Below are 227,904 nucleotides of genomic sequence, written 5' to 3' on the forward strand. Positions count from 1 at the left end.
CGATCTCGCGGTCGAACCGGCCCTCGGCCCAGGCCCGGGCGGCGCGGCGCTGCGACTCGAGGCCGAAGGCGTCGGTGTCACCCCGCTTGATGCCGCGATGGGTGGCGATGCGCTCGGCCGACGTGAACTGGTCGCCCATGTCGATGGTCCAGTCGTCCGGATACGGGTTGCCGGTCTCCGGGGTGAGTGCCTGGCCGAGGAACACCCGGCTCATGGACTCGACACCGCAGCCGATGCCCGCGGAGATCTGCCCGGAGGCGATGAGGCCGGCGACGATGTGGACGGCCTGCTGGGAGGAGCCGCACGCGCAGTCGATCGATGTGGCGGCCGTGCCGTAGGGCAGGCCGGCGTGCAGCCACGCCTGCCGGGTGATGTTGTTGGACTGTTCCCCGGCCTGGGTGACACAGCCGCCGACGATCTGACCCACCTGGTCGGGGGCGAGGCCGGCGCGGTCGAGCACGGCGCGCTGTGCGGTGCCGAGCAGGGTGGCCGGGTGCAGACCGGCCAGGGCGCCCCGGCGGCGGCCGATGGGGGTGCGCGCCGCCTCGACGATGACTACCTCGGTCATGAACAAGCTCCTCGGACGTGAGTGCTGGGCTGGAAGGCAATCGGACGCGCCGACGGACGAACCGGGAACGCGTTCATTTTTGGAATGTATTCTATTCACTACGCCGAGACAATGGCCTGTCGGCGGCGAGGCTGCTCTCGCAATGAACTACCAGTATGCATGCGCACGTCGCGCAGCCGACCGGCCCGCGCGACCGTCGACGATAGAAGAATTCATTTCAGTACTGTGCGGGCACGGCGCTCCGGCGGGGACCGGCGCGGCCCGGCGTCAGGCGGACGGAGCGGGCCGCGCGTTCGACAGGCCCGCGAGCAGCAGCTCGCAGGCCACGCGCAGGTCCGACTCCGCATCCGGCACCGAGATCCGGCCGTTGAGACTCGACTGGATGATCCCGAACCACGCCTGCTCGAGCACCCGCACGAGCGTCGCATCCCGTTCGGTGACGTACTCGAGCCCGGCCGCGCGGTAGAGGACCTCCCGGAACCGGCGGTCGATCTTGGCGACGTCGGGGATGGCCGTGGCCTTGGCGGTGCTTGTGGACTGGATCATCGCCGCCGCCAGCAACGGCCGTCGCCGCAGCGCCCGGGTGGCCCGCACGAGAGCCTCGTAGATGGCCTCCTGCGGAGTCGAATCGGGGTTCGGGCGCTGGGTCATCCGATCGCTCATCTGCTCGATCTGGTCGACCATCACCGCCACGAACAGGTGCGTCTTGGACGGGAAGTAGCGGTACAGGGTGCCGATGGCGACGCCGGCCATCTTCGCGACCTCATGCATCTGCACCCGCTCGAGTTCCTTCTCGGTTGCCAGGCGCGCCGCCGCGTCGAGGATGCGGCCGAACCGTGCGCGCTGCTCGGCGGACGTCGGCTCCGCGGCGTCCCGCGCTTCGGCAACTCTCGGCACCGTGGTTCCTCCGTCGTCTCGTACCTGCGGCTACGCCGTGCCGCCCAGCGTCCCTCATCCTGCATCGTGCCGGCAGAAATCTTCCGCTCAGTGGGACCTGCCCTGGACTGTGCCGCATCCCTGCGTCCGGGTTCGACATCCACGCCCAGGCCAGATGGAGGATACCGAACCGGGCGATCCCATGTGGTTGCGCGGCACGGTGCTTACTTGCGTGTTCCGACGCGCGCAGGAAGCATCGACGCGCGCGGGAAGGACCGGCTCAGACGAGGTTGTCCTCCACCGGCAGCCCGAACACGCCCCGGCCGTACAGGGCGAGGGCACGTTCGGGATCGTTGGCGACGTGCACGCTGCCGGCATGCGCGTCGCGCCACGCCCGCTCGACGGGGTTGCCGCGGCCGAGCGAGTTGCCGCCCGCGGTCTTGAACAGCAGATCGATCGCCTCGACGGCGCGCTCGGTGCCGCGCACCTGATCGCGGCGCACCCGCAGCCGCATGCTCGTCGGCAGCGGCTCCCCGGCCACGGCCAGCTCGTACAACTCGCGGATGTTGCGGTCCGTCTGCAGGATCGCCGCGTCGATCTCGGACGCGGCGCGGGCGACGGCGACCTGCGCGAACTGGTCCTCGGCGAACCGGCCTCCACCCAGGCTCAGGCGCACCCGGTCGCGCATCGCGCTCAGGTACTGCTCGTAGCATCCCGCGACCGTCCCGATGACCGGCGCGGCAACGGCGGTGGTGAAGACCGCCGCGAACGGCAGCCTGAACAGCGGCCCCGGGTTGACCTTGTGCCCGGGGGCCCGCAGCTGCGCGAGCTCGTAGTTGCGCACCGTCCGGTGGTGCGGGACGAACGCCTTCTCCACGGTGATCTCGTTGCTCGCGGTGCCGCGCATGCCGACGACGTCCCACACGTCCTGGATCCGGTAGTCGGTGCGCGGCACGAGCACCGTCATGAAGTCCACCGGCCGGCCCTCGGCCCCGACGACGAGCGCCCCGAGCAGCGCCCAGGACGCGTGTTCGCAGCCGGAGGAGAACCGCCAGCTGCCCGACAGCTCGAAGCCGCCCTCGACCGGGACGAGCTCGCCGACCGGCGCGTACGACGACGACAGGAGCGTCGACTCGTCCTGTCCCCACACGTCGTCCTGTGCCCGCGCATCGAACAACGCCAGATGCCACGAGTGGACGCCGAGGATCGAGGCCACCCAGCCCGTCGAGCCGCAGGCACCCGAGATCGCCCGCACCACCTCGTAGAAGCGCACAGGGTTGCTCTCCAGTCCACCGTGCCGGGCGGGCTGCAGCATCCGGAACACTCCCGCGGCGGCCAGGTCCTGGACGGTCTGGTCGGGCACCCGGCGCGTTTCGTCGACGCTGCGGGCGCGCTCCGCGATGGACGGCAGCAGCTCGCGGACCTTCGTCAGCACGTCGTCGGACATCGGTGTGTCTCCTTCGCGACCCGGACGGGTCACCGTGGCAGGAACAGGCACCCCATCCTGCGGTGCCGTCCGGACACACCGCCGCAGACGGTCCCGGACAGTGGGATGCGCTCCATCCCCGGTGAGCGGGCTCACCTAGCGTCGAGCACACGGTCGCAGGCGGCCACCGTCCCCCGGCCCACCCGCGCACAGCACCGGTGCCCGAGGTGCTCCATCCGATACGACATTCCATTCGAAAGGACGGACGACAGTGAGCTCCAGCAAGTCCGACGACGTCGAAGTTCGCGAGATCGAGGCCGGTTCCGCGCCCACCCGGTTCGCCCGCGGCTGGCACTGCCTCGGCCTGTCCGAGTCCTTCAAGGACGGCAAGCCGCACTCGGTCCATGCCTTCGGCACCAAGCTCGTCGTGTTCGCCGACAGCAACGGCGACCTGAAGATCCTCGACGCGTACTGCCGGCACATGGGCGGCGACCTCAGCCAGGGCACGATCAAGGGCGACTCGGTGGCCTGCCCGTTCCACGACTGGCGCTGGGGCGGCAACGGACGTTGCACCGCAATCCCCTACGCCCGCCGCGTTCCGCCGATCGCGAAGACCCGCGCCTGGCACACGCTCGATCAGGACGGGATGCTGTTCGTCTGGAACGACCCCGAGGGCAACCCGCCGCCGGCCGACGTGACCATTCCCCGCATCGCCGGCGCGACGAGCGACGAGTGGACCGACTGGGTCTGGTACACCACCGAGGTCGACACCAACTGCCGCGAGATCATCGACAACATCGTCGACATGGCGCACTTCTTCTACGTGCACTACTCGTTCCCCACGTATTTCAAGAACATCTTCGAGGGGCACGTCGCGACGCAGATCATGCACGGTCAGGCGCGGGAGGACATGCGGCCGCACGCCGACGGCCAGCCGAAGCTCGTCGGCAGCCGCTCCGAGGCGGCGTACTTCGGACCGTCGTTCATGATCGACGACCTGCAGTACAAGTACGAGGGCTACGATATCGACTCGGTGCTGCTCAACTGCCACTACCCCGTCACCGAGAACAAGTTCGTCCTGATGTACGGGATCATCGTGAAGAAGTCGGACGCCCTCGGCGACTCGGCCGACGAGACGGCCCGCAAGTTCGGTGACTTCATCGCCCGAGGCTTCGAGCAGGACGTCGAGATCTGGAAGAACAAGACGCGCATCGAGAATCCGCTGCTGTGCGACGAGGACGGCCCGGTCTACCAGCTGCGCCGCTGGTACGAGCAGTTCTACGTGGACGCGGCCGACGTCAAGCCGGAGATGACCGAGCGGTTCGAGTTCGAGATGGACACCACCCGCCCGGTGGCGGCGTGGATGAAGGAGGTCGAGGAGAACCTCGCCCGCACGAAGGACGCCGAGGAGGCGGCGACCACCGATGCAGCCCCTGCAGTGCACTGAGTGCGGCGCCCGGGTTCTCGTCGCCAAGAACAGCTGGGAGCACACCTCCGTCCAGTGGAACGAGCAGGCGCGGTCCCGGTGCCCCGAGATGCGTGAGCAGGGTGGGCAGGACTCCCGGCCCGGGGCGCCGCGCCGCGGTTGCGCGAAGCTCGCCGAGACGATCACGTGGGCCGCGACCGAAGGCCGCCTCACCGTCCTCGACGACACCCCGGTCCCGGGACCGATCGTCCAGTAAGTCAGCCGGAAAGGAACTTTCGTGATCGACGTCCAGCACTACGGCCCATGGGCCGTCATCGCCGGCGGCTCCGAGGGCGTCGGCTCCGCCTTCGCCGACGAGCTGAGCAAGGCGGGGCTGAATCTGGTGCTCATCGCCCGCAAGCCCGGCCCGCTCGAGGAGACCGCGGAGAAGGTGCGCAGCAACGGCGTCCAGGTCCGCACCCTGGCACTCGACCTGCTCTCCCCCGACGCCGTCGAGCAGATCCGGCAGGCGACCGACGACGTCGAGGTGGGCCTGCTCATCTTCAACGCCGGCGCCAACAGCTACGGCAACGAGTTCGTCACCGGCGACCTCGACGGCTTCCGTGGCGTCATCGACCTCAACATCCATCGGCAGCTCGAACTCTCGCACCTGTTCGGCGCGAAGATGAAGGAGCGCGGCCGGGGCGGCATCATGCTGCTCGGTTCGCTCGCCGGCTACATGGGGGCGGAACACCAGAGCATCTACGCGGCGTCCAAGGCGTTCAGTCGCGTGTTCGCCGAAAGCCTGTGGCTCGAGCTCGCCCCGCACGGGGTACACGTCGTCGAACTCGTCCTCGGCGTGACCCGCACCCCGGCGATGATCCGCGCCGGGCTGAACTTCGACATCCCCGGCATGCTCGTCGCCGAGCCGGAGGATGTGGCCCGCGAGGGGCTCGAACACCTCACCGACGGGCCGGTGTGGGTGGCCGGCGGCAACTACGACGCGGCGGTCAAGCGCAGCGGCTTCCCGCGCGACACGCTCGTCAAGGGCGCGGCCGACGCCATGCGCAAGCTGCTCAACCGCGGCTGACGCGCTCGCATCGCAGGGCCGGCATCCGGAATCGGATGCCGGCCCTGCGACGTCCGTTCCGGGGCGCGAGAAACCTCACACCGGTTCCCCGGGCTCCGTTGGTGTGAAAGTGTCGACGGGCGGGTACCTTACCCGGGATCGGGTCGGCCGGGCGGCGCACATTCCATGACAGTCGGTCCACCGTCGACTTGCTGCGCCGGCAGGCCGGCCCGATCCACCGGAGCCGACGGCCGATGCCGTTCGGACACGGCTCAACCGCGGCGGATCAGGCCGTCGGCCGGGGGGACGGACGCACCGGCGGGGTGGGCGGGATCTGGGAGCTCGGCGCCTCGTCGGTGGGCGCGGAGCGCCACTGCGCACCGAGCAGGGCCCCGATGATCTTGTCCTGCACGAGGACGAGGATCAGGGTCATGACGCAGCCGTAACCGAAGATCACGACGAGCCAAGGCAGGTTCGGCACGGGCGCACCGTCGGGCAGCAGAACCGACAGGTTCGTCACGAGCAGCGTCTCCACGACGCCGAGCAGCACGGCGGGGACCATGCCGAGCGGGGTGCGGCCGAATACGAGCGGGTGCACCGCGAGGACGAGGAAGATCACGCACGCCACTCCGATGCCCATCACGAGCTCGAGCGGTACGCCGGGCAGGGCGCTCTGGACGGCGAGAAACGCTGCGCCCCAGGCAACGCCGCACACGAAGCTGAGGAACATGCCGAGCAGGGCCCGCGGTGGTGCCTGCAGCGTGAAGAACAGCATGACGGGCAGGATGAGCATCGGGCTGTAGAGCGCGAGCGGGGTCAGGGACTGGAACGGAATCATCAGGACGGTGACGAGCACCGCGCCGAGCCCGGCCTGGATCAGAATCCCCTTGTTTTGCAGAGACATTCGATCATTCCCTCGTGAGTGATGGTCAGGGCTGTGACGCGTTCGGCACGACCACGTCGAAGACGCCCCACCGGACGCGTCCTCGGACAGGACGTCGGCGGACATGCGCCCGGGTGTGAGCTGCAACACGTGAGCCACGCAACACCGTATGCGCTTCAATGACAGAGTGTCAAGAATACTTTCTTGGTGACAATTTTCCTGCCTGCATGTCCGGCCACGGGCGGCTCCACGCCCCCACTGCACCCGCCAAGGCGGTTGATGTCATATTATGACACTTCGTCACTCTGTGACATCATTGACCGGTCCACGACCGAAGAAGCGAAGGTGTCGATGACGAACCTCGAACTGAAAGACACGCGCCCGGCCGGCGCGGCCCCCGGCGCGTCGGAGGGGCTCACCTCCACGCGGCACATCGCTCAGGTGATCGGCGTGCTGGTGGTCTCCGCCCTGATCATGATCCTCAACGAGACCGTGCTCAGTGTTGCGCTCCCGCAACTCATGGGGGACTTCTCGGTCTCCGCCGCCACCGTCCAGTGGCTCACCACCGGCTTCATGCTGACGATGGCCGTGGTCATCCCCACCACGGGCTTCCTGCTGCAGAGGTTCTCGACCCGAACCCTGTTCACCGCCGCCATGATCCTGTTCATCGCCGGCACCGCACTCGCCGCCGCCGCCCCCGGCTTCGAGATCATGCTGCTCGCCCGCGTCGTCCAGGCCGGTGGCACGGCGGTCATCCTGCCGCTGCTGATGACCACGACCATCACCACGGTTCCCGTCGCCCACCGCGGCACCGTCATGGGCCTGAACTCCGTCGTCATCTCGGTCGCGCCCGCGATCGGCCCCACCGTCTCCGGCATCATCGTCGACTCCATGAGCTGGCGCTGGCTGTTCGGTCTCATGCTTCCGGCCACGATCGTCGCCTTCGCGGCGGGCCTGCTCCTCCTCCGCAACACCGGCAGGACCCGCAAGGCGCCGTTGGACGTAGTGTCGGTCGTCCTCTCGGTCTTCGCCTTCGGCGGCCTGGTCTACGGCCTCGCGAACGTCGCGTCCCTCCTCGACGGCACCATCGTCGGCCCCGCGACCGCGCTGATCGTCGGCGTCGTTGCCCTCGGCCTCTTCGTCGCGCGCCAGAAGCGCCTCGAGCGCACCGGCACCGCACTGCTGGACCTGAATCCGTTCGAGGTGCCCCACTTCCGCATCTCGGTCGTCATCGTCGTCATCGCCATGGCGACCATGCTCGGCACCGTCGTCGTCCTGCCGATCTACCTGCAGGCCGGGCTCGGGGTGAGCATCCTGACGACCGGCCTGATCCTGCTGCCCGGCGGTCTCGTCCAGGGCGTGATCTCGCCGATCGTCGGCCGCATCTACGACGCCGTGGGGCCGCGCCCGATCGTGACCCCGGGCGCGCTCCTGCTGGCCGCCGGCCAGTGGTGGCTGAGCACCGTCGGCACCGACACGTCGATCGGGCTCGTGATCGCGATGCACGTGGTGTTCTGCATCGGCATGGCCATGCTCATGACCCCGCTGATGACCGTCTCGCTCGGCGCCCTGCCGCCGCGGCTCTACGGCCACGGCAGCGGGATCATGAACACGCTGCAGCAGCTCGCCGGTGCCGCCGGTACCGCGCTGCTCGTCGCCGCGCTCACGATCGGCGCCGACGCCGCCGCCGACTCCGGCACGGCCGAGGCCCAGGCCTCGGGTGCGCAGACCGCATTCGTGCTGGGCGGTGTGCTCGCCCTCATCGCCGTGGTCGCCGCGCCCTTCGTCCGACGCCTCCCGCCGCCACAGCTCGAACAGGTCACCCACGCCTGATCCACGCGGTTCCGAACCACGGAGCACGACTCCGGAGAGCCACGGAGTACGACTCCCGAGAGCCACGGAGTACGACTCCCGAGAGCCACGGAGTACGACTCCCGAGAGCCACGGAGTACGACTCCCGAGAGCCACGGAGTACGACTCCCGAGAGCCACGGAGTACGACTCCCGAGAGCCACGGAGTACGACTCCCGAGAGCCACGGAGTACGACTCCGGGAACGAGAGACGAAGACCCGGCCGGGGCGATCCCCCGGCCGGGCCTTCGTCGTGTTCCACTGCGAGAGTCAGGCCTTCGGCGTGAAGGCCGCCAACGGCTCGGACTCGGACCAGTCGTGGCCCCAGTAGCTGTCGGCGGTGATCTCCTCGGCCGTGTAATAGGTTTCGTCGACGAACATCCCCTCGGTGCCGAACTCGAGGTCCCACCCGCCCGGCGCGCGAACGTAGAACGACACCATCTTGTCGTTCGTGTGCCGGCCCAGCGTCGAGGAGATGGAGAAGCCGAGCTTGCGCACACGGTCGAGCGCCTGCCCGACGGCGTCGAGGGTGTCGACCTCCGTCATCAGGTGCACGAGGCCGGGCTCCTCGGTCGGCGGCGCCGGGCACAGGGCCAGGCTGTGGTGGCGCTGGTTCACTCCGAGGAAGCGCACGCGCCGCGCCGGTCCGGGTGCCTGGAGGCGGATCGCGCCACGCGGCAGGAAACCGAGCACCTCGGTGTAGAACGCGTACGCCGCATCGAAATCGGTGGCGGGCAGCACGACATGGCCGAGGCCCTGTTCGCCGGTGACCCACCGGCCACCGCGCGGAGTCACCACCGGGCTGTGATCGAGCACCGGACCGAAGAACACCTCGACGCGGGTGCCGATCGGGTCGTCGAACGCGATGACCTGCTCGGCATCGCGGTAGTCGCACTCCTCCTGCGAGAGGACGTCGACGGTGATACCCGCCTTCTCCACGGTCTCCCGGACACGCTGGAGTGCGAACTGATCCCGCACCTCCCAGCCGACCGCGAGCGCCCTGTCCGATTCGCCGGGCAGGACGATCAGGCGTGCGCGCCGCTCGTCCACCCGCAGGTAGAGGCCGTCCGGCTCCGGGCCGGAGCCCACGGCCATGCCGAGTCCGTCGACGACGAGTTCGCGCCAGCGCGCGACGTCGGTGGTCTGGATCCGGAGGTATCCGAGTGCTCGAATGTCCGTCATTTCTCTTCCATCCTGAAAAGGTCGGCGGGGCAGGCTAGATCATCGAGCGGTGGACGCCCTGCGGCTCGCCGCCGAGCTGGGTCAGCGAAGACGCGTGGAAGATCGAGCCGGGGACGTGGATCGCGTGCGACAGGCCGACGTGCGCGTCGCGCCAGAAGCGCTGCATCGGGAACTTCAGGTGCATCGCGCCGCCGCCGGAGCGGGCGAAGATCTCGTCGACGGCGCGCACGGCCCGCCACGCGGCGGCGGTCTGGGTGCGGCGGCCGATCGCGCGCTCCTCGAACGTGACCTCCTGGCCCTTGTCCGTCTTGTCCCAGAAACGGTCGACGGTCTCGAGGATCGCCGCGCGCGACGCGGCAATCTCGGCGGCCGCCTCACCCAGGGCGTAGAGGACGTACGGGTCCTCCTTGATCGGGACGCCGGTGACCGCGACGCGCTCCTTCTGGGCCGCGATGTAGCACGCGAGCGCGCCCTCGGCCATGCCGATGAGCGACGAGGTGATGCCCAGCGGGAAGATGCACGAGAACGGGAACTTGTAGAGGGTTTCGTCCCGGCCCGCGTGACGCCACCCGTTGCCGCCGAGGACGATGTCGGCGTCGAGGGTGCGGTAGGCAGGGATGAAGGCGTCCTCGACGATCAGGTCCTTCGAGCCGGTGCCGCGCAGGCCCACGACGTTCCAGCTGTCCTGGTCGATGTCGTAGTCCGAGCGCGGCAGCAGCACATGCAGGACCTGCGGCGGGTTCAGCCGGTTGCCGTCCTTGTCGCCCACTGCGGCGCCGATCATGATCCAGCCGCAGTGGTCGGTGCCGGAGGAGAACGACCAGCGGCCGTTGAGGACGTAGCCGCCGTCGACCGGAACCGCGACGCCCATCGGGGCGTACGGGGAGGCCATCCACATGTCGGGATCCCCGCCCCAGATCTCGTCCTGCGCCTTGGGATCGAAGAACGTGAGTTCCCACGGATGCACGCCGACAATGCCGGCGACCCAACCGGTGGCGCCGTCCATCGCGCCGATCGCCATCGCGGTCTCGGCGAACTCGCGCGGGTGGACCTCGAGGCCGCCGTGCTCCTTCGGCTGCAGCATGCGGATGACACCGGCGTCGCGCAGCCGCTTGGCGTTGTTGTCCGTCAGGCGCATGAGCTTGTCGCCCTCGGCGCCCTCGGCGCGGATCTCGTCCGCGTACTGGATGATGTTGTCCAAAACCTGGCCCATGACTGTCAGCTCTCTCTCAAGACCCGGGGGTCTACTTCTGGGCGGCGAGACCGACGGCGATCTCGATCAGCTGGTCTTCCTGGCCACCGACGAGGTTGCGCCGGCCGGCCTCGATGAGGATCTCCGCACCGGAGACCCCGTACCGCTCGGCGTGGGCGGCGGCGTGCTTGAGGAAGCTCGAGTACACACCGGCGTAGCCCATCGTCAGCGACAGCCGGTCGAGGAGGCACTCGCCGTCCATGACCGGCCGGACGACGTCCTCGGCGGCGTCGATGATCTTCAGGGTGTCGATACCCGTTCGGATACCGAGCTTTTCGGCCACGGCGACGAACGCCTCGACCGGGGTGTTGCCCGCACCGGCGCCGAACCGGCGGGTGGACCCGTCGATCTGCAGGGCCCCGGCCCGCACGGCGAGCACCGAATTGGCCACGCCGAGGCCCATGTTCTCGTGGCCGTGGAATCCGACCTGGGCGTCGTCGCCCAGCTCGGCGACCAGAGCCGCGACCCGGTCCGAGACCCCCTCGAGGACGAGGGCGCCGGCCGAGTCGACGACGTACACGCACTGGCAGCCGGCGTCGGCCATGATGCGGGCCTGCTTCGCGAGCACCTCGGGCGGCTGACTGTGCGACATCATCAGGAATCCGACGGTCTCGAGGCCGAGTTCCCGGGCGAGACCGAAGTGCTGGGCGGAGATGTCGGCCTCGGTGCAGTGCGTGGCGATCCGGCAGATCGCGGCACCGTTGTCGGCGGCCTCCCGGATGTCCGAGCGCACCCCGAGCCCCGGGAGCATCAGGAACGCGATCTTCGCCTGCCTCGCCGTCTCGACGGCGGCCTTGATGAGCTCCTGCTCCGGGGTGCGGCTGAAGCCGTAGTTGAACGACGAGCCGCCGAGGCCGTCGCCGTGGGTGACCTCGATGACGGGCACGCCGGCATCGTCGAGCGCACCGACGATGGAGCGCACGTCCTCGACGGTGAACTGGTGACGCTTGGCGTGGGAGCCGTCACGCAACGAGGAGTCCGTGATCCGGATGTCGAGATCTGCGCTGTAGGGCATCGACTGTGTTCCTTCGAAAGTACGGTCTGCGGTGGGGGTCTACACGCGGGCGGCGAGCAGCTTGGCCGCGAAGCTCTCGCCCACCTTGGTGGCGGCCGCGGTCATGATGTCGAGATTGCCCGAGTACGGCGGCAGGAAGTCGCCGGCGCCCTCGACCTCGAGGAAGATCGCGACCCGGGCGCGCCCGCCGCTCATCGGGGTGGGATCGTCGAACTGCGGCTCGGCACGCAGCCGGTAACCGGGAACGTAGCCCTGCACGGTCGCGGCCACGTCGTGGATCGACGCGGCGATCGCGTCCCGGTCGGCATCCTCGGGGATCGAGCAGAACACGGTGTCGCGCATGAGCATCGGCGGTTCGGCGGGGTTGAGAACGATGATGGCCTTGCCCGTTCGGGCACCGCCGATCGTCTCGATGCCGCGGCTGGTGGTGATGGTGAACTCGTCGATGTTGGCGCGGGTTCCGGGACCGGCCGACGGCGAGGCGACGCTCGCGACGATCTCGGCGTACTCCACCTCGGTGACGCGGGAGACAGCGTGCACCATCGGGATCGTGGCCTGGCCGCCGCAGGTGATGAGGTTGACGTTCGGTGCGTCCTCGTGCTCCCCCATGTTCACGGCGGGCACGACGGCGGGTCCGAGGGCGGCCGGGGTGAGGTCGACGACCTGGATGCCGAGCTCGGCGTAGCGGGGCGCATTCACCCGGTGCACGTAGGCCGAGGTGGCCTCGAAGATCACGTCGGGGCGCTCGTCCTGGGCGAGCAGCCAGTCCACGCCCTCGTGGCTCGCGACCAGACCCTCGGCGGCCGCCCGGGTGAGCCCCTCGCTGGCGGGGTCGACGCCGATCATCCAGCGCGGCTCGATGACGTCCGAGCGCAGCAGTTTGTACATCAGGTCGGTGCCGATGTTGCCGGGCCCGACGATCGCGGCGGTAGCCTTGGTCACTGGTCTGTTCCTCACTTGAATTCGACTGAGACAGAGCCGATATCATTGAATTCGGCCCGGAAGGTGTCGCCCGGCCGGGCGTCGATCGCGCGGGTGCACGAGCCGGGCAGGATCACGTGCCCGGCCTCGAGCCGCACCCCGAAGCCGGCGACCTTGCGGGCCAGCCAGGCCACGGCACGGGTCGGGTCGCCGAGCACGGCGGCCGCCGCACCGCGCGCGATCTCCTCGTCGCCCTGGTACAGCACCGCGGCGATACCGCCGATGTCGACCCGGTCCGGCGCGATACGGCCGGCACCGAGGATCACGCCCGCCGAGGAGGCGTTGTCGGCGATCGTGTCGGCGAGGCCGATGCGCCAGTCCTCGATCCGGGAGTCGATGAGTTCGATGCTGGGAACGATGTATTCGGTGGCCCGGAGCACGTCCTCCTCGGTGCAGTCCGCGCCGGGCAGGGTCTCGCCGAGGACGTAGCCGATCTCGACCTCGATGCGCGGGTAGCAGAACTGCGCGGTGTCGATCGGCTCGTCCTCGGAGTACACCATGGTCGAGAGCAGATGCCCGTAGTCGGGTTCGTCGACGCCCATCATCTTCTGCATGACCTCGGACGAGAGCCCGACCTTGTGGCCGTACACCGTGGCGCCGGCCTCGAGCCGCCGCCGGATGTTGATCAGCTGGATCTCGTACGAGTCCACCACGTCGATCTCGGGGAACGTCTCCGTCAGCGGACCGATCGGGGCGCGGTCACGCTCGGCGGCCCACAAGAGATCGGCGGCGGCGATTCGCTGCGAACCGTCGAGCATCGTGCACTCCTGGAACTGGTGAAGGATCCGCGCTTCTTCTCCGCGCCGATCGACTGACTCGAAAGGTGACATATGCGCAGGTGGGAGGGCAAAAGCTCTCCCGCTCAGCGGGACCGTGGGCTAGCTCCGCCGCTCGTCGCGCAGCAGGAAGGCGAGGACGGCCGAGAGCCACGCGTCGCGGGCCTCGATCATCGTCCAGTGCCCGCACTTCGGGAAGGTGTGCAGCTCGCTGTTCGGGATGTCGCGCATGGGCAGCATCGCCATGTCGACGGGGCTGACCCGGTCGTCGCGGCCCCACGTCAGCAGGGTGGGGGCCTTGATCTTGTGCAGCTGCGCCCAGTACGGGGTCGCGTTCGACGCCGCGGCGGCCGCGGCGCCGGCCTCGAACGCCTGGGAGCTGTACATCCGGCGGGCGATCTCGAGCGTCTTCGGCTCGGTCGCCAGCGCCCAGCGCTCCTCGATCAGCTGTTCGGTGACGACGGCCGGGTCGTAGACCATGGAGTGGAGCCAGCGGACGAGCCCCTCGCGCGTGGGATTGTCGGTGAATTCCATCAGCAGCTTGATGCCCTCGCCCGGCCCCGGCGCGAAGACGTTCTTTCCCATGCCGCCGATGGTGACGAGTTTGCGCACCCGGTGCGGCTCGTCGATGGCGACCTTGGTGGCGACGATCCCGCCCATGGAGTTGCCGATCATGTCCACGGCCCCGAGGCCGAGGCCGTCGAGGAAGGTGCCGACGGCTCCCTGGGCCATCACCATGGGGTGGCCGTCGCCGGGATCGCTCACGCCGAAGCCGGGGAACTCGAGCACCAGGCAGCGGAAGTGCCGCGCGAAGTCGGCGAGGACGCCGCGGTAGTTGCGCCAACCGGTCACCCCCGGGCCGGAGCCGTGCAGCAGGAGCAGCGGCGGGCCGTCGCCGGCCTCGTGGTAGCGCAACACACCCTGGTCGGTGGAGAGTTCCTTCAGGGTCCCCTCGTAGCTCACATCCGTCATCGTCGTCCCTGTTCGTCGCCGTGGTGCCGGGCGCACCGCCCATACGAACCGCAGGCTGCCAGCCGTGGCCCGCAGCGGCCATACACCATCCCGTTCAGCGAGATCGCCCGGCCCGCCGAGGCGGCGCGCGCGGCCGCTTCCGCTCAGCGGGACCCCGATGGGGGGCACGCCGGGCCTGCCCTAGCGTCGGTCGCATCGACCACGGCGTATGCACGCCGATCCGTCCCCACAACCGGAGGTGGACTCATGCCCCTCGAGACGACGACACTCGCACGATCGACCGTCGCTGCGCCCGATCCGGAGGAGATGCGCCGGGTGATGGGACAGTTCGCCACCGGGGTCACCGTGGTGACGGGACTGGACGACGCGGGCCCGGTGGGGTTCGCGTGCCAGTCGTTCGCCTCGGTGTCCCTGGAGCCGCCGCTGATCCTCATCTGCGCCGATCACCGGGGCCGCGCGTGGCCGCGCATCCGGGCCGCGGGGCGCTTCTGCGTCAACGTGCTCCGCGAGGACCAGTCCGACCTGTGCGCGCGGTTCGGCTCGAGCCGGGGCCGCAGGTACGAGGAACTCGACTGGGAGGTCTCCCGGTGGGGGACGCCGACACTGCCGGACGTGCTGATGCGCGTGCACGCCGAGGTGCACGAGGTGCACGTCGCCGGCGATCACGACGTGATCATCGGCCGGGTGCTCGAGCTGGACACCGTGTGCGAGGAGCGGCCGATGGTGTTCTTCCGGGGCCGGTTCGGGATCGACCACCCGGCGCCGGTGGTCTGACCGGGCCCGTCCCAGGCGCAGGAACCACCGTCGCCGATACCGTGCATCCCGACACCACCGCCCGCCACACGGAGACACGCATGCCGGTACCGCACACCGAGGACGAGTTGCTGCGCGCCCTCACCGAGACGTCCGGCGCGCTCACGCGCGCGCTGCAACGTGTGCCTGTCGAACGGGCCCGGGAGGCGTCGCTGCCCGGGCACCGCACCGGAACCCGGATGAGCCCGGCCGATCTGGTGGCGTACCTGATCGGATGGAACGAACTGGTCGTTTCGTGGCACGACGACCGCGCTCGCGGCATCGAACCGCAACTCCCGGCACCGGGATTCACCTGGAACCAACTCGGCTCGCCGGCGCAGAAGTTCTACCGCGATCATGCCGACGTACCGTGGCCGCTGCTGCAGCGGCTCGATGCCGCCCACGGCCGCATCGTTGCCCTGGTGCGCGGGCTCGACAACGGCGAACTCTACGGCGCGCCCTGGTATCGCACGTACACCGCGGGACGGATGATCCAGCTCAACACCTCCTCCCCGTACACCAACGCCCGACGCCGCCTCCGCACCTGGCTACGCGCCGACGGCCTGTGAGCCGCCCGCCGTCGACGGCCGGGTGGTCCACTCCTCGCCGATCTCCTCGGTGACGTCGCGGACGGCCAGGTCGCTCGCGTGTCACTTCTCAGGTTTCGTAGCACCCGGGACAACACTGGATGCGTGCCCATGACCAGCGAGGTCCGGTACGTGCAGGACGGCAGCGACCTTCGACACCACGGGTCGACCGCAGCTCTGCGGCAAGTACATGTCGAGATCCCAGACCCGCCTCCGTCCCAGCATCGGCACAACGACAATCGGAGGATGGATCCCATGGCGCACGTGAAACGTTTCGACCACATCGGCATCACCGTCGCGGACCTCGACTCGGTGACAGCGTTCTTCGTCGGACTGGGTCTCGAAGTGGAGGGCACCGGATCCGTGGAGGGCGAGTTCGTGGAGACCGTCTGCGGCATCCCCGGAGCGCACTGTGAGATCGCCATGCTGCGGCCGCCCGACGGAGGGACCCGACTCGAGCTCGCAACCTTCGTCACGCCCGACCACGTGCCCGGATCACCCTTGGCGATGGCCAACGAGCTCGGGCTGCGCAACGTGTCCTTCGAGGTCGGCGACCTCCAAGCGGCCGTCGATGCGGTGACCGCGGACGGATACGGGCTCATCGGCGGCATCGGCGAGTACGAGAACAGCGTGCGGATGGCCTACGTGCGTGGACCCGAAGGGATCATCGTGTCCCTCTTCGAGCAGATCGGCTGACGCGCGCGCCGTTGCCCATGTGTCGATCCGTTGCCCTGGACGCGGCGGTAGCTCCGAGAATGCCCTTCTGCAGCAGTCCTGTACGACGATCGATGACGGTCACGATCGGCCGATGAAGTAGGCGCCGGTCTTCGTCCACGTCCGAATGCCTGGGCGGGGACAATTGCTTGCGCCCAGCGCCTTCCCGTGCCATCCTCGATAACCATGACTACAGGAAAGGCGGCCACCGCCACCATCCGGTGAGCGCCGTGCCGATCTCATCAGCGGTTCCACACCGCACCCTGTCCACCAGAATCACCGATCCTCACGCGATTGCCGCCGCGGTGTCCGTCCGGCGCGACCATTGGCTCGCGCAAGGACTGTGTACGAAGCCTTCCGACCGGCCCGCCGCGGAATCCGCTGTCGCAGAGCTCTACCGACGAGCGGGATTCGAAGAACCGAAGTTCGTCTGGGTCCCTTCTCCCCCAGCGGCACTGCAGTTGATTGCCGACGAAGTCCTCTCGGTCCCCCCGCTGCGCTTCGGCAAACCGGCACACCCTTCGGCGGGGATCGCCGCACTCTGGTCCGCGTCCCGTGACCGGATGGACGCGCGCTTACCGCGGCGACACCGGCCGGACCCGCTCCTTCGTGCGGCCGTGTGGGATTCGTTGCGGACCTCTCTGTACGTCGGTGTCGCGACGGCGATACGCACACTGTGGCCGCGCCCGACTCCCGGCGTCACCTGGTACGGGCAACAGGAGGCACATCGGGTCGCGTACTACGACACGCTCCGACGCTTCGGCCTCGCGAGCTTCGAGTCGCGCGACGACGACCTTCTCGATCTTCAGGCCGCACTGGTCCGCGCCACCGGGTGGTGGTGGGCGTTCGACGGAGTCTGCGTCATGGCCGAACGGCCCACCGCCGTGCACACCGAACCCACACCCGAGGGCGTCCACAACGAACGCCGCTTACACCACCCCGATCGTCCGGCGCTCGAATTCTCGGACGGCAGTCATGTTTTCGTGCAACATGGCACCATCGTTCCCGATTGGGTCGTCCTCGATCCCACCGTCGAGCGGATCAACGACGAGCGCAATGTCGAGGTCCGCCGATGCGCCGTCGAGCGAATCGGCTGGGACAGGTACATCGACATGGCCGCGCTCGCACTCGTGGACCATGCAGACGATCCGGGAAACCCGGGATGCACGCTCGGACTCTATGCATCACCGACCGGTTGGGGTCGCCCCGGCCGGATCCTGCTCGTCGTCAACGGTTCCGTCGAACGCGACGGGCAACGGCGCCGGTACGGCCTTCACGTCCCCGAATGGGTTCCCTCCGCTCTGGACGCCGCGGGCTGGACCTATGGCATCAGCGGTACCGACTATGCACAACTCGTTCGCCGAACCTGAACCCCACCAAGGTGATCCCATGCATTCCGAACTCACACTGTCCGACCTCACGGCCCTCAGCGGGCTGGACGTCCTCGACCACCTGGACCGGGAGGTCACCGTCCCGGTGACCGGTGGTCTCCAGGCTCAAGGTGATCTGATCGTCATCCCCTACCCGGTGGTCGGTGCCGCCGTCGAACGCACACCGTGGGCGCGCTCCATCCGTGTGCCACGATCGGGAGTGGAGTTGCTGCGGAGCGCCGCCGGCGGCAACCCGCATTCCCTCGTCGCCGACGAGGGCACCTGCACGTGGACGACGCCCGTCCGGGACACCATGGGTCTCGCTCTGGGCATCGTCGAGACCACCGGGACGGCGTATCTTCTTCACCCCGAGCACGGGGCGACGGGTATCGCTCCGGGCTGCTACGTGATCCGTCGACAACGCGAGCACGGCGCAGGACGCTACGGGTCGGCGCGACTGGTCGCCGATTGACCTGAACACGTCGTCGAATCGACGTCGCCGAGCTGATGCGTCGCCGGTCCGCGCAGTCCGGAGGTGTGGCGGGCTCGCGGCGGTAACCTCGGTGATCGTGCTGGTGTGACTGACCGTGGCATCGACAGCCACCGTCGACGTCATCGGCTCCAGGCTCGGCACGCCCCGGGCGGCACTGTGGGTGCTGGTGGTGTGGACGGTGCGCTGCCGCCGGCACCGACCGGCGGCGGGATCGAGCTGCAGGCACGCCTACACCCGGGTCAGCAGGTCGTGCCCCCGGCCGAGCCCTGACCCCTAACTCGGGTGTCTGAGCGGCGCCCTCCCGGCCCGCCGACTGCTGAAGGTCACAACTCGAGAAATCCGACCAGATCATGAGAGCCCCGCACTGTGCCGATAAGACACAGGTCAGCGCTCGATTCAGAAGTGCCAGCCCAACATTGCGGGGCGGGCGACGTCGAATGCGCGGTCCAGGTCGTCGATGTCACCGGCGCTGCGCGCCTCCACCCGGCCGGCGGCAGCAAATGTGCGGGCCCTGTGCGCGCCGAGATACAACGCGGATAGCGCGTCCAGATCCAGCGTGATCACCGGCGCCGAGTCGGTGCGGACACACCGGGCCCGGCCGTTGCGTACCGTCAACGCGAAAGTGCCCCCGGCGCTGCGGAACGGATCTCGGACCGTCAGCACGGTGTCCAGATCGGCGGCATAGTCGCGGGCGGTCAACGCGGCCGGCACGTCCATGATCCGCAGCCACAACTCGTCCACCCGGGAGGTGGTGCGCGGCAGGCGGTAGTCGGTCAGCAGCAGGCGCAGCGGATCGTCGGGATGCTGGACGGTTTCGATGCGGTGGGTCAGGTCCAGTCCGCACAGGGTGCGCCACAGCGCGGCGTGAGCGTCGTCGGTGATCGCGACCAACTCCTCGACCACCGCGACCGGCTCGGCGTCGGATCCCTTGCGGCGGAAGGTCGCGTACCCGTCGGGATGAACCAGGAAGAACAGCGCCGAGGCGCCGTCGCGGCGCTCTTCGGGATCGGCAAAGGTGTAGTCCCACTCGGCTTTCGGACGTGCCTGCGCTCCCGGCGTGCGCAACCGCCACCGGTCGTAGAGTTCCGGCAACTGGTTGGCCGCCGTCACAGCGTCGGCAAGGACCACCCCGCCGGGATCGGGGGCGTCCTCGCGGAAGCGAGCGAAGCGCCGATCGACGGTGACCTCGGTGGCGACGGTGGCCGGACCGTATCCGAAGCGCCCGTAGATGCCGGCGTCGCTGGCGGTCAAGGCGGCCAGCGGTGCCCCGGTCGCCTCCATCCGGCGGTGCAGTTCGGTGAACATCGACCGCAGCACGCCGCGGCGACGGTGCGTGGGAGCGACCGAAACCCAGCTGACACCACATGCCGGGACCTGGTGCCCGCCGGGCACGGTGAGCTCCATGTCCAGATACAGCGCCTGACCGATCGGCGCCCCCCGCTCGGTCGCCACCACGATGTTCTCCGTGCGGAACATCGGACGAAGCAGCGTCCGATCGGCATCGATGGGGTGATACCCGAACGCCACCGAGTCGAGCAGCTCCAGGGCCGGCCAGTCGTCGTCGGTGGCGGTACGGATGGTGAGGGCGTCGTGCACGGTCATGTCCGAGAGACTGACACAACCGACTCCCCGAACGCGAGTGATTTGTCCGGTTCGGGCTCGGTGCGGATACAGTCGGGTTTCCTCGGCGACGGACGCGGCGATGCGCGCTCACGGCGGTTCCCCGTTCGTGGCCGGGAGCGTCATGTCGACGATCCGGTCGGCGACCGCGTCCACCACGGCGCCGTCGTGGCTGATCATCAGCAGGGATATGCGTTGTGTTCGTACGAGATCGGACAAGATGTCGAGCACCTGCTGTCGGGATGCGGGGTCGAGTCCCGTGGTGACTTCGTCGCAGATGAGCAGCGACGGCTCGACCGCCAGGACACGGGCGAGGGCGGCGCGCTGGGCCTCGCCGCCGGAAAGTGCGGAGGGATGCTGTCGGGTGATCCGTTCGGCCAGACCCACTTGGTCGAGCGCGCGGCGGGCCGCCGCGGCCGCTTCCGGGCCGGTGGCACCGCGCAGGCGTGTCGGACCGCGCAGGATCTGATCCCACACGCTGCGGTACGGGTCGAAGGCCGCCTTGGCGTCCTGGAAGACGTACCCGATCGCCGCCGCTTGGTGCCGGGTCCGTCGCCGTACCGATGCGGCCAACGGGTGGCCGTCGAGAAGAACCCGCCCGGCCGTGGGTGGGTGCAAGCCCGCGACGACCCGAGCCGCGGTGGTCTTACCGCAACCCGAGGGGCCGTGAAGTGCCAGACATTCGCCCGGCTGCAACGAGAGCGAGTAACGCTGCAGAACTTCGGTGTTGCGGTACCCCGCCGAGACGGCGTCCAGGATCAACCGGGCGTCGGCCCGGGTCGGGCGGCAATCATCGCTGTCGGCGCGTGTCTGCGGGATCCGCGGGGCGGCGACCGGCAGGATCGCGGCGTCACCGGTCTCGAGCACCCGGCCGCCGCCCATGACGATCACACGCTGGGCGACCGCGCGGACCGCGTCCAGGTCGTGGGTGACGAGCACGATCGTCAGGCCCTGCCGGGCAAGTCGGGTGATCTCGTCGAGGACCGCCGTGCGACGAGCCGGGTCCTGCCCGGTAGTGGGTTCGTCGAGGATCAGGCATGTCGGGTCGGTCAGCAGAGCCTGGGCGATGACCAGTCGTTGTTGCTGTCCGCCCGACAGTTGATGCGGGTAACGGCGCAGCATGCCCGGATCATCGGCGAATCCTGCACGTTCGAGTGCGTCGGCCACGGTCACCGGATGCCCGTGCCGTCGGCCGGCACGAGCGATGTCGTCGAGCACGGTACCGATCCGCAGGGCCGGGTTCAGCGCCGAGGAGGGGTGCTGGGGCACATACCCGAACCGTGCCCCGCCCGTGTCCAGGGCGGTCGTGGTCACTTCGACCCCCGGGCGGCGCTCGCCCATCAAGGCCAGCGCGGTAGTGGTCTTGCCGCTCCCGGAGGCCCCGACGAGCGCGGTGACCACCCCGGCGGGAATGTCCAGGTCGACGCCTTCGACCAGGAGCCGATCCCGTGTCCGTGCGGTCAGACCGCGCACTCGGATGGTGCCGCTGGGCACAGCGGCGGCCGGGGCCGCCGGGATTACCTCGGTCATCGCCACTTCCTCGTCGACACCTCGCGTGTTACCGCGCGAGCGCCGGAGTCGAACAGCAGATTCACACCCATCGCCAAGGCGATGATCAGGGCCGCGGGCAGGACGACACCCCACGGGACCAGGGCGAGGCCCGCGCGGTTGCGGTCGATCATCACGGCCCAGTCGGTGCCGGCGGAGTCCGCGCTCACCCCCAGGAAGCTGGCCGAGGCAACCAGGTAGATCGCCCCGACGAACCGCAGTCCTGCGTCTGCCGCGAGGACCGGGAGCAGCGATCGTCCCAGATAGCCGAGGTGCCGGCGCCACCAGGTTTCGTGTTGCAGCAGCAGCGCCTCCATGGCCGGGGTGTGCGCGGCGTGCAGCGCCGATGCCCGCACCAGACGCGCCGCATCCGGGAACAGCAGCACCGCCACGGTGACTGTCAGAACGACCAGGTCGGCGTCGGTGAGCGCAACGGCCAGCAGCAGCACCATGATCGACGGCAGCGACAGCAGCAGGTCCAGGGGGCGCATCAGCATCTCGTCGACGATCCGTACCCGAGCGGTCGCGGCAGCTGCCCCCCACGGCACGGCGAGCAGGTAGGTCAGGGCCACGGATGCCGCGGCCACCAGCACCAGCGAGCGCCCCCCGAGCAGGACCTGCGTGAGCAGGTCGCGCCCCTCGGAGTCGGTTCCCACGAGCCACTGGTCCCCGTAGGTGAACGCCGGGCCACGGGCACCGGGTTCGGTGAACAGGGGCCCCAGCAGCGCGACCGCGAGCGGGACCGCGGTCAGGGCAGCCCCGATGCGCACCCGGGACCGCCCACCCGCACGCTCGAGAAGCGTGGAGCCGGTCACGATGCCAGTCCGGCCGTGGGGTTGAGCTGGAACGCCGCGATGTCCGCGACCGTGTTCACCGCCACCGTGATCACCGCGAACACCGTCACCAATCCCATCAACAGCGGAATGTCGCGGCTGCTGACCGCGCTGACCAGCAACTGCCCGAGACCGCCGAGCGCGAACACCGCCTCGACGACCACGACCCCGCCGAGCAGCCAATCGGCGACCCGCGCGAGATGCTGTGCCGCCGGGGTGAGCGAGCCCGGCAGGGCATGCCGCCAGATCACCCGGCGCACGGGCACACCAAGGCGACGGGTGTGCCGGATGTATTCGGTGTCGAGGGTGGTAATCAGCGACGAGCGCACCAACCGCGACAGCGAGCACACCGGGCGGATCACCAGCACCAGTACGGGCAGCACCCACAGCTCCGGTTGCATCAGCAACGGACCGCCGGCGCCGACCGCGGTGGGCGCGAACCATCCCAGCCCGACCGCGAACACTGCCACCAGCACGATCGCCAACGCGAATTCCGGTGCCGCGTAGAACGCTACGGTCAGGGCGGTGACGGCCCGGTCGATCCGGTGGCCGCGGCGCACCGCGGCGACCACTCCGAGGAGCAGTGCCAGCGGGACGAGCACCACGAACGCCAGAGCGGCGAGGGTCAGCGTCGGCGCCAGCGCCGAGCCCAGCATCGCGGTGACCGGGCGACCGGATACCACGGAGGTGCCCAGGTCGCCGCCGAGCAGACCGGTCAGCCAGTCCCCGAACTGCACGGACAGCGGCCGGTCCAGCCCGAGGAGCTCGCGTAGCTGCGCAATCCGCCTCGGATCTGCGTCATCGCCCGCGATCACCACCGCAGCGTCCCCCGGCAGCGCGGAGGCGATCGAGAAGACGACGACGAGTACGCCCAGCACCTGGGCCAGTCCCACCGTGAGGCGGGTACCGGCGTAGCGGGCGAGCATCACGAAAGCCAGGCCCTGTCGAAGCGGGCGTACCCGAGGGTGTTGCTGGGCGCGTTCTCGGCCATCCCCGCCAGGTGCGGCGCCATCCCGTGCAGGCCGTCGGAGAAGCCCCACACCAGCAGACCTCCCTCGCTGTGGAGCTGCGACTGCATCTGCTGATATGCGCGGGCCCGGATGTTCTCGTCGGTGGTTTCGCTGGCGGTGGCGAACAATGCGTCGAACTCGGGGCGGCGCCACTGGGTGTAGTTCTTCGCCGAGGTCGACAGCATCCGCTGCGCGAAGTGGGTTTCGATGGGCATGGCCCCGGAACGGAAACTCGACAACACACCCTCGTCGAGGGTGTGTGTCCAATAGGTCGATCCCTCCGTCACCTTGACGTCGATGCGCAGTCCGGCGCGACCGGCCTGTTCGGCGAGGATGTTCGCGGCCTCGACGAATCCATTGGTGGCGCCGGTGGTCTGCAGTTCGATGGTGGTGTTCCGGGCGCCGGCCTTGCGGATCAGGGCCTCGGCCTCGTCCAGGTCCATGGTGCGCTGCGGCAGGTCGGCGGCGTAGTACTTGAAGTCCTTGCCGAACAGGTCGTTGCCGACCACACCGGTGCTCCCCAGCACGGTGGTGACCAGCTCGTCGCGATCGACGAGGGCGAACATCGCCCGCCGCAGATCCACGTTGTCGAAGGGTGGCCGGTCCACCTTCATCGCGAACGCCGACATTGCGCTGCGCGGGGACCGCAGGATCTGCATCCGGGCATCGGTTTCGTAGGTGCGCGCCGAGGTGACACCGAGGTCGTCGGCGTAGTCGACCTGCCCCCCGAGCAGGGCGTTGATCCGTGCGGTCTCGTCCGGAGCGGTGAGGATCTCGAGTTCGTCCACGTGAGGGGCGCCGTCCCAGTAGTCGGGGAATCGCGCGGTGACGAGCGAGCGACCCGGTTCGAACGAGACGAACGTGAACGGCCCGGAGCCGATCGGACGGCTGAAGTCGGTGGTGCCCTCCGGGATGATGTAGGCGCCGAACGCGGCCAGCACGTTCGCCAGTTCCCCGCACGGGCGGGCGCAGACGAATTCGATCATGTGGTCGTCGAGAGCTCGGGAGCGCGCGATGTCGATCACCTCGAGAGAGGCCCGCGGGCGCAGTGCGTTCGTCGGGTCCAGGATCCGCTGGTAGGAGTACAGCACGTCGGCGGCGCGCACCGGCCGGCCGTCGTGGAAGACCGCCGGGCGCAGCTCCACCGTCCAGGTGGTCGCGTCGGCGTTCGGATGCCAGGCGGTGGCGAGCCGCGGTACCGGACCGAGGTCGTCGCCGTATTCGACGAGCTTGTCGTAGAGCGCGTTCGCGCGGGCGACGTCGGCGTACAGGTTGGTCTTGTGCGGGTCCAACACCTCCTGTGCGCCGCCGCCGGCGAACACCGCTCGCAGTCGGCCGCCGTCCCGGGGCGCGGCGGTGGCCGCGGGGGCGGTCTCGCCGCTCGTGCTGCATGCGCCGAGCAGTACGGCGCCGGCGGCGGCGCCGAGTCCGAGGAACGAGCGCCGGCTCAGGTGCGGAAGCGGTGGCAGGGGAATCGGATTCATCGGGGTATCTCCTCGGGCAGTGGATCGAGCGGGTCGGGGTGGAGCGTGGGGGTGAATCAGACGGCCTCGGCGATCACGTGCAGCCGGTCGCCGCAGAGAGCAGTGCCGCCGAGATCGGTTCCTCGTCCCGGCCAGCCGGTCTCGGTGCGGGGTCCGGGCGTGTCGAACAGTGCCCGAACCACGAATCCGGCGCGCTGCAGGTGGCCGGTCAGCTCCAGCGGAAACAGCAGCCGCCACGCCGAGGTTTGGACGAGGGGCTCGGTGCACTCGGGGATCTGCCACTGCCGGCGGCGGCGTAGCAGCTGTGCGGCGTGGTCGATCCACAGGGTGGTCTCCGCCCGCCAGGTGTGACCGTGCCAGGAGAAGGCCGAGTGGGTGGGGCCGTCGAGGAGTTCGGGGTTGCCGAGGAAGAAGGCGCCGTTGCGCATTTCGGCGATCAGCAACCCACCGGGACGTAGGTGCCTGCGGCAGCAGCGCAGGCACGATTCCAGCTCGGCGTCGGTGTGGCAGTACAGCAGGGCACTGTCGAGGCAGACGATGGCGTCGACGCTCGCGTCGACCTCGAAGGTGCGCAGGTCGCCGACCGCGGCTCTCACGCCGGGATACTGTTGTTGCGCGTATCGCACCATCGCCGGGGATTGGTCGATGCCCAGGCAACGGTATCCCCGCCGGGCCAGGTATCCCAGGTCGCGGCCGGTGCCGCAGCCCAGGTCCAGCACCGTCGCCGGGTGTGTCCGCGGCGCCGCGTCGTCGGAGGTCAGGTAGGTCGCGAGAATGTCGTCGACGAACCGGGCGGCACTGTGGTCGGGGTCGGGGAATCGTGCCTCGTACAGAGCGGGGTTGTCCGTCAACAGGTTCCGAGCCCCTGCAGCCGTGGTCATGTCCGCGCTCCGGCCTGGTCGGCGAGCAGGCCGCGGCGGTGCAACAGCCAGATCCCGGTGGCCGAACCCCACGCAAGGGCGACGCACACCAGCGCACCGGGCCACCCGTTGCCCAGGTCGAGGCCGTACCCGATCAACGCATTGCCGCCGGCGGCGGCCACCCCGGAGACCAGGTAGAACATCCCGAACAGAGTTCCGGAGATGTTCGACGCCCCGTATGCCGGGATCAGTTCCATCACGAACGGCTGCGCGATCAGGATGCCCGCTTCGAGGATCAGGGCGGAAAGCAACAACGGCGCCAGCGTCAGCCCGATCCGTCCCGCGCCGTGGGAGGGTTCGCCCCACAGGACCGGCAGTGCCACCACGAACGCGGCGCCCATCAACATCAGCCCCGCCGTGATGGCCGTGCCCCGGCTGGTGTGGCGATCGAACCATCGGGTCAGCCGCACCTGGGCGAGCAGACCGAAGACGGTGGTGGACAGGAACAGCACCGCCACTGCCCCACTCCAGTCGGTGATCCGCCCGGCCAGCACCGGATACACCAGGTACATCTGCGTCTGCAGGGCGAACATCCCGAGCATGGTCACGGTGAAGAGCACGAACCGGCGGTCGGCCAGCACCGCACCCCAGCCGCGGAGCACCGTCGTCTCGGCGCGGTCCACCGGGTGGGAGGGCAGAAACCGCAACTGCGCCAGGGTGAGGGCGGCGAAGACGGCCGCCGCGGCGACGGCGACGGTACGGAAGTCCACCGTCAGCAGCGCGCTGCCGATCAGCGGTCCGGACAGTGCCCCCGCCTGTGCGAAGACGTTGAAGACCGCGAACGCCTCCGCCCGGCGCCGGGGTTCGGCGACCGCGATGTATGAGCGCACGGCCGGATTGAACAGAGCCCCAGCCAATCCCGACAGAACTGAGGCGAGAAGCAGCAGCGGCACGCTGGTGCCCACAGCGAACACTGCGAAGCCCACCGACCGCAGGGCACAGCCGGCGATGATGACCCGATGGGGTCCGAGCCGGTCGGCAGCGGTCCCCCCAATCAGGAACAAGCCCTGCTGGCTGAGGGTACGCACCCCGAGGACCAGGCCGGTGATCGTCAGGGACAGACCCAGGTTCCCGGTCAGATGCATGGACAGGTACGGCACCAGCATGTAGAAGCCGGTGTTGACGCCGTACTGGTTGAGCACCAGCAGTTGTACCGAGCGGGGGAAGCTGCGCAGCAGAGCGAATGTCCCTGCCGGGGAGTCGGTGCCGGTCATCGTGTTTCCTCGTTGTCGGGTCGGTACACGCCGAGTCCGGGCAGGCCGCTCGGGCGCAGCTTTCCGTCTTCACCCCCGAGGCCGGCCCACGGGTCTCGGGCGAGCAGCAGGTGCCCGTCCAGGTCGCACCATCGGGCCAGGGACGCCAGCTGCGCCGCGGGGGCGATACCCAGCGAGCTGCACACCAGGCAGCCGAGCATCACCTCCATTCCGCGCGCGCCGGTCGCCGCGGCCAGTGCGTGGGCGCGGTAGATGCCGCCGCACTTGGCGAGTTTGATGTTCACCACGTCCGCGAGGCCGGTCAGCTCGTCCAGGTCCGCCAGGCCGTGGACGGCCTCGTCCGCGACGAGCGGAAGATCGGTGCGGCTGCGCAGCTCCCGCATTCCGTCGCGGTCGTGCACCGGCAGCGGTTGTTCGAGCGCGACGATCGGCAGACCACCGCTGTCGGCGAGCACCGACAGGGCGGTGGCCGCGGTCCACGCTTCGTTCGGGTCGACGATCAGATCCACGCCTGGAGCGGCAGCGGCGATGGCGGCCAGCCGCCGTACCGATTCGGTCGGGTCGGCGTCGGTCTTGACCTTCAGCAGAGCGAACCCACACCCGGACAACTCGGCGGCCTCGGCGGCCATGTCCTGGGGCGCACCGATTCCGAGGGTGCGGGAGATCGGGATCTCGGCGGGCAGCGGCAACCCGAGGTGCGCAGCGACCGTCTGCCTGTTCACGCGTGCCCGGTAGTCGGCGACGGCGGACCACACGGCGCCGGCAACCGCCGGGTGCACCTGTGCCGGAATCGTTTCGGGGATCCCTCGGGCACCGCAGTACGCCGCGACTGCCCGCAGCTGGGTCTCGATGTGGTGCACGTCCAGGCCCGCGAACACGGAGGTGACGACCTCGCCGCGGCCGCACGATCCCGTTTCGGGATCGGTCACGGTGACCGTGACCGCCTGGCGGGACGACATCACCGCCCGGCTGATCCGGAACGGCCGGGCCAGGGCGAGGGTGCTCACCGACCAGGTCAGGCTCATCGCGCCGTCTCCATCCGGTCCCTCGCCGACGGGTGCGGGGCCCGCACGGATTCGCACCGCGTCCAGCACTCCGCCGGGTCACCGCACTCGGCGATCTCGTGCGGATGTGTTCGCGGCGGAGCGAGCAGGCCGTGCCGAGCGCACCAGTCGTCGTCGAAGATGGTGCGCAGGTAGCGGTCGGGGCCGTCCGGAAAGACGGTGACCACCGGGCCCGGCCAGCGGGTGGCCGCCCACCCGGCCACCGTGGCCACCGCACCCGTCGACCAGCCGCCGGTGTGGAACCCGTCCCGCGCCAGGCTGCGGCAGGCGTGCACGGCCTCGCGCGGGCCGACCCAGTGCACCTCGTCGAACATCTCGTATCGCACATTGCCCGGATGCACGCTGCTGCCCAGTCCCCGCATGACCCGGCAGGCGGCAGGCTGTCCGAAGATCGTCGACCCCACCGCATCGACCCCGATGATCCGCAGGTCCGGCCACACCTGCCGCAACCGCAGACCCACTCCGCTGCTGTGGCCGCCGGTGCCCACACTGCACACAAGCACCTCGGCCCGCTCGATACCCTGTGCGGCCAGGCCCGCGACGATCTCGTCGGCGAGCCCGTGGTAGCCCACGGCGTTGTCGGGATTGTCGTACTGGTTGGGCCAGTACGCATCCGGGTCGGCGGCAAGAATTTGGTGCAGGACGTCGAGCCTGGCCTGCTGCCACCCGCCCTCCGGGTGCGGACGGCCCACGATCTCCAAGGTGGCACCCAGCGCGCACAGCAGATTGCGCATGGCGGGTTCGAGCTCGCAGTCCACCACCAGGGTGACGGGGTGGCCGAGTGGCTGTGCCACGTATGCCAGCCCGACCCCCAAAGTGCCGCTGGTGGATTCGACGATCCGCGCGCCGTCACGCAGTTCCCCGCGTCGCCGGGCACCGGCCAGCATCGACAGGGCCGACCGCGCCTTGAGCCCACCGAAGCCGAGCGACTCGATCTTCGCGAAGTAGCCCGGATGCGGGTTCGGCACCGGGGTGAGGATGCGCACGAGTGGGCTGTTCCCCACCCGCGCCGGCGAATCGATCACGGTCATCGTGCACGCGACCCGTGGTACAGGTAGATCGGGCCGGCGTCCCCGGTCAGCCAGAAGAACGGGTACGGCTCGGCGGAGAGTGCGTCGATGCCGCGTCCGAGCAACTCCCGGGCGACCGCGGCGCCACTCTGGGCGAACATCGTGACCGGAAGCCGCCGGCCGGACCCTGCCACCCGCGCGAACAAGGTGTCGACGGTGCCGTTGCCCAGCATCATTCCGCTGGCCAGCACCGCATCACACTCGTCGAGATGCTCGGCGAAGTCGGTAACGATCGGCTCACCCCACTCGGTGGTGCCGCCCTTCAGATCACACGGCACGTACCGCAGCCCGCGCTCGCGCAAGCTGACGAGCAGCGAGTTGACCACTCCGATCACCAGCACCCGCCCGTCGGGTGGTGCGTCGACCAGCCCGGTCACGTGATGCGCCCGGGCCAGCGAGCGCTGCAGCGAATCCCCGGAATCCAGCTGCACCGTCACTGCGCGGGGCTCACCCGAGTGCGGGCGCTGGTGCGTCAGGTAAGCGTCGAGTGCGGCGATCTGCACGGCGATCTCGGCATGGTGCAGCAGATCGGCCACCGCCACCCCTGCGCACGCGTGCACGATCTCCGGATCCACCGAGCCCGGCTCGACCGCGCACGAGCCCGTCGCAGCCCCCACCCGCAGCGAGATCACCTGGTTGCGGTAGCCGCCACTGCGCCCGCCGTGCCGTACTCCCTGTGACGTGGTGAACGCAACCGACACCACCACGTCGCGCGCGGGACGCCGGGCAGGGTCGGTGCGGTAGCGCTCGAGAAGCGCAGCCAGGCGACCGTTCGTCACGGTACCGATCGCTGAGGCGGCGGTCATGACGCCGGCTCCTCGCCGTATGTGGCGGAGATCGACGACAACAGGCGCTCCGCCAGCGGGCGGGCCCCGGACCGCTCCGGCGAGATGACGACGACGCTGCCCAGGTAGCTGTTGTTGTCCATTCCCGGCGTGGTTCGGTGACCGGGCCCCTTGAACGCCGCCGAGACCACCGACGGATCGGCTGCGACGGTGTCCACTCCCTCGATTCCGGTGACAACACCCGCCCTCGTCGGCACCAGCATGCTCACGGCTGCGCTCGAGGGCCGTCCGCCGTCACGGTCCTCGTCCGGGACCGTCGGGACGATCGGCTCGCGTCCCAGTGCGAGCTCGACCGCCACCCGCGGCAGGTCGACTCCGCTCACATGCCGGATCAGCTCGGTGATCTGATTGCCGGCCGGCCGTGGATTGATCTCGATGATCCGCGGCCCGGCGGCGGTCAGGCGTAGTTCGGTGTGCACCACACCGTGATCGAGACCCACCGCATCGATCGCCTCCTCCGCGGCGGCCACCACTCTCGCGCGGTCCCCCTCAGCCAGGTCGGCCGGGAACATGTGCCCGGTCTCCACGAAACCCGACGCCCCACCCAAGCTCTTGTCGGTCACGCCGACCGTGTGGACCTTGCCGCGCGAAATCCAGCTCTCCACACTGAATTCCGGGCCGGTGAGGAACTCCTCGAGCAACACCGTCGAGTTCCGCCGCTGCCCGCGCGCATTGATCTCGAACCCCCGCAGCGCGTGCACCGCCGACTCGACATCCAGCCAACTGTCCGCGCGTCGCACGAACATTCCCGCACACAGATCGGTGGGTTTGACCACCAAGGGGAATCCCACCGACTCGGCCGCGGTACGGAGCCGGATCGTGTCGTCGACCGACGCGGTGGTGTGCCGCGGCCCCGGGACACCGACGCAATCCAACACCGCCCGGGTGCGCGCCTTGTCGCAGGCGGTCTCGATCGCCTCGGGTGTCGGACCGGGAAGTCCGAGTGCGGAGGCAATTCGCGCGGCGGTCGGCAGGTAGTAGTCGCAGCTGGTGAGGACGCCGTCGATCCTTGCCTCGGCATCGATCCGCCGCGCCGCCTCGAGTGCGGCAGCCGGATCGTTGGTCTCGGCAGTCGCTACCGCGCGACCGAGACGCAGCGGATGCGGGGAACCGTCCGGCAGGGTGTCCGGGTAGTGCTCCGGCCGTCGGGTCAGGAACGTGAACTCGACTCCCAGGTCGGCAATCGCTCTCGGCAGCAACGTTCCCATTGCGCCGACCCAGCTCTCCACCAGCAGTAGGTGTGCCACACGTGGCCTTCCGCTCGCATCTCCCGCAGTACCCAGCGCCACAGAAGCTACTGATAATCGTTATCGTTAGCAAGACCGGTGTGTCGAAGATTGCGAGCCTGGCGAGAACAGGTGCCCAGGAAAGGTCCGGCAGCTCGTGCCGGTCAGCCGATCGAGCCGGGGCTCGATACCAGGCCGGCCGGCGACCCCGGCGACGACGGGAAAGCCCGGAACCGCGGTGCGAACGAGATCGCGACGAACGACTGGCGGGCTGCTCACTCCGCCGGGTCATGGACCCCTTCCCCGCCCGAGGAAGTCGCACGGGAGATCTCGGTACGGACCGCCAGGACGGCGTCCCGGTGCGCGGCATCGGTGGCGACGTTGCAGCCGAGCGCGAGATCCTCGAGGAGAAGACCTCGATGGGCCGCGAGGATGCGCGAGGCGACGGACCGGGCCGCGCCCGGTGACGCGCCCGCGGCCTCGATCGCCGCGGCCATGGGGTCGACCCATTCCGTCACCACCGGGACGAGGAATGTCTGCTGCAGCTCGGGATCCCGCGTCGCCGCGGCATAGATCTCGAAGAACATGGCGGTTCGCCGGCGCCCATCCGGCGTGTGCGCTTCCGCCCACGCCATCTCGAGCCCCTGCGAGATCACGGCGGTCACGTGGGCGGCGGTCGCCGACGGCGACGACTCGTCGGCCGAGAGATCGCGGATCCGCAGGAGCAGATCCCGCGACGCGGTCAGATGGGTCACCAGGGTGCGGTCGACGATCTCGACGATCAGGTTCTCACGACTGCCGAAGTGGTGGAGGAGATTTCGGGTCGACGTTTCGAGCCGATCGGCCAGCGGGCGCAGGGTGAGACCGAACAGCCCCTGCTCCTCGGCGTAGGCGCAGCAGCCCTCGAGGAGTGCCCGCCGACGCTCGACATCCTTGTGGCGACCCATGCCCGCGAGTTTATACTCCACTTGTTTCATGAATCAAACGTGGAAGGAATAGTGGTGATGCAGGCACCGTCCCGCGACGACGTCCTCGGATCGTTCGTCAACAGCTCGCGCAGCAAGATCAGGACGGTGACGTTCCCGCCCGACTTCGACACCGTGCGCTGGGCGGAACTCGACTTCTTCGGCTGGACGGACCCCCGAGCCCCGCTTCGCGCGTATCTGATTGCCCAGCACGCCGGGCAGGTGGTCGGAATCGAGTTGCGACAGGCCGAGACCGACAGGTCCCGGCCGCGCAGCACGATGTGCACCATCTGCCACGCCGTTCACCGCATCGGCGGAACGGCGCTGTTCACGGCACGCAAGGCCGGCGCCGGCGGCAAGGCCGGAAACAGCATCGGAACCTACATGTGCAGCAACTTCGCGTGCTCACTGTATGTGCGAGAGCTGCTGCCACTGACCGGCAATCAGCCCGATCGAGCACTGCCCAGCGAGACTCGGATCCGCCACCTCGAGACCCGACTCGGTGGCTTCATCGGGCGGGTGCTCGACGAGCAGGACCCATAACCGCGCTGTGCACTACCCGAGCGGCGCCGTCACCCGAGCGCATTTACGCGAAGGACCACATTCCCAGACTGTCGCGCCACGTGGTACCCGGGTACGTGGTGCGAAACAGGCCGCGGCGCTGCAGTTCCGGGACGACGAGGTCGACGAAGTCATCCAGCGAATCCGGATACGCCGGACACATCAGGTTGAATCCGTCGCAGGCGCCGGCAACGAACCACTCCTCGACGAGTGTGTGAGATCGTCGACGACTTCCGCGTTCCTGATGGCCGCAGACGGCAGGGGCCATGGTGCGGCTCACACTCCTGACGGTAGGCTGAACGGTGTGAGTAGGGCCAGTTCGGCGCGCCAACGGTTGCTCGCTTTCGGTTCCGGTGAAGACTTGTCGCGACGCGCCCGATTGTTGAGCGACGTCCACGACGCGGTGATGTCCGGTCGGACGCCGCCGGTGCCTCCGCGTGACGTTGTCGCCCGGTCGTGGTCGCGTCTTCGGGCAGACGGTGTCAGTCCCGCCCGGTGTGAGGACGTCGTACTCGCGGACGTCTCCGAACTCGAAGCTCGCCGTGCACGAAGTGCCCTGAGGTCGGTTCTGCCCGAGCTACGCGGCGCCTTGACCGAGGTGGCGAGCGACGCGAACTTCATCGTGGTCGTCGCCGACTCGGACGGGGTGGTGCTGTGGCGAGAGGGTGCACGCGACGTGCAGAGGGAAGCTGACGTCCTCGGATTCGTGGAAGGCGCCCGCTGGTCGGAGAAGTCGGTAGGCACCAATTCTGTCGGCACGTCGCTGGTCGAGGACGCTCCGGTACAGCTCTTCTCGGCCGAACACTATGCGCGGTCCCACTACGGCTGGTCGTGTACGGGGTCACCGGTCCACGATCCACGCTCCGGCGAGGTACTCGGCGTACTGGATCTCAGCGGGTCGGCGATGTCGGTGCATCCGGCCACCGTGGCCCTCGTGCAGACGGCTGTGCGGTTGGCTGAGTCGATGCTCTGGCGCGAGCATGCCGCCCACCTCGAAAGGCTCCGTACTGACGCGGCGCCGGTTCTCGCAAGGACGTGCGGGCCTGCTGTCGTCGTGGACGGTCACGGCTGGGTCGTGGCAGCCAGCGGCATCGGCGTTCCCGAACGACTGGCATCACCGGAGGCCGACCGACCGCTGCTCGTGCCCGGTCTCGGACTTTGCGTACCCGAACCGCTCGGTGACGCATGGTTGGTGCGCCGCCGCACGGAACGGACGGCCATCGAACTCGAACTCGACCTGGGGGCGGCCCCTCGGGCGACGGTGCGGGGGGAGATGGAATGGACGCGTGCCCTGTCACCGCGGCACGCGCAGATTCTGAGGGTATTGGCACGTACCCGATCGGCCGGTATCGATGCCGCGTCGTTGAGCGAGGCCCTGTTCGGCGACCGGGACCACATCGTTGCCGTCCGCGCCGAGGTCTCCCGGCTGCGCAAGAGCCTCGGCCCAGTGCTGACGCCCCAGCCGTACCGGTTCGCGGACGGTGTCGAAGTCCGTGTGATCAGGTGACATTCCGCCTGCGAACATCTCGCTCCGAACCCCGCCGCCTCCGTGTCGACGAATCCGGGGGCACGCGTGCCCTGCTCCCGGGGCTCACACCGCGGCGGACCGGGATCCTCTCCGAACCTGGTCGCTCCGATTCGGCGCGGCGCGCGGCGCAGGGGTGCGCGCAGCGACGAAGTTGCGCAGGTCCGCACGTAACCGGGGGTGCAGTCGTAAGGCGACAGGGCTGTCGCAGATCTCACCCAACCGGATCAGATAATCGGCTGGGGTCATACCGAATTCGACCAGAAGGTCGCCGGGACTTCCGCCCCCGTACGGCAGCCGGCGACGGGCGAATTCGATGATGCGGTTGTCTTCGATAGCGGAACTCATGTGGTCAATCTCCTGACGGGTGCGCTTCGGCGAGATGGCTGAGGGGAGCCGCGAGTTCACGGCGGTGGTGAGCCATGGCGTCGGCGTAGAGGCGGCCGGCGCGGTACGAGGAACGCACGAGCGGCCCCGCCAGGACGCCGGCGAAACCGACCTCCTCGGCGGCCTTCGAGTACTCGACGAATTCTTCCGGCTCGACCCACCGCTCTACCGGGTGGTGCCGCGGCGAGGGACGCAGATACTGGGTGATGGTGAGGATGTCGCAGCCGGCATCGTGCAGGTCGATCATCGCCTGCTGCACTTCCTGTGGGGTCTCCCCCATACCGAGGATCAGGTTCGACTTGGTGATCAGGCCGAAGTCGCGGGCCGCGGCGAGCACACCGAGCGAGCGTTCGTAGCGAAACGCGGGGCGGATCTGCTTGAAGATCCGCGGCACGGTCTCGAGGTTGTGGGCGAGCACCTCGGGCCGGGAGTCGAACACCTCAGCCAGCAGGTCGGGCCTTCCGCTGAAGTCGGGGACGAGATTCTCGACGCCGGTCCCGGGGTTGAGGGCGTGGATCTGTCGGACGGTTTCGGCGTAGAGCCAGGCGCCGCCGTCGGGCAGGTCGTCGCGGGCAACCCCGGTGATGGTGGAGTACCGAAGTCCCATCGCGTGCACGGACTCGGCGACGCGGCGGGGCTCGTCCCGGTCGAGGTCGGTGGGTTTGCCGGTGTCGATCTGGCAGAAGTCGCAGCGGCGCGTGCACTGCCGACCGCCGATCAGGAACGTGGCTTCGCGGTCTTCCCAGCATTCGAAGATGTTGGGGCAGCCGGCTTCCGCACACACCGTGTGCAGTCCTTCGCGTTCGACCAGGCTCTCGAGTTCGGCGTACGCAGGACTCGTCTTGACGCGGGTCTTGATCCAGTTCGGCTTGCGTTCGATGGGGGTTTGCGCATTGCGGACCTCCAGTCGAAGCAATCTGCGGCCCGACGGAACCGGCCCCTCGGGTGATGTTCCAGGTATGGGATTCACGTTTTGTTCGATTCCTGGGCGTGAGTTCCCGCCGAACCACGGTCCCACCCGGGTCCGCGGTTCGGCGGGACTTGCTACATGTTGATCGGACGGCCCAGTGCGGCCAGAACCGATTCGTGCATCGCCTCCGACAGTGTCGGGTGCGCGAAGACGACCTCGGCGAGATCGTCGGCGGTCGCCTCCAGGGATCGAGCGATGCCGAATCCCTGAATCTGCTCGGTGACATCCGGGCCGACCATGTGGGCACCGAGGAGTTCGCCGCTGTCGGCGTCGAAGATCGTCTTCACGAAGCCGTCGGCTTCGCCGATCGCGAGCGCCTTTCCGGACGCCTGCAGATCGAACTGCCCGATCTGCAGGCGACGGCCGGTCGCACGCGCTCGTTCTTCGGTGAGACCGAGGCTGGCGACCTGCGGCCTCGCGTAGGTACAGCCCGGAACGTAGTCGCGGTCCAACGGCCGGACGTGATCCGCACCGGCGAGCTTGTCCACACACAGCACGGCTTCGTGGCTGGCCTTGTGGGCGAGGCAGGGTGCGCCCGCCACGTCACCGATCGCGTACACGCCGAATGCGGTAGTGCGACACCACTGGTCGGTGGTGACGAATCCGCGATCGACTTCGACACCGAGTTCCTCGAGGCCGAGACCCTCGACGTTGCCCTGGATTCCGGCCGCAACGAGAACTCTGTCCACGGTCGCTTCATCGATCGTTCCGTCGGCCGACCGGACGGCCACGGTGACGGCATCCGTGCCGACCATCAGTTCGGACACCGAGGCGCCGGTGTGAATCCCGATGCCTCGCTTCTCGAACTGCCGCCGTACATGGCCTGCGACGGCAGCATCCTCGACCGGCATGATCTGCGGGGCCAATTCGACGAGGGTGACGTCAGTCCCGAGATCGTTGTACAGACTCGCGAATTCGACGCCGATGGCACCGGATCCGATGACCAGCAATGACTTCGGCAGCTCCGACGGGACCAGAGCATCGAAGTATGTCCAGACCCGGTCGCCGTCAGGCACGACACCGGGAACCGAACGCGGCCGGGCTCCGGTGGCCAGGATGACGTGGTCGGCCCGATACTCGGACACCGACTCGTCCGCGGCCGTCACTGCGACGACTCCCTTGTCGAGCAGCCGCGCCGACCCCCGGAATACGTCGATGCCGTTCTTCTTCATCAGGTAGCCGATGCCGTCGGACAGTCGCCCCGACACCGACCGGCTGAACTCGACGAGGCGTGCCATGTCGAATTCCACACCACTCGCACTGAACCCGAGCGGCCGAAGGTTCGCCAGCGTGTGGGCGACATCGGCACCGTGCAGCAACGCTTTGGTAGGGATGCACCCCCAGTTCAGGCAGATCCCGCCGAGCCGGTCCCGCTCGACGACGGCGGTGCGCAGACCGTGCTGCGCGGCACGGATTGCGGCGACATAGCCACCCGGCCCGCTGCCGACGACGAGGACGTCGTATTTCTCTGTCATGGTGTACCTCTCAGACCAGCATCAGCGCGGGTGACTCGACGAAACGCCGGAGTTCTCGCAGGAAGGTCGCGCCGAGCGCGCCGTCGATCACCCGGTGGTCGCACGAGAGCGTGACGGTGAGCATCGTGCGCGCAACGACCTGACCGTCGACGACGACGGGACGCTCCTGTGCGGCACCGACCGCGAGGATGGCGCCCTGCGGTGGGTTGATGATCGCGTCGAATTCCCGCACACCGAACATGCCGAGATTGGACACCGTGAAGGTGCCGCCCTGGAACTCGTCGACCGCCAGTTTCCCGGTCTTGGCCTTGGTCACCAGTGACTGCACCTCCCCGGAAATCTCGGCGAGAGTCTTGCCGTCTGCGCCGCGCACGATCGGGGTGATCAGACCCGACGGCAGTGCGACAGCCACCGAGATGTCGGCACTTGCATAGCGCAGCACCGACTGTGTCGCCTCGTCGAACTGAACGTTGACATCGGGCACCTTCCGCAGCGCTGCGGCACACGCCTTGACGACGAAATCGTTGACCGACAGCTTGACGGCCGGAACGGTTGCATTGATCTTTGCCCGCAAGGCCAGAAGATCGTCGATCTGCAGGTCCGCGGTGAGCCGGAAGTGCGGGGCGCTGCGTTTCGACTCCTGCAACCGCTGCCCGATCGCCTTGCGCATCGCGGTGAACGGAATCGTCTCGAACTCCGCCTCCGCGACGGGTTCGGGCGCTGCGACGACTTCCGGTTGCAGCCGGAACCGGCGCTCGGCCTCGCGGACGTCGGCCTCACACACCCGGCCGCGTGACCCGGTGGCCCGGCAGTCGTGCAGGTTGATCCCGAGGGATGCGGCCAGACGTCGGGCCACGGGGGTGGCCGGGACGGTGCTGTCGTCCTCGAAGGAACGTCCCGGTATACCTGACCGCGTCGGCGACGGCGGTTGTGCGACGGTTCCACCGGCCGCCCGGATCGTGTCGTGGATGTCGGCAACGGAGATCCGGCCGTCCCGGCCGGTCCCCGTCACACGGGCCAGGTCGATCGACAACTCGTCCGCCAAGCGGTGGGCGTGCGGGGTCGCGAACACGTCACCGTTCGTCCGTCCTCGCAGGGCATCGGGAACGATCGTCGCACCGGGCCGCTGACGGGACCCGGTGGTCGCCCCGGTCACCGGTACCGATTCGTGGGCCGCCGGCGCCGGCGGGCTGCTCTCGAGATCCGGCTGCGCGGGGGCGGGCTGTCCGGCCGGTGAGCGCCCGGACTCGGCCGGGGTCGGCACCTGATCCGCCCCGATGCCGGCGAGGAATTCCTCGATTTCGGCGTCGGAGACTGCAGCCTCGGCCGACACCGCCAGCACCGCACCGACCGGCAACGTCTCCCCCGGCTTGGCGACGACCCGTCGGAGCACCCCGTCGAACGGCGCCTCCAACTGGTTGGCGATCTTGCTGGTCTCGATCTCGCAGATCAGGTCGCCCTTCGAAAAGGACGCTCCCTCCTCGACCAGCCACTCCGCCACGGTGCCTTCCTCCATGGACAGGCCCCACTTCGGAACTTCGATCAATTTGATCTCACTCATGTCAGGCACTCACAACCTTGCGGACGGCGGCCTCGATCCGAGCGGCGTTCGGCAGCCACGCCTGCTCGAGGACCGGGGAGAACGGCACCGGAGTGTGCGGCGGGGTGACCAGTTCGATCGGCGCCTTCAGTGACCCGAAAGCACGCGTCGCGATCAGCGCGGCGACGTCGTGACCGAACCCGCAGCGCGCCGCGGACTCGTCGGCGATCACTACCCGGCCGGTGGACGCCACGGATTCGAGGATGCCCTCCTCGTCGAGCGGCGACACCGTGCGGGGGTCGACGACCTCGACGGAGATCCCCTCGGCGGCCAGCTTGTCCGCGGCGGCGTTGGCGGCGTTCACCATCGCCGACAGCGCGATGATCGTGACGTCCGTGCCTTCACGGGTGTAGTTGGCGACACCGAACGGGATCGTGTACGGCTCGTCCGGAACCTCGCCCTTAACGTCGTAGAGTGTCTTGTGTTCGCAGAACACGACCGGATCGTCGTCGCGAATCGACTGGATCAGCAGGCCTTTGGCGTCGTAGGCGTTCGACGGGGCGACGACCTTGAGGCCGGGAACGGCGGCGAACACGTTGTACGGTGACTGCGAGTGCTGAGCGGCGGCGGAGAATCCGGCGCCGATCATGCCCCGCACCACCAGCGGGGTACGGGCCTTGCCGCCGAACATGTACCGGAACTTCGCCGCCTGGTTGTAGAGCGCGTCGTAGCAGACTCCGAAGAAGTCCATGAACATCAACTCGGCCACCGGCCGCAGCCCGGTCAGAGCAGCGCCGGCTGCCATGCCGATGATCGCGGACTCGGTGATCGGGGTGTCGATGACACGGTCGGAACCGAACTCGGTCCACAGACCCTTCGTCACCCCCAGCACACCGCCGAACGCCTCCACCTTCCCGGACTCGAGTTCCGGATTGGTGCCGGCGTGACCACCGCGCAGGTCCTCACCGATCTGCACGACCGTCGCGTCCCGCTGCATCTCCTGTGCGAGTGCGGCCTTGATCGCTTCGCGATATGTCGTCTTCGACGTGGTCATTTTCGTTCTCTCTCTCAGTACGACACGTAGACGTCGGTCAGCAGGTTCGTCAGCGGCGGATACTCGGCAGCTCGCGCCTTCGTGACGGCGACGTCGACCCGTTCACGAGCCTCGGCGTCGATCGCATCGAGTTCCTTCGCGGTGACCTTCTTGCCGTCGACCTTCGCGCGGAACTTCACCAGCGGATCCTGGGTCCTGCGGAGTTCGGCGACCTGGTCCGCGGTGCGGTACAGCTGGGCGTCGCCCTCGAAGTGGCCGTGCCAGCGGTGTGCCACCGCCTCGATGGTGGAGGGACCGCCTCCCCTGCGGGCTCGCTCGACCGCCTCGCGCGCTGCCTCGTGGACCTCGAAGAAGTCGGTACCGTCGACGGTGGTGGCGGGCATCCCGAACGACGCGGCCCGCCCAGCGATACTCGGTGTGCCGACCGCATAGTCGCGGCCGGTGGCCTCACCGAATCCGTTGTTCTCGATGACGAAGACGATCGGCAACTCGAGCACGACCGCCATGTTCATGGCCTCGAATACGGTGCCCTGATTGGATCCGCCGTCGCCGGTGAACGAGGCCGCGACACCGCCGTTCCCCAGGGTCTTGGCGCTCAGCGCAGCGCCGATCGCCAGCGACGGGGCACCGCCGACGATCGCGTTCGCGCCGAGCATGCCGACCGACAGGTCGGCGATGTGCATCGATCCGCCCTTGCCGTGGCACAATCCGTCGTTCTTGCCGAAGATTTCGGCCATCATCCCGTCGAGGTCACACCCCTTGGCAATGCAGTGGCCGTGCCCGCGGTGGGTGGAGCCGATGTAGTCGGTGTCGTTCAGGTTCTCGCACACACCGACTGCGATCGCTTCCTGCCCCGAGTACAGGTGGATGAACCCCGGGATGTCGCCGGTCGCGTTCTCCTCGTGCAACCGGTCCTCGAATTCGCGGATCTCCGACATCTTCCGATACGCGCTCAGTAATGCACTCTTGTTCAGCGCCATTGCTCTCCTCTACTTTCTGTCCGAGGGCCGGCCGCACAGGTTCAGGCCCCGAGCGTGACGAGACTTCGGGACGGTTCTCGTCTCACGCCGTGTAACCCAGGCCACGAATGTAGGGAGAGGGGGCGAGCCCACTCAACGTTGCAGCGGATTGCAGCCCGGACCCCGCACGAGCACTCGCGGTGGCAGCCGGGCCGAGCGCCGCACGGAACGCGCGCGAGCTGGGTACCGCGCGCCCGAGAAGCAGGCACGGACTGGCGCCGCGCGAGGAGAGCATCCGACATCCGCTCGGCGCGGGGGTTGCTCCGGGTACTCCCGTCGGCACTTCATGCGCCCTGATCCGGCGGTGTCGGTAGTAAACCGGTGAAGACCGCTGTGTGCCTGGTGAATTCAGTGGTCGGTGGTCACACCTCCTCCACCCCGCGGATGGCAGCCGCCGTCACGAAGGCCACTTGGCTGGAATCCAGGTCGTTGCGCAGATCCTGATGTGTCCCAGCCGGGCCATCCGCTCGAACACCGGTGCAGCGGCGGCAGTGAAGTCGTCGAGCACGGCGGCCATGCGCCTGTGGTGCTCGGCCGACACGGCCTCGGCGATCACATCCTCGGTCGGGTCGACCGCCTGCCCGCCATGCCCTTGTTGTCCCGCTGTTGCACGGGAACATCGTTGGTCACCACGAGCGCCTCGGAGGGCTCGGTTGCGACCGATCGGATGCGGTGCGGAACTGAGGCGTCGAACCAGCAGGTGTCACCGATCCGCGGCAATGACACGCCCGTCCGAAACCGAATTCGAGTGCACCGGCACGGACAGAAGTCGACTGGGAGTGCCGCGGACCGCGGCATACCGTATCGGCTGTTCCGCCGGCGGCTGCAGCCGATCCTCGACATGTTGGGCGCCGGATCACGCGCGCCGACGGTCTGGGTGCAGTCCGCCGGGGGCGGCGCAGGACGCGCCGACGAACCGCTGTCGGCGGGGCCCAGGCCGCGGTCTCGATCAGAGCTGGTGACCGCTGGCGCCGCTGGTCGCTAGAGCCACTGCCCGCTCTGGACCGACAGCAACCGGTCCATCGCGTCCGGGGACCACGTGCTCTCGGGCGGTTCGGGTGCCCTGCGGCCCCGGCGCGGGGCGCCGAGTTCCGGGTAGAGGCTGCGGGAGACCTCCCGGGCGGCATCCACCACGAGGGGCGCGACCCGCTCGAGCTGCGCGGTGCGGGCGTCGCCACACAGCGAGATCGCGGCGACCGGACCGTCGTGCCCGCGCACCGCGACGGCGACGCAGGCAACGCCGCGTACGGACTCGCTGCGCTCGAACGACAGACCGCGCCGCTGCCGGATCCGGCTGAGTTCCTGGTGCAGGGTCGCAAGGTCACCGATGGTGTGCTCGGTGCGGCGGGCCAGGCGCCGCTCGTACAGGTCGTCCACGCGTTCGGGCTCGAGCCACGCGAGCATCGCCTTGCCGCCGGCAGTGGTGTACGCCGGTGCCCGGCCGCCGACCCGCGAGGGCAGCGCCGCGGCGAAGCGGCCGCCGACCTTGTCGAGGTAGACGCTCTCGGCGCCGTCGAGGACGGCGAGGTGGACCACCATGCCGGTCTGCATGTGCAGCTCGTGCAGGAGCGGCGCCGCCGACGCCCGGATCTCCCCGTGGCCGCCGTCCCCGCCGCCGAGGCCGAGCGCCCGCCGGCCGAGGCAGTAGCCGAAGGATGCGTGATCGACCCAGTTCAGCTTCACGAGCTGATCGAGGATGCGGTGCACGGTCGAGCGGGGCAGCCGGGTGCGGCAGGCCACCTCCTCCAGCGTCAGCCGCGAGGACCGGCCCTCGAACGCGTCGAGGATGAGTGTCATCCGTTCGACCATCGACGGCGGCACGTCGCGCCGCGGGGCGGAGGTAGCTGTCGGTTCCGTTGCTTCGACGACTGCCATCTGCGGCCTCCCGATACATCTGCTCCCGGGGTGGGAGCGGGAAAACTGAAATGAATTCTGAAAGTGTATCAGCTCACTCTCGCCACCAGTAGTGATCGGCGGCGCGAATCTCCCACCTGCGACCCTGACGCGCCTCGCGTCCACGATCGACCCGGATCCCGCTCATCGGAACGTCGACCGCGACGGAGCGATGCCGTCCGGTACAACGGACCGACACCCTCCCAGTCCCGGCAGCGGAGAGGCTCGCATGCGCATCGGAATCGTCAGCCCCGTCGTGGTCCAGCACCCCGGCGTGCACTCACCGTGGGAACGCGCCGCCGGCGTCGACGACCTCGTCCGGGTGGCCCGGACCGCCGACCGGCTCGGCTTCCACCATCTGACCTGCAGTGAGCACGTCGCCGTGCCGGTGGACATTGCGGACACCCGCGGAGGCACCTACTGGGACCCGCTCGCCACCCTGAGCTATCTCGCCGCCCGGACGCACCGCATCCGGCTCGCCACCCAGGTGCTCGTCCTGGGTTACCACCACCCGCTCGCGATCGCCAAACGCTACGGCACCCTCGACGTCCTCAGCGGCGGCCGGCTGACGCTCGGCCTCGGGGTGGGCAGCCTGCGCGAGGAGTTCGACCTCCTCGGCGCCCCGTTCGACGACCGGGGCGCCCGCGCCGACGACGCCCTGGCCGCGTTGCGCGCCGCGTTGTCCCGACGCCTGCCGGAGTACCACGGGTCCTATTACGAATTCCAGAACCTGCTCGTGGAGCCGCACGCCGTCCAACCCCGCGTCCCGCTGTGGATCGGGGGCCGCACGCTGCGCTCGCTGCGCCGCGCCGTCTCCCACGGCGACGGCTGGGTGCCGTTCGGTCTGCCCCTGCCCGACCTGACCGCGATGCTGGGCCGGGTGGACCTCCCGGCGGGCTTCGACGTCGTCCTCGACACCGGGGCGCCCGTCGACCCGCTGGGCGCGCGCGAGCGCACCGTCCGGTCCCTGGAACGCCGTCGCGAGGCCGGCGCCACCGTCGTGGGGGCGACCGTCGCCGCGACCGGCGTCGAACACTACTGCGAACAACTCGAGTGCCTGCGGGCACTCGGCACCGACCTGGGGCTGGACTTCGCCCCGGCCGAACCGTCCGAACAGGAGACCCGATGACCGACACCGCAGCGACCGACACCGCACAGCTCGTCCAGTCCCTCCTCGCCCGCGTCCAGCTCCTCGAGGACAAGATCGCCGTCCAGGAGATCGTCACCGCCTACGGCCCGGCCGTCGATGCCGGTGACGCCGACGCGGTGGGCGAATTGTGGACCGAGGACGCCGTCTACGACGTCGACATGCGCACCATGAACGGCCGCAGGGAGATCATGGAGATGGTGCGCACGCGGCCGCACCAGGACTACATCCACGAAGGATGCGGACACCTCCTCGACCCTGTGCACATCCGGGTCGAGGGTGACACGGCCGTGGCCACCTGCCATTCGCAGCTGCTGCGTCACGACGAGAACGGCTTCCGCGTCTGGCGCGTAACGGCCAACCGCTTCGAACTCGTCAAGAACGACGGTCGGTGGCGGATCCGCAAGCGCACCGCACGGGTCCTCGACGGCCGCGACGAAGCGCGCGAGCTGCTCGCCCGAGCCGGCCGCTGACGTGCCCCGAAGACCGGGAACGGCCGGCCCCGGATGTGGGGCCGGCCGCTTCCGTGTCCGACGGCGTCAGGCGTCGACGGTCGCGTTCTCGAGCGTCGCCTTGGCCCACCGATAGTCCGCCTTCCCCGCCGGTGAGCGCATCACCTCGGGAACCGGCACGATCGTCTTCGGGATCTTGTACCCGGCAATCAGGGTCCGGCAGTGATCGGCCAGTTCCGTGACCGAGGGCGCTTCCACACCGGGACGGAACTGGACGGCCACCGAGACCCGTTCTCCCAGTAGCGGATCCGGAACTCCAGCCACCACCGCATCGAGGACGGCTGGATGGCTCTTGACGGCCTCCTCGACCTCCTCCGCGTAGACCTTCTCGCCGCCGGTGTTGATGCACGCCGAGCCGCGGCCGAGTACCACGATCGAGCCGTCCGGCTCCACGGTGGCCAGGTCGCCGAGCAGGCACATGCGCACGCCGTCGCGCTCGGGGAACGTCGCCGCGGACTTGTCCGGGTCGTTGTAGTAGCCGAGGGGAACGTGGCCGATGCGCGCGAGGTAGCCGATGGTCTCCGAGCCGGGCTCGACCTCGGCCAGATCCGTATCGACCACCCGTAGCGTCGGCGACGGGGAGATCCGGGCACGGCCGTCCGAACCGACGTCGAGGGTGCCGGTCGCGCCTGCCTCCGACGAGCCGAACGAGTTGCGCAGGTAGACGTTCGGCAGCAGCTCCGCCAGTTGCGCGCGCACACTCGCCGACCACAGCGCCCCGCCGGAACCGATGACCAGCAGCGAACTCAGGTCGAACTCCTTGCCGCGTGCGGCCACTGCGTCGGCCAGCGGCCGGCTGATGGCGTCGCCGACCACCATCACGATCGCGATCCGGTGCCGTTCGATCAGGCGTAGCGCCTCCACCGGCTCGAACGACCGCATCAGCACCTGCTTCGCACCCGTGAACAACCCCATCAGCACCGAATACATCGCAGCCCCGTGCATGAGCGGTGCCGTGACGAGATAGGACATCGGGTGCTCGTTTGCCGCGGCGGCCGCGGCGAGATCGGCAGGGCTGCGGTGCGGTTCGCCGTACGGGTTGCCGCCGGCCAGCGCCGCGAAGTAGAAGTCCTCGTGCCGCCACATCACGCCCTTGGGCATGCCCGTCGTGCCGCCGGTGTAGAGGATGTACCGGTCGTCGCCGCTGCGCTCACCGAAATCCCTCTCCGCCGAGGCGCTCTCCGCCGCCTCCGCATACCGCACCACGGTCGCACCCGCACCTGCCGCAGCCTGTTCGAGCGCCGCCGTCTCCGCGCTTCCGACGACGACGATGTGCCGCAGCCGTGAGGTGTGCGGCACGGCCTGCGCCGCGACGTCGGCGAACTCGTCGTCGAGCACGAGTGCCACGAGGTCCGCATCGGTGTAGAGGTGCACGAGCTCGGCACCCACGTAGCGGAAGTTGATGTTCACGGGTACTGCGCGAATCTTCAAACAGCCCAACATGACCTCGAGGAATTCGAGGCTGTTGCGCATGTGCAGGCCCACATGATCACCTGCGGTCACTCCGACGGCCGCGAGGTAATGCGCGACCCGGTTGGCGCGGGCGTCGAACTCGGCGTACGTCCGGGACTCGTCCCCGCAGCTCAGGGCCGTCCGGTCGGGTATCGCATCGACGACGGCCTCGGTGAGGTCGGCCAGGTTCAGAGACATCGCGGGTCCTTCCGGAGTTCGTGGGTGGGCGAGGACGCGCACGCCCACGCGATCGTCGCGTGTGTGCCGCGGATCACAGCAGATTCAGTAGAACATATTCCTATTCCTGGATCAACGGCCGGATAGCGACGAACGAGGAGCCAGGCCCCCAGCCTGGCTGCAGGATTCGAGGACCGCCTCCCACCCGAGGGACCGCGGTCCGAGAACACCCTTGTGCAAGCAATAGAATGAATACTAGTTTTCAGTCATCGTTCTGCATACCCGCACGGACACAAGGAGCCCACCATGACCCAGAACCTGACCCTCGACGGCCGCGCCGCCGTCGTCACCGGAGCAGGCGCCGGCCTCGGCCGTGCCGAAGCCCTCGCCCTCGCCGACGCCGGGGCCGCCGTCGTCGTCAACGACATGGGTGCCGCCGCCCACGACGTCGTCGACGAGATCCGCGCCGTCGGGGGCCGCGCCGTCGCCGTCACCGGCGACGTCTCGGACTGGGCGCTCGGTGAGGAACTCGTCCGCACCGCGGTCACCGAGTTCGGCTCGATGGACATCCTGGTCAACAACGCCGGCATCCTGCGCGACAAGATGATCTTCAACCTGTCCGAGTCGGACTGGGACGACGTGATCCGGGTACACCTCAAGGGCCACGCTGCGACGTCGCGCGCCGCGGCCGTGCACTGGCGGCAGGCTTCGAAGGACGCAAACGGCCCGGTCTACGGCCGCGTCATCAACACCTCCTCCGAGGCGTTCCTGTTCGGCTCGGCCGGGCAGCCCAACTACTCGGCCGCCAAGGCCGGCATCACCGCCCTGACCCTCTCGACCGCCCAGGGCCTGTCGCGGTACGGGGTGCGAGCCAATGCCATCTGCCCCCGCGCCCGCACGGCCATGACGGCGGACGCGTTCGGCGAGAACAACACCGGTGCGTCGGGCCTGGACCCGCTCGCGCCCGAGCGAGTGGCCACCCTGGTCCGGTACCTCGCCTCCGCCGTCTCCGACGAGGTCAACGGCCAGGTCTTCGTCGTGTACGGCAAGATGGTCGCGCTCATGGAAGCACCCAAGGTCGAGCATCGTTTCGACGCCGCCGGTTCCGCGTTCACCGTCGAGGAACTCAGCGGACAGCTGTCGTCCTACTTCTCCGGTCGCGGACCGTACGAGACGTACTCGGCCTACAGTGTGGCCGAACTGGAGAAGGTCGCGCTGGCCACCGGTGAGACCGTCGGCGCCTGAGCGGAAGGACACGGTCGTGAAACTGAGCGGAAAAACCGCCGTCGTGACCGGCGGCGCGGGCGGGATCGGGCGCGCCGTCACCCGGGTGTTCGTCCGCGAGGGCGCCCGCGTGCTGTTCGTCGACGTCGACGACGAGCGCGGCCACGCCCTCGAGACCGAACTCGTCGACTCCGGCGGCGCGGCGAAGTTCCTGCAGGCCGACATCTCCCGGCGCGAGAGCGCGGAGCGGATCCGGGACGCCGCCGTGGCGGCGTTCGGAGGCATCGACGTCCTGGTCAACAACGCGCACGCGTCCCGCCAGGCCCCGCTGCTCGAGCACACCGCGGAGATGTTCGAGCTGTCGTTCGGCACGGGCTTCTACCCCACCGTGCACCTCATGCAGGCCTGCCACCCGCAGTTGAAGCAGGCCCGCGGGTCCGTCGTCAACTTCGGCTCCGGATCCGCCCTCGACGGCATGCCGACGCAGACGTCGTACGCGGCGGCGAAGGAGGCGATCCGGGCGGTGAGCCGCGTGGCCGCGAACGAGTGGGCGGCCGACGGCATCCGCGTCAACGTCGTGTGCCCGTTCGCCGCCACGGAAGGTGTGCTCGCCTGGCAGCAGGCGTTCCCCGACCGGGCGGCCGCCGCGGCGGCGAAGGTGCCGTTGCAGCGGATCGGCGATCCCGAGACGGACATCGCCCCGGTGGTCGTGTTCCTCGCGTCCGACGATTCGAGGTACATGACGGGCCAGACGCTGATGGCCGACGGCGGCAGCATCAAGTTGCGCTGACGCGGCCGGGGACGCCGGCCCGTTCCTCGATCGCACTGAGTGGGACACCGGGTCGCCGCCGGCCGGACCGCATGGGAATGTGAGCCGCACGGGCCCGCCGGCCGGTGTCGTACCCGGCCGGCGGGCCACTTCCAGACCGTCCCGCCGAGAGGCGGGAGATTCCATACCGTCCTGCCGAGAGAGGTTTTCGACCGCATGGCTTCCTCCTCCCCGCTGTTCCGCCCGCTCCGCGTGCGTTCGCTCGAACTGGCGAACCGCATCGTCATGTCACCCATGACGCGGTCGTACTCGATCGACGGCGTGCCGGGCGACGATGTCGCCGCCTACTACCGCCGGCGGGCCGAGGGCGGGACCGGCCTGATCGTCACCGAGGGGGTGGCCGTCGATCATCCGACGGCCGTGGACAATCCGCGGGTACCCCGCATGCACGGCGCGGCTGCGCTGGCGGGCTGGCGCCGGGTCGTGGACGAGGTGCACGCAGCCGGCGGGCGGATCGTCCCGCAGTTGTGGCACGTCGGGCCGCTGTGGGGTGCGATGAGCGCCGTGGACCCCGCACTGAAGCCCATGCGCCCCTCGGGCAGCTGGGGCACCCCGGGGGTCACCTCGTATTCCGCCGACTACGTCGCGCGGGCGTCGCGCCCGACGGAGGCGATGACCGAGCAGGACATCGCCGACGTGATCTCCGCCTATGCGCGCGCGGCGGCCGCCGCGGCGGAGGTCGGCTTCGACGGGATCGCGCTGCACGGCGGGCACGGCTACCTGCTGGACTCGTTCCTGTGGGAGGGCACCAACACCCGCACCGACGCCTGGGGCGGCGACCTCGAGCGCCGCACCCGGTTTCCCGCTGCGGTGGTCGAGGCCGTGCGCGCCGAGATCGGCGACGACCTGCCCATCGTGTTCCGTTTCTCGCAGCACAAGCAGCAGAACTACACCGCCCGCATCGCCGAGACGCCCGACGAGCTGAAGGTGATCCTCGGTGCTCTCGTCGAGGCCGGGGTCGACATCCTCGATGCGAGCATCCGGCGCTTCGACACGCCCGCCTTCGAGGGCAGCGACCTCTCGCTCGCCGGCTGGGCGAAGCAGCTGACCGGGGTCACGACGATGGCCGTCGGCAGCGTCGGCATCGGCAAGTCGCTGCGGGAGAGCCGGATCAGCGGCTCGGCACCGGTCGACGACAACATCCCCGAGCTCGAACGGCGTCTCGGCAGCGGGGAGTTCGACCTGATCGCCGTCGGCCGGCTGCACCTGGCCGATCCGGCGCTGGCGACCACCCTGCGCGCCGGGGGACCGCTGCCCGCATTCGACCGCGAGATCCACGAAGCGTCGCTGACCTAGCGCCCGGCACGGGCGGGTACGCGGCGGTGACGACAGGAGGCCCCATGGAATCCTCGTTCCCCGAGCAGCTTTCCGCTGTACTCGATCGGCAGCGCCGTGCGCCCGCGACCGCGCCGGCCACCGATCCCGCGCACCGCGTCCGGACCGTCCGCGCGATGATCGACGTGCTCGTGCGGCACCACAAGCCGCTGACCGAGGCGGTCCACGCGGACTTCGACGGTGTGCTGCCGTCGCACGTGGTCATGGACGACATCGTCACCTCCCTGACGGCGCTGCACCGCGTCCGGGAGTCCCTGGAAGGCTGGGGCACCGCCGCCCGTCCCACCTACCGGATCCCCGGACCGTCCGGAGCGCTGTGGCACTGCGGCCCCCACCACGACGCCGGGACGGTGGCCATCCTCGGAACCCGCACCGCTCCCCTGTTCTCGCTGCTGGGGCCGTGGGTCAGCGCGGTCGGCACCGGGCACCGTGCCGTCCTGATGCCGGCGCAGGGCCTGCCGCGCACCGTGCGTGTCCTCTCCGAGGCCGCCGAGTCCATGCTCGACCCCACGGACATCGCGGTGATGATCGGCGTCGGCGAACACGACGATGCGATCACCGCCGACCGGTTCGACCACGTGGTGATCACCGGCGAGCGCGCACCCGCCGGCGCCGGGACGGCGACCGTGCTGCGTCCCGGCGCCGCGCGATCGGTGACACCGCACCGCCGCACGTTCGCCGACGCCCTCGCCGCGACGTATGCCGCGCTGCTCCCCGCCATCACCGAGAACGCCGGCCTGGTCGTGACCGTCACCGACCATCCGGGCACCTGCCCCGTCCTGCGCTTCACCCGCCCCGGCGCGGCGCCGTCCGGTCAGCGGGACGAGGGACGCGCGCCGGCCGGCGGGCGATGGAGAATGCCGGCATGAGCAGCCCCGTCGAGGACCGCCTCGCCCTCGCGGACGTCGTCGCACGGTATGCCCGCGCCGTCGACCGGCGCGATCCGACCGTGCTGCGCTCGCTGTTCGCCGACGACGCCGAGTTCGTGCAGCCGCCGGGACTGGTCCGTCGCGGGCACGACCCGGTGCTCACCGGAGCAGGGCCGATCGCCGAGGGGGTGCTCGCCGCGGTCGCGCACCTGCACTCCACCCGGCACGTCCTCGGCCAGCATGTGATCGACTTCGACGGCGACCGGGCCCGGGGCGAGCTGTATTGCGAGGCGCACCACGTGTACCCGAGCGGCGACGGATACCGGGACTACACGGTGTCCGTCCGCTACCGGGACGAGTACCGCCGCGTCCCGGACGGGTGGCGCATCGCGCGCCGGGAACTGGTCGTCGACCTCACCGCCGACCGCGAGGTGCGGCTGCTCCGATCCGCTACCGAGTGAAGGGAAAGCCCTTGTGACGCATACGGAACCGGCCCTGACGCTGACCGCCGCGGAACAACTGCTGGCCGTCGAGGAGATCAAGCGGCTCTTCGCCGCGCGGCTTCGCGTGATGGACACCAAGCAATGGGACCTGTATCCCACGCTGCACACCGAGGACGTCGTGAGCGAGACGTGGGGCGGCCTGCCCGAGGGCACCCAGCCGCGGACCGGTGATCGCGCCAACCGGGTGGTGGGCCGGGAACCGCTGCGGCGCGCGATCGAGAACCTGCTCGACGGAGACACGCCGGTCACCAGCGCGCACCACGGTCACACACCCGAGATCACGCTCACCTCCGACACCACGGCCACCGGGATCTGGGCGATGGAGGACCAACTGTGGTGGGCGAACGGAGCGGTCGAGGAGCACCTGCACGGCTGGGGCCACTACCACGAGGAGTACCGGAGGGTCGACGGCGTGTGGCTGATCAGCTACCGCGCGCTCACCCGGCTGCGGCAGGTGCACACGCCCGGGTTCTTCGACTTTCTGAAACCGCTGTAGCCGCCGGCGTCACGGCCGCGACGTGCCGTGCTCACCGTGGAGGTGGGCACGCTCGCCGTCGTGGTCGAAGATCGTGAGAATCTCCACCGGACCGTCGTGGGCACCGATCACGTGCGGGACCATCGTCGAGAACGCGGCGGCCTCGCCGGTCCGCACGAGCACGGTCCGCTCGCCCAGCTGCAATCGGGCCGTGCCGGAGAGCACGGTGAACCACTCCCGGCCCGGATGCACCTTCGCCGCACCGGTTCCGGTGGCCCGGTCGGGGGTGATACGCATCTTCGCCACCGTCACGCCGTGCAGGGCACGTTCCCGGGACAGCAGCCACGTGGTCACCCCGGGCATGTGCTCGGGCTGCGGCCGGATCACCACGTCCTCGTCCTCGGCGGATTCGACGAGCTGATCGAGCGTGGTGCCCAGGGCCCGGGCGATCGGCACCAGTTGATCCAGAGCGATCCGACGGTTGCCGGTCTCGATGCGGCTCAGCGTCGACGGGCTGAGCCGGCAGCGGGCCGCCAGCGAATCGAGCGACCAGCCACGGGCCAGTCGCAGGCCGCGGATGCGTCGGCGGATCACGGCGTCCAGATCGAGATCTTGCGTCATACGCAAGATGGTATGCCCTTCACGCATCGAAGTCGCTACCGTGGCAGCCATGACGCACGATCATCAGCCCCCCGGCAGCCGGCACGCACACCACGACCCCGGGCTGGCGGAACTACTGGACCTGGACGCGGAGGTACTGGGCTCGTACCTGGACGAGGTGACCGCGTGGGCCGAGCAGCACGCCCCGCAGGGGCCGCGCACGATCGTCGACGTCGGCGCCGGAACGGGCACGGGCAGCCTGGCGCTCGGGCGCCGCTTCCCCGCCGCCGAGATCGTCGCGGTCGACAGGTCGGCGTCGATGCTTGCACGCGTCCGCGCCGCCGCGGCCGAGCACGGCACGGCCGAGCGGCTCCGGGTCGTGCTCGCCGACCTGGATGCCGCCTGGCCCTCGATCGGTACGGTCGATGTCGCGTGGGCGGCCTCGTCGCTGCACGAGGTCGCCGACCCGGACAGGGTGCTGCGCGACCTCCACGCCGCACTGAATCCCGGTGGCCTGCTGGTGGTCGTCGAGATGGACGAGCTGCCCCGGTTCCTGCCCGACGACGTCGGGCGGGGCAGGCCGGGCCTGGAGCGGCGCTGCCACGAGGCCCTGGCGCGCGCGGGCTGGAACGCGCACCCGGACTGGCGGACCCACCTGGAGCGGGCCGGTTTCGAGGTCACCGCCCAGCGCAGCTTCACCGTGGCGGCGGCGCCGGCACCACCGAGCGCGGCCCGCTACGCACACGCCTACCTGTCCCGCATCCGCGCCGCGCTCGACGGCCGGCTGGCCACCGACGATCTCGAGACCCTCGACGCTCTGCTGGCGCCCGACAGCCCCGACGGTCTGCTGCACCGCGGCGACCTGACGGTCCGTGGCAGCCGCACCGCGTGGGCGGCCCGCCGCCGCTAGAGGGCCGCCTCCCGCAGCACCGTGACGAGCGTCGCGAGCCGGTCCGCGGCCCGGTCCGGATCGGGATGCACCAGGGTCAGCGGCACCATCACGTCGGTGACACCCACGGCGAGAAGCTCCTTCACCGCCTGCGCCGTCGCGGGCACGGCGATCTCGCCGGCCGAGTCGTGGACCACCTGCAGCCGTCCGCGGATCTGCAGGACGTCGGGATCGCGGCCGTCCCGCTCGAGCGCGCCGCGGAGCAGATCGCGGCCCCGGCGCAGCTCGTCCGGGCCGGCACCCATGATGGGAATCCACCCGTCGCCCCACCGGGCGAGCCGGCGGATCACCGGCTTCGACAACGACCCCGAGACCCAGACCGGGATGCGACGGCCGCCGGGACGCGGCGCACAGTACACGTCGGTGAACGCCACGCTCGGGCGCTGCACCGAGGCCGGGGCGTGCTCCCACAGCGCCCGGCAGGCGGCGAGCGTGTCGTCGAGCAGCGGGCCACGATCGGCGAAGCTCAGTCCCGCGGCCTCGTATTCCTTATCCTGCCAGCCTGTTCCGACCCCGAGGTCGAGCCGCCCTCCCGACATGTGGTCCAGGGTGGCCGCGGTCTTGGCGAGCACGGCGGCGCCCCGCAGCGCCGCGATGATCACGCCGGTGCCGAGGCGAATCGTGCGGGTCCGGCCGGCGATCACCGCGAGCACGGTCATGGGTTCGAGCCACATCGCATCGGGTTCGGTGGCGAACGGTCCCCACGCGTAACCGGAGGTGTCGGCTCCCATCACGACATGGTCGGTGACGTTCACGCGGTCCACGCCGCATTCCTCGGCCCGGACCGCGACGTCCACGAGGTGGGCGAAGTTGTCGCGGGCCAGCACGTCGCCGAAATTGGGGAGATTGACGCTCAGCGTCGGGGGGAGGAAGTTCACGCGAAAACCCTTCGGGTGTAGAGGATCCGGTCAGGGCGACAGGGGACGATTGGTCCACGAGCCGTCGGCGCGCGGGAACCAGCCGCCGGCCGCGAGGCTGCCACCGTCGACGTGAACGGTGGACCCCGTGACGTAGCGGGAGAGGTCGGAGGCGAGGAACAGGGCCGGTCCGGCGACGTCCTCGGGGCGGCCCGGGCCGCCCAGCGGCGCCCACCCCGGCCAGCGGTGCCGGTCCGCCTCCGGCACGAGCCGCTCGTACGGCACCTGCGGCGTCGCGATCAGGTCGGGCGCGATCGCGTTCACCCGGATGCCGTGCCGGCCGACCTCGACGGCGAGACTGCGGGTGAAGTGCCGCAGCCCGGCCTTGTACGTGCCGTACACGACGTGCCCGGGAATGCCGCGGTGCGCCTCGACCGTGGTGACGTTGACGACGGAGCCGCCCCGGCCGCGGTCGATCATGCCCGGAAGGACGGCGCGGGTCATCCGCAGGGCGTGGTCGAGATTGGCGCGGGCCAGGGCCTCCCATTCGGATTCGTCGGCCTCCGCGAAGGGCGTCGACGGGCGGAGGAAGTCACCGACGTTGTTGACGAGTACGTCCGGGGCATGGCTCGCGGCCTCCGTCGCGACGGCCGGGTCCGCGGCGTCGCCGACGATCGGCACCACGCCGGGAATTCGGGCGGCCAGCCGCTCGGCCGCCCCACGATCGGTGTCGACGAGGACGACGCCGGCACCGTGCTCGGCGAACAGCCGGACGACGGCCGCGCCGATGCCGTTCGCCCCTCCGGTGACGATCGCCGTTCTTCCGGACAGCAGGGGATGCGACGTACTACTCGAAGCCGGAACGGTGGTCACCGTCGCGACGGTAGCTGCCGCGCCCCGAGGCGCCCCGGTCGTTCCCGGTGGCCGGGAACGGGACCGAGCCCGCGCGCCGGGAGGGCCCCTATGGACCGAAGCCAGGGGGCGGCACCCGCAGCCCGGTCTCCCGCCAGATGCGCGCCGCGTCGTAGTAGTGGTCGTGGCCGGCGAGATCTATGTGCCGCTCGGTCAGTCCCCGCTCCGGCGCGACGGCCACGGCCTCGTCGTACCCGAGACTGGTGCGGGGCAGGTCGAATCCGGCGTCGCGGGCGAAGGCCGACGCGAGGGCCCGCACACTCACCGGATCCGGGTGAGCGGCGTGCAGGACATCGCCGCCGGAGCCGGGGCGGGTGCCGCGGACCGCGAGTGCCGCGATCAGGCGGCCGAGATCGCCGACCGAGATCACCGACAGCAGGGGGCGGCCGTCCTCGACCCAGGCGCCGAGGCGAGTGAGGATCTGCGCGATGCCGGGCACGAACCAGCGGTCTCCGGGCCCGTAGACGAAGGCGGCCCGCACCACGGTGCCGCCGTAATCACGCACGGCCAGTTCGGCCGCGAGCCGGCTCTCGCTGAGCACCGAGACCGGATTCGGCACGACGGCGTCCTCGTCGACACCGCGGTGCGGGCCGGGACCGTAGACCCCGATCGTGCTGACGTAGATCACGTGCGGCCGGTGCTGCCGGGCCGCCGCGGCCAGGAGGTTCCCGGTCCCGGCACGGTTCACCGCGTCGCACGTCTGCGGGTCCGATCCGGTGTAGGAGGCGGCGTGCACGATCACGTCGGCGGCGGCGACCACGGCGTCCAGGGACGACGGTTCGGTCAGGTCCGCCGCGGCCCTCCGCGTCGCGGCGGGGGGCAGCTCGTCCGGCCGTCGCGCGACGGCCGTGCAGGGCGCGCCGGACGCCGTGAGCGCCGCGAGCACGGCGCCCCCGACGAAGCCGGTGGCGCCGATCAGCGCGATTCGCAGGGGTTGCGACGAACCTTCGTCGCGGCGGCGGTCCATTACTGTGGGTACCATTCGGCCGGGTGGGGGAAACCCGATGGGGTTCGTCACGATGCACCTCGTCGGAACACAGGGTGGGAACGGAGTGAGGACGGATGGCTCAGCAAGCGCGGGCGGTGGCGACCAGGCAGCAGATCGTTCTCGGCGCGGCCGAGAACTTCGAACGGTCGGGCTACGAGGGCGCGAGCCTCGGCGCGATCGTCGAGAGCTCGGGCATCACCAAGGGCGCCCTCTACTTCCACTTCCGGTCGAAGGACGAACTCGCCCAAGTCGTCATCGAGGAGCAGCATCGCATCTCGATCGCCGCGGTCGAGGCCATCGCGGGCCTCGACATTTCCGCACTCGAGCAGATCGTGATGCTCTCGCACGAGATGGCGCGGCAGATGATCGACGAGCCGATCGTGCGGGCCGGCATCCGCCTGACGCTCGAACTCAGCGCCACCGACGGTCCCACCGGCCCGTACCTGGACTGGATCGCCGCCTGCGAGAAGCTCACCGAGCAGGCGATCGCCCAGGGCGACATCCTCGACACGATCGACGCGGCCATGCTGGCCCGGTTCGTGATCTCCGCCTACAACGGCGTCCAGCTCGTGTCCAACGTCCTCACCCACCGGCAGGATCTCGAACAGCGCCTCGACGAGATGTGGATCCTGTTGCTGCCCGCCGTAATGCCCGCAGACCGCCACGGTGAGATCCCGCGGATCCGTCGGGCCCGCTGGACGCCGCCCGCCGACTGAACGCCACGCGGCGGTCAGCATCGTGACCGATCCGGTGCGAGCCGCACCGTGCCGGTCGCCAGCGCCTCGCCCCACTGCTCGACCGAGGTCCGCACGGTCCACGGATCGTGCGGATCGATCCGCGCCACCACGTTCGCCCGCTCGTCCAGTTCGACGAACCGGTGGTAGGCGGCCTCGATGAGGTCGACGTCGGCGTGTGGGCGGCCGCATGCGGCGCGGGCGCTCTGCCGGAACGCCTCGAGGACGAGCATGCCGGGAACGTGATCGCTGGGGTGGTCGAACAGGACCGGATGACGATCGTCGACCCGCAGGCGCCAGCGGTTCTCGGCGTACTGCGGACCGAGCACGACGTCCAGTGGCCGGGACTGCCCGACGACGGCGGGGGGAATCGCCGGGGGGCAGACGGGATCCCCGATCGTGCGCGGGCCGGTGCCGTTCCAGCGCAGCCGCTGGTAGTCGTCGGGGGTGAGGACGTTCGCCACTCCCTGTCCCGTGCCCACCTGTCGTCCGTCGACGACGAACACCACCGTCAGATCGAACTGGGACAGCAGCCCGCCGCGGTACACCGGGTCCTCCAGGCAGGCGTCGAGGACGACCTCCGCGGCGCCGGTACCGATGGCGAGCGCCTGCACCGCCGCGTCCACCCGCAGGGTCTGCATGACGAACGGATGACCGAGGGGAACGCGATATTGCGTGTGCCCCAAGTAGATCGCCGTCTGGCGCAGGGTCTCGGCGATCAGCATGGTGTCGTATCGGCCGGTTTCGGTCCGGTAGAAGCCGTGCAGCCGTGGCCACTGCGCGCCCAGCAGGAATCGATGGTCGGCGCCGGCGGACGTGCAGTCCGTCAGGAACACCTCCGACACCGATTGCCGGTGGACGTACCGCCTGGGCACCGTCGACTCGAAACCGAGGACGGGACTGTTCCGGGGCACTGCGTCCGCATCCACGGTCATTGTCGCTTCTTTCATTGCAAACCGGCCGGACTGCTTTTATCGAGGGACTATAGACGACCCGGACGAATCGGAGCACGCCCGTGTCCAGTGACTGGATCGGACGCCGGGAACGGCTTTCGTCCCCCGTCGGTCGCTCGGATGAATTCTTCGAATCCAACAAACCGATCGACCGGTTTATGGTAAGGTGTCAGGCAGTCGGGAAACAAATGAAACAAATGAACAGGGTCGGCCGTCGAGCACGCGGAGGGGTGTTCGCGCGGCAGGCCCGAGGTCACAGCACCTCCGCGCCGCCGGGACTATACGAGGGGTAGCCCCTGCGGCGCGGAGGCGTGTCTGCGTTCACATCGCCGCCACCCGAACCCGGGTGCCTCACTTGCTCGGAATGCGACTTCGCGCTTCGGCGAGCTGATCCTCGAGGTAGACGATCCGGCACGCCGCGTCCACCGCGGTGCCGCTGTCGACCAGTTCCCGCACCCGCGCGACGAGCCGGAGCTGGTTCCGGGAGTAGCGGCGGTGACCGCCCCCGGAACGGTGCGGCACCACGAGGCCCGTGTCGTCCAGACTGCGGAGGAAGGCAGGAGTGACCCCGAGCGCCGCAGCGGCGCGACCCATGCTGAAGGCGGGGTAGTCGTCGTTGTCGAGTTCGTTGGTGACCGCGGGAGCGCGGTCGGGTGTGGGATCCACGTGCCCTTCGTTGCTACGAGAGGGAACCCCGGCACATGGGGCGCCGGGGTTCGTGACGGTTACGACAGTGCCGGCCTCGACCGGCACGAGGAAATGACATACACGAGTTCGCAATCCCGAGGGATACGCATCACCAGCCTCTCGCTCTGCTCTCCGGTGGCGACGTGGTCGGCCTCCGCAGAGTCCGCCCGTCGCGTCGTCGGGGCGGAGCCGCAGAACCGAGTGCGGCTCCGCCCCCTCTGCAACTTCCCCGGCAACCCGTCGGTTGCCCCTCTTCCGGATCCTTCGCGTTGACGTCCTCGATGTTATCGGCCTCGATGCCGAAAGTCTACTGTTTCGACTGTAGATTTTCTCGTCGCGTCGAGACGTCCGGAACGGCCGGCCGAACCTGTCGGACCGGTGCGGCACCATGAGCACACCGCCGCCGGAAGGAACGCTCATGACCGAGATCCTCGACCTGGCACCGGCCGCCCACGAGATGGCACGGCTCGTCGGCGCGCTCACGCACGAACAACTCGCCCGTCCCACCCCGTGCGCCGGCACCACAATCGGGGACCTGGTGGATCACGTGGGCGGGCTGTCCCTGGCATTCACCGCCGCCGCCGGGAAAGCCGTCGGCGACCACACCGGGCAGGGACCGTCCGCCGACGCGTCCCGGCTCGGCGACGACTGGCGCACCAGGATCCCCGGGCAGGTCCTCGCCCTCGCCGAGGCGTGGCGCGATCCCGGCGCATGGACCGGAACCACCCAGGCCGGCGGCATCGATCTGCCCGGTCACGTCGCGGGGATCGTGGCGCTCGACGAACTCGTGATCCACGGCTGGGACATCGCCACCGCCAGCGGCCGGAGGTTCTCCTGCGATCCCGCCGCGCTGGCCGCGTGCCTGTCGTTCGTCGCCGCGACCACCGACGAGGAACGCGCGGCCGGCGGGCTCTTCGGGCCGGCGGTCGCGGTTCCCGACGACGCCCCGGACCTCGATCGTCTGATCGGGCTCAGCGGGCGTGACCCGTCGTGGCGGCCACCGCCCGGCCCCTCGGGCCGCCCACCGCGGGCCCCGGAGGGCGGGCCGGGCTAGGCTCGGCCGGCCACCGGCTGCGCCCCGCCCACCGAAAGGAACGTGAGCCTTGTCCGAGACGGACCGCCGCCCTCCCCGTCCGGACCTTCTGGCCGACTGCGGCAGTTGCTTCGGTTTGTGTTGTGTGGCTCTGCCTTTCGCCGCGTCGACCGATTTCGCGATCGACAAGGAGGCGGGCCGGCCCTGCCCGAACCTGCGGGACGACTTCCGCTGCGGCATCCACCGGGACCTGCGGCGCAAGGGGTTCACCGGGTGCACCGTCTACGACTGTTTCGGCGCCGGCCAGAAGGTCTCACAGGTCACGTTCGGCGGCGCGGACTGGCGTCGCGCGCCGCAGACCGCCCGGCGGATGTTCGACGTCTTTCCCGTCGTGCGCCAACTGCACGAGCTGCTCTGGTATCTCGACGAGGCGGTGTCCCTGCCCACCTCCGGGCCGCTCCGCGCGGACCTGCGCGGTGCGCGTGCCGCGACCGACCGGCTGACCCGCGGCGACGCCGACGCCCTCGCCGGACTCGACGTCGCGGCGCACCGGCAGGAGATCAATGCCCTGCTGTTGCGCGCGAGCGAACTCGCCCGGGCCGCCGTGCCCGGCCGGAGGAAGAACCGCCGCGGCGCGGACCTGCTCGGCGCGAAGCTCCGGCGCGCCGACCTGCACGGTGCGAACCTGCGCGGCGCCCTCCTCGTCGCCGCGGACCTGCGCGAGGCGGACCTGCGCCGGGCCGACCTCATCGGCGCCGACCTGAGGGACGCCGACCTGCGCGGCGCCGACCTCACCGGATGCCTGTTCCTCGTCCAGTCACAGGTCGATTCCGCCCGGGGCGACGCACGTACCCGGCTGCCCGCCACAGTGGCCACACCCGAGCACTGGTAGCACAACGGGCGAATCGGGCCCGTTGCTCGCGAAAGCCCTCGATCCGGCCGCGATCGGGTGTGCAATAGGTCCCATGAACATCCCCGACCTCCTTCCCACAGACCGCCGCCGGATGGCTCGTGCTGCCGTGGATTCGTTGGGCAGCCAGCGCAGCGACCACGCCCTCGTACGCGTGAAGTGCCCCGCCAGCCACAACGTCGCCACCGTCTACCGCACCCCGGAGGGGCCGGTGCTCGTCGCCGGCGGTGGTCCGACGGCGCACGGCAATCGCGACCGGTCCGAGACCGCGCACCACGGCGGATCCCTCGGGTCCGAGTTCGTCGACACCCTCGAGGCGACCCAGTTCGAGGACGACGACGTGCCCGCGCGCTGCGCGTGCGGTCCGCACACCCTCTCGCGCCAGGACCTGCAGGCCGCGGTCCGCTCGCACACCCGCACCGTCACCCTGGCCTGAGCCGGACCCGATGAGCACCGCCGACAGCCGGCGCGAGCGCGGCGTCGATTCCGGCGGCCGGGACGTCGAGCTGGAGCTTCGCGACGTGAGCCTGGCCGGCACCCTGACCGTCCCCGCCGGATCGGACGGCCTGGTGATCTTCGTGCACGGCAGCGGCAGCAGCCGGTTCAGCCCGCGCAACCGGTACGTCGCCGGGGAACTGAACGCCGCCGGCCTGGGCACGTTGCTGTTCGACCTGCTGACCGCCGGCGAGGAGGGCGACCGCGCCCTCGTCTTCGACATCGAACTGCTCGCGAGCCGGCTCGGCGAGGTGACCGATCTCGTCCGCGCGGAAGCCGAGTGGATCGGCTACTTCGGGGCCAGCACCGGCGCCGCCGCGGCGCTGTGGGCCGCCGCCGATCCGGACCGGGAGATCGCCGCCGTCGTCTCCCGCGGCGGGCGACCCGATCTGGCGATGCCCCGGCTCGGCCGGGTCCGCGCCCCCACGCTCATGCTGGTCGGCGGCCTGGATCGCATGGTGATCGAACTGAACCGGCAGGCCGCCGCGGCCATGCGGTGCGAACACGAACTGCGGATCGTGCGCGGGGCGACGCACCTGTTCGAGGAACCCGGCACGCTCGAGGTCGTGGCACAGCAAGCGCGGGACTGGTTCCTCGATCACCGCCCGGCGCCTCCGGCCTGACCGGCGCGCAACATACACGGCGTCGGATCTCTCTGCCGCTCCGGGGAATTCGGACATCGAAGACGGAACGCCCGGGGGCACCGCACCGACTCACCGGCCTGCGCTGGGCAAACACGGGTACGGTGGACACGACGGCACAGTCCTCGTACTGTGACGGAGGACACAAACTCGGGTAACTGCCGAACCGGCGGGGTACCCGCACTACAACGAGTTGACACACGCCCAGTGGCGACACCTCAGAGGCGGACAATTGACGATCGAAGCACACCGTGACATCCCCGCGGTACGACGCCTGACGGCACTCGACACCGCGCAGGCTCTTCTCCGCTCCGCAAGGGGCCGTTCCTACACCGAGGACCAGGCGTTCGACGAACTGCTCGACGCCTCGATGCGCTTCCACGTCGACATCGTCGACCTGTGCGAAGCCCTCACCGACCTGGCCACCGGTCCCGGCACCGTCCAGGGACTCCGACGTACCGTCCACGGACACCGGCGCGCCCACACCGTCGCGGCCGAACTGTGGGGCCCGCTGCTCGACCGGAGGACCGCCCCCGCCGAGAACTGATCACCGGAAGCGGATGCTCAGCGTGCGCCGGACGAGGTCACCGATCTCGTCCGCCCACGCGAGGATGCCGAGCGTCGAGTCGATGTTCCCCGGCGGCGTCCGTACCAGGGTGTCCCTGCGGATCAACCGCTCGAAGTCCACGGTCACCGGATCCCGGCGCACCCCGCCGTTGCCGTGGTGGAACTGCACCCCGGCGCGGCGCATCACGTTGATCAGCTCCTGCGCGAGGATCCCGTTCGCGACCGTCGTCGGATGCACGCCGTCGAGGGAGAACAGCCCGCCCGCGGCCCGGCCCCCACGACCGTCGGCCGTCAGGAACCGCGAGTCCGGCACGGGGTCGAGCGCGGCGAGTGCGGACGGGAGCGGGTACGGGGTCCACCACGCCGGACGGGCACCGACATCGGTGACGAAGCGCCGCGATGCGAGGCGCTCGAGCAGGCCGGCCACGTCCAGCAGATACCAGTCCCGGGCCGGGCCGTGCACCCCGGAACGAGCGTCGGCGACCGCCTGCTCGATGCGGTCGTTGTACAGGTCGATCGCGACGTCCACCGCGTACGCGCCGGCACCCGTGATGTGCTCGTCCTGAGCCGGGTCGAACCGCGCCTCCTCGATCCACGGCCGGGTGTAGTACGGGAAATAGGGCGACCCCGGTTCCATCTTGCGTCCGAGTCCCTTCGCGATCGGCGCGATGGTGACGTGGGGAATCGTGCACCACACGACGTGCCGCGCCCGGATCGCCGCCACCCGCTCGACCACCTCCGCGAACTCGGCCGCGAAGTGCTCGGGCCGCCAGATGGTGTAGGCGTCCTTCGCGGTGAGGTCGCGAAAGTCCGGACCGCTCCATGCGATGCGCAGGTCTGTGACCGTGCCGAGCGCGTTGTTGGAGCCGAGGAACACCACCAGCGTCTCGATCCCGGACTCGGTCGTGTCGTCGTGGTCGTCGCCGAGCGCCGCGGCCGCGTCGAACAACGTCATCGCCTTCGCCCCGTCGCTCCAGCGCGGATACACCTGCAACGCGGCGCGCTCCCCGTTGTTCTGCACGATCTGGTCGAGCAGGTCGTCGTTCGGTGCGGCGATCGCCGCCTCGCACGTCGCGGCCGTCTTGCTCAGGGCGTCGCGCAGGTCCCAGCCGAAACAGGACAGGTTGTGCTGGTATGCCGCCGGCAGCGGCGGCTCCCGACCGGGCCCGCGCTCCCAGTAGTCCTCCACCTGGTCCATGAACGCGCGGACGGCGAACAGCGCGAGCGGGGTCTCCCACATGTTCACCGACGGCCCGAAGCGTCGCTCGAGATCGCGCAGGAGCAGTTCGATGTTGAGCGGCAACCCGCCCGGACCGCCGTAGCGCGGGTAGCGGAACCGACGGAGCCAGCCGAGTTCGTGGGCGACGATCGCGGGGACCGAGACGTCGGTGTGGAAGACGGCACCGCTCTGGAACCCCTGCAGCACCGAGTCGCCGATCGCGACGAGCCGGTGCGGGGGCACTCCCTTGGTGTCGACCCGCACGTCGCGGCCGAGCGCCGGATCCGACACCGGCACCCGGGGGGCGGACGCCGCGCGCACCCGCACGTCCGCGGGTGTGCCGTCCGGGAGATCTATCGGAGTCACCGGCATTTCGTCCTCCCCCGGGCCGCGCGTGCGCCTGCTCCGAGCGTGAGCCGCGCGCGGTGGGTTGTCAACGACCCGGCCGGCGACCAATTCTGTAGGGCATGGCTACCGACGAGGACTTCGCGCACACCGACGAGGCAGCCCGCAATCGGCGGGAGAAGGCGCTCGTCCTCGCCCGGTTCGCCTGGAATCGCGGCATCACCGCGGACGAGCTGCTGGCCCTGAGCGACGACGTGCGCCGGAAGCTGGCCCGGGCCGCCGGAGCGCACCCGCCGCGCACGATGGAGACGTGGGCGCTCGTCGCGCGGCTGCTCACCGAGAAGTCGGCGTGGGCCGCGCAGCATACCGGCCATCCCGCAGCCGCCCCCACCGCCGCGGACGAGAAGATCATGTGGGTGAAGAAGCCGCCGCGCCGGTGGCTGTGAGTTCCCCCGGACCCTCACGCGCCGAGCGGGCCGAACGCGTACGACACGGCCGGCACCTGCATCGCGAACCGGACGAGGTGACCCTCGCGCGCGGCGCAGACGCTCCCGGCACCGCCGGGCAGGGGTGGCAGCGCGACGTCGCGTGGTGGGAGCAGCCGTCCCGGCACCGGCACGCCGTAGCAGCGGGCGTCGCCCAGCTCGATCCGGGCCACGCCGTCCGTGACGGTGGCGTCGACGAGCGCGGTGAGCCGGCGGCGGCGATGCGTCGCGCGGATCGATCCGTCGCGGTCGAGGGCGAGAACCCAGGCGTGGCCGAGGGAGTTGAGCCAGTCGAGCACGGTGCCGACGCCGCTGGTGCCGTGCACGTCGAGGCGGTGTGCGCTGAGCCGGGTGCGGAGCCCGGGGACGACACGCACCCCGTGCGCCACCACGGTCACCTCGTCCACCCGGCGCCCGCCCCAGTCGACCGCCGCGAGCTCGACCCGGGACTGCAGGTGCGCGCGGCGACGGCGCACCTGCACCGACCGCACCGTCGCCCGCACCGGCACGCCGTGCACGTCCGTCGCGACGGTGCGTCCGACGTACCGGTGCGTCAGGCCCAGAGCGAGCGCGGTGACGATCACGTCCGGGACCAGGGCGGTCGTCGTGCCGGCGGCGAGGTCGGCGAGCGGCTCCACCCAGCGGGTGGCCCACCCGTCCGCTTCGACGCCGGTGTCCATCCGGACATCATGCCCTCTCCGGCGCCGTGCGCCCCGCCTCGGCCGAATGTGACACGCGTTCAATGTGATCGAACCTGTGTGACATTCGGCCACCGCGGAGTCAGCGGTCGGCGTCGTCCCAGATCCGCAGGATGGTCGAGAGGATGTCCTCGGACACGCCCAGGCCGCCGAGGTGGCTCTCGCCGGGCAGGTGGTGGAACTGGGCGTCGGGCAGCCGGCCCACCACATGCAGGCCGTGTTCCATGGGGACGATGTGGTCCGTGTCGCCGTGCCACCACCGGACCGGCACCTTGACGTCCTCGAGACGGAAACCCCAGTCCCGGGCGAACGCCACGATATCGGCGAAGGGCGCGGCCATCTGCTTGCGGCTGCCGTTGAGCAGATCGTCGAGGAACATCGCCTTGAACTCGGGGCGGGCCAGCAACTGCCGGTCGGCCTCGGGCGAGAGCCACCCGTACATGTCGATGAGCGGCGACGCGAACGGCCGCACGACCCGGATCATCGACGTCACGCCCATGCCGATGGGGACACCCCAGACGGTGAGCAGCGGCGCGACCATTGTGCCCAACCGCATCAGGCCGCCGCTGATCGCGTCGGGCCCGACGACGGGCGCAACGCCCCCGAGCACCGCGGCGGCCACGACCCGCTCGGGCATCGCATGCGCCGCGGCGAGGGTGTAGGGGCCGCCGCCGGAGAGTCCGACGACCGCCATCCGGTCCACGCCGAGAGTGTCCGCGACGATGCGCAGGTCGTCCGCGAAGGCGAGGACGTTCTCGTAGCGGTGCGGACTCGACGAGCCGATGCCGGGGCGGTCGAGGCCGATGAGCCGTACGTGCTCGCGCTCGGCGTAGCTGCGTGCCTCGACGGGGATCTGCCGACGCGCCCCGGGGGTGCCGTGTAGCCAGAACACCGCCCGGCCCTGGGCCGATCCGAACTCGGCGAAGCCGATCCGGCGGCCGCCCCCGACCGCGACGGAACCTTCCAGCTTGGGACGTTCGACGTCGATCATGGGCGCCAGCATGCCACGTGGCTGCGGTCACACGACGCAGGTGTCCGTGACAGCGCGGGCCGGGCATCCCCGGCGACGGGCCCCGCGCTCAGCGCAGCGCGTCGATCAGCTCGCCGACGGTGTGTGCGGATTCGAGCGGATGACGGAGCCGCCCGGCCGGATTCACCGAGTACAGGTTGCGGCGGCCCGCGCGGGTGCGGGTCAGGTAGCCGCCGTCGACCAGGTCGGCGAGGATCGTCTGCACGGACCGCTCGGTGATCCCGATCCGCTGCGCGAGTTCGCGGACGGTGGGCTGTCCGCCTCCGGCGACACACAGCAGTACGTGCGCGTGGTTGGTCAGGAACGTCCAGCCCCGGGCACGGTCCTCGTCGCCGGCGGGCGGCGTTCCGGGGCGGGCGGAGGAGGTCACCCGCACACCATAGGGCACCGCGGTTTCCGGTATCGCGCTTCGCGCTCGGGCCGCGGCCGCATCCCTGGTGCGCCCGGGCGGCCCCGGGTAGGGTTCGCCGGGTGAACACCGGGCCGGCACTACGCCACTCACGGATCGGCGACCCGGTGGAGGTCTGAGCGTGGACCGCAACGAGTCGGCGCGGTTCTTCCGTGAACTGTTGGAACTGTCGGAAGCACCGTCCTGGGGCCCGTTCACCAACATCCAGCTCGACGACGGCGTACTGCTGCAGTTCGCCGAGCCCCCGGTGGAGATCCAGATGCAGCACTACGCGTTCATGGCCGACGACGACCCCTTCGACCGGGCGTATCGGCGGCTGTGCGACGCCGGCATCGAGCACTGGGCCGATCCGCAGATGCGCCGCCCCGGCGAAACGAACACGGGGCACGGCGGGCGCGGGGTCTATTTCAAGGACCCGGCCGGTCACGCGATCGAGCTGCTCACCCGCCCCTACCTCCCGATCCCTTGACAGCTAACCGGAAATACTATTCACTAATTACAGTTCGCGAAAGGGAGTATCCCTCCGCGCTTCGTCGTCAACTCGGGGGCCGTCCGCCGGCCCCCCGGCGGAGCGGGCTCGGTTCGAGCCGGGAAAGACTTTCGGCCGTTTCGAGGCTGAGAGGTGGTCCCGATGACCGTTCCGTTGTGGTTGTGGGCGGCGGTACTCGCCGCGATCGTGGCGATGCTGGCGGTGGATCTGTTCGCGCACCGCCGCGCGCACGTGATCGGCGTGCGCGAGGCCGCAGGCTGGTCGCTGTTCTGGGTCGGCACCGGCGTCGGATTCGGCGCGCTGATCTGGTGGCAGTACGGCTCGGAGTTCGGCCAGCAGTACTTCTCCGGCTACCTGATCGAGAAGTCGCTCGCCGTCGACAACGTCTTCGTCTGGGCGATCATCCTGACGTACTTCGCCGTGCCGCGTGAGTACCAGCACCGGGTCCTGTTCCTCGGTGTGCTCGGCGCCCTGGTGTTCCGGGGTCTGTTCATCGCGGCGGGCTCGGTCCTCATCGCGAGCTTCGGCTGGATCCTCTACCTGTTCGCGGCGTTCCTGCTCTACACCGGCTACCGGATGATCCGGCAGCGCGACGAGCACCTCGACCCCGAGAAGTCCCGCGCGCTGCGGCTGTTCCGCCGCCACGTACCGATGACCGACGCCTACCACGGACAGAAGTTCCTCGTCCGCCGCGGTGGTGCGCTGCTGGCCACCCCCCTGCTCGCGGTGCTGGTGCTCATCGAGATCACCGACATCGTCTTCGCGGTCGACTCGATCCCCGCGATCTTCGCGGTCACGGACGTGCCGTTCCTCGTCTTCACCGCCAACGCGTTCGCGGTGCTGGGCCTGCGAGCGATGTACTTCCTGCTCGCCGACCTGATCCACCGCTTCGTGTACCTGAAGATCGGGCTGGCGCTGGTGCTGATGTGGGTCGGCGTCAAGATGCTGCTGAAGATCGACGTGTTCTACGTGCCGACACCGATCTCGCTCGCCGTCGTCGCCACGATCCTGACCGTGTCGATCGTCGCGAGCCTGCGCGCCACGCGCGGCCAGGGCCGTCGCAGCCTCGCGGCGCCCGCGACCCCGCCGTTCCGGGTGGCCACAGCCGAGGAGACCGCGGCGCTCGAACCCGTGTGGCGGCTGCCGGGCAGCCGGCGCCGCGCGGCGCGGCCCGAGCGCGACGACAGCCTCAGCGGTGGGCGGTGAACGTGTACTGGCGAGTCGCCGCCTCGACGATCTGATCGGGGGTCACGTCGATCTCGCCGCCGAGCCACGCGGTCATGAGCTCGGCGAGGCCCCCGACGAACAGCAGCGCGGCGATCTGGTCGTGGGGCGGCTGCAGCGCGCGGTCGCCCCACAGCTCGCGGGATTCGATCGCGACGAGGTCCGCGAACTGGCGCAGCAGTTCCCGGCGACGGGTGCGCAAGGGCTCGGCGGCCGCGGACTCGACGACGGCGACCCGGCCCTTGCGCGGATCGTCGGTGAGGACCGCGACGAACGCGGCGATGGCGGCGCGGGCCCGCTCCTCGGGGCCGCGCTCGGATTCGGCGAGTGCCGTCAGCGCGCGCTCGCGGATCTCGTCGGCGATCCGCTCGACGACGCACACGAGCAGCTCGTCCCGGCCGGAGAAGCTCTCGTAGAAGTACCGCTCGGTGAGCCCGGCCTCCTGGCAGATCGCGGTCATGGTGGCACGGTCACCGCCCTCGCGGCCGAACACCGTCAGGCCGGCCGCGAGCAACTGCTCACGGCGGTCGGCGGTGCGCTGCTCGGCGCTCTTTCCGCGGTACTGACGACTGGGCCTGCCCATAGTCGAATCTTGACAGATCGCCGCCTGTGATCCACGCTACTGTCAATTGACAGAGCTTCATGTCAGATACGGTCCGACGAATCGGAGACCTCATGACGAAAGTGCTCGCGCCCTCCCCGCCCGGCCTGACCGCGGTACCCGGGGACGCCGGCCTGCCCTACGTCGGGTACGCCCTCGACTACATGCGCAACCCGCTGAGGGCCTACGACCGGCGATACCGCGAACACGGGCCGGTGTCCTGGTTCCGGTTCGCGGGCCGGCCCTGGGTGGTGCTGCTCGGACCCGACGCCTGCGGCGCCGCGCTGCAGAACCGCGACCGGGCCCTCGCGAACGGTCCGGGCTGGCGGACCCTCATCGGCCCGTTCTTCGACCGCGGCCTGATGCTGCTCGACGGCGACGAGCACCGCACGCACCGCCGGATCATGCAGCAGGCCTTCACCCGGGACCGCCTGGCCCGCTACACGGACTCGATGCAGCCCGCGATCGCACAGGCCCTCGACTCGTGGACACCGAGCGAGGATTTCCGCGCCTACCCGGCACTGAAGGACCTCACCCTCGGGCTCGCCACGTCGATCTTCATGGGCGGTGCCGAGGGATCGTCGGCCACCGAGATGGCCGAGGTGAACAAGGCGTTCATCGGGTGCGTGCAGGCGGCCACGGCGATCGTGCGCTATCCCCTGCCCGGAACCCGCTGGCGCCGTGGCGTGGTGGGCCGCCGCCGGCTCGAGGAGTTCTTCCGGCGTTACCTGCCGGCCCGTCGCGCCGGCGACGGCGACGACCTGTTCACCGCGCTGTGTCACGTGGAATCCGAGGACGGCGAGCGATTCTCGGACGAGGACGTCGTCAACCACATGATCTTCCTGATGATGGCTGCGCACGACACCTCGACCATCACGCTGTCCACCGTGCTGCAGTACCTCGGCCAGTTCCCCCAGTGGCAGCAACTGTGCCGGGAGGAGTCGCAGGCACTCGGTACGACGACCCCGACCCTGGCGGACCTCGAATCGCTCACGAGCCTGGACCTGGTGATCAAGGAGTGCCAGCGGATCGTGACCCCGGTACCCGGCATCGTCCGGTACACCACCGCCGACACCGAGATCCTGGGCCACTTCGTGCCGCGCGGCACCCTGATCAACGTCGGGCTGCACTACAGCCACCACATGCCCGAGTTGTGGCCGGAACCGGAGAAGTTCGATCCCGGTCGCTTCGCACCGGAACGACGCGAGGACCGCGTGCACAAGTTCGCGTGGACGCCGTTCGGCGCCGGAGAGCACCGCTGCCTGGGCATGTACTTCTCCGGCGCCGAGATCAAGACGGTGCTGCACCACCTGCTGCTCGGGTACCGGTGGCACGTTCCGTCCGATTACGTTGCGCCGCTGAACTTCACATCACTTCCGTACCCGTCGGACGGGCAACCGATCGCGCTGCGCCGCCTCCGGTGACTCAGACGCGGCCCTTGACCATCCCGTGCCAGTACATGGCCGGCAGGCCGTAGCGCTTGAGCAGCCACATGTCGCGGCGATCCTTGGTGGTGTCGATGACCGGGATGCTCGGAGACGGGTTGAGCTCGTAGTCGAACTCCGCGAGCATCATCCTGTCCCGGGCGGTGACGAACGGGCAGGACGAGTACCCGTCGTAGCTCTTGCGCTTGCCGACGCCGCGCATCTCGGCGACCAGGTTGGCGACGAGGACGGGCGCCTGCTTGCGGACCGCCGCGCCGGTCTTCGACGTCGGCAGGTCCGCGACGTCACCGAGTGCGAACACGTTGGGATACCGGCGGTGCTGGAGCGTGTGCTTGTCGACCTCGACGTAGCCGAAGGGACTCGCCGGGTTGGCGAGCGGGCTCGCCGCGACCCAGCCGGGCGCGCGCTGCGGGGGCACGGCGTGGAGCATGTCGAACCCGACGACTTCCTCGGTGCCGGTGGCGTTGTTCACGATCGTCGCCTTGCGCGACGATCCGTCGAGCGCGGTCATCTCCGAGCTCAGGCGCACCTCGATGCCGTACTTCGCGGCGACCCCCTCGAGGGTCTGTCGCCAGGACGGGATGCCGAACATCGAGTCGCCGGGCAGGACGAGCATGACGCGGATCCCGTCCAGCAGGCCCTGCCGCCGCCAGTAGTCGGAGGCGATGTAGGCGATCTTCTGCGGCGCGCCGGCGCACTTGATGGGGCCGGCGGGCTGGGTGAAGATCGCCGTGCCGGAGCGCATGTTCCGGATCAGCTCCCACGTGTAGGGGGCGTACTGCGAGGAGTAGTTGCTCGAGACGGCACCGTGCCCGACGGCCTCGGCGAGGCCCGGCACGCCGTCCCAGTCGAGTTGCAGGCCGGTGGCCAGCACAAGGTAGTCGTAGCCGACGACGGTCCCGCGGTCGGTCGTGACGGTCTGCGCGCCGGGGTCGACGGCGGTCGCGGCGGCCCGGATCCACCGGACGCCCTTGGGGATCAGCTTCTCCTCGGCTCGGCGGGTCTCGTCCAGCGACGCCTGTCCGCCGCCGACGAGCGTCCACAGGGGCTGGTACCAGTGCTCGTCGGAGGGCTCGATCACCGCGATGTCGGTGACGCCGGCCCGGCGCAGGCGCGCAGCGGTCGCGATTCCGGCCGTGCCACCTCCGACGACGAGTACTCGATGTCGCGCGGCACCGTTGCCTGAATGGAGCGACATGTGAACAGTCCTTTCCGTCCGTGACGCAGGCGCGGACGCGGGCTGGGCCTCCACGCCCCTTGATACCCGGTGGGGTATTCAACGACGACTGTAGACCCGGGCCCGGGACTCTTCAAGTACCCCTCCGGGTATTCCTGCCCGGTGAAGGTCCCCGCTTCCCGGGACCTTCGTCCCTGCCGGGCGGGGCGCGAGGCCGTCGAGCTGCGCGACGGCGGCGACCAGGAGACGACCGCGACCGCGCCTCTACTCCGTCGCCGCGCTGACGACGTCGTCCTCGGACAGCAGCACCTCGGCCGCCGCCGGGCCGAGCGGCACGAAACTGTCGCGGCTGGTGACCCGCGAGATCCGGCCCCGGTAGCCCGCGTCCACCAGTGCGGTGACCACCGCCTCCGACACCCCGCCGCTGCGCCGCGTCTCGTCCACCACCAGCACGCGCGGGAAGGACTGCGCGCACGCCAGCAGTTCCGCCAGCGGCAGCGGCGCCAGCCACTGCAGGTCCAGCACGGCGGCCTCCACGCCGCGCGCCGACAGCCGACGGGCCGCGCGCAGGCTCATCCGGACGCCGTTGCCGAACGTCACGATGAGCACGTCGTCGCCCGTACCGTATACCCGCACCGAGCCCGGCTGTACCGCAACGGAATCGGGCGGCTCCTGCCACAGCCCGTCGCCCTCGTCGTACAGGTCGCGCTCGTGGTACAGCGCGATCGGCTCGAGGAACACGCACACCCGGCCCTCACTGCGCGCGAGGTGCACGCAGCTGCGCAGCAGCGCCCCCGCAACCGACGGACGGCTCGGCACCGCGAGCACCAGACCGGGAATGTCGCGCAGCACCGCGACGGAGTTGTCGTTGTGGAAGTGCCCACCGAAGCCGCGCTGGTAGGCGAGGCCGGCGATGCGCACCACCATCGGGTTGCGGAAGCGGCCGTCGGAGAAGAACATCAGACTCGCCGCCTCGCCGCGCAACTGGTCCTCGGCGTTGTGCAGGTAGGCCAGGTATTGGATCTCCGGAATCGGCAGCAGGCCCGCCACCGCGAAACCCAGTGCCGTACCGAGGATCGTCTGCTCGTCCAGGATCGTGTCGAAGACGCGGTGCGGCCCGAATCGGCGGAGCAGACCGCGCGTGAGCCCGTACACCCCGCCCTTGTCCGCCACGTCCTCACCGAACACGAACGACTCCGGTATCGCCTCGAGAATCCCTGTGAGCGCGGCGTTCACCGCCTGGGCGAGCGTGCGGGGCTCCGGCGACGGGAGCCCCGGCTCGTCCGGAACCCGCCGGCGACCGTGCGCGTGCAGCGGCCGCATCACCTCGGCGGCCGATACCAGCCGCGGGGCGGTCGCGAGCGCCTCCATCTCGGCGGCGACGACGGAACGCATCTCCTCGTATCGTTCGAGAATCCTTGCGGAGGAAAGTGTTCCGCGGTCGACCAGAGTACGCGCGGTGGCCAGCAACGGATCCCGGACGTAGTCGGCGGCGATCTCCTCGCGGGTGCGGTACGCGGTCTCGGCGTCGGAGCCGGCGTGGCCGAGGAACCGCACCGTCTTCAGGTGCAGCACGGCCGGTGCGCGGGAGGTGCGGACGGCGACGAGCAGGTCCGCGACGGCGGTGAGCACGCCGACCGGGTCCGCGCCGTCGGCCGCGCGGTAGCTCACCCCCGGATACGACGAGAGGGTGCGTTCCGCCCAGCCCTCCGGCGTCCGGACGCTGATGCCGAACCCGTTGTCCTCGCACACGAACAGCAGCGGCAGCGGCAGCCCCCGGTACGCGCAGTAGGCGGCCGCGTTGAGCGCCCCGACCGCGGTGGAATGGTTCGCCGAGGCGTCCCCGAAGCTGCACAGCACCACCGAGTCCGCGGGCCACGGGCACTGCAGGCCCAGCCGGGCCGCGCGGGCGAGGGCGAACGCCGTCCCCACCGCGCGCGGCAGATGGGAGGCGATCGTCGAGGTCTGCGGGAGAATGTTCAACTCGGCGTTGCCGAACACCTTGTGCCGGCCGCCGGAGATCGGGTCCAGCGTCGAGGCGGTGCAGCCGGCGAGCACGTCCCGCACCGGCGTCGTGCCCGGCACCCGGGCCGCCCGCGCGGCATAGAAGGCCCCCGACCGGTAGTGCAGCAGTGCCGGATCGGTGACCCGGGACAGCAGGCCCAGGGCGGCGTTCGCCTCGTGCCCGGCCGAGCCGATGGTGTAGAACCCGGCACCGCGCCGCTGCATCTCCCGGGCCGCGAAGTCGAGGTGACGGGACTGCAGTTGGGCGTCGAAACAGCGCAGCACCAGCTCGTCCGGTACCTGTCCGGCCACGGCACGGCCGGCGCTCCAGCCGCGGACGGTGGCGGTGAAGTACTCGTCGAGCGGCTCGGCCGTCATCGCGCTTCCCCACACCCTCGCAGGTCCTGCCCAATACTGTGTACCGGCACAGTACCGCCCGGTCCCGGTCGGCGCGGGTCGCCCCGCCCGGCCGCACATGCAGGCCGGGACCGAACGGAAGGAACACCGAGATGTCCACCCGCCTCACCGACGGGGAACTCGTCGACCGGTACCTGCACGCCGTCCTCGTCCACCTGCCGCGGTCCCGGCGCGACGACGTGGCCGCCGAACTGCGCCGGCGCATCGACGACGCCGCCGCCGACCGCGACGTGCGTGAGGTGCTCGCCGGCCTCGGCTCCCCGGAGGATCTCGCCCGCACCTACCGGGGCGCCCCGCGGCACCTGATCGGTCCCCGGCTCTACGACACCTATCTACGGGTGCTGTGGCCCGTCGTCGGGGTCGTGGCGGCGGTGCTCGGCGGACTGACCCTGCTCGGCGCCCTGACCGAGGTCACCGATCCCGCGGCCCCACCCCTCGACACCGCCGACGTCGTGTGGGACGCGATCGACGCGGCCCTGACCGGCGGTGTGTACGCCGCGTTCTGGGTGACCGTCGTCTTCGCGGTGCTCGAGCGCACCGCGCCCGCCGGCACGGACCTCGGCCGGTGGGACCCGGACGACCTCCCGGCGGTGCCGCACGGGCGGGAGATCCCCGTCGGCGAGGCGGTCGCGGAACTGGTGTTCGCGGTGGTCGTGCTGATCGGGGTGGCGAGCCTGTCCCCGTCGCTCGCGCCGTCGTTCTTCGGTGCCGGGTACGAAGCCCTCGACCCCAGCTTCACCGACCGGCTGGTGCCAGCGATGATGGCCGTCGCGGCGCTGTGGGTGGTCTCGGCGAGCGTGGCGCTGGTCGTGCGCAGCTGGACGACGGTCGTCACCGCGCTGTCGGTGGTCTCCGATCTGCTCGCCGTCGCGGTGGCCACGGCCGTGCTCGTGCACCGGCCGTACTTCTCGCCGCAGTTCCTTTCCGACCTGCGCGAGCGCACGGGCTCCGACCTGACGGCTCAGCTGAACCTGGCGGTCGGCATCGTGTGCATCGTGGTGATCGTCGCCTCGGCGGTCGGGGTGGTGACGGCGGTTCGCAAGCACCTCGCGCACCGCCGCGCCTGAGGCCCGGCCGTCAGCAGGTGGCCAGGACGCCGGCCATCGCGTCCCTCTCGTCCGGCGTGATCCACAGGCCGTACTCCGCCTTCACCTCGATCTGCCGGGAGACGTAGGTGCAGCGGTACTCCGAGTTCGGGGGCAGCCACTGCGCCGCGTCCTTGTCGCCCTTGCCCTGGTTCGTGGGCCCATCGACGGCCTGCAGGTTCCGGGGATCGTTCGCGAGGTTCTTGCGGGCCTGCGCATCGAGCAGCCGCGCACCCTTCTGCCACGCGTCCGACAGGGCGACGACGTGATCGATCTGCACCGCCGACGACGTGTCGACGCCGCGCCGGAAGTAGATCTCCCGCCCCGTGTACGGGTCGTACAGGGTCCCCGCCTCGACGGTGCACTCCTTCGTCACCGGCGCCAGCTTGATGTTCACGAGATCCCGCTTCAGGACGTCGTTGCGCGTGTCGCAGCCGTTGCGCCCGCCCGCGACGGTCACGTCGTCGGTCCATGCCGGCCCGAACAGGGCGCGGTCGTAACCGCCGGACGGGTCCGGTTCCCGCACGGCGAGGCTCTTCAGCAGTTCGACCGCCTCGGCGGCGGCGGCCGACGACGGGGCCGGCGCGGGCGCCGACGTGGACCCGCCGGGACCCGCCTCGTCGCCGCCGTACGTCTGCTGGAGGACGACGAACGCGACGAAGGCGAGCACGTAGGCGAGCAACCACAACCAGCGCCGGCGGCCGGCGGAGTTCGCCGCGGCCACTACTGCGCGAGCGGCGGCATCTTCACGACCTGTCCCGCGTAGGACAGGCCGGCACCGAAGGCGAGCAGCAGGCCGAGCCCACCCGGCTGGACCTGACCGGTGCGCAGCATCTTCTCCATCGCGAGGGGGATGGAGGCGGCGGAGGTGTTGCCCGTCTCGATGATGTCGTCGGCGACGGCGACCGTCTCCGGCAGGTCGAGCTGGCGGACGATGACGTCGTTGATGCGCAGGTTGGCCTGGTGCGGGACGAACGCGTCGAGGGCGGCGAGCTCGACACCGGCCTTGTCGGCGATCTGCCGGGCGATCTTGCCCATCTCGAAGGCCGCCCAGCGGAACACCGCGGTGCCCTCCATGATGATCCAGGGCCGCTTCTGATCGGGGTTGTTCGCGAAGTTCACCCAGTCGGGTTCCTGGCGGATGGCGTCGGCCTGCGAGCCGTCCGATCCCCACACGGTGGGGCCGATGCCCACCTCGTCGGACGGGCCGACGACCACGGCGCCGGCGCCGTCGCCGAAGATGAACCGCACCGAGCGATCGGTGGGCTCGGTGGTGTCGCTCATCCGCTCGACGCCGATGACGAGCGCGTAGTCCTCGGTGCCCGCGCGCACCAGGTCGGAGGCGACGCCGAGGGCGTAGCAGAAGCCGGCGCAGCCTGCGGAGATGTCGAGGGCGGCGGCGCCGCCGGTGCCGAGGGCGTCGGCGACCAGCGCGGCGGACTGCGGGGTCTGGTACGGGTAGGTCGAGGTCGCCACGATGACGGCGCCGAGCCGGTCGCCGGTGATGCCGGCGGCCTCGAGCGCCTTGCGGCCCGCGGAGATCGCCATGTCGAGGACGGTCTCGCCGGTGTCCTCCGCGAAGCGCCGCTCCTTGATGCCGGAACGGGACTGGATCCACTCGTCGCTCGAGTCGATCTGCTGACAGATCTCGTGGTTGGTCACGATCCGCTCGGGGCGGTGCACGCCCAGCCCGAGCAGTGCGGTGTTCCGCAGCGGGGCGGGACCGGCGATCTGTGCACCCATCAGGCGAACTCCTCTTCTTCGTGCACTGGCTGTCAGTGCATCGCGTTCCTGACACGGTAACGCGCGCGCGAATCGTAGCGGAGCCGACCCGTCGGCCACGGCCCTTGCGCGCGGGCCGCCGGGACACGCCGACGGGCCCGGGACCGCGTGTGACTACTGCCACCTCCTGTTACCGTCTGTGGCCGTGCACACACGTAATGGGGGTTACCGACGTGCTTCCGCCCGCCTCGGAGTCCTTGCGCTGACCTGTGCCGCCGTGACGGTGGTTCCGTTCGCGGGCACTGTGGCGGCGAACCCGAACGCGATCAATCCCATCCCGGGACTCAACGGGGTCAACGGCCTGCCGGAGCTGCGCGGCCGCACCCAGGTGGTGGCGCAGCAGACCGGGATGCTCAGCACCAACCGCACGCAGGACATGAACGTGCTCGGCACCGACCTCGGCGTCATGTGGGACAACGGCCGCGGCCAGGTGCTGACCGCGTTCGGCGACACGGCGGGCCTCGGGCTGCCCAACCTTCTCTCGGGCAGCATCTGGGCCTGGCGCAGCAGCGCGCTGTTCCGCAGCTCGGACCGCAACCTCACGGACGGAATGACGTTCGACAGCGCGGCCCGTGACTTCTTCGGTCAGGCGAAGGAACTCGTACCGAGCCCGAAGATCCCGTTCGTGGAGATCAGCCGGATCCCCACCGCAGGGATCGCCGTCGGCGACACCCAGTTCCTGAGCTTGATGTCGGTGAAGAACTGGGGGCAGGCCGGCTCGTGGGAGACCAACTTCTCGGGGCTGGCCTTCTCCCACGACAACGGGGAGAACTGGACGGTGGCGCCGCAGACCGAGCGGCCGAGCGTCGGCGGGAACCGGAACTTTCAGATGGGCGCCTTCGTCCGGCACGGCGGGTTCGTCTATCAGTACGGAACGCCGCCCGGCCGCGGCGGCCTGGTGCACCTGGCGCGCGTGCCGGAACTGCAGATGCTCGATCTCGCGGCGTACGAGTACTGGGACGGCGGCGCGTGGGTGCGCGACGTGAATGCGGCCCGCCCGGTGATGGCGGGCGGCGCGGCCGAGCTGTCGGTGCAGTGGAACGACTACCTCGGGCAGTTCGTGCTGCTGACCACCGACGGCCACAACTCCGTGGTGCTGCGCCGCGCCCCGTCGCCCACCGGCCCGTGGAGCGCGCCGGAGGTCGTCGTCGACACCCGGGAGCTGCCGACGGCGTACGGCGCGTACATCCACCCGTGGTCGTCGGGTCCGGACCTGTACTTCCTCACGACCGTGCACCAGAACTACAACGTGCTGCTGCTGCGTACCACGCTCCACCCCTGACCGGCGCGGCGTCCGGGCTACCGTGCGTCCATGGACGCACAGGAGTGGGATGCGCGGTATGCGGAGAGCGAGACGGTGTGGGGATCGCCGCCGAACCCGGTGATCGTCGAGTTCGCGACGTCGCTGCCGCACGGCCGGGCACTGGATCTGGGGTGCGGCGAGGGCCGGCACTCGCTCTGGCTGGCCACGCGCGGCTGGGAGGTGACCGGCGTCGACTTCTCCCGGGTGGCGGTGGACAAGGCCCGGGCGATCGCTGCGCAGGCGCCGCGACGGGTGCGTGAGCGCCTGACGTACGCGTGCGCCGACGTGACCGAGGTCACCTTCGACGCCGAATATGATCTCGTCCTCTCCGCCTATCTCCATTTCCCTCCGCCACAGCGACGAGCATTGATCGACAATGTGATCGCGGCCCTGAAACCTGACGGAATCCTCATATTTCTGGGGCACGATTCGACCAATCCCACCGAGGGCGTCGGAGGTCCTCGCGATCCCGAGATCCTCTACACACCAACGGATCTCGCCGAGGAAATGCACGACCGTCTGGATATCCGGACCGCCGAGCGGAGAATGCGGGAAACGGACGCAGGAATGGCGATCGACGCACTGGTCGTGGCACGCAAACCGACCCTTGGCAGTTAGTTGCCCGGCGGGTAACATAGGCGGATGTTACCGACGAGTAATAACTTGGGCGGTACTCGAACACTGCTTGACCGCACCATCTCACTGGGAGTAGCGCAGACATGGGCCATTACAAGAGCAACCTCCGGGATCTGGAGTTCAACCTCTTCGAGGTGCTGAAGATTCAGACGCTCCTCGAGGCCGGGAAGTTCGGTGACCTCGACGAGGAGACCTCTCGTGGCATTCTGTCCGAGGTGAAGACCCTCACCGAGGGCCCCGCGGCGGAGTCGTTCGCCGAAACCGACCGCACCCCCCCGGTCTTCGATCCCGAGACCCACTCGGTCTCGCTGCCCGAAGGCTTCAAGAAGGCGTTCAACTCCTGGTACGAGGCCGGCTACTGGTCCATGGGCCTCGAGGAGGAGATCGGCGGAACGCCGGCGCCGCGCGCCCTGAGCTGGGCCGTCAACGAGATGATGCTCGGCGCCCAGCCGGCCGCCTTCATGTACGCCGCCGGTCCGTCCTTCGCCGGCGTGCTCCACGCCAACGGCACCGACGAGCAGAAGAAGTGGGCCGCGACCATCGTCGAACGCGGCTGGGGCGCCACCATGGTCCTGACCGAGCCCGATGCCGGTTCCGACGTCGGCGCCGGCCGCACCAAGGCGATCAAGCAGGACGACGGCTCCTGGCACATCGAGGGCGTCAAGCGGTTCATCACCTCCGCCGACTCCGACGATCTGTTCGAAAACATCTTCCACCTAGTCCTCGCCCGCCCCGAGGGCGCCGGCCCCGGCACCAAGGGCCTGTCGCTGTTCTTCGTCCCGAAGTTCCACTTCGACTTCGAGAAGAACGAGATGGGCGAGCGCAACGGTGTGTTCGTCACCAACGTCGAGCACAAGATGGGCCTGAAGGCGTCCGCCACCTGCGAGGTCACCTTCGGCGGCCACGGCGTGCCCGCCCAGGGCTGGCTCGTCGGCGAGGTCCACAACGGCATCGCCCAGATGTTCGACGTCATCGAGCACGCCCGCATGATGGTGGGCACCAAGGCCATCGCGACCCTCTCCACCGGCTACCTCAACGCCCTGGCCTACGCCAAGGAACGCGTCCAGGGCGCCGATCTGACCCAGATGACCGACAAGACCGCCCCCCGGGTCACCATCACCCACCACCCGGACGTGCGGCGCGCCCTGGCCATGCAGAAGGCCTACGCCGAGGGTCTGCGCGCGGTCTACCTCTACACCGCCGCCCACCAGGACGACGTCGTCGCCGAGCAGATCTCCGGCGCCGACCACGAGCTGGCGCACCGCGTCAACGACCTGCTGCTGCCCATCGTCAAGGGCGTCGGCTCCGAGCGCGCCTACCAGTACCTGACCGACTCGCTGCAGACCCTCGGCGGCTCCGGCTTCCTGCAGGACTACCCGATCGAGCAGTACATCCGCGACGCGAAGATCGACTCCCTCTACGAGGGCACCACCGCCATCCAGGCGCAGGACTTCTTCTTCCGCAAGATCGCCCGCGACCGCGGCGTCGCCCTCGCCCACCTCACCGGCCAGATCCAGAAGTTCCTCGCCTCCGACAGCGCCGACGAGCGCCTCAAGTCCGAGCGGGCCCTGCTCGCCACGGCCCTCGAGGACGTCCAGGCCATGACCGCCACCCTGACCGGCTTCCTCATGGGCGCCCAGGAACAGCCGACCGAGCTGTACAAGGTGGGTCTGGGCTCGGTGCGGTTCCTGCTCGCCTTCGGTGACCTGCTCATCGGCTGGCGCCTGCTCGAGCAGGCCGAGATCGCCCTCGCGGCCCTCGACGCCGGCCCGGACGCCAAGGACAAGGCGTTCTACGAAGGCAAGGTCGCCATCGCCGGCTTCTTCGCCAAGAACGTCCTGCCCGAGCTGACCGCCGTGCGCGGCATCGTCGCGAACGTCGACCTCGACATCATGGAGCTCGACGAAGCGGCCTTCTGAGCCGTGGCAGGTAGCCGTGGCAGGTGAGCGTGGCAGGTGAGCGAATGTATCGTCCGCTACCGCTGAGGAGCTGAACGATACATTCGCTCGGCCCGGCTCGGCCCGGATCCGAGTGAGTAGGTAGTGCACAGGACTGTGCCCTCCCGTTTCGTAACGGGAGGGCACAGTCGTGTGCAGGCTGGTTCCGCGCTACGGCGTGCCGGTCTGCGACGTTCCCGCGGGGGCCGCGGCCGGCGCATCCCCGGATTCGTCCGGGGTGCTCGGGGCGGGCTGCGGGGTCGTCGTCACGGCCGGTCGCGCGCCGGCGGGTGCCTCCGCGCCGCCTCCGGGCGTCTCCGCCTCCCCGGGCGCCGGCTGCGACGGCGCGGCCGGTGCCGCCTCCGGCGCGGGCTCCGGCTCGGCGCTGACGCAGCGCACCACGGGCACCGGGTCGTAGCGGACCGTGCGGGTGGTGCTCGAGATCTGCCGGCCGGTGGCCGCGTCGGTGATGATGCGGGTGTCGCTCACGGTGAAGCCCTGCGCGCCGCTCGACGGGATGCACCCCGGCCCGGCCGGCAGCGTGATCGTGTTCGGCGCCGTGAAGTTCGTGCGGGGACCGGTCACGGATTCGACGTCCACGGTCTTGGTGCCCCAGATCCGCACCGTGATGTCCGACGACGTGCCGATCGCCTGGATCAGCACCCCGGTGTCGAAAGGATTGCGGAACTTCAGGTCGATCGCACCCTCGAAGACCGTCGCCTCCCGGGCCGCCGGGTACCGGGAGATGTAGTAGCTGTGCTCGGTGTGCTCGACATCCTCCATGCCTGCGAAGTACGTCGCGTTGTACAGGGTGGTCGCGAGCTGGCTGATGCCGCCGCCCACCGCTTTGGATGGGCGTCCGTTGTTGATGATGCCGGACTCGACGTACCCCTGCGCCGCGCCGCGCGGGCCGGTGTAGCCGTTGAGCGAGAACGTCTCCCCCGGCTTGACCAGCGCACCGTTGATCTCCGAGGCCGCCAGGCGGATGTTCACGCCCGAGGCGTACTCGAAGCCCCCGGTGGTGAACTCGCCGATCACCTCGCGGATGCCCAGCTTCTCGGCGGCCTCCGTGGTCAGCTTGGGAGCGACCGGCTTGTACACGGCGTCGGTCACCCGCTCCCCCGGCGCGGCCAGCAGCTGCGGCAGCGATTCGAGGCTGACCGCCCAATCGACGAGCTCGCCGTCGACCGACGGGATCACCGTCGGGCCCCCGCCCTCGAGCACGATCCGGGCGTCTTTCGGCTCCACCTCGGTCGCGGCCAGTTGCGGCCGGAGGATCTCGGTCGCGGCCTCGATCCCGTACTGCGGGGTCAGTCCCCCGTTGCCGTCGGGCACGAAGGTCAGCACGGCGCCGACACGGTCGCTGGGCAGGGTCGCGACGGCCCCGTCGCGACCGCGCACCGTCACGTCGGCTGCGACGGCGGGGTCCGCGACGTCTCGCAGTGCGCGTTCGAGTCCCTCGGGCGTGACCGTCACCTCGACCGTCTCGACGGGGAACGCGACGTCGCCGAACGCCCAGCGTTCGGCGAACAGGTCTGCGGAGGCTTCCGCATCGAGCGTCTGCCCGGGCAGCGGCGGCACGGGCACCGGGGTCGCCCCGTCGAACACGAGGTTGCCCTCCCGTGGCGGCCGGTCGGCGACCGCGCGGACGCCGCCGATCGCCGCCGACAGCGCGGCGTCGTCGCGCGTCGACACGACGCCGATCTCGTTGCCGCCGCCGAAGAACGACGTCACGCGGGTGATCGGGTCGAGCGGCTGCGATCCGATGCGGTCGAGGGTGTGCTCCCAGTCGACGTCCAGACCCGCCTGCGCCGGCACGATCTGCGCGGTCACGTCGCCCGCCGTGACGGTCACGGGCTCGTCGACGCGTGGCCCGAGTTCGGTCCGCAGGATCTGTTCCGCCTCCGCGACCGACCGCCCGCCGATCTCGATGCCGGCGACGGTGACGCCGCGCGGCACGTTGCCCGACGAGACGGCGAGGTCGCCGACGTAGAGGGCGGCGAGCACGGCGGCGACGCCGCCGACCACCAGCGCGATGCGACGCCAGGGCGGACCGCCGTCGCGTCCGGGTCCGGCCTGCGCCGGCTCGGCCGGTGGCGGTCCGGGCGGTGGTGGCTCGGCCGGGGGCGGTCCGGCCGGGGTGCCGGACTCGGGAGGTACGGTCGCCGGCCGAGGGGCCGCTTCCTGCTCGGTGGCCGGCTCCCGGGAGGCGTCGTCCGACAGGGTGGGGATGACCTCGGTCTCGACCTCGGCGTCGGTGCGGCCGGACGCCGGCGCGACGACGGGCAGCACGGCAGTGGGCGCCTCCCAGGGCGGCACGTCGGCGTCCGCCGGCGGTTCCGGCTCGGCGTCCGGGACCTGCTCGGGTGCCCCGGCAACGTCGCCGGCGACGGGCTGCCGGGGCGGGGTGGGCTCGGCGCTCGCCACGGGGACGGCCTCCGTCCGGTTGCCGGCGGCGTCCTGGGGCGTCGCCTCCGGCTCGGGGACGGCGGACCGAACCTCGTCCTGGCCGTCCTCGGGGTCGTTCGTCCCGCTCTTGCCGCTCACCCATGTCCTTTCACCGGGGTGCGCCCCGGATCGGGCGCACCACTCGGTATCCAGCCTAATGTCGGGTTCCCGGCGCCCCCGAGCCGATGGGCGGTCCGAGCCCCCGCGGACAAGCGAAAGACCTCGCGTTGCCGCCAGGTCGGGGGTCAGGCAGCAACGCGAGGTCGACTGGTTTATCGGCGGCCCCGCCGGGGCGTTACAGACTTCCGGGATTTTTTCCGGACGGGGCCGCCGGGGTCGGCTCAGGCCTCGAGGATGGCGGTCACACCCTGCCCACCTGCGGCGCAGATCGAGATGAGGCCCCGCACGGGCTTGCCGGTCTCCTGCCGCTTCTCATGCAGCATCTTCGCCAGGGACGCGACGATGCGGCCACCCGTCGCGGCGAACGGGTGCCCGGCCGCCAGCGACGAGCCGTTGACGTTGAGCTTGCTGCGGTCGATGGACCCGAGCGGAGCGTCCAGACCGAGCCGGCCCTTGCAGTACTCCTCCGACTCGAACGCCTGGAGCGTGGCCAGGACGACGGAGGCGAACGCCTCGTGGATCTCGTAGAAGTCGAAGTCCTGCAGCGTCAGGCCGTTGCGCTTCAGCAGCCGCGGGATCGCGTAGGTGGGGGCCATGAGCAGGCCGTCGCCACCGTGGACGTAGTCGACTGCCGCGGTCTCCGAGTCCACGAGGTAGGCGAGCACGGGCAGCCTGCGCTCAGCAGCCCACTTCTCCGAGGACAGCAGCGCCGCCGACGCACCGTCGGTGAGCGGGGTCGAATTGCCCGCGGTCATGGTGGCGCCGCCGAGCTCGACGCCGAACACCGGCTTCAGGCCGGAGAGCTTCTCGACCGTCGAGTCCGGGCGCAGGTTGTCGTCGCGGGTGAGGCCGAGGAACGGGGTGACGAGGTCGTCGAAGAAGCCACGGTCGTAGGCGGCGGCCATGTTGCGGTGGCTCGCGGCGGCCAGCTCGTCCTGAGCCTCCCGGGCGATGCCGAACTCCTTGGCGGTGATCGCCGCGTGCTCGCCCATCGACAGACCGGTGCGGGGCTCGCCGTTGCGGGGGATCTCGATGCCGAGCATCGACGGCCGGACCTGGCCGAGCAGCTTGACGCGGTCGCCGGTCGAGCGGGCCCGGTTGAGGGAGAGCAGGAACTCGCGCAGCTCGTTGTTGACGCCGATGGGGGCATCGGAGGTGGTGTCGACACCGCCGCCGATGCCGGCCTCGATGCGGCCGGCGGCGACGGCGTCACCGACGGAGATGATCGACTGCAGGCCGGTGCCGCAGGCCTGCTGCAGGTCCCAGGCGGGGGTGTGCGGGTTCAGCGCGCTGCCGAGTACGCACTCGCGGATCAGGTTGAAGTCGCGGCTGTGCTTGAGGACGGCCCCGCCGACGACGGCACCGAGCCGCTCTCCCTGGAGGTTGAACCGGCTCACCAGCCCGTCGAGCGTGGCGGTGAACATGTCCTGGTTCGACGCGCGGGCGTACGTGCGGTCCGACCGGGCGAAGGGGATCCGGTTGCCGCCGAGGATTGCGACACGGCGCAGCTGCGTGGAACGAGCGGTGGTGGTCACTGACGTCTCCCGGGATGCTGGTGGATACAGACTCTGGCTACTATTCTTACTCGCGAGTAAGTTCGTTGTCGACACCACACCGTCGGCCCCTCCCGACAATACCGACGTCCGAACCAGAGAAGGTGGAATCGTGGCTGAAACCAAGAGCGCCCCCGGCCTCTACGCCCAGTTGATCGGGTCCGCGCCCGGAGCATTCCTCGCCAAGCAGTTCGGCCTGCCGAAGCCGGAGAAGCTGCGCCGGTACGAGCCGGGTCAGCCGCCGCTGGCCGGCCCGCTGCTCGTCGGGGGCAACGGCCGCCTCGTCGAACCGATCCGCACTCTGCTGTCCGACTACCCGTTCGCCGATCCCGCCGACACCGCGTACGGGGCGCTCGTCTTCGACGCCACCGGCATCACGGACGTCGCGGGCCTCGAGCAGCTGTTCACCTTCTTCCAGCCCGCGATCAAGGGGCTCGGCCCGAGCGGGCGCGTCGTGGTGCTCGGCACCACCCCGGAGGAAGCCTCCTCCGTGGACGAGCGCATCGCCCAGCGCGCGCTCGAAGGCTTCACACGCAGCGTCGGCAAGGAACTGCGCCGCGGCGCGACGGCCCAGCTGGTGTACGTCTCCCCCGATGCCGCCACCGGCCTGTCCGGCCTCGAATCCACGCTGCGCTTCCTGCTGTCCGCGAAGTCCGCGTTCGTCTCCGGCCAGGTGATCCGCGTCGGTGCCGGCGACGCGAAGGCCCCCGAGTCGTGGGAGCGCCCGCTCGCCGGGAAGGTCGCCGTCGTCACCGGCGCGGCCCGCGGCATCGGCGCCACGATCGCCGAGGTACTCGCCCGCGACGGCGCGCACGTCGTCTGCGCGGACATCCCCGCGGCCGGCGACGCCCTCTCGCAGACCGCGAACAAGGTCGGCGGCGTCTCCCTCGCCCTGGACGTCACCGCCCCGGACGCGGGCGACAGGCTCGCCGAGTACCTGCTCGAGCGGCACGACGGCGCCGACATCATCGTCCACAACGCCGGCATCACCCGCGACAAGCTGCTCGCCAACATGGACGCCGCGCGGTGGAACGCCGTCATGGCCGTGAATCTGCTCGCCCCCCAGAAGATCACCGAGAAGCTGGTCGAGAAGGGCGCGCTGAAGGAGGGCGGCCGCGTGGTCGACGTATCGTCGATCGCCGGCATCGCCGGCAACCGCGGCCAGACCAACTACGGCGCGTCCAAGGCGGGTGTCATCGGGATGGTGCAGGCCACCGCGCCCGTGCTGGCCGAGAAGAACATCACCATCAACGCCGTCGCACCCGGCTTCATCGAGACGGCCATGACCGCAGCGATCCCGGTGGCCACCCGCGAGGCCGGTCGCCTCATGAGTTCGCTGCAGCAGGGCGGGCAGACCGTCGACGTCGCCGAGACCGTCGCCTGGTTCGCCAACCCGGCGTCGAGCGCGGTCACCGGCCAGGTCGTGCGCGTGTGCGGCCAGTCCATGCTGGGGGCGTGATGGCTGTCGTCGAACTCTCCTCGCGCCCTTCGACTCTCGACGTCTACGCGCGGGCGGCGCTCTCGGCGCTGCCCGTCGTGGGCGCCTCGGGCGACCGCCTGCCCGACGACACCCTCGTACTGCGCGGCCTGCGCGTCGACCCGGACAACCTGGCCGAGTACACGAAGGTGTGCGGACTGCGCTTCGGCGACACGCTCCCGCTGACGTACCCGTTCACGCTGACGTTCCCCGTCGTGATGAAGCTGATGGTGTCGAAGGGCTTTCCCTTCGCCGCCGTCGGTTCCGTCCATGCCGAGAACGTGATCGAGCAGGTGCGGCCCGTGTCCGTGACCGAGCCGCTGGATCTGAGGGTGCATGCCGAGAACCTGCGGGAGCACCGCAAGGGCCTGCTCGTCGACCTGGTGAGCGAGATCAGCGTCGGCCGGGAGCTGGTGTGGCGGCAGACGTCGTCGTTCCTGCACCAGCAGCGCACCTCGCTGTCGGATCAGCCGAAGCCCGAACCGAAGGCCGAGGAGATCCCTCCGGTGCCGACGTCGACGCTGCGGGTGGACCAGAAGACGATCGACCGCTACGCATCGGTCTCGGGTGACCGCAACCCGATCCACGTCTCCCGGCTCGGCGCCAAGGCGTTCGGGTTCCCGAAGCCCATCGCGCACGGCATGTGGAGCGCGGCCGCGGCGCTGCGGGCCGTGGAGGGCCGCATCCCGTCGCGCGCGACGTACTCGGTCCGGTTCGGCAAGCCGGTCCTGTTGCCCGCGACCGTGAACCTCTACGCCGCACGCGCCGCCGACGGCTGGGACCTGGCGCTGCGCCACCCGAAGAAGGGCTACCCGCACCTCACCGCCACCCTGCGCTGAGAGCGGCTGCGCCGCAATCGCTCCGAGCGAATGTATCGTCGACTCCCACTGAGGAGATCAACGATACATTCGCTCGGGCGGGGGCGGGGGCGGGCTCGGGGGGGCGGGGGCGGGGGCGGGGCGCGCTCGGCGGATCAGCCGGCGAGCAGAGCGTCCATCTGACCGACGGCGAGCCGCAGCCCTTCTTCCATACCCATGCCGGCCAGTTGCTCCATCTGTTCCCGGGACGCGAACGCGGAAAGAATCCGCATCCGGGTGCCGCCCTCGTGCTCGACGAGCTGCATCCGCACCGTGGTGGTCGGCATCTCGAGGTTCGGCGTCCCGTCCTCGTCGGCGAACCCGTCGGTGAATTCCAGGGACTCGGGCGGCGCGACCGCGGTGACGTTCCACCAGCCGCGGTACTTGCCCCCTTCGGGACCGGTCATGAAGTAGGTGACGGTGCCACCCGGGACCAGATCGTGCTGCTCCACGGTCGCCGGGTGGGTCGGCGGTCCCCACCACCGCTCCAGCTGCCGGGGGTCGGCCCACAACTGCCACACCCGTTCGAGCGGTGCGCGGAAGTCGGCGATCAAGGTCAGGGTCAGGCTGTCGAAGTCCTTCTCGACGCTGGTCACGCTCATCGTTGTCGTCCTTTCCTCGGGTCGTTCCGGGCCGGATCCGGTTCCTCGGTGAGCAGGGCCGACATCCGATCCACTCGTTCCCGCCAGGCGCCCTCGAGCTGGTCGAGCACCCGCCGGGCCGTGTCGATCGCGTCCGGGTCGGTGTGCACGAGTTGCTCCCGTCCGCGTCGTTCCTTCCTGACGAGGCCGGCCCGTTCGAGTACCGCCACGTGCTTCTGCACCGCGGCAAAGCTCATGGGATAGGCCTCGGCCAGCCGCGAGACCGACGCCGCGGTCCGCGCGCAGCGATGCAGGATGTCCCGTCGGGTGGCGTCCGCCAGGGCGTGGAACAGCTCGTCCACCGCGTCTTCACGAATCCGATCTACAACCATTTGGTTGTAGATTAGCCGCACAACCCCCGCCTGTAAAGGAGTCGGCGTCGACGGCGGAAACGGACAACCCCGCTGGCGCGACGAGCGTTTTACAAATTACGATATTTTGTCTACCGCTGAGACCAAATGTCCTGTACTGTCCACATCGCAGTGAGCTGGCTCATACCGGCTCCTCGAAGTGGACGCTTCACGGGACAGGGAGGTCGAACGGTGACGACGTCGGACATCGGGCGGTACGCGCAGGCGCCGGTGGAACAGTGGCGCGATCGCAAGCGGTATCTGTGGCTCATGGGGCTGATCCCGCCCACGGCGATCTTCCTCGCGACCGCACTGGTCTGGGGATTCAACCAACTCGGCTGGACCGCAGTCTCGCCGATGTGGTGGTGGATCGGTCCCCTGCTGGTGTACGTGCTGCTGCCGATCCTCGACCGGTTCTTCGGCCCCGACGGGCAGAACCCGCCGGACGAGGTGATGGAGATGCTCGAGAACGACAAGTACTACCGGTACTGCACCTACGCCTACATCCCGTTCCAGCTGGCCAGTCTCGTCTTCGCCTGCTACCTGTGGTCGACCGGGAACCTGTCCTGGCTGGGGATCGACGGCGGCCTGGGGCTGATCTCGAAGATCGGCCTGGCGTTCAGCGTCGGCGTGATGGGTGGTGTCGGGATCAACACCGCCCACGAGCTCGGCCACAAGAAGGACGACCTCGAACGGTGGCTGTCGAAGATCACCCTGGCCCAGACCTTTTACGGCCACTTCTACATCGAGCACAACCGCGGCCACCACGTGCGGGTGTCGACCCCGGAGGACCCGGCTTCGGCCCGCTTCGGCGAATCGTTCTGGACGTTCCTGCCGCGCAGCGTGTGGGGCAGCCTGAAATCCTCGTGGGAACTCGAGAAGACCCGCCTGCAGCGCCTCGGCAAGAGCCCGTGGACCCTGCGTAACGACGTCCTCAACGCGTGGGCGATGTCGGTGGTCCTGTTCGGTGTGCTCGTCGCGGTGTTCGGCCCGGTGATCATCCCGTTCCTGATCCTGCAGGCCGTCTACGGCTTCTCCCTGCTCGAGACGGTGAACTACCTCGAGCACTACGGGCTGCTGCGGCAGAAGACCGCCACCGGCCGGTACGAGCGCTGCACCCCCGCGCACAGCTGGAACTCCGACCACATCGTCACCAACATCTTCCTGTACCACCTGCAGCGGCACAGCGATCACCACGCGAACCCGACCCGCCGCTACCAGACCCTGCGGAGCATGGACGGCGCCCCCAACCTGCCCAGCGGCTACGCGAGCATGATCGGGCTCGCCTACATCCCGCCGCTGTGGCGCAAGGTGATGGACCACCGCGTCGTCGAGCACTACGACGGCGACATCACCCGCGCCAACATCCAGCCGAGCAAGCGCGGCAAGGTCCTCGCCGAGTACGGGGCGCAGTGATGGCCGCCTACGAGTGCCCGGTGTGCAACTACGTCTACGACGAGACCGCAGGCGCGCCCCGCGAGGGTTTCCCCGCCGGCACACCCTGGGACGCGATTCCCGACGACTGGTGCTGCCCCGACTGCGGGGTCCGCGAGAAGATCGACTTCGAAGGACGCTGACATGACCACGAACTACAAGCTCTTCCGTTGCCTGCAGTGCGGATTCGAATACGACGAGGCCGAGGGCTGGCCGGAGGACGGCATCGCCCCCGGCACCCGGTGGGACGAGATCCCCGACGACTGGTCCTGCCCGGACTGCGGCGCCGCCAAGTCCGATTTCGAGATGGTCGAGGTCAGCCGGACATGACCGAGACGATCGTCGTCGTCGGCACCGGGGTGGCCGGCGCGACAGCCGCACAGACCCTGCGCAAGGAGGGCTTCGCCGGACGTGTCGTGCTGATCGGCGAGGAGGCCGCGCTGCCCTACCGGCGGCCGGTGCTGTCGAAGGACCTGCTCGCCGGCAGCATCACCGCGGAACGGGCACAGCTCGAACCGGCCGGCTACTGGGCCGACCACGACATCGACCTGCGCACCGAGACCCGCGTCGTCGAACTCGACCCACGGCGTCACCGGCTCCGGCTGTGGGACAACGAGATTCTCGACTACGACGCGGTGATCCTGGCGACGGGCGCCCGTGCCCGCCACCTGGACCACGACGGCGGGGACAGGGTGCTGAGCCTGCGCACGGCCGAGAACGTCGCCCCGCTGCGGGCCGCGATCGAGGCGCACCGTTCGCTCCTCGTCGTCGGCGCCGGCCTGATCGGCTGCGAAGTCGCTTCCACCGCAAGGGAACTGGGAGCCGAGGTCACCGTGCTCGAGAGCGCGCCGTCGCCGCTCGCCCGCATCGTGCCGCCCGCCGTCGCCGAGATGTACGTCGGCCTGCACGCCGAACGCGACGTGCCCGTCCACACCGGCGTCGCGCTGCGCTCCCTCACCGGCGACGACGACGGGGTGCATGCCACCGCCGAGGACGGGCGCGCCTGGACGGCCGGCGCCGCCCTCGTCGCGGTGGGCTCGGTGCCGGACACCGCGCTCGCCCGCGCGGCCGGGCTGACCGTCGGCGACGGCATCGTCGTCGACGAGGCCTACCGCACCTCCGCCGCCGGGGTCTACGCCGCGGGCGACGCGATCGAGCAGCCCAACCCGGTGCTCGGCGGCCGGCACCGCACGGAGAACTGGAACAGCGCCCGGGCCCAGGGCATCGCCGCCGCGAAGTCCGTCCTCGGGCAGCCGCTCGGCGCCGCGGAGGTGCCGTGGGGCTGGTCCAACCAGTACGGGCACAACCTGCAGTTCGCCGGCTGGTCCCGCCACGACGACGACTACGTGGTGCGCGGGTCGATCGAGGGCCGGGACTTCACGGCCCTCGCGCTGCGCGGCGACCGGCTGGTGGGGGCGATCGCCCTCGGCCGCCCGAAGGACATCCGCATCGTGCGGCAGCTCGTTGCCGCCGGCGCGGCGGTCGATCGCGGCGCGCTCGCGGACGAGTCCGTCGCACTGGGCGACGTCGCGGGTCGGCGCGCGGCGGCCACGCCGGCATCGCTGTAGCGGGCCGCTCAGCCTTGGTGGTCGGTGCGCTTCTTACCAGCCAGACCGCGCCAGGCCAGGTTCTCGAGCAGATCGGCGGCCTTCTCCACGTCGATCTCGCCGCCGGCGATGCGGTCGGCGACGGCCTCACCGGCGCCGACGAGCGCAACGGCCATGATGGCGAAGTCGGTTCCCGGCTCCGGGTCGCGCGTGCTCGATTCGAGCAGGTGCGCGGTGAGCTCGATGAGCCGGTCCCGGCTGCTGCGCACCTGCCCGGCGAACGCCTGCTGGGACATCGCCTGGCGGTAGAGCACCATCCACGAGTTGCGGTGGGCGTCGACGAATCCGAGGAACGACTCGAGCGCCACCCGCAGCTGATCGCGCGGCGTGAGCCCGGGATCACCGGCGGGCGTCAGGGCCTCGACGAACCGCTGCCCCTCCCGGCTGATGCACGCGGCGAACAGTTCGTCCTTCGAGCCGTAGTACAGGTAGAGCATCGGCTTGGAGATCTGGGCCCGGGCCGCGATGGCGTCCATCGAGGTATTGTGAAACCCGTTCTCGGAGAAAACCTCCACGGCGGCGTCCAGCATCTGCTGTTCCCGCACCGCGCGAGGCAGTCGCTTGGTACCGCCGGCCATGTCTCCTCCAAGTCCCGATGCTCCCAGCTCCTTACTCTAGAGTAAGGAGCTGGTTTCCGACGCCGATTCAGCAGTCCAGCGCGCCCTTGGCGCGCGCGACGGTGCGCACCGCGTCGTCCACCCGCGCGGCCGGCAGCGCTCCCGTCGCCACGGCCTGTTCGAGATGGTCGAGCACCCGCGGGACGTCGTCGGTGGTCAGCCACAACGCCTGGTCCACCCCGGCGGCGAGCGCCGCCTGCACCGCTTCGGTGATGTCGTACGTGTCGGTGATGGCCCGCATGCCCGACAGGTCGTCGGTGAAGACCACCCCGTCGAACGGCGGGGCACCGTAACCGGTTCCGGACCGCAGCAACTGCACCGCCTGCGGGCTGATGCTCGCCGGCAGTCCCTCGGTCAGCCCCGGCACGTCGAGGTGCCCGAGCATCACCGCGACCCCGGAATCCACGAGCTCCCGGTACGGCACCAGGTCCACCTGCTGCAGCTGGTCGAGCGGCGGCGCGGTGACCGCACCGGTGTGCGAGTCGCCCGACGCCGAACCGTGGCCCGGGAAGTGCTTGAGCACCGGCAGGATTCCCGCGTCGCGCAGGCCCCGCGCATAGGCGCCGGCGTACTGCACCACCACCTGCGGATCGTCGGAGAAGGAGCGGTCGCCGATCACCGAGTCGTCCGGCTGGCTGCTCACGTCCACGTCCGGCGCGAAGTCGACGGTGACGCCCAGCTCGCGGAGCTCGCGGCCCCGCTCGAGCGCCATCCGGTACGTCTCCTCGACGGTCATCGTCTGCGCCGTCACCCGCGCCGACGGATCGGGACCGAACAGCGCCCCCACGCGCGAGACCCGGCCGCCCTCCTCGTCGATGGTGACCATCAGCGGCAACCGGCTCGCCGCCACCACCTGCGGGATCTCCCGGTTGGCCAGCATCGACACGTCGGTCCAGCTGCCGACGAAGATCCCGCCGATCTGTTCGGACCGCACCGCCTCGAGGGCGTCGGCGGTGCCGGTGACACCGACGTTGAGCAGCTGGGCGAGCCGCTGCCGCACCGTCAGCGACGCGAGCAGCTCGTCGCCGCAGGACGGTGCGGGTGACGCGGTCGCCATCGGGGCGGGCGACGGCGACTGTGCGACGGTCGACGTGGCCTGCGACGTCGCGGCGGCCGTGGGCTCCGGGGTCCGGGGCGCGTCCTGTCCCCCGCACCCGGCGACGGCGAGGACAGCCGCGACCGCGACGGTGAGGGTGTGACGGATCCGCATGGCCACCGACGGTAGCCGACCACCGCCGTGCCTGCCCCGACGACCCACGGCGACGGGTAAAGTGCCCCCCAAGGACCGCCACGACAGCAGGGGACGCGTGATGCCCGCAGATCTCATCCTCATCGCCTACGACGGCTCCGAGAACGCCAAGCGGGCCGTGCGGTATGCGGGGCGATTCCTCGCCTCGTGCCGCGCCGTCGTCGTCACGGCCTGGGAACCGATGGTCCGTCAGGCCGCCCGCATGTCCGGGCTGTCGGGGGTGATGCAGCCGGAGTGGGTACCCGACGAGGAAACCGAGGACGTGGCCCTCACCGACGCGAAGGTGATCAACGCGGAGGGACTCGAACTCGCCCGCTCCGCCGGCCTCGCCGCGGAGGGCCGCACCCTCGAGGTGGTCAGTGCCGTGTGGACCGCGATCGTCGAGGCTGCCGACGAGCTGAACGTCGACATCATCGTCACCGGCACCCGCGGCACCACGGGCCTGCGCTCGCTGCTGCAGTCGTCGGTGGCCGACCACGTGCTGCGCCACAGCCATCGGCCCGTGCTGATCGTCCCCCCGGGGCGCTAGCCGCGGCGCGTACCGGGCGCGGGCGGGGGATATCGTCGACCCACCATGGACGGTTTCCTGCTCTCCCGCGCCGATCGCACCGTGCACACCACCGGGACGCGCCGCCGGTTCACCGACGTCGCCGAGGCCTCTTTCGCGTTGCGCCGCGGCGAGGCCGACCTGATCGTGGGCGCGCTGCCCTTCGATCCCGAGCGCCCCGCCGCGCTGACCCAGCCGGAGACCGCCGACGTGACCGACGCGGCGTGGCAGCCACCGGACGCCCTGCCCGCCCTGCCGGCGGTGCGGATCGCCGCGCAGACCCCGGCGCCGCAGCAGCACGTCGCGCGGGTCGCGGCGCTGCGCGACCGGCTCGGCCGCGGCGAACTCGACAAGGTCGTCGCCGCGCGCTCGGTCACGCTCGTCTCCGAGACGCCCGTCGACCCGCTCGCTCTCGCGGCCCGGATGGCCGAGCGCCACCCCACCGCCCACGTCTACGCGGCGGACCTGAGCGCCGCCGGCGAGCGGTACCGCGGCCACACCCTGGTCGGCGCGACGCCCGAACTGCTGGTCAGCCGCCGCGGCGACGCCGTCACGTGCCGTCCGCTCGCGGGCACCGCCGCCCGCTGCGCCGACCCCGGCGCCGACCGTGAGGCGGGCCGGCAGCTGCTCGCCTCGGCGAAGAACCTCGCCGAGCACGCGTTCGTCATCGACTGGATCCGCTCCCGCCTGACCCCGCTGTGCAGCGAACTGGAGATCCCGGGCACGCCCGTGCTGACCGCCACGAGCGACGTGTGGCACCTGGCCACCCCGATCACCGCCACCCTGCGCGACCCCCGCACGGACGCCCTGACGCTGGCAGCGGCACTGCACCCGACCCCGGCCGTGGCCGGCACGCCCACCGAGGCCGCACTCGCGGCGATCCGCAGCACGGAGGGCGACCGTCGCTTCTACGGCGGCGCCGTGGGGTGGTGCGACGGGGACGGCGACGGGGACTGGCTGGTGGCGATCCGCTGCGCCGAGCTCAGCGCCGACGGCAGGCGGGCCCTCGCGTGGGGCGGCGGGGGCATCGTCGCGGCGTCCGATCCGCAGGCCGAACTCGACGAGACCACCGCGAAGCTGCGCACGCTGCTCGGCGTGCTCGGCCTCTAGGCCGCCGCGAGTGGAGCAGGCCACAGTCGCACCCGTGCGGGTGATACCTTGACGCGGAGCGCAACGACGCCGGACCGGTTCCGGCACCGTCGCGCACGACGAATGTCGGCTGCACACGGAAGCCGACGACGGACGATGGGGAGATGGGTATGGCGAAGTTCCTGGGCCCGGGCCTGGTCAGCGCGGCGATCGGCGCCGTCCTCGGCGCCGTGGCGGTGTTCGGGGTCACGGCGGCGGTTCAGGAGAACACCCGCCCGGAGGTCGACCGCAGCGGCAACGCCGATTCCTCCCTGCTGAACCAGGTTGAGTACGGCAGCCGCTGACGGCGCCATCCACGCGACGAGTTCACGCACTTCCCACGGCGCGGTGCCCCACCCCGGTGGGGCACCGTCCGCCGACCCCCTCTCCAGGCGGTGGTTGTACGGGGCCGCCGTGGTGTCGCTGCTGTTGGCGTTCGCGCAGGCCCCCGGCCTGATCGTCGCCGACACCAAGTACGACCTGACCCAGAGCCCCCTCGGGTTCCTCACCCGCGCCGCCCACCAGTGGAGCAGCCTCGCCCCGCTCGGCCAGGTCCAGAACCAGGCGTACGGCTACTTCTTCCCGCACGGCTCCTTCTTCGCCGTCGGCCAGCTCCTGCACGTCCCCCCGTGGATCACCCAACGGGTGTGGTGGGCGCTGCTGCTGCTCGCCGGGTTCTGGGGCGTGGTGCGGCTCGCCGAGGCGCTCGGCGTCGGCAACCGTGGTTCCCGGCTGATCGCCGCGGTGGCGTTCGCACTCTCGCCCCGCGTGCTGACCACCCTCGGATCCATCTCGTCGGAGACACTGCCGATGATGCTGGCGCCGTGGGTGCTGCTGCCGCTCGTGCGCTACCTCGACGGCGACCGGGCGCTCCCGCACCGGCGGGGAGCACCGCAGCTCGCCGCGCAGTCCGCCGTCGCGGTGGCCCTCATGGGCGCGATCAACGCCGTCGCCACCGTCGCCGCGTGCCTCGTCGCCGGGCTGTGGTGGATCGCGCACCGCCCGAACCGGCGGTGGTGGCGGTTCACGCTGTGGTGGATCCCGAGTTGCGTCGTCGCGGTGCTGTGGTGGATCGTGCCGCTGCTGCTGCTCGGCCGGGTCAGTCCCCCGTTCCTGGACTACATCGAATCGTCCGGGGTGACGACGCAGTGGACGTCGCTGGCGGAGGTGCTGCGCGGCACCGGCAGCTGGACCCCGTTCGTCTCCCCCGAGCGCATCGCCGGCGCGGTGCTCGTCACCCAGCCCGCGGCGGTCCTCGTCACCGGCCTGCTCGCCGCCGCGGGCCTCGCGGGGCTGGCGATGCGGTCGATGCCCGCCCGGGGGCGGTGGGCGCTGATCCTGTTCGCCGGCATCGCCGGGCTGGCCGCCGGGTACGTCGGTGAACTCGGCTCGCCGATCGCCGAGCAGGTGCGGTTCTTCCTGGATTCGGCCGGCGCCCCGCTGCGCAACGTGCACAAGCTCGAACCGCTGGTGCGGTTGCCGCTCGTGCTCGGGCTCGCGCACCTGCTGCGCCGGGTGCCGCTGCCCGGCGCGGTGCCGTGGCGGCAGGCCCGGACCGCGTTCGCCCACCCCGAACGCCAGCCCATGGTCGCGTTCACCACCCTGATCCTCGTGGCGCTGACCCTCGCGACGTCGCTCGCGTGGACCGGCCGGCTCGCCCCGCGCGGTGCCTACGACGCGGTGCCCGGATACTGGCACGAGACCGCCGCGTGGCTCGACGAGCACACCTCGGCCCGCGGGGAACGCGCGCTGATCGTGCCGGGCGCCCCGTTCGGCAGCCAGATCTGGGGCCTGACCCGCGACGAGCCGATCCAGCCGCTCGCGTCGACGCCGTGGGCCTCCCGCGACGCCGTGCCGCTCGTGCCGCCCGGCGCGCTCCGGGCCCTGGACGCGGTGCAGCGGCACCTGGCCGACGGCCGGCCCACCCCCGGCCTGGCGGCGACGCTGCGCGGCCAGGGCATCGGCTACGTGGTGATCCGCAACGACCTCGACCCGGAGACGTCGCCGTCGGCGCGGCCGGTGCTCGTGCACCGGGCGATCGAGGGCTCCCCCGGGCTCGTGCGGGTCGCCGAGTTCGGCAACGAGATCACCCGGAACTTCGAGGAGGGCTTCACCGCCGACTCCGACCTGCGACCGGCCTACCGGGCGATCGAGATCTACCGCGTGGACGTGCCCGGCGCGCCGGTCGGCCCGTACGCCGTGGACGCGGCGACCGTTCCCCGCGTCCAGGGCGGTCCCGAGGCTCTGCTGCGGCTCGACGACGCCGAGCCGGGGAACACCGGCCCCGCGCTGCTCGCGGCCGACGCGAGCCGGGCCGGCCTGCCCGTCGGCGACGTCGTCGTCACCGACACCCCCACCGACCGGGAGACCGACTACGGCCAGGTCGACCACCACAGCTCGGCGATCCGCGCCGCCGGCGACCCGCGGCGCACCTACAACCTCGTGCCGGACTACCCGGTGCCGGACACCGACCTCGTGCGCGCCGAGTGGGAGGGCGCGCGGATCAGCGTGTCCAGCTCCGCGTCGGACGCCACCCAGCTCGGCGGCACCTCCGTCGGCAGCGGGCCGGCGGCCACCGTCGACGGCGACCCGACCACCGGCTGGCACAGCAACGGCCTCGAGTCCGCGGTCGGGCAATGGCTGCAACTCGACCTCGACCGGCCCATCGAGGCCGGGCTGCTCCGGCTGAGCACCAGCCCCGGCGCGATCGGCACGCCGGTGAAATGGCTCGAGGTGACCACCGACCGCGGCAGCACCGCCGTGCGCATCGAGAAGCCCGGCCGGGAACAGACGGTGGCGCTGCCGCTCGGACGGACGACCTGGATCCGGATCACCTCCACCCGCACCGAGGACGGATCCGTGGGCAACCAGTTCGGGCTGACCGAGGTGGCGGTGGACGACTTCACCGACCGGGACAACCCGCGGCCCGTCGACATCCGGCAGCGGATCGTGCTGCCGGACGTCGCCGCCGGGGCCGCCGTGCGGGGCTGGAACCTCGGTCAGGAACTGCCCGGCCGCGGCAGCTGCGTCGACACCCCCGACCGGGTGCGGTGCGCGCGGGGCCTGGCCGTCGCACCCGAGGAGCCGAACGTCTTCACCCGCACCCTGTCGGTGCCCGACGCGACGTCGGTGGCGCCGCAGCCGTGGGTGCGGGGACGGCCCGGCCCGGCGCTCGCCGAGGTCGCCGCGCTGCCGGACCGGGTGGTCGCCCGCGGCGCCGCCGACGTCGTGGACCTGCAGGGCTCCGCGTTCGCCGCCACCGACGGTGATCCGCGGACGACGTGGACGGCGTCGGAGGAGGCGGTGCGGCCCGGGGCACCGCGACCGACCCTCACCCTCGACCTGCCGTCCCCGCAGCTGGTCACCGGCCTCGAGGTGGCGCCGAGCCCGGGACCGCTGCCGGCGCGGCCGACCCGCGTCGCCGTCGACCTCGGCAACGGCCCGCAGGTGCGCGATATCGAATCATCAACAGCGACAATCGATCTCGAACCATACGTCACGGACCGGGTGGTCCTCAGCCTGGTCGGCTGGGACGACGTGTTGGACCAGACCGTGCTCGGCTTCGCCAAGGTCGGCCCGCCGGGACTGGCGGAGGTGACCGTGCTCGGCCCGGACGGGCCGATCGGCCCGCAGGACCCGGTGTACGAGCGGCAGGTCACCGTCGGGTGCGACGCCGGGCCCGTGCTGACCGTCGACGGCCGCACCTACCGGACGTCGGTCACCGCGACCGTCGCGGACCTCGCCGCGGGGGTCGAGGTGCCCGCCACCCTGTGCGACGAGACCGTCGCGCCGCTGCCCGCCGGGCACGTCGACGTCGAGCTGGACCCCGGCCAGGCGTTCACCGTCGGGACGCTGCGGCTGCCGGTGCCCGGCGCCGTGAGCCCGCCGTCGCCCGAACCCACCGAGCTCGCCGTCGGCACCTGGACGGAGAACCTGCGCGAACTCGAGGTGCCTGCGGCCGAGCGGGAGCGGATCGTCGTCGTGCCGGAGAGCACCAACGTCGGCTGGGTCGCCACGGCCGCGGACGGCACCGAACTGACGCCCGTGGTGGTCGACGGCTGGCAGCAGGGCTGGGTCGTGCCCGCCGGGGCCGGTGGCACCGTGACGCTCGAGTTCGCCACCGACCGCTGGTACCGCCTCGGCATCTTCGGCGGTCTGCTCCTGCTGCTGCCGCTGTTCGCGCTCGCGGCCTGGCCGCGCCGGCGCCCCGTCGCCGACCCGGGGCCGCCGCCACGGGTGTGGGGCAGCACCACCGTCGGCTTCGCCGGCGTGCTGGCCGTCGCGACCCTCGCGACCGGTGCGGTGGGCGCGGCGACGACGATCGTCGCGGCGGTGGCGATCGTGGCGGTGGGCGCACGCTGGGGCCGCGACGTGGCCGCCCGCACGCTCGTCGTCGTGACCGGGGCCGCCACCATGACGGCGATGGCGTTGCTGTCCACCGGGCCGTGGCGAGCGCCGGGCGGCTACGTCGGGCACTCGTTCGCGATCCAGTTCGCCGCGCTGTGCGGGCTCGTCGCGCTGGGGCTCGCGGCGCTGCCGGTCTCGCTCAGGGCGCGGCGGAGTCTGCGACGCGTTCTGCGGTGGTCGCGACGCGGCGCTGGCGGCGCCTGACCTCCCGGCGCACCGGCTCCTCGACGAGCGCGTAGCTGACCGACGCGACGGCGATGCTCAGCACCAGCGTGACCGCGAGCACGAACCAGAAGTCGCCCTGGAACGGGATGAGCCCGAAGACCGGGAAGACGATGGACAGCACCGCCAGGTGCCAGATGAAGATGCCGTACGACCATCGGCCCACGGTCAGCGCCGGCCCGCTCGCCAGGATGCGGTGCTCGGCGCGCGGCGCGAGGACGAGCGGCGCCAGCAACGCGAAACTCATGAGCGCACCGAGGAGGATCTTGCCGTTGTACTGCCACGGCTCGAGCGTCACGAGCCCCTCCGGCCCACCGAGGGACGTGGTGGACAACGCGAATGCGGCCACGGCGATCCCCGCCATGAGCACCCGGTGGGAGGCGAGCCGGTGCACCCAGGTCCGTTCGCCCGACACGAGTTCGGCGAGCAGCATGCCGGCGCCGAACCACGGCAGATAACCCGGCAGCCAGTTGTCGTGGTTGATGTGGCCCGGGGTGGGGACCGGCAGCCACGCCCACACCAGCGACAGCGCGCTCACGGCGAGCAGCAGCGGGACGCGGAACCGGGCCCGGTCGCCGCGCAGCCCGGCGAGCGCCGCGGCGAACAGCGGCAGCAACAGATAGAAGGCCACCTCCACGGACAGGCTCCACATCTGGGTCAGTCCCTCGGTGAGGCTCAGCGGCACGAACACCTGCACCAGGGTCAGGTTCGCCAGCCACAGCCGCCAGCCGCTGCCCGCCCCGGGCAGCAGGAGCAGCACGACGCACACCACCACCCAGTACGCGGGCAGGATGCGGGTGGCCCGCGACAGCAGGTAACGCCCGGCGGGCGGCGCGGCCCCGAGACCACGCGCGGCCGCCGCGTGCGGCCGCCACAACAGGAAGCCCGACAGCGCGAAGAACAGGGCGACGGCCAGGTCGAACCGGCCCCAGATGCGGCCGAGCACCGGATCGTCCACCGCCCCGGTCTGGAACGCCACGTGCGTGATCAGGACACCGACGGCGGCGAATCCGCGCATGCCCTCGAGCGCCGGCAGGAATCCGGAGATCGCGGAAGCCGGGGCGACGGGCGGGGTGGTGCTGGTCATCGAGGACAGTCTGCCCGGTGGGGTCGTGGCGGGGAAGCCGGGATCTCGAGTCCGCGCGGTGGCGCGCGCCGGGCGGCTGCCCTGTTAGTGTCTGGGCTCACGTGGTATTCGCGAGCCGGATGCCAGGCGATCCGTGCAGACCGGCTGCCGGTGGGGGTACTCGATGGAACCGTTGAGTGAGGAGACACAGCATGGCTGAGCGTTCGGGCTCGGGCCGGAAACTGGCATTGGCGTTGGTGGGCCTGGGCGCCTTCCTTATTGTCGCGGCGATACTGATCCCGACCTATACCGTCGGCAAGCTCGCCAAGACGCCGCTGGATCTCGAGGTGACCACGGTCGCCGAGGGCACCGGCGACATCCTCAACGCGCGGGCACTGCTGTCGGGGCGGGCGCAGGTCGACACCGACGTGCCGATCGTGGCGCAGCGGTTCGTCACCGTGGAGGAGCCGTCGGACGCCGACATCATGACCCTGCAGGCCGGCCAGACGGTCCGTCGCCTGGACATGCAGGGTGACACGGGCCTGGTCTCCGCCACCGTCGACCGGGTCACCGTGGACCGGGTCAGCGGCATGCCCGTCACCCAGGAGGAGAACCCGGACGCCGTCAGCACCATCCAGACCTCGGCGACGGCGCCGCCGGCGGAGATCCCGAACCGCGACGGCCTGCAGTACCGCTTCCCGTTCGGCACCGAGCAGAAGTCGTACCCGTACTTCGATCTGAACGCGCGCGAGACGTTCCCGATCGACTACATCGACGAGACCGAGATCAACGGCGTCAAGGTCTACCACTTCCGGCACGAGGTCGGGCCGATCGACCTGTCCACGGTCGATCCGTCGGTGCCGACCTACAAGCTGAGCCTGCCCGCCTCCACGTGGGGCGTCGAGGGCGGCGAGACGCCGGTGACCATGACCCGGTGGTACACCAACGTTCGTGACCTGTGGGTCGAGCCGGAGACCGGCGTCGTCATCAAGGGCCAGGAGCAGCAGTACCAGTACTACGCCCGCGAGGCGAACCGTCCCGAGGTGACGGTGCTGCAGGTGAGCCTGCCGTTCAACGAGGACACCATCGAGTTCCAGGTGGACCAGGCCAAGAACGGCATCGACACCCTCAGCCTCTTCGGTCGCACCGTGCCGATCATCCTCGGCATCCTCGGTCTGATCTCCCTGATCGCCGGCATCGTGCTCGGCCTGCGCGGCGGCAGCGGCCGCACCGGCCGTCCCGTCGCCGCGACGGGCGGCCCGACCGCCCCGGCCGGCCCGGCCCATGCCGCGCCGGGACAGCGCGACTGGACCAGCGACCGCACCGAGGAGATCCCCCGCACGGACGCTCCCCCGCAGCAGCGGGACTGGACCACCGACCAGACGCAGGAGATCCCGCGCACCGACCTGCGCAAGGAACCGCCGCAGCAGTAGTCACGAGCGCCGATGCCCCTCCCCGATCCGCTCGGGGAGGGGCATCGGCGTTTTCGTGGGCGCGCTCGTTCGGCCCGCGGCAACCGAATGTCACACGGGGTCAGTCGGATCGAACAGCTGTCACATTCGGCCCCGCGGGGTGGGCCGCGCGGACCGCCAGCACGGAGACCACCGTGGCGGTGACGGCCGCGACGGCCACGGCGACGAGCACGAACTGCCGGGTGGTGGACGCGACGGTGAGCATGAGGGTGGCCTCCACCGCGAGGCCGGCCCACGCGACGGCGGCGAGATGGGTGCGCTCGCCCGCGATCGCGGACAGCAGTGCCCCCTGCAGCACCGCCAGGCATGCGCCCTGCAGCGCGAACAGCCACAGCAGCGACTGCACCGGGGCGTACGCGTCGCCGACGAGCAGCGGCACCAGCGGCGCACACACGGCCGCCCCGGCGACGAGGACCGCGCCGATCCCGACGAGGACGGCCAGGGCGGACCGGACGGCGGCCGCGGACTGGGCGGGGTTGGCCATCCGCGGGTACAGCACCACCCCGACGGCCTGCGGCAGCCAGAACGCGACCTTCGTCGCGACGGCGCCGAGCGCGTACAGCCCGGCATCCTCCGGGTCGAGCACGGCGCGGGCGAGCAGCAGGTCCAGCGAGGTCAGGGCGATCAGCGCCAGCTGCACCTGGGAGGCGCGCAGCACCGCGGGCACGCCGACCGCCGGGGCGGCACCCGACTCCGGTCCCGCCGGGGAGCTCGACACGAGCGCGGCGGCCCCGGCCGCGACGAACCCGGTGCCGACCGCCCCGGCGAACAGCGCCGCCCCGGGCCCGCCGCCGGCGGCGAGCACCGCGACGGCGGGCACGACCTTCGCCACGCCGGCCGCGGCGAGGACGACACTGAGCGCGCCGAACCGTCCCCGCCCCTGCAGCAGGCCCTGCTCGGCGGCGAGCAGCACCAGCAGCGGCGCGGTGACGAGCGAGCCGAGGGCACCGGCGACGCTGGTGTCGAGGGCCCACGCGACGAGCGGCACGACGGCCAGCGCGACGAACCCGGCGAGGCCCGCGCAGCGGTACCCGAGACGGCGCAGGGACGCGGTGCCGGCACCGAGCACGGTCTCCCGAGCGACGACCGTCTGCAGCGCGAGCGCCGGCACGGCCAGCACCAACTGGGCGGCCAGCAGGCCGGCGAACTCGCCGTACCCCGCGGGGCCGAGCCACTGGGCGGCCGGCAGGTGCAGCAGGTAGGAGGCCAGGTTGGCGGTCATGGCCCCGGCGGTCACCATCGTCATCCCGGCGACGGTGGTTCCGGTGGCCGAGCGCGGCGTCTCAGGTCGCGGCATCGGACCATGGTTGCACGCCGCCGGGTGCGGGCGGCGAGGCACCGGATCCGGACCGGGGTGCCGGGGCGGGCTGGGTATTGTGCGGCCATGCCCAGGCCGGTGTCGCTGCGTCCCGCTGTCCCGGCCCTCTACAGCCTGGCCCTGGCGGTCGTGGTGCTCGGGCCGCTGCTCGTCTCCCCCGGTTACCTGCTGTTGCGCGACGCGGTGAGCACCCCGCGGTCCTTCCTGACGGATTCGGCGCTGGGTCTGACCGACGCCGCGGCGCGGGCGGTGCCGCAGGACGCGTTGCTGGCGACGGCGAGTGCGGTGGTGGACGGCGGTGTGGTGGTGACGGCGCTGCTCACCGGCGCCCTGTGGGCGGCCGGTTGGGGCGGCGCCCGCCTGGTGGCGGTGCTGTTGCCGGCGGCCGGTCTGCCGGCGCGGCTGGTGGCGGCGACGGTTTTCGTGTGGAACCCGTACGTGGCGGAGCGGCTGCTGCAGGGGCACTGGAGCCTGCTGGTGGGCTACGCGGCGCTGCCGTGGACGGTGGTGGCCTCGGTGGCGGTGCGACGGGGCGCCCGCTCCGGGTGGGCGTCGCTGGCGGTGTGCCTGGGCGCGGCGGGGCTGACGCCGACGGGCGCGCTGCTGGCGTCGGTGACGGCGCTGGCCGTGCTGGCCGCCCCGGGCGGGCGGTCCCCACTGCTTCCCCGTCTCGCGGGCGCGGTGGCGCTGGCGACTGCGGTGGCGGCGCCGTGGCTGGTGGCGACGGCCCTCTCCGGCGGCGCGGGCGACGGGTCGGATCCGGCGGGGGTGCGGGCGTTCGCGGCGCGGGCCGAGCCCGCCCTGGGCACGCTCGGCAGCGTGGCGGGGCTCGGGGGCATCTGGAACGCCGACGCGGTGCCCGGTTCGCGGGCGACGGTGTGGGCGCTGGTCGGCACGGCGGCGCTGCTGCTGGTGGTGGCGTGCGGGGTGCCGGCGCTGTGGCGGCGCCGGCGCAACCCGGTGCTGGGGGTGCTGACGGCGCTGGCGGCGGTCGCGGTGCTCGGTCCGGCCCTCGCGGCGACGGGGACGGGGTTGCGGGCCGGAGCGTGGGCGATGGTGCACGTGCCGGGCGCGGGTCTGCTGCGCGACACCCAGAAGTGGGTGGCGTGGGCGGTGCCGCTGTACGCGCTGGCTGCCGCGGCAGGTGTCGGCACGGTGCGCGGGCGGTTCGGCGGCCGGGCCGGCGCCTGGGCCACGGCGGCCGCGCTGACCGTGCTGCTGGCCCTTCCGGATCTGGCGTGGGGCGTGGGCGGGCGGGTGCGGCCGGTGCAGTATCCGGACGCGTGGCAGCGGGTCGCGGCGGCGGTGCCGGCGGGCGCCGGCGACGTGGCGGTGCTGCCGGCCGGAATGTTCCGGCGATTCGCGTTCAGCGGCGCCGCACCGGTTCTCGATCCGGCACCTCGGATGCTGCGCGCGGACGTGCTGCAGTCCGGGGAGCTGATCGTCGCCGGCGGCACCGTCGCCGGCGAGGGTCGGGGCGCCGCGGAGGTGGAGCGCCTGCTGCTGGCCGGGGCGGCGCCGGCCGACCTCGCTGCCCACGGCGTGGGCTGGGTGCTCGTCGAGCACGGCACGCCCGGGGACCTCGGCGACTCGGCCCGCGCGCTCGAGCAGCTCGAGCCGGTGTTCTCCGATGCCGCGCTGTCGCTGTACCGGGTGCCGGGGGTCGACGGGACGCGGTCGGACGACCGGACGGCGGCGATCGCCGCGCACGCACTGTGGGCGGCGGTGTCAGCAGGCGGGCTCGTGGGCCTGCTGGTCCTGCGACGGCCCGCCCGGCGCCGCGAGCACCACGGCGGCCTCCGCCGGGCGCGGGAACAGTCCTGAGACGCGGCGGCCCGCGGCCGTCGCGGCGAGCACCTCGTGCACCCCGTCGCCGGTCGCGGACCAGGAGAACTCTGCGGCCCGCACCCGGGCCTTGCCGCCGAGGGTGCGGCGACGATCCGCGTCGGCGAGCAGGTCGGCGACGGCGTCGGTGAGCTCGTCCGCGGAGTCGACGAGCACGCCGGTGACGCCGTCGATGATCGAGTCGGTCAGTCCCCGCGAGCTGCGGTAGCCGACGGTGGGCACGCCGTGCTGCGCGGCCTCGACGACGGCCAGCCCCCAGCCCTCCTTGCGCGAAGGCATCACGTGCACCCAGGACCGGGAGAGCAGTTCGTGCTTGCGGTCCTCGGCGACGTGGCCGTGGAAGGTGACGGCATCGGTGATGCCGAGGTCCGCGGCGGCCGCGCGCAGGTTCCTCTCCCACCAGCCGCCGCCGATGACGTCGAGGTGCAGGCCGGGGACGCGGTCGCGCAGCGCGGCGACGGCGGCGAGGGCGTCCTCGATCTGCTTGTGCGGCACGAGCCGCGACAGCACGCACACGGTGGGGTGCGCGGTGCGGGTGTGTTCGTCGCCGGGCTCGACCCCGGCGGGGACGGCGTCGGCGCCGTTGCGGACGACGGCGATGCGGTCACGGTCGACGCCGAGGGCCATCAGTTCGTCGGCGGACGGCAACGACACGGTCAGGTACTGGTCGTCGCGGTGCAGGCGCGGCGACAGGGCGGACTCGATCCACCAGCCGAGCCTGGCCATGACGCGGCCGGCGACGGGCCACTGCTCACGGTGGCAGTGGTGCACGAGCACGGTCACGGGCGCGCCGGCGACGAGGCGGGCGAAGAACGGGATGCCGTTCTGGGTGTCGATCACCGCGTCGGGCCGGAGGTGGCGCAGCGGACCGAATCCGAGACGGCCGGCGGCGATCGCGGCGAGGGCGCGGGGGTAGACGGTGAGCCGGCCGCCGCCGCGGCTGACGGTGATGCCGTCGATCTCGTCGCGGCCGGGGGCGCCGGGGTAGGCGGCGGTGCGGAGGGTGACGCGGATGCCGCGCGCGGCGAGCTGGGCGCCGACCTGTTCGAGGTAGCGTTCGCTGCCCCCACCCTGGGGATGCCCGGTATCGCGCCAGCACAGCAACAGAACCTCGCGCACGTGGCGACCCCCTGTGGTTCGTCGTCGACGGTTGTATCCCGGAACACACTAACGGGTGCGGGGCCGCCCGCGGTGGAGGGTTACCGGCGGGTAGTGCGGTGCGGTGGCCGCTATGGTTGCTCCTCGTGGTTGTTCCGACCCTGCCCGTCCCCCCGGTGGCTCGAACCTTCGCCCGGCGCGCGACCCTGCGCCGGTCCGTCGGGCTGCTCGGCGACTTCCGGCACGAGCAGTCCGCGCCCGAGTTGTTCTACGGGGCGCTCGCGCGCGACACCGTGGAACTGATCGGTGATCTGTACGCGGGACTGACCGGCCGGGACCTGACCGGCACGACCGTCGTCGACGTGGGCGGCGGGCCGGGGTACTTCGCGGAGGTGTTCGGCGCGTCGGGCGCCCGCTACGTGCCGGTCGAGCCGGATCCGTCGGAGATGCACGCGGCCGGTCTCGCGGTGGGCGGGTCGATCCGTGGCTCGGGCCTCGCGCTGCCGCTGCGCACGGGATCGGTGGACGTGTGCTTCTCCTCGAACGTCGCCGAGCACGTGGCGCAGCCGTGGGTGATGGCCGACGAGATGCTGCGGGTGACGCGGCCGGGCGGGCTGACGGTGCTGTCGTACACCCTGTGGTGGGGCCCGTTCGGCGGGCACGAGACCGGCCCGTGGCACGCGTTCGGCGGCGAGTACGCGGCGCGGCGCTACGCCCGCCGGCACGGGCGGGAGCCGAAGAACCGGTACGGGGTCTCGTTGTTCGAGGTGGGTTGCGGCGACGGGCTGCGGTGGGCGCGTTCGACGCCGCACGGCGAGCTGCTGGCCGCGTTCCCCCGGTACCACCCGCGCTGGGCGTGGTGGCTGGTGCGGGTCCCCGCGGTGCGGGAGTTCCTGGTCAGCAATCTGGTGCTCGTGCTGCGCAGGCGCTGATGGTCGCGCTCGCCCTCGACGTCGGCGGCACCAAGATGGCGGCCGCCCGCGTCCGCGCCGACGGCACGCTCGACGCACCGCGGACGGTGCCGACGCCCGCGGCCGGCGTGTGGGCGGCATGCGCGGAGCTGTTGCGTCGGGTCTCCGCGGGAGCCGAGGTGACGGCCGTGGGGATCGCGAGCGCCGGGCCGGTCGACGTCGGCGCCGGTGTGGTGGCGCCGATCAACATCGGCGAGTGGGCGGGCGGTTTCGGCCTGGTCGACGCCGTGCGCGGCCTGTTCCCGCGGTCGCGGGTGCGGCTCGCGGTCGACGGGGCCGCGGCCGCGCTGGCCGAGCACCGGCTCGGGGCGGGCCGGGGTGCGACGGACCTCGTCGGCGTCGTGGTCTCGACCGGCATCGGTGGCGGTCTGGTGCTGGGCGGCCGGATCGCCGGGGGCCGGACGGGCAATGCGGGCCACATCGGGCACATGGTGTCGAGCGTGGGCGCCGACCCGTGCGCGTGCGGGGGTGTCGGGTGCGTCGAGACCGTGGCGAGCGGGCCGGCCGCGGTGCGGTGGGCGCGGGAGCACGGCTGGTCCGGTGCCGACGGGGCGGCGCTGGCCCGCGCCGCGGGCGCGGGAGATCCGGTCGCGGTCGCGGCCCTGGGGCGTGCGGGGGCGGCGCTCGGGGAGGTGTTCGCGTCGGCCGCGGCGCTGGTGGACGTGGACCTCGTGGTGGTCGGCGGCGGGTTCGCGCAGGCCGGGGAGCCGATGTGGCGGCCGATGCGCGAGGCCGCGGCCCGGCACGCGCGGCTGCCGTTCCTGACCGGGCTGGAGATCGTGCCGGCGCGGCTCGCCGCCGTGGGGACCCTGACCGGCGCCGGGATCCTGGCCCTCGGGGACTGAGCTTCGGCGCGAATCGCCCGCACCGCGGCCCCCGTCGCGTCACAATACGAAGACAGTGTCCTCGGGACGGGAGCGGCCATGACGCCTTTCCAGCGCTACATCGCCGAGGAGATCGCGGTGGACCACGCCGACGGTCTGCTCACCCGCCGCGAGGCGCTGCGACGGCTGGGGCTGCTGGGGCTCACCCTCACCGCGGCATCCTCGCTGCTCGCCGCCTGCGCAAACGAGAACGGCTCGCCCGCAACGCCTTCCGCGACTCCGGGAGCGACCTCGGGCACTCCGGCCCCGACGTCGCCGGTGGCGCCGCCGGGCAGCGCAGATGCCGTTGCGACGGAGGCGATCACGTTCCCCGGCCCGGACGGGCGGACGCTGCAGGGTGCGTGGGCGCCGGCGGCGGACCCCCGGGGCGCCGTGCTCGTGGTCCACGAGAACAAGGGGCTCAACGACCACATCCGATCGGTGGCCGGGCGCCTGGCGGGGGCGGGCTACTCGGCACTCGCGATCGACCTGCTCTCCGAGGAGGGGGGCACGGCGTCGTTCGCCGACCCGGCGCAGGCCACGGCCGCACTGAGTACCGTTCCGCCGCAACGATTCTCCCAGGACATGCGCTCGGGCATCGACGAGTTGACGCGACGGGTGCCCGACCGGCGCATCGGGGCCGTGGGGTTCTGCTTCGGCGGCGGCATGACGTGGCTGCTGCTGACGACCGGCGACCCGCGCCTCGCGGCGGCCGTCCCGTTCTACGGACCGCTGCCCGACGGCGCCGACTTCGCCGGGTCGCGGGCCGCCGTCCTCGCGGTCTACGCCGAACTCGACCAGCGGGTGAACGCGTCGCGGGACGCGGCGACCGCCGCCCTCGAGCGCGCGGGCCTGGTGCACGAGGTGGTGACCTACCCCGGCGCCGACCACGCGTTCTTCAACGACACCGGACCGCGGTACAACGCGGACGCGGCCGCGCAGGCATACGACCGCATGCTCGCCTGGTTCGGGACACACCTCGGCTGACCCCTTCCGAAAACTTGTAACGTGTTCTAGTGTTCGAGGTCACAGCCCCGGTGGCCGGAAGGAGAGCGCGTGAGCATCGACCCCGACGCGTCGGCGCACGGCGCCCAGGACGGCTCCGCCCACGATGCCGAGGTCGCGCGCCCCCGCGACTCCCGCCGGGATCCCGGACAGGTCCGCGAGAACCTGCAGCGCTGGCTCGCCACCAAGGTCACCGCCCCCGTCGTCGAGAACGTGCACCTCCCCGAGACCACCGGCATGTCCAGCGAGACGCTGCTGTTCGACGCCCGCTGGGACGGCACCGACCATCCGCTCGTCGCCCGCGTCGCCCCCGCCGACACCACCGTGCCCGTCTTCCCCGCCTACGACCTCGAGGGTCAGGCCCGGGTCATGCGCGCCGTCGGCGAGCACTCCACCATCCCCGTCCCCCGGGTGCACTGGTACGAGCCCGATCCCGCGCCGCTCGGGGCCCCGTTCTTCGTCATGACCCGGGTGGCGGGCCGGGTGCCACCGGATGTCATGCCGTACAACTTCGGCTCCTGGGTCACCGAGGCCGGCGACGCCGAGCGTGCCGCCATGCAGGACGCGTGCGTCGACGTGCTGGCCCGGATCCACGACGTCGCCCCGGTGGCCGCCGGGCTGGGACCGGCCGGCACCGTCACCGACGCCGTCCGGGCGCACCTGGACCGGCAGCGCTCCTACTACGAGTGGACGACCCGCACCGGTGGTCCCCGCTCCCCGCTCGTCGAACGTGCGCTCGCCTGGCTCGACGCCCGTTGCCCCGACGACCGCTCGCCCGCGGTGCTGTGCTGGGGCGACGCGCGGATCGGCAACATCCTGTTCGACGGTTTCCGGCCCGTCGCGGTGCTCGACTGGGAGCTGGCCACCCTCGGCGCCCGCGAGATGGACCTGGCCTGGATGACGTTCCTGCACAGGTTCTTCGAGGACATCGCCGCCGCGGCCGGGCTGCCCGGCCTGCCGGGCTTCCTGCGCCTGGACGACGTCGCCCGCGCATACGCGCAACGCACCGGCCACGTCCCGCGCGACCTGCACTTCTACACCGTCCACGCGGCGCTGCAGCACGCGATCATCATGCTGCGCATCCACACTCGCGCGGTGCATTTCGGCCAGGCGCAGCCACCCGGCCATCCCGACGACGCGATCATGCACCGCGCCGCCCTCGAAGCCATGCTCGACGGCACCGACCGGCAGGGGGTGGCGCCGTGAGTTCCCTCTCCCCCCTGGACGACTACCCCGTCCACCAGACGGCCGAACCGATCCGGCGCGTCGCCACGTCCGACCGCAACTTCTACGACCGGTACTACTTCAACTGCTACCCCGCCGACACCACCGACCTGTTCCTGATCGTCGGCATGGGCCAGTACCCGAATCTCGGTGTGGCCGACGGTTTCGCGGTGCTGCGCCGCGGCGACGACCACCTCGTCGTGCGGGCCTCGCGGGCCCTGGGGACCGATCGCACCGACACCACCGTCGGCCCGCTGCGCATCGAGGTGCTCGAGGGGCTGCGGCGGCTGCGGGTGGTGCTCGAGCCCGGCCATGCCGAAACCGCCGACCTGTCCTTCGATCTCACGTTCGACGGGGTCGTCCCCGCCACCGAGGAGACCCCACAGCGGCTGCGCCGGCTCGAGCGCGTCGTCATGGACACGTCCCGGTTCGTGCAGACCGGCCGGTGGGCGGGCACCCTCACCGTCGACGGCCGGACCCGGCAGGTGGACCCGGGCACGTGGCTCGGCAACCGCGACCGCTCCTGGGGGGTGCGGCCCGTCGGGGAGCCCGAGCCGCCCGGGCGCACGGCCCACGAGGGCATGCCCGGATTCTTCTGGATCTACTCGGTGATGCAGTTCGACGACGACACGATCGTCACTATCGTGCAGGAGGACGACCACGGCCGCCGGCTGGTCGAGGAGGCGGTCCGGATCCGGCCCGGCGCCGAGCCCGAATGGCTGGGCCGGCCGGAACATCGGCTGGTGTTCGCGCCGGGCACCCGCAACGTCACGGGGGCGACGCTGACGTTCCACCGGCCCGGCTGCGAGGCGGTGACCGTCGAATGCGAACTGCTGGTGCCGAACCTGCTCGGCATCGGCACCGGGTACGGACTCGAACAGGACTGGCGGCACGGCATGTGGCAGGGCGAACTGGTCGTGCAGGCGCTGCGCCGCGACGTCCGGGAGATCGATCCGGCGCTGCTGATGTTCTGTCCCACCGACCATCTCGCGCGGTTCCGGATCGCCGGGTCGGACACCGTCGGCACCGGACTGTTCGAGGTCGCCGTGATCGGACCGCACCGGCAGTACGGCTTCACCGGGTTCGCCGACCCCCACCCCGCGCACGACAACGACCGAGCGACATCCGACCAGTAGAAACCAGGACCGTTGAGGAAAGAGAACATGACCGACTACGACAAACTGTTCATCGGCGGCCGCTGGGTCGCCCCGTCGACCGACGAGCGACTCGAGGTGTTCTCGCCGGCCACCGAGGAACGCGTCGGTTCGGTGCCGGTCGCCGGGCCGGCGGACATCGACGCCGCCGTCGCCGCGGCCCGTGCCGCCTTCGACGACGGACCGTGGCCCCGCACCTCACCGTCCGAGCGGGCCCAGGTACTCGCCAAGGCCGCCAAGCTGCTCGAGGAGCGCAGCGCCGACCTCGCCGCGTCGCTGTCCGCCGAGATGGGTCAGCCGCCCGCCTCCGTGCAGATGATGCAGGTGACGCCGTCCCTGGCGACCATCAACTACTATGCGGGACTTGCCGATTCGTTCCCGTGGACGGAGGAGCGCACCGGCGCCTTCGGACGCTCCCGGGTGACGCGCGAACCCGTCGGCGTGGTCGCCGCCGTCATCGCCTGGAACGTGCCGCTGTTCCTGATGATCAACAAGCTCGGCCCGGCCCTGCTCGCCGGCTGCACCGTGGTCCTCAAGCCCGCGCCCGAGTCGCCGCTGACCACCAACGCGGTCGCGGAGATCTTCGCCGAGGCCGGGCTGCCCGAGGGCGTGCTGTCGCTCGTCCCGGGCGGCGCCGAGACCGGCGAGTACCTCGTCTCGCACCCCGACATCGACAAGATTACCTTCACCGGCTCGACCGCCGTCGGCAAGCACATCGGCGAGATCGCGGCCCGGAACCTCAAGCGCTGCTCCCTCGAACTCGGCGGCAAGTCCGCCGCCATCGTCCTCGAGGACGCCGACCTCGACTCGACCGTCGCGATGCTCGTGATGTCGGGCCTGATGAACACCGGGCAGGCCTGCGTCGGCCAGACCCGCATCCTGGCGCCGCGCTCGCGCTACGACGAGGTCGTCGAGAAGATGGTGGCGACCGCGGCCTTCTTCCCCGTCGGCATGCCCGACGACGCGGCGGCGCAACTCGGGCCGCTGATCTCCGCGAAGCAGCGCGACCGCGTCGAGGGCTACATCGCCAAGGGCACGGAGGAGGGCGCGCGGCTGGTGCTCGGCGGCGGCCGGCCCGCCGGGCTCGACAAGGGCTGGTTCGTCGAGCCGACGATCTTCGCCGACGTCGACAACTCCATGACCGTCGCGCGCGAGGAGATCTTCGGTCCCGTGCTGTGCGTGATCCCCTACGACAGCGTCGACGAGGCCGTCGAGATCGCCAACGACTCCGACTACGGCCTCGCCGGCTCGGTGTACACCACCGACGTCGAGAAGGGCCTCGAGGTGGCGTCGCGGGTGCGCACCGGCACCTACGGCATCAACTGGTACGCCTTCGACCCGGGCTCGCCGTTCGGCGGCTACAAGAATTCCGGCATCGGCCGGGAGAACGGCCCCGAGGGCCTCGAGGCGTTCTGCGAGACCAAGTCGGTGCTGTACCCGCCCGGCTACGGCGCCTGAGTTCGTAGGTGGCCGAATGTCACATCGCGTCGGTTGGATAGACGCGATGTGACATTCGGCCCGGCCGACTGCGGGTGCCGGCGAGACCTCAGATGTACATCGCAGGATCGATGTAGCAGGCCGGGTCCACGAGTTCCTCGTGCTGCTTGCGGGGGCGGATCGTCGCCGGGATGCCGACGGCGATCGAATCGGCGGGCACGTCGCGCGTGACCACCGCGTTCGCGCCGATCGCGACGTCGTCGCCGATCACCACCGGCCCGAGGACCTTCGCCCCCGCGCCGATGGTGACCCGGTTGCCGATGGTGGGGTGCCGCTTGGTCCGCGCCAGCGACCGCCCGCCGAGCGTGACGCCGTGATAGATCATCACGTCTTCGCCGATCTCGGCGGTCTCCCCGATCACCACGCCCATGCCGTGATCGACGAAGAAGCGCCGTCCGATCGTCGCGCCGGGGTGGATCTCGATGCCCGTGAGGAAGCGGGTGAACTGCGCCAGGATGCGGGCCGGTCCCCGCAGCGCCGGCCGCGCCCACATCCGGTGTGCGAGCCGATGCGACCAGATCGCGTGCAGCCCCGAATACACGAGGGCGTTCTCCATGTCACCGCGCGACGCCGGATCGTGGCCGCGGGCCGCCTGCAGGTCTTCCCGGAGGGTGCGCAGAACACTCACGATGCGTTCAGTCCCGGATGTGCTCGAACAGCGGAGTGGAGATGTACCGCTCACCGAAGTCGCAGACCACGGCGACGATGAGCTTGCCGGCGTTCTCCGGACGCTTCGCCAGCTCCAGAGCGGCCCACACGATCGCGCCGGACGAGATGCCGCCGAGAATGCCCTCCTGCGTGCCGAGATCCCGGCCCACGCGGACGGCGTCGTCGAACGAGACGTCGACGATCTCGTCGTAGACCTCGCGGTCGAGCACGTCGGGCACGAAGTTCGCGCCGATGCCCTGGATCTTGTGCGGGCCCGGCTGTCCGCCGGTGAGGATGGGCGAATCGATGGGTTCGACGCCGACGATCTTCACCTCCGGCTTGTATTCCTTGAGCCTGCGGCCCGCGCCGGTGATCGTGCCGCCGGTGCCGATGCCGGCGACGAAGATGTCGACCGCGCCCTCGGTGTCCTTCCAGATCTCCTCACCGGTGGTCTGGTAGTGGATCTCCGGGTTCGCCGGGTTGGCGAACTGGCGGGCGAGGATCGCGTTCTCGGTCTTCGCGACGATCTCCTCCGCCTTCGCGACCGCGCCGGCCATGCCCTCGGAGCCGGGGGTCAGGACGATCTCCGCGCCGAACGCCCGCAGCATCACGCGACGCTCGGTGGACATCGTCTCGGGCATCGTCAGGATGACCTTGTAGCCGCGCGCGGCACCGACCATCGCCAGCGCGATACCGGTGTTGCCGCTGGTCCCCTCGACGATGGTGCCACCGGGGCGCAGCTCACCGGACTTCTCGGCGGCGTCGATGATCGCCACGCCGATCCGGTCCTTGACGCTGTTGGCCGGGTTGTAGAACTCGAGCTTGACCGCGACCTGGGCGCCGAGACCCTCGGTCAGCCGGTTCAGCCGCACGATCGGGGTTCGCCCGACCAGCTCGGTGACATTGTTGTAGATACCGCTCATGGGCCCGATCCTCCTCCCGGTCGCAGTGCCGACCGGATTGGTTCCGTCGTCACCTATTGCATCATTCCGGCGGATGTCCGATTCACGTGGGGAGCCGCACAGCGGTCCGGCCGCCCGGGGACCCACCGGTTTGCCCACCCTGCTCCCGCGGGTAGCCGACGTCATGACTCGTCACCGGCACGCCCGGAACGTCGCCGGCCGGCCGGTCGCAGCCCTGCAGGACAGCACCCCGCTGCGGTAGGGCGTCGCCCACCAGACCCGGCACGGGGCAGGCCCGCCCGCGCCCGGAAGGAGAAACCCGTGTTCGACATCGTCAAGACCGTGGAGAGATCCGGGCGGCAGATCGAGGGGGTCGTCCGTCGCGTCGTCGAACGCACCGGCTCCCACCCCGGTCCCCAGCAGACCGTCACCATCGGCGCACCCCGCGAAACGGTGCAACGGTTCTGGCGCGAGCCCGCCAATCTGTCGCAGGTGTTCGGGGAGCGCACCTCCGTCGCCGCGAGCGGCCCCGACCGCCTCCGGTGGACCTTCGAACTCGGCGCCGACCCGATCACGTGGGAGACGCGCGTGCTCGAGAGCGACGGGGAACTGCAGTTCGTCGCCACCGACGCCGGCGACTCGTCGCAGCCGCCCCGGATCCTGCTGTCGTTCGCCACCGCCCCGCACGGCCTCGGCACCGAGGTGAGCATGCGGGCCGACACCCCGGTGCCCGGCCTGATCACCGGCGCGGCCACGTTCACCGCCCTGTACCGGGCCCGCGCGCTGCTGCAGACCGGCGAGATGCCGACCCTGCGCTGCAATCCCAGCGCCCGCGGCAATCCCAGCGCCCGCGGCAATCCCAGCGCCCGCGGCAATCACAGCGCCCGCGGCAATCACAGCGCCCGCGGCAGCTCCGGTGCCTCCGGACGCGACTCCCGAGCGGAAGGATCCCACTGATGCGAGCGCTGTGCTGGATGGGCGTGAACGACCTGTCCGTCGAGACGGTCGAGGACCCGAAGCTGCTCAACCCGCACGACGTGATCGTGGAGGTCCGCCTCACGACCACCTGCGGATCCGATCTGCATTTCATCGACGGCTATCTCCCCGGCATGCGGGAGGGCGACGTGTTCGGGCACGAGTTCATGGGCGACGTCGTCGAGAAGGGCGCGGAGGTCACCTCCGTGAACGTCGGCGACCGCGTCGTCGTGCCGTCGTTCATCGGGTGCGGCGCCTGCTGGTACTGCGACCACGACCTGTACTCGGCGTGTGACACCACCAACCCGAACGCTGCGATGCAGCAGCCGCTGCTCGGCTACCCGTCCGGCGGCATCTACGGCTACACCCACCCGTTCGGCGGGTACCAGGGTTCGCACGCGCAGTACGTGCGGGTGCCGTTCGGCGACGTCAACTGCTTTCCGATCCCCGAGGGGATCACCGACGAGCAGGCCCTGTTCCTCTCCGACGCGGTGCCCACCGGATACATGGGGGCCGACTTCTGCGACATCTCCCCCGGCGACACCGTCGCAGTGTGGGGTGCCGGGGGCGTGGGCCTGATGGCGGCCGTGAGCGCCCGGATCTTCGGCGCCGAACGAGTGATCGTCGTCGACCGCCTGGGCGAACGCCTCGACCTCGCCGCCCGGCTGGGGCTGGAGACGATCGACTACTCCGCCGAGGACAGCATGCAGGAGGCGCTGCGCGAGAGCACCGGCGGCCGCGGACCCGACGCGTGCATCGAGGCGGTCGGCATGGAGGCCCACGGCACCGGCCTGATGCAGATCTACGACCGCGTCAAGCAGGCGCTGCGGATGGAGACCGACCGCGCCACGCCGCTGCGGCAGGCGATCATGGCGTGCCGCAAGGGTGGGGTGGTGTCCGTCCTCGGGGTCTACGGACTCACCGACAAGTTCCCGATGGGCCTGCTCACCAACAAGAGCCTGACCCTGCGCACCGCCCAGCAACACGGACAGCGGTACGTCCCGCGGCTGTTCGAGCACGTGCAGGCCGGCAAGCTCGACCCCAGCCTGTTGATCACCCACGACATGTCGCTCGAAGACTCGGTGCGCGGGTACGAGATGTTCAAGGACAAGAAGGACGGCTGCGTGCGCGCGGTGTTCCGGCCGTGACCCCGGTGCCGGGCCGGCGCCCTGCAACGGGCCGGCGCCCTGCAACGGGCCGAATGTCACACACATTCGATCGAATCGAACCTGTGTGACATTCGGCCCACCACCGCCGTCCCGGGGAATGTCGGAAATGTTCAATACGGCCGGCGGAGACGACGCGAGACTCGTCGCATGACGCATTCCGTGAATCCGATCCCCGCCGGCTACACCTCCCTCACGCCGTTCCTCGTCGTCGACGGCGCGGCCCGGGCCGTCGAGTTCTACCGCACGGTCTTCGGCGCCGAGGTCGTCGAACGAACCGACGGGCCCGACGGCACGATCGCGCACGCCGAACTGGACTTCGGGCACGGCCGGCTCCAGCTGAGCGACCCCGCGCCGGCCATGGGGCTGCGCGCGCCCGACGGGACGAACACCGTCGACCATTCCTACGTGCTGTACTGCACCGACGCCGACGCGACGTTCGCCCGCGCGGTCGAGCAGGGTGCGCAGGTCTTCGAGGAACCCTCGACGTTCGTCACCGGAGACCGGTTCGGGACGATCCTCGACCCGTTCGGGCACCGGTGGGCGATCATGACGCGCGTCGAGGACGTCGCGCCCGAAGAGGCACGACGTCGCATCGACGAGTGGCTCGCGAGTCAGTCGTCCTGAGCATCCCTGAAACGCCGAATGTCACATCGGATCGATACAAGCGATCCGATGTGACATTCGGTCGATCAGGCGTCAGGCGAGGCGCTGCTTCAGGGCCTCGAACTCGTCGCGGATGCCGGAGGGCACCTTCTCGCCGAGGAACTCGAACCACTCCTCGATGAGGGGCAGCTCTTCCTTCCACTCCGCCACGTCGACCTTCAGCGCCTCGTCGACGTCGTCGCGGTCGACGTCGAGGCCCTCGAGGTCGAGGTCCGCGGCGGTCGGCACGAAGCCGATCGGCGTGGTCTGGGCGCCGGCCCGGTGCTCGATGCGGTCGACGATCCACTTGAGCACACGGGAGTTCTCACCGAAGCCCGGCCACAGGAAGCGGCCGTCGTCGCCGCGACGGAACCAGTTGACGTAGAAGATCTTCGGCAGCTTGTCCGCATCCGCGGACTTGCCGATGTTGATCCAGTGGTTCAGGTAGTCGCCGGCGTTGTAACCGATGAACGGCAGCATCGCCATGGGGTCGCGACGGACGGTGCCGACCTTGCCCTCGGCGGCGGCGGTCTGCTCGGACGACAGCGTCGCGCCGAGGAAGGTGCCGTGCTGCCAGTCGAGGGACTCGCTCACCAGCGGCACAGTCGTCTTGCGGCGACCGCCGAACAGGATCGCGGAGATCGGCACACCCTGCGGATCGTCCCACTCGGGGGCGAGGATCGGGCACTGCGACATCGGCGTGCAGTAGCGCGAGTTCGGGTGCGCGGCCGGGGTGCCGGACTCGGGAGTCCAGTCGTTGCCCTTCCAATCGATGAGGTGCTCGGGATTGCCTTCCAGGCCCTCCCACCACACGTCGCCGTCGTCGGTCTGCGCGACGTTGGTGTACAGCGTGTTGCCGGCCTCCATCGTCTTCATGGCGTTGGGGTTGGAGCCGTGGTTGGTGCCGGGGGCGACGCCGAAGAAGCCGTACTCCGGGTTCACCGCGTACAGCCGGCCGTCCTCACCGAAACGCATCCAGGCGATGTCGTCGCCGAGGGTCTCGGCGCGCCAGCCCGGGATGGTCGGCTGGATCATCGCGAGGTTGGTCTTGCCGCAGGCACTCGGGAACGCGGCCGCCACGTAGTAGGCCTTGTCCTCCGGCGAGATCAGCTTGAGGATCAGCATGTGCTCGGCGAGCCAGCCCTCGTCGTGCGCCATGGCCGAAGCGATACGCAACGAGTAGCACTTCTTGCCGAGCAGGGCGTTGCCGCCGTAGCCGGAGCCGTAGCTCCAGATCTCCCGGTCCTCCGGGAAGTGGGTGATGTACTTGGTGTCGTTGCACGGCCACGGCACGTCCTTCTGGCCGGGCTCGAGCGGCGCACCCACCGAGTGCAGGGCCTTGACGAACGGCTTGTCGGTGCCCAGCTTCTCCAGGGCCGCGGTACCCATGCGGGTCATGATGCGCATGGAGACGACGACGTACTCCGAGTCGGTGATCTCGACGCCGAGCTTCGGGTCGTCCGCGCCGAGCGGGCCCATGCAGAACGGCACCACGTAGAGGGTGCGCCCGCGCATGCTGCCGCGGTACAGCTCGGTCATGGTCGCCCGCATCTCGGCCGGATCCATCCAGTTGTTGGTCGGTCCGGCATCGACCTCGTTGCGCGAGCAGATGAAGGTGCGCGACTCGACGCGCGCGACGTCCGACGGGTCGGAGTTGCCCAGGAAGGAATTGGGCTTCTTCTCGTCGTTGAGGCGGGTGAAGGTCCCGGCCTCGACCAGCTGGGTGGTCAGCCGGTCCCATTCCGCGTCGGACCCGTCGGCCCAGACGACCCGGTCGGGCTGAGTGAGTTCGGCGACCTCCTGTACCCATGCGAGCAGCTCGGCGTGCTGGGTCGGGGGCTTGCCATCGGTGCCGTTCAGACCGGGAATGGTCACTGAGGTCATCAAACTCTCCTGGGGTGCGCCGGAACCGGATCCCTCCCCCGACCTGCGACGAACCGTCCCAGGGACCAGCGGCGGACCCGGACTCCCCCTCTCGGCAGGGGTACCACCCGCTTCCTCCGTGGCCGAACGGACGAGGCGGGCGCCGGATGTCCTATTCATAGAGGTTAACGCCGGACTTCGGGGTGATGGCAATCGGGGCCGGTCGGAAATGTCACAGAAACGATTCAGAGGGCGAACACAGTACCCGCCTCGCACGCCCGGGGCACGGGCGATTTGCCTCACTTTCCTCGATCGAGGTGACCTTCGTCAATCCGGGTCCAGTGCTCCGCACCGTCGACGTCGCGCCGGAACTGCCACACCCCGAATCGTCCGTCGTCGCCGAGTTCGGTGACCCGGTCGAACCACCCGTCAGCGTCGGTGTCCGATGCGACGACGAGTGCGTCCGCGGTGGCGAACGTGACGGTGTCGAGCAGGCCGTCGCCGTCGACGTCCACGGCCGGCGGCAGCGCGCCCGGTCCAGCCGGGTCGAGCAGCGCGGGGGCCAGCCCCGGGCCGAACGCGGGACGTCCCGGGACGGGCACGTCGGGCTCCCACACCTGGTCGTCGGTGCCGGCGAATCCGTCCACCATCGCGCGCTCCTCACTGCCGTGTCACACCATCGGACGCTGTCGTCCCGTTGGACGCGCCCGGCCGGCCGGCGGTTCCCGCCCGGGCGAGCACGGCGAAATCGCGCTCGCACGCCGCCAGCTGCCCGGCACGGTCCTCGGCGCGACGTCTCAGCTCGTCGTCGAGGGCGGCGATGCGGTCGCGCGCCGTGGCGAGCCGGGCGGTGCGCGCGACGGCGAGCGCGGACCCGAGCCGGGCCTCCGCGTCGACGATGCGCTCGAGCGCGACGGCCTCGAGCTCGGCGCGCACCTCGACGAGTTCCTCGAGCGCCCACCTGCGCATCCGGTCCCGTTCGGCGAGCCGTCGCCGCACCCGCACCAGCCACCACGCCGCCGCCGCGCCGAGCAGCAGGCTCAGCGGTACCGTCGCCAGCTCGAGCGTGGGCACCAGGGACAGCGGGGACACCGCGACGCGTCCCAGCCCCGCCCCGGCCGACGCGCCGATCAGCACGGTGAGGCGGTCCTCCACGGGACGTCGCGGGGACGGCGGCGCGGACCGCGGGGGCACGGTGGCCGGGCCGGCCGGCTCCGGGTCACCCGGTCCGATCCGGGCCAGCCGCTCGGTGACGACCGTGCCGACCCGGGCGTGCAGGTCGCGGACCACGTCGTCGAGCAGGTGCGGCACGTGCGCCGGGTCCACCGTCTCGATCGCGTCGCGAAATTCGGCGGACGCCGCGCGCACGGCCGCCGCGACGGCCTGCGCGGTGTCGATGCGGGCCCGTTGCAGCTCGGCGCGGAGCCCTCCGTCGTCGGCGGGAGTGGTGGCCCGCAGGCTCCACCGCGCCCGTTCGGCGCGCAGGGCCCCCGTGTCGTCGCCGGCGCGCAGGGCAGCGATCGCCTGCACCACGAGGTGGCGGGTCTCGGCGACGACGGCGCTGCGCAGGGCCCGGCCCGCATGCGGACCCGGGACCAGCGCCGCCGTGAGCGCCTCGTGCAGGTCGACGATCCCGGATTCGAGCCGCAGCACCGCTCCCGCGTCGCCGCCGACAGCACGGGCGCGGGCGGCGAGCGACGTCCCGACGGGCAGCAATGTCACCGGACCGAGCCAGGGTGCGTGCCGTTGCAGCAGCGCGACGTCCCGCTCGTGCACCACCCGCCAGTCCGGGTGCACGTCGGTTCCGGTGAGCGCGCACACCACGCGGCCGCTGCCGCGCCCGGCGGACTCGAGGACGGCGAGTTCGGTCCGGCCGAGGTGGGCCGACGCCTCGAACACCATCAGCACGACGGTCGCGGGACCGTCATGGACGTAGTCGACGGCCGGGCCGAGCGCGGTGAGCTCGTCGACGAGCGCCCCGCGGCCGCAGCCGTCGACCCCGGCCACCCGGATCCGCGGCGGGTCCGACGTGGCGTGCAGCCGCGCCCATCCCTCCGGGTTCCAGCGGCGCACGACGTCGCCGACGTCGGGCGGGATCACCGCGACGATCCGGTGAGGTCGTCGAGGGCGGCCTCGATGACGTCGCGGGCCCGCGGGCCGGCACCGATGCCCGCCAGGTCGCGGGCGAGCACGGCGTCGCGACGGCGGCGCGCGGAACCGAGTCGTTCGACGACCGCCGCCGGCCCGGAGCCGGGCGTGAGGACCGGCCGTCGCACGTGCGCGGCCGCGCGGGCGAACGCGGCCCCGGCATCCTCGAGTCTTTCGGTCCGATCGAGCACGACGACGAGGCGTTCGTCGTCGCGTGTGACGAGCGCCGCCGGATCGGCGGAGCGGACGAGTGCCGCCAGATCGGCGGAGCGGACGAGTGCCGCCAGATCGGCGGGGTGGACCCGCGCCGCGAGCACGAGGAGGACGACATCCGCGTCGAGGACCGGTTCGGGCCGGTCCGGCGAGTCGAGCTCCACGGTGTCGACCAGTGCCGACGCCGCGACCGCCGCCTCGACGGCTGCGCGGAGCGCGGGACGGACGGCGCCGCCGCGACCCGCGATCTGCACCCGCAGCGGGGCGTCGTGCCGGTCGAGGGCGCGCTGCACCTGTCGGCCGGCCCGGGCGTCGAACCGGCCGATGTCCTCGACGATCTGCCGCCACCGAGCGTGCGCGGTCCCTGCATCCCCCACCATGACCACCCCCGTGTGTCGCCGCCGATTCTGGCAGAGGCTGCCGTCGACGGCAGCGGCCCGGGGGCACCCTGAGAAAACCCGGCACCCTGAGAAAACACTGTGGTCACTTCAGTCCCTCCTGCCACACACCCTCCCGATACGCGACAATGGTCGGGTGAACGACGCCGATCTGGACACGACCGAGACGCTGGAGCAGCGCCCGACCCGAGGAAACCGTCTGTACCCGCGGGTGACGAGTTTCCGCTCGCGGCGGGGCGCGCTGACGCTCCCGCAGCAGGAGTCGTGGGACCGCTGCTGGCCCGAGCTGGGCCGCGACGTCGGCGACGACCGGCTCGACGTCGACGCCTGGTTCGGCCGCTCGGCGCCGGTCGTCCTGGAGATCGGCTCCGGCACCGGAACGGCCGCGGTGACGATGGCCCGGACCGAACCGCACGTGAACCTCATCGCCGTCGAGGTCTACAAGCCCGGCATCGCGCAGACGCTGCAGCAGATCGAACGGACCTACGACACCGACACGCCGATCCGGAACCTGCGGATCCTGCGCGGCGACGCGGTCGAGGTACTCGAGCACATGGTGGCCCCCGAGTCGCTGACCGGGGTGCGGGTGTTCTTCCCGGACCCGTGGCCCAAGGCCCGCCACCACAAGCGCCGCCTGCTGCAGCCGCCGACGTTCGCCCTGATCGCGAGCCGGCTGCAGCCGGGCGGCGTGCTGCACGTCGCGACGGACCACGCCGAGTACGCCGAGGCCATCGCCGAGGCGGGCAACGCCGAGCCGTTGCTGACGACGCTCGACTGGGAGTCCCCCATCAGCCACGAGCGCCCCGTCACGAAGTTCGAGGACAAGGCGCAGCGGGTGGGCAGCAGCATCACGGAGCTGGTCTGGGGGAAGATCAGGGCATGAGCGTCCACGAAGAACTGTCCGACGTGTCCGCGGCCCCCACGACGGACGGCACCGAGCGGCACGAGCGGGTGCTGCTCGTGTGGGACGCGCCGAACCTGGACATGGGTCTCGGTGCCATCCTGGGCGGCCGGCCCACCGCCGCCTACCGGCCGCGGTTCGACGCGCTCGGACGGTGGCTGCTCGGCCGCACGTCCGAGCTCTCGCGCACCACGACGGCCACCCTCGACCCCGAGGCGACGGTGTTCACGAACATCGCGCCGGGCAGCGCCGACGTCGTGCGCCCGTGGGTCGAGGCGTTGCGCAACGTCGGCTTCGCGGTGTTCGCCAAGCCGAAGATCGACGAGGACAGCGACGTAGACTCCGACATGTTGCGGCACATCGCGCTGCGACGCAGTGAGGGTCTGGCGGGGGTGATGGTCGCCTCCGCCGACGGGCAGGCGTTCCGGGAACCGCTCGAGGAGATCGCCGCGACCGGCGTGGCGGTGCAGGTCCTCGGTTTCCGCGAGCACGCCAGCTGGGCGGTCACGTCCGAGGTGCTCGACTTCGTCGACCTCGAGGACATCCCGGGGGTGTTCCGTGAGCCGCTGCCACGCGTGAGCCTGGACTCGCTGCCCGACGAGGGCGCCTGGTTGCAGCCGTTCCGACCGCTGTCCGCCCTGCTCGTGGGCCGCAAGAGCGTGGCCGAATAGGAGAGTTTCGTGTTCGACCGCTGGGGAGAGCTCGTCCACCGTGCGCGCTTCACCGTCATCGCGGTGATGGTGGCCGGTCTGCTCGGGCTCGCCGGGTACGGCGCGAGCCTGAACGATCATCTCAGTCAGAGCGGCTGGGACGATCCCGGCTCGGAGTCCGTCGCTGCGGCGAAGCTGGCCGACGGCACCTTCGGCCGCGACACGAACGGCGACGTCCTGGCGTTGTACACGGCGCCGGAGGGCAGGACGGTCGACGATCCGGAGTTCGCGGCGAAGGTCAAGGACAGTCTCAACTCGCTGGTCGCGGACCATCCGGATCAGATCCTGAAGATCAACGGTGCGTACTGGCCGACGAACGGTGCCCCGGCGGTGCCGGCGCTGGCGGACCAGTCGCGGCAGCACGCCGTGGCGTCGGTCGCCATCGCGGGCGACAACGACACCGAGCTGACCAACAACTTCCGCGACGTGAAGGACGAGTTCCTCATCGACGGGGTCGACGTGCAGCTCGCCGGCCTGCAACCGATCTCCGGCGCCCTCAACGACACGATGGCGCAGGACATCAAGCGCATGGAGCTCCTCGCCATCCCGGCGGTCGGAATCCTGCTGTTCTTCGTCTTCGGCGGCGTGATCGCGGCCGCGATGCCGCTGATCACCGGCGGCCTGACGGTCGTCGCCGCGAACGGCATCGTGCGGCTCATCACGAACTTCACCGAGGTCAACTCGTTCGTCGCGCCCGTGGTCTCGCTGATCGGCCTGGGTCTGGCGATCGACTACGGCCTGTTCATGGTGTCCCGGTTCCGCGAGGAACTCGCCGAGGGCTACGCCGCGTCCGCCGCCGTGCGCCGCACGGTGATGACGGCCGGGCGCACCGTGGTGTTCTCCGCCACGATGGTCGTCACCAGCCTCGGCGGCCTGCTGCTGTTCCCGCAGGGCTTCCTCAAGTCCGTCGCGTACGGCGCGATCGCGACGGTGACGCTGGCGGCGATCACCTCGATCACGCTGCTGCCCGCCATGCTCGCCATCCTCGGCCGGAACATCGACAAGTGGGGCTGGTCCCGGTTCGGGCAGATCCAGTCCAACGAGCAGGTCGAGAACAGCATCTGGGGACGGATCACCCGGTGGGTGATGCGCAACCCGCTCAAGGTCACCATCCCCACGGTGATCGGCCTGCTGCTGCTCATCGTGCCGCTGACCGGCATCAAGTTCGGCGGCATCAACGAGACCTACCTGCCGCCCGACCATCCGACGCGGCTCGCCCAGGAACAGTTCGACGAACTGTTCCCCGGCCAGCGCGCGGAGCCGGTGCGCATCGTCGTCCGCGGCGCCGAGGGCGGCGACCTCAACGAGATCATCCAGACGGCCAGCGCGGCCCCCGGCCTGGTGGAGAAGTTCACCATCGAGGGTCCCGCCCGGGACGGCGTCCGCGTCGTCAAGGCCGGGCTCGAGGACCGCAACAACTCCGCCGAGACCATCGACTACCTGCATGCGGGGCAGTGGCCCGACGGCGTGGAGGTGCTCGTCGGCGGCACACCGGCGATCGAACAGGATTCGATCGCCGCGCTGATGAACACGCTGCCGCTGATGGTGACGGTGGTCGTCGTGCTCACGACCCTGCTGATGTTCCTGGCGTTCGGGTCGCTGGTGCTGCCGATCAAGGCGGCGCTGATGAGTGCGCTGGGCCTCGGCGCCACCCTCGGCATCCTGACGTGGATCTTCATCGACGGTCACGGGGCCGGGCCGCTGAACTTCACGCCCGGTCCCATCATGTCGCCGGTGCTCGTGCTGATCATCGCGATCATCTACGGCCTGTCCACCGACTACGAGGTCTTCCTGCTCTCCCGCATGGTCGAGGCCCGCTCGCAGGGGGCGAGCACCACCGAATCCATCCGGATCGGCACGGCGCACACCGGCCGCATCATCACGGCCGCGGCGCTGATCCTGATCGTCGTCACCGGCGCCTTCGGCTTCTCCGAACTGGTGATGATGAAGTACATCGCCTACGGCATGATCGCGGCCCTGATCATCGACGCCACGGTGATCCGCATGCTGCTCGTGCCGGCGACGATGAAACTGCTCGGCGACGACTGCTGGTGGGCACCGGCGTGGATGAAGCGGATCCAGGCCAGGATCGGGCTCGCGGAGCCGATCCTCGACAACGAGCTCATGCCGCAGGATGTGCCGGAGCTGATCACGGTCGGCATGTTCGGTCCGGCGACCGTCGCGGCCACCGGGTCGCACCGCCTGCCCACCGTCGCCGGCGTCGCCACGGACGATCCGATGACGCAGCCGCTGCCGAAGATCGCCGCACCCCGCTCGGCCGCCGAGCAGCGGCGCGTCCGCGACCTGCAGCCGCCACCGCGCCGGTCGGCCCCGCCACGCGCCCCGCGCCCGGCCGAGCCACCGGCACGGGCACCGGAGGACCGGGACCGGCCGCCCCGGCGTCGTCCGGCCGGGGCGACCCCGGCGGCTCCCGGGGCACGGCCACAGCAGCCGGCGCCGGCAGCGCAGAATCCGTCGGGCCGGATCCCGGCGCCGAATCGGCCCGCTCCCCCGCAGGACCGTCCCCGCCCGCCGGCACCCGAGCCGCAGCAACCGCGCACCGAGCGGCCACCGGCCCCGCAACCGCAGGCGCAGGGTCCCCTGCCCCAGCGCCCCCGCCCGCAGCAGGCGCCGTCGCAGCAGACACCGTCGCAGCAGACACCGTCCCAGCCCCCGCGAGAAGTGCCGGGCCAGGTCCCGCCCGTGCAGGACCAGCGGTCCTCCCCGCCCGCCACGCCGCCGCTGCCCCGCCGGCAGCGCGGCGACGTGCCGCCCCCGGTGACCCAGACGTACGTGCGGCCGCAGGTTCAGCCGCAGCCGCGCTCGTCCGGCGCGCCCACCCGGGACCCGCAGGCAATCGAGAACTGGCTCTCGCAGCTGCGACGGGCCAACCCGCGGACGGCGGATCAGCCGGTCGCGGGCGAGCGGCCGTCGACGACGCCTCCGGCGCAGGACAGCGCCCCCGCCGGCAGGGCCGACGACGCCCCGGCGAACCGGTCGGAGACCGACGCGCAGGATTCGCAGCGCGGCCGGCACGGCGGTGCCGAGAACAGCCAGTCGATCAGCGTGAGTGAACTCATCGCGCGGCAGCGCCGCCGCTGACCGAGCGGGTCAGTCCTCGCCGGGTCCCGGCTCCGCCGAGCCAGATCCGGTCTCCCGGCCGGAGCCGGTCTCCGGGGCGGCGGAGCGTCCGGCGAACGCCTTGGCGTACCGGGTACCGGCGGCGAGCAGCAGCAGGCCCACCACGATGAAGGCGACGACCCGCCACACTCCCTCGAGGGCAGCGAGGTCGAACAGGAAGAGCTTCGCCAGCGCGGCGCCGGTCAGCGACAGCCCCGCGGCCAGCGCGGCGTGCGCGTACTCGGTGCGGGCGAGGCCGAGCGCCAGCATCGCGGTCGCCGCGATCATCCAGCAGATGGTCGCCGCGGTGTGCCCGGCGACGAATCCGGCGTCCGCACCGCCCAGGAGGACGCCCGCGGTCACCAATGCCGTGGTCACCGCATACAGCACCACGAGTGCCGCACCGCTCCACATCCACGGGACGCCGCGTTCGCGGACGAGCCGCAGTCGCGTCGCCGTCCACGCGAGCAGCAGCGTCACCGCGGCGAGCAGGACGGCCGTGACGAGCGTGGCCGCGTCGAGGCGGTCCACGGCCAGCTCCCGGTCGGTGAGGTTCTCGAGTTCGGCGCCGTCGTAGAACATCGCTCCTCCGAGCACCCAGAAGCCGAGGCCGGCGACGTACAGCAGGCGCGACCGCATCGACGCGGCCGCACCGGCATACCCGGCGGCGACCGCGAGCAGCACCGTGGCAGCCGCGTCGGGGCTCGCGCCCGCGAGGCACGCGTGCAGCAGCGCGAACGCCGCCACCGCGACGGACGCCACCCGCAGCGGACGCGACCGGGGCCCGGCGAGGGCGAACAACACGAGGTACCCGGCGGCGGCCGTGCCCTCGAGCGCGACGGCGGGCCACCGGTCCAGCCGCAACCCGACGGCGAGCAGCGGCAGCGCCGCCACCGCCAGGCACACCGCGGCGACGACGTCGCCCGGCTCCCGGCGCAGCAGCAGCACCGCGGTGCCGGCGACGAATGCGGCGACCGCCACCGAGAAGCCGACCAGCCAGGCGAGCTCGCCCCGCTCGGCAAGCTCGGCCCCGGCGATCGACACCAGCAGGACCGCGGCGATCGGCACGACCCGCGCGAGATGCAGCAGCGCCCAGTTGCGGTGCCACTGGGCCGGAAAGCTCGCGACGAGCAGCACCAGCAGGAAGCCGAGCAGCAGCAACGGATCACCGTCCGACAGGGTGGGCGCGAGCAGCGCGGCCCCGAGCACGAGCAGCACGGCCAGAATCCGGTCCGACCAGCGCACCGCGAGCGCGACCCCGGCGCCGGCGACGACGAGCGCGGCGGCCAGACCGACGACCGCCGGCACCCACCGGTAGTAGGCGGTCGCGGCGAAGACCACCAGGTAGCCGCCCGCGAAACCGGTCGCGGCCAGGGCGGCACCGCCGACGCGTCCGCCGTCGCGGCGGTGCACCCGGATCCCGGCGGCCACCAGCGCGGCCGACAGCACCGCACCGGAGACGACGCGGGGCACGGGACCGAAGACACCGGCCTGCGCGGCGAGCACGAGCAGCATCACCACGCCGATGAGGGTGACCGCCACCCCGGCGACGGCGAGCAGACGGCTGATCACGCCGTCGCGCTGCCACCACGGTTCCCGCGCAGGCGCCGGCGGCCGCGGCGGGGCGACGGACGGGACCGGCGGCGGTGGTGGCGCCGGGGCCCGCGACATGGGTGGCACGGGCGCCGGGGCCGGCGCGACGACGAGGCGGTCGAGCTGGGCCCGCAGATGTGCGACGTGCGCGCCGACGGCGTACAGGTGCTGTTCGAGCGCGTAGCACTCGCCGGACAGCTGGGCGACGAGCCGCGGATCGAGGCCGGGCGGGGTCGGCGTACTCATCCCTACATGGTCCGCGGAGCGGCGCCCGCGGGCATGAGTATCACTACCGGACATGCGGGCTTGTGCACCGCCCTCATCGTGGTGTTGGTGCGGACCCCGTCGCAGTTCAGCCCACGATGCGCGCGGCGCGCGCCGCGCGCAGCCAGTCGGGAAACTCACCCAGCAGGCGCCGATAGAGTTCGGCATCGCTGACCTGGGAGATGTCGTCGACGCTGAAGAACCCGGCGTTGTCGACCACCCGCCCTCTCATGGTGTCGAGTTTTTCGAGCACGCCGTAGTTCGCCTTGCCGAGGCCGACGAACTGCCAGAAGGCGGGCAGACCGGATGCCTTCTTCATCAACGCGGTGATCGGGCCCTTCTTGTGGAAGCCGCCGTCGGTGAAGAACAGCACCAGCGTCGGCATCGACGCCCCCGCGGTGAGGGTGGAGATGATCTCCCCCATCACCGGCAGCTCGTCGTTGTAGCCACCGATCTGTTCGTAGTCGATGCCCCCGTGCACCCCACCGAGATGCAGATACGTCGCGCACCAGGACTCGACATCGTGGACGGCGATGTCCGGTAGCCGGGCGAACGAGACCGCATACAGGTACGGCTCGAGGGTGCCGTCGTCGTCGACCTGCACCGCGATCGGCACCATCCTCTCGACGACCTGATGGATGCGTGCGCTGGTGTACTCGCGGTGCATGCTGCCGGTCTTGTCGATCACCAGGACGACCCGGGCCCGCACCCCGGCCGCGCCCTTGTCCAGCAGCACCTTGGCGACTTCCCGCTTGCGCAGGTCCAGCCTCTGCCGCTTCTCCAACGAGAGTTTCGCTTCGCCGGCGACGGTGCGGACACCAGCGCTGTCCACGACCGCAGGCGGCGGGGCCACCGCGGCAGGTTCGGCACTGGCGGGTTGATCGTCGACCTGCACCCCATGGTGGACCACCAGCGCCGACAGGCCCGTGTCCCACCCGGCGGAGACGTTGCGAAGCTTCCACGCGCCGTTGCGGCGATAGATCTCGAGCAGGACCGCCGCCCGCTCGGTGCTCAACCCCAACGCGGGCGCTGTTGTCTCGCCCGCCGGGTGGGCAATCTGCACGCCCAGACCGGGGACGGCGGACAAGCTGCCCGGCACACTGTCGTCGAGGGCGACCGCGACCGACAGCCGCTCGATCCCCGCGGGTATCGCGGCCAGATCGACACCGATCCGGTCGGCCGCGACCAACCGGACCGCGCCCTCCGGGGAGGCCGGCTGGTTGAAGAACACGAAATCGGCGTCGCTACGGACACGCTGGTCGGCGCCGAGTTGGAACACCATCAGATCGACCGTGCCCTGCCGGGCACCTGCCACCGCGACCGTCACCGGCCCCGAGGGGATGGTGGTGTTCTCGCCACGCGCAAGCTCTGCCATAAGCGTTCCGGCCCGGGGCGGGCCGCTTCCTTTCGTCGCACCAACACGCATTGGGACCGACACGGGTGCGCCTCCACCGGCCGACAGGCCCGACGCTCCTCGGGGACCGCCGGCCGGCTAGCCCAGCAGCTTGCGCAGCGTCGTGCCCAGCGGGTGCTTGACGTTGACGGAACCGAGGCGGACGGTGCCGCCGACGATCAGATGCAGCGGGCCGAACGGGGGCCCGTTGCGCACCTTCGACTCGGCGCTCGCGGCGACGGTGTCGAGGCCGTTGATGTCGGCCGTGGCTTCGGCGGGAACGATCAGGGTGATGGAGCTGAGGTAGTCCTCGACCTGGATCCGCACCACCTGGGTGCGCATGACGGCCTCGGTGAAGTCGAGGGTCACCGAGGACATCAGGGTGTCGAGCCGCAGCACCGGTGGCACTTCCCACCGCCCCTTGCGGCTGAGGTTGGACAACCGGCCGCGGATGGTGGGTGTCTGCAGATGCGAGGGCGGGGCGGGGGGCACCGGCCCGGCCATCGGCGGCGCCGGGGCGGGGGTGGGCTGCATCGGATGTGGCAGGTACTCGGGCCGCACCTGCATTCCGGGCAGGTCGACGAGCACGGCGTTCAGTTCTCCGCGGGTTCTGGCGGCCAGCGCCGTGTCCATCCGCTCGGTGAACTCGCCCAGCGACAGCATCCCCTGCCCGACCGCGCGCTGCAGCAGCGTCCCGACGTGTTCGCGCTCGGCGTCCGAGACACGCAGATCCCTCGACTCCATGATCATCAGGGTAGGCGCTGGCGCGCCGGGATCATCAGGGTAGGCGCTGGCGCGCCGGGATCATCAGGGTAGGCGCTGGCGCGCCGGCCCGACGGTCGTGGAGCCGAGGGACGGACGGATGCGGTCGGCTCAGATCGCCGTTGCCGCCCATCGCGCGGCGGGCGCGAAGACGCCGCTGGGATCGTATGCCGCGCGGATCTCGGCGAGCCGGGTCCGCTGGGCGGGGATCCACGCGTTCGCCACCCGGGCAGCCGGGGGCCCGTCCACGCCGCCCGCGAAGTTCATCAGCGCACCGCCGGTGGCCCACGGCGCCATCGCCCCGACGACGGTCTCGAGCGCTCCGGGCACCGCGTCGGCGATGGGCGGCACCAGCACCCCGACGGTGAACAGGGTGAACGCGGCGTCGCGGCCCGCGACGGCGTTGGGGGTCTCGGGCGGCACACCGAGCGCGCCGCCCATGGCCCGGACCTCGGCGAGCGCGATCGGCAGCGCGCCGGCGGGACCCGCGACGGCGAGCAGGGCGTCGAGGGCGGCGTCCGGCAGCTCCCGCAGCAGCGCCGAGCGCTCCATGCCTGGCATCGGGTCGGTGGGGTCGGCGTGGATCGAACCAAGGGCGGGGTAGACGATCTCGGTCACGGTGTCGAGGACCGGGGTGGCCACCGCGCGCAGCGGGGCGAGCAGGGCGCCGGCGTCCTCGGCGTCGTCGACGTGCGCGAACCGCACGTGCACGGCGGTGCGGCCGCGCAGCGGCTCGGGCAGTTCCGGGAGCGGCGGGAAGTTGACGATGGCCAGCGAGCTGGACACCGAGGTCGGCGCCGCGGAGATCCAGTCCCGCCAGCGGCGCAGCACGGCCGGGGCGTCGGCGATGTCGTAGAAGAGGCCGCCGCCGTCCAGGGTCTGGATGGGCAGGAGTTCGAACGTCATCTGGGTGACGATCCCGAATGCCGCGCCGCCGCCGAGCAGGGCCCAGAACAGGTCGGGTTCGTCGTCGGGGGTGACCCGCCGCAGCTGCCCGTCGGCGGTGACGACCTCCATCCGCAGGACCCGGTCGGCGGCAAACCCGTGGGTGCGGGCGATCGGGCCGAGCCCGCCGCCGAGCGTGTACCCGACCACCCCGACGCCCGGTGCCGAGCCGGCCAGCGGCGCCAGCCCGTGCGGGGCCGCGGCGTCGAGCACCTGCTGCCAGCGGACCCCGGCCTCGACGGTGGCGGTGCGCTCGGCGCGGTTGATGCTCACCCCGTCGAGGAGGGCGGTGTCGACCAGGATGCTGTTCTCCGGCGCGGGGGCGGCGCCGTGGCCGGTGGCCTGCACCGCGACGGTCAGCCCGTTCTCGGCCGCGATCCGGACCGCCGCGGCGACGTCGGCGGCACTCGAGGCGACCACGACGGCGGCGCTGCGGTGGACGGTGGCGAGGTTGAAGCCGGTGGCGGACAGCCGATAGCCCTCGTCCTCGGGGGCGTGTACGACACCGGCGACGGCGGTCCGAAGCAGGTCGACGACGGACGTGGGGGCCAGGGTCTGGGGCGTCGGGTGGGACATGGTGCTCCTCGGAAGGATCGGATCTCGGTCCCTTCCAGGACAACCGCCACCGCTTAGCTGCCGCTTAGCTCCGGCTGCGCACCGACGTGCCCCGTCCGGCACAGCCGGGCCAGCAGCGCGCTCACCTCGTCCCGGTCCAGGCCGGCGCCGAGGCTCGCGCACCGCTCGAACTCGGCGTCACCGAGCGCGTCGCGGACGACCGCCGCCTCGCGCGGCCCGTCGACCGGATCCATCACCTCGGGCAGGAAGCCGATGCGGCCGCCGAGCGCCCGGACCGCCCCGAGGAGCATCGCGCCGACGTCGGGAGTACCGAGCCGGGCCACCAGGGCCGCGGCGCTGTGGACGAGCACCAGCCACGACGTCACATCCCGCTCGGCCTCGAGGACCGGCTGCATCACCCGGACCGCGTCGAGCGCCGCGTCCGTGTCCCCGACGTCCATCGCCGTGCGCATGAGTGTCCACGACGCCGAGCCGACCGCCCAGCCGTGGCCGCAACGTTCGGCTGTCGCGACCGCCTCGCGCAACACCTGCTGCGCCCGTTGCGGATCGCCGAGGAAGCGCAGGATCATGCCCTCGATGAGCAGGGCGTCGGCGCGCTGCCACACGGCGCCTTCCCGGCGCAGGACGTCCGCACTCTCGTGCGCTGCGTGCAGGAACTCGTCGGACGGGCCCGTGATCGCGGAGCAGTACGCCCACCAGGACCGCATCCACGCCTCGGTGACGACGTCGCCGCCCCTCCCCGCGGCGTCGGCGGACCGTCCCAGCACGGCCGCCGCGCCGGCCGCGTCCCCGGCCAGGTAGGTGAGTCCGCCCAGGCCGGTCAGCGCCGACGACAGGGTTGCCGCTGCGACGGCGGTACCGGTCCGCTCGACCGCGTCCAGGGCTGCCGATATCAGCTCCAGACCTTCCCGGATGTGCCCCCGCCGATACCAGAACCAATAGAGGGCCCCGGCGAGTTCGAGCGCGTAGACGGGATCACCGGCGGCCAGCGCGGAGGCCGCAGCGGCACGGTGCTCGGCGATGTCCGCCGTCAGGGCGTCGAAGGTCTGCCGTGCCCGGGAGCCGCGCAGGTGCGGCACCGCCGCGAGGGCCCGCCGCAGCACGAACCGGCGGTGCACGTCGGCCATCCGGTCCCGTTCGGCCGCGTCCGCGCGGGCCAGGGCGAACTCGCGGATGGTCTGCAGCATCGAGTACCGCCGCGGCGACGACGACGGCTCCACCCGCAGCAGCGACCGCCGCACGAGGGCCGTCAGCGGCGGCAGGACGCTCAGCGGCGGCGTGCTGCCGTGCACGGCAGCGGCACCCTCGATGTCGAAACTGCCCGCGAACACCGCGACCTCGCGCAGCAGCCGCGCCTGCTCGTCGTCGAGGAGCCGGTAGCTCCACTCGATCGCGTCGGCCAGCCCCCGCTGCCGCGGCGGAGCGGTGCGGGAGCCGCCCTGCAGCAGCGCGAACCGGTCGCTCAGCCCCTCGGCGATCTGCTGCTCGGACAGCACCCGCAGCTGCGCCGCCGCGAGCTCGATCCCGAGCGGGATCCCGTCGAGCTCGGTGCAGATGCGACGCACCGGTTCGGTCACCTCGTCGTGGATCGTCCAGCCCGGCACCACCCCGGCGGCCCGGACGCCGAACAACTCGACGGCGGCGCACTCGTCCAACGGCGGCACCTCGTAGACCCACTCCCCGTCGAGGCCGAGCGGCTCCCGGCTCGTCGCCAGGATCCGCACGCCGGGGCAGCGCTCGAGCAGCGCCGTTACCAGCTCCGCCGAACCGTCGAGCAGATGCTCACAGTTGTCCAGCACGAGGACGCACTCACGTGGGGCGAGCACCGTCGCCAGGTGGTCGACGGTCCCGGGGCCGAGGATCTGCAGGGCCGACGCCACCGTCGCGGCCACCAGCGCATCGGCCCGCACGGCCGCCAGGTCCACGAACCACGGCCCGTCGGCGGGACGTTCACCGCCGTTGCGGCACACCTCCACCGCCAGCCGCGTCTTGCCGACCCCGCCCGGCCCCACGAGCGTGACCAACCGTTCCCCGGCCAGCGCCGCGCCCACGTCCGCGAGCTCACGGGCCCGATCGACGAGGGCGGTGCGGGGCGACGGCACGTTGGAGGTTGCGCTCGGGGTGCCCAGCGCGGCGGCGGGCCCCGGCGAGACCCCGGCGGTCCCGAGCAGCCGGACGTCGTCCTGCCGCAGCACCGCCGTCTCGAGTTCGCGCAGCCCGGTGCCCGGCTCGATGCCGAGTTCGCCGTCGAGCACGGTGCGCACGCGGCGCAGCGCCGCCAGGGCGTCGGCCTGCCGGCCCGCCCGGTACAGGGCGACGACCAGCAGTTCCCAGGCCCGTTCGTCGAGCGGATGCGCGGCGACGAGCCGCTCGGCGGCCTCGACGACGTCGTCGGAGCCGCCCTGGTCCAGCCGGATCTGCAGCAGGGCCTTGCGGGTGCGCAACTCGATCGCCGTCAGCCGCGCGACCTCGGGGCGCACGAACTCGGCGTCGGCGACGTCGGCGTAGGGCGACCCCCGCCAGCACGACAACGCGGTCGCGTAGGCCTCGGCCGCGGCCTGAGCGGCACCCTGCTCGCGCAGCCGGTCGCCGCGCGCGACGAGGTCGGCGAACCGCACGGCGTCGATCTGCTCCGCGGCGACGGCGAGCCGGTACCGCGAGCCCTCCCGGACGATCACCCCCTCGTCCCCGCGCGGTCGCTGCGGGCTGAGCCGGTCGCGCAGCTTGGAGACGGCGAAGTGCAGCGAACTCGTCTTCGGGTCGTCGACGTCGTGCCAGACCTGTTCGAGCAGCCGCTCCCCCGAGACGTCGCCCGGGAACGCGACGACGAGGGCGGCGAGCAGGGCACGCTGCCGGATGCCGCCGAGGTCGATCGGTCGTCCGTCGACGGTGGCGGCGAAGCCTCCCAGCACGCCGAGCGCCACGCCAGGGGAACTCATCCCGCCCGCCTTTCGATCGCCCCGCCTTTCGATCGCTCCGCCTTTCGATCGAGCACGCCACCGCCGCACCGGAACTGCGGGAGCGGTCGAATTCTAGAGGACCGGTGCGGCTCCGGTGCGCTAGTCCAGCCCCTGCTCGATCGCGTAACGGGTGAGCTCCACGCGGTTGGCGAGCTGCAGCTTGCGCAGGGTCGCCTGCACGTGGTTCTCCACCGTGCGGTGACTGAGCGTGAGCCGCGCGGCGATCTGCTTGGCCGACAGTCCCTTGGCGACGAGTCGCAGCACCTCGGTCTCGCGCTCGGTGAGGGTGGGCGGGGCGGGCGCGCGCCGGTCGGCGGCCGACGACATGCGGCGGTACTCCCCGAGGACCAGCCCGGCGAGTCCGGGCGTGAACACCGCCTGCCCGGCGGCGGTCGCCCGCACGGCCTCGACCAGCTCCGCGGCCGACGCGCTCTTGACCATGTATCCGGACGCGCCGGCCTTCACCGCACCGAGGACGTCGTCGCGTTCGGAGGAAGCGGACAGCACCAGCACGCGGCTGGCCGGGGAGACCCGGAGCACGGCGACGGTGGCCTCGGTGCCGGTGCCGTCGGGCAGCGACATGTCCATCAGCACGACGGTCGGCTGCACCGCCGCGGCCCGGCGCGCGGCCGCACCGACCCCGTCGGCGGTGGCGACGACGCGGAAGCCGGCCGCGTCGAGGTCCCGCGAGACGCCGTCGCGCCACATCGGATGGTCGTCGACGATCATCACCGTGATCGGCCCGTCACCGTTCGCCGCGTTGCTGCCCTCACGCACCTCGTGCTCCTCTCCTCGGCACCCGGATCTCCCATTCGGTGCCCTGGCCGGGCGAGCTGTCGAGCACGGCGGCGCCACCGAGCCACTGCGCGCGGCCGACGATCGACTTCGACACGCCCATCCGCCCCTCGGCGCGGGCCTCGGCGAGACGGCCGTCCGCAATGCCCACCCCGTCGTCGCGGATGCTGAGGATCACCTCGTCGCCGAGGTCCTCGACCAGCACGTACGCCTTCGCCCCTGCGCCCGCGTGCAGCGTCGTGTTGGTCAGGGCCGTCGCGGCGATCGCCGCCAGTTCCGCGGCGCGGACGCGGTCGAGCAGGACCGGGTCGGCGGGCGCGGAGACGGTGACGCCGGCACCGGCCTGCGCCCGCAGCAGCGCCCGCAGGTCCACGAGCTCCTCGCCGCGGTCGAGCTGGGTGCCCTGCTCGGAGACGAGCATCCGCAGCGCCGCCTCCTGTTCCCCGGCGAGGCGGGCGAGTTCGGCGGCCTCGCCCCCGAGCGCGGTGCCGCGGCGCCGCACCAGGGCCAGCACCTGCAGCACCCCGTCGTGCACCTCCCGGGCGAGCCGGTCGCGTTCCTCGGTGGCGGCCGCCACACGCACGGCCTGTTCGAGCTGCCGGTGGGCGCGCCGGGCGGTGGTGGTGGCGAATCCCATCGCGACGCCGACCGCGACGAGCACGGGGGCGGTCGCGTCGCGCCACAGGTCGAGGTTGACCTGGTCGCGGACGACGGCGCTGACCGTCGCCATCACCAGCGCCGACGCGACTCCCGCGGCGGGACCGCCCAGGATCGCGGCCGACAGCACGGCGTTGGCGACCCACAGGGTGGTGGGCAGCGTCTGGTGGGCGCTGTACCAGTCGTGGCCGGCGACGAGCCGCGTCGCGCCCATGAGCGCGACCGCGACGACCTGGTCGATCCCGACCACCACGGCGCGCTGCCCGACCCCCTGCGCCAGCAGCACCGCCGACACGCCGGACCACACCGCCAGCAGGGCGACGAAGAACCAGCTGAGCCGCGGCGACGTGTAGTGGGCGACGGTGGAGAACTGGGAGCTGACGGCGTAGACGACGGTGACGAGCCGGAACACCTGCGCGGCCCGCCACAGCGGCGCATCGGGGTCGGCGCCGACCTGGCGCCGGGCGGGCGGGGACGGTTCGGCGGGCACGGCGGCGCGGCGCGACAGCCTGCCGTCGGCTCGGCGCCGGACCATGTGGATGCTCCCTTTCCCGGTCGGTGATCGCGCTGAGAGTAGCCGCCCGAAACGCCCGGATCACGACCATGGCGCGTTGTGACGGTGGGCACAGTGGTTTGATTTGATGTCGTGTTGGGGTCCTATCGAGCCGTCGCGGCGACGTTGCGCAGTCGTTGGCCGCTCTATATGGCCTCGATGGGCGCCTCGAACCTGTTCGGCGCGCTGCTGGTGTTCGCGTTCGTCCGCTACGGCATCCCGCTGTCCGAGAACGAGAACATCATCGCGGACCGGGTCCGCAACTTCGCGGTGTTCGCGGTGTATCTGGTGTTCGCGGGGATCGTGAGCCTGACGGCCGCGGCCCTGATGCTGCGGTCGGTGGTGCGGTGGCAGCTGCGCGGCGGCCCGCCCACCCGATCCGAGCAGATGTCGGCGCTGCACGCGCCGTTGCGTCAGGCGATCGTGCACCTGATCCTGTGGATCCTCGGCGGCGTGCTGTTCGTGTTCCTCACCGCGGAGGAGATGCCGGAGCTCGCCGTGGCGGTGGCGATCACCGTCGCAATGGCCGCGACGAGCACCTTCGGCTTCACCTACATGCTGGGCGAGCGGATCCTGCGGCCGGTCGCGGCGCGGGCCTTGAGCGAGGGGGAGTTCGACCGGACCCTGGCGCCCGGCGTCGGCACCCGCCTCGCCATGACGTGGGGTCTCGGCACGCTGATGCCGGCCGGCGGCATCGCGCTGCTGTGCGTCACCCAGCTGACCACCGACGTCGAGTTCCCGCCGGACGCGATGGCGTGGGCGGTCCTCGCGCTGTCGATCATGGCGATCGGCCTGGCCGGGGTGCTGTCGTCGCTCACCGCCGCCCAGCTCTCCGATCCGGTCAAGCAGCTGCGCTGGGCCATCGAACGGGTCCAGCGCGGCGCGACGGACGTGCAGGTCGAGGTGTTCGACGGCAGCGAGATCGGCCGCCTGCAGGTCGGCTTCAACCGGATGATGGCCGAGTCCGACGAGCGGCGGCGGCTGCGGCAGTTGTTCGGTCAGCACGTCGGCGAGGACGTGGCGCGCCGCGCCCTCCAGTACGGCACCGAGCTCGGTGGGGAGACCCGCTACGTCGCGGTGCTGTTCGTGGACATGGTGGGCTCGACGGCGACGGCGGCCGAACGCCCGCCCGGCGAGGTCGTCGAGCTGCTCAACGAGTTCTTCCGGGTCGTGGTGGACGTCGTGGACCGGCACCACGGTTTCGTCAACAAGTTCATGGGCGACGCGGCGCTGGCCATCTTCGGTGCTCCGCTGGACCGTCCCGACGCGCCCACCGCCGCGCTCGCGGCGGCCCGGGAACTGCGGTTCGCGCTGGACGAGATCACCGATCTCGACATCGGCATCGGGGTCTCGGCGGGGCTGGCGGTGGCCGGCAACATCGGCGCGGCCGAGCGGTTCGAGTACACCGTCATCGGCGATCCGGTGAACGAGGCGTCGCGGCTGACCGAGCTGGCGAAGCTGCGTCCGAGCCGGGTGCTCGCGTCGTCGAGCGCGCTGTACTTCGCCGACGACGAGGAACGCGCCCACTGGGAACTCGGCGACGAGGTGCAGCTGCGCGGCCGGCGGCGGGTGACGCATCTCGCCTGGCCGGTGCGGTATCCGGACTCGGGCCACGACGAGTGACGGACGGCCGGGGCCCCGGCGACGAAAAGGACGATCCGCCCTCCGGCCGGCTTGGCTACGCTGAATCCTGTGGCGCAGCCCCGACGTGACCCGCCCGCACCCGACGCCGCGCGGCGCCGGGGCCGCTTCGGGTGGGTGAAGTGGCTGCTCGCCGTCGCCCTCGTGGCCCTGCTGGTGGTCGAGGGCATCTACCTGTGGCCGACGCTCAGCGACTCCTGGCGCGCCCTGACCGAGCTGCACTGGGGCTGGCTCGCCGCGTGCATCGTCGCGCAGGCCCTGTCGCTGAGCGGCTTCGCGGAGGTGCAGCGGCGGCTGCTGCGGGCCGGTGAGGTCGTCGTCGGGCACCTGCGCTCGGCGTCGGTGATCTATGCGAGCACGGCGATGGCGGTGACGCTGCCGGCCGGTCCGGTGTTCTCCACCGCGTTCACCTACCAGCAGACCCGGCGCTGGGGTGCGACGCCGGTGGTGGCGTCGTGGCAGCTGGCGGTCTCGGGGGTGATCGCGGCGGTGACGCTCGCGGCGGTCGGCGTGGGCGGGGCGTTCGCGGTGGGCACACGGGTGAGCCCGGTGACGCTGGTCCTGTCGGTCGCCGGCGTGATCGCGCTGGTCGTCGCCGTCCGGTACGTCTCCCGGCATCCGTCGTCCGTCGAGTCGGCCGGGGAATTGGTCCTCGCCCGCGTCAACCGCCTGCTGCGCAAGCCGGCGGACACCGGGATGGAGAAGTTCGAGCAGGTCCTCGGGCAGATCGAGGCGGTGCACCTGGGTCGCCGCGACGGGCTCGCGACGATCTGCTGGTCGGCCGTGCACCGGGTCTTCGACGTCGCGTGCCTGGGGTTCGCGTGCTGGGCGGTGGGCGGTGAGCCGTCGCTGCCGGGCCTGCTGATCGCGTTCGCGGCGGCCAAGGCGGTGGGGAGCATCCCCCTGGCGCCGGGCGGGCTGGGGTTCGTCGACGGCACGCTGATCGCGACCCTCACCGCGGCGGGGATGAGCGCCTCGCAGGCCCTGGCAGCCGTGTTCGTGTACCGGGGCGTCAGCTTCCTCCTGGTCGCGCTGGTCGGCTGGACGGTGGTGGCCGCCAAGTTCCGGTCGAGCCAGCACGACGAGCACATCGACGCCGATCTCGAACGCGAGGAACACGCCCGTTCGGTGCTCGAGCGACGGCGCGGACGGGCCGCGAGCGAGGGCACCGCCCTGCCGGAGTGACGAAGTGTGTTCCACCTCACATCCGAAGTAGTTGCGGAATCAATCATTCGATGCGATCGTTGAGTACATCGAAGGTTGAAACTTCAACCAAAACTCGACTCGGAGGAATCCCATGACGACCGCTACCACCACCTTCCCCGGACTCACCGCCGGCACCTGGGCCATCGACTCGGTCCACTCCACCGTGGGCTTCACCGTCCGCCACCTCGTCGTGAGCAAGGTGCGCGGCACGTTCAACGACTTCTCCGGCGCGATCACCGTCGCCGAGGACGGCACCCCCGCCGTCGCCGCCGAGATCCAGGTCACGTCCATCGACACCAAGAACGCCGACCGCGACGCCCACATCCGCTCCGCAGACTTCTTCGACGCCGAGCAGTTCCCCACCGCGACGTTCAAGTCCACCGGCGTGCGCGCCGCCGGCAGCGACTACGTCGTCGACGGTGAGTTCACCCTGCACGGCGTCACCAAGCCGGTCGAGCTGAAGCTGGAGTTCAACGGCGTGAACCCGGGCATGGGCCAGGGCCCGGTCGCGGGCTTCGAGGCCACCACCGTCCTCAACCGCAAGGACTTCGGCATCTCGATCGACATGCCGCTCGAGGGCGGCGGCGCCGTCGTCGGCGACAAGATCACCATCAACCTCGAGATCGAGGCCGGTCTGCAGGCCTGATCCGCCGCACCCGCACGACACGCGAGCGCTCTCCGTCCCGGAGGGCGCTCGCTTTCGTCGGCGACCTACGCTGGACGACGTGAAGAAGTACGCACCGGCCCTGCTCGACGTCGTCCTGGTCATCGTGTTCGCCGCCCTCGGGCGCGCAAGTCACGACGAGGGGCTGACGCTGGCGGGACTGGCGAACACCGCGTGGCCGTTCCTCGGCGGCCTCACCGTCGGATGGCTCGCGACGGCGGCCCTCTACAAGGAGAAGTTCGATCCGTGGCTGGTCGTGCCGACCGGCGTGATCGCATGGGTGTCCACCGTGGTCGTCGGGATGCTGCTGCGCGTGATCACGGGCCAGGGCACAGCCGGTTCGTTCATCGTCGTCGCGTCCATCGTGCTGGGCGTGTTCCTGCTCGGCTGGCGCCTGCTCGCCGGGCTGTGGCTGCGGCGCCGCGTCGACGCCGCCTGACCCCGGCCGCGCGGAGGTGACCCTCCGCACCGCCGAAAGCCGCGCGCCGGAGGTGGCCGCGGTGCCAGAGTGACAGCCATGAGCGAGACCGCCGCGCCCCCCGATCGGACGAAGGAACGCACCTTCTTCGGCCAGCCCTTCGCGCTGGCCAACCTGTTCGGTGTCGAGATGTGGGAGAGGTTCTCCTTCTACGGCATGCAGGGCATCCTGATCTATTACCTGTACTACTCGGCGGCCGACGGCGGACTGGGGATCAGCGAGCTCGCCGCCACGTCGATCGTCGGGGCGTACGGCGGCACGGTCTACCTGTCGACCATCCTCGGCGCGTGGATCGCCGACCGGCTGCTCGGCTCCGAGCGCACGCTGTTCTACAGCGCGATCCTCATCATGCTCGGCCACATCTCCCTGGCGCTGCTCCCCGGCCTCGGCGGCGTGGCGGTGGGCCTGGTGTTCGTCGCCGTCGGCAGCGGTGGCCTCAAGGCCAACGCCACCTCCCTGGTCGGGGATCTCTACGACGAGCAGGACACCCGGCGCGACGCCGGGTTCTCGATCTTCTACATGGGGATCAACCTGGGCGCACTGATCGGCCCGCTCCTCACCGGCTGGGCGCAGACCGAGCTGGGCTTCCACTACGGCTTCGGCCTGGCCGCCATCGGCATGGCACTCGGCCTGATCCAGTACACCCTCGGCCGCAAGCACCTGCGCGGGATCGGCGCCACGCCGCCGCACCCGCTGCCCGCCGACCGGCGCACCAGGGCCGCCGGCGTCGCCGTCCTGGCCGTCGCGCTGATCGCGGCGCTGTTCGGCACCGGGCTGGTCACCGTCGACAACCTGTCGGACGTCGTGGTCGCAGCGACCGTCGCCGCGTCCGTCGTCTACTTCGTCGTGATCCTGTCCAGCCGGCAGATCACCGCCGTCGAACGCAGCCGGGTGATCAGCTTCGTCCCCATGTTCCTGGCCAGCGCGGCATTCTGGTCGCTGTTCCAGCAGCAGTTCACCACCGTCGCGGTGTACGCCGACAAGAGGCTCGACCGCAACCTGTTCGGCTGGGACTTCCCGCCGGCGTGGGTGCAGTCGATCAACCCGGTGTTCATCATCGTGTTCGCGGGCGTGTTCGCCGCCGTGTGGACCCGGCTCGGCCCGCGGCAGCCGTCGTCGCCGGTGAAGTTCGCGATGGGCACCGTGATCATGGGCATCGCCTTCCTGTGCTTCATCCCGATGTCCGGCGGCGGCCCCAACAGCGCCCCCCTGCTCGGCCTCGCGGGCATCCTCCTGCTGTTCACGTTCGCGGAGCTGCTGCTCTCCCCCGTGGGCCTGTCGCTGGCGACGAAACTGGCCCCGCGCAACTTCCACACCCAGATGGTGGCGCTGTTCTTCCTGTCGGTGGCGCTCGGCACGGCCATGGCCGGCACCCTCGCCAAGTACTACGACGAGGCGAACGAGAAGCCGTACTTCGCCTGGGTCGGCCTCGGCTCGATCGCGATCGGCGTCGTGCTGGCGCTGCTGTCACCGTGGATCCGGCGGATGATGCGCGGAGTGCACTGACCGGTTCTCACCGCACCGCCAGCCACACCGCGAGCCCGAGGCCGGCGAGCGCGACCGTCACCCGCAGCACCTCGGGTGGGATGCGCCGGACGACGGGCGGCCCGCACCAGCCGCCCGCGACGGCGCCGAGCGCCATCGCGGCGGCCGCACCCCAGTGCACGGGGCCGAACACGGCGAAGCCGATCGCAGCGACGAGGTTGGCGACCCCCAGCAGGTAGCTCTTGAGGATGGTGGCGCGCCAGATGTGCTCGGAGGTGCAGATCAGGGTGAGTGCGAGGAAGACGACACCCGCACCCGCCCCGAAGTAGCCGCCGTACACCGCCACGACGAACAGCAGCGCCGAGTACGTCCGGGGCAGGTCCCGGCTCCCGGACATGGCGCGGATCCGGGGTTGCGCCAGCAGCGCGAGGGAGGCGAACGCGACCATGTAGGGCACGACCGTCTCGAAGGACCCCGCGGGCGCCCACATCAGGACGACGGCACCGACGAGGCCGCCGAGCGCCGAGTACAGGGTCCACCGCCACAGCCGCGGGCCGGTGTCGACGACCTCGCGGGTCGAGTTGGCGAGCGCCCCGACGCCGACCCCCACCATCGCGACGGTGTTGGTGACGTTGGCGGCGACGGGCGGCAGCCCCGCGGCGAGCAGCGCGGGGTACGAGACGATGGACGCGAGGCCGGTGACGAACCCGATGAGCCCGGCGAAGAACCCCGCGACCGCGAGCAGCAGCAGGTCGACAGGGGTCACGACCGACAAACGTACCGGGGTCCGCTTCGGCCGGTCCGGCGAGGGCGGCAGCGGTCAGCGGTCGGCGGGCGGCTTCCCCAGCTCCCGCAGGAACATGTCGGCCATCTTCACCGCGCGGTCGCCGCCGTCGGCGTTGGCGACGAACACCGCGAACGCCAGGTCGCCGGTGTACCCGTAGAACCAGCGGTCGTCACCGCTCGCGGCCGCGATGCCGGACAGACCGGGGTGCCCCTTCAGGAACGACGCCGGGCCGCTGCGCACGTTCTCGGCCATCGCGGCGCGCAGCGCGTCGGTCACGTGCGGCGGCAGCGGTTCGGCGGCCTCCCCCACCTTCGCGGGCTTGCCCTGCACGATCGCGGGCAACGGCGCCTCCCCCCGCGCGACGGACGCGGCGAGCAGCGCGGCACCGAACGGACTGAGGAGCGCCTCCCCGCCGCCGTCCGAGCCGGAGAACTGCACCACACCGGACCGGTCCTCCCCGATCTGCGCGGTCTCGAAGTCGAAGCCGGGGACGTCGTAGTCCAGGCCGAGCCCGAGCCGGCGGGCGGTGTCGGCCAGATCGTCGGTGCTCACCGAGGCCGGGTCGACGCCCCGGTCCAGGCCCGCGGCCAGCCGCACCGGATCCAGCGTCTGCCCGGCCGGATACAGCCCGCGGGAGGCGACGGGTCCGAGTTCCATCGCCCAGTTGTTCACGTCCAGGGCCAGGACGCCGCCGGTGGACGGCTGGATCGCCACGATCGCCGCCGGGGTGCCCACGCTGACCACCGCTTCCTTGGCGGCGAGCTGGACGTGCGCGTCGAGGGTCGCCTGCAGGTCCGGCGGCGGCGGGCCCTGGAAGCCGGCGACCTGCACCGGGTCGGCGCCGGGCTCCTCGAGGGTGACGGCCCACCCGGCGGTGGCGTCACGCTCGAGCTGCCAGGCCGCGCGCAGCGGGTCCAGCAGCGGCGTGGAGATCCGCCGGTCCGCGCTGATCAGCGTCGGGGTCTTGACGACCACCACGCCGGGGATCGGGACGATCTCGTCCTCGAGGAACTGGTAGTCCTGGTCGCGCAGCTTCACCGCGGTGATGCGCGCCCCGGGGTCCGCCGCGAGGTTGCGCTGCAGCAGGTCGGCGGTGATGACCGGCGCGACGGGTTCGAGCACCTTCGCCAGCCGCGTCGTGGTGTCGACCGGGTCGGGCATGAGGGCGGGATCGACGACGACGGCGTTGATGGTCTGCTCGGCCATGAGCAACTGACCGGTGCGGTCGAAGATCTTCGGCGGCGCGGCGTCGGTGCGCACGTGGTGCACGGTGCGGGTCCGGTTCAGCTCGGGCACCAGCACCTGCGGGTCCCAGGAGATCCGCCAGCCGACGGCGAGGTTCTTCGCCACGCCGTCCACCTGGTATCCCCAGTCCTTGCCGGGTCCGAAGTTCCAGTCGGCGCCGAGGGTGAAGAACCCCGTCTGCTCGTTGAGTTCGACGAACTGGGCGACGTCGTAGTCGACGCTGCCGTCCTTCATGCCCTCGAACATCTGCCGGATCGACGCCTCGGCGGCGTTCGGGTACGACGTGAGCGCGGCAGCGCCGGCGGCGTCGCCCTCGTTCAGTTCCGCGACGAAGTCGTCGACGAGTCGCTGCGCATCGCTCCGGGGTTCACCGAACACGCACGACGCCATGCCGGCCGCGAGAACCACGACGGAGACCAGGGCTGTCACGCGGCCGCGCCCCCTGCGCCAGTCCCGAAAACCCATAACGACCAACCTTCACTTCTGTCACTTCAGTAACAAGCACGCCCTGCCTACGATGCGATCACGATTGCGCCACAAGCCGCGCATCACCCCCTCAGCAGGCGTCCCGCCACGTCCACTGCCGGCGCCGAACTGCCCGCTCCCGCAACGAAAACCGCGAACGCGAGGTCTCCCTGCGAGCCGACGAACCAACCGTGGGCACCGGTGCCATCACCGTACTCTGCCGTCCCCGTCTTACCGACGAGTTCGGGTAGGTCCCGCAGCGTGCTCGCGGTTCCACCCGTCACAGTCTCCCGCATCATCGTCCGCAACGCGGCAGTGACCTCCGCCGGCGCGGCACCAGGGGTGCGATCGGCCACCGTGGGCCGGCCCTCGACGAGCACCGGCAGCGGCGTCGAGCCGTGCGCGATGGACGCCGCCACGAGTGCCATACCGAACGGTGACGCCGTCACCCGGCCCTGGCCGATCGCGGACTCGACGCGCTCCGCCGGGGTCTGCGCCTCGGGCACGCTGCCGGTGACCGTGACCAGTCCGGGCGTGACGTAGTCGACCCCGAGCCCGAACTGCAGGGCCGCGTCGGTGAGCGCGGTCGCCGGCAATCCCACCGCGAGCCGGCCCATCGTGGTGTTGCACGAGAAGGCGAAGGCCGTGTGCAACGGGACCGGTCCGAGGTCGAAGCTGTCGTCGTTGGGGATGACCCGACCCTCGATGTTCGCCGTCCCGGGGCACGGCACCACCGTGTCGGGGGTCACGGCCCCGGCCTGCAGGGCGGCCGAGGTGGTGACGGTCTTGAAGGTCGAACCGGGCGGATACAGCCCCGTCAGCGCGATCGGTCCCTCGGCGTCGGCGGCGGCGTTCTGGGCCACCGCGCGTACCGCCCCGGTGGACGGTTCGATCGCGACGATCACCGCCGGCTGCGGCAGCGGCGCCAGCACCGCCTCGGCGCGGGTCTGCAGACCCAGGTCGAGCGTCGACTGCAGGTCCGGCGCCGGCGGACCGTCGGCACCGGCGACGCGGCGGGCGCTGCCGTCTTCGGACACCGTCTGCACGGCCCAGCCGGCGGACGCGTCCTGGCCCTGCTGCCACAGCTCCCCGAGCCCGGAGAGGACCGGGGACGCGAGCGCGCGGTCGACCGTCAGCAGCCGGGTCTGCCGGACGAGGGTCACGCCCGGCAGCGCGGCGAGCTGCGCCTCGATCGGCGCGATGTCCGCGTCGCGGAGGGCCACCGCGGTCACGGGCTTGCCCGCCGCCGCGGCGACGTCGGCGGCGAGCGACTCGGCGGTGACGGTGGGCGCGGCGGTCGCGAGCAGCGGCGCGACGGCCGCCGGGTCGGCGGTGGCATCGACGTTCACCAGCGTCACGACCTGCTGTTCGAGGATCGGCCGCCCGCCACGGTCGAGCACGGACGGCGGCGGGCCGACGGTCGTCGTGTAGCTCAGCGTGGTGCCGGCGGTCAGGCCCGGCGCCAGCACCGCCGGGTCCCACTCGATGCGCCAGCCCTCCGCGTCGACGTCCAGGGCACTGCCGGACGTGCGGTACGACCAGTCCCGGCCCTCGGCGAAGTGCCACGCGACGTCGAGTTCGAAGGTGCCGCCGTCGCCCGTGCCGGCGAGCTCGAGGTCGGGCCGGACCCCGCCGAGCCCCTCGAACACGCCGTCGATCGTGGCGGCCGCCGCCGCGGGATCGGTGGTGAGCTCCGCCGCGGCCCGCACGTCACCGGCCTCGAGCGCCGCGGCGAACTCCCCCACGACCGTCTCGGGCTGGTCGGGCCCGAAGGAACACCCGGCGGCCGCCAGCGCGGCGGCGACGGTCAACAGGAGCGGAACCGGTCGGCGTCGGAGGAGTGGCACAGCAACGATCATGCCCGAAGCCGGACGGTGCCGTCGTTCACCACCGCCCGCACGTTGCGTACATGCTGCCTGTAGTGACGCGGCCCCCAATTCGGGAAAATCGATTGCCGGCCCCACGGACGCTGTTCTACCGTCGGTTCCTGTCACATTCCCGTCGATCGGAGAAGGCCGTTGCTCCTGTAGAGGTTTCGCCCGCCGCGCCGCACCTGCGCGCGGTACCGTCACCTACTCCGGGAGCAGCCATGTCACACCCTTCCCCGTCCTCGGGCCTTTCCCTGTCGGACCTGACCTTCGCCTGGCCGGACGGCACCGCCGTGTTCGACGGTCTCGACACCACCCTCCCCGCCGGGCGCACCGGACTCGTCGGACGCAACGGGTCCGGCAAATCAACTCTGCTGCAGATCATGTCGGGTGAGTTTCAACCGACCCGGGGCTCCGTCACGGTGCACGGCCGGGTCTCGCGGCTGCCGCAGGACGTCATCCTCGATCCACACCGCGCCGTCGACGCCGTCCTCGGCATCGACACCGTGCGCGCGGCGCTGCGGCGCATCGAGGCCGGCTCGACCGCCGTCGAGGACTTCGACGCCGTCGGCGAGCGATGGGACATCGAGGAGCGCGCCCTGGCCACCCTGCACCGTCTCGGTCTCGACCGAATCGTCGCCTCCCCCAGCGACTTCGATCGCACCGTCGGCACCCTCTCCGGCGGCGAGACCGTCCTGCTGGCGCTCACGGCACGCCTGCTCGACGAGCCGGACGTCCTGCTGCTCGACGAGCCGACGAACAACCTGGACTCGGCGGCCCGCGCGCGGCTGTACGACGTGCTGCGCGAGTTCGCCGGCACGCTCGTCGTCGCCACCCACGACCGCGACCTGCTCGAGCGGGTCGACACCGTCGCGGAGATGCGCGACGGGCGGCTGCGGCTGTTCGGCGGCAACTACAGCGAGTACGAACGCATCGTCGCGGCCGAGCAGGAGGCGGCACTGGCCGCGGTGCGCGACGCCCGGGCGGACGTGCGCCGGCAGGCACGCGAGCTGAGCGACTCGCACATCAAGCTCGCCCGACGAGAGCGATACGGCCGCAAGATGTTCGAGAACAAGCGGGAACCGAAGATCGTGATGGGGGCCCGCAAGCGGCAGGCCCAGGAGTCGGCGGGCCGGCTCCGCCGCGAACACGAGGGCAAGCTCGCCGGCGCGCGCGAGAACCTCGAGCGCGCCCAGGGCACCGTGCGCGACGACCGGGAGATCCGGGTGGACCTGCCCGAGACGGAGGTGCATCCCGGTGCGCGCGTCGCCGAGGGGCCGCTCGAGATCGTCGGCCCGGAGCGGATCGCGCTGCGCGGACCCAACGGCTCGGGCAAGACGACGCTGCTGCGCGACATCGTCGCGGCCGGTCCCCGGGTGCCGTTCGCGGTGCTGCCGCAGCGGCTGGACGTCTTCGACGAGTCGCTGTCGGTGGCGGACAACGTCGCGCTGCGGGCCCCTCATGCGTCGCCGCAGCAGGTCCGGGCACTGCTCGCCCGGTTCCTGTTCCGCGGCGCCGACGCGGACATGCCGGCGGCTGCCCTCTCGGGCGGCGAGCGACTGCGGGCGGCGCTGGCGACTCTGCTCGCGGCGGACCCGGCTCCGCGGCTGCTGCTCCTCGACGAACCGACCAACAACCTGGACCTGCCCAGCCTGACGCATCTGGTGCAGGCACTGCGCGCGTACCGGGGCGCCTTCGTGGTGGTCAGCCACGACGAGCGGTTCCTGGCCGACATCGGGGTGACCCGGTCGGTCAGACTGGAGCGGTGAGCCACGCGATCAACCCCGTCGACGGAACCCGCATCGCCTTCACGGTGATCGAATCGGACGCAGGCGCCGGCAGCCCGTCGCTGCTGCTCGCGCACGGCAGTGCTCTGTCGTCGGCCATCTGGCGGGGATTCGGATACGTGCGCCCCCTGCGCGAGCGGTACCGGCTGATCCTGCCCGACCTGCGCGGTCACGGCCGCAGCGACAAGCCGCACGTCCCCGACGCATACGCGATGGACCTGATCGTCGGGGACGTGCTGGCGGTCCTCGACGCCGCCGGCACCGAGCGCGTGCACTACCTCGGGTACTCGTTCGGAGCGCGGGTCGGCTTGTCCCTGGCGGTGCGCGACGCCGGCCGGCTGCAGACGCTCACCGTGGGCGGCGGCAGTGCCCGCGCGCAGGCCGGGGCGTTCGATCGCCTGTTCTTCCCGGGATGCGCCGACGTGCTCGGGCACTACGGGATCGACGGGTTCCTCGAGGCGTGGGCGGAACACCTCGGTTCGCCCGTCGATGCCGCGACGCAGGCCGCGTTCCGGGCGAACGACGCCGCCGCCCTGGCCGCGTACATGCGACGGTCGGATCGCGAACCCGGGATCGACGACGCCGACCTCGCCGCCCTGGACGTGCCGACGTTGGCGTTCGTCGGTTCGGAGGACCGCGAACGGATCGACGACACCCGCGAACTGTCGCGGACGATCCCCGGTGCCCTGCTCGCGGTGATCCGGGGATACGACCACGCCACGACGATCGCGGCGGCGCCGGAGGTGCTGTCGGTGGTCGGACCGTTCCTCGCGGCGCACGCCGGCCGATCGTCCGGCTAACTCACCGAGGGCGCCTCGTCCATCCACTGCACGAGCTGGTAGACGATGCCGTTCGGGTCGCGCATCTGGAAGTACCGCTCGCCCCACGGCTCGGTCTCGATCGGCGTGACGATCGGAACCCCCTCCGCCCGCAGTCGTTCGTACTCGTCGTCGATGGCGTCTACGACGAACGCGACGAGCGTCCCCTGCCCGGCGTCGCCGGCGATGCTCGCGGGCTTGAAGGTGCCGAGCCCGGTGCGCAGGAAGACGAGGCTGAAGCCCGCGTCCTCACGGGTGAGCGAGACGAACCCGTCCTCGGCCATCGTCTCGGTGAACCCGAGGTGACGGGTCACGAAGTCGGCCGACGCGGCCACGTCGGGAACGTTGAGGGACAGGGCACTGGCGGTGATCTGCAAGGTGAACTCCTTCCGGTTGCACGACTCCGAACGTCCAGGGCCCCCGTCCGGTTCCCACGCCCCGCTGCGGGGCCGAATGTGACACCGGATCGACGAGGTGTCACATTCGGCCCCCATGGGGGCGTTGTCCGCCGCCCGGAACCGGAGGACTCTCGGAATCACCCCTGTCCCTCTCATCCGGAGGCCCCACCGTGACGCACACCGTTTCCCCCGTCGACACCGTCGCCCAGCGCGTCCTCGACTCGGCGCTCGGCGCCGTCGATCTGATCGCGATCTATCTCGGCGACCGGCTCGGCTGGTACCGCAGCCTCGCCGCCGACGGTCCCGCCACCTCCGACGAGCTCGCGGCGCGGACCGGGACCGACCCGCGCTACGCCCGCGAATGGCTCGAGCAGCAGGCGGTGACCGGCCTGCTCGAGGTCGACGACGGCGATCCGCCGCGCTTCACGCTGCCGCCCGCGGTGGCCGAGGTCCTCACCGACGAGCACAGTCTCAACTACCTCGGACCCCTGGCCCGCATGTTCGCCGGGGTGTCCGCGCAGCTTCCGGCCCTGCTCGACGCCTACCGCACCGGGGGCGGCGTGAGCTGGGCGCAGCTCGGCACCGATGCCCGCGAGGGGCAGGCGGACATGAACCGGCCGTGGTACGAGAAGGCGCTGCCGGGCGCCCTGGCGTCCGTGCCGGACCTCGACGCGCTGCTGCGCCGACCGGATGCCGAGATCGCCGACATCGGCTGTGGCGGTGCGTGGTCCACGATCGCGCTGGCCCGTGCGTACCCGCAGGCCCGGTTGTTCGCCATCGACATCGATCCGGCGACCGTCGCCCTGGCCCGGACGAACGTCGCGGCCTGCCCCGACGTCGCCGACCGGATCACCGTCGTCGAGACCGACGCGGCGAGCCTGCCCGACGAACGCTTCACGGCGGCGTTCGCCTTCGAGTGCGTCCACGACATGCCACGTCCCGTCGAGGTGCTGTCCGCGGTGCGCGGCTCGCTCGCGGCCGACGGGGTCATGGTTGTCATGGACGAGGCCGTCGCCGACCGGTTCACCGCACCCGGCGACGAGGTCGAGCGGTTGATGTACGGGTTCAGCATCTCGTGCTGCCTGCCGGACGGCATGAGCCACCCGCCGAGCGCGGGAACCGGCACGGTGATGCGTGCGGACACCCTGCGCCGGTACGCGCTCGACGCGGGCTTCTCGGACGTGTCGGTGCTGCCGATCGAGGACTTCGGGTTCTGGCGGTTCTACCGTCTGACGCCCTGACCGGCCTCAGCACGACGTCGGCTGGCGCGCCTCCGACAGCAGTGCCGTGACGGTGTGCTTCATCAGTTCGGCGGCCTCGGCCACCGGCAGGTCCAGCACATCGCGCAGCGCCACCCACGACGCCCAGGTGCTCGCCACCGCCACGGAGCGCACCAGCGTGGCCCGGCGCGACGCGTCGAGCGCGGCGAGTTCCGCCGCGAACAGCTCGTCGACCTCGTTGACCACACGTGCGATGTGCCGCAACCTGTTTCGCTGGATCCTCTTGGACTGCGGGGCCCGGATCGCCGACGCGCGCGCGAACGGCGCCATCAGCTCGAGCAGTTCGGCGCGCTGCCGGCAGAACGCGTCGATCCGCTCGTCGAGCGGCAGGTCGACGGGGACCGGGGCGAACGCGGTGTCCTGCCGCCGCAGCAGCTCCGTCCCCGTCTCCTCGAACAGCGTTTCCAGATCGTTGAAGTTCGCCCACAACGCCCGGAGCGAGACCCCGGCCCGTGCGGCGATCTGCGCACCGGTCGGTTTCAGCTCACCGGCCTCGATCAGGGCGATGTGCGCCTCTATCACTGCGTGGCGGGTCCGTTCGGCCCGCGCGACGCGTCCGTCGGTGACGGTCACGTGTCCCTCCTCCCGTGTCGCCGACCGGTTCCTCCCAACCGGTGCGGCGCACTCGATTGTGCCAGGGCCTGTGTCACCGAGGGGGTGGCGCCGCGCGGGGGCGGGTCAGTCGTGGTCGAGGACGGGGGTGCGGGCGGTGGCCCGGACGATCGCGTCGTACAGCGAGCGAGCGGCGCGACGCGTGGCGCCGGCCCCTCGGACGAGGGTGAATCCGTGGAATACGCCCGGCCAGCAGTGCAGTTCGACGCGTACCCCGGCCTGCAGGAGACGCTGGGCGTAGACGAGCCCCTCGTCGCGGAGCGGGTCGAGTTCGTTGACGGTGAGGTAGGTGGGCGGCAGGCCGGTCAGGTCGGCCCGGCGCGCGGGCACGGACTGCTCGGTGGGCTCCTGCCCGCCGAGGTAGTGCCGCCAGCTCTGGGCGGCCTTGCGGTTGTCCCACACGGCGGTGGCGCCACCGCCGCGCATGGAGGCGGTCTCGAGCCGGTCGTCGAGTGCGGGTTCGAGCAGGGCCTGCAGCGCAATGCGCGGGCCGCCCTCGTCCCGGGCCCGCAGCGCGACGGTCGCGGCGAGGGCGCCGCCCGCGGAATCGCCGAGGACGACGACGCGGTCCGGATCGATGTCGAGACATGCTGCGCCGGAAGCGATCCACTCGAGGACCGCGTAACAGTCGTCGGCGGCAGCGGGATAGGGGTGCTCGGGGGCGAGCCGGTAGTCGACGGAGATGACGACGGCACCGGTCGCGCGGGCGACGGCGGCGGCGAAGGCTTCGCTGTGGGCGGCGCTGCCGAGGACGAATCCTCCGCCGTGGATTTCGAGAACGACGGGCCGGCCCGCGGGGTTGCCGTCGGGACACATGTCGGGCGTGTGGATCCGCACGGGCACCTCGGGGCCGCCCGGCGCGCCGGGGACGAGCCACTCCTCGACGGTGACACCGGTGGTGTCGGCGGGGCCGGCGGCCGCAACGATCGAGTCGAGGGTGCGACGGCCTCCGTCCACGTCGGCGAGATCGAGGTCGGGGAGGGTCGTCACCGCGTCGGCCAGTTCGGGATCGACGTCGGTCGAGACTGGCATGATCTCGGTCATGGCGACACGATAGTGGAATGTGCAGCGTAGGTGCAGATACCGGTCCCGGGTACCGGGACCCCGGACCGCGCGGCCCGGCCCGGGGTCCCGGTCACTCGGCGAGCAGGCCCTTGGCGATGTGCGTCACCTGGATCTCGTTGCTGCCCGCGTAGATCATCAGCGATTTCGCGTCCCGCGCGAGCTGCTCGACGCGGTACTCGGCCATGTAGCCGTTGCCGCCGAAGAGCTGCACCGCCTCCATCGCCACGTCGGTGGCCGCGCGCGAGGAGTACAGCTTCATGGCCGAGGCCTCGGCCAGGCCGACGGGCTTGCCGGCCTCCGTGCGTTCGATGGCGCTGAACACCATGTTGCGGACGTTGATGCGGGCGATCTCCATCTCGGCGAGCTTGAGCTGGATCAGCTGGAACCGGGAGATCTCCGCTCCCCACAGCTTGCGGGTGCGGGCGTAGTCCTTGCACAGGCGCAGACATTCCTCGATGATGCCGAGGGCCAGGTAGGCGATGCCGATCCGCTCGGCGGCGAAGGATTCGCGCGCGCTCTCCTTGCCGTCGCTGCGGCCACCCTCCTCGGTCTCGCCGAGCAGCCGGTCGCGGGTGATGCGGACGTTGTCGAAGAACAGCTCGCCGGTGGGCGAGGAGTTCATCCCCATCTTCTTGAACGGCGGGCTCTGGGTCAGTCCCTCCATGCCCTTCTCGAGCACGAATGCGAGCACCTTGCGGTCCCGGCGGTCGATGCTCGGGTCGCCCTCGTCGAGCTTGGCGTACACGATGAGGACGTCGGCGTAGGGACCGTTGGTGATGAAGGTCTTCTGCCCGTTGAGGATGTAGTCGTCGCCGTCGCGCCGGACGGTGGACTTCATTCCACCGAAGGCGTCCGACCCGGAGTCGGGTTCGGTGATGGCCCAGGCGCCGACCTTCTCGAAGGTCACCAGCTCGGGCAGCCACCGCTTCTTCTGGGCGAGCGTGCCGCGGCTGCGGATGGTGCCCGCGGTGAGGCCGAGGCTGACGCCCATCGAAGCGACGAGCCCGAGGCTGACCCCGGCGATCTCGCTGTTGAGCAGGGCCGCCATACCGCCGGAGCCCATGCCGCCGCCCGGCTTGGCAGACGACGCCTCGCCGGCCTCCTCCCGGGCGAGGGCCTTGTTGAGGCCGTCGCGGGCCAGCTCGTCGATGCCGAAGGCGGAGAACAGTCTGCGGATGATGTCGTAGGGCGGCAGCTCACCGCTCTCGAGCCGATCCACGTGGGGGCGGATCTCCTTGTCGATGAATCCGCGCAGCGCGTCACGGAACATGAGATCGGTGTCGGACCACTCGTACATGCCTCGAAATATAGAACACGTTCTCGTGTACGTATACGGATCCACGGAACCGGCGGTGACATCGGGCATATTTAGCCTACGATTAGTTAATGCACGATCTATTTGCGTAGACTCCTGGTGTCGCCCCCGCACGAAAGGCCCGAGAGATGCGCACCCGTCCCGGCCCGTTCCAGTGGCTCGCCTACGCCGTCGGCCGCCCCCTGCCCGCCTCGATGCGCGAGTGGGTGCGCAACGACCTGATCGGCGACCACGCCGTCGCCCGCCACATGGTCCGCAGCCAGGTCCCGTTCCTCCCGCTGTACGCCGCGTTCCTGCTGCTGCCCGGCCCGGTGTGGCTGCGCCTGTCGACGATGGGGCTCGGCGTCGCCCTCGCGCTGTTCTTCTCCGCCGCCTACATGGCGCAGAACCGCCGGCGCCGGCTCGAGCGCAACGGCCTGCCGGGAGACCTCGAGAATCCCCGGCGCGTCCGGGAGCGCGACGCCGAGAAGGCCGCCTACGAGCGGCTCCACTCCACGATGCGCGCCGACCTGCGGACGCGGGGGTAAGGCGCAGTCATCTCTGCCGAGTTGACGTTGCAGAGGTGGGTCCGAGGAAGCTTCACCACAGGACGACCAGCCGTCGGTGTGGCCTTTCAGCCCGAGATCCGGTTTCTCACAGCTGATACGGCAGCGGCGTGCCGATCGCCTCCACCAACGGCAGAAGACGGCACCGATCGTCTCCTCCTCGAGCCGCGCGACGACGTCGACGGCGTCACCGCTCACGACGGTCGCGTTCGGCCCGTCGAGGGCCCCTTCCAGTATGGTCGACACACCGTGCGGCATGCTCCTCATCCGGGTGACCCATGAGTCGTTCGCGCCGGACTCCTCGGTCCTCGAGGCCGGCAGTCGCACGAATTGCCGATAGGTAGTGGCTCCGAGGACCATCCGCCGCTCCGCGTCGTACAGGGCGAGGCGGTGGTCGAGCAGCGCGGGGCCCTGCTTGCCCCGGTTGCCGCGGTGGGAGCCGTAGCCGTCCGGGCTGGAAAAGACGTCGAAGGTGGAGGTAGCGGTCCTGATGCTCTCCTCGAGAGCGGGTGATCGGGTGTGGATACAGACTGAAACCACGGCCGAACTCATCGCCGTCGGACTCCAGAAGTCCGGCCGCCCGGATGCCACCGACGGACCACCGCTCCACGGTGACCGGGATGCGCTAGGGAAGACCAGCCCTCGGCGTCCTTCCGGCGCCGGTGGTCCCCACGGGTGCGCTGCTCGCCGCCCGGCTCGGCACGGGCGCCGCCGTCGGCTCCGGCCGACCGGCGGGTGCTCTAATTCGTCCCCGACTCATCCGGTCGCAGCGTCCGAAAAAGCCGGTCCGGGTCGAGTTCGGCTACCGGGGCCACCACCACACCGAGCGCCCGCGCCTCGGCCACCGCACGGGCCAACAACCGGCGGGCACGCTCGTAGCGGCACCGAAGATCGTCGGTCAGCGCAACATCGCGCAGTGCGACTCCCGCGGGGACCTCCTCGAGCGCCTCCGCGACCAGAGACCGCACGATGAGAACCCCGGTCTGTACACCCTCGACCGCCCAACGCTGCTGCCACTGCATGCCGACCGCCCTCGACTCGGCCCAGCACCGATCACCCGCCGCCATTATCCGCCCCGCAGGCCCACGGCGTCACGCCTGGAACAAGGGGATCGCCGTCGGTGACGTGCCCGGTGTCGCAGACTGCCGCCGCGACGAGACGGGGTCGCCGCCCGGCGGGACCGGGTCGCCGGTCCGGGGGATGCAGGCGCCCGAGATCGCCCCTGGGTGGACGTCGATTCGACCGCGGGAGGTGGCACACCGCCCTCACACCACCCCGGTTTCGGATCCCGGAGTCCGAGCCGGGTGATGCGGTGACAAACGCCTGATCGTGGAGTTGAGTCGACTCTGTGCGTCCAACCAAACTGTCAGTCGCCCTGGGCCGAGAAGCCCTCGCCGCGCGTACCGAATCCGCGAACGGCTGGTTGCAGGGAACACCACCGGGACGGACGGTCCGGCGTGTCATCGACGGACTCATCGACATCGAGCTCGCCGACCGATCGATGAGCCTCGCAGCCAAGATCTTCACCTCGGTACTGCCGCTGATCATAGCCGCCTCGATCTTCAGCAACTGGGATCTGGCCACCCACGCAATCGAGGAACAACTCGGTATCGACTCGACCGACCTGTCGGCCTGGGCCAGCGAGTACGACGCCACCGACCCGACCTTCGCGGCATTCGGTGTCCTCGGATTGCTGCTGGTCGCCATCAGCGGCACATCATTCACCCGGACCCTGGCACGGATCTACGCAAAGATCTGGAACGTGCCGCCGATCAGCGCCCGCGATGCCTGGCGGTGGCTGGTGGTCCTCCTCTTGGTCGCTGCGTCGGCTGCGCTGATCGGCGTGATACGCCAGGTGTCCGGTCCGCACTTCGTCGGCAGGTCGCTGGCGATCCTCGGCGAACTGGCGGTGTGGGCGGTCGTGTGGACCGTGTGCCCGTATCTGCTCACCAGGGGCGCGTTGTCCGGTCGCGTGCTGTGGGCCACCGGGATGCTCACCGCGTCAGGCCTCACGGTGATCCGTGCCGCAGGTCGGATCGTGCTGCCGAAGCTTACAGCCACAGCAGAGACGAAGTTCGGTCCCCTGGGGGTGGTGTTCACCTCGATCAGCTGGCTGTTCGCGCTGTCGATGGTGATCGTGGGTGCCGCGACGATCACCAAAGCACTCGCCCTCGACGAGAGTTACCTCGGCAGATACCTCCGCGGGCCGAGCGCCGGCGCCTGAGGTAGCCCGTCGCACTCAGGCCCGTGAGAAGTAGCTGCCGACGGCACGATGAACCGTCCTGGATCGAGTGGAGACCTCGTTCAGGCCACCTCGAGGCCTGAGGCGGCGGTGGGACGGGGTTCGCGAGAGCGTGTCTCGTAGTCGATCGGCGAGAGGTATCCGATCGACGAATGCAGCCGGTCCGCGTTGACCAGCGCACCCACTCCGCGGTTTCCGTCTCCACTTCTCCGCTTGCGTCCGCACGGACCACAATCGGCCCGGTGGATCAATTCGACCTTGTAGAGCCCTACGGTCGGTTCCCTCATCGCGTTGTCGAGGGCGTCCCCGACGCCACCGATCGAGCCGGCGATGCCCGATTCGGTCCGTGCCTCGGTGAACGTCCGTGAGGTGCACTGACCGACCACATCCGAGCGATACACCAAACCCGTTGAGGTGGAACGCAAATCGGTTCTCTTCCGGATGAACAGCGCTTACCCGTGCACGCCGCCGACGGCGCGGGGGCGTGCCGGTGTGGTTGAGCTCGGCCGCCGGCCCGGACGAACGGTGGTGGACGTTTTCCGGGTTACGCTCAACCGGCCCCAGAAGGACGATAGGAAAAGTGCTGTAATGCTCTGCAGTCAAACACTTTATCCGGTGTCGCCGTATACCGAAGCCGCGCGACGGGCAGGCCGGGTCCATCCCGGTCCGACGTCGGCGCGCCAGGGGGCGCGTCGTTCGACGATCGTCGGGTGGCGCGTCGTTATGCCGCGGACGTACGCGCGGAAGACGGCCCGTTCGCAGTCGGTATCGAGCAGCATGAGCTCCACAGTGTCGTGGCCACCTCGTCCGGGATCCGGAGGTGGTGCACCGGGCTCCTCGGCACGGCAGCGCACTGCCCCAGCGGACCCCGATTCCCGGCGGTGGCGGCCCGCGCCGGTGCACCCGACTGCTCGGCGAGACGGCGCGCCGGGCCGGGAGCCTCGTCCGGCAGCTCGCGACAAAACAACGCCGATCGCCGACGAGCACGCTGTCAAGGACTCGACTCCGGGCCCGTCCGTGGTCCGCAAGCCCAGGACCTATCCGATACGGCGGGGACGTACCCGATACCCCTGGTCCGTGAGCCATGCGCGGGCGCGACCAGCTCTGCGTTCGTCCGAGAACAGCCGATACCGGTAAAACTCGTTGGGCGACTGCGAGAGCACGTCCTTGAAGCGGCGGAAAGCGCCTCGCCCACCGAGCGCGATGCGCAGCTGCTCGGCCAGGGCGGGATCGGCCACCGAGTCGAGGAACACCTCCATGTCGCGGTAACCGGGGCGCGATCCGACGCACTCGACGAACAACCAGCGGTCAGGGTCGCCGTCCGCGTCGTCGTCGGACATCTCGTCGATGACCATGGCCGGCCACGTCTGCCCGGTCTCGAGGTCGAGACGGCCGCCGCCGTAGACGACGTCGCCTTCGAGCAGCGAGGACAGCTCGTCGAGATCGACCGCCAGTGGCCGGAGCATCGGAGTGGCCCGGGCCAGTGCGGCCTCGAGCTGGTCGGCGAGCTCCGCGTCTCCGGTCCAGCCACGCACGTGCAGCGCCGCGGCGCACCGGGTGGCCACCTCCCGCGCTCCGGGCAGCCGATCGTCGACGGCCGCGACGAGCGCGTCTCCGATCAACTGCAAGACCGCATCGGCGGGTCGTCCCCGCACCAGCTCGAGGACCGTGTCGGTACTCGTGTGCAGAGCGGCACGCAGCGCCCGCACCGCGTGTTCGTCCCAGCCGGTGTCCATCGAGTGCCGACGATAATCGCACCGGCCCCGACGCGGCATCGTTTCGGCCTTCCGGTCGACCACCTCCCTGCCGCTGGCGACAGCCGCACCGTCCGATACGACGAACACGAACGAGAGACTCGCTTTTCGGACTGCCTCACGGTCGAGCTGCGAATCCCGTTGCGGACTGACACCGAGGATCACTGCGATATCCCGCACCGACAGCCCAGGGCGGCGCAGATGCACCACCGACACCCGCGCAGCCTGCTCCTGCGCGCGAGCGGCTGCTTCGACCCGGGTCCGCGCCTGGCGTGCTTCGGCGATGGAACGACGGTCCGACCTACCACCATCTGCGGGCAAAGCAGGAGCCGCTGTTGTGGGTGCCCGATGCGGTGACCTGGTACAGCTCCTGCAGGGACGAGCACCTACCGCAGGTGCGCCGGCGGGTCGCCGGGGGTGATACCGAGGTGGATGTGATCGTGGTGGACGCGGTCGGAGAAGAAGCCCTTGCGTACTCCGTTGAGGTCGACAGGTCCACCGACCTCGGTGGCCCCCAACTCGGCGGCTCGCCGCATCAGTCGAAGCGGTCGATCGTCACCGGCCGGGGCGACCACCGGCCGACCGTCGATCTCGCGGATGTCCACGGCTCGTCCGACGGCGTGGTTGGACACCCGCGCGGTCGGAAACACCGTCTGGATGTGGCCGGTATGCATCACCTGGATCGTCAGGGTGAACTCCCGGGACAGTGCGTGAAGTATCGCCAGCAGCTGGGTGTCGATCCTGCCGGTGCGGACGTCGCTCCGGGCGGGGTCCGGCAGGACGATCTTCGGGTCGGCGAGCACCGCTGCGGCCGTGTCGGTCAACGGCAGCGGCGAACCCAGCGAGGTCGGTGGGACGAGTCGCTCGACGGTCCAGTTGCCGCCGGGTTCTCGGGCCAGCCGCACGTCCACGACGAGTTCTCGGATCCAGGGCCCCGAGACGGTGCGCAGGTTCTGACCGACCAAGGCGATCACCGCCGCGGTATCGCGGGCCAGCCCGCCGTACTGCGGATAGACCACGGTCAGTTCCCCAGCGCGGGCGGTGGACGGTTGGAGGACGGACGCGGTCGCTGCCGCCGCCGGTGACGCGCCGGCCCGGACGAGGTTGTCGACGGCCGTCCCGTCGTCGCTCCAGTTGCCGGCGGTTTCCAGAAACGCCGCCGCGGTGCGCTTGATCTCCGGGGACACTTCGCCTGGGGCCGGCCGCCAGCGACTCGCGTCGGCGGACAACGGAGAACGAAGTGGGCCGGCTCCGGGACCAGGGTGAGGTTGCTGCGGTGTCGGCGTGGTTGCCGGGTGCGCAGGTTCGGACGGGGTCGACTCGACGGCGCACGATGCCACTGCGGCGGCCGAGCCCGCGGTCAGCAACGTCAACAGCTGACGCCGGGTCAGATTCATCAGGGATCTGTCCCGCACCGGTCGCAGAAACTGTCGGGGCGGGCCGGAGGCACGACGGGGTGGCGATAGCTGCGTACGGCGACGCCGTCGCGGGTGAGGTGTTCTCGCACCGGGCTCCATCCCAGGTGTTCGTAGAACGCGCCGGCGCCGTCCGGGCCGGCGCTGGTGAGCAGCTCGGCTGTTGCAGCGCCCCGCTCGTGCGCACGGGTGAGAAACAGCTCGACCAGGCACGCACCGACGCCGCTACCCCGCAGCGGCGGCCGGACGGCGACCGCGGCCAGCAGAGCTACCGGCACGGGATCGATCTGGGCCGAGTGCGCGGCAGGCCGTGAGGTGATCGTGCGAAGAAGGCGTCGGGTCCACGGCCCCGCCCGTGTGCGCAGGAACCGCACCGCCAGTGGTGGGTGATGCAGCAGCGACAAGGCTGCGGTCGAGGCCAGGGCCAGCATGCAGCGGCGGTCGGCCAGCACCGCCCGCATGTGTGCCGATTCGTCGGTCGATCCGAACAGGAAGGCGCACACGTCCTCGCCGGAGTCGCACCGACGCTCCGCGACGAACGCCACTGCATGCGGTGAGTCGAGGAATGTCCTGTGCCAGCGACGCATGAAACGCGGCCCCCGAGCGGGGAAGAACCCGACAGGCAGCTGCTCGATGTGCAGTTGCGCTGTGGCGTCGAGATCGGCGGCAGTGGTGCCTCGCAGGACGAGATCGTTCGCGGTCAACGGACCGGGCCGTGGAGAAGGCGCCGGTCGGGCACGGCACCGCGGGCGGCGGCGACGCAACGTCGGTCGGTACACGAACCGGTTCCCCTTCTGCGGTCAGGTCAGGCCGGGCATGCCGTGGTCATTTCTCGACGTCGCATCTCTCGATACGGCCGCCGAATCTCCGACGCAAGGCCGGACAGCATTGCGCCGATCACTGGGCACGGAGTCTTCTGCGCCGCAACTGGGGTGGTCCGGGCCGTGAGATGGCGGAACCCGAGCGATCGCGCCGCCACGAGTAGGGCGACGCGCGTCCCGGCTCCTCCCGCGGGCTCACAAGCACGTGGCGTAGTTGACGGTGTGGTCGGACCCGAACAGGGTGCTGCTCCTCACGGACGACGGCCTGCCCTCAACCCTCTTCCCCGGTCCGGACCGGGGAAGACGAAGTCCTGTCTCGAGTGTGCCCCCGGCGGTAGGGCTTCGCCCGCGTTTCCGAGGAATCTGCTCGAGACCCGAGCCGGGCGCCTCACGGAGCGGATCCTCGCCGAAAGCCACGGCTGGGCCGAAACGGGGCTGCCGGACTCGGCTGTCAGGACAGCGGCGGGACGGCGGTAGCCTCGGGTCGTGATCGAGCACCACCTCGATCTCCTCGACGGAGCATCCTCGATGCAGATGCACGGCGTCGGCGACCATCTCCGGGACCTGGTCGAGCCGACGAGCCTGGGCTGCGGCCTCAGGGCCTCAGGGGGCGCGGTGTCCGCCACCCGAGCGAACTCGTCCGCGGCGGTCTCGACCGTCACCTCCGGCTCGCGGGCGTGGAACTGGACGCTCGTCCCGGTTCGCCGGCGCCGGCCCCCGAGCGGCCGCGTCATGCCGAGATGGATACATACCGCCTGAATGTCTTACCGCCTAATGTAATTCGATACTGTTGGACGTCACAGCATCAATTCGGTGAGACAATCCAGGAGTCGAAGGGAGGCGCATGATGGCCCAGGCACGAACCGTGATCGGTGAGAGCGTCGAGGAGTCGATCGGGGGTGGCGAGGACGTCGCGCCACCGAGGCTCGGGCCGGCCGTCGGCGCCCTGGCCGACGTGTTCGGTCACGGCCGGGCGGTGGCCCGGCACGGCGTGTCGTTCGGCAGGGAACTGGCGAAGATCGCCGTCGGCCGGTCGACGGTGGCTCCGGCGAAGGGAGACCGCCGGTTCGCCGACTCGGCGTGGAGTGCGAACCCCGCCTACCGCCGGCTCGGGCAGACCTACCTGGCGGCAACCGAGGCCGTCGACGGAGTCGTCGACGAGGTCGGTCGCGCGATCGGCCCGCGACGCACGGCCGAGGCCAGGTTCGCCGCCGACATCCTCACCGCGGCCCTGGCCCCGACGAACTACCTGTGGACCAACCCCGCGGCGCTGAAGGAGGCGTTCGACACCGCCGGACTCAGCCTCGCACGCGGCACCAAGCACTTCGTCTCCGATCTGATCGAGAACCGGGGCATGCCGTCGATGGTCCAGCGCGGCGCCTTCACCGTCGGGAAGGACCTTGCGGTGACCCCGGGTGCGGTGATCTCCCGCGACGAGGTCGCCGAGGTGCTGCAGTACACCCCGACCACGGAGACGGTCCGCCGCCGGCCGGTGCTCGTGGTGCCCCCGCCGATCGGCCGGTACTACTTCCTGGACCTGCGGCCGGGACGCAGCTTCGTCGAGTACAGCGTGGGCCGGGGCCTGCAGACCTTCCTGCTGTCGTGGCGCAATCCCACCGCCGAGCAGGGCGACTGGGACTTCGACACGTACGCGGGCCGGGTGATCCGGGCGATCGACGAGGTGCGGGAGATCACCGGCAGCGACGACGTGAACCTGATCGGTTTCTGCGCCGGCGGGATCATCGCCACCACGGTGCTCAATCACCTTGCCGCGCAGGGCGACACCCGAGTGCACAGCATGGCCTATGCGGTGACGATGCTGGACTTCGGCGATCCGGCACTGCTCGGCGCGTTCGCCCGGCCCGGCCTGATCCGGTTCGCCAAGGGCCGGTCCCGCCGCAAGGGCATCATCAGCGCCCGCGACATGGGGTCCGCGTTCACCTGGATGCGCCCGAACGACCTGGTGTTCAACTACGTCGTCAACAACTACCTCATGGGTCGCACCCCACCGGCCTTCGACATCCTCGCCTGGAACGACGACGGCACCAACCTGCCCGGCGCCTTGCACGGTCAGTTCCTCGACATCTTCCGTGACAACGTGCTCGTCGAGCCCGGCCGGCTCGCCGTGCTGGGCACGCCCGTCGACCTGAAGTCGATCACCGTGCCCACGTTCGTCTCGGGCGCCATCGCCGACCATCTGACCGCATGGCGCAACTGCTACCGCACCACCCAATTGCTCGGTGGAGAAACAGAATTCGCGCTCAGCTTCTCCGGGCACATCGCCAGCCTGGTCAACCCGCCGGGCAATCCGAAGGCACACTACTGGACCGGGGGCACACCCGGCCCGGACCCGGATGCCTGGCTCGAGAACGCCGAGCGGCAGCAGGGCAGCTGGTGGCAGGCCTGGGCCGACTGGGTGCTCGCCCGCGGCGGGGAGGAAACCGCCGCGCCGGACGCACCCGGCAGTGCGCAGCATCGCGCGCTCGACGCCGCTCCCGGCCGGTACGTGCGCGACCTGCCCGCCGGCTGACCGCCCGTCCCCCGGCGACCCGTCCGGACCCGGACCCGGACGGGTGTCCCACCACAGCGGTAGTGACGACCGCTCTGCTCCTGCTGGAGACCCGCTCTCCGGCACCTTGGAGACGTCTCGGGTTTGCAACGCCTTCCGATCGTTGCATCGACCCATGGAACGGGCGCCTCCCGTACCCGTCGGACAACGCGCAGACGCACCCGACGGCGTGGTGACACAACACCGGCGCAGCGTTCTGCTGTGGACACCGAGGGCATGCACCTCGGAAAACACGAGACCCCGCGAGCCCGCGACGACTGCGGCGGCTCCTGGGCGCCGAGAGAATCGGCCACCGCCCATTGCCTCCGGCGGATTGAGGGAGCAGGGTGAAGCACGGGGGAATGACCGGCGACGCCGCGTCGGCGCCGCCCTGAGGAGAAGGGTGCCGATCATGTTCGCACGCTCCACCACAATTCACGCGCATCCGTCGTACATCGACGCCGGGATCAAGCACGTACGCGACACCGTGATGCCCGCGCTGGCGGACATCGAGGGCTGCCTCGGAATGTCCCTGCTGATCGATCGCGGCTCGGGCCGGTGCATCGCGACCAGTTCGTGGCGGGACGAGGAATCGCTACGCGCCAGCGAGGGCCCGGTGCGGACGCTGCGTGACGCCGCCGCCGAGATCTTCCACGGCACCACGGAGGTCTCGCGGTGGGAGATCGCTGTCATGCATCGCGACCACCATTCCGAGCGCGGGGCCTGGTGCCGCGTCACCTGGATCAAGACCGAACCCGCCCACATGGACCGCGGCGTGGACATGTGGAAGATGGCCGCATTGCCCCAGATGGAGGAACTCGAGGGCTTCTGCAGCGCCAGCCTGATGCTCGACCGCGCCGCGGGTCGCGGGGTGTCGTCGCTGACGTTCGACAGCGCCGAGGCGATGGAACGCAGCAGAGAACGCGTCGACAGCATCCGGGCCGAAGTGGCTCGCGCGGCGGGCGCCGAGGTGCTCGATACCTGCGAGTTCGAGCTCGCCATCGCGCACCTGCACGTCCCCGAGATGGCGTGAGCTGATCAACTTTCGAGAAGGACGACCCCGGCCGGTTGCGCCGGCTGCCGCAGCGACCGGCCGTCATTCGAAGATCGAATATGTGCTCGGGCAAGGGGAGCGGTCTACGCACCGAAACCGTGTCCGAAGACATGAATGCCGTGTCCGAAGACGTAGATTCAGGGACCGGAGACCGGTCACCATCACTCACACCCGGTGGGGGCGCGGCGGTGCGAGGCCGGATGGGAGGCCGCCATGATCGAAGTCGAGGACAGCATTGTCATCGCGCGCCCGATCGGCGAAGTATTCACCTTTGTCGCGGACCAGACCAACGCTCCCCGATGGCAAGACGGATTGCTGGAAGTACGCCGGATCACCGCCGGACCGCCGGGAGTAGGTACCAGGCATGTCGCTGTCCGTAGATTCATGGGACGCAAGCTCGAGCTGACCAACGAGTACGTCCACTACGAGCCGAACACGAAGATCACCTTCACCGGGGCTTCGGGACCGAGCAGTTTCGAGGCGGCGTATCTGACCGACACGACGGCCGACGGGACCCGGGTGACGTGCCGCATGCGGATGGAGCAGAGGGGCCTCTTCAAGCTCGGTGACCCGCTGGTTGCTGCCGGCCTCCGACGGGAATTTGCCGTGAACCTGGAGAACCTCAAGGGTCTGCTCGAAACGAAGGCCGACGGCCACCTGCCGACGAAGGACCGTGTCATGCGTGTCGACCGTTCGACCATCGACCTGTCCGGCTACCCGGACCTGGTCGTCGTCTACCTCGGAATGCGCGTGAATCGTCCTCGCGGCTTGCTGCGGATGCTGGGGCTCGGACCGCAGATCAACCGATCGTGGAAGGACAAGCCCGACGGGCTGCTGCTGCACGAGGACTTCATCTGGTCCCTGCTTCCGCCCCACGCCGGGATGCGGCAATACTGGCGCGACCTGGACAGTCTGGAACGCTGGACCCGCTCCGACCCGCATCGGCTCTGGTGGCGCACGTTCCTGCGCGACTCCGGCGGCACCGGGTTCTGGCACGAGACCTACTTCATGCGCGGCGGCGTCGAGGCGATCTACGACGACATGGCCGAGCCGACCGGTCTCGCGCGGGTTGCCCCACGCGTGCCGGCCCGCGGAGCGATGTTCTCCGCACGACGGCGCGCGGGCGACACGACGCCGGCAACGGTCGCGCCCGTGGTCTTGGAGAGCGACTACTACGCCGACGAACCGGAGACACGCTGACCTTGCTCCCGGGTGTTCCGAGTGGGCGCGGCGACCGGTCCGGGGAAGCAGCCCCCGCCGGGCCCCGACTGCGGTTCCGCCCGGCCCCGGCGCTGCAGACAGGGATACCCGTCGCTCGCGGTGGTTGTCACAGAGGGCCGGTTATCGGACGAGTCTGACTTCGACGAGAGCCGTGCCCGGGTAGTTCTTCTCCGCTCAGTCGGGCAGGAAGCCGTTGCGGCGATAGAAGCTGTGCGCGCGGGGATTGTCCTCGGCGACCCAGAGTTGCGCACGGTCCCCGGCCAGAACCGCGTCCAGAAGTTCCTGCCCCGCACCACTCCCGTGGTGTTCGGGCAGGAGATAGAGGGTGTAGAGCTGAAGATCTCGGACGGGGTCCTCGTCGTCTATCGGTATGCCTGCAGAAGCGAACCCGACAATCTCCCCGTGAGCCTCTGCAACGCGCAGTCGCGGCGGCCGCCGCGGCCCGTTCAGCATGGAGCGCCACATGGCCTTCCGCTGTTCGAGCGCGTCGTCGTCGAAGAAGGAGCTCGGGAGAAGGTGCCCGTACGTGGCGCGCCAGGTGACGATCAGCACCCGAGCGATCGCATCGGCGTCGGCCGGTCCGGGCGCCCGCACGTGGAACTCCGAAGCCTCCCGCACGGTTCGAGACTAGCAACGCGGGCAGATACCGCACGCAGGGCTCGTCGGAGGGCCGATGCCGACCCTGACCGATTCGGCGAGCCCTGTCAGTCCTCGTCCGGCGCGAGGACGTAGATCGGGATCTCCCGCTCGGTGCGCCGGGCGTACACCTCGTAGTTGGGCCACACCTCCACCAGCACCTCCCAGTGGATCGCCCGCTCGCTGCCCTCCGAGCGTCGCGGTACCACCACGGTCTCGCGGCCGCGGTAGGTGACCCGGGCCTCGTCGGCGGCGTCGAGATTGCGGGCCCAGCCGGGCAGCTCCGGCATCCCCCAGTTCGAGCCGGCGACGAGCCAGGCGTCGTCGTGCGGAACGCCCAGCAGCGGCGTGCTCCGCTCGACCCCGCTCTTGCGGCCGCGGACCGTGAGGACGAGCTCCGGCAGGCCGGCCAGGGTGAGCAGAGTGACGCGGCCGAACGTGACCCGCTGGATGGTGTGGTCGACGGTGACGATCTGCTTGCCGAACCGCGGCAGCCACGGCTGGCTCCCCAGTTTCACCGCCACCGGCCGGATCGGATTCACGCCGGCGACCAGGCCGCCAGGACCGTGCGCACGGCGGTGACCACCGCCAGCGGCTGGTCGATGACCGGGTGATGTCCCGCGACCGGCAGATCCGTCACCAGCGCGTCCGGACCGAACTGGGGCCGCATCCGGGCCAGCAGGTCGGGACCGACGATGCCGTTCTCCGAGCGGAAGTAGGCGATGCGGCACTTCGCCTCGAAGCTCTCGAGGCTGGTGCGCCGGTCCTTGGTCATCCGCAGGGCGTCGAACTTCCAGCTCCACCCCCCGGGCACCTGCCGCATGGACTGCCGCGCGATGTGCTCGAGCACGTACGGCTCGGCGGTCTCCTGGGGCGGGACCAGCCGGAACCGCGCCATCGCCTCCTCCGCCGTCGGATACACCTTCGTGCCACTGCGCTCCCGCGCGGCCTGCGCCCGCATCTCGATCTCCTCGGGCGTCAGGTCCCGGATCGGGGAGTCGAGGATCACCACCCCGTCCAGCCGGTCGCCGTACAGATGGGAGGCCGCGAAGGAGACGATCCCGCCCATGCTGTGGCCGACCAGCACCGGGGGCCCGGCGATCCCGCCGGCCTGCGCCACCGCGAGCACCTCCGCGGCCCACAGCTCGAGGGAGTAGCCGTCGCGGTGGCCGCTGTCCCCGTGCCCGCTCATGTCCAGCGCGACGACGCGCCGGCCCTCGGCGAGCTGGGGTGCGACGTGATCCCACCAGCGCGAGTGCGCCATCCCGCCGTGCACCAGCACGATGCCGGGACGGCCCTCCTCACCCCACGCGCGGTAGGCGATCGAGACGCCGGCGACCTCGACGTTGCCGGTCTCCACCGGCGCGGCAAGTGCCTCGACGAACCACTTCGGCGCCGATTCGTTGTCGATGCTCATTACCCGAACCTACTTCGCTCTCACCTTCCGGTCACCAGCTGGGCCACCAGAGCGAGACGCGGCTCCTCCTGCTCGGGCTGCGGGTGGACCACCGCGGCGACGGCCTCCCCGTCCAGCAGGTGCACGATCGTGAACAGCAGCGTGTCGAATTCCGCCGGTTCGAACCGGGAGGCGATCGGCAGGGTGCGGCCGAACTCGGCGATCTGGGCGTGGTACCGCTGCGCCATCGGAGCGAGACGGGCGCGCAGCGCGGGATCGGTGCGCGCCGCGCCGAGCAGTTCGTACCAGGCGGCGTTGATCGGGGCGCGGCACGCGGCCCGCAGCAGCCGCAGGCACTCGCGGACCGACTCGGGGCTGTCGCCGGGCCCACCGAGTTGTGCGAGCCCGAGCCGGAAGTTCGCGAACTGCCGCTCGCGGACGGCGTCGGCGGCGGCGACCATCAGATCGAGCCGGGCCGGGAAGTGCCGGAACACCCCACCGGAGGACACCCCGGAGCGGCGGCACACCTCCCCGATGGTGGTGGCGGTGTAGCCGAGTTCACCGAGGGCCTCGACGGTCGCGTCGAGGATCCGCTCGATCGTGGCCGTGCGGCGCTGCTGCTGGGTGCGCCGCCCCGCGACCGGGTGTCGTTCTCGCTCCGGCGCTTCCGTCATCGGGTGCCGCTCCGCGCCGGCACGGGTCCACGCGCGTCGACGCCCGCGCGCAGGAAGCGCCCGGTGCCGACGGTGGCGCCGTAGCCGGGCACGAACTCGCCCGCACGGAACACCACGCGCCCGGCCACCGCGGTCGCGGTGACGGCGGCGTCGTTGCGGTTGACCATGCGGCTCAGTCCGCCGAACTCGGGCATGGGCGCCTCGTGGTAGGCGTCGGTGTCCTCGTTCAGACCGGCCGGGTCGACCACCACGAGGTCGGCGCGGTCGCCGATGCGCAGGTGCCCGGCGTCGATGCCGTAGAAGTCGCCGAGTTCACCGGTGAGCTTGTGGATCGCCGATTCCAGCGGCATGACGGGCTTTCCGCGCCCGGCGTACTCGTGGATGCGGCGCAGCATGCAGATGCCGTAGTTGTAGAACGCCATGTTGCGCAGGTGCGCGCCGGCGTCGGAGAAGCCGACGGTCACGCCGGGCTGCCGCAGGAGCCGGTTGGCCACCTCCGGCCGATCGTTCGCGATCACCGTGTGCCAGCGGAACTTCCGTCCGTGTTCGACGACGAGGTCCAGGAAGGTGTCCACCGGGTGCACACCGCGTTCGCGCGCCACGTCGCCGATGGAGCGGCCGACGAGCGACGCGTCGGGGCACTCCACGATGGTGGTGTCGTCGAAGTCGCGGTGCCACACGCGCGGCGAGAACTTCTTGTCGAAGTCCTGCCGGAACCAGCGGCGGTACGCCTCGTCGCGCAGCAGCTCGTTGCGGGCGACCTCCTCCTTCAGGTGCAGGGCGGCCCGCCCCGAGCCGAACTCCTCGAACACCACGAGGTCGATCCCGTCGGAGTACACCTCGAACGTGGTGGGCAGGTGCTGCCAGCGGAAGGCGCCGCGGCCGATCCGGTTGGCGGCGAAGGCGATCGGAGCGAAGATGCGGTGCACCCAGCGTTCGGCCTTGGTGTCGGCGGCGGCGAGCACGGCGGCCTTCATCGGCTTGCGGCCCAGGCCGGTGGTGGCGAGGGCGAAGAATGCCACGTCGTACTTGGTGTTGAGGTTCGGCACGGCCTGCAGGACGCGGCCGCGGCGGCGCAGGATGCGGTGTATCCGGCGGAACTCGGACCACGAGGCGTGGGTCGAGGGCAGCGTGCGGGAGCGGTAGCGATCGCCGTCGAGCTTGTCCCAGGGATTCGTCATGGTGGACACGCCGAGGAATCCGGCGTCGAGGGCGTCCTCGATCCCGGCCTCGATCGCGGCGAGTTCGGCACGGCTCGGAGCGCTGGCGGGATCGGTGGAGCGGCCGAGCCCCAGGACGGCGGCCCGGACGTCGGAATGCCCGATGAACGCGGCGACGTTCGGGCCGAGCGGCAGGGCGTCGAGCGCGGCGACGTATTCCCGGGGCGACGACCAGGTCCTGCCCTGCTCGAGCGCGGCGAGCACGTGTTCGCGGGGCAGCGCCTCGACCCGGCTGAACAGGTCCGCGGCGTCGAGCGGCGGCACGAACACCGTCGAGAGCGAGCAGTTGCCCATGAGGACGGTGGTGACGCCGTGCCGCACCGACTCGGGCAGGCCGGGCGAGACGAGCACCTCGGCGTCGTAGTGGGTGTGGGGGTCCACGAAGCCGGGCATCACCCACCGGCCTTCCGCCTCGATCACCTCGGTGTCCGGCCCGATGGGCAGCGGTTCGGCGCTCGCCGCCGCCACCACGCCGTCCCGGATACCGAGGTCGCGGACGACGCCGGGTGCGCCGGTGCCGTCGAACCACAGACCTCCGCGGACAACCAGGTCGAACTCGGCGGGCGCCGGTGTCGTGTCCATGTGACCTCCCTCACGTCGATGCACCGAGCATAGCGAGAAAGAGGACGACCGCTCTCTATTTTCGGTAACTCGCCGGGCAGGCGCCGGACCGGTCGGGGCCACGAATAGAGTGCGGCCATGCCCGCGTTCCCGGCCGTCCCCGCCACCCCCGCTCTGCTCGTCGACCGTGACGTCCTCGACCGAAACATCGCGCGGATGGCCGACGCGGCGCGCATTCGTGGCGTGGCCCTGCGCCCGCATGCCAAGACGCACAAGTGCGTCGAGATCGCCCGTCGCCAGATCGCCGCCGGCGCCGTCGGGCTGACCGTCGCGACGGTCTCCGAGGCCGAGGTCTTTGCCGATGCCGGTTTCCGCGACCTGTTCATCGCGTATCCCCTGTGGACGGACGCCGCGCGCGGGGCCCGGCTGCGTGCGCTCGCCGCGGAGGTCCGCCTGACCGTCGGGGTGGACTCGGCCGAGGGCGCGCGGGCACTCGCCGAGCACGCCCGACCGGGCCTGCACGTGCTCGTCGAGGTCGACAGCGGTCACCACCGCACCGGGGTCGCCCCGGAGCGGGCCGGGTCGGTCGCCGTCGCGGCCGCCTCGGTCGGGCTCGAGGTGCGCGGCGTGTTCACGTTCCCGGGGCACTCCTACGGGCCCGGTCGGCCGGCCGTCGCGGCGGCGGACGAGGCGACGGCACTGAGCCGGGCGGTGGCGGCGGTGGCGGCCACCGGACACGACGCGAGCGTGGTCAGCGGCGGCTCGACCCCCACCGCGCACCTCGACGTGCCGGCTGCCACCGAGCTGCGGCCGGGCGTGTACGTCTTCGGCGACGCGCAGCAGCTCGAGCTGGGCACGGCCGGTGCGGACGCGATCGCGCTGACGGCGCTGTCGACGGTGGTGTCGGCGCGTGACGACACGGTGGTGCTCGACGCCGGCAGCAAGGTGCTCGGCGCCGATCGCGCCGCCTGGGCGACGGGCTACGGCCGCATCCTGGGCGCACCGGACGCGCGGATCGTCGCGCTGTCCGAGCACCACGCCACCGTGCAGTGGCCGGACGCCGCCGATCGCCCCGCGCTCGGCACCCGGGTCCGGGTGATCCCCAATCACGTGTGCACCACGGTCAATCTCGCCGACGACCTGATCGTCGTCGCCGGGGACACGGTCGTCGACCGGTGGCCCGTCGCCGCCCGCGGCTGCAACACGTAGGCGGCTCCGCCGCCGGTGCGTCCTTTGGGCGGCTAGGACAGCCCGAAGGACACACCGCGCAGGGCCGCCCCGATCGCGTCGGCCGCGTCCACCGCCCGGGATTCCGGCAACCGCGCGTACCCGCACACGAGTCCGCGCGGACCGCCGGGGGCCGCGCTGTACGTGCTGAGCGGCGCGCTCTCCACCCCGAGCCGTCGTGCTGCGGCGGCGACCGCCACGTCGTCGACGTCCTCCGGAAAACGCAGCACCACATGCAAACCCGCTTCGATACCGGTCACCGACACGCCGAACCGCTCGAGATCGCGTAGCGCACCGACGAACGCGGACCGCCGGGCGCGGTACGTGCGGGACGCACGCGCCAGATGCCGCGACAGTGCCCCCGACTCGATCAGCCGGGCCAGCGCGGACGCGGTGACCGAACACGCCACCTCCCCGCTCTCGGTCACGGCTGCCGCGATCCGCGAACGCAGCGGGACCGGCGGTATCAGCCACGCGAGCCGCAGATCCGGCGACAGGATCTTCGAGGCGGTCCCCACGTAGGCGACGCACTCGCGCCCGCCGTCGATGCTGCGCAGCGCCGGGAGTGCGGACACGTCGTATCGGAACTCGCCGTCGTAGTCGTCCTCGACGACGACAGTCCCGGTCTCGGCGGCACGGGCGACGAGCCGTGCCCGACGGGACACCGGCATGCGCGCCCCCATCGGATACTGATGAGCGGGTGTGCAGTACACCGCGGCGTCGGTCTCCCGCACCAGGTCGGGATCCAGACCGTCCTCCCCCACCGGGATCGGCCGCGGCCGGGCGCCCTCGCCGACGAGCGCCCGTCGCGCACGGCCGTACCCCGGGTCCTCGAACGCGACGTCGCGGTCCCGCAGCGTCGCGGCGATCGCGAGCACCCGGATCGCGGCGGCGACGCCCGGCAGCACGACGATCTCGTCCGGGCCGCAGGCGAGGCCCCGCGTCCGCCGGAGGTGATCGGCCAACGCCCGGCGCAGCTCCGGATGCGCATCCGGATCGGCGACGCCGAGGGTGCGTGGTGCCGCGGCGGCCGCACGCCAGGCCCGGCGCCACTCCGCGTCCGAGACCAGCGCCGGGTCCGGAATGCCCGGCCGCAGGTCCAGTACGGGCGCGCGACGAGCCCGGTCCGGCTCCGACGGCGGCGCGGCGGCCACGACCGGGTGTGATGCGGCGTGCGCCCGGGCCGCCACGTCCGCGCCGGCCGCGATGCGCGTACCCGAGCCCGCCCGGGCCACAGCGAAGCCCGAGGCGCACAGCTCGTCGTACGCCTCGACCACGCAGCCGCGGGACACCCCGAGCTCCGCGGCCAGCGTGCGGGTCGACGGCAGGAGATCGCCGACCCGGATGTGACCGCACCGGATCCGGTCGACGACGGCCTCGGCGAGACGCTGCCGCAAGGGGGCGCCGGTGTCGGGCAGCTCGAAGGTCAGATGGACGACGGGCGCGACGCGGGGCACGGCACGACAATACTGGTCCTGGATTCGGCGGGTCTTGTGGATCTGTTCATCGGTCCGCATATCGACGAGGCTCGCCTGCATGGACAACATCAGGCGCTATCCCGAACGGGCCCGGACCCGGCGGGCCGACCTCGACGCGGTACTGGACGCGGCGGTCACGTGCACGTTCACCACCGTCGTCGACGGCCTGCCGTGGGTCGTACCGATGCTCTACGCGCGCGACGGCGACCGGCTCCTCCTGCACGGCTCCACCGGAGCGGGCGCGCTGCGCCTGGCGACGTCCGGGGCGCCGGTGGCCGTGTGCGTGTCGATCCTCGACGGCGTCGTCGTGGCGCAGGACCTGTTCCACTCGTCCGCGAACTTCCGATCCGCCGTGGTCCGAGGCGAAGTCACCGTCCTGTCCGCAGAGGAGTCCGCCGGCGCACTGGACGTCCTGTCGGACGGCCTGATACCGGGGCGCAGCGCCGAAACCCGGGCACACACCAGGAAGGAACTGGCGGCCACGGCCACCCTGGCGCTGCCCATCCGGCCGGGGCAGTGGACGGTCAAGATCCGCGACGCACCGCCGTCCGCGCCCGACATGAGCGACGGCTCCTGGGCGGGCGTGGTCCCGTTGCGGACGGTCGCGGGCCGGCCGGTCGCCGCGCCGTGGGTCGCGGACGACGTGCCTGTACCCGCGTCCGTCCGCAGGCTGGTGGACCGCTACGCGACGAGCACGACGATGGTCTCCGCGACCAGCGCCGGCTTCTCGGCGCCTTCGGCCTCGACGGTGTAGGTGACGGTGAGGTTCGCGCCCTTGGCGGTGCGCTCGAGGGACGCGAACTTCGCGGTCGCCCGCACCTTCGAACCCACCGGGACGGGCGACGGGAAGCGAACCTTGTTGGCGCCGTAGTTGATCTTCATCTTCAGGCCCTCGATGGCGAAGATCTGCGATCCGAGGACGGGCAGCAGCGAGAGGGTGAGGTAGCCGTGGGCGATGGTCCGGCCGAAGGGGCCGGACTTCGCCCGCTCGGGGTCGACGTGGATCCACTGATGGTCGCCCGTGGCATCGGCGAACTGATTCACCCGTTCCTGGGTGATCTCGAGCCAGTCGCTGTGGCCGAGGTCCTCGCCGACGGCCGCCTCGATCTCGTCGATTCCGTTGAAGGTCCGCATGTTCCATTTCTCCTGTGTCAGGGCCGCAGTGGCCGGTGCCCGGCGCGGCGGAGGGTGACGCGATACGTGTAGTGCTCGGGCAGGAAGTAGCTGACGGACAGCTCGGTCGGTTCGCCCGCATCGTTCGAGTACAGCCGGTCCACCCGCAGCAGCGGATGTCCGGGCCCGCAGTTCAGCTCGCGCGCAACCTCTTCCGTGGCCCGCGCGACGGTGATCGTCTGGGCCGCCTCGACGATGGGGTGCTCGAGGTACGGCTCGAGCAGGCCCATCACCGTGTTCCGGCTCGACGCCCCGGCCGCGAGCTCCGGGGCGCCCTGCACGTGCGCGGCCACGTGATCGGGCAGGTACACGGTGGTCAGCGCGAACGGGATCCCGTCGTGCACGCGGCGCAGCACCACCGCGTGCACCAGATCGGTGTCCAGGCGCAGCCGGCTCGCGGCCTCGATGTGCACGCCGCGGCGCAGCGGCGCGACGATCTCCATCGTGGTGTCGGCGGCGAGGTCGAGCAGGTCCTCGATGGAGCCGAGCTGGCGCCGGTAGCGCCGCCCGTCCTCGTTGGCGAACGTGCCGCGGCCGGGCACCCGGTAGACGACGCCGTCGGCGACGAGGTCCTGGAACGCGCGCCGCACCGTCTGCCGGCTCAGCCCGTAACGCTGCGCGAGTTCGGCCTCGGTGGGCAGGCGGACGCCGCCGCGGTACTCACCGGCGTCGACGGCCTCGCGCAGCCGTCGCGACAGCTGCGCGTACGCCGGTTCCGTGTCGCGTTCGCCCATGACGACCATGAATCCTAGTGACGGCTGGTCACAGGCCGCCGCGGGCCACCAGTTGGGACGCGATGACGCCCTTCTGGATCTCGTTGGTGCCCTCGCCGACGATCATCAGCGGGGCGTCGCGGAAGTAGCGTTCGACGTCGTACTCGGTGGAGTAGCCGTAGCCGCCGTGGATGCGCACCGCGTTCAGCGCGATCTCCATCGCGATCTCCGAGCAGTACAGCTTGGCCATGCCGGCCTCCATGTCGCACCGCTCGCCGCTGTCGAACTTCTCCGCCGCGTAGCGGGTCAGCTGCCGCGCCGCGGTGAGCTTGGTGGCCATCTCCGCCAGGTAGTTGCCGATCGACTGGTGCTTCCAGATCGGCTGCCCGAAGGTCTCGCGCTGCTGCGCGTAGGCGAGGGAGTCCTCGAGCGCGGCCGCTGCGACACCGAGGGCGCGGCACGCGACCTGGATGCGGCCGGTCTCGAGACCCTTCATCATCTGCGCGAAGCCCCGGCCGGGCTCGCCGCCGAGGATCGCCGTCGCCGGGGCACGGTAGCCGTCGAAGCTCAGCTCACAGCTCTCGACGCCCTTGTAGCCGAGCTTGGGCAGATCCCGCGAGACGGTCAGGCCGGGCCCGTGCTCGACCAGGACGATGGAGATGCCCTTGTGCCGCGGGGTGGCGGCCGGGTCGGTCTTGCACAGCAGCGCGATCAGCCCGGCGCGGCGGGCGTTGGTGATCCACGTCTTGGCGCCGTTGATGACCAGGTCGTCGCCGTCCCGGCGGGCGGTGGTGGTCATCGCCTGCAGGTCCGAGCCGCCGCCGGGCTCGGTCAGCGCCATCGTCGCCCGCACCTCGCCGGTGGCCAGGCGGGGCAGGTACGTGCGCTTCTGCTCCTCGGTGCCGAACAGCGACAGCAGCTTGGCGACGACGGTGTGCCCGCCCATCGCGCCGGCCAGCGACATCCAGCCGCGGGCGAGTTCCTCGGTGACCTGCGCGTAGCACGGCATCGACACCGGCATCCCGCCGTACTCCTCCGGCACCGCCAGCCCGTAGATCCCGATCTGCTTCATCTGCTCGATCCACTTCTCGGGGTACTCGTTTGCGTGCTCGACCTCCTGCACCGACGGCTTGACCTCCCGGTCGATGAACTCGCGCACCGTCTTGACCAGGAAGGTCTCTTCGTCGCTCAGGTAGCTCACGGAAAATCCTCGAATCGACACGGGACCTGCGATCCCACCCGTCATTTGTACGGCCATTTTTGGCCTCACGCCCTCGCGATGTCAATACCTCTGGGCGCGAGACACCCCCTGAACGGCCTATGCGTCGCCCCAGTCCTCGCTTATGAGTCGGCGCCGGGTAGCGCCGGACCGGACAATGGCCGTACATTTATCCCGTTCCCGACCGCCCCACAGCAGAGGTTGATCCGTGAATCCTGCGCAGCCCCGCCGCCGGCGAGCCGTGCTCGTCGCCCCCGGCTCCGACGAACGCAAGGCCGGCAAGGCGCTGGCCTCCTCGGCCGACGAGGTGGTCCTCGACCTCGAGGACGCCGTCGCCACCGCCCTCAAGGACACCGCCCGCGACCTCGTCGCCGATCTGGTGTCCACCCGCGGCACCGGCCGCGCGATCGCGGTCCGCGTCAACGGTCCCGGCACGCCGTGGTTCGCCGACGACCTGCGCGCCTGCGCCGCCCTCGGACCGGCCCTGTCGTCGATCGTGGTGCCCAAGGTGGAGGGCCCGGCCGACCTCGCCGAGACCGACCGGATCCTCACCGAGGCGGGCGATGCCGACCTCGTGGTGCAGGCACTGATCGAGACCCCGGCCGGGGTGACCCGCCTCGACGAGATCGTCACCGGCCCCCGGCTGGCCGCGGTGATCCTCGGCTACGCCGACCTCGGCGCCGCGCTCGGCCGCGCCCGCACCGCCGCCCCCGAGCACTGGCTGTACGTGCAGGACCGCCTCCTGCACGCCGCCCGCGCCGCGGGCGTGCAGGCGATCGACGGACCGTTCCTGTCCATCACCGACGACGAAGACTTCCGTCGCGCCGCCCGCTGGACCGCCGACCTCGGCTTCGACGGCAAGTGGGTCATCCACCCGGCCCAGATCGACTCGGCCGCAGCGGCCTTCACCCCCGACGACGCGCAGGCCGAGCAGGCCCGACGGGTGCTGGCCGCCCTGGCCGAGGCCGAAGCCCGCGGCGCCGGAGCCGCCCAGCTCGACGGACAGATGCTCGACGAGGCGGTCGCCGTCGCCGCCCGCCGCACCCTCGCCCTGATCGGAGACAAGTGAGATGACCACCGCACGCACCGCCACCGAGGTCGGCGGACCCTACTTCGACGAGCTCACCGTCGGCCAGGTCTTCGACACCGCCCCGGCCGTCACGATCACCGACGGCCTCGCCGCCGCCCACCAGGCGATCCTCGGCGACCGGCTGCGCCTGCCCCTCGATGCGCACCTGTCGGCGGCCGTCGCCGGTGGGCCCGTCGCGCACGCCGGCCTCGTCACCGACCTGGCGATCGGCCAGTCCACCCTGGTCACCCACCACGTCAAGGCCAATCTGTTCTACCGCGGCCTGCGCTTCCACCGCTTCCCCCATATCGGCGACACCCTCTACACCACCACCGAAGTGGTGGGCCTGAAGGAGAATTCGGCCAAGCCCGGCCGCAAGCCCACCGGGCTGGCGGCGCTGCGCATGAACACCGTCGACCAGAACGGGCAGACCGTCCTCGACTTCTACCGGTGCGCGATGCTGCCGCTGAGCGAAACCCCCGATCCCGCGCGCGTCGTGCCCGCCGACGACCTGTCCGCGATCGGCCCGCAGGAACCGCCGCGGTGGTCCGCCCCCGCCGACTGGGACCTCGCCGCCTACCGGACCCGCGTTCCGGGACCGCATTTCGATCCGTCGCTCGCCGGTGCAGTGCTGCGGTCCAGCGGCGACGTCGTCTCCAGCGCACCCGAACTCGCGCGCCTGACCCTCAACATCGCCGCCACCCACCACGACGAACGCGTCGGCGCCGCAGGACGACTGGTGTACGGGGGCCACACCATCGGCCTCGCCCTGGCCCAGGCCACCCGCGCGCTGCCCAACCTCGTCACCGTCCTCGGCTGGCACTCGTGCGACCACACCGGCCCGGTCCACGAGGGCGACACCCTCACCAGCGACCTGCACATCGACTCCGCCCAGCCGCTCGACGGCGGCGGGGGCGTCCTCGAACTGCGCTCGATCGTCCACGCCCACCGCGGCACCGACGCGCCGGCACCCGTGCTGGACTGGCGCTTCACCGCCCTCATGGCCTGACCCCGGAACCGACATGACACTCCCCGCCTTCGCCCCGAGCCCCACCGAAGTCCCGGACCCACACGACGGGCACCACTGGCGTCTGCACGCCCGCTGCCGGTTCATCGGACCGGACACCTTCTACGCCCCCGAGGACGAGACCTGGGGCGAGCGGCAACGCCGGGAACGAGCGGCCCGGGACATCTGCGCGGCCTGCCCGGTCCGCATCCCGTGCCGCGACGATGCCGTGAAGAACAAGGAACAGCACGGGATCTGGGGCGGACTGACCGAAAGGGAACGCCGCGGACTGCGGTATGTCCGCTGGCTGCCGGACGGTTCTGCGACTCGTGGGGCGGGTACGTCGGCGGCCGGCTGACCTCCCTCGCATGCGCTCGGGGCCGAGCGAATGTATCGCCCACTCGATCTGATCGAGTGGGCGATACATTCGCTCACTCCCCTTCGCTCACTCCCCGCGGACGGCGATCTCGTCGATCAGCCCCCACTCGAGCGCCCGCGGTGCCTCGAGCGCGACGCCGGTGACGAACAGGTGCAGCGCGCGCCAGCGGCCGATGCGGCGGGGCACGCTCACGGTGCCGCCCGCGCCGGGGATCAGGCCCATCGTCACCTCCGGCAGCCGGAAGAGCGTGTCGGGGGCGGCGACGATCCGGTGTGCGAACGCCGGGACCTCGATGCCGGCGCCGACGCAGTGCCCGTGCACGCGCACCTCGGTGCGGTCCGCGAGCGCGGCGATCAGCCGTCCGGCGCCGCCGCGGGTGCGGATCAGGTGCGCGGTCGCGGTGTCCGGGGTGTGGCCGAACTCGTCGAGGTCACCGCCGGCGCAGAACGACGGCCCGGCGCCGTCGAGCACCACCCACGCGACGGTGTCGTCGAGCAGCGGCAGGCGCAGCGCCTCGACCAGGGCGTCGCGCAGCGCGGTGCCGTAGGCGTTGCGGCGTTCGGGCCGGTTGAGGGTGAGGTGCAGGGTGTCGCCGTCGCGGTGGATCAGCACCGGATCCGCGACGGGCGGCGGCGGCAGCGGCCGCCCGAGCCTGCGACGCTCGTCGAGCCAGCCACCGAACTCGGCGCCGCCCTGCAGGGTGGAGTAGGCGAGCGATTCGACGTCGATCGCCTCGGGCACCGGCAGCGCCTCGGTGATCCGCAGCACCTGCCCGGCGACGAGGGCCGACTGCGGATACCGCCCCATCGCCCGGACGAACTCGGCGAGCGCCGCGTCGACGTCCTCGGTGCCGACCACCGCCCGGTCCGCCGGATCGGGCCCCGCGACGTACGTGAGGTCCAGCGCGGCGGTCAGCGGCGCCAGGGCGGCCGGGACGGCGCCAGTGCAGCGCCCGACGAGCAACCGATCCAGTGCCGGCACCCGGGCGGCCACGGCCTCGACCATCGATGCGTCGGCGTCGTCGAGGTCGACGATCAGCACGGGTTCGCACAGGGCGGCGCCGTCGCCGAGAACCGGTGTGTCCGCGGCGCCGCCCGCGAGGTCCGCCACCGTGAGGGTTCGTACGCCTGTGCCCATGTCCGCCGTCCTGAGGTCGTTTCGCGGACTGTAGCATCGGCAGCGTGTCGACCTCCGCGCGCCCGGATGTGGTGCGGGACTGGGCCGAGAGCGGAATCGCTTCTCTCACCGGCCGTCCCGACGGGCCACCCCTGATTCCCCCCGGTCGCGCGGCGACCGTCGCGCGGGAACGCACCGCCTGGATCGCCGACGTCACCGGCGGAGCGGTGCAGCTCGACGGGGCGCGCATGCTCGCCGAGCGCGCCGCCTTCACCGGGCATCGCCGCGGCGGCGCGACGTCGGCCGGCGGTTCGTGCCGGCTGCTGCCGACGGCCGACGGCTGGGCCGCCGTCTCCTGCGCCCGACCCGACGATCCCCTGCTGCTCGGCGCCCTCGTCGGCGCCGACGTCGGGGACGACCCGTGGCCCGCGGTCGAGGCCTGGCTGCGCGAGCACACCGGCGCCGACCTGGCCGAGCGCGCCGACCTGCTCGGCGTCGCGGCCGGACCCGTCACCCCTGCGCACGCTCCTGCCCCCCTGCGACCGCCGGCGCCGCGCCCCGTCGACGGGTTGCTCGTCGTCGACTTCAGTGCGCTGTGGGCGGGACCGCTGTGCGCGCACGTGCTGGGCCTGGCGGGGGCGCGGGTGATCAAGGTGGAGACACCGTCCCGGCCGGACGGCGCCCGCCGCGGCAATCCCGACTTCTATCGCCTGCTGCACGGCGGCCACGAGGCCGTGACCCTCGATCCCGCCCTCCCCCACGAACGCGCAGCCCTCGCCGCGCTCGTCGCGGCCGCCGACATCGTGATCGAGGCGTCCCGCCCGCGCGCGCTGGCCGGATTCGGCCTGCACGCAGACGAATTCGTCGCCACCGGCGGGACCTGGATCTCGATCACCGCGCACGGACGCGCCTCGAACCGGATCGGTTTCGGCGACGACATCGCCGCGGCCGCGGGACTGGTCGCCCGCGACGGCGACGGGCCGATGTTCGTCGGCGACGCGATCGCCGATCCACTCACGGGTCTGACCGCGGCGGCGCTGGCGATGTCCACACCCGGCGACGGTGACGGGGTGTTGTGGGACATCTCGATGTCGGCGACGGTGGCCGCCACCCTGGACGGAGCCGAAACCGCTGCGGCGCAGGCATACCGGCGAGGCCACGAGTGGTACGTCGACACCGCGACGGGCACCGCGCAGATCGAGACGCCGCAACCACGCGCCCCGCGCGGCGACCTCGCCGAACCGGGTCGCGACACCGCCGCGGTGCTCGCCGAACTGGGGTCGGCGCGGTGACCGGCCTGCTGCTGCGCGACGTCGCGCTGCCGGCCGGCCGGTGCGACGTCGCGGTCCGCGACGGCCGGATCACGGCGATCGGGGTCGGCCTCGAAACCGAGGGCGAGGTGATCGACGGCCGCGGTGGGGCGCTGCTGCCGGGACTGCACGATCACCACCTGCACCTGCACGCGATCGCCGCGGACGCCACCTCGGTCCGGTGCGGGCCCCCGCACGTGCGCACACCCGGCGACCTGGCCCGGGCGCTGGACGCCGCGCCCGGCGACGGCTGGGTCCGCGGCGTCGGCTACGTCGAGACGGTCGCGGGCCTGCTCGACGCCGCGGCGCTGGACCGGCTGCACGCGCGGCGGCCGGTGCGGGTGCAGCACCGCAGCGGCGCGATGTGGGTGCTCAACTCGGCGGCGACGATCCTGGCCGGACTGGACTCGGCCGACCATCCCGGGGTGGAGCGCGACGACGCCGGTCGCCCCACCGGGCGGGTGTGGCGGGCGGACGCCTGGCTGCGCGAGCGGCTGCCCGCCACCGGGCCGCCCCCGCTCGATGCCGTGGGCGCGGACCTGACCCGCCTCGGGATCACCGGGATCACCGACGCCACCCCCGATCTGGCGCCGGGCTCGCTGGCCGCGCTGATCGACGCACACGTCTCCGGCGCGCTGCCGCAGCGAGTGCACCTGCTGGGGGTGCCCCTCGGCGACGAACCCGAGGATCGACCGGCGACCGTGACGACCGGCCCGTACAAGATCGTTCTCGCCGACTCGGGACTGCCCGACTTCGAGGCCCTGGCCGGCACCGTCCGTCGCGCCCACGCCCGCGGCCGGCCGGTGGCGGTGCACTGCGTCAGCCGCGAGGCGCTGCTGTTGCTGCTCGCGGTGTTCGAGGAGGCCGGCACCCGTCCCGGAGACCGGATCGAGCACGGGGCGCTGGTCCCGGCCGAGTCGATCGGCGAGCTGCGTCGTCGCCGGGTGTGCGTGGTGACCCAGCCCGGCTTCCTCGCGCACCGCGGCGACGACTACCTCGAGCGGGTCGATACCCGGGATCTGCCGGACCTGTACCGCTGCCGGTCCCTGCTCGACGGCGGCGTGCCCGTCGCCTTGTCGAGCGACGCCCCGTACGGGCCGCTCGACCCGTGGGCGGTGATCGCGGCCGCGACGAACCGTCGCGCCCCCACCGGCGACGTCGTCGGTCCACAGGAGCGGATCACCGCCGCCGCCGCCCTCGACCGCTACCTGTCCCCCCTCGACGACCCCGGCGCCGAGCCGCGCAGGGTGCGGGTGGGCGCGCCGGCGGATCTGGTGCTGCTCGACCACCCGCTCACCGATGCGCTTGCGGAGCCGACCGCGGAAGCAGTGCGCTGCATCGTGATCCGCGGCGAGATCCGGTATCGCCGCTGAGCCCGGGCCCGGTCGGACGAGGCCCTGCCCGGGCTGCTGCACCCGTTCGCGGGTCACGCCCGCACCACCGTCATGAATACCTGTTCGCTAGTCGAGGAGTGCGTCCGCGCTGCACGACGAGGTCGTCCCGGTGGGTCGCGATCTTCGTCTCCAGCGCGGCGCACCGCCCAGGTGGGCTGCCTCAACGCGCGACCAATGCGCGCACCCGGCGCGCGATGCCGGGCAGGAGCGTCACCACCGCCCCCAGCGCGACCGCGGCGACGACGGCAGTGGCCGTGTCGCCGAACGTGGCGGTGCCGAGCTCGTGGCCGCGCAGGGCATCGGTGGCGTGCGCGACCGGGTTGAGCGTCGCGGCGGCCTGCATCCAACCGGGCATGGTCTCGATCGGGGCGAAGGCGCTCGAGACGAACATCAGCGGCATCATCACCATCATCCCGGCGAACTGCACCACGTCGGGACGGCGGAGTCGGTCACCGATGAGCCCGAACAGGGCACTCATCGCCGCGGCCAGCACGGCGAGAACGACGATCCCGGCCAGGGCGTCGACGACGGTGCCATGGAACTCGAATCCGAGTACGACGGCGGCGACACCGAGGAGCGCGGCCCGGGCGAGCGTGAATGCGGCTTCGTTGAGCGTGCGCGCCACACCGGGCAGCGGCCCCCGCATGGGTAGCGCGGCGAAGCGATCGTGCAGGCCGTTGGTGTGATCGATCGCCGCGGACACCCCCGCGTTGGTGCCGGCCATCACGGTGGAGACTGCCAGCATGGCGGGGGTGAGGAAGTCGATGTAGCTGACCCCGGGAGGGAAGCCGGGTCCGGCCGCCACACTGCGGAACACCTGACTGAACAGGACCAACATCGCCATCGGCATGGTCAGCGAGAACATCAGCAACTGCGGGACGCGGGCACTCGTGCGCAGATTGCGGACCACGAGAGCGGCGAGCTGGTCCGCGGCGGGTGAGCGCCCGGGTCCGGTGGTGAGCATGGCGTTCATCGGGTGGCTCCGTTGTGGGCGAGGTGGGTGAAGACGTCGTCGAGGCTGGGCGAGGTGACATCGAGGTCGCCGATGTCGACGCGGTCCCGGGTGAGCTGGGCGACGAGTTCGGCAGCGGTCATCGCGTCGCCCACGGTGAGTGCGACACGGACCCGGCCGTCCTCGACGGGATTTTCGGCGTCGGGGCGGAACGGCAGGCCGCCGAGCTGGTGCGTGGGGATCGTGGCGGTCACCACCTTGCCGCCGACAATCCGCTTCAGCTCGGCGGGAGTGCCGCGGGCGGCGACCCGCCCCTGGCTGAGCACGACAATGTGGTCGGCAAGCCGGTCGGCCTCTTCGAGGTACTGGGTCGTGAGCACGACGGTGGTGCCGTTGGTGGTGAGTTCGTCGACGACGTCCCACAGCGCGCTGCGGGCGATGGGATCCAGGCCGGTGGTCGGCTCGTCGAGGAACAGTACCGACGGAGATCCGACCAGGCTGGCGGCCAGGTCGACCCGACGTCGTGAACCGCCGGAGAGCTCACCGACCCGCCGCGACGCGAGGTCGTGCAATCCGAGCCGGTCGATCAGGGTGTCGGCCCGAGCCCGTGCCCGACCACGCAGGCCGGCGAGGCGGCCGATCAGTTCCACATTCTCTCGGGTAGTGAGGAACTCGTCGAGGCCGGCGTACTGGCCGGTGACCCCGATCCGGCGGCGGACGTCCATCGCATCGGTGACGACGTCGAGGCCCTCGACCAGCGCCCGGCCGACGGTCGGCCGCACCAGCGTGGTGAGCACGCGAATCAAGGTCGTCTTACCGGCGCCGTTGTGGCCGAGCACGCCGAGCGTCGTGCCCGCCCCCACCTCGAGGTCGAGGCCGTCGAGCGCCCACGTCTTGTCGTAGGCGACATGGAGATCTTCCACAACTACTGCAGGGGTGTTCATCTCACGCCTCCGAACCGGTGCCGGGCACGTGCACCGCCGGCGCGCCGCGATGTCGCCGGCCAGGACGGTGGGGCACCCCAGCAGGGAGGGGCGATGCGTTGGTGTCGTCGACGTCGAGCGCGATGTGGACACGGCTGGTCATCATCTGAGGGTCCTTCCGAGACGCGCTCCCCTGGGTGGGGAACTTGACTCTTCTGACGAGCGACCCGCGATGTGGACGCATCACATCGACAGCGTCTGCTCGAGCGCGGCGCGGCAGGGCCGAACGAAGGGATCGTGGTGGGAGCCCGATCGGCCCACCAGAACCGGCGCATCTCCCGGGGCAGATGCGAACAGCGGAAGGGCCCGGGCCGTCTCCCGCAGGTCGCACAGGTCTTCGACGACCTGACTGCCCGCGCACCCGCGGGCTCGGTGCAGCAGGCCGAGCTGCTCGCCCCGGCCGCCTCGATGTGGAGCTTGACCGGCTACCAGGGGAACTCGGTGTCCCTGGCGCGGACTACCTTGACGAGCGCGGAGCCGACGCCGAATTCGCCTGAGAACCAAACGGGCGGACGGGCGCGCCGGTCAGGCGCCGAGGTCGTGCGCGAGCCGTTGCACCCGCTCGCGCGCCGCGTCCAGGCTCGCCGTGGAGCGCTCGGTCATCGGCGCCAGCGCCGGAATACGGGACGCGAGAGTGTATTCGGCGGTCACGACCGTGACGTCCATGCCCAGTGACGTGCCGAGCACCTGCTGCAGCGGCGGCACGGTGTGGTCGAGGCCCTCGTCCGGATCGCCGGGCCCGTAGGCCAGCCCACGGCTCGAGATCACCACGACGGGCGTGCCCGCGAACGGCTGGTCCGGCGTGTCGAACGGCACGGTGGTGCCGAGCACGTGGACGTGGTCGATCCACGCCTTCAGCGTCGACGGCAGCGACCAGTTGTACATCGGGGCGCCGATCACGACGACGTCGGCGGCGGCGACCTCGGCGATCAGCTCGGTCTGCACCGCCTCGGCCGCAGGATCGACGGCGACGCCGGAAACCCGCAGCCGGGGCGCATAGTGCAGTTCCGCGTCCGCGAGATGCGGGACCGGGTCTCGGTGCAGGTCCCGCTCGACCACGGTGTAGCCGGGTCCGCGGCGGCGCCACGTGTCGGCGAACAGGCGGGTCAGTTCGCGCGTGACGGACGTCTGCCGGTTCGCGGACGAATCGAGCTGCAGCAGCTGGGGCACGTCGGGCTCCTTCGGGTTCGGGTACTGCGCCGGTCGGCTACCGGCTACTGCACGATGCCGGCGGCACGCAGCCCGGCGACCTGCTCGTCGGTGAGGCCGAGTTCGGCGAGCACTGCGTCGGTGTGCTGTCCCAGCGCCGGTACCGCACCCATGCGCATCTCGACATCGGAGAAGGTCATGGGCGGCAGCACCGCCCGCACCGCGCCGGCCTCGGTGCCGACCTCCCGCCAGCGGTCGCGCTCGGCGAGCTGGGGATGCTCGATCAGGTGCTTCATGTCGTTCAGGCGGGCGGCCGGAACACCGGCCGCGGCGAGACGTTTGTCCAGTTCGGCGGTCTCGAAGCGGCGTGTGTTCTCGGCGACGACCGCGTCGGTCTCGGCGCGGTGTTGCACCCGCAGGATGTTCGTCGCGAACTTCGGGTGCCCGGCGAGATCCGGGCGGCCGAACACCTCGGTGACCAGCGCCCGCCAGCCCCGGTCGTTCTGCACGCCGATGAGGATCTTTCCGTCGACGGTCGGGTACGCGTCGTAGGGCGCGATCGACGCGTGGCTCAGCCCCATCCGCTGCACCTGCGTGTCCTGGTACATCTGCAGGTACATCGGGTGGCCGAGCCACTCGACGGTCGCGTCGAACATCGACACGTCGATCGTCGCCCCCGCGCCGGTGCGTTCGCGCCGGAACAGCGCCGCCTGGATCGAGGTGAGCGCGTACATGCCGGCCGCGATGTCGGAGGTCGGGATGCCGGTCTTGGTGGCGGTCTCCGGGGTGCCGGTGATCGAGCACAGCCCGGTCTCGGCCTGGACCAGCATGTCGTAGGCCTTGCGCTCGCGCAGCGGGCCTTCGGTGCCGTAACCGGTCATGTTCACCACGATCAGCTCGGGCCGCTCGCGCCGCAGCTCGTCGGCGCCGAGCCCGAGCCGCGCCGCCGCGCCGGGCGCGAAGTTCTGGATCACCACGTCGGCCTCGCCGACGAGCCGGCGCACCGCGGCGACGCCCTCGGTGGCCTTGAGGTCGACGCAGATCGACTCCTTGCCGCGGTTGAGCCACACGAAATGCGATGCCAGCCCGTGCACGGCGGCGTCGTAGTTGCGGGCGAAGTCGCCCTCCCCGATGCGTTCGACCTTGATGACGCGGGCGCCGAGATCGGCGAGATGGCGGGTCGCGATGGGGGCGGCGACCGCCTGCTCGAGGCTGACGACGGTGATGCCTTCCAGCGGCAGTCCCGCCGATCCCCCGGCTTTCGGCTCGCTGTTCTCGCTCATCGCGTCGGTGCCTTCCTGTCTCCGTATACCGTTGCAGCCACGTCTTCTCCTCGGGCACGTGCGCGCCACCGCCGCACGTCGTCCTCCCCCGCCCCGTGGTCGATCAGCCACGCCCCCGGCCCTCCGGGATGCGCGACGAGGCGTTCGACGATCGGGGAGATCGCCTCGGCCGGGGCGCGGAACAGGTCGGACGGCACCGCCCGGTCGCCGCCCGGGAACGAGCCGCCCACGCGCAGCCCGACGGCCTCCCAGCGACGGAGGAGCAGGGGCATGTTCGTGTCGGTGGCCGCGTAGTCGTCGACGACGGCCTGCGGTTCCACGCCTGCGGCGAGCAGCAGGACGGCGACCGCGAGACCGGTGCGGTCCTTGCCGGCGGTGCAGTGCACGAGGACCGGGCCCGCGGCCCGCGCGACGACCGGCACGAGCCCGGCGAACAGCGGCGCGGCCACGTCGAACACCCGGCCGTAGAGTTCGGCGAGGCCGAGGCCGGTGCGCCCGGCCGGCGCGGCGTCCGCGTGCAGCGACAGGCGATGCACGTGCGTGCCGTCCGGCCAGGTGAAGGCGCGGTGCCCGCGTTCGGCGTCGGATCGCAGGTCCACCACCGTCGTGGGCGGCCGGTCGGAGAGGATGCCGCGCACCACGTCACCGGTGTAGCAGGCGTCGCCCCGATACAGCACGCCGGGCGCGGTGCGACCGCCGTCGGTCAGCGGCAGTCCGCCGAGATCTCGCAGATTCACCGGTCCGGGCACGCGCTGTTGCTCGTCCTGCACTCGCACCTCTCCTCGTCGGTCCGGCACCGCCGGAACACGCGCCGTCACCCCACAGTTCATACCGGGCCGGTGGTACCTGTCCAGCGGGCCGCGGCGGATGCCCTATTCCGGTCGGCCGTCCGCGATCAACGGCCACAGCCCCCGGGACCCGGCGTCGACGGCCGCCGCGGTGAGCACCTCGTCCCAGAACCGCACGGAGCCGAACTCCCTGCGCCACGACAGCAGCCGGTTCGCGTGCCGGTGCAGCTCGTGCTCCATGGTGAAGCCGATCGCGCCGAGGCTCTGGTGGGCGTTGCGCACGACCACCGACGCGGCGTGCCCCGCGCAGGACTTCGCGGCAGCGATCGCGAATCCCGCTTCGTCACTGCCGAATCCGGAATCCTCGGCGATCGTCACGGCTGCCTGCGCGGCGGCACGCGCGAGCGCGCCCTCGGCGGCGATGTCCGATACCAGGTGCTGCACGGCCTGGAACCTGCCCAGGGCACGGCCGAACTGCACACGCGTGGTGGTGTGCTCGACGACCAGGTCGAGCACCCGCTCCATCGCGCCGCTCATCGCGAGAGCCCGGGCGAGCGCCCCCCGGCGCAGGAACTCCTCCGCGGTGCCCGCCGGAACTTCGGCGCCGGACAGCGCGGCGACGTCGACACGGATGTGGTCGCGCGGCTCGGACGCGACGTCGACCGCCTCGGTGACCTCGACGTCGGCGCGGGCGACGTCGGCGACCCGCCACGTGCCGTCCGCCTCCCACAGCACGACCACGGCGTCGACGTCGCGGGCCCACGGCACGTGCCGGGCCGAGCCGTCGGCGGCCAGCACGGCGGCGGTGCGTGCCGCCGCCGGATCGGTCACCGCGCGCTTGCAGCCGGACAGCTGCAGCAGCCAGCCCGCGAGGAGGTCGTTCTCGGCCACCGGCACCGCCGCGGCACCGGCGCCCGCGGCGCCGAGCAGATATGCGGCCTCGGCCCAGCCCGCCTCGCTGCCCCCGTCCGCCTCCGGACCGGTGAGCCGGGCGAGACCGAGTTCGACCAGAGTGGACCACAATTCGCGGTCGAGGCGCAGCGGCCCGGTGAGGCGGTGATCGTCGCCGCGGCGCTCTCCGAAGACCTGTTCGAGCATCTGCGCGAATTCGCGCATCTCCACATCGTTATCGGTCGACGTGCCGTTCGTCGCGTTGCTCATCAGCGCATCCCCAATCCCCGCGCGATGACCCCGCGCAGAATCTCACTCGTGCCGCCTCGGAGGGTGAATCCGGGACGCTGCATGACACCCGACCGCACCAGCTCGGCGAACTCGTCACCAGCGGTGTCGCTCTCGCCGGCCAGCTCGTCGGCGAGGTCGGCGATGTCGCCCTCGGCCTGCGTGCCGAGCACCTTGACCACCGAGGCGGCGACCTCCGCGTTCTCATGCCGCTGCAGCGCCTCGGACACCCCGCGCGACATGTGGTGCAGGCCGAAGATCCGGCCGACGAACGCGCCGATGCGGGGGTCGGCCGGCAGGCGGCCGGCGGCTGCCTCGTCCACCGCGCCGGCGAGCACACCGAAGGTGGACATGAAGCGTTCCGGGCCGCTGCGCTCGTAGCCGAGTTCGGAGGTGACCTGCGCCCAGCCGTCGCCGATCGTGCCGAGCACGAGGTTGTCGGGCACGAACACGTCGTCGAGGACGACCTCGTTGAAGTGGTGCTCACCGGACATCGACAGCACGGGCCGGATCTCCACGCCGGGCGAGTCGAGCAGGACGATGAACTGGCTCAGCCCGGCGTGCCGGTGCGCCGGGTCGAGCGGGGCGGAGCGGGCCAGCCCGAAGAAGGCGTCGGCGTGGTGGGCGCCGGAGGTCCACAGCTTGGTGCCGGTGATGCGCCAGCCGCCGTCGACCTGCACGGCCTTGGTCTTCACGCTCGCCAGGTCCGATCCGGACTCGGGCTCGCTCATGCCGATGGCCCAGCAGATCTCGCCGCGAGCGATGCCGGGAAGGAACCGTCGCTTCTGCTCCTCGGTGCCGTACTTGAGCAGCGAGGGCGCGGCCTGCCGGTCCGCCACCCACTGGGCGGCGACCGGCGCGCCGACCGCGAGGAGTTCCTCGGTGACGACGAAACGCTCCATGAAGGTGCGGCCGTGCCCGCCGTACTCGGTGGGGATGGTCATGCCGACCCAGCCGCGGGCGGCCAGGGCCTTGGTGAAGTCGGTGTTCCAGCGGGCGAGCCAGGTGTCCACGCCCGGGGTGAACACGCCGGCCTCGATCTGCTCGCGCAGGAAGGCGCGCACCTCGGCCCGCAACGCTGCGAGACTCGGGTCGGGGGCACCGGCGGACGGTACCAGTGATGTACGCATGGTCGTCTTCTTCCGTGAGGGGGTCAGGGTCGCGGCTGCAGCAACAGCAGGGCCAGATCGCCGTACCGGGCCGCGATGTCGGCGGGGGTGTCCGGACCGTCCGGGTCGTACCAGTTCGCGATCGAGGTCGTCATCGCCAGGATCGAGCGGCGACAGTCCTCCGGGTAGGGGGTGGTGAACGCTCCGGATCGCATCCCATCCTCGATGATGCTGCCCAGCAACTCGTTTCCGGAACGCCGCCGCTGCTCGTAGACGGCCGCGTTCTCCGGTTCCAGGTTGCGAACCTCGGTGCCGATCATCAGGCTCTGTTCCTGGCAGATGGTCCGGAACCGGACCAGGGCGACCACCAGGGCCCGGAGCCGCTCCACCGGGTCGTCACCGACGCGTGACAGCTCCTCGTCGCACATCGCGTCGAAGGCGTTCACGCCGTCGATGAGGATGGCCAGCAGCAGGTCCTGCTTGTTCTTGTAGTGGTAGTACAGCGCCGACAGGCTCACGCCCGCCTCCTGGGCGATCGTCCGGATCGACGACGCACCGTATCCGTTGCGGACGAACTCGCGACGCGCCGCCTCGATGAACACCCGTTGCCGCTCCGACGGCGCCACGGTGTCGCCCTGTCGTGCGTATGTTCCCCGTCGAACACTCATCCGTTTCCTCCGGCGGTCGCGGGGCGCAGCGCCCCCTTGACGAGCTTGCCGGTGGGTGTCCGGGGCAGCGCGTCGACGAAGTCGACGCTGCGCGGGCACTTGTACCCGGCGATGCGGTCGCGGCAGTAGGCGATCAGCTCCGCAGCGAGCGCGTCGTCGCCGGCGACGCCCGCCGCCGGCTGGACGACCGCCTTGACCGATTCGCCCATCTCGGCATCCGGCACACCGATCACTGCCACGTCGAACACCTTGGGGTGCAAGGCGAGGGCGTTCTCGATCTCCTGCGGATAGATGTTCACCCCGCCGGAGATGATGGTGAACTTCGCCCGGTCGGTGAGGAAGAGGTAGTCGTCCTCGTCCAGGTATCCGATGTCCCCGGTCGTCGCCCAGGTGGGGTGGAGCGGGTTGCGGGACTCGGCCGTCTTCTCCGGGTCGTTGTGATACTCGAAGCTGTAGCCGGGACGTTCGAAGTAGATCAACCCGATCTGTCCGTGCGGCAACTCCGTTCCGTCCTCGGCACAGATGTGCGCGAGGCTGGCATGGCCGTGTCCGGTGCGGCCGACGGTGCCGGGCTTCCGGAGCCATTCCTGCGGCGAGACGATGGTGCTGCCCACGGATTCGGTGGACGAGTAGTACTCGTAGATCACCTCGCCCCACCAGTCGATCATCGCCTGCTTGACCTCGACGGGGCACGGCGCGGCGGAGTGGATGGCGGCGCGCATCGCGGACAGGTCGTAGCGGCCGCGGACCTGCTCGGGCAGCTTCAGGAGCCGGACGAAATGCGTGGGCACCCACTGACTGTGGGTCACGCGGTAGCGCTCGAGGTCGGCGAGGCAGGTCTCGGCGTCGAACCTGCCCGCGACGATCGCCGTGCCGCCGAGTGCCTGCGCCGCGGCGCCGAACCGCAGGGGCGCGGCATGGTAGATCGGGGCGGGCGCGTAGTACACGCAGTCGTCGTCGAAGCCGAAGCTCTGCAGCAGCCCGACCGCGTTGGAGGCCGCCTGCTCACCGACCTGCGCTCCGCTGAGCGCGGGCTTGATCCCCTTCGGCCGGCCGGTCGTGCCCGACGAGTAGAGCATGTCCGTCCCGCCGGGCTGGTCGACCGGCGCGGTGGTGCTCATCGCGGCGATCTCGGCCTCGTATCCGAGGTGGCCGGGAACGTCGCCGCCGAACGCCAGGCGGTGCCGCACCTTCGGCGTGTCGCCGGCCACGGCGACCGCGAGGTCCACGAGCGGCGCGGACACCACGAGAGCCGCGGCGTCACAATCGTCCACGATGTAGGCGACCTCGGGCGGGGCGAGATGCGTGTTCACGAACGTCACGTACATGCCGGAACGCACTGCAGCCCAGTACAGTTCGAAGACGGTCACGTCGTTGACCGACAGCACGGCGAGGTGGTCGCCCGCGCCGAGGCCGTGGGCGCGGAGCCAGTGCGCGAACTGCACCGAACGGTCCTCGAGCTCGCGGTAACTGATCTCGCGCCCCGTGGCCGCCTCGATCGCCGCCGGCTTGTCCGGGGTGATCGAGGCATAGCGTCCTGGATACATTCGTGCTCCTTCTGCCGGTCCCACCGGGACGTCTAGAGGCCGAGGTCCTTGGCGATGATCGTCTTCATGACTTCGCTGGTGCCGCCGTAGATCCGGCTGACGCGGGTGTCGGCGTAGAGGCGGGCGATCGGGTATTCGGTGATGTAGCCGTAGCCACCGTGCAACTGCAGGCACTTGTCGATCACGCGGCCGGCGACCTCGGTGCAGTACAGCTTGGCACGGGCGGCGTCCGCCACCGACAGCTCGCCCCGGTCGAGCAGCTCGAGGCAGTGGTCGGCGAAGACTCGCGCCGCCTGCACCTCGGCGGAGCATTCCGCGAGAACGAACTTGGTGTTCTGGAAGGAGGCCACCGGCTTGCCGAACACCTTGCGGTCCTTGGTGTATGCGACGGCATGCTCGATCGCGGCCGCGGCCTGGCCGACCTGGTTGAGCGCGATGCTCAGGCGTTCCTGGGGCAGGTTGTGGGCGAGGTAGCCGAAGGCCTTGCCCTCCTCGCCGAGGAGATTCTCCACCGGAACCCGCACATCCTGGTACGACAGCTCGGCGGTGTCCTGCTGGTGCAGCCCGATCTTGTCCAGCTTGCGACCGACGGAGAACCCCTCGGCATCGGTGGGCACGCAGAGGATCGACAGGCCGGCACGGCGGTCCTCCGGGTCGAACGGCGCCGTCCGGCAGACGGTGAGGACCAGGTCGGCGGTGACGCCGCCGGTGATGAACGTCTTCGCGCCGTTGACGACGTAGTGCGAGCCGTCGGCGGACAGCTTGGCGGTGGTGGCGATGTTGGCCAGGTCCGAGCCGGTGCCGGGCTCGGTCATCGCGATGGCGGTCATCATCCGGCCGGACGCGAAGTCCGGCAGCCAGCGCTTCCGCTGCTCGTCGCTGCCGTACTCGAGCAGGTACGGCAGGATCAGGCAGGAGTGCACGGTGTAGGAACCGAACGACACGCCGGCCCGGGCCACCTCCTCGAACACGATGGCGTTGTACTTGAAGCTCGATTCGCCGCCGCCGCCGAACTCCTCGGGCACCTGGATACCGAGGACGCCGAGCTCACCGAGACGGTGGAAGAACTCGCGCGGCGGCCGGCCCAGCGCATCCCACTCCGCCTGATGCGGCAGAACCTCGCGGTCGATGAAATCCCGCAGCATGGAACGGAATTCGTCGTGTTCCTGAGTGAAGATCGTCCGCTCCACGGCCGTCTCTCCTTCGTTGTGTGCGGCGGCTCGGGGGCCGGGGCGGTCAGTTGCCGGTGAAGTTCCCGGTGCGGCGTTCGAGGAACGCCGAGAGTGCCTCACCGTGGTCGGCGGTGTGGTGCGAGAGGGCCTGGAACGCGGCGGAGAGCTCGAGGATGCTGTCGAGATCCTGGCGCTGCCCCTCGCGCATCAGCTTCTTGGTCATGCGCAGCGCGTGCGGCGGATTCACCGCGACGCGGGCGGCGAGTTCGTTCGCGGTGACCAGCAGCTGCTCGGGTTCGACGACGCGGGAGACCATGCCCCAGTCCAGCGCGGTCGCCGCATCGACCCGGTCGCCGGTGAAGGCCATCTCCGCGGCCCGCGCCGCACCGATGGCGCGGGGCAGCAGCCACGCGCCGCCGTCGCCGGGGATGATGCCGAGCTTGACGAAGCTCTCGGCGAAGAATGCGGTGCTCGAAGCGATCCGCATGTCGCACATCATGGCCAGGTCGCAGCCGGCGCCGACCGCGGGTCCGTTGACGGCGGCGATGATCGGCACCTCGCAGTGGTAGATCGCCTTGGGCAGCCGCTGGATTCCGCGACGGTAGCCCTCACGCAGCTGATGCGGGGCACCACCGAACATCCCGGCGCGGTCGGCCATGTCCTTGACGTTGCCGCCGGCCGAGAACGCGCTGCCGGCGCCGGTGACGATCACCACGCGGGTCTCGTAGTCCGCGTTCGCCTCCTCCACCAGCTGCACCAGCCGCTCGACGACGTCGTCGCCGGAGATCGGATTGCGCGCCTCGGGCAGGTTGATCGTCCACGTCGTGACGTGGCCTTCCCGGCGGGAGAGTACGACGTCCTCGGGTGCGCTCATGCGGAGGTCCTTTCGGCCGGCGATCGGCGGCAGGCAGCAGATTAGGTCGAACGATCGTTCAAATTACTGCCTTGCGGACCGGTTGTAAAGGCATGGACGGATCGACTGCCGTTGTTCGGTGACCGACGGTCACGCGAAGTCGAACATCGGCGGGAGGAGGCAGACGACCAGCGCCGCCCAGATGCCGAAGACGGGCAGGTAGCGGGTCTGCCAGCGTTCGAGGGAGCCGAACCCGCGGCGGCCACGGACGAACCCGAGGACGAGCCGGGCCGACCAGGCAAGATTGACCAGTAGGACCAGGTTCATCCCGAGAGCGGCCACCTTGTTGGGGGTGAAGCCGAACTCCGCGATCCGGGTGAGCATGGCTGTGAGCATGAGCAGGTCGACCGCGAGAGCGAGGACGACGAGGACGAGCTGGAGACGGTCGAACAGGTCGGGCGGCAGGTGAGGTTCGCGGGCGGAGATCGCATACAGCAGCAGCCCCAGGACGACGACGAGGATGAGGTCCATCAGGATCAACAGGTTTCGGTCGACGTCGACGACGCTACCGGTGGTCGCGAACGCCGCGAGCAGCACCAGCAACATGAGGATTGTGAGGGGTGTGAACACGCGGGTGAGGACGGGCGCGATGTTCTCCACCACGTTCTGCTTCGCCTCCACGAGCCAGGCGGCGACGACGACCGCGCCCGCCGCACCGAACGGCAGCACCCACTCCTCGACGACCCACTCGGCATCCGTGCCGAGCGCGTCGAACGCGCCGATCGTCAGGCCCACGAGGACGCCGCCGCCGAGGGCGAGCAGGGTGAGATAGACGACCCATTCGCCGGTGAATCGGACGAAGTCCATCCACCGCCGGTCGGACCGCCACTCGCCTCCGACGTAGGCGAGGCCGACGACGAACCACAACGCGATCGGGGCATGGATCGCGGCGATCACCTCGGTCGATCCGTTCGGGACGAAGGGAAACGCGTTCGTCACGACCGCCACCAGGGCGAACGGCACCAGCAGCGCCGCGGCGCCGCGGGGCGTCACGCGGCGCTTCCAGGCGAAGTACCCGGCGAGGAACGGAAGCACGAGCAGGCTGACGTTGCGCACGACGACGCCCTCGTCCAGTGTCGCCAGTCCGGCCTTCAGGGCGACCGCCGCGCCGACGGCGAGCGCGAGCACGACGAACAGCTCACGTGTGGGCCGCGTGGCACCGTCGTCCGGTGCGGGCATCAGCACGAGTTGCTTCCACAGGCGCTCGGAATGCTCCCGCGCGAACTCGCGGGAGATGTCGTCCACGCTGCCCATGCGTTTGACCGCGACCAGGAAGGCCTCGTCGGTCCCCAGTCCGGCGGCGGACAGATCCGAGATCTGGTCACGCAGGTGGTCTTCCATCTCGTCGGCGTCGGCGGCGGATATCGCGCGACGACGCTCGACGTAGCCGCGCCACTGACCGATCTGCGACTCCAGCGCGGCATCGGTGTCCATCACGACCATCCTCCGGCGGGGGTCGCGGGCACCTCGGCGCAGCGCCAGACCTGGTCCAGCGCGTCCGCCACGACGTCCCACTGACTGCGCCGTTCCGCAAGCACGCTCCGGCCTGCGTCGGTGATCGCGTAGTGCTTGCGCCGTCGCCCACTGTCGGAACTTCCCCACGACGCCGACACGTATCCGGACCGTTCCAGGCGATGCAGCAGCGGGTACAGCATTCCGTCGGTCCATTGGATCCGTCCACCGGACAGATCCTTGACTCGTTTGAGGATGGCGTACCCGTAGGAGTCGCCGTCGGCGAGGATTCCGAGCACAAGCGGGGTCGCCGAGGCCGCCACCAGGTCCTTGTCGAGGTACATAGAACTCCTATGCCTAGATCAGCTAGGTATCAACCTAGCAGATTCAGGCATGAGCCAACCGCACTTCTCGATGCGCCCGGTTCGTCCAAGGCCGGCACGCCGGCGGGGTTGATCGCGAGGGTCGGGGGCGTACGGACAGCGGTCAGGACTTCTTCGGCTCCGCCTCGACCTCGTCGTCGTCGGCGAAGACGAGCCGGCCGTCGTCCAGCGCGACGGCCCACCGGCGCACCGGCGCCCAGTCCCGCCCGAGCTGCTCGCCGGCCCGGGCGGCTTCGCTCGCATAGTCCTCGACCACCACTCCGGGCAGTCGGCTCTTGTCGTCGCCACGACGCACCACCACCCGCGAGCCGACGGTGAGCCCGCCCCTGCCTGCAACTCCCGAGTTGTCACTCATGACAAATGATCATTGCATCGATCGCTCTTCCGGACACCCCTACCACGGCAGGACCGCCTCCGTGTCGGCACCTGCGCGTCACCGGCGGCGCCCATCTCACTCGACCACCGGGAAGAGGGACTCGCCGTCCTCGGGGCTGCCGCCGATCTGACCTCGATCGACCCGCGAGTCCTCGACGATGACACCCTCGACCAGCTCTGCGTGCTTACGTCCGCCGTCGATGACGGCTGTGTCGCCTCCGCCGTCGTAGACGGCTGTGTCGCCTCCGCCGTCGTAGACCTCGTCGACGATGTCCTCGGTCAGCTCGTCGTCCGGCATGGCCGCAACCGGCCGCTCGAGCGGCTCCGGGGGCGCCACGTCGGGTTCCTCCTCGGCGAGGCGCTGGTCCAGCGACTCGCCTTCCTGCTCCTCCCGCTGCGTGGTGCCGAACCGGTCGGCCCCGCTCCAGCCCTCCGGCGGGTCCACGACCTCGTCGCCGTCGTCGTTGCGGACTTCGTCGGAATCGAGGCCCTCGCTCGGGCTGAGCGTGTCGCCGGGACCGTCTTCGATACTCATGGCTGCGAGGTACCCGAGCCGTGGGACCGCGAAACGCGGACGGGTTTGCCTGCCCCGGATACCGTCTATGCCCGGGGCACGACCACGGCGAGGGGGCCTTCCCATGGGCGAGAACGACCTCTTCCAGCACATCGAGGGGCTGGTGAGCGAGAAAAGGTCGACTCCCGTCGCCGGTGACGGACACCGCGAAGGACGAGTTGGGGAGTAGACATGGGCGAGAGCTCGGGAACCGGGGACGCGGAGACGCTGACCGTGGAGCTGGAGGACGCGGGCGGCACGTCGTGGTGGGCCTCCCTGCTCGCGACGCTGAGTTCGCAGTACGGCAACGCGTACAAGCGGTTCGTCGGCCGGGTAGACGAGGAACGCCGCTATGTCGGTCCCACCTTCCCGGTCCCCCGGACGTGGGGGGACATCCCGCCGCAGGAGGCGTGGGCGCCGGAGATGAACCGAAGCCTCGCCGAGGTGCTCCGGCACATCGAGGACGATCACTGGGTGCAGACCGGTAACGGGCAGCAACCGTGGGAGTTCCGGTTCACCCGGCCTCGGTGACCGGATCGCGAGGAGGATTCCGTGCGGGTACGATTGTGGAAAACTGTTGCTGCAGTGGCCGTCTCGGTAGGATTGGTCACGTCGTGCGGCGACGGCGACACCATGCCGGGTGCGCAATCGACCATGAGCGCGTCCGTTCCCGCGTCGGCACCGGCACCGGCGACGACGGCCGAGAGCGCCCCCGCGTCCTCCTCGCCGGAGACGTCGCCGGCCGCGACGAGCGAGGACGCGACGCCACCGGCCGGGTCGTCCTTTCCCGGAGAAGACCTCACCCCGGAGCAGGCCGAAGCGCTTCAGCGCGCGGTCGACGAGGGTAGCCAGCCGTGGCGGCTGGACCCGTCCCTCGTCGCGCAGGCGTTCGTGGCGGACCGATTCGGATGGAGCGACACCGACGCACGCGCGGCCGACCCGCACACCGTCGAGGTGACCAACCGGGCGGACGGCAGCATCGTGGTGCTCCAGCTGCGCCGGCCCGTCCGGGAGAGCGCCGACGGAATCTGGGTCGTCACGGACGGCGTCCGGATCGGCTGAGCCACCAGCGGAAGTGCAGCCGGCACCCGCTCGCCGGAATCATGCCTCCGCCGCGGCCCGCCGGACCAGGTCGACGATCGCCTCGGGGACAGCCCACTGCGGCGCATGCCCGGCCCACGGCAGCGGCACGAACCGGGCCCCGGGAACCAGCGGGACGTACCGCACCGTCTGCGCGGAGGCGACGACGTCGAGTACGCCCTGCGCGAGGGTGACGGGGCACGCGATCCGGTCGAGACCCGTCGGCACGTCCGTCGGCACGGCGTTCCACAGCATCGCCCCCCGATTCCGCGAATCCTCCCTTCATGGAAAGTGATTCGGATCGCGAGGCGCGCCACGGCAGGGCCACCCGAGCCCCGGTGGCCCTGCGCCACTCACACCGGCTCGAGCAGTTCCGGGCGGTTGTTGCGAGGGTTGTTGACCGCGGTGCCGACCTCGTAGGGCTCCAGGTGGGGTTCGGGGACGGAGGCGATCAGCGCGTCGACGTCGTCGCGGTCGGTGAGGGCCGGATCGAGCCACACGTCGTGGAAGGACGGCGGCAGCACCAGCGGGCACCGCTCGTGGATCTGCCCGGCGGCGTCGGTGGCCTCCGTCGTCAGCACCGTGACGGTCCACAGCCACTTGTCGGGATGGTCGTCCGGCAGGCTCGGATCCGGCCACAGCTCGTACAGGCCGGCCATTCCGAGCACGCCGTCGCCGTGCAGGAAGTACGGCACCTTGGTGCCGTCCTCGCGCTTCTGCCACTCGAAGTACCCGTCGGCCGGCAGGATGCACCGTCGCCGGGCGGCCGCGGCCTTGAACGACGGTTTCTCGGTGATCGTCTCGCAGCGGGCATTGATCAGCCGGTTGCCGATCTTCGGGTCCTTGGCCCACGACGGCACCAGCCCCCACCGGGCGGACCGGAGCTGACGCACCGCCTCCCCGCCCGGATCGTCCTTCGGGGCGCGCTCGAGCACCACCCGCACCGTCTGCGTCGGCGCGACGTTGTACGACGGGGGCAGCGGCTCGCCCACCGTCTCCACCACGTCGAACAGGGAGCGCAGTTCCTGATCGGTGACCGTGCTCGCATACCGACCGCACATGCCGCCCACCTTCTGTCGTCGTGCCTCGACCGGTCGATTCCCATGGTGCCGCACCGCACCGACATGCGCCGGACCGTATGTGACGCCGGTCATCGGCGCAGGTCGTCCGGCCGGGACGCACGGCCGGGCGCGCTAGCCTGGTGCCGGGACCGATCGTGCGAACCCGGCGACGACGTCGCGGGCAGCCGCGGTCTCCCCCGACGTGCCGGTACCTTCCGGGTCCGGCACGCAGTCTGTCCCCCATCGGATTGGAGTACATCGTGGTCGACCTCGCCTATGTCATCGCCGGGTCCGAAGCCACCGGCGGCGCAGGGTTGCAGGTGGATCTGAAGACATTCCAGGAGCTGGGCGTCTACGGCGTCGGCACCACCACCTGCATCGTCTCGTTCGACCCGCGGAACGACTGGTCGCACCGCTTCGTCCCGATCGCGCCCGAGGTCATCGCGGACCAGATCGAGGCCGCCACCGCGGCCCACGACCTCGACGTCGTCAAGATCGGCATGCTCGGCACCCCCGCGACCATCGAGGTGGTCGCCGAGGGCCTGCGTCGCCGGTCGTGGCGGCACGTCGTCCTGGACCCGGTGCTGATCTGCAAGGGTCAGGAGCCCGGCGCCGCGCTCGACACCGACAACGCGCTGCGCGAGGCCGTGCTGCCCCTGGCCACGGTGGTCACCCCCAACCTGTTCGAGGCCCGCACCCTGGCGGGGATGGACCGCATCGAGAGCGTCGACGACCTCGTCGAGGCCGCCCGCCGCATCCACGCCCTCGGCCCGCGGTACGTCCTGGCCAAGGGCGGCGTGGAGCTGGCCGGCGACGACGCCGTCGACGTGCTCTTCGACGGCGCGGAGGTCACCGTGTTCTCCGCGCCGAAGGTCGGCCGGGAACGGGTCTCCGGCGCCGGCTGCACGCTCGCCGCGGCCGTGACCGCCGAACTCGCCAAGGGCGCCGACGTGCCCGCCGCCGTCGCGCTGGCGAAGGACTTCGTCACCGCCGGCATCGAGGGCCGGGTCGGGGCGCACACGCCGTTCGACACGGTGTGGCAGGGCGCGTACGCGGCGTCGCGCACGGCATAGGACCACCCCGTCCGTCGGCGATCCGGATTCGCCTATCGGAGTGCATGTTTCGGACATCGACAACCGCCGGGACGGTTGTCGATGTCCGGAACCGGCGCGTGTGGCTCGGTATCGCGATGCGCGGGCACGTCCGACGCCTATCGTGGACGGGCATCCGTCCGCTCGGCCGAGAGGATTCCCATGACCGCGATCCGGACCGCGCTCGTCACCGGCGGCACCGGCGGGCTCGGTGCCGCCGTCACGACGCATCTGCTCGAGACCGGCTGGCGGGTCGTGGTCCCCTGGGTGGCTCGTACCGAACTCGGCCGGCTCGCGGACCATCCGCGTCTGCATCTCGTGGAGGCGGACCTGTCCGACGAGGCGCAGCTGCGGCAGGCCGTCTCGCTCGCGGCGGCCGAGGAATCCGCGCCCCTGTTCGGTGTGGTGAATCTGGTGGGCGGGTTCACCTCGGGGCCGCGGGTGCACGAGACTCCGATCGAGGTCCTCGACGCCCAGCTGGATCTCAACGTGCGCACCGCCTACGCCGTGACCCGCGCGGCGCTGCCGCACCTGCTCGCGGGCAGCGGTGGGTCGGTGGTCTGCATGTCGACCGCGGCGACGAAGCGGCCGTTCGCCGGGGGCGCCGCCTACGTCGCGTCGAAGGCCGCCGTGACCGCACTGGTCGAGACCCTGGCCGTCGAGTACGCCGCCGACGGCGTCCGGGTCAACGCGCTGCTGCCCGTCGTCATCGACACGCCCGCGAACCGGGCGGCGATGCCCGACGCGAACCGGCGCTCGTGGTCGCAGCCCGCCGAGATCGCGCGCGTGATCCGGTTCCTGCTCTCCGACGACGGCGCCGCCGTCACCGGGGCTTCGATACCCGTCACGCATGTGGGCTGACGCGCCCGGCGCACTCCGCACCCGTCGGGCCGCCCCGGCTCGAACCGAGCGAATGGACCATGCTGTCGACGTGAGGAGCTGAACGATACATTCGCTCGCCCCCGCGCCCCGCGCGCCCGCGCCCGCGCCCGCGCTACGCGGGTAGCTCGAGCCCCTGCTCGCCGGCGCGGCGCGCCACCTCCTCCGGGAAGACGTTGCGCAGCAGGTACAGGTCCTGGCCGATGACCCAGCCGGGGGCGAGGGCGGTGGCGTAGCGCTCGAAGTAGCCGAGCTGCTTGCCGAACAGCACCAGTTCCTCCGGGCTGGCGATCCCCCATTGCTTGCCGAGCCGGATCAGCGCGACGATGAGTTCGCTGAGCCGGAGCTGCCCGAGGTCGCGGCCGAGGAGCGGAGCGAGGGCCTGCGCCACCTGCCGGCCGATCTCGGCGTCGTCGGCATCGAGTCCGCTGGTGTAGCCGAGTGCGCGGATGCCTTGCGCCACGCGGGCGAAGTCCCCGTCGATGGCGGTCGCGCGGAACAGGTCGCGCAGGATGGCGCGCCAGTGCTCGGGCAGCTCGCCGACGATGCCGAAGTCCAGGAAGGCGAGGCGGCCGTCGTCGAGCAGCCACAGGTTCCCGGCGTGCACGTCGCCGTGGAACGGCCCGTGCAGGACGACCGATTCGATCCATACCTTCACCCCGCGGCGGATGAGCAGGCGGGTGTCGATGCCGGCGTCGGCGGGCACGCGGTCCATGGGCACACCGCGAAGGCGTTCCATGCAGATCACGCGCGGCCCGCAGTAGTCCCAGTACACCTGCGGCGTGGTGACGGCCGTGTTGTCCCCGAACGCGCCGATGCACTCCCGGAACCGGCTCTGCCGGTCCGCCTCGACCGCACTGTTGAGTTCGGTCATCGTGGACGAGTGCAGGTCGCGGATGATGGCGGTGGCGTTCGCGATGCGGAAGAACTCGAAGGCCTGCAGCAGGCGCGCGCCGAGGTAGGCCGCACGCAGGTCGATGAGCATGCGGTGGGCGATGCCGGGCCGCTGCACCTTCACGACCGCCTCCCGCCCGTCGTGCAGCACGCACGCGTGCACCTGGCCGACGGACGCGGCGGCCAGCGGCAGGTCGTCGAACCGGGCGAACAGTTCGCCGACGGGATGCCCGAGGTCTTCCTCGATCACGGCGCGGGCCTGGTCCGCGGAGACGGGCGCGACGTCGTCCAGGCAGCGCAGGCACGCGTCGGCCAGCGGCTTGGGGAACACACCGGACGACGACGCCATGAGCTGGCCGAGCTTGACGAACGTGGGGCCGAGGATCTCGAATGCGTCGACGGTACCCTCGGCGGCGGCGTCGGCCGGGCCGCGCCCGTCGGGTCGCAGTGGCCAGGCCAGCAGCTTCAGCAGCACGCTGACGACGAGCACCACAGCGACGACGACCGTGCGGCCGGCTTCGCGCAGACCGAAACGCTCGAGCGGGGGCATGTCGACGTGCAGGGCCGACGCGGGCGGTCCCCCGGCGTACGGGCCTGTCGGTCGTGGCGCGATGTCGGGCACGCGTCCCCCTCGTCCTTGCTGCCTGCCGGCGGGGCTGTCGGCCGGGGGCAGTTACTGGACGGTACCCGGAGTGCACAGATAGTTCGAGACCCTGTTTCCTGTCGGCCCCCAGGGCTACGCTCACGCTCGTAACTGCACTTCGGACCGACGGGCAGGCGGGGGCACACCATGACGGAGCAGGTTCTCGATTCGCAGGACGACTTTCTGACGCTCGCCGGTCCGTACCGGCGTGAGCTGCTGGCGCACTGTTACCGGATGAGTGGCTCGATCCACGACGCGGAGGACCTCGTGCAGGAGACGTACCTGCGCGCCTGGCGCGGCTACGCCAACTTCGGCGGCCGCTCGTCGCTGCGGACGTGGCTGCACCGCATCGCGACCAACGTGTGCCTGACCGCGCTGGAGGGCCGGTCGCGCCGGCCGCTGCCGACGGGGCTGGGGGCGCCGAGTTCGGATCCGGTCGACGACCTCGTCGAGCGCGGGGAAGTGCCGTGGCTCGAGCCGATTCCCGGCGGATCCCTCGGCGACGACGGTCGGCCGGACGACCCGACGGACCCGGCGGCGATCGTGACCTCGCGCGAGTCCATCCGTCTGGCGTTCGTAGCGGCGCTGCAGCATCTGTCGGCGCGGCAGCGGGCAGTGCTGCTGCTGAGGGACGTGCTGCAGTGGCGGGCGACGGAGGTGGCCACCGCGCTGGACACCTCGACGGCCGCGGTGAACAGCCTGCTCCAGCGGGCCCGCGCGCAGCTGCAGCAGGCGCAGGTGACGAAGGAGAATCTGGTCGAGCCGGAGAGCCCGGAGGCGCAGGCGCTGGTGCGGCGCTGGGTCGAGGGGTTCGAGAAGTACGACATCGATTCGATCGTCGAGATGCTCACCCAGGAGGCGGTCTGGGAGATGCCGCCGTTCGAGGGCTGGTACCGCGGCGCCGAGGCGATCGGGACCCTCATCCGGACGCATTGCCCGGCGAGCGGGCCGGGAGACCAGGTTCTGCTGCCGACGGTGGCGAACGGGCAGCCCGCCCTCGGCCTCTACATGAGAGGCGAGGACGGGCAGCACCATCCGTTTCAGCTGCAGGTGCTCGATGTCGTGGGCGACCGGGTGGTGCATGTGACGGTGTTCTTCGACACCGAGCTGTTCGCCCTGTTCGGGCTGCCCGAGCACCCCTGACGCCGGCCGCTACGTCTGCACGGACGTCTCGGCCTGGGGTCCCATCGCGGCGGCCGCGGCCTCGACGTCCATCCACATGACCTCCCAGACGTGCCCGTCGAGGTCGCGGAAGGCCCGGCCGTACATGAAGTCGGTCTTCATCTCCTCCGAGCCGGCGGTGATCCAGTCGCTGCCACCGGCGGCGAGCGCGGCGTCGACGAGCCGGTCGACCTCGTCGCGGCTCTCGGCGGACACGCTCATGAGCACCTCACGGGCCGTGGCGGTGTCGCAGATGTCGCCGGTGATGAAATCGCGGAAGCGCGGCTCCTCGAGGAGCATCACGTAGGTCTGTTCGTTGATCTCGAGGCAGGCGGTGTTGGCGTCGCAGAACATCTCGTTGAAGGTGAAGCCGAGAGCGTCGAAGAACGTGCGGGTGGCGGCGACATCCTTGACGGCCAGGTTGGCGAAGAGCATGCGGGACATCTTCAACTCCTTGCGTGTGAGCGGGCGGACGGTACCTCGGGTGAGGGTGTCGAGCAGGTAGACCACCCGGCAGCGGGAAACTCATCGCCCGCCCGGGATCGCCGAAATCCCGGCGCAGAGCCGTGCGAGGAACTATGCTCTGCGGCCGGTGCTCAGCGCACCGAAGCGATGGACCATACCCCAGCGGGTATGTATCCTGGCTTCATCCGGCCGACGGAGACGATCGGCCGTCACAGACACCGCGTCCCACCTCCCTCCCCCCGTAGGCGGGACGTGGCGCCGGGCGTCACGCGCCCGGCGCGGACCCCCTGCCCTCCCCTCCCCTCGGGCAGGGGGTTTGCCGTTTCCGGACCGGCCGGCTCGCGCCCGTCGCACGGCAGGAACAAATCCCCCGGCCGGTCGGTTAGAGTAGTTGAACAGTCAACTACATGCCGAAGGAGCCCGCCATGCCCGCGGTGACCGTAGACAACATCCTCACCCTGCCCCGCATCCCGTCCCCCGCGCCCGACGCCCCCGCCCGTCCCGTCCTCGGCGTCCGTACCGCCCCCGTCGGATACGAGGGTGAGGGTTTCCCCGTGCGCCGGGCATTCGCAGGCATCGACCAGCGCTTCCTCGATCCGTTCATCCACATGGACCAGATGGGCGAGGTGCAGTACGCACCCGGTGAACCCAAGGGCACCCCGTGGCACCCGCACCGCGGCTTCGAGACCGTCACCTACATGATCGACGGGATCCTGGAGCACAAGGACTCCAACGGCGGCGGCGGCACCATCGGCGGCGGCGACACCCAGTGGATGACGGCGGGGTCGGGCATCCTGCACATCGAGGCCCCGCCCGAACATGTCGTGGCCAGCGGCGGCCTGTTCCACGGCGTGCAGTTGTGGGTGAACCTGCCCCGGGACAACAAGATGGCGCAGCCCCGATACCAGGACATCTCCGGCAGCCAGGTGGCCCTGGCCTCCTCCCCCGACGGCGGCGCCCTCGTCCGCGTCGTCGCCGGCGAGATCGGCGGTGTGCGCGGCCCCGGCGTCACCCACACCCCGATCGCCCTCGCCCACCTGACCGTCGCGCCCGGCGCCTCGGTGACCCTGCCGTGGCGCCGGGAGTACAACGCGCTCGGTTACGTGCTCGCCGGGGACGGCACCGTCGGCGCGGAGCGCGCACCGATCCGGGCGGGACAGACCGCCGTGTTCGGACCCAACGGTGACAGCGTCACGTTCACCGCCGCCGCCACCCAGGACTCGCGCACCGCGTCGCTCGAGGTGTTCCTGCTCGGCGGGCGGCCGATCCGCGAGCCCGTGGCGATGTACGGGCCGTTCGTGATGAACACCAAGGCCGAGATCATCCAGGCGTTCGAGGACTTCCAGGCCGGCCGGCTCGGGACCGTCCCGGCCGAACACGAGCAGTTGCCGTAACGCGCGCCGGGACCGGGGCGCGCATCCGAAAGCTGCGCGGCCCGGCCCGTCCGCGCCCCGTTCCGCTCCGTACCCTGAACCGCGATACCTTTCGAGGAGACACCATGACCGACGCCCCGACCATCGACATCCGGCGCGCCGAGGACCGGCTGACGACGAAGATCTCCTGGCTCGATTCGAAGCACTCGTTCTCCTTCGGGCACCACTACGACCCGGACAACACCCACCACGGGCTGCTGCTGGTCAGCAACGACGACACCGTCCTGCCGGGCCAGGGCTTCGACACGCATCCGCACCGCGACATGGAGATCGTGACCTGGGTGCTGCGCGGCAGCCTCGTGCACCAGGACTCGATCGGGCACTCCGGCGTCATCTACCCCGGCCTGGCGCAACGGATGAGCGCCGGGACGGGCATCCTGCACTCGGAGAAGAACGACTCCTGGCGACTGCCCGGCGTCACGGGGCTGCACGCCGGGGAGCACGCCGAACCGGTGCGCTTCATCCAGATGTGGGTGGTCCCGGACGAGTCGGGCATCACCCCCGGCTACGAACAGCTCGAGATCGACGACGAGCTGATGCGCGGCGGACTGGTGCCCGTCGCGACCGGGATCCCCGAGCACCGCGACCACGCCGCCATCCGCATCCACAACAGGTACGCCGGGCTGTCGGTCGCCCGGTTGCAGCCGGGCCGGACGGTCGTCCTACCCGATGCGCCGTACCTGCACGTGTTCGTCGCCCAGGGCACGGCCGAGCTCGAGGGCGCCGGCACCCTGCGGGAGGGTGACGCCGTGCGACTGACCGGGTCCGGCGGACAGCGGATCCACACCGACACGGCCGCGGAGATCCTCGTGTGGGAGATGCACGCGCATCTCGGCTGACCGGGGTGGGCGGGACGCCCCGGTCCCGGCCTCGGTACGGTGACCGAGCGAACCCTCGCTCCGTCCCTCCCGATCCCAGGATGCCTCCCGTGACCGTCACCGCCCCCGAAACCGATCGCCTCAACGCCTTCATGGGTATCGACACCGTGGTCGGGGAGCCCCGAACGGTGGCGTTCCGCCAACCGCTCGGCAACCGGTTTCTCGACCACCGCGGCCGCACCACCGTCGGGTCCGTCGGTGTGCTCACCGACGTCGTGCTCGGCGCCGCCCCGCACCTCGTGTGGCGGGGCCAGGGCCGCGACACCCGGTCCGTACTCACCCAACTCAGCGCGTCGACCGCGAATCCGATTTCCGCCCAGGGGAATCTGCACGGTACCGGCCGCGCCGTCCACGTGGACGAGGACACGGCACTGAGCACCGCGCAGATCCGCGACGACGCAGGCGATCTGGTGATCCAGCTGACGGGGCGGTCCATGGTCGTGAATCGTCCCGCCGTGTTCGACGCAGACTCGTTCGCGGACGCGTCCGGTCTGTCCCGGCCCACCCCCGAACCCTGGACGGATCCGGCGGAGCTCACCGACCGCCCCGGGCTCGACGTAGTCTCCGGCATCGCCGCCGGCACGGTGGCCCGCGGACCGCTCGCGGGACTACTCGGCCTGCGCCTGCAGACCGTCGAGAAGGGCCACGTCACCGCGGTGGTGCCGCCGGTGGAGTGGATGGCCAATCCCATGGGGGCGGTGCAGGGCGGGGTGCTGGTCTCCGTCGCCGACGCCGTCGCCGAACTGGCGGCCCAGACCCTCACCGCCGCCGGCCGGCAGTACCGGCTGCTGAACCTGACCCTCGACTACCTGCGCTCACCCGAGGCGCCGGGACCCGACATGCTCGTCGAGGCGAAGGTCACCCGTGCGGGCCGGCGACTCGCCTCGATCGACACGCACCTCACCGCACCGGACGGCGCGGTCCTGGTGCGGGCCCACGCGAGCGTGCACATGGGTTCGCTCTGAAGGTGTCGGCTTCCGACCGCGCTCGATCAACTCGCCGAGCGGCGGGCGGAGACGACCCTCGTCCGGCCCCCGGGCTCGGACCGTCGCATCAGGGGCGGACGCAGGTCGTACCGGTCAGTGGTCGTCGTAGTGCCCGTCGTGCGCGGCGTGCCGGTGCCCGTCGTGGATGTAGTCCAGGTGATCCCCGTGCGGGACGGCCACGTGCCCGCAGCCTTCACCGTGGACGTGGTCGTGTCCTTCGTGGGCCACATGCTCGGCGGGTTCACACTCGTCGACGTGTCCGTCGTGGACTCGGTGCAGATGCCCGTCGTGCACATAGTCGACGTGGTCGCCGTGTGGCACGGCCACGTGCCCGCAGCCCTCGCCGTGGGCGTGTTCGTGGCCTGCATGTTCTCGGTGGGTGGTCATCGCCGCGCTCCTCGGACAGACGAAACCGTTTCGCGCTTCCCAGTCTCCCACCGTCGTCCGTGGTTCGGAAACAGAGCCGCCGGTGATCCTGCTGTTCGTGTTCGAGGCGGTCACCGGGCGCCGCGTGCACCACTGACAGGTCCCGGGTCGGCACGGGGTGCGGGCTCCTCGGCAGGCCCTCAGGTAGCCCGCCGTCAGGCCGCCTGCCGGGCGACGACGACACCCGCGGCGCCGAGGCGCGGGAACCGCATGTCCGAGATGGGGGTGACGCTACCGAGGCGGTTGGTGACGAAGGCGATCGACAGGCCGGTTTCCGGATCGGCGAACGCGCCGGAGCCGCCGAAGCCGAAGTGGCCGATCGACTGCAGCGGCTGCTCGCGCAGGGCGACCCAGCCCGGGTGGTAGCCCAGCCGCCAGTTCGGGCGGATACCGAGCACGTAGTCGCGGCGACGGGTCTGCACCTCCAGGACCTGTTCGAGGGTCTCCTCCTTCAGCAGCCGCGCCCCGCCGAGTTCGCCGGCGTTCGCGAGGGCCCCGTACATCCGGGCCAGCGCGCGAGCGGTGAACACCCCGTTCCACCCCGGCATCACCGCGTCGTGCGCCGCGGGGCTGCGGGCCAGCTCGTCGAAGCCTTCGGCCATGCCCGCTTCGGCGACGCCGCGCAACCCGGGCAGCCGCGACAGCACGGTGCCGGTGACCGCCCACGGCGCGGGGGTCGGATTCAGCCGGGGGAACACCCGGGCGATGCGGTGCCGATCTTCCTGCGGCACGTGGAACCAGAACTCGCGCAGACCGAGTGGGCCGGCGATCTCCTGCTCGATCAGCTCGGTGAAGGACAGGCCGGTCACCCGGATAGCGATCTCGGCGACGAGGTTGCCGTAGGTGACGGCGTGATAGCCGGGGCCGGCGAGCCGGCGCGGGTCCGGCGCGGCTGCCGCGAGGGCGGCCGCCACCGCGTCGGAGTCGAGCAGCCCGAAGCGTCCCGGCACGAGGCCGCGCGCGCGGTGCAGGCCGGCGCGGTGCGACATCAGTTCCCGGACGGTGATGGATTCCTTCCCGGCGGCTCCGAATTCGGGCCAGTACGCCGCGACCGGTTCGTCGTAGTCGACGAGCCCGCGCTCGGCGAGCCGGTGCAGCACGGTGCTCGCGACGCCCTTGCCGGTGGAGAACGACAGCGCCACCGTGTCGTGGGTCCAGCGCTTGTCCCGGGACGCCCAGCCCGCCCAGATGTCGAGCACCGGTTCGCCGTGCAGGTACGCGGCCAGCGCCCCGCCGCCCTGCCGGGTGTCGCGGAACATCTTGAAGAACCGGTCGGCAACCGGCAGGAAGCGAGGGTCGACGATCATCTCCGTCCGGGGGTGCTCGCCGTCCACCCGCCTGGTCGCTCCGGTGTCGGAACTCATGGCGCCACTCCTACCGCGGCCTCCAGTTGTGACAGAGACCGCTCTGTCAGAGGTATCAACGCTTCGATGTCCGGTATTACTTCCCCACCGGCCACATATCCGAAGCCGACTCGGTCGGCATACGAGCACACCGTGACGTTGAGAGCCATCCCGTCGTACACGATCGACACGGGGTAGATCTCCTCGAGGTGGGCGCCGTTCCAGTACAGCTCGGTACGCGGGCCGGGCACGTTGGAGATCGGAAGGTTGTAGCCGGGCCGCACCCTCGGGTCGAACGGGAGCATCGGGACCAGAATGGTCGGCAGGATGCTCGGAGCTGCCACCAGCAGCGACGGCACCGGCCCCAGCGACGCGACGCGCTCCTTGGCCACCTGCATCGACCGGTGGATCAGGCCCAGCCGGTCGGCCGGATCGGCGAGGTCGGTGCCCAGGGTGCACACCGCGGTTCCGAACGCATTGCCCGCCGTCCCGCCGTCCTCCCGCCCGCGTACCGAGACCGGGCAGATCGCCACCAGGGAGTCACCGGGCAGTTCGTCGTGCTCGGCGAACCACGAGCGCATCGCCCCGGCCACAACGGCCGTGACGACGTCGTTGCCGGTCACCCCCGCCGCGTGCTGGATCGCGCGCAGCCGCGCCTTCGGCCAGCCGGCGGCCGCGAAGGTGCGGCCGGCTCCGAGAGGGCCGTTGAGCCGGGTGCGGGGCGCCGCGAACGGCAGCACGGTGGTGTCGGTGGTCAGGCCCTGCACCGTGGAGCGGACCTGCCCTTCGACGGTCCGACGGACCAGACCCATCCCGGAGGCGACCGTCCCGACGGCCGAGCGGGCCAGGGCGAGCGGGGTGGGAAGCCCGCCGTGCGCGGACCCGGGCCGGTCCCGCCCGCCGGTGGCGAAGAACGGGGACATCGACCGACGATCGGGGTCCGGCGACATCGACTCCTCGATCATCCGCAGGCCCGCGATCCCGTCGAGGACCGCATGGTGGACCTTGATGTAGAGCGCGTACCGGCCGTCGGGAAGGCCGTCGACGAGGTGCGCCTCCCACATCGGGCGGGAGCGGTCGAGGGGCTCGGCATGCAACGCGCCCACCAGCTGCCACAACTCGTCCCGTCCGGCGCCCGGCGGCAGCGACGCCCGCCGCACGTGGTAGCTCAGGTCGATGTCGTCCACGTCGCGCCAGGCCCACCACCCGCCGGTGTCCACTCCCCGGTGCGCCCGGCGCCGCAGCACCGGATCCACCTCGCCGCCCCGGCCGAGGGCGTCCCGGTACGCGTCGTCGACGAACCGCGGGCCGGCATCCTCGGGCGGGTCGAGGATCAGCACCACCGCGACGTGCATGGGGTTGGCCAGCAGCTCCGCCGTCATGAGAACGGCGTCGATCGGGTCCATCAGACCCACATGCTCACCCCGCTTCCACGTGTCTGTGAGGCTTCGGTCACGGTAACTCGAGCGGGACGCGTCGCGGGCCGGGACGGCCGGTCGCGCACGCGCAGGCCCGTGCCGGGTGCGGAGAATGGGTGTAAGGATGGACGACATGACCATCGTGGAGCATTCCCGGGCTCGGCACTCGGGCATCGACCTGACCCACCTCGACGAGAGCACCCGAGCGCAGGACGATCTGTTCGAGCACGTCAACGGGCGCTGGCTCGCCGAACACGAGATCCCCGCCGACCGGGCCCTCGACGGCGCGTTCCGCACGCTGTTCGACAAGGCCGAGGTCGACGTCCGCACCCTCATCGAGGAGGCGGCCGCGTCCTCGGCCGAGCGGGGCACCGACGCGCAGCGCATCGGCGACCTGTACGCGAGCTTCCTGAACACCGAGGCCGTGGAGGCGGCGGGGCTGAGCCCGATCGCCGGCGAGCTGGCCGCCGTGGCGGACGCCGCGGACCGGGCCGAGCTCGCGGCCGTGCTCGGGCGGCTGCAACGCGTCGGGGTCGGCGGCGCCGTCGCGCACTACGTCGACACCGACGCGAAGAACTCGTCGCGCTATCTGATGCACACGACGCAGTCCGGCCTCGGCCTGCCCGACGAGTCGTACTACCGCGAGGACGGCCACGCCGAGATCCGGGCGCAGTACGTCGCGCACATCGGGCGCATGTTCGAGCTGACGGGCATCGGGCACGACCCGCAGCGGGTCCTCGACCTCGAAACCCGGCTGGCCGCCGGGCACTGGGACGTGGTCAAGCGGCGCGACGCCGACCTGTCCTACAACCTGGTGACGTTCGAGGCGCTGACCTCCGGTCGGCCCGGCTTCGACTGGCGCGGCTGGATCGACGCGCTCGGCGCCACCGAGGAGCAGTGGGCCGAGATCGTGGTCCGCCAGCCGGACTTCCTCGACACGTTCGCGCGGCTGTGGGCCGACGCGCCCCTCGAGGACTGGAAGGCTTGGGCCACCTGGCGGGTCCTGCACGCCCGCGCCCCGTACCTCACCGAGGCGCTCGTCGCCGAGAACTTCGCGTTCTACGGCCGCACCCTGACCGGCGCGCAGGAGATCCGCGACCGGTGGAAGCGCGGCGTGGCGCTCGTACAGGACCTGCTCGGCGAGGCCGTCGGCAAGCTGTATGTGGAACGGCACTTCCCGGCCGAGGCCAAGGCCCGCATGCAGCACCTCGTCGCCAACCTGCAGGAGGCGTACCGGCGCAGCATCGCCGATCTGGAGTGGATGAGCCCGCAGACCCGCGAGGCGGCGCTGCGCAAGCTGGAGAAGTTCACCCCCAAGATCGGCTACCCGGACAAGTGGCGGGACTACTCGGCCGTGACGATCGACGCGGGCGATCTGGTCGGCAACTACCGCAGCGGCTACGCCGCCGAGTACGACCGCGACCTGGCCAAGCTCGGTGGGCCGGTGGACCGCGACGAGTGGTTCATGACGCCGCAGACCGTCAACGCCTACTACAACCCGGGTATGAACGAGATCGTGTTCCCTGCCGCGATCCTGCAACCGCCGTTCTTCGACCTGCACGCCGACGACGCCGCCAACTACGGCGGGATCGGCGCCGTCATCGGCCACGAGATCGGGCACGGCTTCGACGATCAGGGCGCCAAGTACGACGGCGACGGCAATCTCGAGAACTGGTGGACCGACGACGATCGCACCGAGTTCGGCAAGCGCACCGCGGCACTGATCGCGCAGTACGACGAGTTCGAGCCGAAGGCGCTCGCCGGCCATCGCGTCAACGGCAGCTTCACCATCGGCGAGAACATCGGCGACCTCGGCGGGCTGTCCATCGCGCTGAAGGCGTACGAGATCGCACTCGACGGCGCCGAGGCGCCCGTGATCGACGGCCTCACGGGCCTGCAGCGGGTGTTCTTCGGCTGGGCGCAGGTGTGGCGGACCAAGGTCCGCGACGAGGAGGCGCTGCGCCGGCTCGCCGTGGACCCGCACTCGCCGCCGGAGTTCCGCTGCAACGGGGTGGTGCGCAACATCGACGCCTTCTACGAGGCGTTCGACGTGCGTCCCGGCGATGCGCTGTATCTCGCGCAGGAGGAGCGCGTGCGGATCTGGTGAGCCGGACGCCGGTGCGCCGCGCCCCCCGACGGGGCGGCGTACCGGCGCCCGACTAGGAGCGCGAGGCCTGAGGTACCGAGATCCCGCGCGAGCCGAACCAGGCCATCGGGTCCATCTTGGCGCCGCCCGGCTGCCACACCTCGAAGTGCAGGTGCGGCCCGGTGGACTGGCCTCGGTTGCCCATCGTGGCGATCACGTCGCCCGCCCGCACCTGCTGGCCGACGGACACGAGCGACTCGTTGATGTGCCCGTAGACGCCGATGGTGCCGTCGTCCTGCTGGATGCGAACCCACAGCCCGAAGCCGGAGGCGGGACCGGATTCGATCACGGTGCCGTCGGTGACCGACTTGATCGGCGTGCCGATGGCGTTGGCGATGTCGATGCCGTTGTGCGCCGTGCCCCAGCGGGGCCCGAAGCCGGAGGTCAGCGCCCCGACGGTCGGGAAGACGGCGCTCGGGCGGCTCGCGAGTTCCCGTGCGATCCGCTCGGACTCCTGCTGGGCGAGGCGTTCGGCCTCCTGCTGGGCGAGGCGCTCCGCCTCGCGCTGGCGCTCCGCGGCCTCCGCGGCGAGGCGCGCGGCCTCCCGCTCGGCGGCGCGCTGCAGCTGGTCGACGTACCGGTCGGTGCCGGCGTCCGGAAGCTGCAGCACCTGCGGTGCCGTCGAGAGTCCGACCGTCGGCTGCTGCCGCTCGGGGGCGGCCTCGGCCCGGGGTTGGCCGGGCGCCGCCTGGGCCGCGGCGCTGCCGGCCGCGAGCACGGCGCCGACCGCCAGGGGGATGGTCAGCAACCGGCGCGCGGGCCCGGTCCGGGTCGAGCGCCGGTGGGCCCCACGCCGGGGCGCCACGGGTTCCGAAGCTTCGCTGGAGTTGTCACCATCGTGGCGGGCGTACGGGGCCAATCTGCTGTCCTCGACGTTCGAGCGGTCCGTTTAATAACGGATTGATCACGGTCGAGTCACAGATTAGCGCATAGCTCCGTCGGTGGGTAGCCGCTCCCAGCGGACCGAATGTCACAGGCGTTCCGCTCCGCGATCCAAATGTGACATTCGGCCCACTAGGAAGGGGTCGCCGGCTCGCGCACCAGCCGCTGGTACGAGACCCGCCACAACCACTCGACCGGCCCCTGCCGATACCGCCGCAGCCACCAGCTCGCCGTGACGACCAGCACCGCACACACCAGCAGGTACACCGCGACGGTGAACGGTACCCGCAGCGACGGATCAACTCTCGCCGCCAGCCCGAGGCCCCAGCCGTAGCACAGCGCCGAGGCGAGAACGTTCTGCGCGACGTAGCAGCTCAACGCGGTCCGGCCGATGCGTTCCAGCCCGGTCCCGACCACCCCCGCCCGCCGCGGCGTCGCGTGGAACTGCGCGATCCAGGCGAGCAGGCCGACCGCGACGAACGGGGCCACGCCGTAGCGGGCGACCAGCACACCGGCCTCACCGCCGCACAATCCCACGACCGCGTCGACCGGGGCGGCGACCGCCCCGAGCAGCATCAGCTTCCGCCGCAGCACCCGGCTGCCCGGATCGAAGATTCCCGCCTCGTACAGCGCGGCACCGGCGAGGAACATCGCGATCGTCATCGGGATCACGAAGATCACCTCGGCTCGGAACGCGCCGACGTTCTCGGCCCGGAACACCACCAGATCCCACCAGCTGCCGGTGGCGAACATGTCGGTGGCCGGGGCGGTGGGCGCCCCGGAGTCCGGCTCGGCCGCGATCGCCGCCACCAGCGCGGTGAGCAGCAGCACGTGCGCGGCGGACGCGGCGACGGCCACCCACAGCCGCGCCCGTGCCGATGCGACGACGAGACCGCACACGAGCATCGACACCAGTGCGTAACCCATGAGGATGTCGAATTCGGCGACGAGCAGGTAGTGCAGCGCGCCGTCGAGCAACAGCAGCGCGGCACGCACCCGGTACCCGCCCGGCCACGGCCGTCCCGCCCGTCGCGCCGACGCCGCCTGGATCGCCAGACCGATCCCGAACATCAAGGTCAGCAACCCCAGGAACTTGCCCTGGGCGAGTTGCATGAGGATCCGCTGGGGCCACGGCTCGGAACCGAGCGTGTTCAGGTAGCCGACGATGCCGGCCGGGTCGGTGAAGATCCAGATGTTCGTGCCGAGCGTGCCCAGGATGGCGATGCCGCGCGCGACGTCGAGCGCAACGATGCGCCCGGGCCGGGTCGTCGTCTCGGTTGCAGTCATGACTACGACCCTGACGTGAGGCGGTCGCCGGCGCGTCGGCCATCCGACGGACCGGGTGTCCTCCCTCCGGAGGAGGCGACCTACCTGCCCGCGATCTGCCGGGCGACGAACGCGGCGTGCAACCGCGAATCCACCCCCAGCTTCGCCAGGACCCGGGAGACGTGGGTCTTGACGGTGGTGGCGCCGATGTTCAGGCGCTCGGCGATCTGCTGGTTCGCCAGGCCCTCACCGAGGCAGTCGAGCACCTCGCGTTCCCGGTCCGTGAGCAGGTCCACGCCGGTCGGCGGCGGCACCGGTTCGGCGGCACCGGCGGCCAGGCCCGCGATGACGGTGCGGGTCACCTGCGGGGACAGCACGCCGTCGCCGTGGGCCACCCGCCGGATACCGTCGGTCAGCTCCTGCGCGGAGGCCGACTTCAGCAGGAAGCCCGCGGCGCCGGCGCGCAGCGCACCCAGGACGTACTCGTCGACGTCGAAGGTCGTGAGGACGAGCACCTGGGTATCGCTCGTCTCGCGGATCCGGCGGGTGGCCTCGATGCCGTCGGTGCCCGGCATGCGGATGTCCATGAGCACAACGTCCGGCCGCAGCGCCCGCACCTGACGCACGGCGACGTCGCCGTCGGCGGCCTCGCCGACCACCTCGAGATCGGAGGTCGCGGACAGGATCATCGCCAGCCCCGCGCGGATGGCTCCGTGGTCGTCGGCGAGCAGCACCCGGATCACGACGGCGCTCCCGGGCGCAGCGGCAGCGACGCCCCCACGACCCACGTCCCGTCGGACGGACCCGCCCGGAACCGGCCGCCGAGAAGTTCGGTGCGTTCCCGCATGCTCGCCAGGCCCCGGCCGCCCGACGGCGTGCGCGGCGCGGCAACCGTCCCGTCGGGGAGCGGGTTGCGCACGGTCACCTCCAACCGGTCGCCGCGCGCGTCCAGCGACAGCTCGACGGGGACGCCGGGCGCGTGCTTGGCGGCGTTGGTCAGGGCCTCCTGGACGATGCGATAGGCGGCGTGGTCGACGGCGACGGGCAGCTGCCGCCCCGGACCCGACCGGCGGACGTGGACGACGGTGCCCCCGGCGTGGGCCGAGTCGACGAGCTTGCCGAGGTGGGCCAGCCGCCCGGGCGCGGTCGTCTCGCCGAGGACGGGCCGGTCCCGCAGTAGTCCGATCATCTCCCGCATCTCCTCGAGCGCGTCGACGCTGTTGCTCCGCACCGATTCGAGCACGGCGTGCAGCGCCTCCATCCGGCGGGCCGTCGGCGACGACGCATCGCGGGAGAGGCCCAGCGCGGCCTCGGACTGGATCGCGATCGCCGACAGGTGCCCGGCGACGACGTCGTGCAGATCGCGGGCCATGCGGTTGCGCTCGGCCGCCACGGCGGCCCGCCGGTCGAGTTCGGCGATCGTGGTGACGGCCTCGGCGCGGGCGCGTTCGGCGTCGGCGACGTCCTTGTGCAACCGGACCGCGCGCCCCCACCACAGCGGAGTGCCGACGAACGCGGACAGCGCAATCGCCGTGAGCACCAGCAGCTGCCAGTTCCCGGTGACGACGTAGACGACCCCGAAACAGGCCGCGGAGAGCGCGGAGGCGAGGCCGAGCAGCGCCCGTGCCTGCCGCTCGGTGCCGTAGCGGACGCCGGCGTAGAGCAGGTCGGAGTAGACGAGCCACACGGGCAGGGACGGCCCGAGCAGGAGGTCGATGCCCAGCGGCACCGCACCGAGCACGAGTGCCGCCACCGGCCGCCGCACCCGGAGCACCGCTGCGCCGCACACGGCCGCCAGCAGGCCGATACGCACGGCCGCCGGAGCCTCCACCCTGACGGGGGCGAGTTCGTACAGACCTGCGGACAGCAACAGCAGCCCGAGCAGGAACTCGGCCACCGCGATACACCAGCCCTGCGCGGTGACGGAGAGAGACGACCAACGCGGCACCCGTTCATCACAGCACAGGCGCGCGGCCGGTTCGTCCTCCCGACGGAGGACCCCGCCTCGTTCCGAAGACCGACGACACGCGTGCGGTGACCGCCGAGCATCGAGCCATGGACCTCGCTCTCCTGGGCACGCTCGCGGTGCTGGCGCTCGTGGACAGCACCAGTCTCGGCACCCTCGTCGTGCCGCTGTGGTTGCTCACCGTGCCGGGCCGGCCCCCCGTACGCCGCCTGCTGGTGTACCTGCTGTCGATCGCCGCGTTCTACTTCGTCGTCGGACTCGTGCTCATGTCCGCGGGCCGGAACGGCGCTGCGGCGCTCGCGCGGTGGAGCGACACGACGGCGTGGCACTGGGCGCAACTCTCGGTGGGCGCGGCTCTGTTCGCGGTGAGCTGGCGATTCGACTCGGGGAAGGCGCGGGTTGCGGGCCGCGGGAGCCGGCTGCGGCACTGGCGCTCCCGGGCCCTCGAGCGGCAACGGACGGGGTCCGGTGTGGCAGTGCTCGCGCTCGGTGCCGGGACCGTCGAGGTCGCCACGATGCTGCCGTACCTGGCGGCGATCGGGACGATCGTGGCGACGGGCCTGCCGGCCGCCCCCGGCGCCGGCCTGCTCGCCGGGTACTGCGCGGTGATGGTGCTGCCGGCCCTGCTGCTGGTGGTGGGCCGGCTCGTCGTGCACCGGCGGATCGAGCCGCTGCTGCGACGTCTCGACGAGTTCACCGCCCGGCACGCCGACTCGGCGCTGGGATGGGTGCTGGGTATCGCCGGGTTCCTGATCGCGCGGGATGCGGCGGCGGCCCTGTTCTTCGCGGACTGAGGAGGTCTCCGGGCCGGATCTCCTGCCCGGCGGCCACCTCGCTCAGCCGTCCGCCACCTCACGCGCCGGCGCGCCGCCGGAGGCCCGGACGCGGGCCCGGTCGGCCAGCACCGTGTCCAGCCAGTCGAACATCCGCTGGTCGGTGAGGCTGCGAGCGAGGGGCTGGCAGTGGAAGTTGGCACCCTCCGCCGCGGTGAACGACGCCAGTTCCTTCGCCCCGCGCAGCCGCTCGGCGAGCTGCCGGGACTGGCCGGGCCAGAACTGCTCGTCCTCGGGGTCGGTGACGAACAGCGGCGTCGTGATCGACTCGGGGAGATCGCCGAGCCGGTACTTCAGCACCTCGGTGAGGGTGTCGAAATACGAGTCCATCCTGCGGTAGGGGCGGGCCCGGAACCGCCACGTGCGCTCGAGCCGGCCCGACAGCCGCATGCCGAAGGCCATGTCGCGATCGAACTTCTCCCGGTCGCCCTTCTCGAGCAACTCGATCATGTTCTTGGGCATGTGGGCGAGCCACGACGCGGACACGTCGACCACCCCCGGATCGGCGATTGCCGCCGCGATCCGGTGCTCGAAGGCCAGTGCGCGCGGCACCCAGTATCCGGCCTGACTGATCCCGTAGAGGGCGATGCGCGAGCCGTCGACCTCCGGGTACCGGAGGAGGAAGTCCACGATCGGCGTGATCACGGCCTCCCAGTCGTGCCGGAACGGCACGCCGCGCTCGAACAGCATGGACTGCTGGCCGGGACCGTCGAAGAACAGCACGTTGTAGCCGCGGGCGAGGGCCCCGGCCCCGGCGGCGGTCCACAGGCTGCTGATGGGCCCGTCGCTGCCGTTGTTCAGGATCAGGGTGGGGCGTGGTTCGCGGGTCTCCTCGCCGAGCGGCCGCAGCAGGTAGCCCGGCAGGAAGCCGTCCTCGTAGGGAATGTCCACCCGCTCGGCCGGGTGCGCGGTGGTCTCGACGAACCGGTCCCACGCCGCCCGGTGCTGCCGAAACGTCGGCAGCAGCGGGCCGTCGTCGGCCAGACCGTCCACGGAGTTGACCGCGGTAGCGAAATACGTTGCGGCACGCAGGTATGCGCCCGCGGCGCTGACGACGTGCCCGGCCTCGGCGGAGGCATCGGCGAGCCCCCGGACTCGACTGCCGAGCGCCACCCAGGCCTCGAACCACTTCTCGTGATCCTTCTCGCCGAGCGGGGCGATGGTGGCGAGTACCTCCCCCACGTCCGCCGCACCGTGCACGGCCTGTCCGAGCAGGAACCGGACCTCGAAGTCGAAGTCCTCGTCGCGGTAGAAACCTGCGGTGAACGCCTGGTGCGGATGCGCAAAGAAGGATGCAGGCATGTGGGCTCCCTCGGGCGGTGGCGGGGCACACCCACCGTACGCCCGAACCGGTCGTCCGGCTCGATTTCCGGTCAGAGGCGGTGCAGTGCGACCTCGCCCAGCGCGCCGTCGGCGACGGTGGCGGTCATCTGAGTTGGGCGCGGATAGTCCCTCGTTCACGAGGGAGAGGAAGCGCCGTCCTCCTTTCGGGGGAGTGGTGGTGTCGGGCAAACCTGTCGGTGGGGTCGGTTAGCGTGCCGGGCATGGGGATCGAGGTGGTGCGCTACAACTTCCGGTTGCGGCCGGGCACCACCGCCGAACGCGCCCTGATCGAGGAGTGGCATCGCTGCCGGTTCCTGTGGAACGAAGCCGTCCACCAGTTCAAGTCCGGCGTTCGGCCGACGTTTGCGAACCTCAGTAAGCAGTTGACCGAAGCCCGAGCCCGCTCGTCGTGGTTGCGGGACGGTTCCCAGGTCGCCCAGCAGCAGATGCTGCGCACCTACGCGCAGGCGTTGGACGCCTCGTGCACGGTCAAGGGCCGGGGCCGGCCGCGCTTCAAGGCGCGGAAGAAGACCCTGCCGTCGCTCGAGTACACCCGCCGCGGGTTCCGGATCCGGGACGGCCGGCTGGTGTTGCCCAAAGGCGTGCGTGTTCCGGTGGTGTGGTCGCGGGCACTGCCGGCGGAGCCGTCGAGTGTGCGCATCACCCGCGATTGCCTCGGGCACTGGTATGCCTCGTTCGTGGTGACCCGCGAGGCAGGGCCGATCCGGGTGGTCGAGGAGAACAGCGGTGTCGGGATCGACTGGGGAGTGGCACGCACCGCGACGGCCACCGAGGAGCGGTTCGATCTGCCGCATCACGGGCACCGGAAACGGTGTGCGGCGGAGTTGGCGAGAGCGCAGCGAACGATGGCGCGGCGCCGCCGAGGCAAGGGACACCCACCCTCGAAGGGCTATCGGCGGGCCCGCACCCAGGCCGCGAAGGTACAGAAGAAGGCGGCCCGGCAGAACCGGCACGACGGCCGGATCTGGGCCGGGACCGTGGTCGATGCGCATCATCTCGTCGCGGTGGAGGATTTCAAACCCAGGTTCCTGTCGAAGTCGACGATGGCGCAAGGCCGCCGATGCCGCGATCGCGACGGTGAAACGAGAGTTGATCGAGCAGGGCAGGCGGGCCGGCCGGAAGGTGGTGTTGGTGCGGCCCGCGTACACGACCATGACGTGTTCGAGGTGTTTCGCAAGAGCCAAGCAACCCCTCGGACTCGAGGAACGAATTTTCCGATGCCGGGCATGCGGGCACACCGCGTGCCGGGACCGGAACGCTGCCAGAGTGGTTCTGGCTGTGGCGGAGCGTGGCCACACCGGTGTCGACGACGTGAGTCAAACGGATCACCTCCCTCCGGGTGGGGGTGCGGTTGCGGTCTGAGTCGGGAATCTCCTGCCTTCAGGAAGGAGAGGCGTTAAGAAGGTGCAGAACGGTTGTCGCCGACGGTCCGTCGGCGACCCCGGGTTCAGCAGCCGCAGCCCCGCGGCCGTAGTGGTGTCCCACGGGATGTGGCTGTGCCCGAACACCAGGACGTCGGGTCCGGATACGCCGCCGACATCCGCCTGTCGCGGCCTGCCGAGGCTCCGGTCTCGTGGACGACGGCGAAGCGCACATCCTCCAGCGTCACGCGTGCGATCTCGGGCATCCGGCCCCGCAATTCCGCGCCGTCGTTGTTGCCCCAGCACGCGACCAACCGTCCGGCCCGCTCGGACAATGCGTCGAAGAACGCGACCTCGACCCAGTCGCCGGCGTGCAGCACCACGTCGGCGCGGTCGACCTCCTCCCACACCCGCGCCGGCAGGTCCCGCGCGCGGACGGGGACGTGGGTGTCGGCCAGCAGCAGCAACCTCATGCGACCAGTGTGCCGCCCACCCGAGGTTTCGCACGGCTCCCACCGGGCACCCGGCCCCGGAGGACACGACGAAGGACGCCCGCGCCGGGCGCCACCGGGAGGAACGGCATGGCCAACGTCGCCGACGGGATAGTCGACCGACTCCGGGCGTGGGGCGTCCACCGCGTCTTCGGCTACGCCGGAGACGGGATCGACCCGATCCTGGCCGCCCTGGATCGGGCGGCCGAGCACATCGAACTCGTCACCGCCCGGCACGAGGAGATGGCGGCCTTCATGGCCACCGGGCACGCGAAATACACCGGGGAGGTAGGAGTGTGCCTCGCCACCCAGGGACCCGGGGCGGTGCATCTGCTCACCGGCCTCTACGACGCCAAGCTGGACGGCAAACCGGTGGTGGCGATCGTCGGACACGTGGTGACGACGGCCCAGGGCAGCGGCTACCAGCAGGAAGTCGCGCTGCCCACGCTGTTCAAGGACGTGTGCGCCCAGTACGTGCAGACCCTCGATACCCCCGAACAACTCGGCGCGGTGCTCGACAACGCCTTCCGCACCGCACGGGCGACCTCCAGCCCGACGTGTGTGATCGTCCCGCACGACGTGCAGCAGGCCGACGTCGCCGGGGAGGAGCACGCCCACGGCGTGGTCCCCAGCGCCGCGACGGTCGCGGTCCCGCGGGTGCTGCCCACCGACGCCGATCTCGACCGGGCCGCCGACCTGCTCAACGCCGGGCGACGGGTCGCGCTGCTCGTCGGCCAGGGCGCATACGGCGCGGCCCCGGAGATCGGCGAGGTCGCGGAGCTGCTCGGCGCCGGCGTCACGACGTCGCTGCTCGGCAAACCGGTGATCGACGAGTCCCGGGACTGGGCCTGCGGTGTCATGGGACACCTCGGCACGACCGCCTCTGCGGACCTGACGGCCGGATGCGACACCCTGCTGATCGTGGGCAGCAACGATCCGTGGACGGAGTTCTATCCCGCCCCGGGACAGGCACGTGCCGTGCAGATCGACATCGCCGCCCGCAACCTCGGCGCCAAGTATCCCGTCGAGGTGCCCCTCGCCGGGGACGCCCGCGAGACCCTGCGCGCCCTGCTGCCCCGGCTGCACCGGACCGCCGGACCGTGGCGCCGCGACGTCGAGCAGATGGTCCGGAACTGGCGGCGGATCGCCGCCGCACGGTGCACGGAGCCCCCGGACGGTCTCGATCCGCAGGCCGTCGTCCTCGATCCGCAGGCTGTCGTCGCAGCCCTGTCCGACCGGCTCCCGGCGGACGCCCAGGTGGCGGTGGACGTCGGATCGGTCGTGTATTGGTACGCGCGTTTCCTGCGACTGCCGCCGGGAGTACCGGCGCACCTGTCGAGCACGCTCGCATCGATGGGGTCCGCGATGCCGTACGGACTGGCCGCCAAGCTCGCCCATCCGGATCGTCCGGTGATCGCCCTGGCCGGGGACGGCGCCATGCAGATGAACGGCATCTCGGAGCTGATCACCCTTGCCCACCGCTGGCGAGACTGGGCCGATCCGCGCTTCGTCGTCCTCGTCCTCGACAACGGCGACCTCACCGAAGTGTCCTGGGAGCAGAGGGAAATGGAGGGCGACGCCCGCATCCCCGCCTCGCAGACCGTCCCGCCCTTCCCCTATGCCGACTACGCCCGGCTGCTCGGCCTGGAGGGCATCCGGGTCGATCGCCCCGAGGACGTCGACGGGGCGTGGCACACCGCCCTGACCGCCGACCGTCCGGTGCTGATCCAGGCGGTCGTCGATCCGGCTACCCCGCTGCTGCCGCCGCGCGCCTCTGCGGACAAGGTCGAGAAGATGCTCCAGGCCCTCGAGCGGGAAGGCGCGCACACGGCCGCACAGCGGCTGCGGCGGCAGCGCGAGCAGGAAGCCGAGAACTGACGGCGGCGGTTCCCCGGCCCGAAGGGCCTCCACCGGGCGTCGACGGGGCCGCTTCCGGGTATACCCCCGTAACGGCAACGGAGGACAGCGCAGTGGATCGGTGTACATGAGGGCCTCGTTCGATCAACAGTTACGCGACCTCACCGGCAGGCTCCGCGGTCTCGCCGAGCTCGCGGCGAAGGCCCTGGAGCTGTCGACGCGTGCGCTGCTCGACGGCGACGTGGCCGCGGCCGAGGAGGCGCTCGATCTCGGCGAGCAGATCGACACGTTGCACACCGAGTGCAGCGAGCGGGCCGTGGCGATCCTGGCGTTGCAGCATCCGGTGGCCGGCGATCTCCGGTTCGTCTTCTCGGCGGTGCGGATGAGCAGCGACCTGGCGCGGATGGGCCAGCTCGCCCTGCACATCGCGCGGGCAGCCCGGCGGCGCACCCCCGGAGAGCTCGCCCCCGACGAGGTCCGGGACGACATCGCCCGGATGGGCGAACTCACGGCCGGCATGGCGCGCGGACTGTGTGACGTCTTCACGGAGCCGAATCTGGAGCTGGTCACCCGGGTCCGGAGCACCGACGCGGAACTCGACGCCGTCCACGCCCGTCTGCTCGGGACGCTCCGGGACCCGGCGTGGACGCACGGCGTGACCCCCGCCGTCGACCTCGCCCTGGTGGCACGCTTCTACGAACGCTTCGGGGACCAGGCCGTGGACGTGGCCGAACGGGTCATCTTCCTCATCACCGGGCGGCGCCCCGACGGCGATCCAGCTCCACCCGAGCGGCCCTGAGAATGTGCCCGGGCCGGTCCGGGTTCACGGTCCGTTCGAGGTCGCCGACGAACTCCTCCAGGCGCTCCGTGGGCCACGATTCGAGTCCCGCGCCCGTGCGTTCGGGATAGGCGGCGTGGACGACGTCGAGAATCCGGTGTGCGAGCCGGCGCGCGTCCGCCACGCCGAGGCGGTGGGTCGTGCCGTCGACGGTGACATCCAGCCCGTCGCCGGTGTCGGTCACGGCAAAGGTCTCATGGGTGCACCTCCTGTGCTCACCGGTCATGACGTTACTCGAGGTGAGCGCCCGTCGACCACCGATCGGCGTGGAGGGGACGACGAGCGGGTACAGGCCCTGCATGAATATTCCTGCACCCGAGAGACTTGCGATCGTCACCGGAGCCGATTCGGGAATCGGAAAAGCCACCGCCGAGGTGCTGGCCTCGGAGGGATTCGACGTAGGCATCACGTTCCACACCGACGAGGCCGGGGCCCGGAACACCCGGGACGGGATCGAGGAGCGCGGACAGCGCTGCTTCGTCGTCCACCAGGACCTGACCAGTCCGGACACCGCCGACGTCGTCGACACGCTCGCCGAGAAGCTCGGCGGCCTGGGCGTTCTGGTCAACAACGCCGGAACCGGGCACATGGACCGGATCCTCGACCTGAGCTACGACACGTGGCGGGAGGTTCTCGCGACCGACCTCGAGGGTCCGTTCCTGTGCGCTCAGCGCGCCGCCCGGCGGATGATCGCGGGCGGCCGCGGTGGCCGGATCATCAACGTCACGAGTGTGCACGAGCACATCCCCCGGCTCGGCGCCGCCGCCTACTGCAGCGCCAAGGCCGGCCTGGGCATGCTCACCAAGTGCCTCGCACTCGAGCTGGGACGGCACGGCATCCTCGTCAATGCGATTGCGCCGGGCGAGATCTCGACCCCGATGACGGGCATGGACGAATCCCAGGCGTATCGTGAGGACCGCCCCGGCAACCCGGTCGGCCGGCCCGGGCACGTCAACGAGGTCGCGTCGGCCATCGCATTCCTCGCGTCGCCGCGCTCGTCGTACCTCACGGGCGGCTCGATTCCCGTCGACGGTGGACTGATGCTCATGGCGGCACACGGCCACGACATGGCCGGGGAGAGCTGGCGCGAGATCTGAGATCGCACCGACCTGATCTCCGCAGTACCGGGCGGAGGGCACGACGAGGCCGCGTCGGCGCCTCTACGCGAGTCGCTCGATGTCCGGTAGCTGCCACGTCTTGTCGAACCACGGTGCGAGGGGACCGTACAGCCGGAACATGGCCCACCAGCTCTTGCCGGGAACGGTCTGGATCCAGTTGTGACCGTCCTCGGGCTGTTCGGGACCGAAGTGGACGTCGACGGAGCCGTCCTCGTTCGTGGTGAAATCCCGGTCCTGGCTCGTCACCGACGGCCACTCCTGTCCGGTCTGCAGCATCGACCGGGTCTGGGTGTCGTAGGCGAGGATCGACCAGAAGTTGCCGGCCGGAACGTTCGCAGGGACGCGGAGCCGGTAGGTCCGGCCGCCGTCGAATGGGGCGCCGTCGGCGTCGACGCACGCGACGACGTACTGGGAACCGGTGCCGATCCTCTCGACGTCCTCTGCCGGACTCACGCCGGTCACCGAGAAGTTGAACTGAGCGGCGGCGTCGAGCAGAGCGACCCCGTCCTCCTCGAACCGATGACCACCGAGGAAGAATGCGCGCCAAGTACTGCCCGGGTAGCGGTAGGCCTCCGGCTGCCGGAACCGGTAGGTGAGGGCGCGACCGGTGGCGTCACCCACCGCGGCGGCTTCGGTGAGGATCGCGCGCATGCGCTCGTCGGGGTCCAACGGCGTGCCGCGCCGGATGCCGATCGAGGCGAAGAATCCCAGGGTGAGCGGATCGGACGACTCGGGCGGCTCCGACTGCACCACCTCGTCGAGCATTTCCCACGCCCGGAAGTCGGCCGGGGGGACGCCGACCATGGGTTCGGGCGACACGTTCACGAACCGCATGGACGGCGGACGGCCCGCGAGCGCGAGGGGGTAGGCCCGGGTCTTGTCCTTGATGACCTCGACGGCGGGGTGGGGATCGCCGTGCTCGTCGAGGAAGCCCCGAACGAACAGCACCATGCCGAAGCTGTTGGTCCGCACCACGAAGTAGCCGCCGGGGACCTCACCGTCGTAGCCGGGGGGCAGCAGCAGGTAGGCGCCGCCCCGGCCCTTGTCGGGTCCGGTCAGGCCGACGTCGACCACCCAGCGTCCCCAGCTGTCGTCGATCGCGCCCAGCACGCCGGGCGGCGCCTCGATCACGAGCGGACCGTCGCGCAGGTCGATCCAGATGGCGGTGTACGACGTGCTCGTGTTAGCCGTGAGCCACACGGTGCGCGGATGCATCAGGTCTTCGAAGACGTACGCCGTCGAGTTCACCGGGCCCCACTCGAGGAGCGCGCTGCGCATCGCCGCCATGTTCAGCGCGGGCAGAGCCAGCAGGTACGCCTGCACGGCACGCTGAAAGTCCAGGTTGTCGAACAACGTCCGGACCGTCGCGTCGTCCGGGAAGCCGTCGAAGAACCGCAACGTGCCCAACCGGGTGTGAACCTCGTCGGGCGACTCGATGCCGGCCGGGATGGGGGTCGCCGTCGTATCAGTCATCGCCAGCCTCCTCGTCGCGATGCCGCCGACTCCGACGCTACGAATCACATCACCGGCCCTCTAGGGTCCAAAGCCCATAGCTCGCCCCAGCGGAAGCCGAGGACCCCGGCATCTGCCGAACCCGTCCCTGCGGTGGCCCTCTCACACAAGCTTCACACATCGGGACGGGAACCCTTCACCGACGGTGCGTTGACTCGGTGGTGAGAGAAAGGTGGTGCCGGTGATGAACACCTGGCGAAAGACAGTGGCCGCACTCGCGGCAGGGGCGACGATCGGAATCGCCGGATTCGGGACGGCCGTCGCGACAGCCCAGGAGCCGGACGAGGGCGCGGGCGGTGCGCTGTCCACACAGGAGCAGTCCGACCTGGTGGTGATGCGGGAGGAGGAACGCCTGGCACGAGATCTGTACCAGCAGTTCGCGCAGAAGTGGGGGGCACAGATCTTCGAGCGCATCTCCGCCAGCGAACAGCGTCACTACGATGCCGTCGGCGCTCTGCTCGGTCGGTACGGTGTGAGCGATCCATCGGCCGGGCTCACTGCCGGAACCTACGCCGAGCCTCAGTTGCAGAGCGCCTACGACGGTTGGCTCGCCCGCGGTCTGACCTCGGTCGAGGAGGCGTACGCGGTCGGGGCCGAACTCGAGGCCGCCGACATCGCCGAACTGTCCACCGCGATCGAGGTCAGTGACGAGGACGCGATCGACCGCCTGTACGGCAAGCTGCGCACCGGTTCCGAGCACCATCTGCAGGCCTTCCGGGCAGCCCTGACCGGCGAGGAGCCGGCCGGCGGACACGGGCAGGGCCAGGGACACGGGCAGGGCCAGGGACACGGGCAGGGCCAGGGACACGGGCAGGGCCAGGGACACGGGCAGGGCCAGGGACACGGGCAGGGCCAGGGACACGGGCAGGGGCCGCAGCACTCGGAGTAGCGCACGGCCGCGGAAGGCGCGGGTGTGTCAGCGTCGGATCGGGTGGTCGCTTCGAGTGGGCAGCTGCAGTGTGAACCGTGATCCGTGACCGCGGCCGGGAGAGTCGGCCGACAGGTCGCCGCCGTGGGCGCGGGCGATGCCCCGGCTGATGGTCAGGCCGATGCCGGAGCCGAGATCGTGCTCGCCCCGGCGCCGGGACGGGACCCGGTAGAAGCGCTCGAAGATCCGTTCCACATCGTCCGGGTCGAGTCCTTCGCCCGTATCGGTGACGGTGACGGTGGCGACGTCTCGACCGGCGGTGATGTCGATGCTCACGCCGCCGGTCTCCGTCGCGGCGAGGGCGTTGCCGAGCAGATTCGTCAGCACCTGCGTGATCCGGTCGGCATCGGCCCACACCACGACCGGCCGGGACGGCGGGTGCACGGTCAAGGTCAGGCCGGCATCGTCGAACTGCGGGCGCAACCGGCCCGTGACCTGCACGACGAGGCCGGACAGATCGACGTCGGCCGGGTGCAGGTCCAAACGGCCCTCCTCCGCCCGGGACAGGGTGGACAGATCATCGGCGAGCCTGCGCAGCCGGCCCACCTCGGTTTCGATCTGGACCAGCTCTGCCGGTGCGAAGACACCGTCGAGGACACCCTCGGCGTAGCCGTCGATCACGGTCAACGGGGTGCGCATCTCGTGCGCCACCTCCGACAGCAGCCGGACCCGCCGGGCTTCTGTGTCGGCGAGGCGGATGGCGAGATCGTTGACATCGGTGGCGACCGCGGCAAGTTCGACCTCCGGCGGCACCGGGATGCGGTGCCGGTAGTCACCGGCGGCGATCGCCCGGGTGCCCGAGCGCACCGACCGCAGCGACCGCAGCAGGCGCCGGGACGCCAGCAGACCCAGCGCGGCGGCCGCAATCACCCCGGCAAGCACCCCGAGCAGCAACGCCGTCGTCACGGCATCGGCCACGACCTCGCGCAACGGAGAAGACCCGTTCGTGCGGTTGCGGCCGCCGCCGGGACCGGGGGCGCGTTCGTCGAACAACGCCGGCGCCGCGACCCGGACGACGGCGAAGGTGACCAGCGCTCCGACCACCGCCACCAGCAGATGGGAGACGAACAGCCGCGTCGTCAGGCTCGGCACGGGAAACCGGGAACCGCCGAGGTTCACCGGTCGGCCCCGGCCGTGGCCACGAACTTGTAGCCGACCCCGCGGACGGTCCCGATGAAGCGGGGGGCGGTGGCGTCGTCACCGAGCGCCCGGCGGATGCTGCGGATGTGCACGTCCACGACCCGTTCGTCACCGAAGAAGTCGCCGCCCCACACCTTCTCGAGCAGTTGCCGGCGCGAGTACACCCGGCCCGGCGCCCGGGCCAGGGCCAGGAGCAGGTCGAACTCGAGCGCGGACAGTTCCACGGGAGTGCTGTCAACCGTCACCTCCCGGGAGTCGGGGTCGACGGTCAGACCGGCGACGACCACGCGGGAGGTCCCACCGTCGGTGCCTCGGGCGCGGCGCAGGACGGCACGGACGCGGGCGGCGACCTCGCGAGGCGCGAACGGTTTGGTGATGTAGTCGTCGGCGCCGACCGCCAGACCCACCAGCTTGTCGACCTCCTCGGCGCGCGCGGTGACCAACACGACGTACACGTCGGAGAATCCGCGGATCCTGCGCAGCACCTCGAGACCGTCGAGGTCGGGAAGGCGGATGTCGAGCAGCACCAGGTCGGGGCGGCGGGCCTGCACCGATGTCAGCGCTTGCGAGCCCGTTGCGGCTTCGATGACGTCGTAGCCGTCCGCCTCGAGGTAGCCGCGCAGGACGCGACGGATGTGGGGTTCGTCGTCGACGACGAGGACGCTGCGGGGCACAGTTTCCCCTTTCGATCCGCCGGTCCGACCGGGCGACGGGCTGCTGTGGACAGGAGGGTCCCTCGAGGTGTT

The 227,904-nt window shown here is 71.1% G+C and carries 215 protein-coding genes and 5 pseudogenes (1 of these 220 only partly in view); 96 read left to right on the top strand and 124 right to left on the bottom strand.

All coding sequences use genetic code 11. The features are described from left to right. From KZJ41_RS23560 to hsaA, 3 genes are all read right to left on the bottom strand, one after another. A protein-coding gene (locus tag KZJ41_RS23560) for a steroid 3-ketoacyl-CoA thiolase (protein ID WP_029545923.1) crosses the window boundary here: on the bottom strand, positions 1-568 show its start. It extends 593 nt beyond the left edge of the window; only the first 568 of its 1,161 coding nucleotides appear in the window; it begins with the start codon at positions 566-568; its stop codon lies beyond the left edge, outside the window. Between the two features lie 267 nt (positions 569-835). Further along, a complete protein-coding gene (locus KZJ41_RS23565; RefSeq protein ID WP_006935134.1) occupies positions 836-1,465 on the bottom strand; it encodes a TetR family transcriptional regulator in 630 nt (209 codons plus the stop codon). A gap of 259 nt (positions 1,466-1,724) precedes the next feature. Then, entirely contained in the window at positions 1,725-2,891 is a 1,167-nt protein-coding gene (gene hsaA / locus KZJ41_RS23570; RefSeq protein WP_006935131.1) for a 3-hydroxy-9,10-secoandrosta-1,3,5(10)-triene-9,17-dione monooxygenase oxygenase subunit, read from the bottom strand. 250 nt (positions 2,892-3,141) lie between these two features. On the opposite strand from hsaA, the gene KZJ41_RS23575 reads away from it, so the two are divergent. From KZJ41_RS23575 to KZJ41_RS23585, 3 genes are read left to right on the top strand one after another with little or no spacing between them, the layout of a single operon-like run. Further along, positions 3,142-4,317, top strand: coding sequence for a Rieske 2Fe-2S domain-containing protein (locus KZJ41_RS23575; protein WP_251549710.1), 1,176 nt, complete (start codon positions 3,142-3,144; stop codon positions 4,315-4,317). Further along, entirely contained in the window at positions 4,295-4,552 is a 258-nt protein-coding gene (locus tag KZJ41_RS23580; protein ID WP_006935124.1) for a hypothetical protein, read from the top strand. The genes KZJ41_RS23575 and KZJ41_RS23580 overlap by 23 nt, the downstream gene beginning before the upstream one ends. 21 nt (positions 4,553-4,573) lie before the next feature. Further along, positions 4,574-5,365, top strand: a complete 792-nt coding sequence (locus KZJ41_RS23585) for an SDR family oxidoreductase (protein WP_050035872.1) — start codon at positions 4,574-4,576, stop codon at positions 5,363-5,365. 265 nt (positions 5,366-5,630) lie between these two features. On the opposite strand, the gene KZJ41_RS23590 is transcribed toward KZJ41_RS23585, so the two are convergent. Further along, positions 5,631-6,248, bottom strand: coding sequence for a hypothetical protein (locus KZJ41_RS23590; RefSeq protein ID WP_065922101.1), 618 nt, complete (start codon positions 6,246-6,248; stop codon positions 5,631-5,633). 330 nt (positions 6,249-6,578) lie between these two features. On the opposite strand from KZJ41_RS23590, the gene KZJ41_RS23595 reads away from it, so the two are divergent. Further along, positions 6,579-8,060 (top strand): MDR family MFS transporter, encoded by a 1,482-nt coding sequence (locus KZJ41_RS23595; protein ID WP_065922100.1) that lies wholly within the window; start codon positions 6,579-6,581, stop codon positions 8,058-8,060. 287 nt (positions 8,061-8,347) lie between these two features. On the opposite strand, the gene bphC is transcribed toward KZJ41_RS23595, so the two are convergent. The 6 genes from bphC to KZJ41_RS23625 all read right to left on the bottom strand — a co-directional run bounded on the left by bphC (position 8,348) and on the right by KZJ41_RS23625 (position 14,255). Continuing rightward, positions 8,348-9,259 (bottom strand): biphenyl-2,3-diol 1,2-dioxygenase, encoded by a 912-nt coding sequence (bphC, locus tag KZJ41_RS23600; protein WP_251549712.1) that lies wholly within the window; start codon positions 9,257-9,259, stop codon positions 8,348-8,350. Positions 9,260-9,293: 34 nt separating this feature from the next. Further along, positions 9,294-10,472, bottom strand: coding sequence for an acyl-CoA dehydrogenase family protein (locus tag KZJ41_RS23605; RefSeq protein ID WP_050035880.1), 1,179 nt, complete (start codon positions 10,470-10,472; stop codon positions 9,294-9,296). A gap of 31 nt (positions 10,473-10,503) precedes the next feature. Next, positions 10,504-11,526: a 4-hydroxy-2-oxovalerate aldolase gene (dmpG, locus tag KZJ41_RS23610; RefSeq protein ID WP_006935112.1), complete on the bottom strand. Its 1,023-nt coding sequence runs from the start codon at positions 11,524-11,526 to the stop codon at positions 10,504-10,506. 39 nt (positions 11,527-11,565) lie between these two features. Then, positions 11,566-12,468, bottom strand: a complete 903-nt coding sequence (locus KZJ41_RS23615; RefSeq protein ID WP_006935110.1) for an acetaldehyde dehydrogenase (acetylating) — start codon at positions 12,466-12,468, stop codon at positions 11,566-11,568. An 11-nt stretch (positions 12,469-12,479) separates the two neighbouring features. Continuing rightward, a complete protein-coding gene (locus KZJ41_RS23620) occupies positions 12,480-13,265 on the bottom strand; it encodes a 2-keto-4-pentenoate hydratase (RefSeq protein ID WP_251549714.1) in 786 nt (261 codons plus the stop codon). 120 nt (positions 13,266-13,385) lie between these two features. Then, the gene (locus tag KZJ41_RS23625; protein WP_044475856.1) at positions 13,386-14,255 is read right to left on the bottom strand and encodes an alpha/beta fold hydrolase; all 870 of its coding nucleotides are present in this window, start codon (positions 14,253-14,255) and stop codon (positions 13,386-13,388) included. Positions 14,256-14,501: 246 nt separating this feature from the next. On the opposite strand from KZJ41_RS23625, the gene KZJ41_RS23630 reads away from it, so the two are divergent. The 5 genes from KZJ41_RS23630 (at position 14,502) to KZJ41_RS23650 (ending at position 18,190) form a co-directional block, all read left to right on the top strand. Continuing rightward, a complete protein-coding gene (locus tag KZJ41_RS23630; RefSeq protein WP_006935100.1) occupies positions 14,502-15,029 on the top strand; it encodes a flavin reductase family protein in 528 nt (175 codons plus the stop codon). An 80-nt stretch (positions 15,030-15,109) separates the two neighbouring features. Next, entirely contained in the window at positions 15,110-15,616 is a 507-nt protein-coding gene (locus tag KZJ41_RS23635; RefSeq protein ID WP_251549716.1) for a ClbS/DfsB family four-helix bundle protein, read from the top strand. A 273-nt stretch (positions 15,617-15,889) separates the two neighbouring features. Further along, a complete protein-coding gene (locus tag KZJ41_RS23640; RefSeq protein WP_006935096.1) occupies positions 15,890-16,330 on the top strand; it encodes a VOC family protein in 441 nt (146 codons plus the stop codon). A 239-nt stretch (positions 16,331-16,569) separates the two neighbouring features. Then, positions 16,570-17,718, top strand: a complete 1,149-nt coding sequence (locus tag KZJ41_RS23645) for a DUF6745 domain-containing protein (protein WP_065922096.1) — start codon at positions 16,570-16,572, stop codon at positions 17,716-17,718. A 19-nt stretch (positions 17,719-17,737) separates the two neighbouring features. Beyond that, positions 17,738-18,190: a hypothetical protein gene (locus KZJ41_RS23650; protein WP_050035883.1), complete on the top strand. Its 453-nt coding sequence runs from the start codon at positions 17,738-17,740 to the stop codon at positions 18,188-18,190. Positions 18,191-18,607: 417 nt separating this feature from the next. On the opposite strand, the gene KZJ41_RS23655 is transcribed toward KZJ41_RS23650, so the two are convergent. The 12 genes from KZJ41_RS23655 to KZJ41_RS23710 form a co-directional block, all read right to left on the bottom strand. Beyond that, on the bottom strand, positions 18,608-19,813 hold the full coding sequence (locus tag KZJ41_RS23655; RefSeq protein WP_006935090.1) for an enhanced intracellular survival protein Eis: 1,206 nt from the start codon (positions 19,811-19,813) through the stop codon (positions 18,608-18,610). Between the two features lie 108 nt (positions 19,814-19,921). After that, positions 19,922-21,361 carry an ABC transporter ATP-binding protein gene (locus tag KZJ41_RS23660; protein WP_251549717.1) on the bottom strand — a complete coding sequence of 480 codons (1,440 nt, stop codon included), beginning with the start codon at positions 21,359-21,361 and terminating at the stop codon, positions 19,922-19,924. Beyond that, positions 21,358-22,194, bottom strand: a complete 837-nt coding sequence (locus KZJ41_RS23665; protein ID WP_006944265.1) for an ABC transporter permease subunit — start codon at positions 22,192-22,194, stop codon at positions 21,358-21,360. The genes KZJ41_RS23660 and KZJ41_RS23665 overlap by 4 nt, the downstream gene beginning before the upstream one ends. Continuing rightward, positions 22,191-23,138, bottom strand: a complete 948-nt coding sequence (locus KZJ41_RS23670; protein ID WP_043798608.1) for an ABC transporter permease — start codon at positions 23,136-23,138, stop codon at positions 22,191-22,193. The genes KZJ41_RS23665 and KZJ41_RS23670 overlap by 4 nt, the downstream gene beginning before the upstream one ends. Beyond that, complete coding sequence (locus KZJ41_RS23675) at positions 23,138-24,706, bottom strand: ABC transporter substrate-binding protein (protein ID WP_006944259.1); 1,569 nt, start codon at positions 24,704-24,706, stop codon at positions 23,138-23,140. Before KZJ41_RS23675 ends, KZJ41_RS23670 begins: the two co-directional genes overlap by 1 nt. Positions 24,707-24,762: 56 nt before the next feature. Further along, complete coding sequence (locus KZJ41_RS23680; protein ID WP_006944257.1) at positions 24,763-25,587, bottom strand: trans-aconitate 2-methyltransferase; 825 nt, start codon at positions 25,585-25,587, stop codon at positions 24,763-24,765. Continuing rightward, entirely contained in the window at positions 25,584-26,840 is a 1,257-nt protein-coding gene (locus KZJ41_RS23685; protein ID WP_006944254.1) for an MFS transporter, read from the bottom strand. The genes KZJ41_RS23680 and KZJ41_RS23685 overlap by 4 nt, the downstream gene beginning before the upstream one ends. Next, positions 26,837-27,865: an enolase C-terminal domain-like protein gene (locus KZJ41_RS23690; RefSeq protein ID WP_006944246.1), complete on the bottom strand. Its 1,029-nt coding sequence runs from the start codon at positions 27,863-27,865 to the stop codon at positions 26,837-26,839. Before KZJ41_RS23690 ends, KZJ41_RS23685 begins: the two co-directional genes overlap by 4 nt. After that, on the bottom strand, positions 27,862-28,935 hold the full coding sequence (locus KZJ41_RS23695) for a PLP-dependent cysteine synthase family protein (protein WP_029545965.1): 1,074 nt from the start codon (positions 28,933-28,935) through the stop codon (positions 27,862-27,864). The genes KZJ41_RS23690 and KZJ41_RS23695 overlap by 4 nt, the downstream gene beginning before the upstream one ends. Beyond that, a complete protein-coding gene (locus KZJ41_RS23700) occupies positions 28,932-29,780 on the bottom strand; it encodes a hypothetical protein (protein WP_006944243.1) in 849 nt (282 codons plus the stop codon). The genes KZJ41_RS23695 and KZJ41_RS23700 overlap by 4 nt, the downstream gene beginning before the upstream one ends. Then, complete coding sequence (locus KZJ41_RS23705; RefSeq protein ID WP_006944236.1) at positions 29,777-31,066, bottom strand: ATP-grasp domain-containing protein; 1,290 nt, start codon at positions 31,064-31,066, stop codon at positions 29,777-29,779. Before KZJ41_RS23705 ends, KZJ41_RS23700 begins: the two co-directional genes overlap by 4 nt. Before the next feature lie 254 nt (positions 31,067-31,320). Beyond that, the gene (locus KZJ41_RS23710) at positions 31,321-32,022 is read right to left on the bottom strand and encodes a TetR/AcrR family transcriptional regulator (protein WP_251549719.1); all 702 of its coding nucleotides are present in this window, start codon (positions 32,020-32,022) and stop codon (positions 31,321-31,323) included. Positions 32,023-32,049: 27 nt separating this feature from the next. Here KZJ41_RS23710 and KZJ41_RS23715 point away from each other — a divergent pair, with 27 nt between their 5' ends. Next, positions 32,050-32,553, top strand: coding sequence for an FBP domain-containing protein (locus KZJ41_RS23715; RefSeq protein ID WP_251549721.1), 504 nt, complete (start codon positions 32,050-32,052; stop codon positions 32,551-32,553). A gap of 43 nt (positions 32,554-32,596) precedes the next feature. Here the strand turns inward: KZJ41_RS23715 and KZJ41_RS23720 are convergent. Beyond that, positions 32,597-32,779: pseudogene (locus tag KZJ41_RS23720) on the bottom strand (LLM class flavin-dependent oxidoreductase); the annotation flags it as partial. Between the two features lie 171 nt (positions 32,780-32,950). Here KZJ41_RS23720 and KZJ41_RS23725 point away from each other — a divergent pair. Further along, positions 32,951-34,078 (top strand): helix-turn-helix domain-containing protein, encoded by a 1,128-nt coding sequence (locus tag KZJ41_RS23725; RefSeq protein ID WP_185713515.1) that lies wholly within the window; start codon positions 32,951-32,953, stop codon positions 34,076-34,078. Between the two features lie 84 nt (positions 34,079-34,162). Here the strand turns inward: KZJ41_RS23725 and KZJ41_RS23730 are convergent, their stop codons facing one another. The 8 genes from KZJ41_RS23730 to KZJ41_RS23765 form a co-directional block, all read right to left on the bottom strand. After that, positions 34,163-34,444: a DUF3263 domain-containing protein gene (locus KZJ41_RS23730; RefSeq protein WP_251549724.1), complete on the bottom strand. Its 282-nt coding sequence runs from the start codon at positions 34,442-34,444 to the stop codon at positions 34,163-34,165. Between the two features lie 4 nt (positions 34,445-34,448). After that, positions 34,449-35,453 (bottom strand): lipoyl synthase, encoded by a 1,005-nt coding sequence (lipA, locus tag KZJ41_RS23735; RefSeq protein ID WP_044476367.1) that lies wholly within the window; start codon positions 35,451-35,453, stop codon positions 34,449-34,451. 74 nt (positions 35,454-35,527) lie between these two features. Beyond that, positions 35,528-36,928 (bottom strand): dihydrolipoyl dehydrogenase, encoded by a 1,401-nt coding sequence (lpdA, locus tag KZJ41_RS23740; RefSeq protein ID WP_251549726.1) that lies wholly within the window; start codon positions 36,926-36,928, stop codon positions 35,528-35,530. Positions 36,929-36,938: 10 nt separating this feature from the next. Beyond that, a complete protein-coding gene (locus KZJ41_RS23745; protein WP_203329901.1) occupies positions 36,939-38,489 on the bottom strand; it encodes a 2-oxo acid dehydrogenase subunit E2 in 1,551 nt (516 codons plus the stop codon). A gap of 1 nt (position 38,490) precedes the next feature. Further along, positions 38,491-39,522, bottom strand: a complete 1,032-nt coding sequence (locus tag KZJ41_RS23750; protein ID WP_006944221.1) for an alpha-ketoacid dehydrogenase subunit beta — start codon at positions 39,520-39,522, stop codon at positions 38,491-38,493. A 14-nt stretch (positions 39,523-39,536) separates the two neighbouring features. After that, the gene (locus tag KZJ41_RS23755) at positions 39,537-40,502 is read right to left on the bottom strand and encodes a thiamine pyrophosphate-dependent dehydrogenase E1 component subunit alpha (RefSeq protein ID WP_006944220.1); all 966 of its coding nucleotides are present in this window, start codon (positions 40,500-40,502) and stop codon (positions 39,537-39,539) included. Positions 40,503-40,938: 436 nt separating this feature from the next. Then, a complete protein-coding gene (locus KZJ41_RS23760) occupies positions 40,939-41,097 on the bottom strand; it encodes a hypothetical protein (protein WP_168580098.1) in 159 nt (52 codons plus the stop codon). A 425-nt stretch (positions 41,098-41,522) separates the two neighbouring features. Further along, entirely contained in the window at positions 41,523-42,416 is an 894-nt protein-coding gene (locus KZJ41_RS23765) for an IclR family transcriptional regulator (RefSeq protein ID WP_043798636.1), read from the bottom strand. A gap of 247 nt (positions 42,417-42,663) precedes the next feature. On the opposite strand from KZJ41_RS23765, the gene KZJ41_RS23770 reads away from it, so the two are divergent. Together KZJ41_RS23770 and KZJ41_RS23775 are read left to right on the top strand one after the other, a co-directional pair. Next, a complete protein-coding gene (locus tag KZJ41_RS23770) occupies positions 42,664-43,563 on the top strand; it encodes a TIGR03619 family F420-dependent LLM class oxidoreductase (protein ID WP_168580100.1) in 900 nt (299 codons plus the stop codon). Beyond that, complete coding sequence (locus KZJ41_RS23775) at positions 43,560-44,054, top strand: nuclear transport factor 2 family protein (protein WP_050035890.1); 495 nt, start codon at positions 43,560-43,562, stop codon at positions 44,052-44,054. The genes KZJ41_RS23770 and KZJ41_RS23775 overlap by 4 nt, the downstream gene beginning before the upstream one ends. A 66-nt stretch (positions 44,055-44,120) precedes the next feature. Here the strand turns inward: KZJ41_RS23775 and KZJ41_RS23780 are convergent, their stop codons facing one another. Then, positions 44,121-45,743 carry an acyl-CoA synthetase gene (locus tag KZJ41_RS23780; protein ID WP_050035891.1) on the bottom strand — a complete coding sequence of 541 codons (1,623 nt, stop codon included), beginning with the start codon at positions 45,741-45,743 and terminating at the stop codon, positions 44,121-44,123. 285 nt (positions 45,744-46,028) lie between these two features. On the opposite strand from KZJ41_RS23780, the gene KZJ41_RS23785 reads away from it, so the two are divergent. From KZJ41_RS23785 to KZJ41_RS23810, 6 genes are all read left to right on the top strand, one after another. Then, positions 46,029-46,967 (top strand): 3-oxoacyl-ACP reductase, encoded by a 939-nt coding sequence (locus KZJ41_RS23785; protein WP_251549728.1) that lies wholly within the window; start codon positions 46,029-46,031, stop codon positions 46,965-46,967. A gap of 16 nt (positions 46,968-46,983) precedes the next feature. Continuing rightward, a complete protein-coding gene (locus KZJ41_RS23790; protein ID WP_050035893.1) occupies positions 46,984-47,736 on the top strand; it encodes an SDR family NAD(P)-dependent oxidoreductase in 753 nt (250 codons plus the stop codon). 195 nt (positions 47,737-47,931) lie between these two features. Further along, positions 47,932-49,071 (top strand): FMN oxidoreductase, encoded by a 1,140-nt coding sequence (locus KZJ41_RS23795; protein WP_006931588.1) that lies wholly within the window; start codon positions 47,932-47,934, stop codon positions 49,069-49,071. A 44-nt stretch (positions 49,072-49,115) separates the two neighbouring features. Then, a complete protein-coding gene (locus KZJ41_RS23800; protein WP_251549729.1) occupies positions 49,116-49,979 on the top strand; it encodes a coniferyl-aldehyde dehydrogenase in 864 nt (287 codons plus the stop codon). Further along, positions 49,976-50,440 carry a nuclear transport factor 2 family protein gene (locus KZJ41_RS23805; RefSeq protein ID WP_006931591.1) on the top strand — a complete coding sequence of 155 codons (465 nt, stop codon included), beginning with the start codon at positions 49,976-49,978 and terminating at the stop codon, positions 50,438-50,440. The genes KZJ41_RS23800 and KZJ41_RS23805 overlap by 4 nt, the downstream gene beginning before the upstream one ends. A 13-nt stretch (positions 50,441-50,453) precedes the next feature. Continuing rightward, on the top strand, positions 50,454-50,978 hold the full coding sequence (locus KZJ41_RS23810; RefSeq protein ID WP_251549730.1) for a nuclear transport factor 2 family protein: 525 nt from the start codon (positions 50,454-50,456) through the stop codon (positions 50,976-50,978). A 9-nt stretch (positions 50,979-50,987) separates the two neighbouring features. On the opposite strand, the gene KZJ41_RS23815 is transcribed toward KZJ41_RS23810, so the two are convergent. Continuing rightward, on the bottom strand, positions 50,988-51,578 hold the full coding sequence (locus KZJ41_RS23815; protein WP_251549731.1) for a helix-turn-helix domain-containing protein: 591 nt from the start codon (positions 51,576-51,578) through the stop codon (positions 50,988-50,990). A gap of 49 nt (positions 51,579-51,627) precedes the next feature. Here KZJ41_RS23815 and KZJ41_RS23820 point away from each other — a divergent pair, with 49 nt between their 5' ends. Continuing rightward, entirely contained in the window at positions 51,628-52,467 is an 840-nt protein-coding gene (locus tag KZJ41_RS23820) for a trans-aconitate 2-methyltransferase (RefSeq protein WP_037201157.1), read from the top strand. Here the strand turns inward: KZJ41_RS23820 and KZJ41_RS23825 are convergent. The 3 genes from KZJ41_RS23825 to KZJ41_RS23835 all read right to left on the bottom strand — a co-directional run bounded on the left by KZJ41_RS23825 (position 52,464) and on the right by KZJ41_RS23835 (position 55,242). Next, entirely contained in the window at positions 52,464-53,384 is a 921-nt protein-coding gene (locus tag KZJ41_RS23825; RefSeq protein ID WP_161994667.1) for a TIGR03619 family F420-dependent LLM class oxidoreductase, read from the bottom strand. The genes KZJ41_RS23820 and KZJ41_RS23825 overlap by 4 nt on opposite strands. Positions 53,385-53,414: 30 nt before the next feature. Next, complete coding sequence (locus KZJ41_RS23830) at positions 53,415-54,236, bottom strand: SDR family NAD(P)-dependent oxidoreductase (RefSeq protein ID WP_006931599.1); 822 nt, start codon at positions 54,234-54,236, stop codon at positions 53,415-53,417. Positions 54,237-54,324: 88 nt separating this feature from the next. Beyond that, positions 54,325-55,242, bottom strand: coding sequence for an NAD(P)-dependent oxidoreductase (locus KZJ41_RS23835; RefSeq protein ID WP_251549733.1), 918 nt, complete (start codon positions 55,240-55,242; stop codon positions 54,325-54,327). 95 nt (positions 55,243-55,337) lie between these two features. Between KZJ41_RS23835 and KZJ41_RS23840 the strand changes: the two genes are divergently transcribed. Continuing rightward, positions 55,338-55,979, top strand: a complete 642-nt coding sequence (locus KZJ41_RS23840; protein WP_006931603.1) for a ScbR family autoregulator-binding transcription factor — start codon at positions 55,338-55,340, stop codon at positions 55,977-55,979. Positions 55,980-55,993: 14 nt separating this feature from the next. Here KZJ41_RS23840 and KZJ41_RS23845 read toward each other — a convergent pair whose 3' ends face one another. Together KZJ41_RS23845 and KZJ41_RS23850 are read right to left on the bottom strand one after the other, a co-directional pair. After that, the gene (locus tag KZJ41_RS23845) at positions 55,994-56,932 is read right to left on the bottom strand and encodes a ScbA/BarX family gamma-butyrolactone biosynthesis protein (protein WP_006931605.1); all 939 of its coding nucleotides are present in this window, start codon (positions 56,930-56,932) and stop codon (positions 55,994-55,996) included. Positions 56,933-57,301: 369 nt separating this feature from the next. Continuing rightward, positions 57,302-57,616, bottom strand: coding sequence for a helix-turn-helix domain-containing protein (locus tag KZJ41_RS23850; protein ID WP_029545995.1), 315 nt, complete (start codon positions 57,614-57,616; stop codon positions 57,302-57,304). Between the two features lie 439 nt (positions 57,617-58,055). On the opposite strand from KZJ41_RS23850, the gene KZJ41_RS23855 reads away from it, so the two are divergent. From KZJ41_RS23855 to KZJ41_RS23875, 5 genes are all read left to right on the top strand, one after another. Further along, complete coding sequence (locus tag KZJ41_RS23855) at positions 58,056-58,691, top strand: TIGR03086 family metal-binding protein (RefSeq protein ID WP_029545998.1); 636 nt, start codon at positions 58,056-58,058, stop codon at positions 58,689-58,691. Positions 58,692-58,815: 124 nt separating this feature from the next. After that, positions 58,816-59,562 carry a pentapeptide repeat-containing protein gene (locus KZJ41_RS23860; RefSeq protein WP_006931611.1) on the top strand — a complete coding sequence of 249 codons (747 nt, stop codon included), beginning with the start codon at positions 58,816-58,818 and terminating at the stop codon, positions 59,560-59,562. A 73-nt stretch (positions 59,563-59,635) separates the two neighbouring features. After that, positions 59,636-60,016 carry a hypothetical protein gene (locus tag KZJ41_RS23865; protein WP_029546000.1) on the top strand — a complete coding sequence of 127 codons (381 nt, stop codon included), beginning with the start codon at positions 59,636-59,638 and terminating at the stop codon, positions 60,014-60,016. A 10-nt stretch (positions 60,017-60,026) separates the two neighbouring features. After that, the gene (locus tag KZJ41_RS23870; RefSeq protein WP_043798665.1) at positions 60,027-60,698 is read left to right on the top strand and encodes a dienelactone hydrolase family protein; all 672 of its coding nucleotides are present in this window, start codon (positions 60,027-60,029) and stop codon (positions 60,696-60,698) included. 250 nt (positions 60,699-60,948) lie between these two features. Then, complete coding sequence (locus KZJ41_RS23875) at positions 60,949-61,263, top strand: ANTAR domain-containing protein (protein ID WP_006931619.1); 315 nt, start codon at positions 60,949-60,951, stop codon at positions 61,261-61,263. Here the strand turns inward: KZJ41_RS23875 and KZJ41_RS23880 are convergent, their stop codons facing one another. Beyond that, positions 61,264-62,874 (bottom strand): hypothetical protein, encoded by a 1,611-nt coding sequence (locus tag KZJ41_RS23880; protein ID WP_251549735.1) that lies wholly within the window; start codon positions 62,872-62,874, stop codon positions 61,264-61,266. It abuts the gene before it with no gap. A gap of 95 nt (positions 62,875-62,969) precedes the next feature. Here KZJ41_RS23880 and KZJ41_RS23885 point away from each other — a divergent pair, with 95 nt between their 5' ends. Beyond that, complete coding sequence (locus KZJ41_RS23885; RefSeq protein ID WP_251549737.1) at positions 62,970-63,293, top strand: hypothetical protein; 324 nt, start codon at positions 62,970-62,972, stop codon at positions 63,291-63,293. A gap of 14 nt (positions 63,294-63,307) precedes the next feature. Here the strand turns inward: KZJ41_RS23885 and KZJ41_RS23890 are convergent, their stop codons facing one another. The 3 genes from KZJ41_RS23890 to KZJ41_RS23900 all read right to left on the bottom strand — a co-directional run bounded on the left by KZJ41_RS23890 (position 63,308) and on the right by KZJ41_RS23900 (position 65,430). Continuing rightward, positions 63,308-64,012, bottom strand: coding sequence for a hypothetical protein (locus KZJ41_RS23890; protein WP_235431110.1), 705 nt, complete (start codon positions 64,010-64,012; stop codon positions 63,308-63,310). Between the two features lie 100 nt (positions 64,013-64,112). After that, positions 64,113-65,033: an alpha/beta fold hydrolase gene (locus tag KZJ41_RS23895; protein ID WP_037201162.1), complete on the bottom strand. Its 921-nt coding sequence runs from the start codon at positions 65,031-65,033 to the stop codon at positions 64,113-64,115. 76 nt (positions 65,034-65,109) lie between these two features. Next, positions 65,110-65,430, bottom strand: coding sequence for a winged helix-turn-helix domain-containing protein (locus tag KZJ41_RS23900; RefSeq protein ID WP_029546012.1), 321 nt, complete (start codon positions 65,428-65,430; stop codon positions 65,110-65,112). A gap of 160 nt (positions 65,431-65,590) precedes the next feature. Between KZJ41_RS23900 and KZJ41_RS23905 the strand changes: the two genes are divergently transcribed. Both KZJ41_RS23905 and KZJ41_RS23910 read left to right on the top strand, forming a co-directional pair. Beyond that, positions 65,591-65,938 carry a VOC family protein gene (locus KZJ41_RS23905; RefSeq protein ID WP_251549740.1) on the top strand — a complete coding sequence of 116 codons (348 nt, stop codon included), beginning with the start codon at positions 65,591-65,593 and terminating at the stop codon, positions 65,936-65,938. A gap of 162 nt (positions 65,939-66,100) precedes the next feature. Beyond that, positions 66,101-67,165 carry a TerC family protein gene (locus KZJ41_RS23910; protein ID WP_006931632.1) on the top strand — a complete coding sequence of 355 codons (1,065 nt, stop codon included), beginning with the start codon at positions 66,101-66,103 and terminating at the stop codon, positions 67,163-67,165. Here KZJ41_RS23910 and KZJ41_RS23915 read toward each other — a convergent pair. After that, positions 67,149-67,766: a TetR/AcrR family transcriptional regulator gene (locus tag KZJ41_RS23915; RefSeq protein WP_029546018.1), complete on the bottom strand. Its 618-nt coding sequence runs from the start codon at positions 67,764-67,766 to the stop codon at positions 67,149-67,151. The genes KZJ41_RS23910 and KZJ41_RS23915 overlap by 17 nt on opposite strands. Before the next feature lie 92 nt (positions 67,767-67,858). Here KZJ41_RS23915 and KZJ41_RS23920 point away from each other — a divergent pair, with 92 nt between their 5' ends. Next, on the top strand, positions 67,859-69,208 hold the full coding sequence (locus tag KZJ41_RS23920; protein ID WP_029546020.1) for a cytochrome P450: 1,350 nt from the start codon (positions 67,859-67,861) through the stop codon (positions 69,206-69,208). Position 69,209: 1 nt separating this feature from the next. Here KZJ41_RS23920 and KZJ41_RS23925 read toward each other — a convergent pair whose 3' ends face one another. Together KZJ41_RS23925 and KZJ41_RS23930 are read right to left on the bottom strand one after the other, a co-directional pair. Further along, positions 69,210-70,427, bottom strand: coding sequence for an FAD/NAD(P)-binding oxidoreductase (locus KZJ41_RS23925; protein ID WP_029546022.1), 1,218 nt, complete (start codon positions 70,425-70,427; stop codon positions 69,210-69,212). A 243-nt stretch (positions 70,428-70,670) separates the two neighbouring features. After that, complete coding sequence (locus tag KZJ41_RS23930) at positions 70,671-72,788, bottom strand: thiamine pyrophosphate-dependent enzyme (RefSeq protein ID WP_029546024.1); 2,118 nt, start codon at positions 72,786-72,788, stop codon at positions 70,671-70,673. 131 nt (positions 72,789-72,919) lie between these two features. On the opposite strand from KZJ41_RS23930, the gene KZJ41_RS23935 reads away from it, so the two are divergent. Further along, positions 72,920-73,894, top strand: a complete 975-nt coding sequence (locus KZJ41_RS23935) for a hypothetical protein (RefSeq protein ID WP_006931647.1) — start codon at positions 72,920-72,922, stop codon at positions 73,892-73,894. Between the two features lie 10 nt (positions 73,895-73,904). Here the strand turns inward: KZJ41_RS23935 and KZJ41_RS23940 are convergent, their stop codons facing one another. Together KZJ41_RS23940 and KZJ41_RS23945 are read right to left on the bottom strand one after the other, a co-directional pair. Beyond that, positions 73,905-74,636: an HNH endonuclease family protein gene (locus KZJ41_RS23940; RefSeq protein WP_006931648.1), complete on the bottom strand. Its 732-nt coding sequence runs from the start codon at positions 74,634-74,636 to the stop codon at positions 73,905-73,907. Beyond that, positions 74,636-75,655 carry a beta-ketoacyl-ACP synthase III gene (locus tag KZJ41_RS23945; RefSeq protein ID WP_006931650.1) on the bottom strand — a complete coding sequence of 340 codons (1,020 nt, stop codon included), beginning with the start codon at positions 75,653-75,655 and terminating at the stop codon, positions 74,636-74,638. Before KZJ41_RS23945 ends, KZJ41_RS23940 begins: the two co-directional genes overlap by 1 nt. Positions 75,656-75,911: 256 nt before the next feature. Between KZJ41_RS23945 and KZJ41_RS23950 the strand changes: the two genes are divergently transcribed. The 3 genes from KZJ41_RS23950 (at position 75,912) to KZJ41_RS23960 (ending at position 79,552) form a co-directional block, all read left to right on the top strand. Next, positions 75,912-76,976 (top strand): DUF4185 domain-containing protein, encoded by a 1,065-nt coding sequence (locus KZJ41_RS23950; protein ID WP_006931652.1) that lies wholly within the window; start codon positions 75,912-75,914, stop codon positions 76,974-76,976. A gap of 30 nt (positions 76,977-77,006) precedes the next feature. After that, positions 77,007-77,615 carry a bifunctional 2-polyprenyl-6-hydroxyphenol methylase/3-demethylubiquinol 3-O-methyltransferase UbiG gene (locus KZJ41_RS23955; RefSeq protein ID WP_029546031.1) on the top strand — a complete coding sequence of 203 codons (609 nt, stop codon included), beginning with the start codon at positions 77,007-77,009 and terminating at the stop codon, positions 77,613-77,615. Between the two features lie 101 nt (positions 77,616-77,716). After that, on the top strand, positions 77,717-79,552 hold the full coding sequence (locus KZJ41_RS23960) for an acyl-CoA dehydrogenase (RefSeq protein WP_006931656.1): 1,836 nt from the start codon (positions 77,717-77,719) through the stop codon (positions 79,550-79,552). A 189-nt stretch (positions 79,553-79,741) separates the two neighbouring features. Here KZJ41_RS23960 and KZJ41_RS23965 read toward each other — a convergent pair whose 3' ends face one another. Both KZJ41_RS23965 and KZJ41_RS23970 read right to left on the bottom strand, forming a co-directional pair. Further along, positions 79,742-82,117, bottom strand: coding sequence for a VanW family protein (locus KZJ41_RS23965; RefSeq protein WP_251549742.1), 2,376 nt, complete (start codon positions 82,115-82,117; stop codon positions 79,742-79,744). A 242-nt stretch (positions 82,118-82,359) separates the two neighbouring features. Further along, positions 82,360-83,673: an acetyl-CoA C-acetyltransferase gene (locus KZJ41_RS23970; protein WP_231772451.1), complete on the bottom strand. Its 1,314-nt coding sequence runs from the start codon at positions 83,671-83,673 to the stop codon at positions 82,360-82,362. A 130-nt stretch (positions 83,674-83,803) separates the two neighbouring features. Between KZJ41_RS23970 and KZJ41_RS23975 the strand changes: the two genes are divergently transcribed. Together KZJ41_RS23975 and KZJ41_RS23980 are read left to right on the top strand one after the other, a co-directional pair. Then, positions 83,804-85,150 carry a 3-oxoacyl-ACP reductase gene (locus KZJ41_RS23975; protein ID WP_029546036.1) on the top strand — a complete coding sequence of 449 codons (1,347 nt, stop codon included), beginning with the start codon at positions 83,804-83,806 and terminating at the stop codon, positions 85,148-85,150. Beyond that, entirely contained in the window at positions 85,150-86,007 is an 858-nt protein-coding gene (locus KZJ41_RS23980) for a MaoC/PaaZ C-terminal domain-containing protein (RefSeq protein ID WP_029546038.1), read from the top strand. The genes KZJ41_RS23975 and KZJ41_RS23980 overlap by 1 nt, the downstream gene beginning before the upstream one ends. Positions 86,008-86,141: 134 nt before the next feature. On the opposite strand, the gene KZJ41_RS23985 is transcribed toward KZJ41_RS23980, so the two are convergent. Together KZJ41_RS23985 and KZJ41_RS23990 are read right to left on the bottom strand one after the other, a co-directional pair. Beyond that, positions 86,142-86,627 carry an SRPBCC domain-containing protein gene (locus KZJ41_RS23985; protein ID WP_251549744.1) on the bottom strand — a complete coding sequence of 162 codons (486 nt, stop codon included), beginning with the start codon at positions 86,625-86,627 and terminating at the stop codon, positions 86,142-86,144. Further along, positions 86,624-86,998 carry a helix-turn-helix transcriptional regulator gene (locus KZJ41_RS23990; RefSeq protein WP_029546042.1) on the bottom strand — a complete coding sequence of 125 codons (375 nt, stop codon included), beginning with the start codon at positions 86,996-86,998 and terminating at the stop codon, positions 86,624-86,626. Before KZJ41_RS23990 ends, KZJ41_RS23985 begins: the two co-directional genes overlap by 4 nt. A gap of 210 nt (positions 86,999-87,208) precedes the next feature. On the opposite strand from KZJ41_RS23990, the gene KZJ41_RS23995 reads away from it, so the two are divergent. The 4 genes from KZJ41_RS23995 to KZJ41_RS24010 are packed head-to-tail and all read left to right on the top strand — an operon-like array spanning position 87,209 to position 90,018. After that, positions 87,209-88,432 carry an alkane 1-monooxygenase gene (locus KZJ41_RS23995; RefSeq protein WP_100057554.1) on the top strand — a complete coding sequence of 408 codons (1,224 nt, stop codon included), beginning with the start codon at positions 87,209-87,211 and terminating at the stop codon, positions 88,430-88,432. After that, positions 88,432-88,593 (top strand): rubredoxin, encoded by a 162-nt coding sequence (locus KZJ41_RS24000; RefSeq protein WP_003939211.1) that lies wholly within the window; start codon positions 88,432-88,434, stop codon positions 88,591-88,593. The genes KZJ41_RS23995 and KZJ41_RS24000 overlap by 1 nt, the downstream gene beginning before the upstream one ends. A 1-nt stretch (position 88,594) precedes the next feature. After that, positions 88,595-88,780 (top strand): rubredoxin, encoded by a 186-nt coding sequence (locus KZJ41_RS24005; RefSeq protein WP_006940282.1) that lies wholly within the window; start codon positions 88,595-88,597, stop codon positions 88,778-88,780. Continuing rightward, positions 88,777-90,018, top strand: a complete 1,242-nt coding sequence (locus tag KZJ41_RS24010) for an NAD(P)/FAD-dependent oxidoreductase (protein ID WP_029546046.1) — start codon at positions 88,777-88,779, stop codon at positions 90,016-90,018. Before KZJ41_RS24005 ends, KZJ41_RS24010 begins: the two co-directional genes overlap by 4 nt. 8 nt (positions 90,019-90,026) lie before the next feature. Here the strand turns inward: KZJ41_RS24010 and KZJ41_RS24015 are convergent, their stop codons facing one another. Together KZJ41_RS24015 and KZJ41_RS24020 are read right to left on the bottom strand one after the other, a co-directional pair. Beyond that, positions 90,027-90,635 carry a TetR/AcrR family transcriptional regulator gene (locus KZJ41_RS24015; protein WP_006940279.1) on the bottom strand — a complete coding sequence of 203 codons (609 nt, stop codon included), beginning with the start codon at positions 90,633-90,635 and terminating at the stop codon, positions 90,027-90,029. Between the two features lie 67 nt (positions 90,636-90,702). After that, positions 90,703-91,884 (bottom strand): glycoside hydrolase family 3 N-terminal domain-containing protein, encoded by a 1,182-nt coding sequence (locus KZJ41_RS24020; protein ID WP_006940277.1) that lies wholly within the window; start codon positions 91,882-91,884, stop codon positions 90,703-90,705. 100 nt (positions 91,885-91,984) lie between these two features. Here KZJ41_RS24020 and KZJ41_RS24025 point away from each other — a divergent pair, with 100 nt between their 5' ends. The 4 genes from KZJ41_RS24025 (at position 91,985) to KZJ41_RS24040 (ending at position 98,209) form a co-directional block, all read left to right on the top strand. Further along, positions 91,985-92,452: a universal stress protein gene (locus KZJ41_RS24025; protein ID WP_006940275.1), complete on the top strand. Its 468-nt coding sequence runs from the start codon at positions 91,985-91,987 to the stop codon at positions 92,450-92,452. Between the two features lie 45 nt (positions 92,453-92,497). After that, entirely contained in the window at positions 92,498-93,580 is a 1,083-nt protein-coding gene (locus tag KZJ41_RS24030) for an isochorismate synthase MenF (RefSeq protein WP_006940273.1), read from the top strand. Positions 93,581-93,729: 149 nt separating this feature from the next. Beyond that, positions 93,730-93,903 (top strand): DUF2613 domain-containing protein, encoded by a 174-nt coding sequence (locus tag KZJ41_RS24035; RefSeq protein ID WP_006940271.1) that lies wholly within the window; start codon positions 93,730-93,732, stop codon positions 93,901-93,903. Positions 93,904-93,946: 43 nt separating this feature from the next. Next, positions 93,947-98,209 (top strand): alpha-(1->3)-arabinofuranosyltransferase family protein, encoded by a 4,263-nt coding sequence (locus KZJ41_RS24040; RefSeq protein WP_373566450.1) that lies wholly within the window; start codon positions 93,947-93,949, stop codon positions 98,207-98,209. Here KZJ41_RS24040 and KZJ41_RS24045 read toward each other — a convergent pair. Next, positions 98,145-99,314, bottom strand: a complete 1,170-nt coding sequence (locus KZJ41_RS24045; RefSeq protein ID WP_029546051.1) for an acyltransferase — start codon at positions 99,312-99,314, stop codon at positions 98,145-98,147. The genes KZJ41_RS24040 and KZJ41_RS24045 overlap by 65 nt on opposite strands. 191 nt (positions 99,315-99,505) lie before the next feature. Between KZJ41_RS24045 and KZJ41_RS24050 the strand changes: the two genes are divergently transcribed. Beyond that, positions 99,506-100,726, top strand: coding sequence for a DUF3068 domain-containing protein (locus tag KZJ41_RS24050; RefSeq protein WP_029546053.1), 1,221 nt, complete (start codon positions 99,506-99,508; stop codon positions 100,724-100,726). Between the two features lie 100 nt (positions 100,727-100,826). On the opposite strand, the gene KZJ41_RS24055 is transcribed toward KZJ41_RS24050, so the two are convergent. Next, on the bottom strand, positions 100,827-102,062 hold the full coding sequence (locus tag KZJ41_RS24055) for a polysaccharide biosynthesis protein (RefSeq protein ID WP_029546055.1): 1,236 nt from the start codon (positions 102,060-102,062) through the stop codon (positions 100,827-100,829). An 87-nt stretch (positions 102,063-102,149) separates the two neighbouring features. Here KZJ41_RS24055 and KZJ41_RS24060 point away from each other — a divergent pair, with 87 nt between their 5' ends. Then, entirely contained in the window at positions 102,150-103,907 is a 1,758-nt protein-coding gene (locus KZJ41_RS24060; protein WP_251549747.1) for a hypothetical protein, read from the top strand. Here the strand turns inward: KZJ41_RS24060 and KZJ41_RS24065 are convergent. Next, positions 103,812-105,047: a glycosyltransferase family 4 protein gene (locus tag KZJ41_RS24065; protein ID WP_029546059.1), complete on the bottom strand. Its 1,236-nt coding sequence runs from the start codon at positions 105,045-105,047 to the stop codon at positions 103,812-103,814. The genes KZJ41_RS24060 and KZJ41_RS24065 overlap by 96 nt on opposite strands. A gap of 155 nt (positions 105,048-105,202) precedes the next feature. Between KZJ41_RS24065 and KZJ41_RS24070 the strand changes: the two genes are divergently transcribed. From KZJ41_RS24070 to KZJ41_RS24095, 6 genes are all read left to right on the top strand, one after another. Then, positions 105,203-105,958 (top strand): class I SAM-dependent methyltransferase, encoded by a 756-nt coding sequence (locus tag KZJ41_RS24070; RefSeq protein ID WP_029546061.1) that lies wholly within the window; start codon positions 105,203-105,205, stop codon positions 105,956-105,958. Next, positions 105,958-106,842: an ROK family protein gene (locus KZJ41_RS24075; protein ID WP_029546063.1), complete on the top strand. Its 885-nt coding sequence runs from the start codon at positions 105,958-105,960 to the stop codon at positions 106,840-106,842. Before KZJ41_RS24070 ends, KZJ41_RS24075 begins: the two co-directional genes overlap by 1 nt. 78 nt (positions 106,843-106,920) lie before the next feature. Continuing rightward, on the top strand, positions 106,921-107,847 hold the full coding sequence (locus tag KZJ41_RS24080; protein WP_029546065.1) for a dienelactone hydrolase family protein: 927 nt from the start codon (positions 106,921-106,923) through the stop codon (positions 107,845-107,847). Positions 107,848-107,916: 69 nt separating this feature from the next. Beyond that, on the top strand, positions 107,917-109,071 hold the full coding sequence (locus tag KZJ41_RS24085) for a phosphotransferase family protein (protein WP_102799310.1): 1,155 nt from the start codon (positions 107,917-107,919) through the stop codon (positions 109,069-109,071). After that, positions 109,068-110,225, top strand: a complete 1,158-nt coding sequence (locus KZJ41_RS24090; protein ID WP_102799311.1) for a hypothetical protein — start codon at positions 109,068-109,070, stop codon at positions 110,223-110,225. Before KZJ41_RS24085 ends, KZJ41_RS24090 begins: the two co-directional genes overlap by 4 nt. Before the next feature lie 27 nt (positions 110,226-110,252). Next, positions 110,253-111,701, top strand: a complete 1,449-nt coding sequence (locus KZJ41_RS24095) for an aldehyde dehydrogenase (RefSeq protein ID WP_029546090.1) — start codon at positions 110,253-110,255, stop codon at positions 111,699-111,701. 88 nt (positions 111,702-111,789) lie between these two features. Here KZJ41_RS24095 and epsC read toward each other — a convergent pair whose 3' ends face one another. Then, complete coding sequence (gene epsC, locus KZJ41_RS24100; protein ID WP_006940242.1) at positions 111,790-112,368, bottom strand: serine O-acetyltransferase EpsC; 579 nt, start codon at positions 112,366-112,368, stop codon at positions 111,790-111,792. Between the two features lie 7 nt (positions 112,369-112,375). Continuing rightward, on the bottom strand, positions 112,376-113,311 hold the full coding sequence (cysK, locus tag KZJ41_RS24105; RefSeq protein ID WP_006940240.1) for a cysteine synthase A: 936 nt from the start codon (positions 113,309-113,311) through the stop codon (positions 112,376-112,378). 73 nt (positions 113,312-113,384) lie between these two features. On the opposite strand from cysK, the gene KZJ41_RS24110 reads away from it, so the two are divergent. From KZJ41_RS24110 to KZJ41_RS24125, 4 genes are all read left to right on the top strand, one after another. After that, positions 113,385-113,552, top strand: coding sequence for a hypothetical protein (locus KZJ41_RS24110; protein ID WP_157127555.1), 168 nt, complete (start codon positions 113,385-113,387; stop codon positions 113,550-113,552). A 59-nt stretch (positions 113,553-113,611) separates the two neighbouring features. Beyond that, a complete protein-coding gene (locus KZJ41_RS24115) occupies positions 113,612-114,247 on the top strand; it encodes a hypothetical protein (RefSeq protein WP_251549749.1) in 636 nt (211 codons plus the stop codon). Continuing rightward, positions 114,247-115,413: a zinc-dependent alcohol dehydrogenase gene (locus KZJ41_RS24120; protein ID WP_102799313.1), complete on the top strand. Its 1,167-nt coding sequence runs from the start codon at positions 114,247-114,249 to the stop codon at positions 115,411-115,413. The genes KZJ41_RS24115 and KZJ41_RS24120 overlap by 1 nt, the downstream gene beginning before the upstream one ends. Before the next feature lie 168 nt (positions 115,414-115,581). Next, positions 115,582-116,058, top strand: a complete 477-nt coding sequence (locus tag KZJ41_RS24125) for a VOC family protein (RefSeq protein WP_029546114.1) — start codon at positions 115,582-115,584, stop codon at positions 116,056-116,058. 72 nt (positions 116,059-116,130) lie between these two features. On the opposite strand, the gene KZJ41_RS24130 is transcribed toward KZJ41_RS24125, so the two are convergent. The 4 genes from KZJ41_RS24130 to KZJ41_RS24145 form a co-directional block, all read right to left on the bottom strand. Then, positions 116,131-117,960: a phosphoenolpyruvate carboxykinase (GTP) gene (locus KZJ41_RS24130; RefSeq protein WP_029546116.1), complete on the bottom strand. Its 1,830-nt coding sequence runs from the start codon at positions 117,958-117,960 to the stop codon at positions 116,131-116,133. 278 nt (positions 117,961-118,238) lie between these two features. Then, positions 118,239-118,589 carry a DUF6802 family protein gene (locus KZJ41_RS24135; protein ID WP_050035917.1) on the bottom strand — a complete coding sequence of 117 codons (351 nt, stop codon included), beginning with the start codon at positions 118,587-118,589 and terminating at the stop codon, positions 118,239-118,241. Positions 118,590-118,599: 10 nt separating this feature from the next. Further along, the gene (locus tag KZJ41_RS24140; RefSeq protein ID WP_102799652.1) at positions 118,600-120,039 is read right to left on the bottom strand and encodes a hypothetical protein; all 1,440 of its coding nucleotides are present in this window, start codon (positions 120,037-120,039) and stop codon (positions 118,600-118,602) included. Continuing rightward, entirely contained in the window at positions 120,036-120,680 is a 645-nt protein-coding gene (locus KZJ41_RS24145; protein ID WP_251549751.1) for a hypothetical protein, read from the bottom strand. The genes KZJ41_RS24140 and KZJ41_RS24145 overlap by 4 nt, the downstream gene beginning before the upstream one ends. A gap of 154 nt (positions 120,681-120,834) precedes the next feature. Here KZJ41_RS24145 and trmB point away from each other — a divergent pair, with 154 nt between their 5' ends. Genes trmB through KZJ41_RS24160 form a run of 3 tightly spaced genes read left to right on the top strand, consistent with a single transcriptional unit; the run spans position 120,835 to position 125,411 of the window. Continuing rightward, entirely contained in the window at positions 120,835-121,581 is a 747-nt protein-coding gene (gene trmB / locus KZJ41_RS24150) for a tRNA (guanosine(46)-N7)-methyltransferase TrmB (protein WP_029546125.1), read from the top strand. Next, a complete protein-coding gene (locus tag KZJ41_RS24155) occupies positions 121,578-122,270 on the top strand; it encodes an NYN domain-containing protein (protein WP_006940232.1) in 693 nt (230 codons plus the stop codon). Before trmB ends, KZJ41_RS24155 begins: the two co-directional genes overlap by 4 nt. 9 nt (positions 122,271-122,279) lie before the next feature. Then, positions 122,280-125,411: an MMPL family transporter gene (locus KZJ41_RS24160; protein WP_251549753.1), complete on the top strand. Its 3,132-nt coding sequence runs from the start codon at positions 122,280-122,282 to the stop codon at positions 125,409-125,411. Positions 125,412-125,420: 9 nt separating this feature from the next. On the opposite strand, the gene KZJ41_RS24165 is transcribed toward KZJ41_RS24160, so the two are convergent. From KZJ41_RS24165 to macS, 7 genes are all read right to left on the bottom strand, one after another. Beyond that, a complete protein-coding gene (locus KZJ41_RS24165; protein ID WP_029546130.1) occupies positions 125,421-127,268 on the bottom strand; it encodes a DUF2339 domain-containing protein in 1,848 nt (615 codons plus the stop codon). A 106-nt stretch (positions 127,269-127,374) separates the two neighbouring features. Next, complete coding sequence (locus KZJ41_RS24170) at positions 127,375-128,661, bottom strand: VWA domain-containing protein (protein WP_029546133.1); 1,287 nt, start codon at positions 128,659-128,661, stop codon at positions 127,375-127,377. 117 nt (positions 128,662-128,778) lie between these two features. Further along, positions 128,779-129,423 (bottom strand): DUF1707 domain-containing protein, encoded by a 645-nt coding sequence (locus KZJ41_RS24175; RefSeq protein WP_043802811.1) that lies wholly within the window; start codon positions 129,421-129,423, stop codon positions 128,779-128,781. 129 nt (positions 129,424-129,552) lie between these two features. Continuing rightward, a complete protein-coding gene (locus KZJ41_RS24180; RefSeq protein ID WP_251549755.1) occupies positions 129,553-130,962 on the bottom strand; it encodes an FAD-binding oxidoreductase in 1,410 nt (469 codons plus the stop codon). A 53-nt stretch (positions 130,963-131,015) separates the two neighbouring features. Then, positions 131,016-133,901 (bottom strand): BTAD domain-containing putative transcriptional regulator, encoded by a 2,886-nt coding sequence (locus KZJ41_RS24185; protein ID WP_206531470.1) that lies wholly within the window; start codon positions 133,899-133,901, stop codon positions 131,016-131,018. Between the two features lie 120 nt (positions 133,902-134,021). Then, complete coding sequence (locus KZJ41_RS24190; protein WP_251551015.1) at positions 134,022-134,651, bottom strand: response regulator transcription factor; 630 nt, start codon at positions 134,649-134,651, stop codon at positions 134,022-134,024. Positions 134,652-134,691: 40 nt separating this feature from the next. Then, positions 134,692-135,909, bottom strand: coding sequence for a MacS family sensor histidine kinase (gene macS / locus KZJ41_RS24195; RefSeq protein WP_251549757.1), 1,218 nt, complete (start codon positions 135,907-135,909; stop codon positions 134,692-134,694). Positions 135,910-136,077: 168 nt separating this feature from the next. On the opposite strand from macS, the gene KZJ41_RS24200 reads away from it, so the two are divergent. The 5 genes from KZJ41_RS24200 (at position 136,078) to KZJ41_RS24220 (ending at position 141,422) form a co-directional block, all read left to right on the top strand. Then, complete coding sequence (locus KZJ41_RS24200) at positions 136,078-137,550, top strand: adenylate/guanylate cyclase domain-containing protein (RefSeq protein ID WP_029546144.1); 1,473 nt, start codon at positions 136,078-136,080, stop codon at positions 137,548-137,550. Positions 137,551-137,619: 69 nt separating this feature from the next. Beyond that, positions 137,620-138,753, top strand: coding sequence for a YbhN family protein (locus KZJ41_RS24205; protein WP_251549759.1), 1,134 nt, complete (start codon positions 137,620-137,622; stop codon positions 138,751-138,753). A gap of 112 nt (positions 138,754-138,865) precedes the next feature. After that, the gene (locus KZJ41_RS24210; protein WP_006941512.1) at positions 138,866-139,420 is read left to right on the top strand and encodes a YceI family protein; all 555 of its coding nucleotides are present in this window, start codon (positions 138,866-138,868) and stop codon (positions 139,418-139,420) included. Between the two features lie 79 nt (positions 139,421-139,499). Further along, the gene (locus tag KZJ41_RS24215) at positions 139,500-139,877 is read left to right on the top strand and encodes a DUF3054 domain-containing protein (RefSeq protein ID WP_006941502.1); all 378 of its coding nucleotides are present in this window, start codon (positions 139,500-139,502) and stop codon (positions 139,875-139,877) included. A 78-nt stretch (positions 139,878-139,955) separates the two neighbouring features. Next, complete coding sequence (locus tag KZJ41_RS24220; RefSeq protein WP_006941500.1) at positions 139,956-141,422, top strand: peptide MFS transporter; 1,467 nt, start codon at positions 139,956-139,958, stop codon at positions 141,420-141,422. A 7-nt stretch (positions 141,423-141,429) separates the two neighbouring features. Here the strand turns inward: KZJ41_RS24220 and KZJ41_RS24225 are convergent, their stop codons facing one another. The 3 genes from KZJ41_RS24225 to KZJ41_RS24235 form a co-directional block, all read right to left on the bottom strand. Next, positions 141,430-142,167 carry a sulfite exporter TauE/SafE family protein gene (locus KZJ41_RS24225; protein WP_065922070.1) on the bottom strand — a complete coding sequence of 246 codons (738 nt, stop codon included), beginning with the start codon at positions 142,165-142,167 and terminating at the stop codon, positions 141,430-141,432. A 54-nt stretch (positions 142,168-142,221) separates the two neighbouring features. Next, positions 142,222-143,898 (bottom strand): NTF2-like N-terminal transpeptidase domain-containing protein, encoded by a 1,677-nt coding sequence (locus KZJ41_RS24230; protein ID WP_180987077.1) that lies wholly within the window; start codon positions 143,896-143,898, stop codon positions 142,222-142,224. Between the two features lie 83 nt (positions 143,899-143,981). Continuing rightward, on the bottom strand, positions 143,982-145,757 hold the full coding sequence (locus KZJ41_RS24235; protein ID WP_102800424.1) for a penicillin-binding transpeptidase domain-containing protein: 1,776 nt from the start codon (positions 145,755-145,757) through the stop codon (positions 143,982-143,984). A gap of 230 nt (positions 145,758-145,987) precedes the next feature. Between KZJ41_RS24235 and KZJ41_RS24240 the strand changes: the two genes are divergently transcribed. Together KZJ41_RS24240 and KZJ41_RS24245 are read left to right on the top strand one after the other, a co-directional pair. Next, positions 145,988-147,535: an ABC-F family ATP-binding cassette domain-containing protein gene (locus KZJ41_RS24240; protein ID WP_102800423.1), complete on the top strand. Its 1,548-nt coding sequence runs from the start codon at positions 145,988-145,990 to the stop codon at positions 147,533-147,535. Next, entirely contained in the window at positions 147,532-148,353 is an 822-nt protein-coding gene (locus KZJ41_RS24245) for an alpha/beta fold hydrolase (protein WP_006941491.1), read from the top strand. The genes KZJ41_RS24240 and KZJ41_RS24245 overlap by 4 nt, the downstream gene beginning before the upstream one ends. Here KZJ41_RS24245 and KZJ41_RS24250 read toward each other — a convergent pair. Continuing rightward, entirely contained in the window at positions 148,350-148,748 is a 399-nt protein-coding gene (locus tag KZJ41_RS24250) for a VOC family protein (protein ID WP_006941490.1), read from the bottom strand. The genes KZJ41_RS24245 and KZJ41_RS24250 overlap by 4 nt on opposite strands. Before the next feature lie 191 nt (positions 148,749-148,939). On the opposite strand from KZJ41_RS24250, the gene KZJ41_RS24255 reads away from it, so the two are divergent. Beyond that, complete coding sequence (locus tag KZJ41_RS24255) at positions 148,940-150,010, top strand: class I SAM-dependent methyltransferase (RefSeq protein ID WP_006941489.1); 1,071 nt, start codon at positions 148,940-148,942, stop codon at positions 150,008-150,010. Positions 150,011-150,016: 6 nt separating this feature from the next. Here KZJ41_RS24255 and KZJ41_RS24260 read toward each other — a convergent pair whose 3' ends face one another. From KZJ41_RS24260 to KZJ41_RS24270, 3 genes are all read right to left on the bottom strand, one after another. Beyond that, a complete protein-coding gene (locus KZJ41_RS24260; protein ID WP_043802700.1) occupies positions 150,017-150,622 on the bottom strand; it encodes a TetR/AcrR family transcriptional regulator in 606 nt (201 codons plus the stop codon). A gap of 105 nt (positions 150,623-150,727) precedes the next feature. Next, on the bottom strand, positions 150,728-151,705 hold the full coding sequence (locus tag KZJ41_RS24265) for an alpha/beta hydrolase (RefSeq protein ID WP_043802701.1): 978 nt from the start codon (positions 151,703-151,705) through the stop codon (positions 150,728-150,730). A gap of 91 nt (positions 151,706-151,796) precedes the next feature. Then, a complete protein-coding gene (locus tag KZJ41_RS24270; protein WP_072636293.1) occupies positions 151,797-153,023 on the bottom strand; it encodes an acyl-CoA dehydrogenase family protein in 1,227 nt (408 codons plus the stop codon). A gap of 146 nt (positions 153,024-153,169) precedes the next feature. Here KZJ41_RS24270 and KZJ41_RS24275 point away from each other — a divergent pair, with 146 nt between their 5' ends. After that, positions 153,170-153,568 carry a DUF5313 family protein gene (locus tag KZJ41_RS24275; RefSeq protein ID WP_065922066.1) on the top strand — a complete coding sequence of 133 codons (399 nt, stop codon included), beginning with the start codon at positions 153,170-153,172 and terminating at the stop codon, positions 153,566-153,568. Positions 153,569-153,736: 168 nt separating this feature from the next. Here the strand turns inward: KZJ41_RS24275 and KZJ41_RS24280 are convergent. Both KZJ41_RS24280 and KZJ41_RS24285 read right to left on the bottom strand, forming a co-directional pair. Beyond that, positions 153,737-154,138, bottom strand: a pseudogene (locus KZJ41_RS24280) (deaminase); the annotation flags it as partial. A 188-nt stretch (positions 154,139-154,326) separates the two neighbouring features. Further along, positions 154,327-154,608: a hypothetical protein gene (locus tag KZJ41_RS24285; protein ID WP_146034368.1), complete on the bottom strand. Its 282-nt coding sequence runs from the start codon at positions 154,606-154,608 to the stop codon at positions 154,327-154,329. Between the two features lie 326 nt (positions 154,609-154,934). On the opposite strand from KZJ41_RS24285, the gene KZJ41_RS24290 reads away from it, so the two are divergent. Further along, positions 154,935-155,810, top strand: a complete 876-nt coding sequence (locus KZJ41_RS24290; protein WP_102800421.1) for a hypothetical protein — start codon at positions 154,935-154,937, stop codon at positions 155,808-155,810. 80 nt (positions 155,811-155,890) lie between these two features. Here KZJ41_RS24290 and KZJ41_RS24295 read toward each other — a convergent pair. The 4 genes and pseudogenes from KZJ41_RS24295 to KZJ41_RS24310 form a co-directional block, all read right to left on the bottom strand. Next, a pseudogene (locus KZJ41_RS24295) lies at positions 155,891-156,280 on the bottom strand (integrase core domain-containing protein); the annotation flags it as partial. A gap of 585 nt (positions 156,281-156,865) precedes the next feature. Then, complete coding sequence (locus KZJ41_RS24300; protein ID WP_146034367.1) at positions 156,866-157,564, bottom strand: UPF0158 family protein; 699 nt, start codon at positions 157,562-157,564, stop codon at positions 156,866-156,868. Positions 157,565-157,968: 404 nt separating this feature from the next. Next, a complete protein-coding gene (locus tag KZJ41_RS24305; RefSeq protein WP_235194122.1) occupies positions 157,969-158,769 on the bottom strand; it encodes an extensin family protein in 801 nt (266 codons plus the stop codon). 209 nt (positions 158,770-158,978) lie between these two features. Next, positions 158,979-159,701: an N-acetyltransferase gene (locus KZJ41_RS24310; RefSeq protein WP_102800418.1), complete on the bottom strand. Its 723-nt coding sequence runs from the start codon at positions 159,699-159,701 to the stop codon at positions 158,979-158,981. Between the two features lie 603 nt (positions 159,702-160,304). Between KZJ41_RS24310 and KZJ41_RS24315 the strand changes: the two genes are divergently transcribed. The 4 genes from KZJ41_RS24315 (at position 160,305) to KZJ41_RS28530 (ending at position 164,620) form a co-directional block, all read left to right on the top strand. Next, positions 160,305-160,577 carry a hypothetical protein gene (locus tag KZJ41_RS24315; protein ID WP_102800417.1) on the top strand — a complete coding sequence of 91 codons (273 nt, stop codon included), beginning with the start codon at positions 160,305-160,307 and terminating at the stop codon, positions 160,575-160,577. A gap of 88 nt (positions 160,578-160,665) precedes the next feature. Then, positions 160,666-162,348 carry an alpha/beta hydrolase gene (locus tag KZJ41_RS24320; protein WP_102800428.1) on the top strand — a complete coding sequence of 561 codons (1,683 nt, stop codon included), beginning with the start codon at positions 160,666-160,668 and terminating at the stop codon, positions 162,346-162,348. A 421-nt stretch (positions 162,349-162,769) separates the two neighbouring features. Further along, positions 162,770-163,399: an antibiotic biosynthesis monooxygenase gene (locus KZJ41_RS24325; protein ID WP_102800416.1), complete on the top strand. Its 630-nt coding sequence runs from the start codon at positions 162,770-162,772 to the stop codon at positions 163,397-163,399. Between the two features lie 195 nt (positions 163,400-163,594). Continuing rightward, complete coding sequence (locus KZJ41_RS28530) at positions 163,595-164,620, top strand: monooxygenase family protein (protein ID WP_306430605.1); 1,026 nt, start codon at positions 163,595-163,597, stop codon at positions 164,618-164,620. Between the two features lie 195 nt (positions 164,621-164,815). On the opposite strand, the gene KZJ41_RS24340 is transcribed toward KZJ41_RS28530, so the two are convergent. The 5 genes from KZJ41_RS24340 to KZJ41_RS24360 form a co-directional block, all read right to left on the bottom strand. Then, entirely contained in the window at positions 164,816-165,259 is a 444-nt protein-coding gene (locus tag KZJ41_RS24340; RefSeq protein WP_251549764.1) for a GNAT family N-acetyltransferase, read from the bottom strand. A gap of 86 nt (positions 165,260-165,345) precedes the next feature. Then, on the bottom strand, positions 165,346-165,801 hold the full coding sequence (locus KZJ41_RS24345; protein ID WP_251549766.1) for a nitroreductase/quinone reductase family protein: 456 nt from the start codon (positions 165,799-165,801) through the stop codon (positions 165,346-165,348). Positions 165,802-165,815: 14 nt separating this feature from the next. Continuing rightward, positions 165,816-166,694 (bottom strand): alpha/beta fold hydrolase, encoded by an 879-nt coding sequence (locus KZJ41_RS24350; protein WP_072636302.1) that lies wholly within the window; start codon positions 166,692-166,694, stop codon positions 165,816-165,818. Between the two features lie 20 nt (positions 166,695-166,714). Then, on the bottom strand, positions 166,715-167,347 hold the full coding sequence (locus KZJ41_RS24355) for a TetR/AcrR family transcriptional regulator (RefSeq protein WP_102800415.1): 633 nt from the start codon (positions 167,345-167,347) through the stop codon (positions 166,715-166,717). Beyond that, the gene (locus tag KZJ41_RS24360) at positions 167,344-169,149 is read right to left on the bottom strand and encodes an amidohydrolase family protein (protein ID WP_029546190.1); all 1,806 of its coding nucleotides are present in this window, start codon (positions 169,147-169,149) and stop codon (positions 167,344-167,346) included. The genes KZJ41_RS24355 and KZJ41_RS24360 overlap by 4 nt, the downstream gene beginning before the upstream one ends. A gap of 117 nt (positions 169,150-169,266) precedes the next feature. Here KZJ41_RS24360 and KZJ41_RS24365 point away from each other — a divergent pair, with 117 nt between their 5' ends. Beyond that, entirely contained in the window at positions 169,267-170,337 is a 1,071-nt protein-coding gene (locus tag KZJ41_RS24365) for an alanine racemase (protein WP_102800414.1), read from the top strand. Between the two features lie 32 nt (positions 170,338-170,369). On the opposite strand, the gene KZJ41_RS24370 is transcribed toward KZJ41_RS24365, so the two are convergent. Then, positions 170,370-171,812: a PLP-dependent aminotransferase family protein gene (locus KZJ41_RS24370; protein ID WP_043802828.1), complete on the bottom strand. Its 1,443-nt coding sequence runs from the start codon at positions 171,810-171,812 to the stop codon at positions 170,370-170,372. 79 nt (positions 171,813-171,891) lie between these two features. Here KZJ41_RS24370 and KZJ41_RS24375 point away from each other — a divergent pair, with 79 nt between their 5' ends. Further along, positions 171,892-172,587 (top strand): pyridoxamine 5'-phosphate oxidase family protein, encoded by a 696-nt coding sequence (locus tag KZJ41_RS24375; RefSeq protein WP_102799481.1) that lies wholly within the window; start codon positions 171,892-171,894, stop codon positions 172,585-172,587. Here the strand turns inward: KZJ41_RS24375 and KZJ41_RS24380 are convergent. From KZJ41_RS24380 to KZJ41_RS24390, 3 genes are read right to left on the bottom strand one after another with little or no spacing between them, the layout of a single operon-like run. Then, entirely contained in the window at positions 172,515-172,967 is a 453-nt protein-coding gene (locus tag KZJ41_RS24380) for a MaoC family dehydratase (protein WP_006941443.1), read from the bottom strand. The genes KZJ41_RS24375 and KZJ41_RS24380 overlap by 73 nt on opposite strands. Before the next feature lie 17 nt (positions 172,968-172,984). Further along, a complete protein-coding gene (locus KZJ41_RS24385; protein ID WP_029546198.1) occupies positions 172,985-173,749 on the bottom strand; it encodes a GntR family transcriptional regulator in 765 nt (254 codons plus the stop codon). Between the two features lie 19 nt (positions 173,750-173,768). Next, positions 173,769-174,920 carry an acyl-CoA dehydrogenase family protein gene (locus KZJ41_RS24390; RefSeq protein WP_102799480.1) on the bottom strand — a complete coding sequence of 384 codons (1,152 nt, stop codon included), beginning with the start codon at positions 174,918-174,920 and terminating at the stop codon, positions 173,769-173,771. 259 nt (positions 174,921-175,179) lie between these two features. Here KZJ41_RS24390 and KZJ41_RS24395 point away from each other — a divergent pair, with 259 nt between their 5' ends. From KZJ41_RS24395 to KZJ41_RS24405, 3 genes are read left to right on the top strand one after another with little or no spacing between them, the layout of a single operon-like run. Continuing rightward, positions 175,180-176,007: a CoA ester lyase gene (locus KZJ41_RS24395; protein ID WP_037201171.1), complete on the top strand. Its 828-nt coding sequence runs from the start codon at positions 175,180-175,182 to the stop codon at positions 176,005-176,007. A gap of 1 nt (position 176,008) precedes the next feature. Next, positions 176,009-177,016, top strand: coding sequence for a MaoC family dehydratase (locus KZJ41_RS24400; protein ID WP_006941437.1), 1,008 nt, complete (start codon positions 176,009-176,011; stop codon positions 177,014-177,016). A gap of 13 nt (positions 177,017-177,029) precedes the next feature. Then, complete coding sequence (locus KZJ41_RS24405; RefSeq protein ID WP_043802729.1) at positions 177,030-177,371, top strand: WhiB family transcriptional regulator; 342 nt, start codon at positions 177,030-177,032, stop codon at positions 177,369-177,371. 87 nt (positions 177,372-177,458) lie between these two features. On the opposite strand, the gene KZJ41_RS24410 is transcribed toward KZJ41_RS24405, so the two are convergent. Beyond that, positions 177,459-178,529 carry an enoyl-CoA hydratase/isomerase family protein gene (locus KZJ41_RS24410; protein ID WP_029546208.1) on the bottom strand — a complete coding sequence of 357 codons (1,071 nt, stop codon included), beginning with the start codon at positions 178,527-178,529 and terminating at the stop codon, positions 177,459-177,461. A gap of 44 nt (positions 178,530-178,573) precedes the next feature. Here KZJ41_RS24410 and KZJ41_RS24415 point away from each other — a divergent pair, with 44 nt between their 5' ends. Together KZJ41_RS24415 and KZJ41_RS24420 are read left to right on the top strand one after the other, a co-directional pair. After that, positions 178,574-179,800, top strand: a complete 1,227-nt coding sequence (locus KZJ41_RS24415) for a CoA transferase (protein ID WP_102799479.1) — start codon at positions 178,574-178,576, stop codon at positions 179,798-179,800. Then, the gene (locus tag KZJ41_RS24420) at positions 179,797-181,191 is read left to right on the top strand and encodes an amidohydrolase family protein (RefSeq protein ID WP_251549768.1); all 1,395 of its coding nucleotides are present in this window, start codon (positions 179,797-179,799) and stop codon (positions 181,189-181,191) included. The genes KZJ41_RS24415 and KZJ41_RS24420 overlap by 4 nt, the downstream gene beginning before the upstream one ends. A gap of 181 nt (positions 181,192-181,372) precedes the next feature. Here the strand turns inward: KZJ41_RS24420 and KZJ41_RS24425 are convergent, their stop codons facing one another. From KZJ41_RS24425 to KZJ41_RS24495, 15 genes are all read right to left on the bottom strand, one after another. Beyond that, positions 181,373-182,185: an ABC transporter permease gene (locus tag KZJ41_RS24425; RefSeq protein ID WP_102799478.1), complete on the bottom strand. Its 813-nt coding sequence runs from the start codon at positions 182,183-182,185 to the stop codon at positions 181,373-181,375. Further along, complete coding sequence (locus KZJ41_RS24430) at positions 182,182-183,108, bottom strand: ATP-binding cassette domain-containing protein (RefSeq protein ID WP_102799477.1); 927 nt, start codon at positions 183,106-183,108, stop codon at positions 182,182-182,184. Before KZJ41_RS24430 ends, KZJ41_RS24425 begins: the two co-directional genes overlap by 4 nt. A 564-nt stretch (positions 183,109-183,672) precedes the next feature. Then, positions 183,673-184,317 (bottom strand): FMN-dependent NADH-azoreductase, encoded by a 645-nt coding sequence (locus KZJ41_RS24435; protein WP_102799476.1) that lies wholly within the window; start codon positions 184,315-184,317, stop codon positions 183,673-183,675. A 44-nt stretch (positions 184,318-184,361) separates the two neighbouring features. After that, entirely contained in the window at positions 184,362-185,579 is a 1,218-nt protein-coding gene (locus KZJ41_RS24440; RefSeq protein ID WP_006947372.1) for a CaiB/BaiF CoA-transferase family protein, read from the bottom strand. After that, entirely contained in the window at positions 185,576-186,355 is a 780-nt protein-coding gene (locus KZJ41_RS24445; protein WP_044476590.1) for a tyrosine-protein phosphatase, read from the bottom strand. Before KZJ41_RS24445 ends, KZJ41_RS24440 begins: the two co-directional genes overlap by 4 nt. A 96-nt stretch (positions 186,356-186,451) precedes the next feature. Then, positions 186,452-187,528, bottom strand: a complete 1,077-nt coding sequence (locus tag KZJ41_RS24450) for an acyl-CoA dehydrogenase family protein (protein ID WP_251549770.1) — start codon at positions 187,526-187,528, stop codon at positions 186,452-186,454. Beyond that, the gene (locus tag KZJ41_RS24455) at positions 187,528-188,676 is read right to left on the bottom strand and encodes an acyl-CoA dehydrogenase family protein (protein ID WP_102799475.1); all 1,149 of its coding nucleotides are present in this window, start codon (positions 188,674-188,676) and stop codon (positions 187,528-187,530) included. Before KZJ41_RS24455 ends, KZJ41_RS24450 begins: the two co-directional genes overlap by 1 nt. Before the next feature lie 23 nt (positions 188,677-188,699). Further along, the gene (locus KZJ41_RS24460) at positions 188,700-189,323 is read right to left on the bottom strand and encodes a TetR/AcrR family transcriptional regulator (protein WP_006947368.1); all 624 of its coding nucleotides are present in this window, start codon (positions 189,321-189,323) and stop codon (positions 188,700-188,702) included. Then, positions 189,320-190,870 (bottom strand): acyl-CoA synthetase, encoded by a 1,551-nt coding sequence (locus tag KZJ41_RS24465; RefSeq protein ID WP_029546230.1) that lies wholly within the window; start codon positions 190,868-190,870, stop codon positions 189,320-189,322. The genes KZJ41_RS24460 and KZJ41_RS24465 overlap by 4 nt, the downstream gene beginning before the upstream one ends. 32 nt (positions 190,871-190,902) lie before the next feature. Further along, on the bottom strand, positions 190,903-192,060 hold the full coding sequence (locus KZJ41_RS24470) for an acyl-CoA dehydrogenase family protein (RefSeq protein ID WP_029546232.1): 1,158 nt from the start codon (positions 192,058-192,060) through the stop codon (positions 190,903-190,905). A gap of 46 nt (positions 192,061-192,106) precedes the next feature. Then, positions 192,107-192,916 (bottom strand): crotonase/enoyl-CoA hydratase family protein, encoded by an 810-nt coding sequence (locus tag KZJ41_RS24475; RefSeq protein WP_102799474.1) that lies wholly within the window; start codon positions 192,914-192,916, stop codon positions 192,107-192,109. Positions 192,917-193,045: 129 nt separating this feature from the next. Beyond that, the gene (locus KZJ41_RS24480; RefSeq protein WP_102799473.1) at positions 193,046-194,389 is read right to left on the bottom strand and encodes a permease prefix domain 1-containing protein; all 1,344 of its coding nucleotides are present in this window, start codon (positions 194,387-194,389) and stop codon (positions 193,046-193,048) included. Continuing rightward, positions 194,389-194,751 carry a PadR family transcriptional regulator gene (locus tag KZJ41_RS24485; protein ID WP_006947362.1) on the bottom strand — a complete coding sequence of 121 codons (363 nt, stop codon included), beginning with the start codon at positions 194,749-194,751 and terminating at the stop codon, positions 194,389-194,391. The genes KZJ41_RS24480 and KZJ41_RS24485 overlap by 1 nt, the downstream gene beginning before the upstream one ends. 142 nt (positions 194,752-194,893) lie before the next feature. After that, entirely contained in the window at positions 194,894-195,145 is a 252-nt protein-coding gene (locus KZJ41_RS24490) for a hypothetical protein (protein WP_006947358.1), read from the bottom strand. 96 nt (positions 195,146-195,241) lie between these two features. Further along, positions 195,242-195,700 carry a hypothetical protein gene (locus KZJ41_RS24495; RefSeq protein ID WP_102799472.1) on the bottom strand — a complete coding sequence of 153 codons (459 nt, stop codon included), beginning with the start codon at positions 195,698-195,700 and terminating at the stop codon, positions 195,242-195,244. Positions 195,701-195,910: 210 nt separating this feature from the next. Here KZJ41_RS24495 and KZJ41_RS24500 point away from each other — a divergent pair, with 210 nt between their 5' ends. Both KZJ41_RS24500 and KZJ41_RS24505 read left to right on the top strand, forming a co-directional pair. Beyond that, on the top strand, positions 195,911-196,249 hold the full coding sequence (locus KZJ41_RS24500; protein ID WP_029546239.1) for a hypothetical protein: 339 nt from the start codon (positions 195,911-195,913) through the stop codon (positions 196,247-196,249). A gap of 54 nt (positions 196,250-196,303) precedes the next feature. Next, positions 196,304-196,780 carry an acyl transferase gene (locus KZJ41_RS24505; RefSeq protein WP_102799471.1) on the top strand — a complete coding sequence of 159 codons (477 nt, stop codon included), beginning with the start codon at positions 196,304-196,306 and terminating at the stop codon, positions 196,778-196,780. 39 nt (positions 196,781-196,819) lie between these two features. Here KZJ41_RS24505 and KZJ41_RS24510 read toward each other — a convergent pair whose 3' ends face one another. Together KZJ41_RS24510 and KZJ41_RS24515 are read right to left on the bottom strand one after the other, a co-directional pair. After that, positions 196,820-197,053, bottom strand: a complete 234-nt coding sequence (locus KZJ41_RS24510; protein ID WP_029546243.1) for an alpha/beta fold hydrolase — start codon at positions 197,051-197,053, stop codon at positions 196,820-196,822. 98 nt (positions 197,054-197,151) lie between these two features. After that, entirely contained in the window at positions 197,152-197,859 is a 708-nt protein-coding gene (locus KZJ41_RS24515) for an SOS response-associated peptidase (RefSeq protein ID WP_044476587.1), read from the bottom strand. A gap of 260 nt (positions 197,860-198,119) precedes the next feature. On the opposite strand from KZJ41_RS24515, the gene thiD reads away from it, so the two are divergent. Both thiD and KZJ41_RS24525 read left to right on the top strand, forming a co-directional pair. Continuing rightward, complete coding sequence (gene thiD / locus KZJ41_RS24520) at positions 198,120-198,932, top strand: bifunctional hydroxymethylpyrimidine kinase/phosphomethylpyrimidine kinase (protein WP_231772417.1); 813 nt, start codon at positions 198,120-198,122, stop codon at positions 198,930-198,932. Positions 198,933-199,112: 180 nt separating this feature from the next. Next, positions 199,113-199,811 (top strand): SDR family NAD(P)-dependent oxidoreductase, encoded by a 699-nt coding sequence (locus KZJ41_RS24525; RefSeq protein ID WP_029546250.1) that lies wholly within the window; start codon positions 199,113-199,115, stop codon positions 199,809-199,811. Positions 199,812-199,944: 133 nt separating this feature from the next. Here KZJ41_RS24525 and KZJ41_RS24530 read toward each other — a convergent pair whose 3' ends face one another. Then, on the bottom strand, positions 199,945-201,345 hold the full coding sequence (locus KZJ41_RS24530; protein ID WP_006947345.1) for an AarF/ABC1/UbiB kinase family protein: 1,401 nt from the start codon (positions 201,343-201,345) through the stop codon (positions 199,945-199,947). Between the two features lie 168 nt (positions 201,346-201,513). On the opposite strand from KZJ41_RS24530, the gene KZJ41_RS24535 reads away from it, so the two are divergent. Next, positions 201,514-202,509, top strand: coding sequence for a sigma-70 family RNA polymerase sigma factor (locus KZJ41_RS24535; protein ID WP_006947344.1), 996 nt, complete (start codon positions 201,514-201,516; stop codon positions 202,507-202,509). 9 nt (positions 202,510-202,518) lie between these two features. Here KZJ41_RS24535 and KZJ41_RS24540 read toward each other — a convergent pair whose 3' ends face one another. Then, positions 202,519-202,971, bottom strand: coding sequence for a VOC family protein (locus KZJ41_RS24540; protein WP_029546253.1), 453 nt, complete (start codon positions 202,969-202,971; stop codon positions 202,519-202,521). A gap of 446 nt (positions 202,972-203,417) precedes the next feature. On the opposite strand from KZJ41_RS24540, the gene KZJ41_RS24545 reads away from it, so the two are divergent. The 3 genes from KZJ41_RS24545 to KZJ41_RS24555 all read left to right on the top strand — a co-directional run bounded on the left by KZJ41_RS24545 (position 203,418) and on the right by KZJ41_RS24555 (position 206,268). Then, the gene (locus KZJ41_RS24545; protein WP_006947342.1) at positions 203,418-204,386 is read left to right on the top strand and encodes a pirin family protein; all 969 of its coding nucleotides are present in this window, start codon (positions 203,418-203,420) and stop codon (positions 204,384-204,386) included. Positions 204,387-204,490: 104 nt separating this feature from the next. After that, entirely contained in the window at positions 204,491-205,264 is a 774-nt protein-coding gene (locus KZJ41_RS24550) for a pirin-like bicupin family protein (RefSeq protein WP_006947341.1), read from the top strand. Positions 205,265-205,344: 80 nt separating this feature from the next. Further along, on the top strand, positions 205,345-206,268 hold the full coding sequence (locus KZJ41_RS24555; protein ID WP_037201175.1) for a PaaI family thioesterase: 924 nt from the start codon (positions 205,345-205,347) through the stop codon (positions 206,266-206,268). 114 nt (positions 206,269-206,382) lie between these two features. Here KZJ41_RS24555 and KZJ41_RS24560 read toward each other — a convergent pair whose 3' ends face one another. Beyond that, on the bottom strand, positions 206,383-206,676 hold the full coding sequence (locus tag KZJ41_RS24560) for a hypothetical protein (RefSeq protein WP_037201177.1): 294 nt from the start codon (positions 206,674-206,676) through the stop codon (positions 206,383-206,385). On the opposite strand from KZJ41_RS24560, the gene KZJ41_RS24565 reads away from it, so the two are divergent. Continuing rightward, positions 206,669-206,812 carry a hypothetical protein gene (locus KZJ41_RS24565; protein WP_180986962.1) on the top strand — a complete coding sequence of 48 codons (144 nt, stop codon included), beginning with the start codon at positions 206,669-206,671 and terminating at the stop codon, positions 206,810-206,812. The genes KZJ41_RS24560 and KZJ41_RS24565 overlap by 8 nt on opposite strands. Before the next feature lie 58 nt (positions 206,813-206,870). On the opposite strand, the gene KZJ41_RS24570 is transcribed toward KZJ41_RS24565, so the two are convergent. Together KZJ41_RS24570 and KZJ41_RS24575 are read right to left on the bottom strand one after the other, a co-directional pair. Then, the gene (locus KZJ41_RS24570; RefSeq protein WP_006947337.1) at positions 206,871-208,079 is read right to left on the bottom strand and encodes a serine hydrolase domain-containing protein; all 1,209 of its coding nucleotides are present in this window, start codon (positions 208,077-208,079) and stop codon (positions 206,871-206,873) included. Further along, positions 208,076-209,473: a wax ester/triacylglycerol synthase family O-acyltransferase gene (locus tag KZJ41_RS24575; protein WP_102799468.1), complete on the bottom strand. Its 1,398-nt coding sequence runs from the start codon at positions 209,471-209,473 to the stop codon at positions 208,076-208,078. Before KZJ41_RS24575 ends, KZJ41_RS24570 begins: the two co-directional genes overlap by 4 nt. 136 nt (positions 209,474-209,609) lie before the next feature. Here KZJ41_RS24575 and KZJ41_RS24580 point away from each other — a divergent pair, with 136 nt between their 5' ends. Further along, complete coding sequence (locus tag KZJ41_RS24580) at positions 209,610-211,583, top strand: M13 family metallopeptidase (protein ID WP_006947326.1); 1,974 nt, start codon at positions 209,610-209,612, stop codon at positions 211,581-211,583. 52 nt (positions 211,584-211,635) lie between these two features. Here the strand turns inward: KZJ41_RS24580 and KZJ41_RS24585 are convergent, their stop codons facing one another. The 4 genes from KZJ41_RS24585 to KZJ41_RS24600 form a co-directional block, all read right to left on the bottom strand. Next, positions 211,636-212,370, bottom strand: coding sequence for a M23 family metallopeptidase (locus tag KZJ41_RS24585; RefSeq protein ID WP_006947325.1), 735 nt, complete (start codon positions 212,368-212,370; stop codon positions 211,636-211,638). A gap of 266 nt (positions 212,371-212,636) precedes the next feature. After that, a complete protein-coding gene (locus tag KZJ41_RS24590) occupies positions 212,637-213,791 on the bottom strand; it encodes a DUF418 domain-containing protein (protein ID WP_102800040.1) in 1,155 nt (384 codons plus the stop codon). An 80-nt stretch (positions 213,792-213,871) separates the two neighbouring features. After that, complete coding sequence (locus KZJ41_RS24595) at positions 213,872-214,513, bottom strand: response regulator transcription factor (RefSeq protein WP_006947321.1); 642 nt, start codon at positions 214,511-214,513, stop codon at positions 213,872-213,874. Continuing rightward, complete coding sequence (locus KZJ41_RS24600; protein WP_072636327.1) at positions 214,510-215,718, bottom strand: sensor histidine kinase; 1,209 nt, start codon at positions 215,716-215,718, stop codon at positions 214,510-214,512. The genes KZJ41_RS24595 and KZJ41_RS24600 overlap by 4 nt, the downstream gene beginning before the upstream one ends. A 107-nt stretch (positions 215,719-215,825) precedes the next feature. Between KZJ41_RS24600 and KZJ41_RS24605 the strand changes: the two genes are divergently transcribed. Continuing rightward, entirely contained in the window at positions 215,826-216,530 is a 705-nt protein-coding gene (locus KZJ41_RS24605; protein ID WP_180987031.1) for a GAP family protein, read from the top strand. Positions 216,531-216,572: 42 nt separating this feature from the next. Here KZJ41_RS24605 and KZJ41_RS24610 read toward each other — a convergent pair whose 3' ends face one another. Next, the gene (locus tag KZJ41_RS24610; RefSeq protein WP_102800042.1) at positions 216,573-217,871 is read right to left on the bottom strand and encodes a S9 family peptidase; all 1,299 of its coding nucleotides are present in this window, start codon (positions 217,869-217,871) and stop codon (positions 216,573-216,575) included. Positions 217,872-218,113: 242 nt separating this feature from the next. On the opposite strand from KZJ41_RS24610, the pseudogene KZJ41_RS24615 reads away from it, so the two are divergent. Further along, positions 218,114-219,275, top strand: a pseudogene (locus tag KZJ41_RS24615) (RNA-guided endonuclease InsQ/TnpB family protein). Here KZJ41_RS24615 and KZJ41_RS24625 read toward each other — a convergent pair. Next, positions 219,239-219,747, bottom strand: a pseudogene (locus tag KZJ41_RS24625) (metallophosphoesterase). The pseudogenes KZJ41_RS24615 and KZJ41_RS24625 overlap by 37 nt on opposite strands. 108 nt (positions 219,748-219,855) lie before the next feature. Between KZJ41_RS24625 and KZJ41_RS24630 the strand changes: the two are divergent. Both KZJ41_RS24630 and phoU read left to right on the top strand, forming a co-directional pair. Further along, positions 219,856-221,643 (top strand): thiamine pyrophosphate-requiring protein, encoded by a 1,788-nt coding sequence (locus tag KZJ41_RS24630; protein WP_029546274.1) that lies wholly within the window; start codon positions 219,856-219,858, stop codon positions 221,641-221,643. Positions 221,644-221,749: 106 nt separating this feature from the next. After that, positions 221,750-222,421 carry a phosphate signaling complex protein PhoU gene (phoU, locus tag KZJ41_RS24635; protein ID WP_006931809.1) on the top strand — a complete coding sequence of 224 codons (672 nt, stop codon included), beginning with the start codon at positions 221,750-221,752 and terminating at the stop codon, positions 222,419-222,421. On the opposite strand, the gene KZJ41_RS24640 is transcribed toward phoU, so the two are convergent. Then, on the bottom strand, positions 222,372-222,761 hold the full coding sequence (locus KZJ41_RS24640; protein WP_029546276.1) for a hypothetical protein: 390 nt from the start codon (positions 222,759-222,761) through the stop codon (positions 222,372-222,374). The genes phoU and KZJ41_RS24640 overlap by 50 nt on opposite strands. On the opposite strand from KZJ41_RS24640, the gene KZJ41_RS24645 reads away from it, so the two are divergent. Continuing rightward, positions 222,760-223,557: an SDR family oxidoreductase gene (locus KZJ41_RS24645; protein WP_051359216.1), complete on the top strand. Its 798-nt coding sequence runs from the start codon at positions 222,760-222,762 to the stop codon at positions 223,555-223,557. The genes KZJ41_RS24640 and KZJ41_RS24645 overlap by 2 nt on opposite strands. 63 nt (positions 223,558-223,620) lie before the next feature. Here KZJ41_RS24645 and KZJ41_RS24650 read toward each other — a convergent pair whose 3' ends face one another. After that, the gene (locus KZJ41_RS24650) at positions 223,621-225,051 is read right to left on the bottom strand and encodes a DUF1254 domain-containing protein (RefSeq protein WP_029546280.1); all 1,431 of its coding nucleotides are present in this window, start codon (positions 225,049-225,051) and stop codon (positions 223,621-223,623) included. A 223-nt stretch (positions 225,052-225,274) separates the two neighbouring features. On the opposite strand from KZJ41_RS24650, the gene KZJ41_RS24655 reads away from it, so the two are divergent. Further along, positions 225,275-225,979 (top strand): DUF2202 domain-containing protein, encoded by a 705-nt coding sequence (locus KZJ41_RS24655; protein WP_251549773.1) that lies wholly within the window; start codon positions 225,275-225,277, stop codon positions 225,977-225,979. Positions 225,980-226,006: 27 nt separating this feature from the next. Here KZJ41_RS24655 and KZJ41_RS24660 read toward each other — a convergent pair whose 3' ends face one another. Both KZJ41_RS24660 and KZJ41_RS24665 read right to left on the bottom strand, forming a co-directional pair. Next, positions 226,007-227,110 carry a cell wall metabolism sensor histidine kinase WalK gene (locus KZJ41_RS24660; protein WP_251549775.1) on the bottom strand — a complete coding sequence of 368 codons (1,104 nt, stop codon included), beginning with the start codon at positions 227,108-227,110 and terminating at the stop codon, positions 226,007-226,009. Between the two features lie 23 nt (positions 227,111-227,133). Next, positions 227,134-227,832 (bottom strand): response regulator transcription factor, encoded by a 699-nt coding sequence (locus KZJ41_RS24665; protein WP_102799351.1) that lies wholly within the window; start codon positions 227,830-227,832, stop codon positions 227,134-227,136. Positions 227,833-227,904: the final 72 nt, after the last annotated feature.

It is taken from the genome of Rhodococcus sp. 11-3 (assembly GCF_023704055.1).
GTDB classification, from domain to species: Bacteria; Actinomycetota; Actinomycetes; order Mycobacteriales; family Mycobacteriaceae; genus Rhodococcus; species Rhodococcus aetherivorans.

Coding starts and splice junctions, on each gene's coding strand:
- hsaA (WP_006935131.1), bottom strand. CDS start 2,891: ATGTCCGACGACGTGCTGACGAAGGTCCGCGAGCTGCTGCCGTCCATC.
- KZJ41_RS23580 (WP_006935124.1), top strand. CDS start 4,295: ATGCAGCCCCTGCAGTGCACTGAGTGCGGCGCCCGGGTTCTCGTCGCC.
- KZJ41_RS23590 (WP_065922101.1), bottom strand. CDS start 6,248: ATGTCTCTGCAAAACAAGGGGATTCTGATCCAGGCCGGGCTCGGCGCG.
- KZJ41_RS23595 (WP_065922100.1), top strand. CDS start 6,579: ATGACGAACCTCGAACTGAAAGACACGCGCCCGGCCGGCGCGGCCCCC.
- bphC (WP_251549712.1), bottom strand. CDS start 9,259: ATGACGGACATTCGAGCACTCGGATACCTCCGGATCCAGACCACCGAC.
- KZJ41_RS23605 (WP_050035880.1), bottom strand. CDS start 10,472: ATGGGCCAGGTTTTGGACAACATCATCCAGTACGCGGACGAGATCCGC.
- dmpG (WP_006935112.1), bottom strand. CDS start 11,526: ATGCCCTACAGCGCAGATCTCGACATCCGGATCACGGACTCCTCGTTG.
- KZJ41_RS23620 (WP_251549714.1), bottom strand. CDS start 13,265: ATGCTCGACGGTTCGCAGCGAATCGCCGCCGCCGATCTCTTGTGGGCC.
- KZJ41_RS23625 (WP_044475856.1), bottom strand. CDS start 14,255: ATGACGGATGTGAGCTACGAGGGGACCCTGAAGGAACTCTCCACCGAC.
- KZJ41_RS23630 (WP_006935100.1), top strand. CDS start 14,502: ATGCCCCTCGAGACGACGACACTCGCACGATCGACCGTCGCTGCGCCC.
- KZJ41_RS23635 (WP_251549716.1), top strand. CDS start 15,110: ATGCCGGTACCGCACACCGAGGACGAGTTGCTGCGCGCCCTCACCGAG.
- KZJ41_RS23640 (WP_006935096.1), top strand. CDS start 15,890: ATGGCGCACGTGAAACGTTTCGACCACATCGGCATCACCGTCGCGGAC.
- KZJ41_RS23650 (WP_050035883.1), top strand. CDS start 17,738: ATGCATTCCGAACTCACACTGTCCGACCTCACGGCCCTCAGCGGGCTG.
- KZJ41_RS23655 (WP_006935090.1), bottom strand. CDS start 19,813: ATGACCGTGCACGACGCCCTCACCATCCGTACCGCCACCGACGACGAC.
- KZJ41_RS23660 (WP_251549717.1), bottom strand. CDS start 21,361: ATGACCGAGGTAATCCCGGCGGCCCCGGCCGCCGCTGTGCCCAGCGGC.
- KZJ41_RS23670 (WP_043798608.1), bottom strand. CDS start 23,138: ATGCTCGCCCGCTACGCCGGTACCCGCCTCACGGTGGGACTGGCCCAG.
- KZJ41_RS23675 (WP_006944259.1), bottom strand. CDS start 24,706: ATGAATCCGATTCCCCTGCCACCGCTTCCGCACCTGAGCCGGCGCTCG.
- KZJ41_RS23680 (WP_006944257.1), bottom strand. CDS start 25,587: ATGACCACGGCTGCAGGGGCTCGGAACCTGTTGACGGACAACCCCGCT.
- KZJ41_RS23685 (WP_006944254.1), bottom strand. CDS start 26,840: ATGACCGGCACCGACTCCCCGGCAGGGACATTCGCTCTGCTGCGCAGC.
- KZJ41_RS23690 (WP_006944246.1), bottom strand. CDS start 27,865: ATGAGCCTGACCTGGTCGGTGAGCACCCTCGCCCTGGCCCGGCCGTTC.
- KZJ41_RS23695 (WP_029545965.1), bottom strand. CDS start 28,935: ATGACCGTGATCGATTCGCCGGCGCGGGTGGGGAACAGCCCACTCGTG.
- KZJ41_RS23700 (WP_006944243.1), bottom strand. CDS start 29,780: ATGACCGCCGCCTCAGCGATCGGTACCGTGACGAACGGTCGCCTGGCT.
- KZJ41_RS23710 (WP_251549719.1), bottom strand. CDS start 32,022: ATGAAACAAGTGGAGTATAAACTCGCGGGCATGGGTCGCCACAAGGAT.
- KZJ41_RS23715 (WP_251549721.1), top strand. CDS start 32,050: ATGCAGGCACCGTCCCGCGACGACGTCCTCGGATCGTTCGTCAACAGC.
- KZJ41_RS23730 (WP_251549724.1), bottom strand. CDS start 34,444: ATGAGTTCCGCTATCGAAGACAACCGCATCATCGAATTCGCCCGTCGC.
- lpdA (WP_251549726.1), bottom strand. CDS start 36,928: ATGACAGAGAAATACGACGTCCTCGTCGTCGGCAGCGGGCCGGGTGGC.
- KZJ41_RS23745 (WP_203329901.1), bottom strand. CDS start 38,489: ATGAGTGAGATCAAATTGATCGAAGTTCCGAAGTGGGGCCTGTCCATG.
- KZJ41_RS23750 (WP_006944221.1), bottom strand. CDS start 39,522: ATGACCACGTCGAAGACGACATATCGCGAAGCGATCAAGGCCGCACTC.
- KZJ41_RS23755 (WP_006944220.1), bottom strand. CDS start 40,502: ATGGCGCTGAACAAGAGTGCATTACTGAGCGCGTATCGGAAGATGTCG.
- KZJ41_RS23765 (WP_043798636.1), bottom strand. CDS start 42,416: ATGGCAGTCGTCGAAGCAACGGAACCGACAGCTACCTCCGCCCCGCGG.
- KZJ41_RS23770 (WP_168580100.1), top strand. CDS start 42,664: ATGCGCATCGGAATCGTCAGCCCCGTCGTGGTCCAGCACCCCGGCGTG.
- KZJ41_RS23775 (WP_050035890.1), top strand. CDS start 43,560: ATGACCGACACCGCAGCGACCGACACCGCACAGCTCGTCCAGTCCCTC.
- KZJ41_RS23780 (WP_050035891.1), bottom strand. CDS start 45,743: ATGTCTCTGAACCTGGCCGACCTCACCGAGGCCGTCGTCGATGCGATA.
- KZJ41_RS23785 (WP_251549728.1), top strand. CDS start 46,029: ATGACCCAGAACCTGACCCTCGACGGCCGCGCCGCCGTCGTCACCGGA.
- KZJ41_RS23795 (WP_006931588.1), top strand. CDS start 47,932: ATGGCTTCCTCCTCCCCGCTGTTCCGCCCGCTCCGCGTGCGTTCGCTC.
- KZJ41_RS23800 (WP_251549729.1), top strand. CDS start 49,116: ATGGAATCCTCGTTCCCCGAGCAGCTTTCCGCTGTACTCGATCGGCAG.
- KZJ41_RS23805 (WP_006931591.1), top strand. CDS start 49,976: ATGAGCAGCCCCGTCGAGGACCGCCTCGCCCTCGCGGACGTCGTCGCA.
- KZJ41_RS23815 (WP_251549731.1), bottom strand. CDS start 51,578: ATGACGCAAGATCTCGATCTGGACGCCGTGATCCGCCGACGCATCCGC.
- KZJ41_RS23820 (WP_037201157.1), top strand. CDS start 51,628: ATGACGCACGATCATCAGCCCCCCGGCAGCCGGCACGCACACCACGAC.
- KZJ41_RS23835 (WP_251549733.1), bottom strand. CDS start 55,242: ATGGACCGCCGCCGCGACGAAGGTTCGTCGCAACCCCTGCGAATCGCG.
- KZJ41_RS23840 (WP_006931603.1), top strand. CDS start 55,338: ATGGCTCAGCAAGCGCGGGCGGTGGCGACCAGGCAGCAGATCGTTCTC.
- KZJ41_RS23845 (WP_006931605.1), bottom strand. CDS start 56,932: ATGACCGTGGATGCGGACGCAGTGCCCCGGAACAGTCCCGTCCTCGGT.
- KZJ41_RS23855 (WP_029545998.1), top strand. CDS start 58,056: ATGACCGAGATCCTCGACCTGGCACCGGCCGCCCACGAGATGGCACGG.
- KZJ41_RS23865 (WP_029546000.1), top strand. CDS start 59,636: ATGAACATCCCCGACCTCCTTCCCACAGACCGCCGCCGGATGGCTCGT.
- KZJ41_RS23870 (WP_043798665.1), top strand. CDS start 60,027: ATGAGCACCGCCGACAGCCGGCGCGAGCGCGGCGTCGATTCCGGCGGC.
- KZJ41_RS23880 (WP_251549735.1), bottom strand. CDS start 62,874: ATGCCGGTGACTCCGATAGATCTCCCGGACGGCACACCCGCGGACGTG.
- KZJ41_RS23885 (WP_251549737.1), top strand. CDS start 62,970: ATGGCTACCGACGAGGACTTCGCGCACACCGACGAGGCAGCCCGCAAT.
- KZJ41_RS23890 (WP_235431110.1), bottom strand. CDS start 64,012: ATGGACACCGGCGTCGAAGCGGACGGGTGGGCCACCCGCTGGGTGGAG.
- KZJ41_RS23895 (WP_037201162.1), bottom strand. CDS start 65,033: ATGCTGGCGCCCATGATCGACGTCGAACGTCCCAAGCTGGAAGGTTCC.
- KZJ41_RS23910 (WP_006931632.1), top strand. CDS start 66,101: ATGACCGTTCCGTTGTGGTTGTGGGCGGCGGTACTCGCCGCGATCGTG.
- KZJ41_RS23915 (WP_029546018.1), bottom strand. CDS start 67,766: ATGGGCAGGCCCAGTCGTCAGTACCGCGGAAAGAGCGCCGAGCAGCGC.
- KZJ41_RS23920 (WP_029546020.1), top strand. CDS start 67,859: ATGACGAAAGTGCTCGCGCCCTCCCCGCCCGGCCTGACCGCGGTACCC.
- KZJ41_RS23925 (WP_029546022.1), bottom strand. CDS start 70,427: ATGTCGCTCCATTCAGGCAACGGTGCCGCGCGACATCGAGTACTCGTC.
- KZJ41_RS23930 (WP_029546024.1), bottom strand. CDS start 72,788: ATGACGGCCGAGCCGCTCGACGAGTACTTCACCGCCACCGTCCGCGGC.
- KZJ41_RS23935 (WP_006931647.1), top strand. CDS start 72,920: ATGTCCACCCGCCTCACCGACGGGGAACTCGTCGACCGGTACCTGCAC.
- KZJ41_RS23945 (WP_006931650.1), bottom strand. CDS start 75,655: ATGGGTGCACAGATCGCCGGTCCCGCCCCGCTGCGGAACACCGCACTG.
- KZJ41_RS23955 (WP_029546031.1), top strand. CDS start 77,007: ATGGACGCACAGGAGTGGGATGCGCGGTATGCGGAGAGCGAGACGGTG.
- KZJ41_RS23960 (WP_006931656.1), top strand. CDS start 77,717: ATGGGCCATTACAAGAGCAACCTCCGGGATCTGGAGTTCAACCTCTTC.
- KZJ41_RS23980 (WP_029546038.1), top strand. CDS start 85,150: ATGGCTGTCGTCGAACTCTCCTCGCGCCCTTCGACTCTCGACGTCTAC.
- KZJ41_RS23985 (WP_251549744.1), bottom strand. CDS start 86,627: ATGAGCGTGACCAGCGTCGAGAAGGACTTCGACAGCCTGACCCTGACC.
- KZJ41_RS23990 (WP_029546042.1), bottom strand. CDS start 86,998: ATGGTTGTAGATCGGATTCGTGAAGACGCGGTGGACGAGCTGTTCCAC.
- KZJ41_RS24000 (WP_003939211.1), top strand. CDS start 88,432: ATGGCCGCCTACGAGTGCCCGGTGTGCAACTACGTCTACGACGAGACC.
- KZJ41_RS24005 (WP_006940282.1), top strand. CDS start 88,595: ATGACCACGAACTACAAGCTCTTCCGTTGCCTGCAGTGCGGATTCGAA.
- KZJ41_RS24010 (WP_029546046.1), top strand. CDS start 88,777: ATGACCGAGACGATCGTCGTCGTCGGCACCGGGGTGGCCGGCGCGACA.
- KZJ41_RS24015 (WP_006940279.1), bottom strand. CDS start 90,635: ATGGCCGGCGGTACCAAGCGACTGCCTCGCGCGGTGCGGGAACAGCAG.
- KZJ41_RS24020 (WP_006940277.1), bottom strand. CDS start 91,884: ATGCGGATCCGTCACACCCTCACCGTCGCGGTCGCGGCTGTCCTCGCC.
- KZJ41_RS24025 (WP_006940275.1), top strand. CDS start 91,985: ATGCCCGCAGATCTCATCCTCATCGCCTACGACGGCTCCGAGAACGCC.
- KZJ41_RS24030 (WP_006940273.1), top strand. CDS start 92,498: ATGGACGGTTTCCTGCTCTCCCGCGCCGATCGCACCGTGCACACCACC.
- KZJ41_RS24035 (WP_006940271.1), top strand. CDS start 93,730: ATGGCGAAGTTCCTGGGCCCGGGCCTGGTCAGCGCGGCGATCGGCGCC.
- KZJ41_RS24045 (WP_029546051.1), bottom strand. CDS start 99,314: ATGACCAGCACCACCCCGCCCGTCGCCCCGGCTTCCGCGATCTCCGGA.
- KZJ41_RS24050 (WP_029546053.1), top strand. CDS start 99,506: ATGGCTGAGCGTTCGGGCTCGGGCCGGAAACTGGCATTGGCGTTGGTG.
- KZJ41_RS24055 (WP_029546055.1), bottom strand. CDS start 102,062: ATGCCGCGACCTGAGACGCCGCGCTCGGCCACCGGAACCACCGTCGCC.
- KZJ41_RS24060 (WP_251549747.1), top strand. CDS start 102,150: ATGCCCAGGCCGGTGTCGCTGCGTCCCGCTGTCCCGGCCCTCTACAGC.
- KZJ41_RS24075 (WP_029546063.1), top strand. CDS start 105,958: ATGGTCGCGCTCGCCCTCGACGTCGGCGGCACCAAGATGGCGGCCGCC.
- KZJ41_RS24080 (WP_029546065.1), top strand. CDS start 106,921: ATGACGCCTTTCCAGCGCTACATCGCCGAGGAGATCGCGGTGGACCAC.
- KZJ41_RS24095 (WP_029546090.1), top strand. CDS start 110,253: ATGACCGACTACGACAAACTGTTCATCGGCGGCCGCTGGGTCGCCCCG.
- cysK (WP_006940240.1), bottom strand. CDS start 113,311: ATGAGCGGTATCTACAACAATGTCACCGAGCTGGTCGGGCGAACCCCG.
- KZJ41_RS24110 (WP_157127555.1), top strand. CDS start 113,385: ATGTCCGATTCACGTGGGGAGCCGCACAGCGGTCCGGCCGCCCGGGGA.
- KZJ41_RS24120 (WP_102799313.1), top strand. CDS start 114,247: ATGCGAGCGCTGTGCTGGATGGGCGTGAACGACCTGTCCGTCGAGACG.
- KZJ41_RS24125 (WP_029546114.1), top strand. CDS start 115,582: ATGACGCATTCCGTGAATCCGATCCCCGCCGGCTACACCTCCCTCACG.
- KZJ41_RS24130 (WP_029546116.1), bottom strand. CDS start 117,960: ATGACCTCAGTGACCATTCCCGGTCTGAACGGCACCGATGGCAAGCCC.
- KZJ41_RS24135 (WP_050035917.1), bottom strand. CDS start 118,589: ATGGTGGACGGATTCGCCGGCACCGACGACCAGGTGTGGGAGCCCGAC.
- KZJ41_RS24145 (WP_251549751.1), bottom strand. CDS start 120,680: ATGGTGGGGGATGCAGGGACCGCGCACGCTCGGTGGCGGCAGATCGTC.
- KZJ41_RS24155 (WP_006940232.1), top strand. CDS start 121,578: ATGAGCGTCCACGAAGAACTGTCCGACGTGTCCGCGGCCCCCACGACG.
- KZJ41_RS24165 (WP_029546130.1), bottom strand. CDS start 127,268: ATGAGTACGCCGACCCCGCCCGGCCTCGATCCGCGGCTCGTCGCCCAG.
- KZJ41_RS24170 (WP_029546133.1), bottom strand. CDS start 128,661: ATGGCAGAGCTTGCGCGTGGCGAGAACACCACCATCCCCTCGGGGCCG.
- KZJ41_RS24175 (WP_043802811.1), bottom strand. CDS start 129,423: ATGGAGTCGAGGGATCTGCGTGTCTCGGACGCCGAGCGCGAACACGTC.
- KZJ41_RS24180 (WP_251549755.1), bottom strand. CDS start 130,962: ATGTCCCACCCGACGCCCCAGACCCTGGCCCCCACGTCCGTCGTCGAC.
- KZJ41_RS24185 (WP_206531470.1), bottom strand. CDS start 133,901: ATGAGTTCCCCTGGCGTGGCGCTCGGCGTGCTGGGAGGCTTCGCCGCC.
- KZJ41_RS24190 (WP_251551015.1), bottom strand. CDS start 134,651: ATGATCGTCGACGACCATCCGATGTGGCGCGACGGCGTCTCGCGGGAC.
- macS (WP_251549757.1), bottom strand. CDS start 135,909: ATGGTCCGGCGCCGAGCCGACGGCAGGCTGTCGCGCCGCGCCGCCGTG.
- KZJ41_RS24200 (WP_029546144.1), top strand. CDS start 136,078: ATGGCCTCGATGGGCGCCTCGAACCTGTTCGGCGCGCTGCTGGTGTTC.
- KZJ41_RS24210 (WP_006941512.1), top strand. CDS start 138,866: ATGACGACCGCTACCACCACCTTCCCCGGACTCACCGCCGGCACCTGG.
- KZJ41_RS24220 (WP_006941500.1), top strand. CDS start 139,956: ATGAGCGAGACCGCCGCGCCCCCCGATCGGACGAAGGAACGCACCTTC.
- KZJ41_RS24230 (WP_180987077.1), bottom strand. CDS start 143,898: ATGGGTTTTCGGGACTGGCGCAGGGGGCGCGGCCGCGTGACAGCCCTG.
- KZJ41_RS24235 (WP_102800424.1), bottom strand. CDS start 145,757: ATGATCGTTGCTGTGCCACTCCTCCGACGCCGACCGGTTCCGCTCCTG.
- KZJ41_RS24240 (WP_102800423.1), top strand. CDS start 145,988: ATGTCACACCCTTCCCCGTCCTCGGGCCTTTCCCTGTCGGACCTGACC.
- KZJ41_RS24265 (WP_043802701.1), bottom strand. CDS start 151,705: ATGACCGAGATCATGCCAGTCTCGACCGACGTCGATCCCGAACTGGCC.
- KZJ41_RS24270 (WP_072636293.1), bottom strand. CDS start 153,023: ATGTACGAGTGGTCCGACACCGATCTCATGTTCCGTGACGCGCTGCGC.
- KZJ41_RS24275 (WP_065922066.1), top strand. CDS start 153,170: ATGCGCACCCGTCCCGGCCCGTTCCAGTGGCTCGCCTACGCCGTCGGC.
- KZJ41_RS24285 (WP_146034368.1), bottom strand. CDS start 154,608: ATGCAGTGGCAGCAGCGTTGGGCGGTCGAGGGTGTACAGACCGGGGTT.
- KZJ41_RS24300 (WP_146034367.1), bottom strand. CDS start 157,564: ATGGACACCGGCTGGGACGAACACGCGGTGCGGGCGCTGCGTGCCGCT.
- KZJ41_RS24320 (WP_102800428.1), top strand. CDS start 160,666: ATGGCCCAGGCACGAACCGTGATCGGTGAGAGCGTCGAGGAGTCGATC.
- KZJ41_RS24350 (WP_072636302.1), bottom strand. CDS start 166,694: ATGAGCATCGACAACGAATCGGCGCCGAAGTGGTTCGTCGAGGCACTT.
- KZJ41_RS24355 (WP_102800415.1), bottom strand. CDS start 167,347: ATGACGGAAGCGCCGGAGCGAGAACGACACCCGGTCGCGGGGCGGCGC.
- KZJ41_RS24360 (WP_029546190.1), bottom strand. CDS start 169,149: ATGGACACGACACCGGCGCCCGCCGAGTTCGACCTGGTTGTCCGCGGA.
- KZJ41_RS24365 (WP_102800414.1), top strand. CDS start 169,267: ATGCCCGCGTTCCCGGCCGTCCCCGCCACCCCCGCTCTGCTCGTCGAC.
- KZJ41_RS24375 (WP_102799481.1), top strand. CDS start 171,892: ATGGACAACATCAGGCGCTATCCCGAACGGGCCCGGACCCGGCGGGCC.
- KZJ41_RS24380 (WP_006941443.1), bottom strand. CDS start 172,967: ATGCGGACCTTCAACGGAATCGACGAGATCGAGGCGGCCGTCGGCGAG.
- KZJ41_RS24385 (WP_029546198.1), bottom strand. CDS start 173,749: ATGGTCGTCATGGGCGAACGCGACACGGAACCGGCGTACGCGCAGCTG.
- KZJ41_RS24400 (WP_006941437.1), top strand. CDS start 176,009: ATGACCACCGCACGCACCGCCACCGAGGTCGGCGGACCCTACTTCGAC.
- KZJ41_RS24405 (WP_043802729.1), top strand. CDS start 177,030: ATGACACTCCCCGCCTTCGCCCCGAGCCCCACCGAAGTCCCGGACCCA.
- KZJ41_RS24410 (WP_029546208.1), bottom strand. CDS start 178,529: ATGGGCACAGGCGTACGAACCCTCACGGTGGCGGACCTCGCGGGCGGC.
- KZJ41_RS24425 (WP_102799478.1), bottom strand. CDS start 182,185: ATGAACGCCATGCTCACCACCGGACCCGGGCGCTCACCCGCCGCGGAC.
- KZJ41_RS24430 (WP_102799477.1), bottom strand. CDS start 183,108: ATGAACACCCCTGCAGTAGTTGTGGAAGATCTCCATGTCGCCTACGAC.
- KZJ41_RS24440 (WP_006947372.1), bottom strand. CDS start 185,579: ATGAGCGAGAACAGCGAGCCGAAAGCCGGGGGATCGGCGGGACTGCCG.
- KZJ41_RS24450 (WP_251549770.1), bottom strand. CDS start 187,528: ATGAGCAACGCGACGAACGGCACGTCGACCGATAACGATGTGGAGATG.
- KZJ41_RS24455 (WP_102799475.1), bottom strand. CDS start 188,676: ATGCGTACATCACTGGTACCGTCCGCCGGTGCCCCCGACCCGAGTCTC.
- KZJ41_RS24460 (WP_006947368.1), bottom strand. CDS start 189,323: ATGAGTGTTCGACGGGGAACATACGCACGACAGGGCGACACCGTGGCG.
- KZJ41_RS24465 (WP_029546230.1), bottom strand. CDS start 190,870: ATGTATCCAGGACGCTATGCCTCGATCACCCCGGACAAGCCGGCGGCG.
- KZJ41_RS24475 (WP_102799474.1), bottom strand. CDS start 192,916: ATGAGCGCACCCGAGGACGTCGTACTCTCCCGCCGGGAAGGCCACGTC.
- KZJ41_RS24480 (WP_102799473.1), bottom strand. CDS start 194,389: ATGGACACCGATGCCGCGCTGGAGTCGCAGATCGGTCAGTGGCGCGGC.
- KZJ41_RS24485 (WP_006947362.1), bottom strand. CDS start 194,751: ATGTACCTCGACAAGGACCTGGTGGCGGCCTCGGCGACCCCGCTTGTG.
- KZJ41_RS24490 (WP_006947358.1), bottom strand. CDS start 195,145: ATGAGTGACAACTCGGGAGTTGCAGGCAGGGGCGGGCTCACCGTCGGC.
- KZJ41_RS24495 (WP_102799472.1), bottom strand. CDS start 195,700: ATGAGTATCGAAGACGGTCCCGGCGACACGCTCAGCCCGAGCGAGGGC.
- KZJ41_RS24500 (WP_029546239.1), top strand. CDS start 195,911: ATGGGCGAGAGCTCGGGAACCGGGGACGCGGAGACGCTGACCGTGGAG.
- KZJ41_RS24510 (WP_029546243.1), bottom strand. CDS start 197,053: ATGCTGTGGAACGCCGTGCCGACGGACGTGCCGACGGGTCTCGACCGG.
- KZJ41_RS24515 (WP_044476587.1), bottom strand. CDS start 197,859: ATGTGCGGTCGGTATGCGAGCACGGTCACCGATCAGGAACTGCGCTCC.
- KZJ41_RS24525 (WP_029546250.1), top strand. CDS start 199,113: ATGACCGCGATCCGGACCGCGCTCGTCACCGGCGGCACCGGCGGGCTC.
- KZJ41_RS24535 (WP_006947344.1), top strand. CDS start 201,514: ATGACGGAGCAGGTTCTCGATTCGCAGGACGACTTTCTGACGCTCGCC.
- KZJ41_RS24540 (WP_029546253.1), bottom strand. CDS start 202,971: ATGTCCCGCATGCTCTTCGCCAACCTGGCCGTCAAGGATGTCGCCGCC.
- KZJ41_RS24545 (WP_006947342.1), top strand. CDS start 203,418: ATGCCCGCGGTGACCGTAGACAACATCCTCACCCTGCCCCGCATCCCG.
- KZJ41_RS24550 (WP_006947341.1), top strand. CDS start 204,491: ATGACCGACGCCCCGACCATCGACATCCGGCGCGCCGAGGACCGGCTG.
- KZJ41_RS24555 (WP_037201175.1), top strand. CDS start 205,345: ATGCCTCCCGTGACCGTCACCGCCCCCGAAACCGATCGCCTCAACGCC.
- KZJ41_RS24560 (WP_037201177.1), bottom strand. CDS start 206,676: ATGACCACCCACCGAGAACATGCAGGCCACGAACACGCCCACGGCGAG.
- KZJ41_RS24570 (WP_006947337.1), bottom strand. CDS start 208,079: ATGAGTTCCGACACCGGAGCGACCAGGCGGGTGGACGGCGAGCACCCC.
- KZJ41_RS24580 (WP_006947326.1), top strand. CDS start 209,610: ATGACCATCGTGGAGCATTCCCGGGCTCGGCACTCGGGCATCGACCTG.
- KZJ41_RS24590 (WP_102800040.1), bottom strand. CDS start 213,791: ATGACTGCAACCGAGACGACGACCCGGCCCGGGCGCATCGTTGCGCTC.
- KZJ41_RS24605 (WP_180987031.1), top strand. CDS start 215,826: ATGGACCTCGCTCTCCTGGGCACGCTCGCGGTGCTGGCGCTCGTGGAC.
- KZJ41_RS24610 (WP_102800042.1), bottom strand. CDS start 217,871: ATGCCTGCATCCTTCTTTGCGCATCCGCACCAGGCGTTCACCGCAGGT.
- KZJ41_RS24630 (WP_029546274.1), top strand. CDS start 219,856: ATGGCCAACGTCGCCGACGGGATAGTCGACCGACTCCGGGCGTGGGGC.
- phoU (WP_006931809.1), top strand. CDS start 221,750: ATGAGGGCCTCGTTCGATCAACAGTTACGCGACCTCACCGGCAGGCTC.
- KZJ41_RS24645 (WP_051359216.1), top strand. CDS start 222,760: ATGAATATTCCTGCACCCGAGAGACTTGCGATCGTCACCGGAGCCGAT.
- KZJ41_RS24640 (WP_029546276.1), bottom strand. CDS start 222,761: ATGCAGGGCCTGTACCCGCTCGTCGTCCCCTCCACGCCGATCGGTGGT.
- KZJ41_RS24650 (WP_029546280.1), bottom strand. CDS start 225,051: ATGACTGATACGACGGCGACCCCCATCCCGGCCGGCATCGAGTCGCCC.
- KZJ41_RS24655 (WP_251549773.1), top strand. CDS start 225,275: ATGAACACCTGGCGAAAGACAGTGGCCGCACTCGCGGCAGGGGCGACG.